The sequence below is a fragment of the Streptomyces sp. GS7 genome, from assembly GCF_009834125.1.
Classification (GTDB): domain Bacteria; phylum Actinomycetota; class Actinomycetes; order Streptomycetales; family Streptomycetaceae; genus Streptomyces.
This window is the reverse complement of sequence record NZ_CP047146.1, coordinates 1,216,400-1,447,085: the sequence shown is the minus strand read 5'-3', so window position 1 is coordinate 1,447,085 and position 230,686 is coordinate 1,216,400. Positions and strand designations below refer to the sequence as shown.

Below are 230,686 nucleotides of genomic sequence, written 5' to 3'. Positions count from 1 at the left end.
CGCTACTTCGCGGCGATCGAGCGGATCTGGCGTGAGCGGTCCATCGAGATCGCGATGTCCGTGGTGCGCGGGCTGTTCCCGTCCTGGCAGGTGGACCGGGCCACGCTGGACGCCGCGGACGCCTGGCTGGCCGAGCACGCGCAGGCGGCGCCCGCGCTGCGCCGGCTGGTGCTGGAGGAGCGGGACGACCTGGCCCGGGCGCTGCGCGCACAGGCTTGTGACGAGGCGGTCGGGCGGCGGCCGTAACCCTCCCCCCGACCAGCTGGTATCGGCAGTCGAACGCCCGTACTTGAGGGCATTATTGTCCCGCTTGTGCCACAGGCGGGTAACAGCGGTTAGGGGGCGGAGCGGCGCCGGGAATCGCCCTGGCATGAACCACGACACCCCGCTCTCCCCCCTCCCCCTCCGCCACCTCTCCGACGCCCACTGCCGGGTATTGACGGCGCGTCAGCTCCGGGAGCACGGCGTCCCGGCCGCGGAGACCGCCGCCCGGTGCCGGCCCGGCGGCCCCTGGCAGCAGCTGCTCCCCGGCGTGTACCTGCTGCACCAGGGGCCGCCCACCAGCGAGGAGCGGCTGCACGCGGCGCTGCTCTACGCCCGGCACCGCGGCCCGACGGTGCCCGGCCAGGGCGGCGCGCAGCCGTCCGCGCCGGAGCCGATGATCACCGGGCTGGCGGCGCTCGCCCTGTACGGCTTCACCGCCGCTCCCCCGCTGCTGTCCCTGGAGCGGATCGACGTGCTGGTCACCCGGTCCCGGCGGCTGCGCTCGGCCGGATTCGCGCAGCTCGTCCGGGGCGCCGACCTGCCGCTCCCCCAGGTCGTCACCGGGGTGCCCACCGCGCCCGTCCAGCGCGCGCTGGCCGACGCGGTCGCCGGGCTGACCGACGCCTGCCTGGTCCGCCGGCTGCTCGCCGAGGCGGTCCGCGGCGGCCACTGCGAGGCGCCCGCGGTCGTCCGGGAGCTGAGCCGGGCCCGGCTGCTGCACCGGCCGCACGTGGTGGACGCGGTGGACACCCTGCTCGCCGAGGGCCGCGCGCTGGCCGAGCAGCGGCTCTACGGGATGGTCCGCGCCCACGGCCTGCCCGACCCCTTCTGGAACGTCGACCTGCGGCTGCCGGGCGGCCCGCACCTGGGCGGCGTGGACGCCTACTGGCCCGAGCACGGGGTGGCCCTGGAGATCGACACCCGCGCCCCGCGCCCCACCGTCGACCCGGTGAACACCCCGTACGACGAGCACCGCGAAGCGCTGGAGCAGCTCGGCATCACGGTCGTGCGCTGCCTGCCGCGGCTGCTGCGCGACGCGCCCGAGCAGCTGGCGACGGTGGTCCGTACCGCCCTGATGGCGGCGCTGGACCGGGAGCCGCAGGCGTATGTGGTGGTCCTGCCGCGCTGACCGCGACGCCGCGGAGCTGCGCATGTCACCCTCCGGCACCGTTCGGCGACCATGCGCGATACGCCGTGCGCAACCCGCCGGCCCGCGGCTCCATCTACTGGAACGGATTGGACAAGGCGACGGGTCTCACACACATGATGGGAGCGCCACTGAGCAGGTGTCCCCTCGCAGACACCCGGAGCCGGGCCGGACGGCCAGGTAAGAAAGAAGGAGTCCCATGAGGATCGGTATCGTCGGAGCCACCGGACAGGTCGGCGGCGTGATGCGGCGCATTCTCGCCGAGCGCAACTTCCCGGTCGAGCAGCTGCGGCTGTTCGCTTCGGCCCGGTCCGCCGGACGGACGCTGCCCTGGCAGGGCACCGAGATCACCGTGGAGGACGCGGCCACCGCGGACTACTCCGGACTCGACATCGTGCTCTTCTCGGCCGGCGGCGCCACCTCGAAGGCGCTCGCGGAGAAGGTCGCCGACGCCGGCCCGGTCGTGATCGACAACTCCTCGGCCTGGCGCCGCGACCCCGAGGTCCCGCTGGTCGTCGCCGAGGTCAACCCGCAGGCGATCGCGGACCGCCCCAAGGGCATCATCGCCAACCCGAACTGCACCACCATGGCCGCCATGCCGGTGCTGCGCCCGCTGCACGAGGAGGCCGGGCTGGTCTCGCTCGTCGTCGCCACCTACCAGGCGGTCTCCGGCAGCGGCCTGGCCGGCGTCGCGGAGCTGGACGGCCAGACCCGCAAGGTCGTCGAGCAGGACGCCACCAAGCTCACCCACGACGGCGCCGCGGTGGAGTTCCCGGCCCCGGACACCTACGTCCGCCCGATCGCCTTCAACGTCCTGCCGATGGCCGGCTCCGTCGTGGACGACGGCCTGAACGAGACCGACGAGGAGCAGAAGCTCCGCAACGAGAGCCGCAAGATCCTCGACATCCCGGAGCTGAAGGTGTCCGGCACCTGCGTGCGGGTCCCGGTCTTCACCGGCCACTCGCTCCAGATCAACGCCCGCTTCGCGCGTCCGATCGAGCCCGCCCGCGCCCAGGAGCTGCTGGCCGGCGCCCCCGGCGTCGAGCTCTCCGACGTCCCCACCCCCCTCCAGGCCGCGGGCCGGGACGCGTCGTTCGTCGGCCGCATCCGCCGCGACGAGACCGCCGAGAACGGCCTCGCGCTCTTCGTCTCCAACGACAACCTCCGCAAGGGCGCGGCCCTGAACGCCGTCCAGATCGCCGAGCTGGTCGCCGCCGAACTGCGCGGCTGATCGGATCCCTCGGCGGCCGGTGCCGGTACGGAGCGACTCCGTACCGGCACCGGCCGCCGTCGGCGCTACATACCCGTTTCGCCGGGGAAACCGCTGGTGTCGACGGCGAACGTGCGCCCGTCCGCCGGGTCCGTCCCGACGACGTACCCCTCGCCGTGCGTCCGGGCTTCCCCCTAGCGCCGGAGCCGGTCGAGAAGCCTCGCAGCCCTCACCTCTCCTGTGCCGACCGCCTCCGCGCTCACGTCACCCACCGGCTCCGACGGACACGGCGTGGAAGGATGGCCGAAGAGTCCGATGCGATGACGAATGCGAAGGAGAGGCACGGGTGCCTGGCACGAATCTGACCCGCGAAGAGGCGCAGGAGCGGGCGCGGCTGCTCACCGTCGACGCGTACGAGATCGATCTGGACCTGAGCAGTGCGCAGGAGGGGGGCACGTTCCGCTCGGTGACGACGGTGCGGTTCGAGGCCGTCGAGGAGGGCGCGGAGTCGTTCATCGACCTGGTAGCGCCGACCGTGCGCGAAGTGGTGCTCAACGGCGCGGCGCTGGACGTGGCCGCGGTGTTCAAGGACTCCCGGATCGCACTGCCGGGTCTGCGGGCCGGCGGCAACGAGCTGACGGTGGTCGCGGACTGCGCGTACACCAACAGCGGTGAGGGGCTGCACCGGTTCGTCGACCCGGTGGACCAGCAGGCGTACCTCTACACGCAGTTCGAGGTGCCGGACGCCCGGCGGGTGTTCGCCAGCTTCGAGCAGCCGGACCTCAAGGGGACGTTCCGGTTCACCGTCACGGCGCCGCAGGGCTGGACGGTGATCTCCAACTCGCCGACGCCCGAGCCCGCCGACAACGTCTGGCGGTTCGCGCCCACGCCGCGTATCTCCACGTACATCACGGCGCTGATCGCCGGCCCGTACCACAGCGTGCACAGCAGCTGGGAGGGCGCGGACGGGCGCTCGGTGCCGCTGGGGATCTACTGCCGGCCGTCGCTGGCCGAGCACCTGGACGCGGAGGAGATCTTCGCGGTCACCCGGCAGGGATTCGACTGGTTCCAGGAGAAGTTCGACTACGACTACCCGTTCGCGAAGTACGACCAGCTCTTCGTGCCGGAGTTCAACGCCGGGGCGATGGAGAACGCCGGCGCGGTCACCATCCGCGACCAGTACGTCTTCCGCTCGAAGGTGACCGACGCGGCGTACGAGGTACGCGCGGAGACAATCCTGCACGAGCTGGCGCACATGTGGTTCGGCGACCTGGTCACCATGGAGTGGTGGAACGACCTGTGGCTGAACGAGTCGTTCGCCACGTACACCTCGATCGCCTGCCAGGCCTACGCGCCGGGCAGCAAGTGGCCGCACTCCTGGACCACGTTCGCCAACTCCATGAAGACGTGGGCCTACCGGCAGGACCAACTGCCGTCCACCCACCCGATCATGGCGGAGATCCGCGACCTGGACGACGTCCTGGTCAACTTCGACGGCATCACCTACGCCAAGGGCGCCAGCGTCCTCAAGCAGCTGGTGGCCTACGTCGGCATGGACGAGTTCTTCAAGGGCGTGCAGGCGTACTTCAAGGCGCACGCCTTCGGCAACACGCGGCTGAGCGACCTGCTCGGGGCGCTGGAGGAGACCAGCGGCCGGGACCTGAAGACCTGGTCGAAGAAGTGGCTGGAGACGGCCGGCATCAACATCCTGCGGCCGGAGATCGAGCTGGCCGCGGACGGCACCGTCGCCTCGTTCGCGGTGCGGCAGGAGGCGCCCGCGCTGCCCGCCGGGGCCACCGGCGAGGCGGTGCTGCGCCCGCACCGGATCGCGATCGGCTACTACGACCTCCAAGGCGGCGGGCTCGTCCGCACCGGCGGCGTCGAGCTGGACGTGGACGGCGAGCTGACCGAGGTCCCGTACCCGAAGGGCACGCCGCGGCCGGACGTGATCCTGCTCAACGACGGCGACCTGTCGTACGCGAAGGTGCGGCTGGACGAGCAGTCGCTGAAGGTCGTCACCGAGCACCTGGGCGACTTCACCGAGTCGCTGCCGCGGGCCCTGTCGTGGGCGTCGGCCTGGGACATGACCCGGGACGCCGAACTCCCCACCCGCGACTACCTCTCGCTGGTGCTGTCCGGGGTCGGCAAGGAGAGCGACATCGGCGTCGTCCAGTCCCTGCACCGCCAGGTGAAGCTGGCGATCGACCTGTACGCGGCGCCGGAATGGCGCGAGAGCGGGCTGGCGACCTGGACCGAGGCCGCGCTCGCGCAGCTGCGGGCGGCGGCCCCGGGCAGTGACCACCAGCTGGCCTGGGCCCGCGCGCTGGCCGCATCGGCGCGTACCGACGCCCAACTGGACCTGCTCCAGGGGCTGCTGGACGGCACGGAGGAGATCGCCGGGCTGGCCGTGGACACCGAGCTGCGCTGGTCGCTGCTGGAGCGGCTGGCGGCCACCGGCCGGGCGGACGAGAAGGCGATCGCGGCGGAGCTGGAGCGGGACAGGACCTCGGCGGGCGAGCGGCACGCGGCGACCGCCCGCGCGGCGCGTCCGACGGCGGAGGCGAAGGCCGAAGCCTGGGCCTCGGTGGTGGAGTCCGACCAGCTGCCGAACGCCGTCCAGGAGGCCGTCATCGCCGGCTTCGTGCAGACCGACCAGCGCGAGCTGCTGGCGCCGTACACGGCGAAGTACCTCGACGCCGTGAAGGGCGTCTGGGACTCCCGCAGCCACGAGATGGCCCAGCAGATCGTGGTGGGCCTCTACCCGTCCCTCCAGGTCTCCCAGGAGACGCTGGACGCCACGGACGCCTGGCTGGCCGCGGCCGACCCGAGCCCGGCGCTGCGCCGCCTGGTGACGGAGTCGCGCGCGGGCGTCGAGCGGGCCCTCAGGGCGCGGGCGGCGGACGCGGCGGCGGGCTGACCCGCACCCCGCGCACAGCACAGGGGCGTGCCCCGGAACCTCACGGGTTCCGGGGCACGCCCCGTGGCGCACTTCCGGGTCAGGGCTGGTGACGCCCGGCGGCGGCGCGGACCGGCGCTGCCGTCCGCCGGGCGGGTCCTGGGTCCGCCGTGCCCCGTCCCCCTCCCCGGGGCACGGGCGGCACGCGGCGGTCAGCCGTTGAGCTCGTCGAAGCGGCGGATCAGCCCGGCGCGGCCGGCCTCGGTGAGGTCGCCGTGGACACGCATCCGGGCCAGGCCGCCGTCGGGGAAGACGTCCAGCCGGACGTGGGTGGCGGTGACCCGGCGGGGCAGCACGAAGCGGTGCGGGGTGTCGGGCTGGAGCCTGGTCCTGGGCAGGATCTCGAACCACGCGGACGCGTCGTCGGGGTCGCCGTCGCAGCCGGAGAGAGCGGCCCAGCCGGCCGAATTGCCCTTCAGATACGCGGTGTCGATCTCGACGGCGCGGATCTCGCCCTGCGCGGCGAGGCGGAAGCGCACCCAGTCGTTGGTGCCCCGCACGCGGCGGCGGCGGTTCTCCCAGCCGTCGTCCATCTTGCGGGACAGGTCGGGCTGGATGATCTGGGTGGGCGAGGAGTAGAAGCGGTCCGAGGCGTCCTCGACCACCCCGCCGTGCATCACGGAGGCCAGGTCGAGCGAGCCGAGGACGTCCAGCCACGCCGGGTCGGGGACGACCTCGCCGTGGACCCGGAGGCGGGCTATCCCCCCGTCGGGGTGCTGCTTGAGGCGGAGGTGGGTGAAGCGGCGCTCGGCGGTGACCTCGAAGCCGTTGGCGGCGTGGCCGCGTACCGGCGTGCGCGGGACGATCTCCTCCCACTTGACCCTGTCGGCCAGCAGGTCCTCGGGGCCGGGGCTGCCGGGCAGCGACGTCGCCTCGACGGTGACCTGCTGGGGGTAGTTGCCGCGGAAGTGGGCGGTGTCGACGACGACGCCGCGGATCACGCCGGGGGCGGCGAGGCGGATCAGCGCCCAGTCGTGCTCGTCGTGGGTCGGGAAGGGGTGCTCGCCGTCGGCGCCGCGCCGGCGCCGGGTCTCCCAGCCGTCCATGATCTTGCCCTTGTGGCCGAAGTGCTCGGGGTCGAAGACCGCCGGGCCCGGCTTCAGCAGGTTCTCCCGCTCGGCGAAGAACTCGTCGTTCGCCGCGACGACCCCGGCGCCGAAGCGGCGGTCGGCGAGGTCGACGAACGCGGTGAAGGCGAAGTCCCCGCCGCGGTAGTCGGCATAGGGGTCGCCCCCACCGTACGGGGCGGCGTCGTTGGCGTGCGGATCGGTGGAGTCGGCGGCCGGGGTGGCGGTCATGCGGTTCCCTTCGTGCGCGGATGGCGGTGCTGGGGACCGGTCCACCGTCGCAGCGGGGCACCCGACAGGTCCATCGAAAGTTTTCGATGGTTGTGTTCAGCTGGACTGAACGGTTTCGGGGGGTTCGGCGGTGTCGGCGCTCCCCCTGGCCGTCTGCGCGGCGGCGGCCCGGCGCAGCGCGGCCAGCACCCGGGCCGGCCCCGGCGCGCCCTCGGCACCGCGCCGGGCGGCGGCGACCACATGGCGACGCGGCTGGTCGGCGTGCAGCACCCGCAGCGCCACCCCGGAGCCGCGCCCCAGCCCCCGGATCCCGCCCGCCCGCGCCATCCGCGGAACCAGCGCGACACCCATCCCGGCCGCGACCATCGCCCAGATCGCGCTCCAGTCGGCGGCGGCGTGCGCCTGCTCCGGCACGAACCCGGCGTTCTCGCAGGCGGTGGTGGTGATCTGGGACCAGGGACCGCTGCTGCCGAAGATCCACGGCTCGCCCGCCAGGTCGGCCAGCCGCAACCCCGGTGCGGCGGCCAGCGGATGGCCGGCCGGCAGCGCGACGTCCAGCGGGTCGGCGAGCAGCGAGACCCGGGTGAACTTGGGGTCGCGGGGGGTGGGCGCGTGCGCCGCCAGCGACAGCGCGAGATCCACGCTGCCCTCCGCCAGCAGCTCGTACGCGGCCTCCGCCTCCGCCTCCCGCACGGCCACCGCCAGGCTCGGATGGGTGCCGCGCAGCTCCTGCACGGCGGGGACCACCAGCGCCGGGATGGCGGTGGAGAAGGCGCCGACCCGCACCTGCCCGGCCTCGCCCTGGAGGTATCCGAGCAACTCCGCGTCGGCCCGCTCCAGTTGGGCGAAGACCTCCTCGGCGTGCCGCAGCACCAGCTGCGCGGCGCCGGTGAGCCGGACCCGCCGGCCGTGGGCCTCCAGCAGCGTCACCCCGAGCGACCTGGCCAGCCCGGTCAGCTGCTGCGAGACCGCCGAGGGCGTCATGTGCAGCGCCTCGGCGGTCGCGGTGACCGTGCCCAGCTCTTGGAGTGTGCGCAGGATGCGCAGCTTCTTGATGTCCCAGTCGGCCATGCGGGCAGCGTACGCACCCGCCGCGGCCGCACCGGTCACCGCCGGCTGCCGCCCGCCGCCCCCAGCGCCACCCCGGCGACGATCAGCGCCATGCACAGCACCTGCACCGCCCCCACGCCCTCGCCCAGGACGGCCGACGAGAGCAGCGCCACGCAGACCGGCTGGAGGTAGTACACGACCCCGACGCGGGCGGCGCCGACCAGGGCGACGGCCTTGTTCCAGGTGAAGTAGGCGACGGCCGAGGAGAGCACGCCGACGTAGAGCAGCGGCCCGGCGGTGCCGGCGGTGAGCGCGAAGCCGCCCTCGGTGGCCAGGCTGATCGCGTAGGCGGGCAGCAGCATCGCGGCACCCAGCGCGAAGGTCGTGAACAGGAAGGAGAGCCCGCCGATCTCCCGGGGGCGGCGGCGCAGCAGCGCGCTGTACCCGGCGAAGGCGACGGTCGCGGCGAGCATCCACAGATCGCCGGTGGCGAAGTCGAGGTGCACGATCGCGGCCGGCGAGCCCCTGCCGACCAGGGTGACGACGCCGAGCAGCGCGATCGCCATACCGGTCGCCCGGCGCACGCCGAGCTTCTCCCGGCCGCCGCCGCGCCGCCCTCCGGCGAGGTCGAAGAGGGCGATCATCATCGGCGAAGCGGCGGCGATCATGGCCATGTTCGTGGCCGAGGTGCTGCGACCGGCCGTGTAGATCAGGGTGTTGAAGAGGGTGACGCCCAACAGGGCGGCCAACGCCAGGAATCCGAGGTGCCGGCGGATCACCGGCCACTGGCGGCGGACCTGCGGCAGGGCGACGGGGGCGACCGCGAGGAGCGCGACGATCCAGCGCCAGAAGGCGGTCTGGACGGGCGGGACGGTGTCGTGCAGGGCACGGGCGACGACGAAGTTGCCGGACCAGACGACGGTCGCCGTCAGGGCCAGCGCCAGGCCCACGGCCTGCGCGGACGGTGTGCGGTGGACTCGGATCCGCTCCAGGACTGCCACGTCTTCCTCTCCCTCGGTGGTGGGTGCGGATCCACCGTGGCAGCCGACAAAGCATCAGGTCTATCGAATACTTCCACCAGTTCCTTTCACTAAAACTGAAAGAAACTCCCCTCCGACGAGGCCTCCGGCGAGGCTCGCCCCACCGGAACGAGCCTCGCCCCACCGGAACGAGCCTCGCCCCACCGGAACGAGCCTCGCTCCGCCGGAACGAACCCCGCTCCCCGGGAACAAGGCCCGCCCCGCCAGCCCCTCCCCCGCCATCACGACACGCAAGGAACCAATTACTCTCCGTAATCGTTGCGAGAAAAAGGAAGCAGCGCGCGAGGCTCCACCCCGCCACCCGACGGCCCGGCGCCCCACCATCCGACGGCCCGGCGCCCCACCATCCGACGGCCGGGCGCCCCGTCACCCAATGGGGCCGGGCCGCCCGACCGGGCCGCCTACCGCCGGGCCGTCCGGCGGGCCAGGATCGCCGCCTGCCGCTCGTCGAACTTCCGGGCCTGCCCGTCCAGGCCGCCCATGAACAGCCCCAGCTCCTCCTGCGCCGCCAGCCCGGCCGGGCCCAACCCGCCGATCTCCAGCACCTTCAGGAAGCGCAGCACGGGCTGGAGCACATCGTCGTGGTGGATGCGCAGGTTGTAGATCCCGCCGATCGCCATCCGGGCGGCGGCCCGCTCGAACCCGGGCATGCCGTGGCCGGGCATCCGGAAGTTGACGACCACGTCCCGCACCGCGCTCATGGTCTGGTCGGGGGCCAGCTCGAAGGCGGCGCCGAGCAGGTTCCGGTAGAAGACCATGTGGAGGTTCTCGTCGGTGGCGATCCGCGCCAGCATCCGGTCGCACACCGGGTCGCCGGAGTGGTGGCCCGTGTTGCGGTGCGAGATGCGGGTGGCCAGCTCCTGGAAGGCGACGTACGCCACCGAGTGCAGCATGCTGTGCCCGTTGTCGGACTCGAAGCCCTCGGACATGTGGGCCATGCGGAACCGCTCCAGCTCGACCGGGTCGACCGCGCGGCTGGTGAGCAGGTAGTCGCGCATCACGATGCCGTGCCGGCCCTCCTCCGCGGTCCAGCGGTGCACCCAGGTGCCCCAGGCGCCGTCCCGACCGAAGAGGGTGGCGATCTCGTGGTGGTAGCTGGGGAGGTTGTCCTCGGTGAGGAGGTTGACCACCAGCGCGACCCGGCCGATGTCGGTGACCTTGGACTGCTCGGGGGCCCAGGGCTCGCCACCCATCACCCCGTCGAAGTTCCGCCCGTCGCTCCACGGCACGTACTCGTGGGGCATCCACTCCTTGGCGACCTTCAGGTGCCGGTTGAGCTCCTTCTCGACGACCTCTTCGAGTGCGTAGAGCAGCTGGGCGTCACTCCAGGCGGCCTGGCCGCGCTCTCCGTTATGGCGGGCGGGGGCGATGGTCAAGGGGAACTCCTGGGGACGACGGACCTACGGGGCCGTAGGTTTTGACCTACGGCCCCGTAGGTTACGTCATCGTAGGTACAGCCCGGTTAAACAGATCCCCAATAACAAATCGGCCGAAAAGCGCTCAACAGCCGCTCCGCAACCCGTTTTTCACCTGCGGAAACCTCAAGGCCGAGCCGGAGCGGACCGGGGTGGACGGCGAGGGTGGACGAAGGTGGACGGGGGGCCGACGAAGGCGTGCGAGGGCGGAACCCTGCCCGGGCTCCGGGTGCGGCACCGGCCAGGCCCGGGGACGGCCCGGCCTCCGGGTACGGCAGCCCCGCCTCCGGGTACGGCAAAGGGGCGCCCCCGGTCCATCCGGACCGGGGGCGCCCCTTCGGCGTCTCGGGCGCGGGCGGGTGAGCCCGCGGAGCCCGTGCTGTGTCCTGCGGTGGACTCAGCCCTTGGGCTTGGCCTGCTTGCGGGACTTGTCGGTCATCATGACCAGCCCGGCGATGACCAGGAAGAGCACGATCGGCGTGACGACGTAGAGGCCGAGCGTCTCGATCACGCTCAGGCCCGGACCCGGGTCGTCACCGTCGTCGCGGGTGAGCGCAAACGCGGGGGACGACATCAGCAGCAGCAGCGCGGTGCCGGCCGTGACGGTTCCGGCGCGCAGGGCGGTGTTCTTCACGTTCTTGACCTTGTTGCTCACCCAATCAACGTATCGGACGCCTGTGCACTCCGCTCGCCCGGGGTGGCGCAAGCCGCATCGCGGCAGGCCGACGGTATGACGGCGGGCCGGGGACGGAACGGCGGGGCGTCAGGCCGAGGCGGGGCCGCGGGGCGGCGCCGGTCGACGACGGGTGCGGGGCGGCGTCGCCGGTCGGAGGCGTCGCCGGTCGGAAGCGGGTCCGGGTAGCGGCGGGTCCGGCCGCGGGTCCGCTGTGGGCCTGTGCGCCCCGGCCCGTACGAGGTCCCCGAGGCGGTGGAGGGGATGGAGGGAGTGGCGGGGGTGGAGGGGATGGAGGGAGTGGTGGCGGTGGCGGGGCTAGCGCTGCACCGACGCCAACTCCCGCATCAGCGCGTGCAGTCGGGGCGATGCCGCCAGCTGTTCCAGGGTCTGCGGGCGGCCGTCGGGGCCGGCGATCGGGAGGCGCCAGTTGGGGTATTCGTCCCAGGTCCCGGGGAGGTTCTGCGGGCGGCGGTCGCCGACCGTGTCCGGGAGCCAGACGCCGACCATCCGCGCCGGGGTGCGCAGCAGGAAGCGGTGCACGGCCTTGACCGCGGCCTCCTCGTCGCCGGCGCCCTCGGGGAGCAGCCCCTGCCGCGCCAACTCGCCCAGCCACTCGCGGAGTTCGTACGCGGCGCGGTGCCGTTCCCGCTCCGGGGGCCCGGCGAGCAGGCCGAGGCGGGCGCGCAGCGCGACGTCCTCGCCGGTCAGCCGGGCGGCGGTGGGCGGCAGATCGTGGGTGGTGACGGTGGCCAGGCAGCCGGCGCGCCACTCCTCGGGAGCGAGGATCCGGGCCTCGGCGGCGGCCGGCTCCGCCGCCGGGTCTCGGCCGGGCGCCGGATCTTCGCCGGATGTCGAGTCCCCGCCGCATGTCGGGTCACTGCCGGACGCCGGGGCACCGACGGACGGGGCGTCGGCGGGTGGGTCGCCGCTCCCGTAGTCCCGCTCGAACCACAGCACGGACGTGCCCAGCACCCCCCGTTCGGCGAGCGCGTCGCGGACGCCGGGCTCGACGGTGCCCAGGTCCTCGCCGATCACCGCCGCGCCCGCCCGGTGGGCCTCCAGGGCCAGTATCGAGAGCATCGCCTCGCCGTCGTAGCGGACGTAGGCGCCCTCGGTCGGCGGGCGGCCCTCGGGGACCCACCACAGCCGGAACAGCCCCATGACGTGGTCGATGCGCAGCGCGCCGGCGTGCCGCAGCAGCCCGTGCAGCAGCTCGCGGTACGGGGCGTAGCCGGCGGCGGCCAGGGCGTCCGGGCGCCAGGGCGGCAGGCCCCAGTCCTGGCCGCGGGAGTTGAAGGCGTCCGGGGGCGCGCCGACGGACATCCCGGCGGCGAAGGCGTGCCGCTGCGCCCAGGTGTCGGCGCCGGAGGGGTGCACGCCGACGGCGAGGTCGTGTACCAGCCCGATGCCCATGCCGGCCTCCCGGGCGGCCCGTTGGGCGGCGGCCAGCTGCTGGTCGGTGAGCCAGGCGAGCCGGGAGTGGAAGTCGATCCGGTCCAGGAGTTCGGGGCGCAGCCGGGCGGTCTGCGGCGAGCGGGGGTCGCGCAGCCCGGCGGGCCAGCCGCGCCAGTCGGGGCCGTGTCGTTCGGCGAGCGCGCACCAGGTGGCGTGGTCCTCCAGGGCCTGGCCCTGCTCGGCGAGGAAGTCGCAGTACGCGGCGCGCCGCCCCGGGGTGAGCGGGACGGCGCAGAGCAGCTCCAGGGCCTCTTGTTTGAGGGCCCAGACGGCGTCCCGGTCGATCAGCGCGCCGTCGTCGAGGACCGCGGTGCGCAGTGCGCGGGCCTGTGCGGCGAGTTCGCCGGCGCGGGCGCGGTCGGCCCCGGTCAACTGGGCGTGTTCCGGGATGTGTTCGATCCGCAGGTGGACCGGGTCGGGGAAGCGGCGCGAGGAGGGGCGGTAGGGGGACGGGTCGGTGGGCGGTCCGGGGACGGCCGCGTGCAGCGGGTTGAGCTGGAGGAAGCCGGTGCCCAGGGCGCGTCCGGACCAGGCGGCGAGGTCGGCGAGGTCCCCGAGGTCGCCCATGCCCCAGGAGTGCCGGGACAGCAGCGAGTAGAGCTGGACGAGGAAGCCGTGGCTGCGGCCGGGCGGCTCGGGGACCCGGTCGGGGGCGACGATGAGGCGGGCGCGGGCGGTGCGGCCGTCGGGGGCGTCGGCGCGGAGTTCGTGGACGCCGAGCGGCAGCCCGGTGAGTGGTGCGGATCCCGGTGTCCCGCCGTGGAACGCGCCGTTGCGGAGTTCGGCGCCGACGATGCCGCCGTCCTCGGTCCGCACCCGCAGGACGGTGCCCTCGGGAAGGCCGGGGAGGCGCGGCGGGCGGCCGTGGCGGGCGCTGACGGTGGGCGGGAGCAGGGCGCGGCGCGCGGTCTCCTCGTAGGCGGTCAGGGCGGTGCGTACGGCGTGCGGTGTGGAGGCGTCGACGCCCAGTGCGGCGAGCACGGCGACGACGGTGTCGTCGGAAACGTGGACGGCCTGGCCCGGCGAGGGTTCGTAGGACGTGGCGATGCCGTGGAGCCGGGCGAGCCGCGCGCGGCCCATGGCTGCTCAGACCTCCATGGACTCCGTGCCCAGGCCGGCGGCGGTGGGCTCGCTGGTCAGCGGGAGTTCGGCGGCGATGGGCACCTCGCTGGTCAGCGGGGCGATGTCGGCGAGCGGCGGCTCGCTGGTGAGCGGCGGTTCGGCGAAGCTGAAGGAGCCGGAGCCGTCCAGGCCGGAGTCGGGGCCGGACACCCCGTCGAAGAGGTCGGGCTCGGCCGGCCCGGCCGCCGGTTTGGTGGACAGTGCGTCGAGGAGCAACTGAGCGGACGCGGCCACGCGGGCCTCCCGTTCATCGGTAGTGGGACACGTCTGCCCTACCCAGTCGAGACGATCGCAGACGTGTCCACCGTGCAAACGTGACCCACGTCACACTAGTCGCCGGCAGGCGATTTCGCGGCGGGGAGCGCCGAAGGGCGCACAGAACACGCGGGAACAGGGTCCGGGAGCGCAATTCCTGCGGCGCGGCGCGGTGTCGGACGCCCGTCGCCCGCAGGTCACAAAAGGTGCATTACGGAACCCGTGCGGGAAGGCCGCCGCCGGGGGGCCGGAGCCTGCGCCGAGGCCCGGTTGACACGTTCACCGGCACAATGGTGGGCTCACGGCCGAAGGTCTGTCCGATCGGGTACCGGCGGGTACACACCCCCCGGTTCCGCACGCCGCGCGCACCACGACCACCAGCCTCCACCGCGGCAACCGCCGGCCGGACGGGCGCTTTCGCGTGGGCGCCGCGGCGGCCGGGCGGTGGGACGTAGGGGGCGCCGGCGCGGGCCGGCGAGCACGAGACGGGGACGAGGAGCGACCGTGCGAGTCCGGGGCGTATGGGGCGGCGGCAGGGCCAAGGCGACGGGCAGGGGACGCACCCGGGCGCGGGTGGCCGGGACCACCGCGCTCGCGGCGGCGGTGATCGGCGGTCTGCTGGGCGGCGTACCGAGCGCCCAGGCGGCGCCCGCCGACCCTTCCACCGGGACGCCCGACCAGCCGGACCGGCCGGCCGGCGCCGGGCAGGTGCCCGCCGTCTGGCCGCGGCCCCAGTCGCTCCGGCAGCTCGGCACGGCCGTACCGCTCGGCGGGCAGGCGGTCGTGGTGGCCGCGCCGGACACCGACCCGTACGCCCTCGACGTGCTGCGCGGGCTGCTGCGGGACGCCGGGGTGCGCACCGTGCGCCAGGTGGCGCCCGGCGACCGGGTGCCCGCGGACGGGCCGGTGTTCCTCGTCGGCGGCGCCCCGGCGGACGGCGCGCTGCGGGCGCTGCGGGTGCCCGCCCGCGGCGACCTGCCGTCCGGCGGCTACCGGCTCGCCGTCGGTCAGGTCTCCGGCCGGGACACCGTCGCGCTGGACGGGGTCGGCCCGGACGGCCTCTTCCACGCCGCGCAGACGCTCCGCCAACTGGTCGCGGACGGTCCGGACGGAGGGCGGCAGCTGGCCTCGGTGGCCGTGCGGGACTGGCCCGCGACGGCGGTCCGGGGCACCACCGAGGGGTTCTACGGGCAGCCGTGGACGCGGGCGCAGCGGCTCGCCCAGCTGGACTTCATGGGACGTACGAAGCAGAACCAGTACCTGTACGCGCCGGGCGACGACCCCTACCGCCAGGCGCAGTGGCGCGACCCGTACCCGGCCGAGCAGCGCGCCGACTTCCGGGCGCTCGCCGACCGGGCCCGCGCCAACCACGTGACGCTGGCCTGGGCGGTCGCCCCCGGCCAGGCGATGTGCCTGTCGTCCGAGGAGGATCTGCGGGCGCTGCGCCGCAAGGTGGACGCGATGTGGGCGCTGGGGGTGCGCGCCTTCCAGCTCCAGTTCCAGGACGTCAGCTACAGCGAGTGGCACTGCGGCGCCGACGAGGAGACCTTCGGCACCGGTCCGCAGGCCGCCGCCAAGGCGCAGGCCGGGGTCGCCAACGCGCTGGCCCGGCACCTCGCCGAGCGCCATCCGGGGGCCGCGCCGCTGTCGCTGATGCCGACCGAGTACTACCAGGACGGCGCGACGGCGTACCGCGGGGCGCTGGCGGCGGCGCTCAACGACCGCGTGGAGGTGGCCTGGACGGGCGTGGGGGTGGTGCCGCGGACCATCACCGGCGGTGAACTGTCCGCCGCCCGCCAGGCGTTCGGCCACCCGCTGGTGACCATGGACAACTACCCGGTCAACGACTACGCCCAGGACCGGATCTTCCTGGGCCCGTACACGGGCCGCGAACCGGCGGTGGCCACCGGCTCGGCGGCGCTGCTCGCCAACGCCATGGAGCAGCCGGTCGCCTCCCGGATCCCGCTGTTCACCGCCGCCGACTACGCCTGGAACCCGCGCGACTACCACCCGGCGCAGTCCTGGGACGCGGCCATCGACGACCTCGCGGGCGCCGACCAGGGCGCCCGGACGGCCCTGCGGACGCTGGCCGGCAACGCGTCCTCGTCGCTGCTGAACCGCGACGAGTCGGGCTACCTCCGGCCGCTGCTGGACCGCTTCTGGAAGGCCCGCGAGGCGGCGGTCGACCGCGGCCGGGCGGGCGACGACCCCGATTTCGCCGAGGCCGCCGCGGCGCTGCGGGCCGCTTTCCACACCATGGCCGCCGCTCCGAAGGGCCTGAACTCCGATCTGCGGGCCGAAGTCGGGCCGTGGGCCGCGCAGTTGGGGCGCTACGGCAGCGCCGGGGAGCAGGCCGTGGACACCCTGCTGGCGCAGGCGCACGGCGACGGGGACGCGGCCTGGGCGGCGCAGCGCGCGGTGCTGCGGCTGCGTACGGAGATCAGGCAGAGCCCGGCCACGGTCGGCACCGGCGTGCTCACGCCGTTCCTGGACCGGGCGATGACCGAGGCGGACGCGTGGACCGGCGCCCGCAACGCCGTCCCGCGGCCGGCGCAGGGCGCCGACCCGGCGTCGCTGACCGTCCCCTTCCCGCGTGCCCGGCCGCTGGCCGCGGTCACCGCGCTGACCGAGCCGGGCCCGGCCGCGGGCGCGGTGTCCCTGGAGGCGCATGTGCCGGGCAGTGGCTGGCAGCGCCTCGGGCAGCTCTCGGCGACCGGCTGGACGGAGACGCCAACGGCCGGGCTGCGCGCCGACGCGGTACGGCTGACCTGGGCGAAGGGAGCCCAGGCGCCGTCCGTGCACGCGCTGACGCCGTGGTTCGACGACACTCCGCGGGCCGGTCTGGAGCTGTCCCGCAAGGAGACCGACGCGGAGACCGGCGGCAGCGCCGCGGTGGACGCCCGGGTCTTCTCCCGCCGCCCGGCCGACGTCCACGACACGCTCACGGTCACGGCGCCCAAGGGCTTCACCGTCCACGGGCCGAAGGAGCTGACGGCGCCCCGCGGCGGCACCGCCACCGTCCCGCTCGCGGTGGACGTCCCGAAGGACGCCCCGTCCGGGACGTACGACATCGCCGTGGGCTTCGCGGGCCAGGAACAGCATCTGGCGGTCCGCGTCTATCCGCGCACCGGCGGCCCGAATCTGGCGCGCGGCGCGGACACCACCTCCTCCGGCGACGAGACCGACGACTTCCCGGCGTCCGCGGCCACCGACGGCGACCCGAAGACCCGCTGGTCCTCCCCCGCCGAGGACGACGCCTGGCTCCAGTTCGCGCTCCCCCGCCCCACCCGCCTCGGCCTGGTCGTCCTCAATTGGCAGGACGCCTACGCCGCCGCCTACCGCATCCAGGTCTCCTCCGACGGCCGCACCTGGCGCACCGCCGCCACCGTGCGCGACGGCAAGGGGGGCCGGGAGGCGATCCGGATGGACGCGAAGGACGCCCGCTTCGTGCGCGTCCAGGGGGACAAGCGGGCCACCCGGTTCGGGTACTCGCTGTGGGAGGTGGAGGCGTACGCGGTGACGCCGGGCGGCTAGGGACTGTCCGACGGGTCAGGCTCGGGGGTGCGCCGGGGAGGCGTCGGGCAAGCGCCGTGGCGGGGGCCGCGAAAAAACCCCCGCCACGACAAAACCCGGATCTATGCCGATACGGCATCGATCCGGGCTAGGGCGTCATCCGCGCCGTACGGCTGCAAATACGGCAGCCAGCGCGGGTCCCTATGGCCCGTGCCGATGATCCGCCACGCCAGTCCTGACGGCGGGGCGGGCTGATGGCGCAGCCGCCAGCCGATCTCGGCGACATGGCGGTCGGCCTTGACGTGATTGCAGCGCCGGCAGGCGGCGACGACGTTCTCCCAGGTGTGCTGGCCGCCGCGACTGCGCGGGATGACGTGGTCGACGCTGGTTGCGACGCCACCGCAGTACATACAGCGCCCGCCGTCACGCGCGAACAGCGCCCGGCGGGTCAGCGGGACGGGGCCACGAAAGGGCACTCTCACAAACCGCTTCAAGCGGACCACGCTCGGAGCCGGTATGACATGGGTCGCGCTGTGCATCAGGGCGCCGGACTCCTCAAGGCTGACGGCCTTCTCATTGAGGACGAGGATGAGCGCGCGGCGGAGCGGTACGACGCCGAGCGGCTCGTACGACGCGTTGAGGACCAGGACATGCGGCACGGGTGCCTCCTTGTACGCCGGCGGCGCGTGGCTCGCGCCGGGACGATCTCCCCACAGTGTCCCCCGGTGCCTGGTCGGAGCGCCACCATGACCAGGTAACGGGCCCGAGGTGTTTTCCACCACACCGGCGCAGATCCCGCCGGATCCGGCTCTTTCCGGGCGTTCCGGGGCCGCGATGATCGAACACAGGCGCGGTCTGCCCTCGTTGCCCCGTTAGTGTGGTAGGTCTGTCCGGCCTCTCGGGTCCCACCGCGGCCGGGCCTGCTGTCCCTCACGGAAGGTTCCGCTGTGTACTGGTCCGCTTCGTCGGCCGCCGCCGCGCCGCTGCGCACCGCCGCGGCCGGCTCAACCGCTCCGACCTCCCTCGACGAGGCCACCCAGAAGGCCACCAACGCCGCCGGCTGGGTGCAGGCGAACTGGGGGACGTGGCTCACGTCCGCCCTGCAGATCGTGCTGATCCTCGTCATCGCGGTGGTCCTGCGGCATGTGATCCGCCGCACCATCACCAAGCTCATCGAGCGGATGAACCGCACCGCTGCCGCCGCCCAGGGCACCGCGCTGGGCGGGCTGCTGGTCAACGCCGAGCGGCGGCGGCAGCGCTCCGAGGCGATCGGCTCGGTGCTGCGCAGCGTCGCGTCCTTCGTGATCATGGGCACGGCGGCGCTGACCGTGCTCTCCGTCCTCCAGATCAACCTGGCCCCGCTGCTGGCCAGCGCGGGTGTGGCCGGTGTCGCGATCGGTTTCGGCGCCCGCAACCTCGTCACCGACTTCCTGTCGGGCGTCTTCATGATCCTGGAGGACCAGTACGGCGTCGGCGACGAGATCGACGCGGGCGTGGCCACCGGCACGGTCATCGAGGTCGGCCTGCGGGTCACCAAGCTGCGCGGCGCCAACGGCGCGATCTGGTACATCCGCAACGGCGAGGTCAAGCGGATCGGCAACCTCAGCCAGGGCTGGTCCACCGCCAGCGTCGACGTGCTGATAGCCGCCGACCAGGACCTGGAGCGGGCCCGCACGGTGATCACCGACGCCGGCGAGGAGATGTCCAAGGCCGAGCCCTGGAACGAGCAGCTGTGGGAGCCGGTGGAGGTGCTCGGCCTGCGCGAGGTCTCGCTGGAGACCGTCACCATCGGCGTCACGGCCAAGACCATGCCCGGCAAGTCCGCCGGCGTGGAGCGCGAGCTGCGCTGGCGCATCAAGCAGGCGCTGGACGCGGCCGGCATCCACCTCGCACCGCGCCCGGCCGCCGACGAGGAGGCGGCGGCGCCCGCCGACCCGACCGCCGGGATGACCGCCCCCTCGGCCCTCGGCAACCCGACCTCCCCGCAGTCGCAGAGGTCGAACCCGATCCCGCCGCCGCAGCTGGAGAAGTAGCCCGGCACGACACAGAGGGAGGTGTGACGCACGTCACACCTCCCTCTGTCATACGTACCGCTCCCCCGCATCGTGTGCCGGATGTCAGCACCGCCGGTCCGCACGGGACACCCCGCGCGGCCGGTGCGCACGACGGAGAAGGAGATGCACGGATGACCATCCGCAATCGCGTGGCCACGGGGGCCGTCGCCTCGGTACTGATGCTCGGCGGCGCGGCGGCCCTGACGGCCGCCGCCCCCGCTTCCGCGTCCGCCCGGATCCAGAACGACCTCAGCTGCACCACGAACACCGACGGCCGCCGGGGCACCGCGGACTGCGCCAACAACACCAACCGCACCATCGCCTTCCGGGTGACCGTGGTCTGCGGCTGGTGGCCCGACCAGACCGGCCCGTGGCGGACCCTCAACCCGGGCGCCCGCGACCACTCCGAGGCCACCTGCGACGGCGGCACCGGCGTCGGCAGCGTCAACTGGCAGGAGGGCTAGCACCGTCAGACCACTGTGAACGGGGGCCGGAACGGCGTACGGGGGATTCCGGCCCCGGGAGGGACGGGGGATCCCTCGGGGGAAGAGGGGGGCGTACCGGCCGACCACCGGGCGCCCCCCTTCGCTCCCCTTCACCATGTCCGGCCCCTGCGGCGCCCGTTGCCCGCGGCGGGCCCGGCGGCGCACGACGCCCCGCCCGCGGCGCGCGGCGGGCGAATCCGCCGCCGTAGCCATTGACGTGCCCCTGATGTGCGGCCTACCTTCCCTTCCAGAAATTGGAAGGTTTCCTAACAGAAACGGGGTGGGCAGCAACCATGGCCGCAGGACAGGGAACTCCGGGCACACCGCGGGTACTCCGCGCGATGAACGACCGGGCCGCGCTGGACCTGCTGGTGTCCCAGGGGCCGCTGACCCGCACCCAGATCGGCGAGCTGACCGGCCTGTCGAAGCCCACCGCCTCCCAGCTCCTGGCCCGGCTCGCCGCCGCCGGACTGGTGCGCACGACCGGGAACCTCACCGGCCGGCCGGGCCCCAACGCCCAGCTGTACGAGGTCAATCCGCTGGCCGCGCACGTCGCCGCGCTCGCCGTCGACCCACTCGGCATCACCGCCGCCGTCGCCGACATCACCGGCCGGGTCCTCGGGGAGGCACGCGTCGGCACCGACGCGGTCGCCGAGGACACCCCGCACCGCACCGCCCGGCTGGTGGCCCAGGCCGTCGACGAGGCGCTCCACGAGGCCGGGCTGGACCGCGAGCGGCTGCACGGCGCGGTCATCGGCACCCCCGGCGCACTCGACCCGCAGACCGGCCGGCTGCGCTACGCCCCCCATCTCCCCGGCTGGCAGTCGCGGGCCCTGAAGGACGAACTGGCCGCCGTCCTCGGCATCCCCCTCGTCATCGAGAACGACGTCAACCTGGCCGCGGTGGCCGAACAACACGACGGCGCCGCCCAGGACTTCGACGACTTCGTCCTGGTGTGGGTCGACGAGGGCGTCGGCGCCGCGATCGTCCTCGGCGGCCAGCTGCTGCGCGGCGCCACCGGCGGCGCCGGCGAGATCGGCTACATGCCGCTGCCGGGCGCCCCGCTGGCCCGCGGCGGCGACCGCAGTGCCGCCCGGCCGGACGCCGGCGGCGGCTTCCAGCGGCTGGTCGGGGCGCCGAGCGTCATCGAACTGGCCCGGGAACACGGGGCGTCACAGGTCCGCACCGTCGCCGGGGCGCTGGCCCGGGACGACGTCCGCGCGGAGGTGGCGCGGCGGCTGGCGACCGGGCTGGCGGCGGTCGTCGCGGTCGTCGACCCGCGGCTGGTGGTGCTCTCCGGCGAAGTCCCGCAGGCCGGCGGCGAGGCACTGCGCGCCCTGGTCGAGGAGGAGTTCACCGGACTCGCGCTGCCCCGCCCCGACATCCGCATCAGCGACATCGCGGGCAACCCCATCCTCACCGGCGCCCTGCGGACGGCGCTCGCCGAGGCCCGCGACGCGGTGTTCGACACCGCGTGAGCACCGCGTGAGCACCGCGTAGGCACCACATGAGCACCCGGCGCCGCCGACCGGCCGCCGCCGCACCGCCGTCACCGCCCCGACCGCCCCGCACTCTCCTGCCGCAAAGGATGGCGCCATGCCGCTCCCGCGTCCGCGTATCCGCCTGCCGGCGGCACTGGCCGGCGCCGCACTGCTCCTCGCCGGCTGTGCCCAACCCGCCATCGGCAGCGACCGCGACGACCCCACCGCGCCGGTCACCCTCACGTTCTGGCACGGCTGGTCCAACGCCGACGAAGTGAAGGCCGTCGACGACAGCATCGCCCGCTTCGAGAAACTCCACCCCAACATCCAGGTGCGGGCGACCGGAAACGTCACCGACGACACCATGAACCAGGCGCTGCGGGCCGGCGGCGGCGACGCACCCGACGTCGTCTCGTCGTTCACCACCAACAACGTGGGCCAGTACTGCTCCACCGGAATGTGGGCGGACCTCGACCCCTTCCTGAAGAAGACCGGAGTGGTCAAGGAGAAGGTCTTTCCCAAGCCCCTCCTCGCCGCTACGCAGTACCAAGGAAAGCAGTGCGCCCTGCCGCTGCTCGCCGACACCTACGGGCTCTACTACAACAAGGACGCCTTCGAAAAAGCCGGCATCACCCGTCCCCCGCACACCATGTCCGAACTGAAACGGGACGCCGTCAAACTCACCCGGCGCACCGGCGACGGCGCGTACCGACAACTCGGCTTCATGCCCAACTTCCGCCTCTACCAGAACAGTCCGGACCGCCTGTTCGCCCAGTGGGGCCCCACCTATTTCGACCGGAACGGCACCGCACAACTGGCGAAGGACCCGGCGACCGAGGAATTCTTCACCACCCAGCGGGAACTGATCGACGCCCAGGGCGGCTACGGCCCGACGGAGAGGTTCCGTACCACCTTCGGCGACGAGATGTCCTCACAGAACGCCTTCCTGACCCAGAAGCTGGCCATGCACATGGACGGCGAATGGCGCGGCCTGATGCTGAAGAAAGCCCATGCGCCGTTCGCCTGGGGCACCGCGCCGATGCCCGTACCGGACGACCGGGCCGACACCTACGGCCGCGGCTATCTCACCGGAACGGTCGCCGGCATCGCCCACAGCAGCCGACACCAGAACGCCGCCTGGGAACTGGTGAAATTCCTGACCGCCGACACCGACCAGGTCGTCGCCCTCGCCAACGCCCTCCACAACGTCCCCTCCACCAACGCCGCGCTCACCTCCCCGAAACTGGACGCCGACCCGGCCTTCCGCACCTTCCTCGACATCACCGCGAATCCGCACAGCACCGCACTGCCGCCGTCCGACAACGGCGGCCAATATGTCACCGCACTCCAGGACTTCGCCTATGACGTCGAAGCCGGAAAGGTCCGCGATCTCGGCGCGGGACTCCGCACACTCGACACACAGATAGACGCCGACAACCTCCAGTCCGAGAACTGACGGAGCGCCCCATGGCAGCCACCACGACCACCGCGCCCGCGCTGCGCCGCAAACGCACCCGTGAACGACTGCGTATCGCCGGATTCCTCTCCCCCTGGCTCATCGGCTTCTCGGTCTTCTTCGGATATCCGCTGATCGCCACCGTCTATTTCTCGTTCATGCACTACAACCAGATCGAGCGGCCCGCATTCGTGGGCCTGCGGAACTGGACCTACGTCCTGACCCAGATGCCGCTGTTCGGGCCGGCGCTGTGGAACACGCTCTGGCTGGTCGTGGTGATGGTCGCGCTGCGGGTCGTCTTCGGGCTGGGCACCGGCCTGCTCGTCACCAGGGTCAAGGCCGGCGCCGGCTTCTTCCGCACCGCGTTCTACCTGCCGTATCTGGCGCCCCCGGTGGCCGCCACCGTCGCCTTCGTCTTCCTGCTCAACCCGGCGACCGGCCCGGTCAACGACATCCTCGGCGCCGCCGGCATCCCCGCCCCCTCGTGGTTCAACGACCCCCACTGGGCCAAGCCGTCACTCGTCCTGCTGTCCCTGTGGGGCATCGGCGACCTGATGGTGATCTTCATGGCGGCGCTGCTCGACGTACCGAAGGAGCAGTACGAGGCGGCCGAGCTGGACGGGACCGGCGCCTGGGGGAAGTTCCGCTACGTCACCTGGCCGTCGATCACCCCGATCGTGCTGTTCGCGGTGGTCACCGGCGTCGTCCAGACCATGCAGTACTACACCCAGGCGCTGGTCGCCGGAAAGCTCGCCTCCGGCGTCTCCATCGGGCCCGGCACCGTCATCCAGCCCGGCTACCCGGACCACTCCACCCTCACCGTCCCGCAGCTCGTCTACTCACTGGGCTTCCAGAACTTCAACACCGGCGCGGCCTGTGCGCTCTCCCTCGTCCTGTTCGCCCTCGCGATGGCCGTCACCACCCTGCTGATGCGCAGGCGCGCCGGCCTGCTCCCGGCGGAGGACTGACCCGCCATGGCGGAGGACCGATCCGACGTGACGAAGGACCGATCCCACCTCACGGAAGACCGATCCCACCTGACCGGGGGCCAATCCGACGTGACGAAGGACCGATTCGACGTGACCACCACGACGCTTCCCACGCGCCCCGCCCCGGCCCGCACCCCCCGCGCCGCCGGCGGCCCCGCGGCCCGCGCCCGCCGCAAGCGGCTGCTGCACTGGATCGCCGTCCACTCCGCGGCCCTGGCCGCCGCCCTCTTCTTCCTCCTCCCGTTCGTCTTCGTCCTCCTGACCTCCGTCATGAGCGACGACCAGGCCATGAGCGGCGAACTGTGGCCGCGCACCTGGCACTGGTCCAACTACGCGACCGTGTTCACCACCCCCGGCTTCCTCGACTGGTGGCGGAACTCCCTGCTCTACGCGGGCCTGGGCACCCTCTTCACCGTCTGCTCGGCGGTCCCCGTCGCCTACGCCCTCGCCAGGCTCCGCTTCCGCGGGCGCCGGGTGGCGATGATCCTGGTCGTCTCGACGATGATGCTGCCGCCGCAGGTCGTCGTGATGCCCATGTACCTGGTCTGGGCGCAGCAACTGCACCTCGCCGGCTCCGTCTGGCCGCTGATCATCCCCATGGCCTTCGGCGACGCCTACTCCATCTTCCTGCTGCGCCAGTTCCTGCTGACGATCCCTCAGGAATATCTGGAGTCCGCCAAGGTGGACGGCTGCGGCGAACTGCGCACCCTCCTGCGCATCGTCGTCCCGATGGCCCGCCCCGGCATCGCCGCCATCTCCCTCTTCCAGTTCTTCTTCTGCTGGAACGACTACTTCGGCCCGCAGATCTACACCGCGCAGAACCCCGCCGCCTGGACGCTCTCCTACGGCCTGGAGTCCTTCAAGAGCGCCCACAACGTCAACTGGAACCTCACCACGGCCGCCACGCTGCTGGTCATGGCCCCCGTCATCGTCGTCTTCTTCTTCGCGCAGAAAGCCTTCGTCGAAGGCGTCACACTCACCGGAGTGAAGGGCTGAAACGGACATGCTGCCGACTTCCGGGGGACGGCCCCCGTACCCCCGCATCAAACTCGCAGTGGTCGGCGGAGGCTCGACCTACACCCCCGAACTCGTCGACGGCTTCGCACGGTTGCGTGACGTCCTGCCGCTGACCGAACTCGTCCTCGTCGACCCCGCCACCGACCGGCTGGCACTGATCGGCGCGCTGGCCCGCCGGATCTTCGCCGCGCAGGGGCACCCCGGCCGGATCACCTGGACCGACGACCTCGACGCCGGCCTGGACGGCGCCGACGCGGTCCTCCTCCAGCTCCGCGTGGGCGGCCAGGCCGCCCGCAACCAGGACGAGACCTGGCCGCTGGAGTGCGGCTGCGTCGGACAGGAGACCACCGGCGCCGGCGGCCTCGCCAAGGCACTGCGCACCGTCCCCGTCGTCCTCGACATCGCCGAACGGGTCCGCCGCCGCTGCCCCGACGCCTGGATCGTCGACTTCACCAACCCCGTCGGCATCGTCACCCGGGCCCTGCTCACCCACGGCCACAAGGCCGTCGGACTGTGCAACGTGGCCATCGGCTTCCAGCGCAAGTTCGCCGCACTGCTCGGCGTCGCCCCCGAGCAGGTCGAGCTGGAACACCTCGGCCTCAACCACCTCACCTGGGAACGCGCGGTACGCGTCGACGGCGACGACGTCCTCCCCGCACTCCTCGCCGCACACGGCGACGCCATCGCCGCCGACCTCCGCATGCCCCGCGCCGTCCTGGACCACCTGGGCGCCGTCCCCTCCTACTACCTCCGCTACTTCTACCAACACGACGCGGTCGTAAGGGAGTTGCGCACCAAAACCTCCCGCGCCGCCGAGGTCGCCGCCATCGAACGCCAACTCCTCGACCTGTACGCCGACCCGTCCCTGGCCGAGAAACCGGCCCTCCTCGCCCAACGCGGCGGCGCCTTCTACTCCGAAGCAGCGGTGAACCTGACGTCCTCACTCCTGCGCACACCCCCCACAGAGCCCGCCCCGACCGGCGCCACCGGCATCGCCGACGCCGCACACGCCGCCGACCTCGCCAACTCCGGTGCTCAGCCCGGCGGCACGGGGGGCGGGGGCGGGGGCGGGGGCGTACCGAGCGTTGCTCCTCGGACCGGCGGCAGGCGCGGCACCGGCGGCCGACGGCCCGTCCGGGCTCCCGGGCCTGGTGACACCCAGATCGTCAACACCTTCAACAACGGCACGTTCTCGTTCCTGCCCGACGACGCGGTGATCGAGGTCCCGGCGACGGTGACCTCCTGGGGGGCCGCCCCCCTCCCCCTCCGCCCCCTCGCCCCCCTTTTCAGTGGTCTGGTCGCGCATGTCACGGCCTATGAACACCTGGCTCTGGAGGCTGCCCTGAAGGGCGGCCGGGACCGGGTCTTCTCAGCGCTCCTCGCACACCCCCTCATCGGCCAGCTCGACTACGCGGACCGGCTCACCGACAAGCTGATCGCGCACAACCGGGAGCACCTCACGTGGGCCTGACCGGCACGGCGCTCGCCATCGACGCGGGCAACAGCAAGACCGATGTGGCACTGGTGGCCGTGGACGGCAGGGTCCTCGGCCGGGCCCGTGGCGGCGGCTTCCAGCCCCCGGCGGTCGGCGCCGCCCGCGCGGTGGACGTCCTGGCGCCGCTGGTGGCATCGGCACGGGAGCAGGCCGGACTGACCGACGGCGACCCCGTCGACCACATCTCCGCCTTCCTCGCCAACGCCGACCTCCCGGACGAGGTGACCGACCTGACCTCCGAGATCGCCCACCGCGGCTGGTCCGGCACCGTCACCGTCCGCAATGACACCTTCGCCCTCCTACGGGCCGGTCTTCCGGACGACGGCGAACCGCTGGGCGTCGCGGTGGTCTGCGGCGCGGGCATCAACTGCGTCGGCCTGGGCCGCGGCGGGGCCACCGCCCGCTTCCCGTCGATCGGCCGGATCTCCGGCGACTGGGGCGGCGGCTCCTTTCTCGCCGAGGAGGCGCTGTGGCACGCGGCCCGCGCCGAGGACGGTCGGGGCGCCCCGACCGAACTCGCCCGCGCGCTCCCCGCACACTTCCGCCTGCGCACCATGCCGGAGCTGGTCGAGGCCCTGCATCTCCAACGGATCCCCGACGCGCGGCGCCACGAACTGACCCCCGTTCTCTTCGACGTCGCCTCGGCCGGCGACGCCCTCGCCCGTGGGATCGTGGCCCGCCAGGCAGAAGAGATCGTTCTCCTGGCCACCGTCGCCCTGCGGCGCCTCGACCTCCTTTCCGAACCCACCCCGGTGATCCTCGGCGGCGGCGTGCTGGCGGCCCGCCATCCCCTGCTCCACGATCACCTCACCCACCTCCTCACGGAGCGGGCACCGAAGGCCGTCCCCCAGGTCGTCACCGCCCCACCGGTGCTCGGCGCCGCACTCGACGCCCTGGACCGGGCAGGGACGCGGAAGCGGTCAGCGGCCTATGAGCGGCTGCGGGGGTCCTGGAGGTAGGCCGTCCCTCGGTCTGAGCCTGGGCCCAGGCATCGGGACGGGGCGCAGGACGGCTGCGCGTGCTGCCCGGCTCCGGTCGGCCGCTGTCCGGCTCAGCCGACCTGGACACAGTCCCCCCGGCCCGTCTCCGTGCGTTCGCCGGGGGCCAGGACGATGTCGGTTGGTGGTGGGGAATGCTCGCGTTCCGTGACGATGGTGATGTGGTGGTCGGTGTCGTTGATGATGGCGGTGAGAGAGCCGTCGGTGGCGTGGAAAATGGGGTACGTACCGGTCGGGTTGATGTAGGTCGTGGCGCCGATGGTGAGGAATCCGCTGGCCGTTGGGGTGGGGTCAGGGACGGTTGACGGCTCGGCGGGGGACTTGGCGAGCGGGGCGAGAAGCCTGTTCCAGTAGCGCACGGTCGTGCCTCCGATGAGTGGATGGGGTGGCGTGGTGACCACCTTTCGTCACTCAGCGTAGTCGGCGGCGAGGTGGGCGTCACCGGCGTGCGGGAGTGAATCGGGGGGCGTGGAGAGTGAAGCGCGCGCCCCTTGGCTGGGCGACCTGTGCGGGGATGGCCGGCCCGCGACGACGGCCGCGGACGGCCAACCGTCGCGGGCGGTCAGCCGTCACGAGCGGCCAGCCGCCGCGGACGGTCAGCCGTCACGGACGGTCAGTCGTCGCGGGCCGTCAGTCGTCGAACGGCAGGGCCAGGTCCCGTACATGGCCGGCCAGGAGGAGGACGGCGGCGTCGACGGCGGCCTGCGGATCCCGGGCGCGGATCGCGTCGGTGAGGCGGGAGTGCGGGTCGGTGGGGGCCGCGGTGGCGGTGTCGAGGCAGGCGGCGCGGCGGAGTTCGTCGCGCAGCGCGGCGCTGAGGGAGCGGTAGATGTCGGCGAGCACGGGATTGTCGCCGGCCTCGGCCACCAGGACGTGGAACTCGGCGTCGGCGGCGGTGAACACCTCGCTGTCGTGCGCGGCGAGGGCGGCCTTGCGGCGGGCCAGCGCGGCCTCGATGCCGGCGAGTTGGGCGTCGGTGCGGTGCTTGGCGGCCTGCCGCGCGGCGACCACGTCGAGGCCCTGGCGGACCTGGGTGACATGGGTGAGTTCGGCGCGCTCCAGGCGGCGGCGGAGGGCGACCGCACTGTCGTCGTCGGAGATCACGAAGGTGCCGTCGCCCTGCCGGGGTTCGAGGAGCCCGGAGTGGACGAGGGAGCGGACCGCCTCGCGGACCGAGGCGCGGCTGACGCCGAGCGTTTCGGCGAGGGCGCTCTCCGGCGGGATGCGGCTGCCCACGGGCCAGGTGCCGTTGACGATCTGGCCGCGGATCTCGTCGGTCGCGGACTCCACGAGGGACACCCTGCCCTTGCGGACGGTCTGCACGCGATCACTCCCTTCGGCCGGTCGTCCGGCATACGCCGCACGGTCCCCCGGGCCACCCGATACCGGCCCCCCGATACCGGTCGCCCGATGTCCGGTGATTTCCCGGCCACTGTAATGCGGCGGCCGGTGGTCGTGCGGCGGTCATGCGCGGGTACGGGTGCAGGTGCGGATTCGGGCCCGGGTGTAGGTGCAGGTGCGGATTCGGGCCCGGGTGCAGGTGCAGGTGCAGGCCCGGACGCGACGGAAAGGCGCCGCGTTCCCGGCGGGCTGCGACCGCCCCAGGGCGCAAGCCCCTCCCGCCCCAGTCGATTCGCCACCCACCCGTCCCGACCGCAGACCACCGTCCCGACCGCAGACCACCCACCCGTCCCGGCGGAGGGCTGCCCTCCGCTTCCGGCCGGAGGGCAGCCCTCCGTTCCGGTCGCCCGCCGGGCCGTGGAACCACGCCCGGCGGGCGGGCGTGGTGAGGGGTGAGCGGGCGAGCCGGGTGGGTTGTGGGGCGGATGGCAATCCGAGCAAGATCGGGTCAAGACCGGTGTGGTTGTCGGTGGCGGAGGACATACTGACGGCCGTGTACCCGTGCGCGTGAGCGCTTCGCGGGTGCCGGGGCGGGGGCCGGGCCCGCAGTCAGCGACCTAGGGGGTGGTTCGTCGGTGTCGTCCACATCGTCCGTGACGTCGGTTTCCGCGCTGCCGTCCGCGGTGCCGTCCGTGGTGTCCGCGCCGGCCGGCGGTGCCTCGGGGCCCGCCGTGCGGCGGCGTACCGCGTGGGCGGAGGGCCTGGACCGGCTGCGGGCCGCGGCGGTCACGGAGCCGGGCCGGCTGCGGGTGATCGGGGCGGTGCTGGCGCTGCTGGTGTTGCTGTTCGGCGCGGCCACGGCCTGGCAGGTGTCGAGCCGGTCGGCGGCGGCCGACGACGTGGTGGAGCGAAGCCAGCCGCTGACCGCGGACGCGGCGAGCATCTACCGGTCGCTGGCGGACGCGGACACGACGGCCGCCGGGGGGTTCCTGGTGGGCGGCGCGGAGACCACGGCGACCCGCACCCGGTATGCGGCGGATATCGCGACGGCGTCGGAGCTGCTGGTCAAGGCGTCGGCGAACACCCGGGGTTCGGGCACGACGGATCCGGCCGGGGTGCAGATCACCAGGCTCGGCAAGCTGCTGCCGCGCTATACGGGACTGGTCGAGACGGCGCGGACGAACAACCGGCTGGGGCTGCCGCTGGGCGGCGCGTACCTGCGGTATGCGAACGACCAGATGCGCAGGGAACTCCTCCCGGCGGCGCGGGCGTTGTACGACGCGGAGACGGTGCGGCTGTCCGCGGACTACGGGCGGGCGAAGTCCTGGCCGTTGTTCGCGCTGGCGGCGGGGGTGATGGCCATCGGTGCGCTGGTGTGGGCGCAGCGCCGGCATTACCGGCGCACCAACAGGGTGTTCGACACCGGTCTGCTGGCGGCCACGGCGGCGTCGGTGGCGGTGCTGCTGTGGCTGGTGGCGGGGCACACGGTGGCGCGTGCGGGGCTGACGCGTTCGTACGAGCACGGTGCCCGGTCGCTGCGGGTGCTCAACGAGGCGCGGATCGACGCCCTTCAGGCGCGCGGGGACGAGAATCTGACGCTGGTGGCGCGCGGTGCGGTGCTGACCGGCGACCAGAAGGACTTCTACGAGGTCGGCTTCCGTGCCGGGATGAAGGATCTGGTGGGCGCCGGCCGGGGCGGGGCGGCGGCCGGCGGCCGGCTGGGGGCGGCGCTGGCGCTGGCGGGCGACGATGCGGGGCGGCGGCCGGTGCGCGACGCGGTGGCGGCCGCAGCGGAATGGCAGGCGCGGCACGCCGAGGCACGGGAGGCGGACGACAAGGGGGATTACGGGCGGGCGCTGGCGAAGGTGATCGGCCCGGGCGCCTCTACGGGGGCGTCGTTCGACCGGGTCGACGCCGGGCTCCAGCAGGCGCTGGTGCATGAGCAGGACAGGTTCCGGTCGGCGGCGGACGGCGGGCGCGGGGCGTTCGCCGGGCTGGCGAAGGGGGCCGGGGTGCTGGCCGTACTGGCCGCGGCGGGTGCGGTGCTGGGTATCGGGCGCAGGTTGTCGGAGTACCGGTGATGAGGCCGGGTGAGCCGGGTGGGAGGGACATGAGGATGCGCGCGCGAGGGCTCGGGAATCTGCGTGCCGTCCTGGCGCCGGTCGCGGCCGGGATGTCGGTGATGGCGGTGGCCGCGGCCGTACTGGTGCCGGCGCTGGGCCGGGACTCCCCGGCGAGCGCTCCGGACGGGGTGTCCGGCCCTCCGGCGGTGCATCGCGCGTACGGGCCGGGGACGGCGGCGGCCCGGTCGGCGGCGGCGCAGTGCACTGCGGGCAATGCCGCGGAGAGCCTGCGGCCGTCGGCGGACGACGGTCCGGCGGTGGAACGGATCAAGAAGAAGGGCCAGTTGGTCGTCGGCGTCGACCAGAACACCTACCGGTGGGGGTATCGCGACCCCGGTACGGGGCGGCTGGAGGGTTTCGACATCGATCTGGCGCGGGCGATAGCCAGGGACATCCTGGGGCCGGACGCCAAGGTCGTGTTCCAGGCGGTGCCGACCAACCAGCGGATCCCGGCGGTGCAGAAGCGCACGGTCGACATGGTGGTGCGGACGATGACGATCAACTGCGTGCGCAAGGAGCAGGTGGCGTTCTCGACGGCGTACTTCCAGGCAGGGCAGCAGGTGCTGGCGCCGAAGTCGTCGTCGGTGCGGGCGTTCGACGATTCGCTGCGCGGCAAGCGGGTGTGCACGGCGGCCGGTTCGACGGGTGAGGCGGCGCTGGCGGCGCAGAGCCACGGCGCGCGGGTGCTGCGGGTGCCCAACCAACTCGACTGCCTGGTGCGGCTGCAGCTCGGCGAGGCGGACGCGGTGGTCACCGACAGTGCGCTGGCGGCGGCGCAGGCGGCGCAGGATCCGACGGTCGAGCTGAAGGGCAGGCCGTTCACGGACGAGTCGTACGGCGTGGCGATGAACAAGGACGACACGGATCTGGTGCGCCGGGTCAACAAGGTCCTGGACGACTATCGGGGCGGCGGTGCCGACAGCCCCTGGATGCGGGCGTACCGCACGTGGCTGAAGGCCGATCTGCCGGGGATATCGGGGCCGCCGTCGCCGGAGTACAGCGACTGACGGCGGGTGCGGAGGGCGGCGGCCGGCGGTGCGTGCGGGTGCGCGGCGGGCGGGGCGGGTGCCGGTGGTCGGCGGCCGGCTGCGGCTGATCGCCCCATGGAGCGTCCGATGGGGTCACTATGGAGGGGCTGGAGCGGGGGGAGAGGGAGCGGCAGGACCGACGAGTGACCCAGGCGCACCAACCGCCGTGCACCGTACGCGTATTGGAGAGGTGATCGATGGGGGTCCCTGGACCCTTCCCCGGCTCGGCGGGGAGGCCCGATGCCCCGGCGCTGGACCGGGAGGAGGTGGACCGCGCGCTGGCGCGGCTCGGCGCCGAGTACGAGGCGATCGAGACGTCGCTGCTGGCGTTGCAGGACCATGCCGGCCGGCGGCTCCTGGAGGGCGCCGATCTGTCGGGCACCACCAAGGAGCGCTGGGCCGCGACGGAGCGGTCCATCACGGTGCTGTGGTCGCTGTTCGACGCCTATACGGCGGTGTTGACGGCGGCTCGTGAGCTGCGCGCCCGTCGGCGCTGGCCGTCGGCGGAGGATCTCGCGGAGCTGACGGAGCTGCTGCGGGGCGGCGAGGTGACGGTGCCGGGTGCGGCGCCCGGCGGGCCGGCGGGCGAGGTGACGGCGCCGGGCGAGCGGTTCAGCCTGGAGGGGCTGGTCGAGCGGATGAACGGGCTGTACGCGCGCTCGCTGGACGTGATCGTGGCGGCGGACGCGGTGTGGTCGGCGCTGCCGGCCCGTATAGACCTGCTGGCGGCCGAGTTGCAGCGGACGCGGTCGCTGGCGCACTCGGTGGGGGTGCGTCCCGGGGAGCATCCGGCGGGCGACGACCTGGAGCGGATCACGGACGAGCTGGTGCGGCTGCGTGCCCAGGTGATCGCGGATCCGCTGGCGTTCTGGGTGTCGTCGTCGACGGGGAGTTCGGCGCCCGGTGGCGGCCGTCCGGACACCGCCCGATACGACCGGGCGGCGCGGGCGCTGGAGGACATCCGGCGCGAGGTGGCGGCGGTGCTGGACGTGCGGCAGGACGCGGAGCGGCGGCTGATGGTGCTGCGGGACGTGCTGTCGCGGGCGGACCGGACGCTCACCGAGGCGCGGCAGGCCCGCGGCGAGGTGCTGGCGAAGATCGCCGCGTCGGAGGTGCCGGCGGTCAGTGGCCCGTCGACGGTGCTGCACGAGCAGTTGGCGGCGGCCGCGGAGTACCGCCGCCGGGCGCAGTGGCACCGGCTGTCGCCGCTGCTGGACAGTCTGGAGGAGCGGGCCGAGGACGAACTCCAGCGGGCCCGTGAGTCGTTGACGGCGGTGACCGCCCCGCTGGCGGTGCGCGCCGAGCTGCGCGGCCGGCTGGACGCGTACCGGGCGAGGGTGGCGCGGCACGGGCCGGCGGAGGATCCGCTGCTGGTGGAGCGGTACGACGTGGCGCGGCGGATGCTGTGGAGCGCGCCGTGCGATCTGCGGGCGGCCGAGCAGGCGGTGTGGCGGTATCAGGAGGCGGCGGCGGAGGCGCTGGCTCTGGAGCAGGTGGACGGCAAGGGGGAGTCGTGACGGAGCGGGACGGGGCGCGGTGCCAGCGGCGGGACTGCGAGGGGCGGTACGAGGACGTCGGCGACGGCGAACTGTACTGCGGCGTCTGCGGACTGGCGCCGGTGGTCTCGCCCGAGGGGCTGCTGTCGTCGCCGGCCACGGGCGTGACGGCGCGGGCGCTGATCGGGGGTGCGGCGACCGTCGCGGCGCCCCCGCCGTCGGGGGTGCGCTCCCCCGGGACGGCCGGCACCCACGCGTCCGGCGACCGCGGCGGGGACGGGGAGGACGGTGCCGGCGGCGGTGCGTCCGGGCGCTCCGGCGCCGGGCGCCGCTCGCGCGCCCTCGCGGAGGGTGAGGCGGCTCGGGAGAGGTCCGCGGTGTCGGCGCGCGGTTCGGGTCCGGGCGGCGGCGCGGGCACCGGTTCCGGTTCCGGGTCGTCGCGGGGGCGGCTGGGGGCGGGCCTGGTGGCGGTCCCCGCGGTGCCGCGGCCCGATCCGAGGGCGGCGGTGCTGGCGCACCCCGAGGTCCCGGAACGGAAGCGGTTCTGCAGCCGCGCTGAGTGCGGGGCGCCGGTGGGCCGCGGGCGGGGCGGCGAGCCGGGATGGACGGAGGGGTTCTGCACCAAGTGCGGCCATCCGTACAGCTTCGTGCCCAAGTTGCGGCCCGGGGACGTCGTCCACGACCAGTACGAGGTCGTGGGCTGCCTCGCGCACGGCGGCCTGGGCTGGATCTATCTGGCGATGGACCACGCGGTCGACGACCGGTGGGTGGTGCTCAAGGGCCTGCTGGACACCGGTGACGAGGAGGCGCTGGCGGCGGCGGTGTCCGAGCGGCGGTTCCTCGCCGCGATCGAGCACTCCAACATCGTGCGGATCTACAACTTCGTGGAGCATCTGGACCGGGCGACGGGCAGCCGGGACGGCTACATCGTCATGGAGTACGTCGGCGGCAAGTCGCTCAAGGACCTCGCCAACGAACGGCGCACGCCCCAGGGGCGCCGCGATCCGCTGCCGGTCGAGCAGGCGTGCGCGTACGGCATCGAGGCCCTGGAGGCGCTCGGGCACCTGCACAGCCGCAAGCTGCTGTACTGCGACTTCAAGGTCGACAACGCCATCCAGCAGAACGACCAGCTCAAGCTGATCGACCTGGGCGCGGTGCGCCGGATGGACGACCACGAGAGCCCCATCTACGGCACGATCGGCTACCAGGCGCCCGAGGTCGCCGAACTGGGCCCGTCCGTCGCCTCCGACCTGTACACCGTCGCGCGCACCCTCGCCGTCCTCACCTTCGACTTCCAGGGCTACACCAACGTCTTCGCGGACTCGCTGCCGGACCCGGACAACATCGAGGTGTTCCGGACGTACGAGTCGTTCTACCGGCTGCTGGTGCGCGCCACGGACCCGGACCGGGACCGCCGGTTCGCGTCCGCGGAGGAGATGGCCGAGCAGCTGACCGGCGTGCTGCGGGAGGTGATGGCGCTCCGGTCGGGTGAGCAGCGGCCGGCGCTGTCCACCCTCTTCGGGCCGGAACTGCGGGTCGTGGACACGGAGTTGATGGCGCCGGCGGCGGGCGACGGGTCGCGGCTGGGCGCCCGCGGGGCGCCCCCGGCCGGCGCGGTGGTGGCGGAGCCGGGGGGCGCGCCCGCCGGTCCCGTGCTGCGACCGCTCGACACGGCCGGGGCCGCGCTGGCGCTGCCGGTGCCGCGGGTGGACCCCGACGACCCCAACGCAGGCTTCCTGGCCGGGCTGCACGCCGCCCCGGCCGAGCTGCTGGCGGCCCTGCGCGCGGCGCCCGCCGACTCGCCGGAGGTCCGGCTGCGCATGCTGCGGGCCCGTCTGGAACTGGGCGACGGCGCGGCGGCGCTGGCGGCCCTGGAGCCCGCCGGGGCGGATGCCGGCCACGGCGGCGAGGAGTGGTGGGCCACCGGGAAGCCGGCGGCGGACGCGGACTGGCGGACGGTGTGGCACCGCGGGCTGGTGGCGCTGGCGACCGGCGACCGGGAGGGGGCCGCGCTGGCCTTCGACGCGGTCTACGACGCCTTCCCGGGCGAGCCGGCGCCGAAGCTGGCACTGGGCATCAGCGCGGAGCTGCTGGGGCAGTTGGAGAACGCCGCCGAGTACTACCGCCTGGTGTGGACGGCCGACCGCAGCTACGTCAGCGCCGCGTTCGGGCTGGCCAGGGTGCGGCTGGCGGCCGACGACCGGGCGGGCGCCGTGGAGGCCCTGGAGTCGGTGCCGGAGTCGTCCATCCACTACACGGCCGCCCGGGTCGCCGCGGTCCGCGCCCGGCTGCGGGAGCGCTCGCCGCGCGAGGCGCTGCTGCCGGATCTGCGGGCGGCCGCCGAACAGGTCGAGGCGCTCGCGGACTTCGGGCTGGACGACCGGCGCCGGGCGCAGCTCGCCACCGAAGTACTGGGCAGCGCCCTGGACTGGGTACTCTCCGGGAGCCACGGCGACGGGCCGGACGGCCGGCCGCCGGACGGTGCCCGGCCGGATGAACGACCGGACGGCGAACGGCCGGACGGGGCCGCCGCGCCGCCCGTACCGCCGCAGCGGCCACCGCTGCTCGGCAGCGCGCTGGACGAACGCGGCCTGCGGTTCGGGCTGGAGCGGTCGTACCGCCTGCTCGCGCGGCTTGCGCAGCGTGGCGAGGAAAGGATCGAGCTGGTGGAACGGGCCAACCGCTTCCGCCCCAGGACGTGGGTGTGACATGGGTGTGACTGGGCCGTCCCGGTGCCGGAGCTGCGATGAGCTGCTCGATACGGGGGACAACTTCTGCGGGCGGTGCGGCGCCGAGCTCCTGACGCCCGCCGCGGCGGGGGACGGAAGGCCGGACGGGCCGCCGGTGGTGGCGGCCGGCGGCTACGGCGCGCCGGCCGGCCGCGAGGCCGCGCCGGCGGCGGCGTACGGGGCGCCGACCGGGTTCGGGCCGCCCGCGGGCGCCGCCGCCCCGGCGGGGCCGCCGCCGCCCGACCCCAAGACCCGCATTCCGTACGGGGATGCGGGCGCGCCGCCGGTGCCGGGCCAGGTGCCCGCCGCGCCCGACGCCCGGCCCGCCGACCCCCGGGTCGTGGGGTACGAGGCCGTCGCCGACGCCGCGGCCGGAGCGGAAGCAGAAGGAGAAGGAGAAGGAGAAGGAGAAAGCGGAGGAGAAGCAGGAGGAGAAGCGGAAGGGAACAAGGCAGAGGAAAGGGAAGAGGCGGTGGCAGCACCGGGCGGGGCGCGGCCCGCGGCCGGGGAAGACGCCTCCTCGCGGGAACCGGCCGGGACGGCGCCCCGAGCGGCCGGCGTAACAGCGGCACCAGCAGAAACGGAAGCAACGGCCGAAGCCGAAGCGGAAGCAGCCTGGGGCGGCAAAGAGGAACGGGAAGAGGAACGCGAACAGGAACGGGAAAGGGAAGGGGAAGGAGCACCCGCGCCCGGCGGCTCGGTGGACGCCGATGCGGACAGCGGACCGGACACCGGACCGGACACCGGTTTCGGCGCCGCCGCGGACGCCCCGCCCGAGGCCCCGTCCCCCGCACCGTCGGCGCCCGGGCGTCAACGCGATCACCTGGAGAGCGAGTTGGCGGGCATCGCGGCGGTCAGTGACCGCGGCCACCGCCACCACCGCAACGAGGACTTCTACGCGCTGGCCGCCACGGAGCTGCCGGACGGTTCGCCCGCCGTGGTCGCGGTGGTCTGCGACGGGGTCTCCTCGGCGACCCGCCCGGACGACGCGTCCAAGGCGGCGTCCGAGACGGCGGGTACCGCCCTGCGGCTGTCGCTGGTGCGCGGTACGCACCCCCAGCAGGCCATGCACGAGGCCATCATGGCGGCCTCCGCGGCAGTCGACGCGCTGGCCGCCGACCCCTCGATAGCGCACGACGAGTACCGCCAGCAGAACGCCCCGGCCTGCACCTTCGTCGGCGCGGTGGTCGGCGGCGGGCTGCTGACCGTCGGCTGGGTCGGCGACAGCCGCGCCTACTGGATCCCCGACGACCGCACGGCGCCGCCCGTCCGGCTCACCGAGGACGACTCCTGGGCCGCCCAGATGGTCGCCAACAACCTGATGACCGAGGCCGAGGCGAACGCCGACGAGCGGGCGCACGCCATCACCGGCTGGCTGGGCGCGGACGCGTACGAGGTCGAGCCGCACACCGCGGTGTTCAAGCCGGACGGCCCCGGCATCGTCGTGGTGTGCACGGACGGGCTGTGGAACTACGCCGAGTCGGCGGACGCGATGGCCGCGGTGCTGCCCCTCGACGCGCCGGTACGGCCGCTGCACGGCGCCCGCACGCTGGTCGCGCACGCCCTCGGCGGCGGCGGGCACGACAACGTAACGGTCGCGCTGGTGCCGTTCCCCGCACCCACGGGAGGGGCAGGATCGGCCTGAGCCTCCCCCTCGCACCAGTCGGACAACCGGCCCCTCCCGCCGCGGCGGCCGTCCGCCCGCGGTCCGGCCGGCGGGGCGGGGCCCAAGGAGCGGACCAGATGGCCAACTTCGCCAAGTCGCACGTGCCGCGCTTCTCCGCCGAGGTGCACCAGAACCCCTGCCTTCCGGAGGGCGGACGCGAGGTGCACGCCGTCGTCACGGTCACCGCGACCGGCGGCGGGACGACCGGCGGGCGCCCGGTGCCCGCGCCGCGGACCGGCCCGGACGGGCCGGTCCCGGCGGTGCCGGACGCCGCCGCGGGCCTCGTCGCCGGTGTGGGGCTGCGGGTGTGGACGCCGCGCGGCGCCGCGGTCGCCCGCCTCCGGCAAGTGGCTCCCGCCGTCGAGGACCTGACCGCCCGGCGGCGGGCGGCGGGCCCCCGCTGCGGGGAGTATCCGACCGGCTCCTGGGGTGACGAGTCGCGTGACTACCACCTCTGTTTACGGGTCCCGGACGCCGGCCTCGGCCGGCGGATGCTGGCCGCCCGGGTCTCGCTGGTGCTCTCCGGACCGGACGGCTCCGCTCCGCAAACCCTGTCGCAGGGGCTCGTCAAGGCCGTCTGGACCGACGACCCGGCCGCCGCGGCGGCGATCGACCCACAGGTCGCGCACTACACAGGACAGACGGAACTGGCACAAGTCATGCAACAGGGACTGGATGCCCGCAAGTCGGGAGATGCCGCCCGCGCCGCGGCGATGTTGGGCCGGGCGGTGCAGTTGGCCCGCGCCTCCGGGAACGGGGAGGCTGCGAAACTCCTTGCGAAGGTGGTGGGCGTCGTCGATGCCGCGACCGGTACTGTGCGACTGCGGGCGAAGGTCGCCGGGGCCGACGGGAGAACTCCCGGAACACGCTCGACGGCCACCGTCCGCGCCGCTGAACAGCCATAGAAAAAGCCACAGAAGATCACCAACAGCACCGATCAGTACCGCCTGAAGAAATGGTACGGAGGGGGAAGAACCGACATGCCGACCTGCCCGAACGGCCACCAGTCGGTGGCCGAAGACTGGTGCGAGGTGTGCGGCCAGCGGATGGCGGGCGCTGTCCCCCCGCCGCCCTCCCTGCCCGCGGGGTTCCTGAACACCCCGCCGCCCGCCGAGCCGACCGGCCCCGCGGCACCGCCCCCGGGGCACCCCGGCCCGCCGCCGGCCGGCGGCCCGGGCGGACACGGTGCACCCGGCCCCGGCCCGGTACCCGGTGCCCCCGTACCCGGCGCCCCCGGTCCCCAGGGCGGCCAGGGCGGCTACGGCTTCCCGCCGCCCGCCCCCGCCCCCGGCCCCGGCCCCGGTGGTCCCGGCGCCCCCGTACCCGGCACCGCCCCCGGCGGTCCCGGTGCCCCCGGCGCTCCCGGCGACACCGGTCCGCAGGGCGGCTACGGCTTCCCGCCGCCGGTCCCCGGTCCGGGCGGCCCCGGCGCCCCCGCGCCGTTCCCCGGTGCTCCCGCTCCCTTCCCCGGTGCTCCCGCCCCCGGCGGTCCCGACGCCTCCGGTACCCCGCCGCACGGCCTGCCCCCGCAGGGCACCCCGCCGCACGGCGCCCCCGCGCCGTTCCCGGTCCCCGGTGCCGAGCAGCCCGGCCGGCCGGCGCAGCCGGGAGCGCCCGAGCTGTGCCCGCAGTGCCGTACGCCGCGCCAGGCGATGGCACCGTTCTGCGACGAGTGCCGCTACAACTTCCTCACCAACTCGCCGACTTCGTTCGCCCCGCCGCCCGGCGCCCCCGGCCCCGGCACGCAGGGCGGCCAGGGCGGCTACGGCTTCCCGCCGCCCGCCCCCGGCGCCCCCGTACCCGGTACGCAGGGCGGGCAGGACGGCTACGGCTTCCCGCCGCCGCAACAGGGTCCACCGCCCGGTATGCCCGGCCCCGGCGGCTTCCCGGGTCAGCCCGGCCCGCCCCCCGGCATGCCCGGCCCCGGTCCCGCGGGGCAGCCCGGTCCGCCGCCCCCTCAGCAGGGCGGCGACGACTGGACGCTGAACCCGCCGGCCGCCCAGCACGCGGCCCCGCCGATGACCCCCGCGCCGCCCGGCCCCGGCCCGCAGGCCCCGTTCGAGCAGCAGCCGCCCGCGCCCTTCCCGCAGCAGCCGCAGCAGCCGGCACCGTACGAGCAGCACCCGCAGCCCGGACCGTACGAGCAGCACCCCCAGCAGCCCGGTCCCTACGAGCAGCAGCCGGGCCCCGACGGGCAGTGGCACGGCGCTCCCGGCCCGGGTCCGGCGGCGCCGCCGCAGGGTCCGCCGCCGGTCGTCGGCGACGGCTGGGTGGTGGCCATCGCGCCGGACCGCGAGTACTTCATGGCAATGATGGCCCGCAGTGGCCCGGAGGCGGCGGGGCTCAACCTGCCCTCGTACTCCCCCGAGCAGGTGCTGCCGCTCGCCAACGGACAGATCGCGGTCGGCCGCCGCCGGAACAGCACCGGTGAGTCACCGGACGTCGACCTCGGCCGCGCGCCGGAGGACCCGGGCGTCTCGCACCAGCACGCCCTGCTCGTCCAGCAGCAGGACGGCAGCTGGGCGGTGGTCGACCAGAACTCCACCAACGGCACGACGATCAACCTCGCCGAGGAGCCGATCCAGCCGTATGTGCCGATGCCGCTCCACGAGGGCGACCGGGTGCACGTCGGCGCCTGGACGACCCTGACCGTACGCCGGGGCTGACCGCTCCCGGCAGCAGCACCCCGACTCCGGGGCGTGATCGACCGATCGCGCCCCGGAGTCGTGTCCGGCCGCCCCGCCCTACGACCGAAGTCCTCGGCCGGGGCGTCTGCCACCATGGACCGGTGAACACGATTCCGCACGGCGCCCTTCAGGAGCAGACCTTCTACGAGCAGGTCGGCGGCGAGGACACCTTCCGCCGCCTGGTGCACCGCTTCTACCAGGGGGTCGCCGAGGACCCGCTGCTGCGGCCGATGTACCCGGAGGAGGACCTGGGCCCGGCCGAGGAGCGGCTCGCCCTCTTCCTCATGCAGTACTGGGGCGGCCCCCGTGCGTACAGCGAGGGCCGCGGCCACCCGAGGCTGCGCATGCGGCATGCCCCGTTCACCGTCGACCGGGCCGCGCACGACGCGTGGCTGCGGCACATGCGGGACGCGGTGGACTCCCTCGGGCTGGCCGAGGACCACGAGACGCAGCTGTGGAACTACCTCACGTATGCGGCGGCGTCGATGATCAACACGGCGGAGTGAGAGACCCGTCACACCGGGGCCCGGCACATCGCCCCTGATGTGCTCGCGTCACGATCGGGCCTGATGCCGTGAGCCGCGGGTGCGTGCACACAGCCCGCCGGCGGCCCCTGCCCTCGTTCTCGGTACGGCGGAAGCAGCGGCGCGGCGACACGGCGCCGCAAGGCCCGGCGCGGCACCTCCGGCACGCCTGCCCGGGCTCCGCGTCCAACTCACCCGGCCCGTCCAGCATTTGAGAGCACGCCCAGCACTTGAGAGCAAGCCCGAAGGACGAACGGCCGGGGGTACGCGGCAACAGCGGCCGCCCGCCGCCGCGGCCTCGGCTCAGACCGGCGAGACCGTCAGCCCCGACAGCCCGGCAAACCCCGCCGGGCCCGCGGTCCGTACCGCGATCGACCCGTACGGCGTGCTCAGCCGCAGCCATCCCCCGGCGGCCAGCAACGCCGGCCCCGGCGGCACCGCAGGGCCGCCTCCGGTAGCGGCACCGGCCCCGGCGCTCCCCGCCATCGCCCCCGCGCCGGCCCGCACCGGCCGCAGGAACCCGAGCGCCTGCGCCGCATGCACCGCTCGCAGCGGCAGACGGGTGTCACCGAGGGTCCGGGACCATATCTCCCGCCCGATCCGGTCGCGCTCGCTCCGCGTCCGCCGCTGCGGCGGCAACGCCTCGTCCCGCGCCCGGAATTCGGCGACCGCCGCGGCCACCGCGCGCGCCAGCGCCTCGGTCGAGGGCAGCCCCTGCACCCGCGTCCAGCCGCCGCGCGGCGGCAGCACCCCGGCCCACGGCGGGCCGGTGACCGCGGCGGGCACGGTCACCCGGTCCGCCGACTCCTGTACGCCTTCGAGGAGTTCACCCGCGGACACGGTCACGTCCAGCGTGAGGTCCTGCGCGAGCCGCGCCGTGCGGATCGCCAGCACCTCGAAGGACGGCGGCCGGCCGAACACCGCCAGCACCCCGCCCCCGGCCTGCAGCCGCACCGCCGCCGCGCGGTCGTAGTGGATCAGCCGGGCGAGGAAGGCGGCGAGGTCCGCCGCCTCCCCGGCATCGGCCAGGTGCAGCGCCGTCATGCGGAGACGGCCCCCTCCTGGTGCGAGGCGTCGTCCAGGTACTCCTTGAGGATCGCCTTCTCCTCCGCGGTGAGGCGGCGCGGACGCCCCTCCGCGAAGTTGAACGGAACGACGACGGTCGAGGCCCGGAGGTAGACCGTGTCCTCGTCCTTGACCTCGTACCCCACCGTCATCGACGCGGCACTGATCTTCCTCACCCACAGCTCGACGGTCACCGGTTCGGGCCGGTGGACCAGTTGCCGCACGTAGTCGATCTCGTGCCGGGCGACGACCGAGCCGCCCTTGAACGACGGGCTGTCGCCCCCCGGCGCCAGCCGGCGCATGAAGTCGATCCGCGCCTCTTCGAGGTAGCGGACGAACACCGCGTTGTTGACGTGGCCGAACGCGTCCATGTCCGACCAGCGCAGGGGGCAGGGGTAGAGGTGTCGCACGACGGTCAGCCCCGGGTCAGCTTCTTGTACGTCGCACGGTGCGGACGGGCCGCGTCGGCGCCCAGGCGCTCGACCTTGTTCTTCTCGTACGACTCGAAGTTGCCCTCGAACCAGAACCACTTGGAGTCGCCCTCGTACGCCAGGATGTGCGTGGCGACGCGGTCGAGGAACCAGCGGTCGTGGGAGACGACCACGGCGCAGCCGGGGAACTCCAGCAGCGCGTTCTCCAGGGAGGACAGCGTCTCGACGTCGAGGTCGTTGGTCGGCTCGTCGAGGAGCAGCAGGTTGCCGCCCTGCTTGAGGGTGAGCGCCAGGTTGAGGCGGTTGCGCTCACCGCCGGAGAGGACCCCGGCCGGCTTCTGCTGGTCCGGGCCCTTGAAGCCGAACGCGGAGACATAGGCCCGCGAGGGCATCTCGACCTGGCCGACGTTGATGTAGTCCAGCTCGTCGGAGACCACGGCCCACAGGGTCTTCTTGGGGTCGATGTTCTCGCGGCTCTGGTCGACGTAGGAGATCTTGACGGTCTCACCGACCTTGATGTCGCCGGAGTCCGGCGTCTCCAGGCCCTGGAGCATCTTGAAGAGCGTGGTCTTGCCGGCGCCGTTGGGGCCGATGACGCCGACGATGCCGTTGCGCGGCAGGGTGAAGCTCAGGTCCTCGATCAGGACCTTGTCGCCGAACGCCTTGTTGAGCTTGTCGACCTCGACGACGACGTTGCCCAGGCGCGGGCCCGGCGGGATCTGGATCTCCTCGAAGTCCAGCTTCCGCATCTTGTCGGCCTCGGCGGCCATCTCCTCGTAACGCGCCAGGCGGGCCTTGGACTTGGCCTGCCGCCCCTTGGCGTTGGAGCGCACCCACTCCAGCTCTTCCTTGAGGCGCTTGGCGCGCTTGGCGTCCTTCTGGCCCTCGACCTTCAGACGGGTCTGCTTGGTCTCCAGGTACGTGGAGTAGTTGCCCTCGTAGCCGATGGCGCGGCCGCGGTCGAGCTCCAGGATCCAGCCGGCGACGTTGTCGAGGAAGTACCGGTCGTGGGTGACGGCGACGACGGTGCCGGGGTACTTGGCGAGGTGCTGCTCCAGCCACTGCACGGACTCGGCGTCCAGGTGGTTGGTGGGCTCGTCGAGGAGCAGCAGGTCGGGGGCCTCCAGCAGCAGCTTGCACAGCGCGACGCGGCGGCGCTCACCACCGGAGAGGGTGGTGACCTGCCAGTCGCCGGGCGGGCAGCCGAGCGCGTCCATGGCCTGTTCGAGCTGGGTGTCGAGGTCCCAGGCGTTGGCGTGGTCGAGGTCCTCCTGGAGCTTGCCCATCTCCTCCATGAGCTCGTCGGAGTAGTCGGTGGCCATCAGCTCGGCGACCTCGTTGAAGCGCCTGAGCTTGCCCATGATCTCCTTGGCGCCCTCCTGGACGTTCTCCAGGACGGTCTTGGACTCGTCCAGCGGCGGCTCCTGGAGGAGCATGCCGACCGTGTAGCCGGGAGAGAGGAAGGCGTCGCCGTTCGACGGCTGCTCAAGACCAGCCATGATCTTCAGCACCGTGGACTTACCGGCGCCGTTGGGACCCACGACACCGATCTTCGCGCCCGGCAGGAAGCTCAGCGAAACGTCATCGAGGATGACCTTGTCGCCGTGCGCCTTGCGCGTCTTGCGCATCGTGTAGATGTACTCAGCCAAGAGAAACCGTCCGGCAGTCTGGATCTATCAGGTGGTCTGTGCGGCTCCGCCGCCTGGGCCATGGTGCGGCGTGGCCGCGCGAGGGCAGATACACCCATCTTGCCGTACCGGCATCCCCGGACGGAAACGGGTGCCACGGGGCGGACGCGCCGCGGCCCCGGAGCACATGCCGCGCTCCGGGGCCGCGAGGTGCCCGGCGGGCGACCGTGCCGCTCACTCCGGGCGAGCGGCGCGGTCGCCGAGCGTCATCGCCGTGTCACCGATGCCGGCGCTCCCGCCGGCATCGGCACCCACGGCGCTGCCGCCGGTGTTGCCGTTGTTGCTGTTCTTGCTCTTCGCGTCCTGCCGTCCTCACGGTGCCGTTCCCGTCACCGTGAGGACGGCCGCGGCGCGGTCGCCGTCACGCGGACGGGGTGCTCTTCTTCTTCCGCAGGAAGAAGACCGCCGCGCCGCCGACCACGACGAGGACGGCCGCGATGCCGGCTATCACCGGGGTGGCGCTGCTGGAGCCGGTCTCGGCGAGGTCATGGCCGTGGCCGCCGCCCGTGGTGCCGCCGGCCGAGGCCGGGCTGGGGTGCGGGGAGGGCGTGCCGCCGCTGCCCGCGGTCTTGCAGTTCAGGACACCGGAGAACGTCTTCTTGAAGCCGCCCGCACCCGTGATCGTGATCTGGTACGACTGCTTCTCGCCCACCGGGACGGTCACGGTCCGCGACGCGCCCGGGGCGACCGAGTAGTCCTTGCCGGCCAGCTGGAAGCGGAACGCCTCGTCACCCTTGTTGGTCGCTGTGACGTCCACGCCGCCCTTGTCGCAGTCCTTCTCCGCGGTGATCGCGGGGATCGCGCCCTGCTTCTTCCAGGAGACCGTGGCCGCCGCGGAGACCGTGGACTCGCTGGACCCGGCCAGGATCTGGGTCTGGCTCCTGGCGTGCTCGCCGATGCCGGTGAAGGCGCGGCCGACCGGGACCTTGGTGGCGGCCTGCGCGGTCAGCGAGGTGCTGCCGTCCTTGGTCCCCTTGGGCACGTCGAAGAACAGCTGGGTGCCGTCGCCGGCGCTGGTGACGGGCTTGCCGTCCTTGCCCACGACCTTGACACCGGCCGGCACGTCGGCAGCGGGGGAGACCGTGACGCTGTCGGCGTTGGTGTGCACGGTGACCGGGCCGAGCTTGCCGCCGGACTTGCCGGAGACGGCCGGCGGGTCCAGCGTGAGCGACGCCTTGGGCTCGCCGACGTTCTGCGCGCTCTTCTCCAGGTAGGCGGCGAGCTTCTCGGCCGCCGGGTCGACCGCGTCCACCTTGGCGTGGTCGGAGAAGCGCCAGATCGCGACCTGGGTGCCCGCCGCGGCGGTCTTCTCGGTGAGGTTCCCGGCACCGGACTTGGCGGCGAGCGCGGCCAGGTCGTTCACCTGCGGGTAGGAGTTCTGCAGAATCCAGCGGATCTTGCCCGCGTCCGCGTTGTCGTGCAGCGACGAGGCGCTCCAGGGCACTTCCTGGTAACGCGCCTGCTGCTGCGTCGGGTTGTGGATGTCGATGCAGTACGTCTGCAGCGTGCCGCCGTTGTCGACCGACATCTCGAAGAGCCCGGCGCCCACGCGCTGGTCCCCTCCGGTGCCGTGCACCACTGCCTGGTCGAAGGTCTTCAGACCGTCGAGCGTCGCGGTGGCGCCCCCGTGCGAGGTGGTCGGGTCGTCGGCCACTGCGGTCCCCGCGGTGGCTATCGCACCCGCCGCGACGAGGCCCGAGGCCACGACCGCGGCGGCAAGGCGGGCTGCGCCCCGCCCTTTCATCGAAAGCATGATTTCCCCTCTGGGCGAGGCGGTCGGCTGGAGAGGTTGCCTCGCCGGAAAGATCCCAAGAACTCAACGGCCGAACTGGTCAGCCTGGTCAGCCCCCGTGAGTACTGGTCGGATCCTATGGAGCAGGCGCATCACGGTCCCCAGTAATAGCGTCCTATAAGCGATCCGAATCGCAATCGTTATCGACCACGGGCACCCTGACCTGGCATTATCGACAAATCTCCGGGTGATTTCAGGCTACTGACACCTTCTGCTGCGAATTGCCGGTTCTTTCCGCGGGCTTCGGCGGCGGATCCGCCCGGCCGTTCACCGGCAATTTCGTTGCCTGCTCAACTTCTTTGAACTCCGGGCCGTCCACCGGCCGTTGGGATGGCACGGATTCCTGCCGCACCCTCACCACCCTGCGGAACGCGGCGGTCCCCCGCGAGAGGTCGTGGCCGATGGCGGTGGCGTCGATCTCCGCCGCGAACCACCGCTGTCCCCCCTTCTCCGGCGGCTGCTCGCCCTCCCGCAGCCGCAACCTCCCCTGGACGACGAGGGGTTCGCCCACCGCCACCGACGCGGCCACGTTGTCCGCGAGCGCGCGCCAGGACCGCACCGTGTAGAAACTCGTCTCCCCGTCGGTCCAGCACTCCCGGGCCCTGTCCCAGCGCCGCGACGTCGCCGCCATCCGGAACCGCGCCACCGGCACCCCCGCGGTGGTCTCCCTGTGTTCCACCGCCGTCGCCGCGTTCCCCACCAGCGTCACCATCGTGTCGTTCATGGAAGATTCCCCCCGTCCGCCCTCCAGGGCGTATCGGTGTGGCCCCGCCGTCGTCCCTCTCTCCGGATGCCACCTCTGCGAATGTCAGGTCTCCGCACGCCGGGTCCCCGCACGCCGGGTCCCCGGACGCACCGCACTGCACGCACCACGTCGCCGTGTGGGGCGTCGCGCTGTGGTGCACCGCGCTGCGTTGCGTTGCGTTGAACTCATGCTGCACCGCCGCGGCTTCGGCCGCTGCGGGCTGTGGACGGCGGGCCGGTTGTGGACAACTCCGTCACCCGGGAGGGGACGGCGGTGCCCCCCGCCGTGCGTCACACGCCCGACGCCACCGCGTACTGCTCCCGCACCTCGCGGTACCGCAGCAGTTCGGCCGCGACCGGCTCCAGCACCCGGGCCCGCCCGCACCCGGCCGCCGCGCTCCGCAGCCGACGCTCGGCCTCCTGCCCGTACCGCCTGGCGGGGCCGCGCGCCACCGCCCCGCACAGCCAGGTCAGCGCCGGGCCGCCCACCGACCCGACCGCGGCGGGCAGCAGCCCGGGCAGCCACGCGGCGGCGTTCAGCACGCCCGTCACCGCCCCCAGCATCCAGAGCACACCCACCACTTGCAGCACGAACAGCAGCCCCTGCACCGCCGCCGCCACCGTCCACCACCGAGGCTTCACGGCCGGCCCCTGCCGCAACGACTCCTCGGCCCCGGCCGCCACCGCGTCCAGCGCCTCCGGCAGCCCTCCCGCGCCCCGCACCGCCGCCTCCCGCACCGCCTGCGCCCAGGGCGTCGGCAGCCCCCGCGCGGCGTCCTCCGCCACGGCCCGCACCGCCTGCTCCACCACCGGCCGGGCGGCGGCCCGGCCGTCACCGTTCCGCACACCGCCGCTCCCCCCAAGGCCACGCCGTACGGAACCGCCACGCGCGAAACCGCCGCGTACGGAACCGTCCCGTACGGCATCGGCGCACCCGCCGGCGGCCCGCCCCGACGCGGCCTCCGCAGCAACAGCCCCTGAAGCAGCGGGAACCGAAGGGGCGGGAACCGCACCGGTGCGCGTGTCACCGGCTCCGGTCGCCGCCGCCTTCCGCCGGGCCCCGTACCCCCTCTTCCGGCCACTCCCCCGGGCGCGCCGACGGCCGCGCAGCCGCGACCACGGCGCACCGCAGGCCCGTTCCGCGTGCCGGAGCCAGTCCCGTTCCGCGGCGCGCCCGGTGGCCGCCGCGCCCACCGCCTCGGCCAGCCGGCCGTCGAACTCGTCGCGGGCCCGCTCCGTCAGCCCGACCCGGCGCTCCGCCACGTATACCGACCGCAGCCGTTCGGCCGCCGCGTCCACGTCGGCCGTCAGCCGGCGGTCCGCCGCGCCCCGTTCGGCGACGAACTGGCCCAGGGCCTCCCGTAGTTCCGCCACCCCCTCGCCGGTCGCCGCGGACAGCGCCAGCACCGCCGCGCCGGGCTCCCCGTGCTCGCCGAGTGCCAGCCCGTCCTCGTCCAGCAGCCGGCGCAGATCGTCCACGACCTGGTCGGCGGCGTCCCCGGGCAGCCGGTCCACCTGGTTGAGCACCACGAACGTGACCTCGGCGTAGCCCGCCAGGGGCCGCAGATACCGCTCGTGCAGCACCGCGTCCGCGTATTTCTCCGGGTCCACCACCCAGATCACCGCGTCCACCAATTCCAGCATCCGGTCGACCTGTTCGCGGTTCGCGGTGTCCGCGGAGTCGTGGTCGGGAAGGTCGAGCAGGACGAGGCCGCGCAGCTCCGGAGCGCCCTCCCCGGGGATGTGCCGACGGTGCACCGGAACCCCCAGCCGCCGCAGCAGCCCGTCCGCCCCGGGCCTGCCGCCCGACCAGACGCACGCCACCGGTTCACCGGTCGTCGGTCGGCGCGCGCCGACCTGCGAACGGTTCGCCCCGGCCAGCGCGTTGAAGAGCGACGACTTGCCGCTGCCGGTCGCCCCCGCGATGGCGACCACGGTGTGCTCGCCGGACAGCCGGTAGCGCTCGTCGGCCGCCTCCAGCACCCGCCCCGCCTCGTCCAGCACCGCCCCGTCCAGCCGGGTCCGGGACAGCGCGATCAGCTCGCGCAGCGCCTCCAGACGGGGCTGCAGCCCCGCCGCCGCCACCCGCCGCGCCCCGCCGGGCACCCACTTGTAGCCGCCGACCCCGGTACCGCCCTCGTCCCGGCCGTCCGCGCCCAGCGCGTCCTCCCGGAGGTCCGCCGGAACCGCCGCCTCCGGCGGCTGTGCGGCGTCCGGCCCGGCCGCCGCGCGGGCCTCCGGCACGACGGGCTCCGCCTCCCGCGCGTCCTCGCCGCGTGCCCGCCGCGCGATCACCCCGTCGTCCCACGCCGTGCCCGCACCGTCCCCGCCCGCCGCCCGCCGCTCCTCGGACTCCGTCACCCCGTCACCGTCTCCCGCTCGCACACGATCACCTTGTCCTGGTGTTCCCCGAGCCCCCGGTGGCCCCTGCGGCCCTCGTGGCCCTCGGGGCCGTCCTTCTCCTGCTGCGACTTCTCCCTCTGCAACAGGGACAGCGCGGCGATCAGCCCGGCCTGCTGGTCCGGTGGCACGGTCAGCCCGTCCAGGGGGGCCAGCCGCCGCTCCCGTTCACCGGACAGCGCGCGCTCCAGGTACGTGGTCAGCAGCCGGCCGCCCCGGTCGCACAGCCGCAGCGCGGTCTGCGCCCCCAGGAGGTCGGCGAGGTTCTCGCCCGCCGCACGGGCTCGGCGGCCGCCGAGCAGCGCGGTGGCCAGCAGCGCCGCCGACTCCTCCGCCGCCACCGAGCCGGCCCGTTCACCGGCCTGGCCACCGCGCGCCTCGCGGGTCTCCTCCTCGGCGAGTTCCTCCAGGCAGCGCCGCCAGCGCCGGATGACCACCCCGAGCCGCCCGTCCGCCCCGGTGGCGCCGGCCGCCGCCAGCCGTACCTCCGCCGCCGCGGGGTCGCGCCGCCAGGCGTCCGCGGCCCGCTCGTCGGCCTCCGCGACGGCGCACGCCAGCAGCGCCGTCAGCCCGTGGGTCAGCGCGTCCAGCAGCTCGTCCGCCCGGCCGCCGCGCGGGTGCTCGTGCCAGTGGGCGCGCGCGTCCCCGGCCAGCACCTCGCCGGCCGCGATCTCCCGCCGCACCCGTTCCGCGGCCGCCTCGTACGCCTCCTCGACGCGGCCGGCCAGCCGCAGCGCCGCGGCGTGCTGCGCGGCGGCGGCCCCGGCGAGCGCGGGGAGCCGGCTGCGCAGCGAGGCGAGCGCACCGGACGCCGTGCGGTCCGCGGCGGCAGTACGGGCGACGGGGTCCTGGGCATGCCGCTCCAGCCACTCCCGCAGCCCGGCGACCGCGGTGGCGGGCAGCAGTCCGCGGCCCCCGCCGGCGGACTCGGGCAGCTCGGGAATGGTGAAGCGGGGGACGTGGCCGAGCCCGGCCCGCTGGAGCAGTTCCGCGTACCGGGCGGAGATGTCGGGGGCGATCTGGTGCGGCACCCGGTCCAGCACGGTCACCAGCGTGACGTCGTACTCCTTGGCCGTCCGCAGCAGATGCCAGGGCACCGCGTCGGCATACCGGGCGGCCGTGGTGACCAGCACCCAGACGTCGGCCGCGCAGATCAGCTCGGCGGCCAGTTCCCGGTTGCCGGCGACCAGCGAGTCGATGTCCGGGGCGTCCAGCAGCGCCAGCCCGCTGGGCAGCGCGGGGTCCGTCTCGATCCGCACGGTCGCCATCCCCGGCTCGCCCGCGCCACCCCCGCTCCCGGCGCCCTCGTAGGCACCCCGCCCGCTCCCCTCCCCTCCGTCCTGCTCCGGCACCCACACCCGGGTGAGCCCCGGCAGCACCCGCTGCCCGGCGAACCACCGGTGGTCGTCGGGATGGCACACCAGCACCGGCGTACGGGTCGTCGGCCGCAGCACCCCGGCCTCCGACACCCGCCGGCCGACCAGCGAATTGACCAGCGTGGACTTGCCCGCCCCGGTGGAGCCGCCGACGACGGCGAGGAGGGGGGCCTTAGGGGTGCGCAGACGGGGAATCACATAGTCGTCGAGCTGGGCGAGCAGCTCGGCCCGGTTGCACCGGGCGCGGGCGGCGCCCCGAAGCGGCAGTGGAAAGCGTGCGGCGTCGACGCGGTCACGCAGAACGGACAGGGCGTCGATCAGTCGGGGTCCTACGTCCAAGGTCGCCACATGTGCAGAATGCCCAATTTCGGTGGGTTTTTGAAGCGTATAACCCCTTGTGCGCGCCGCAAGAACCCGCACAGAACGGGACGAGTAACGCGCGGGACGTTCGGGACAACTGAGACGCAGGCATAACGAGTGCACAACACCCACCGCGCGAGACGGCAAAAGCCGTGCAGGATTCGTACCCGCCTGCGATTATCGGGATCGCTTCACCGAACCTCCACAACGTGCCACGGAGGTGAAGCAACCGGGACGAGGTACCCGGACCTCTATCCTGGTCCGCGGCCCGTGATCCACACCCACCACCCGGCCCCCGTAGCTCAGTGGATAGAGCAGGTGCCTTCTAAGCACTTGGCCGCAGGTTCGAGTCCTGCCGGGGGCGCAATCGAGCATTGCGCGAAACCCCGATCCCTCATCGGGGTTTCGCGCGGGCTTCGCGAGCCGGAAGTCCGGTTTGATACGGGGTACGGCTTTCCACTTGCACCTCGGGCACCAGCGCTGCAAGTAACGGCGTGACCACGGTGGGTGGCCCGCTGTCGACGGCTTCGCAGATCTCGACTCCCTGCATCGCGAGATCAGCCTCCGACGGCGCGGGCACGCGGCAGCCGCCGCATCCCCCCGTTCCACTGCCGTCGGACCGACGGGTACGGCTCCATCAGCCCCTGTGGCGACGATCCCTGGAAGCCGCACTTCGGGCCTTGGGGAAGACTGCCTGAATGCGGTCTTCCCCAAGGCCCGAATGGTGCTCCCCCTACGAGTGCTCAGCGACCGGGCATGGGGACGAGGATGCGCTCGCGGGCGAGGGAGGTGCTGGTGGTGTCGGCGTTGAGGGTGAGTTTGCCGTCGAACCAGCCCGTGACGAGATCGTTCTGGCGGCCGTCGCCGCCGAAGGTGCCGGCCGTGGTCATGGTGGCGACGCGCCACCATGACTTGGCGGGGCGGAGGCGGTGTTCGGCCTTGAAGCCCCTGGTGGCGATGTCGTCGTAGGCGGAGACTTCGCCGTCGGCCCAGCGGACGAGGAGGTCCTGGCGGGACGTGGCCGAGGTGGCGGTGAAGTCGCCGGCGACTATGTCCCTGGCGTAGGGCCAGGTGGTGTTGCGGGCGAGGAGCTGCTTCTCGGCGTGAAGGCCCTTGGTGTCGACGTCGGTGTAGAGGGTGACTTCGCCGTCGGACCAGCGCACCACGAGGTCGTCGGTGCGTGCGTTGGCGCTGAAACGACCGGCGGTGAGGGCCTGGGCGTGGGGCCAGGTGCTGTTCTTGGGGCGGATCTGGATCTCGTTGCGGAGCTTGTTGGTCTCGTTGACGTCCTCGTAGAGGGTGAGTTCGCCGTCCGACCAGCGGACGAAGAGGTCGTAGGTGTTCTTGCCGGTGAAGTTTCCGGCGGTGATGACGTCTGCGTGCTGCCAGGTGCTGTTCCTGCCGACGAGCTGGATGTCCTTGCCGAAGCCGTAGGCGCCGTTGCCCGGGTAGAGGGAGACCTCGCCGTCGGACCAGCGGACGACGAGGTCACTGGTGTTGTTGCGTACCGAGGCGGTATGGAAGCGGCCCGCGGTCATGGCCTTGGCGTGCTGCCAGGTTTCGGGGTCGCCCAGGGGGTTTGGAGCGTCCGGCGGCGCGTCGTTGACGGCCTGCTGGTAGAGGCGGAAGACGTCGTCGTCGAACTGGGAGGTGTAGGAGGTGTGGTCGTAGGCGCCGCCGGTCTTGTAGCCGCCGATGACGCCGACCAGATTGCCGCGTGTGCCGTCGAAGTTCTCCAGGAACGGGCCGCCGCTGACGCCGGCGCGGAAGCCGTCGCACTTGATTTCCATAAACCGGCTCTGGAACGCGGTGGTGTTGTTGGTACACCGCAGGGGCGTCTTCTGGCCGCCGGGGTATCCGGCGGCCGTGACGTTCTTGCGGGCGAGGTCGGCGGAGTTCACCTTGGTGAGGACGTTGCCCCGACCGGTGGCGTCTTCGAGGAGCTGCCCCTGGGCGTTGGGGCCGACGCGCAGGAACGCGAAGTCGACGTCGTCGTCGGGTGTGGTGCGCAGGTAGCGGCCGTCGATCCAGATCTTGCCGGGCTTGACGGGGAAGATTCCGTAGGGGGTCTCGCCCACCTGGCCGGCTGCCGAGGCGGCTCCGGCGCGGTAGCCGGGGACGAAGGCGATGTTCCGACCGGCGGCGTTCTTCAGGCAGTGCGCTGCCGTGACGGCCAGGCTCTTGGTGGGTGAGGCGACCGAGGCGGCGGTGCAGAACTGGTTGGGGGTCGCCTCGTCCTTGTCGTTGCGGATCAGGAAGACACCGACCGTGGCCATGCCCTCGTCGATGAGGTGGCTGGGTTCCTGGAGAGAGCGCTTCTGCCGCCCGCCGGGCGGCCTGGGCGCGCTCCGGCTCCTGTCCTGGGCACCGCCCGCGGCGTCTACGGGGACCGCGGTGCGGATGCGTTCAGGGGTCCAGTAGCGCTCTGCCTCCCGGGCCTCCCGGATCTCTTGCGGGATGGGGCGCTTGGCGGGCGTGACGGGCTTGGCGGGCGTGACGGGCTTGGTGGGCGTGGCCGGCTTGCCCGGGTCAGGTGTGGCCGACGCGGGGGTGGCGAAGGTGAGCGTGGCGCAGAAGCTCAGGACGGTGGCGCGCGCCCAGGGTGTTCGTCTCATGAAGATTTCCGTTGGCAGCAAAAAGAGGGGTGTGGGTAACGAGGAGGTGGGGTGGGCCTGGTCCGGAGATGTGCGGGAGGCGCCTGGCAGCAGGCGCCGGTCCCCGGTCCCCAAGGGCTCAGGCGAAAGAGATGGTCTGGCCGGGCGCTGGTTCACCGACGGTGAGGGGGATGTCCAATGTGGCTCCGTGTGGGGTGGTGAGGCGGAGCGTGTAGGTGCCGGGGTGTTGGTCGGTGAAGAGTTGCGGGAGGGTGATCCGGCCGTCGGAGTCGGTGGCGGGGAGGGCGAGGGTGCGTACGGGATGGCCGTGGTCGTCCTTGAAGTACGGGCCGAAGGTGGCTTCCCGGGGCTCTTCGGTGCCATCGAGCAGGGTCGCGGTGAGGCATACTCCGGGGGCGGGCTTGTGGTGTTCCGTCGCCCGGATTCGCAGCGGGTCGGCGAACTGGCTGTTGATTCCGGCCTGGAGGGGCTGCTGGTTGAGCAGTTGCAGGAGGTCGGGCGTCCGAACGGGCACTCGTCGGACGGTCGCGGTGAAGGTCGTGGTGGCCTGGCTGTGCTTCCCGGGCGTGGTGGCGGTGATGGTGACGCGTCCGGGGCGGTCGCCGGCCAGAACGGTGGGTGCGGTGGCGACGCCACGGTGATCGGTGGTGGCGGTCGCGGTGGTGCCGTGACCGGGGAAGTGCGCCGCGGCGGTGCCGACCAAGTGGTACGTCACCTCGGCGCGGGCGACGGGGTGTCCGTGGGCGTCGGTGGCACGCACCTGCGGGCGCCGCGCGAACTCCTCGCCCGCCTTCCGGTCTCCCAGGTTCTCGCCTCCGACACGTTCCAGACGGGCGACCGTGCGGTGATCCGGCGCGGGTCCGGGCTTCTCGGGGGGCTCGGGGGGCGCAATGGGTTTGGCGGCAGGCCGGGTCGGCGTAACAGGCTTGCTATGGAGGTGAGTTACCCGGCTGCCTTGTACACGGTCCTGCTCGGCGTCGGAACCGGGCCGGGGCTCCACCCGCAGGGGACGGGGCAGTGTCTTGGTGGCCGGAGAGCGCCGATCTGCGGGGTCGGGGCGATGCGGGATGGCGGGAGCGCCATCCGGTGTCGCGGTGACCTTGCCACCCGAGTACGTACGCATCCAGTCCGTCACCGCGTTCACGTACTCGCGGGAGTTGTTGTAGCTGAGGATGGCCTTGTCGAGGTCGGCCGGACGGTTCAGGTCGCGGCCTCCGGCGCAGAGGTAGTGGGCGGTGCCCAGGGCGGCGTCGTAGATGTTGTTGGGGTCGTTGGCGCCGTCGCCGTTGCCGTCGGCTCCCCAGGTTGCCCATGTGGAGGGTATGAACTGCATCGGACCGACGGCGCGATCGAACTCGGTGTCCCCGTCCCAGCGCCCACCGTCGGTGTCGCGGATGAGGGCGAACTGCTTACCGTCCAGGCGCGGTCCGCGGATCGGCTTGGCGGTGGACCCGTCGGGGCGCAGGCCGTAGCCGGAGGCGTGGACGGACTCGACCCGGCCGATACCCGCGACCAGCTGCCAGGGCAGGTGACAGGACGGCTGACCGCTGCTCAGCGTCCGCTCGGCCTTCTTGTAAGCGTCCAGGGCGGAGGCGGGTATGCCCGTTCGCTCCTCGGGTCTCGGCCCTCCGGCCGCCTCTCCGGTTGTGCCGTCCCTGCCACCGCCGGGCAGCTCGGGCAGGTCCAAGTCGGGTACGCCGCGGGGCTGGGCCTGCGGGCCGTCCGCATCGGGAGCGGCACCGCTGGCATCGGCGCTCGGCGGCCCGGCGACCGGCAGGGGACTGATCGCGGACGCGGCGGTCAGCCCGGCGGCAAGCGCGCATACGCACAGGCCCTGACGCACACGACGGGCCAGCAGCACGGAGAGGGCAGACGACAGGGCAGGCGGCATCTTCACGGTAAGCGGATCCTCGACGTCAAGGAGCTACAAGGCGGGGCAAGAGGGAAAGGGGCCAGGAAGGACGCGCAGGAGGCAACGAGGCGGAGGCCGGCGCCATACGACACCGGCCCGGAGGATCCGGTCGGCCGGCCCGCTATGCCAGGCCGACCGACCAGATCTCACAACTCCCGGTTCGATCCACGTGAATTCACTATGGAGCGACCCTGAATTCATTGTGGAGTCCGGCCGCGTCGACGGCCGGGAACATGGTGACCTTGCCGTTCTCCCAGCGGACCAAGAGGTCGTTCGGGACCTGGTTGGCCACGAAAGCACCGACGGTGAGGACCGAGGCGTGGGTCATGTAGGAGTCCTTCGGCTTGATCTTGATCTCACCGTGGAGTCCCGCCGCGTCGACACCGGGGTAGATGGTGGTCTCACCGTCGACCCAGCGCACGAACAGATCCGCGGTCTTCTTCCCGGTGAACTCACCGGCGGCGATCTGCGTGGCGTAGGGCCATGTCGTGTTCTTTTGGACCAGCGTCTTCTTCGCCTTGTCCGCCAGGCCGTTGGTGTTCAGATCGGGGTGCAGCGTGACCCGCCCGTCGTCCCAGACGACGATGAGGTCATCGCGCAGCGCATTGGCCGTGTACCGGCCGGCGGTCATCTGCTTGGCGTGCGTCCACGGGCCGTTCTTGACCGGTGCAACGAGCTTCTTCTCGCTGTGGAAGCCCTTGGTGTCCACGTGGGTGTACTGCGTCATCTCACTGTCGACCCAGCGCACCACCAGCCCGTCCGTACCATCGCCGGCGCTGGCGCCCGTCATCTCCTTGACGTACTGCCAGTTGGTCTTCGGGTCCTGGCGCAGCGGTTTGCCCAGCTGGTACTCGGCGACGAAGGGATGGGACGGATCCTTGTCCTCCCCGCCCTGGTAGAGCGTGACCTCGGAGTCGGACCAGCGGACGATCATGTCCATGTGCCGCTTGCCGCCGGCCGAGCCACCGGTGAAGTACCCCGAGGCGATATGAGTCGCCTGGCTCCAGGGCGCCTTGGGGAGGACGTCGCGATAACTGACCTTTTGCACCCAGGTGCCGAGGCTATCGACACGGGTGTCAACCGCGCCCTTACGCATCTCGGACGGATCAGTACCCAGACAACCGCCCTGCCAGGACGTGCTGTTGATACCGACCAGCTCGACCTTGCCGTCCGCCTCCCGCAGCGCAGGACCGCCAGTGTCGCCCTTGCAGACAGCACCGTCCGCGGGAGTCTTGGGGCTGATGCCGATCGAGCCGTCCTGCACCGAGTCCACGGCGAACACGACACTGCGCATGCGGTTGGGAACCCACACGGACTTGCTGCGGCCGAAGCCCCCGACCTTCACCTCCTCACCCGGCGCGGGCGCGGAGGTGGCGATGGAGACAGGCGTGATGCCGGTGACCGGCTTCGCCAGCTTCGCCATCACCAGGTCGCGGCCCTCATAGGGGACGAGCTCTACGACATCGGTCACACTGCCGGTCGATTGCGTGAGGTCGGCGCGGCCTACGGTGGCAGTGGTCTTCCACTGGGGAGCGCCCTCGGCAACCTTGAAGCCCTTGTCCGGGTCTTCAGCGAAGCAGCTGCTGGCGGTCAGCACCCACTGCTTGTCCACCAGCGCGCCAGAGCAACTGCGCTTACCGTCACCGATATCGAGCTTCGCGGCGAACCCGTACGTACTGTCCTTGGCCGCTTCCCCGGCCACGGCATTCGCCGGGGTGGCGGTCAGGACACCGGCGGCTATCGCGGTGGTAAGGATTCCGGTCATCCACGCTGCGCGCGGACGTCTGCTGAGCATTTCTCTCCCTAAGTCATCTGAGGGGTGGTCGACAAGTCCTGGTCAGGGCCTACGCGGCTCACGCCCGGCCACGCATGCGCGACCGCGCTAGAGGCTGTTGCTCCAGACCTTGCGCGGCGCGTCGACGCCGTCGCCCTTGCTGGTGAATGCCCACAGGCCGGTCTCGATGCGGCCGTCCGCTCCTCGCCCGTAGTCGTACGTGACGCTGATGTCGGTCTTGCCATCGCCGTTGAAGTCGCCTGCGGTCAGCTCGCTGGCGTCCCAGTTCCAGCTGTCGTTGCCGCTGTCCCACACCGTACGGGGGGCGTTGAAACCGCCCTTGCTCCCGTCGAACATCCACAGAGCGGTGTGGTTACGACCATCGGAGGTCTTGCCATAGCCGTACAGCACAGCCAGATCGGCCCTACCGTCGCCATTGAAGTCACCAGCGGCGAGCTTGCTGGCGTCCCAGTTCCAGCTGTCGTTGCCGCTGTCCCACACCATGCGGGGGGCGTTGAAACCGCCCTTGCTCCCGTCGAACATCCACAGAGCGGTGTGGTTACGACCATCGGAGGTCTTGCCATAGCCGTACAGCACAGCCAGATCGGCCCTACCGTCGCCATTGAAGTCGCCGGCAGCGAGCTTGCTGGTGTTCCAGTTCCAGCTGTCCTTGCCGCTCTCCCACACCTTGCGCGGCTCGTTGAAGCCGTCACCGATGCTGGTGAACGTCATGAGGGCGGATTCGTTACGGCCGTCGGAGGTCTTGCCGTAGTTGTAGAGGACGGCGAGGTCGCTCTTGCCGTCGCCGTTGAAGTCGCCGGCGACAACCTTGCTGGACTCCCAGTTCCAACTGCTCCAACTGCTGTCCGAGCCGCTCTCCCACACCTTTCGGGGTGCCTCGAAGCCGGCGTCGCCCCTGCTGGTGAAGGTCCAGAGGCCGGTCCGGTTGCGGCCGTCGCTTTCCTTGCCGTAGTTGTACAGGACACCGAGGTCGGTGTTGCCGTCGCCGTCGAAGTCACCGGCGACCAGCTTGCCGGACTCCCAGTTCCAACTGTCGGAACCGCTGTCCCAGACCGTACGCGGCTCGGCGAAGCCGTCGCCCTTGGCGGTGTACACCCACAGGGCGGTCTGGTTGCGCCCGTCCTTGGACTGACCGTAGTCGGTGAGCAGCGCGAGGTCGGTCTTGCCGTCGCCGTCGAAGTCACCGGTGGCTGTCATATAGCGCTTGGGCAGCGAACGGACCTGCTGGATCCAGTGGTTGATGTCGTCGACGCGGCTCTCGACGGCGCCCTTGCGGGCCTCGTCCTCACTGCCGAGGCAGCCCCCCTGCCAGGAGGTGCTGCTGACGGCGGCCAGCTCCTGGCGACCGTTCTGCGCGCGCAGAGCGGGCCCCCCGGTGTCGCCCTTGCACACAGCAGAGGTGTTCTTGCCGGTGACGGCGATGGTGGTGCCCTTCACGGAGTCGACGCCGAAAGTGCCGGAGTGCACACGGTCGGGAACCCACTCGTCCTTGGTGCGGCCGTACCCGGCGATACGCAGTTCTTCGCCACTGGCGGGGGTATGGGTGGCGAGGTTCGCGGGCACGACGTCGGGGACGGGTGCGGCGAGGCGGGCCATGACGAGATCGCGGTCGTTACGCGGGATGAGCTCGACGACGTCCCGCACCTGCCCTGCCTCGGTGCTGAGGTCGGCGCGGCCGATGGTCGCCTTGGACTTCATCTGGGGTGCTCCGGCCTTCACAGACTGTCCGTTGTCTGCGAAGCAGCTGGCGGCTGTGAGCACCCACTGCTCGTCGACGAGCGTGCCGGAGCAGCTCCGCTTGCCCTCGCCGATGTCGAGCTTCGCGGTGAACGAGTACTGGCCGTCCTTGGCAGCATCACCGACGACGGCGTGGGCCGGGGCGACGGTGAGCGCGGTGGCACCGACGACAGCGGAGAGGAACCCTGCGGGCAACAGGGCTCGGGAGCGCGAAGCGTGGCCGAACATGGTTCTTTTCCTTGGGGGGTGGGGGTGGTCTAAGAGTGGGGCGACCGCCGGAACGAGGGGCCGACCGAGGAAGCGGCTCGGCTCAGCCGACGAGCTGAACCTCGCCGTGGGAGCCGTTGGCGTCGATGCCCGGGTAGTAGCTGAGGGATGCGGTCGTCCATCCGACGAGGATGCCGTTCGGGCGGTTGATGGGAGCCGTGAGGGAACCCACCGTCAGCGTCCGGGAGTTACGCCACGCGGACCCGACAGGCTGGATGGTGACCCGGCTGCCGTGGTATCCGGCGGTGTCGACACCGGGGAAGACCTGGGCCTGTCCGTCGCTCCAGCGGATGAGCAGGTCGGAGGTCTTCTTGCCGGTGAACTCACCGGCACTGACCTGGACGGCGTTCTTCCAACCGTTGTCGGCCTTGGTCAGTTGGCTCTCCTTGCGGACACCGTTGATGTCCGTATCGGAGTACATCGCTGTGGAGCCGTCATCCCCCGATCAGAGGGCCTTGAAGCACTATCTATCTGCCGGCTTCGGCCTCTTTATGTGTCGAAACAATGGGAGCTTTTGAGCGATTCGATCAGCCGACGCGGAGCTCAAGCAGATCGGCCTGCTTGTAGTCGTTGTCCTTGTCAGCTGCGCCAACGGGCTTTACCTGGTGCGGGCCTTCATTGGTGACGACGGTCTGCTTCTTGCCGTTGGAGGTGAGTGTGGCCTTGACGACCTGGTTCTCGGTCCAGATACCGCTCACGTCGGGGACCTCCAGGGTGACGTACCCCTTCGCTCCGGTGACCTTGAAGCAGTGGAAGATCGTGTCGAAGTCCTTGCTGGCCTCGACCTTGATCTTCCAATTGTTCGCGGAGCATTCGGTCAGGAGAATGTGACCATCGCCCTTGAGGAGCTTGATGCCCTTTTCCTTGAGGATCTTGTCTGCACCTGGGTACTCGAAGTCCTCGATCGCGGGCGGCGGAAGCTCGCCGGCGGCCGCCTGGGCGGCACCGTTCGCGGGCCGCGGGGCGGCCTGGGCAACGGCGAGGGTGGAAACCCCCGCGATGGCCGTGGTGGCACCAAAAACGCCAGCGATCAGCGTCTTGCGCGCGCGAAGTATCACCAGAGGTTCCTTCCAGATGCGTGGCGGCCGGAACAACCTGCCGCAGGAGAGATTCGGCCCGAAGGGCAGCCGCGAACGTATCACCCAAGGAACTCGGAGAGTAAATAGAGCCCGCTGAATAACAAATCGGACACGACGTCGGGACGCTGTACAACCCTCGATGGTTCACCCTGTCCGGCACGGCAGATGAGGACGCATCTCCGGGTGTAGACAACCCCCGCCGCGATGCACACTCGATACCCCTCCTTTACCCGTGGATTGCAGAAGCTATGCTCACCGCTTCGACCATATGCAACGCATAACTAGCACGAAGGATTTGCGCAGTGAGAGCGAGAAGGAAGCGGCATCACGGCCTACGCGCCATGTGCGCGGGCGTGCTGCCGCTGGCACTCGTCGCGGGTATAGTCGGGACGAGCCCCGCTAATGCCGCAGGCGTGGAGGGGGGCGACGACGGCAGTCCTGTGCCGGTGACTGACCGTGGTCGCGTCGTACGGTTCTGGAAAGACGGCGGGGCGGGCGTCAAGGCGGCTGCGGAAGCAGCCTTGTTGGGCACTGACGCGGATGTGAAGCGTTTCCTGGAGAACGAGCAGGTACGCGCTGAGGCCCAGGACAACCGTATCGACGCGTTGCGGATGGTCTCCCTGGGAGGCGTCAATGTTCGCGGTGCAGCCACAAAGGCACTGTCCGGGTCCCCAGAGGATTTGGCGAACTTCCTGAAGGACGGCTGGGAAAAGCCGCTTGAGGCGGACCAGCGGACTCAGGCTCTCCAAATCATCGGCAGTGGCGACCGATACGTCCAGCAGGCCGGTAAGGCCGCGCTGAACGGCTCTCCAGACGACGTACGCAAGTTTCTGCACAAGACCCGGCACTCCGCCGAACAGGCGGACAATCGGGTTCAGGTTCTGCGCCTGCTGAACGAGGGCGGCCCGGCGACGAAGGAGGCAGCCAAGGTCGCTCTGGGCGGATCCGCCGCGGACATCAAGGAATTCCTGGATGTCGGCCAGGACGTTGCGCAGAGCCGGGATCAGGAGCGCACCACCGTTGAGCAGCTGGCGCAGCAGGCCAAGGAGGCCGGCGACCGGGCGAAGCGCGAGACCGAGGCGGCCAAGGAGGCGTCGGACCGTGCGGTGACGGCTTCGAAGCTGGCCAAGGAGGCCGCGGAGGAGGCCAAGCGGGAGACGGAAGCGACGCGTAAGGACTCGCTGAAGGCGGCCGCCGCCGCCAACCGTGCCGCCCAGGCGGCCAAGGGCGCGGCACGTGCGGCGCAGCAGGCGATCAGCGCGGCCCGCTCTGCCAATGCCTCGGCTCGGGTCGCCGCCAACGCCGCCTCCCGGGCGGCTGCTGCGGCGGCTGGTGCGGCGAATGCGGCTGCCCGGGCGCAGAATGCCGCTGCCGCTGCAGCGTCTGATGCTTCCCAGGCATCGGCTGCGCGGCAGGCGGCCCAGCGGGCCCGCGACGCAGCGAAGGGCGCGGAGAAGGCTGCCGAGGCTGCCGATCACGCGCGCACTGCGGCAACGGAGGCAGGTCGGGCGGCCGACGCGGCGGCCGGTGCCGGCGCGAACGCGGACGCAGCGGCCACGGCTGCGAGCGAGGCGAGCGGCTTCGCTGACGCAGCCGGTGCGGACTCGGCTGAGGCCCGGGCCGCTGCCAATCAGGCCAAGCGACATGCCGCCGAGGCCAACCGGGCAGCCCGGGTCTCCTCGGGGCTTGCGCGTCAGGCCGCGAACGAGGCGTCCGCGGCCCGCGATGCGGCCAACTCGGCTGCGCGGCATGCCAACAAGGCGGCCGACGCGGCCGAAGATGCGGCCAAGCATGCGGGTGAGTCGAACAAGCAGGCCGACAAGGCCGCAGCTCACGCCAAGGCCGCCAACGAAGCGGCAATTGAGGCAACCAACGCCGTAAACCAGGCGCGCAAGACACACGAACTGGCACGCAAGAGCGAGGAGGAGGATCTCAAGACCCGCACTGCCGAAGCGATCGAGCAGGCCAAGGACCTCAAGGCCGAGGACGACCAGCGCAAAGCCGACCAGGCCGGCGCGGTCAAGGAGGCCAAGGAGCTCGACGCGGAAGCGTCCCGCCTGGCCGCCGAGGCAGCCAAGTCCGATGCTGATGTGAAGCAGGTGGCGGCTCAGGGGCGCAAGGTCGCGCTGTTGGCGATGCGGACCGGTGCTCCGTGGGGCGAGGCCGCTGCTGAGGCCGCGCTGGCGGGTTCGGACGAGGTGATTCGGGACTACGTCAGGTCAGGCTGGAAGCGGGCGGCTCAGCAGGACGAGCGTGAGCGTGTCGAGCGCCTGGCGGATGAGGGTCTGAACGCCGGTGTCCGGCAGGCAGCCGAGAAAGCGCTCAAGGGTGACGCCAAGACGATCCGCGAGTTCCTGACCAACGGTCAGCACAAGGCCGCGAACGGTGAGTACCGGATCAAGGCACTGCGTTTGCACAGCTCGGGTGGAAAGCAGGTTCAGGAGGCCGCCAAGGCGGCTCTGGACGACGGTTCTCCCGAGAGACTGCTGGAATTCCTCAACGAGGGCCAGTACAAGGCCCGGGCGGCTGATGAACGGATTGCCGCGCTACGGCTGGTAAGCAGTGGTGGTCCGGAGGTCAAGGCCGCGGCACAGATTGCGCTGGAGGGTCCGCCGCACCTGCTGCACGACTTCCTCCATACCGGACAGTACATGGCGGCCCGCAAGGACAATCTCGCCGCCACCCACGCCGCACAGATCGAGCGCCTGATCGCTCAGGCCGCCGGGGTCGCGGCGACCGCACAGGAGAACGCGCACAAGGCTTACGAGCACTACGAGCGCGCTCGTAACGCCGCCGACAAGGCGAACGAGTACAAGCGCCAGGCCAAGGAGTCGGCCGACCGCGCCGAGCAGTACGCTGCCGACGCCCGTAAGTCCGCCGAGCGGGCCGAGGCGTCCGCCAAGCAGGCTGCCGAGTCTGCGCGCAAGGCCCGTGCCGCTGCGGCCGACGCCGACCGTGCCGCCCTTGACGCGGAGGTCTCCGCTACCAGGGCCGAGCACTCCGCTGCCGCAGCCCGCAACTCCGCCGACGAGGCATGGGCGGCTGCCAACGCGGCCCGCGCCTCGGCCGAAGCAGCGGGCAAGGATGCCGCCGCGGCGGACAAGGCGGCCGGTGAGGCCATGGCCGTCGCCATCGAGAAGCGGATGAAGGAGGCCGAGGAAGAGCGCAAGAGGCTCGGAGACGAGGAGGAGCGGAAGGAGCAGGACGAACTGGACCAGCTCGATCGCCTGCGCGAGGAGTTCCTCGCGCAAGAGGGCAAGATCGACTGGGGGCAGTTCGCCAAGGACGGCGGTCACCTGCTCCTCGACGGCCTCGGCAGCACCAACATCCCGGTCGTCAGCAACGCGGCCAATGGGGCCAACTGCGGCTGGTACGGCGCGGAGAAGCAGTACGTCGACGCCGCGATGTCCTGCGCGGGAATCGCGCCTGGGGCCGGTGTCGTCAACGCGGGCAAGACCGCAAAGGGCGGCAAGAAGATCCTGGGCTTCTTCAAGAAGCTCTTCAGCAGTGGCCGCAAGTGGGCCCCGCCGTGCCCGGTGAACAGCTTCACCCCCGAAACGCCGGTGGTGATGGCGGATCGGACCACCAAGCAGATCAAGGACATCAAGGTCGGCGACAGGGTCCTGTCCACCGACCCCACAACGGGGAGGACCGAAGCGCGGCCCGTTGACGACGTCATCGTCGGCAACGGCACCAAGCGCCTGGTCGAGCTGACTGTGAACACCGGCGGCGGCAAGATCACTGCGACCGAGGGCCACCCCTTCTGGCTGGCGGACCAGCAGAGCTGGGTCGCCGCTGGTGAGCTCAAGCCGGGCTCGATGCTCCGCACCTCGTCCGGCACCTGGGTAAAGGTCACGGCGACCAGGGCGTGGACCGCACCTCAGAAGGTCTACAACCTCACCGTCAACGGCATCCACACCTTCTACACGATGGCCGGGGATTCTGCGGTTCTGGTCCACAACTCCGGCTGCAAGTGGGCGTCCGAGTTCAACGACCTGCCTCGGAGCAAGAAGCAGAAGCACGTCAGGGAGATAGAAACCCCTGAAGAGATGCGCGCCGCCTTTGATCGGTGGGCCAAGGACGGCGAACGGATTCCGGACATCGGAGGCCGTGAGAGCTACCTGCTCGAGGACAAGACCATCATCTCGTGGCGGCCGAAGTCGACGTCTGGCGGAGAGACGATCGACATCGTCGCGTACGGGAACAACAAGGGGAAGAAGAACCCCAAAGTGCACCTTCCCAAGAAGTAGCGAGGTCTGACCGCACTTCGGTAAGCCCCCTTGGATGCCCCGCCGGAAATCCTCCGGCGGGGCGTCTGCATACTGTCGGGCCTCTTCTGGGCCTGACCCGAGCATTGCGCGGAGAATCATCCGGGATGATAGAGAGCATGGATAATACGGAAATGACGGATGAGTTCGCGGCTGAACCGGACCCCACGCAGGAACTGGCCTGGCTGCACGAGCGGCTGACGCCGTCCACCGACGTACGGCAGCATGTCGTCACCGAAGTTGTTCCTGAGGGCTTCCCGGCGTACGTACGTGTCTTCCACTCTTGGTGGCTGGAGGAAGTACCTGGACTGCGCAGGACGTGGCAGGAGATGGCGGAGGCCGCCGGTGCCCGATATCACGGCGAACTGACTGATGGCCCGCTGGGGCAGGAGGTGCTGAATCCGCCCATCGGGGAGCAGTGGGAGACCACTGGGGCTGAAGCTGATGCGGATACCCGCCAGGGGCTTGTGGAGATTCTGTCGGATGCCACGGCACCGGGCCAAGCGGTTTTCTTCAGCTATGAGCTTGCCAGAAGCCTCCAGGACGAAGAGCCCATTGTTTGGAAGTCCTCGCTCACCGGCCTGGAGGCGGTAAGAGCACACACCGGCGAAGACTACGGCGGGCCGGAGCACTGGTGGCCCGAGGACCGCACTTGGGTCGTCGCCTGCGACTGGGATCTAACCTCCACGTATGTGGCGTGCTCAGAAGAGCTCGCCGAACGCCTCGTCCGCAGCGACCGCGTCGAAGCGCTCAGAGTCGCCCCGACCGCACGTATCGACGGTACGTGACCGGATCAGATACCGATGGTGGTCTTGCCCATCTTGCGGGTCGGGCCAGAACCAGGCCGGTGCTGTGCTCGACGGCGGCAAGCAGATGAATCTTTCTACCATTCGTCCTGGCGGCCGCGCAGGCTCGTCCCGTCACGGCCAAGCCGCCCAGGCCCGCGGTGCCTCGTGACGCACCGCGGGCCTTCCGCATGCCGCCAACCCCTTGCCAGGGCCGTGCCCCGTCGGTCTTCTCAGGCAGGCGCACCAGCGCCCGGCCGCTCCCGCTCGGCGTAGAGCACAGAGGCCGCCTGCGGCAGTCCCGCCAGCGCGGGAATGCCCTCGGCCGCCGTACCGGCCGCACCACCCCCAGCGGTCACACCAGCACCTGGACCTACGACCAGGCCGACCGCCATACCTCCCTGACCACCCCCGACCCGCTGGGTCTCAGTCCCGCGCCGAACCCCAACGCCGACGTCCACAACCCGCACACCTGGTGCGACCCCCTCGGCCTCATGCCGGACGACAGCACCGATCTCAGGAAGGAGCTGATGGCCCTTCGGCAAGCAAGGCACCAAAGACGTCACCAGCCCTCTCAAGGAAGGCGAGCAAGCCCCTGGCGCGTACTCTGTTGGACGAGACCGCAAAACCGGTAAGACCTACCACGGCGAAAGCGGCCCGGAGACCGGCCACGAAAAAACCGTGACCGACGCGATGCCCGCCGAATCGCAGCATCCGACCGGCCGGAGTGTGCGGCGAACCGCGGATGTTCACCACAGCGATCCAGGACGGCGCGGATCCCAAGAACATCGACCTGGTGACCGTCAACCCCAAGGGCAAGTGGTTCAAGATGTGCGCCAACTGCCAGACGTGGGTGCCTGGATTCGGAGGAGAGGCGCTCACGGGATGAGCGGGGAGACCGAACGTCGGGAACTCGAAGAGCTGCGGAACTCTCTGGCCGGCAGGGCGCGTTTTTGAGATCCACCCGCTGGATGTGCGGAGGCGCGTCGACGGTACGAAGAGGAAGGCTTCGAATTCACCGCTGGTGTCCGGGAATTCCTGGAAACCTATGGCGAGTTCACCGTGACCTGGTCCTATCGCTTCGGTGAGAGGTTCTTCACCACCTCGGTGGAGGAGCCTATGGACTCGGCACATTCACTACCCAGGAGTGTGAGCGTCTTTCGGCAAGCGCATCGGCCGTCCCGTCCTGCTCGTCGGAACGGCCACCGATACGCAGGAGGCCGTTGTGCTGGCCGACAACAGCGACGTCTACCGCGCCTGTGACGCCGGATTCCAGCGGGTCGCCAACGGCTTCGACAACGCGGTCCGGGCGCTGGTCGCAGACGACTGGGACAAGACGTTCCTCTGAGACTGGAGCCGTCCCCAGCGGATCTCGTAATGGCCGTTGGGGACGGACGCCGCGTGACTGTGCCACTGGTTCGCCAGACGGTCCCGGCGAACCGAGGCAAGCAGGGTCTGCAACACTCAGGGCAGATCACCGGGGCGCGGCACGACCAGCCCGTGTTTGTGGCTTCCGCCAGGGACTCGAAACCTCATGAGCCAACGCAGCACACGAGCGCCCACGCCCCCAAGGAGGAGCACGGGCGCCGGCGGTCACCCGCTGCGCCGTGCCGGTCGGCCCGTTTCTCCCCGGTACCCGTCCCGGCAGACCTTCGCGTACGCCGGGAGCAGGCTCAGTGACGCGGCCTCGACGAGTACTTCGGTTTTCGTATTGTGGCTGGTTGGGGGCGCCAGGCCAGACCCTCCCCCTGGGAGGGTCTTTTTGCTGGTCGGAGGCCGTTTCGTGGCCTCGGTGAGAACCGGTTCCGGGGCACCGCCCACGGTGCCGTCCGCGACATGTACGGCGTCGTCCGGGAGGCCGACTGCCGGCTCCCTCAGAGCAAGGGGGAGGGAAGGAGGAGGGAAGGGGGAGGGAACCGTTGAGCCTGTTGGGCCCGTTGATCCTGTTGGGCTCGGTGGGTCCGGCTGACGGCCGTCCGGACACCGCGGGGTCGGGTTCACGAGGCGAGTTCGCGCTCCAACGGGGTGCGGTAGGCGGGGGTGAAGCGGCGCTCACCGAGGAAGGCCGTCATCCGTTCCGCCTCGGCCGCGATGGCCGTACGGGCCTCCCGACCGAGGTCGTCGAGCAGCCGCCAGGCCAGGGTTCCGTCCTTCCGCTGCGCCCAGCCGCCGACGATCCGGCCGTCCCACCACACGGTCGGCCCGATGTTGCCCATCCGGTCGAAAAGCGCGGGAACGTGGTCGGGGCCGAGGTAGAAGCCGTGATCCCGCCAGCCCATGGGGCTCGGGTCCAACGCGGGCAGCAGTGCGGCAGCGGGACCGGGAGCGGGAGCGGGAGCGTCACCCGCTGAGGGACAACCGCCTTGCGTGCTCCCGCCGTCTCCGCCTGACTCGGAGTCCGACTCTGCGGCAGGTGCGGCATCAAGCGGGGATCGACGTGCTGTCTGCCGCTTGGCGATCGCCGTGGGAGGCCGGTCGCCGGATCCGGCCGGGCGGCGCCTCGCCGACCCGCGCGCGGCGGCCTTCGCCGGCTGCCCGTCGGTCCGCCGTGCGCCGCCGGTACCGGTCGGCGGCCTCCTGGGCCGCCGCCGCAAGGGTCACCACGGCCAGGAGGAGGTAGAAGACGAAGAGCTTGTGCAGGTCGTCGAGGAAGTACCAGATCGACGCGGTGGCGCTGAACCAGAAGACGATCACGGCGTAGGGACTGGCGTCGCGCTTGCGGGCGGCACCGGCGAGGCAGAGGGCCGCGGTCACCGCGAGCAGCACCGCGACGCCCACATACGTGCGGTCCCAGCCGTCTTCGGCGCGCCGCAGTTCGGAGTAGACCGCGATGGTCTCCGCCACCGGGCCCCAGGCCACAACGCTGGACAGCCGGGGCGAGAACGGCAGGGCGAGCAGGCCCGACAACCCTGCCGCGAGGGCGACTTCGCCGAAGTGGTCGGTGCCGACCAGGTCGCCACCGGCGCACAGCAATGACAGAAGGCTTCCGATCAGTGCCAACGCGCCCGCGGTGGAGGGACGGAGCGCGGCGCGGAGCCGGCGGAGGGCGGTGGTGCTGCGCGAGTGCGCCGCGGCCGGGGTCGGGGTCGGAGTCGGCAGCGTGTCCGCCCGCATCGTCGGAGCCGATGCGGCGCCGAGCGCGTCGGCCAGCGCCGTACGCATCGCCGCCGCATCCTCGAAGCGCTCCGCCGGGTTCTTGCGCAGCGCCCGCGCGACCACCGCCGCCACCGCGGGGGGTATCTGCGGGCTGAGCCGGGTGAGGGGCACCGGCTCGGTGAACAGATGGTGGTGCATCACGGCGAACGGCGAATCCGCCTGGAACGGCGGGGCCCCGGTGAGGAGTTCGTACAGCAGGCAGCCCATGGCGTACAGGTCCGCCCGGTGGTCGATCTCCACCCCGCTGATCTGCTCCGGGGAGAGGTAGGCGGGCGTGCCGGGGGCCACCCCGCTGCCCGTGAGACGGGTGGCGGCTTCGGCGAGGGCCTTGGCGATGCCGAAGTCCAGCACCTTTATCGTCGTGGGGCCGGTGAGCATGATGTTCGACGGTTTGATGTCCCGGTGCACGATGCCGTGTTGGTGGCTGTGGTCCAGGGCGTCGAGCACTTCGCACGCCACGGTGATCGCCTGTGCGACCGACAGCGGGTCGGTGCGCAGCACCTCGGCGAGCGTGCGGCCCGCCACGTACTCCATCACCAGGAACGGCCGCGGGCCTTCCCCTTCCTCGTCCGGTTCCTCGCCGACATCGTGGATGGTGGCGACCGCCGGATGGTTCAGGGCGGCCACCGCGTGCGCCTCGCGCTGGAACCGGGCGCGCGATTCGGGATGGTGGGCCAGTTCCGGGGACATCAGCTTGACGGCGACGGTGCGTCGCAGCCGGTGGTCCATCGCCCGGTGGACCGTGCCCATACCACCGCGGCCGAGCCGCTCGACGAGCTCATAGCGGCTTCCGAGCATGGTGTCCCGCCCCACCGACTCCTCCTTGTCGCCCTGTGGCCGAAGCTTACGATCACCGTGAACGGTACCTGCCAACCGCATCGCCTACGGGCCCTCCCCCGCCTGGCGAGGGAGGGGCGTGCGGTGGAGCGTCCGGTCAGCAGGTCGCCCCCGGCCGTACGGGCTTGAGGTCGACGAGGTAGCCGTCCACCGCGTCGGTGACGCACCTGTTGCTGCGCCCGTAGGCGGTGTGGCCCATGCCCTCGTAGGTGAGCAGCATGCCGCCCGGGAGCTGTGCGGCGAGGCTCCGCGCGTTGTCGTACGGGGTCGCGGCGTCGCCGGTGGTGCCCACGACCAGGACGGGCGGGAGGCCGTCGGCCTTGACCCGGTGGGGCGTGAGCGGGCCGGACGGCCAGTTCCGGCAGGTGAGTTCGGAGAGCACGTTGGAGGCGCCGTACACACCCGACTCACGGTGGGCGCGGTCGAGGACGTCCCAGTACGCCTGGGGGTCCCTGGGGTGCGGTGTGTCGACGCAGTTGACGGCGGTCAGGATGTCGGTGCTGTTGTCACGTGGGGAAGTGGCCGCTGCGCCGTGGTCGGCCGGGGCGTCGGAGGCGGCTGCGTCACCCGGCGCGTCCGTGGCACCCGAGGTGTCCGAGCCGTCGTCCTGGAGGCTCGCGCCGTGGTTCGCGATCGCGGCCAGTTTGGTGCCGTCGCCCTCGCGGGCCGCGCTCAGGGCCTCGGAGAGGTCCTGCCACTGCGCTTCCGGCGTGTACATCGACGCGGTGATGGCGGACTGCAGTGTGGTCTGGTCGACCCGTTCGGTGCCGTCCTTGACGGGCAGGGGGGTGCGGGCTGTTGTCGCGAACAGGTCGGCTATGAGCGTGCGGACCCCGTCCGGGGTGTCCGCGGGGCAGGAATCCCCCACCACCTGGGCGCACTTGTCGGCGTAGTCGTCGACCGCCTTGCGGAAGGCCCTGCCGCTGCTCAGGGCCTGCTGGGCCCAGCCCTGCGAGGGGTCGACGGCGCCGTCGAGCACCAGCGCGCGCACGCGGTGGGGGAACTGCTCGGCGTAGACGGTCCCCAGATAGGTGCCGTAGGACCAGCCGAGGTAGGTGAGTTGGTCGTCGCCGAGCGCGGCGCGCAGCACGTCCATGTCGCGGGCCGCGTCCAGGGTGCCTATGTGCGGCAGGATCTCGTCGCTGCGCGCCCTGCACTGCGCCGCGGTGCGGTCGGCGTCCGCGAGCGCGGCCCGGCGCTCGGCGTCGGTGCGCGGATACAGCGGTTGCGGTGCGTCGGTGCCGGACTCGCTCTGCCCGGCCTGGTCTGTCGTGTGAGCCTGATCCTCCGCGTCGTCCGGGGCGGTGCAGTCCAGGGCGGGTTTGCTGCCGGCGACTCCGCGCGGGTCGAATCCGACGATGTCGAAGCGTGCCCTGGCGGCTGCGCCGAAGGAGGCCACACCGTCCGACTTCAGTGTGGCCACTCCGGAGGCGCCCGGGCCGCCCGGGTCGAAGACCAGCGATCCGATCCGTCGGCCCGGGTCCGTGGCGGCGGACTTGATCACGGGGAGGATGAAGGTCCTCCCGTTGTGGGGGTGCGCGTAGTCCATGGGGACGGTCAGCGTGGCGCACTGCAGCTTCCCGCAGTGGCTCCAGGTGAGTTTCTGCTGGTAGAAGGCGCGCAACGCCGGCTGGTCGGCAGGCTCTGCGGTGGCGTGTGACGCCCGCACACCCGACCCGCCCGAGGAGCAGCCGACGAGCTGGACGGCGCCCAGCGCGGTGAGGGCCAGGACGAGGGCACCGCGCCGCCGGGGTGTACGGCGTGCCCGTGCACCCGGGGTGTCGGGGGTGCGGCCGACGGACCGCACGGCCGACGCGATCGTGGGGCGGTCCGCAGGCGCGGCCCGGCCCTCCCGCCTGCCCGGGTTCCTGCTGCTCCAGGGAAATCGCTGCACTTTTCCGTTCCGTCCCTCGTCGGCCACCTGATACGTCGCTGCAGCATCGCCAAGGCACCATGAGGATTTGATGAGGGAGCGGTTACCCTTGGCCGCCGTGCGCGTACTGGTGATCGAGGACAACGACGACCTGCGGTTCACCGTGGCCGCGGCCCTGCGCGGCGACGGTCTTGCCGTCGACGAGGCGGCGGACCTGCCCGCCGCGGACGAGGCGCTGTTCGTCACCGCGTACGACTGCGCCGTCTTCGACCGGATGCTCCCTTCCGGCGACGCCCTCGACTACGTGCAGAACCTGCGCCGGACCGGTCGCACCGTGCCGGTGCTGTTCCTCACGGCCCGCGACCGCGTCACGGACCGGGTCGAGGGATTCGCCGCGGGGGGCGACGACTACCTGGTAAAGCCGTTCGCCGCACCCGAGTTGGTGGCCCGGGTACGCAGCCTGTGCCGCCGGGCCGGGAGCGCCAGACCGCCCCTGCACCGCGTCGCGGACCTGGAGATCGACACCGCCCGTCGACAGGTGCGCCGGGGCGGCGTGCTGCTCTGGCTGACCGGCAAGGAGTTCGCGCTGCTGGAAGTGCTGGCGACCCGTACGGACCAGGCGGTGCCCCGCGCCGAACTGATCGAGAAATGCTGGGACGAGATGGCCGAACCCAGCTCCAACGTCGTCGACGTCGTCGTCTCCCAGCTGCGCCGCAAGCTCGGCGACCCACCGCTGATCCACACCGTCCGCGGTGTCGGCTACCGACTGGCCCGTGGTGAGGCCGGGCGATGAAAGCCGTTCCGTTCCGGGCCCGGCCGGCTTCCCGCCGGGCCGCGACCACGCCCGCGGCGCGGCGGGCCCGCAGACTGCGGTGGCGGCTGACCGCGCTGTTCGCCCTCACCAGCGCGGTCGGCCTGATCGGCCTGGCGGCCTTCGCCCTCCACAGCGACGACGTCGCCACCCGCCACCAGACCGACAACAACCTGAAGTTGCAGGCCGCCGAAGCCATGACCGGGCTCGACTACGACGAAGGCGGCCACCTCGACATCCGCGGCATGCTCGACTTCACGGAGACCGACTGCCCGCCACTGACCGTGTTCTCGGCGCACGCCGGCGACCTCAAGGTCGTCCACACACCGCACCGGCCCTGCGTCCGGGCCCGGATGACCGATGTCCGCGCCATAGCCGCCCTCGCGGTACGGCGAGGCGACACGGCCGTGACGAACGCACACGCCGAGAACGGCCACCCGCTCCGGCTCGTGGCCGTGCCCTTCACCGGGCCCGACGGGGACACCACAGGCGGCGCGATCGTCACGGCCGCCGACACCGCCGACGACCAGAAGTCCCACCGCGAGCTGACGCTCCTGCTCGCCGCCGGCTGCGCGGTGCTGCTCTCCCTGTCCGCCGTCGCGGGCCACCTGATCTCCGGCCGGGCCATCCGCCCCGCCCTGAACGCACTGCAGCAGCAGGAAGCCTTCCTCGCCGACGCCGCCCACGACCTGCGCACCCCCGCCACGTCGCTGCGCCTCCTCGCCGAAACCGCCATGCGCGACGACACCTCACGCACCGCCGCGCTGGAACGCACCGTGCGCCTGGCCACCCGCATGGGCGACCTCATCGACGGCCTGCTCACCCGCGCCCGCCTCACCGCCGGCGTCGCCACCCTCGCCCGCGAACCACTGCGCCTCGACCAGCTCGTCGAAGCCGTCGTCGACGAGACCCCCACCGACGGACACCGGATCACCGTCGACACCGAACCGGTCGTCGTCGACGCCGACCCGGACCTGCTGCGCCGGGCCGTCACCAACCTGTTCGCCAACGCGCTCACGCACGGGCACGCGGCGGGCCGGCCCGCCGCGATCGCACTCGGCGTCTCGTCCGCCGGCGTCCTCACCATCGACGACGCGGGCCCCGGAATACCGCCCGACCTGGCCGATTCGCTCTTCGACCGCTTCCACAGCGGCTCCGGCTCCACCGGCCTCGGCCTGTCCATCGCCGCCTGGGTCGCCCAGGCCCACGGCGGCACGCTCACCGCGACCGGCAGCCCCCTCGGCGGCGCCCGCTTCACCCTCCGGCTGCCCACGCACAGCGGGTAGCGCCCCGCGCCCGATGTTCATCGCCCGTCATCGGCACGACCTCGGCGGCGCTCGCACCGGCCGGACGGAGCACGGGGCATGTCGACCGTGACGAGACCCTCGTCTTCAGCCGGTGGCGTTCAGGGGCGGGCAGGTGCGGTGCCGTGCCCGGGCGGCACCGGCTGCGACGGTGCCGATCATGGCGACCAGCGCGACCGGGAAGGCGAAGAGGAGCTGGTAATACCCCACCGCGGATCCCCGAGGATGCCGATCGCCCAGCCCACCAGGGCCGCCGCGACGAGGATGACGGGGAGGGCCTCGGCCAGGGCCCGCAGGGTCGCGTCGTGTGCGGGGTCGAGCGGGCGCCGCGGGCTCTCGTCCACGGCGCGCCGGACGAAGAAGAACGCGATGATCAGGCAGGCGACCCAGCCCACCCACATCACGACCCAGCCCACCCACATCAGCGGAACGCCGGGATCGGGGGACCCGCGCACCTCCCGCAGCACGTTCCCGTCGAGCGTGGTCACCGCTGATTCGCCGCTCGGGTCGAGGAAGTCGGACCAGGACACCCACAGAAAGATCGAGCCGTCCGCGACGTCGAGGCCGGCCTTGGCGGAGCCGGACGGTCCTCTCCGCCACGGCTTGACGGCAGTCGGATGCCGGGAACGGTGAGCGCCGCCTGGGCGGCCCTCCACTACCGTCCGTGTGCCGGTGAGTGCGCTGCGGGAAGCCCGGAGGCGGGCGGCCGGGTCAGACGGCCTGGTCGCGGTGTCGTCACAGGTCTGCGCGGATGGACCGTCCCGATCCGGACGTTGCCGGGTGAGTTGTCACACGTCGACGCCTCAACAACCGCTGTACGCCCCGAGGATGTGCGGAGTATCGTCGGATATGTCCGGATGCGCGACCCGCATCCCCGGCGGGACGCGCATAGACCCGCACCAGAGTTGGATTGGGTCGACACCATGACACGCAGATCAGTTACGGATTCCCCGGGGAGGACTCGTCTCCGCCGCGTCACGATCGCGTTGGTGGCCGCGGCCGCAGCGGCGGGCATCTCCTCGGCAGGCGCATGGCCCGGTGGCGAACACGGCGGATTCGGCCGGTACTCCGCAGAGCAGGGGAACTTCAGAGGGGCAGCGACGGTCGCGATGGCGCCCGCGGCTCCCGGCGCGCGGACGGCGGCCAACCAGGTGGCGATCGCCGGCTTCGCGTTCTCGCCGTCGACCTTGACCGTCAGCAAGGGCACCACGGTGACCTGGACCAACGAGGATCGGGCTCCGCACACGGTGACCGGCTCGGGCGGGCTGAATTCGCCGACGCTCTGGGGTGGCGATTCCTACACCTTCACGTTCAAGACCGCCGGCACGTTCAGCTACGGCTGCGACATCCACCCGTTCATGCACGGCACGGTCGTAGTGAAGTGAAGTGAAGTGGTGCGGAGCGACGCGAACTGAGCTGAAGTGAGGTGAGACGTGGTGGCCGGCCCGCTGCGAACAGGGTGTGTTGGCTGCTGGTGACGACGCCGCCACGGGATGAAGATGTGGTTGCTACGGCTGCTCACGGCGGCTGGACTGGCCGTCGACGCCTACGTGCATGTCGCGCTGGCGGAGGCATACGACCCGGTAGGTGCCAGTATCACTGAGGGGACGCTGTTCCGCGCCCAGGCGGCCGCGGCGGCGCTGGCGGCCGTCCTGGTGCTGGCGAGCGGGAGAAACCGCTGGGTATGGGCGTTCGCCTTCCTGGTCGCGGCGTCGGCGGTCGGCGCGGTGCTCCTGTACCGGTATGTGGACGTGGGCTCTCTGGGGCCGCTGCCCAATATGCATGAGCCTGTCTGGTATCCGAAGAAGACGGTTTCGGCCGTGGCGGAGGCAGTGGCGGCGCTGTGCGCGGCGGTCGGCTTCGTCAGGGTCAGCCGTAACCGCACGCCCGGCCGTCGGGCGTGAGGGAACGGGAGGAAAGGTGACGGGATTCGCGGGTTCGCGTCCCGTCGATCCGTAGTCGGGGTACGGGAATTCGGGATCCGGCCATCGCGGCACGGGATCTGGCCAGTGTCGGATCCCGTGGACTACGGCTGAGGGCCACGGGTAGCTTGGCGGGACGTCGTTCGACTGGATCACCGGCACAGGGAGACCCATTGGAACGAAAGGCGAGTTACCGTGAATTGAGGCAGGGAATCGGGGGGTTGGCCCTGCGCCGTGCGGGACGGCCCGGCACGGCGGCGCCCTCGCCGGCCGCGGATACCGCGTCACCGCTTCTCCCGGGGCAGCCGCCTTTCGTGTCCGGCCCCGGCCGTCCGGCTTTCGCACGGAATCACGTCCACCTGCCCGGGCGATATCCCACCGCATTCGCGGACGCGGACTCGCCGTGAAATCCCGCACGGAGCGGATGTTCAACAGACGGCTCCCGCCGGTGGGTTGGGAAAAGTGGGTGGCGGAGACGGCGCGGGCCGCCTGGTACGGAATTCCGTCAGCCGGAATTCCGTCAGCCGTCGTCCGGGAACGCGCAAAACCGTCATAGGCACGCTCTGTCTTCCTCGTTACGACCGGAGGCGTACGTGATAGTTCTCGGTTTGGTGGGCCGCCCCGACGTGCCGCAGTGCCACGATGCCGCGGCATGTCTCGTCATCGACGGCAAGGTGGTCGGGGCGCTGGAGCAGGAGAGGATCAGCCGCCGCCGGCATGCGGAGGGCGAGGGTCCGGAGGGCGCGGTCAGGGCCCTGCTCGATGCCCACGGCGTCCACCCCTCGGAGGTCCAGGCCATCGGCTACGCATGGGCCGACGCACCGGAGGGGGCGCTGACGCCGGAGACCGACATCCCCTGCGGGGTGCACGTCAGCGACCGGCTGACGGACACCATCCTGCCCGGTCTGGCCGGTGAACTCGGCACGCGGGACATCGTCTTCTTCGACCACCACCTCTGCCACGCGGCGCAGGCGTACTACCTCAACCCGTACCGGACGGCCGACGTCCTGGTGGCCGACGGGTGGGGCGGAGACGGCTCGACCTCGCTGTTCCATGTGCACGACGGCCGGTTCCGGCTGCTGGAGCGGTACGACCGGTGCTGGTCGCTCGGCGTGTTCTACGGGGCCGCGTCGGCGTACGCCAACCTCGGCTGGTGGGGCGCGGGCAAGCTGATGGGGCTCAGCTCCTACGGGCGCACCAGCGACCTGCAGTTCATGACGTTCGACCCCTCGGACGCCTCGTTCCGCCTCGACCGCCGGCTGAAGGGCGCACTGGCGACGGCCCGCGACTGGGAACGCCTCGGAGACCAGTGGCTGGAGACCTTCGAGGCGGACTGCTTCCCGCACACGGACTCCTCGGCGAACGCCTTCGACTACGCGCCGTTCGCCGCCGATGTGCAGCTCACGGTCGAGGAACTCGGCCTGGGCCTGGCCCGGAGGCTGCGCCGGCTGTCCGGTGAGGAAACGCTCCTGCTGTCCGGCGGCGTCGCGCTCAACGCGCATATGAACCGCCGGCTGGCCCGCGAGAGCGGGTACGCGCGGGTGTCCGGCACCGTCGCCCCCAACGACGGCGGAACGGTCTTCGGCGCGGCGATGCTGGCCGAGGCCCTGCTGGGGAAGGCGCCCGAGCCGCTGTCCGCCGACGCGGAGCCGCCGATCTTCTTCGGGCCGGAGGTGTCCACGAAGGCCATCGAGGAGGCGCTGGCCCGGAGCGGCGCGACGGCGCAGGCGCGGGAGCCCGGGGCCCTGCGGGCGGAGGTCGCCAGGGCCGTCGACCGCGGGCAGGTGGTGGCCTGGTTCGACGGCCGCAACGAGTTCGGCCCGCGGGCGCTGGGGGCCCGCAGCCTGCTCGCGTCGCCCCGCGACCGGGCCACGCTCGACCGGCTGAACCGTGTGAAGAGCCGTCAGCCCTGGCGCCCGGCCGCGCTGTCGCTCACCGGGCAGGGCTTCGAACTGCTGGGCATGGAGCCGCCGGTGAGCGGTCTGAGCGACTACATGCTCTGCACCCACCGCGTCGGCGAGGCGGGCGTCGCCCGGGCGGTGGCCGGCGTCCACGTCGACCACACGACGCGGGCGCAGTACGTCCCGGACTCCGGCGACGGCTTCGGCGCCCTGCTCGGCGCGGTCGGCGAGGAGACCGGGCTCCCGGCGGTCATCAACACCTCGCTCAACACCAAGGGGGAGCCCATGGCCCTCGGCCCGGACCAGGCCCTCGGCCTGATGGCCGGGTGCGCGGACGTCGACCTGCTGGTGATGCCGCCGTACGTGGTGCGGCGCACCTGAGGCGCCCGGCGGCGGCCACCCGGCTCTCCCCGGTGGCCGCCGCCGTGCGCGGCTGGTACGTACGGCATGCGCGGTGGTGTGGGCGGTGCGATGCGGGAACGGGGTCGACGAGGCGTAGGGAGGCGGGCGATGCTGCTGGTGCCGGGCGCCGCCGAGTCGCGCCGCTGGGAGGCGGTGGCGGCCGCGGTGCTGCGCCGGGCGTGGGGGCTGCGGGCCTCGCCGGTCGCGGCGACCACGGGCTGGAACCACACCTGGCGGGCCGACGGCCTCTGGCTCACCTGCCGCCCGGCGGCGGAGGGGGCCGCGTTCCGGCGGGAGACCGAACTGTTCGGGCGGCTCAACGGCTGCGCCCCGGTGTCCGGGGTCCGGGCGCCGGTCGCCGTTCCCACATCGTCGGGTGGTCTGTGCGCGGAGGCGCGGGGCCACGTGTGGCGGCTGACGGAGGAACTCCCCGGCGAGACGCCCTCCGGATTCCACCGGGCCGACTACCCGCGGGCCGGCGAGGGCCTGGCCAGGCTGCACGGCTTCCTGGCCGGGCTGGGCCCGCGCACCGCCGTGCAGGCCCGGGGTCCGGTCGACCTCGCCGCCGCGCAGGTCGCCCGCGGCGTCCCCCGGCCCGCGGACCTGCCGGATCTGGCGGCGGCGGACCGGGCCCGGCTGGCCCTCGGCCTGCGGGCCGTCGCGGACGGCCTGGCGGGCGTGCGGGCGGCCCCGCGGCAGCTGCTGCACGGCGATCCGGGACTGCCGAACCTCCGGGTGGATCCGGCCAGTCGGGAGCTGGTCGCCGTCCTGGACCTGGAGGCCGCATCCGTGGGGCCCGTGGAACACGACCTGGGATGCATCGGCCTGTCCGCGTTCTCGCACCGCGAGGACGACGGCATCGACGGCGTCGCGGCGCTGGCGTCCGCGGTGGCCGCCTACCGCCGCGGCACCGGGCGCACCGTGGACGAGCGGGCCGTCTACGTCCTCATGCTGGCGAACGAGATCCGGCTGCTCCGGGAGCTGCTGCGGGGAGCGCGGCCGGGGGAGAACCTGCACAGCGTCGTCCAGTGGCAGTTCGGCCGCTACCGGAAGGTCTTCGATACCTGGTCGCGGCTCCGATTCCAGGGAGAACGCGCATGCCTGACGTGACGGTCGTCATTCCGCTGTACGGGACGCACGAGGGCCGGGGCAGCCTTCTCGCGGTCACCGCGGCCTGGCTGGCCCAGGACGTGCCGTGCGAGGTCGTCGTGGCCACCGCGGGCGAGATCCCCGTCGCGGTCGCCGAGGATCGCGACGCGCACCGCAGGGTGCGCGTGGTGCGGGCCGACACAGCCCTCCGGGCGCCGGGGCTGCTGCGCAACGCCGGTGCCGAGCAGGCCCGTTCGCCCATGCTCTACCTCTCCGACGCCGATATCGCTCCGCTGGGCCGCGACTATCTGCGCCGGGCGCTGCGGCCGGCGGCGGCCGGCCGGGCCTTCGCCCAGCCGTGGATGCACCGGCTGCTGGGCGGCCTGCCGGAACCGGGCCCGCACGGGCCGGTGGACCACCGGCCCGACGGCAGGGACCCGTTCTGCTTCGTGACGGCCGGCTGCGACGGGTCGCTGCGGGCGTGCGACGGCGAACGGATCGTCTGGGAGGAGCGGTCCTACGGCACGCGGCGGTACCCGACCCCGATGGTCTTCCCGCCGGCCGCCGGGCGGGACCCGGGCATGCACGACGACTACCAGTGGCGGGCGCCCTACCACTGGGGCGGGCTGCTGCTCGCCCGGCGCACCTTCCTGCAGGTGGGCGGCTACTGCCCGCGGTACTTCGGCTGGGGCAGAGAGGACGACGATCTGCTCATGAAGGCCGAAGCGCGCGGCGGCGTCGTGCGCGGATGGCGCGCCGACCCCTCCCTCGCCTGCCTCCACTTCGAGCACCCGCTGTCGTACGGCGAGGCGCCGTCGCCGGAGTGGAGGGCGAACGACGCCCTCTACGCCCGGCGGACCGCGGCAGGCGCGGACGCCATGATCGAGGAGGATCTGACGGCCCCGCCGGATCACGGCCGAGAGGTGGTGTGACCTGCCGGTGCGGGCGCCGCCAGGGTGCGGCCGGCCCGCACCCCCGTCCAGGCGTACTCCGTCAGCAGCCGCGACCGGTCCGCCGTGACGCTCTGCCGGTCGGCCGGCGGCAGGCCGCCCACGCCGATGGTGGACACCGCCGTGTCCCTGATGCGCTCGCCGAGCCCGCCGAGCGGATCCTGCCCGGTGGGCGGGGCGAACCGCGGTGCCAGGCAGGCGGCACGCCACCCCAACAGGAGGCAGTGGATCCACAGTTCGTCCGCGTACGGAGCGCCGAAGTGCCGGGCCACGGCCGCGGCGGCATCCGCCGGACGGTGGCCGTGGACCAGCTCCCGCAGCTGTTCCGGGTCGAGACCGGTGGCGGGTAGGGCGTCGCGCCACAGGGAGTGGCCGCGGATGCCGAGGGCGCCGTCCGGCCCCTCCACCCTCAGGTGCGCCGCACCGCGCCGCAGGTACGGCAGGCAGTCCACGGAGTCCAGGACGCGCCCCGCCCCGAGCAGGTCCCCGGACCCGGCCGCGTCCACCAGGCATGCCGAGCGCCGCACACCGTGCCACGCATGGCCGGAGATGCTGTCGGTGTCAAGGTGCTCCACGACGTTGGGCACCGCCATCAGGCCCATCCGCCCCTCCTTGCGCAGGAGTTCGGAGAGGATCTCGTCGTCGTGGACCTCCGCGCTTCCGCGGGCGTACCGGTGGAATGCCTCGGCCTGTGCGGCGGGCAGGCAGACCGCCTGCGTGGGGGTGAACTCCTCCGGGACCCCGCGGACCCAGGCGGCCCCGGCCAGGGCGGCCAGCCGGACCGCCGCGCCGTTGCGCGAGTTCCAGTGCGTGTAGAAGGCGAGGGCCTCGGTGGGGTGCCTCTGCGCCGCACGGACCACCTGGGACAGCAGTCCCTCCGACGCGCTCACGTCGTCCTGGATCACCAGGTGGTGCGAGGCGCCGGGGCCGACCGCCTGCCACGCGCGCACGGCCGTACGCAGCGCCGAGGGCGCCTCATCCGGCGAGGGGTCCACCACGACGGCGTCGAGGCCGAGCCGGCGCGCCAGCCCCTCGGCGCGCTCCCTGCGCCGCGGGTGTGTCATCACCGCTGAACTGACACGCACGGCTGAACTGACTTGCATGGTCGCCATAGGTCTGGACGTCCTTTGTTTGCCGACGGGTGCACCAGCAGAAACACGGGAAGCGACGAGAGGAACAGGCGGGGCCGGAGAGCGAGTTGGGCTACGGGAAAGCTAACGTCCGCCGCACGGCCCGACCAGAGGGCAATCGGGTCAGCCCCGCCCTTGGGGGGCGCCCACGGCCTCCCGGTGCCCGGCCGGGGCCGCCGCCCGGGCGGGCACCGGGGCCCCGGGCGGACCTGCCGGCTGAGGCGCTCGGGTCGGGGCGGTCCGGCTGATTCTCTACGGGCGAGCCTGGCCCCGGTCGGTTCGCGGACGGGTGGGGTTGGCGGGGTTGGTGTTGGTGAGGTCGGTGGGAGCGGTCGGGTGCGGGGGCGTCGACGACGGGTGGCCGTAGTCGTCGAGCGTGATGTCGGCGGAGATCTCGTGGCCCTGTCCCAGCATGGCGGCGAGGGCGGCCGGGTCGTTGAGGGCGGCGTTGCGGGCGTCCATGGCCTCCTGGGTGGGCGGGGCCAGGAATTCGCCGACCCGTCGGCCGCCTTCCTGACATCGCGTCACATACGGTCGCAGCTTCTGCTCGTAGCGGGCGAAGGCCGTGCGGTGGTCACCGTTGGCCGCGGCCAGTTCGCCGGCGAGGACATAGGCGCCGACGATCGCCGATCCGGTGCCCATGCCGCCGACCGTGGCACCGTAGGCCGCGTCACCGAGGAGGGCTATCCGGCCGGTCGACCAACTCGGCACATCGACGCGGCTGATGGCGTCGAAGTAGATGTCGTCGGCATCCCGGACGGTCTCGATCAGCTCCGGGGTCCGCCAGCCCGCTCCCTCGTACGCCCGGACGATCGCCTCCTTCTGGGACCGCGGGTCGCGCCGGTCGTAGCCCAGCCCGTCGGAAGCGAAGACGCAGAAGGTCTCGCCTCGGTAGTCCGGTTCGTCGGCGCGGCGGGGCAGGCGGCCCACGGTCGCCAGCCGGCCCGGTTCGCCGTAACCCACCGGGCGGGCGGCGAGGTCCGGGGCGGCACCCGGGGGCAGGTCCCAGCCGGCGACGCAGTAGCCGAGGTGGCTGACGAATTCCTCTTCGGGGCCGAAGGCGAGCCGGCGCACGGCGGAGTGCAGGCCGTCGGCACCGATGACGAGGTCGAAGGTGCGGGGGGCGCCGTGCTCGAAGGAGACGTGGACACCGTCGGCGGTTTCGGTGAGGGAGCGGATGGAGTTGCCGAAGAGGTAGGCGGTGGTGCCGGGGGTGCCGGTGCCCCCGGGGGCCTCGGAGGCGGCTTCGCGGGTGGGGCGGGAGTGCGCGTAGAGGATGCGGGAGAGTGCGGAGCGGAGGATCTCCACCTCGCCGCCGGCGAACTCCCCCGGCATGGCGGCCAGTTGGCGACCCTGGTCGTCGATGAAGGCCATCGGGCTGCCGCCGGTGCGGTGCCGCTTGATCTTGCCGAGGACGCCCATCCGCTCCAGCACCGCCAGATGTGCGGCGCCCCGGAAGTCCACCGCGAAGCCGCCGCCTCGGAGGGCGGGGGCCAGCTCGATCACGGTGGGGCGGTAGCCGTACCGGGCGAGCCAGTAGGCGAGGGCCGGGCCGGCGACGCTGGCGCCGGAGATCAGCACCGTGGGCGCGGCCCCACCGCCGGCCGTGCCGGTCGTGGTCGCTGCATCGGTGCTTGCTTCGTACGTCATTGGTGCTCCCCCGTCGGGTCGGTCCGTCATGGCGACACGACAACTGTATCCACCGGACACAGAAATGTATACCCCCGGACGCAGTTTTAGGATTCGAGGGTGGCTGGAGACGAGAAGAGCAGTGCGTTCGGGGAGCAGGCGGGCAGCGTCGAGCTGCTGTGGGGCGGCCGGGAGCGGCCGAGCCGCGGCCCCAAGCCGGCGTTGAGCCTGGAGCAGATCACGCGGGCCGCCATCGCGCTGGCCGACATCGGGGGGCTCGGCGCGGTGTCCATGCAACGGGTCGCGGCGGAGCTGGACTTCACCAAGATGTCCCTGTACCGGTACGTGCCGGGCAAGACGGAGCTGGTCGCGCTCATGATCGACATGGCGATGGGGGAGCCGCCGCGGCCGGCGGCCGCCGCGGCCGGCGATTGGCGGGGGGCGCTGCGGGAGTGGGCGAAGGCGCTCGCCGCGGTCTTCCACCGGCACCCGTGGCTGCTGACCGCCGCCGTCGGCCCGCGCGTCATGGGGCCCCACGAGCTGGGCTGGACGGAGACCGCGCTGACCGCCCTCACCGAGAGCGGGCTGACCGGGAGTGAGCAGCTGGACGCCGTGGTGCTGGTGAGCGGGCACATCCGGAACATCGCCCAGGTGTCGGCCTCGATGGGCCTGGGCAGCGCCCGGGCGAAGGAGCCGGAGGCCGTGATGAGCGCGGCGCTGAACGAGTTGCTGGTCGGGCGGTCGGAGCGGTTCCCGGCGGTGGCGGCGGCCGTGGCGGCCACGTCGGCCGGCGAATCCCGCGATCAGGCGTGGGAGTTCGGGCTGGAGCGGATCCTGGACGGGCTGGCGGCGTACGTGCCGCGGGGCGGCGGGGCGGCGGGGGCCGAGTAGGGCGCGCCCGCCGCGATCCCGCCGGGCCCGGGCCCGGCCCCGCAGGCCGGAAGGGACCAGGCGCCGGGCGCCCTGCCACCGCCGGCAACCGGCGCCCGCCCTCCCGGGCGTACGCCGGGCCGCGCCCCGCTACAGCCGCACCGTCTTGCGGGGCTGGTCCTTCGCGCCCGTCAGGAGGCCGTGCAGGGCGGCGAATTCGTCGACGCACTTGGCGGTGCCGTTGACCACGCAGTCCAGGGGCGCGTCGGCGACCACCACCGGCACGCCCGTTTCCAGGCGGAGGCGGCGGTCGAGGCCGCGCAGGAGCGCGCCGCCGCCGGTGAGGGCGATGCCGCGTTCGATGATGTCGCCGGAGAGCTCCGGCGGGCATTCGTCGAGGGTGCGGTGGACGGCGCGGACGATGGCGTCGACCGGTTCGGCCAGGGCGCCGCGGATCTCCTCGGCGGTGATCTCCTGGATGCGGGGCAGGCCGCTGAGGTGGTCGCGCCCGCGGACCGTGTAGGAGGTGGGGCGGTCCGATACGGCGTCCGGACCGTCGGCGTCCGCGGCGTCCTCCGGGTACGCGGCGGCAGCCTCGGCGTGGCCGTCCGCCGGCGTCCAGGCCGCGGAACCGATGGCGATCTTGATGTCCTCGGCGGTGCGCTCGCCGATGGCCAGGCCGTGCTCCTTCTTGATGTAGGTGGAGATGGCGGCGTCCAGCGCGTCCCCGGCGACCCGTACGGACTGGGCGGTGACCAGTCCGCCCATGGAGACGACGGCGACCTCCGTGGTGCCGCCGCCGATGTCGACCACCATGCAGCCGACGGGCTCGTCCACCGGGAGGCCCGCGCCGATCGCGGCGGCCATCGGCTCCTCTATGAGGTGGACTTCGCGGGCGCCGGCGCCGCGCGCGGAGTCGATGACCGCGCGCCGTTCGACGCCCGTGATGCCGGAGGGGACGCAGATGACGACCCGGGGCCGGGAGAAGCGGCGGCTGGGCAGGGCCTTCTTCATCAGGGCGCGCAGCATCTGCTCGGCGGCGTCGAAGTCCGCGATGACGCCCTCCCGCAGGGGGCGCATCGCGGTGATCCCGGAGGGCGTGCGGCCGATGGTGCGTTTGGCCTCGGAGCCGACGGCGATGATCTCGCCGGTGGCGTTGACGGCCACCACGGACGGTTCGTTCAGCACCACGCCCTTGCCGCGGGCGTAGACGAGGGTGTTGGCGGTGCCGAGGTCGATGCCTATGTCGTACGTACCGGACGAAGTGCTGGACGCCATGGGGAGTTCGCTTGCTCTCTCTCGGGAGGACATTGCGCAGCAGAGAGCGTCATTGGCCTACCAATGACGCTAATTGCGGGCAATTATCTAGACTACTGGGGACGGTGAATGGTTCCTGCAGGGACGTGGGGAAGCTGTCGCGGCGGGGTCAGTGCCGGCCGCCGCCGGGGGCTGCGCGGGCCGTGCCGTTCGGGCCGCCGGAGCCACCGGAACCGCCGGAGAGCGCCTCGGCGAGGTCGTCGAGGGCGTCCAGCAGCAGTTCGGCGGCGCGTACGGCGACGCCTTCGTGGCCGCCCTCGGCGTTCCACCGCTCCCAGGCGGCGTGCGGTCCGCTCCAGTCGAGGGGTGCGCCGTCGCGTACCGCCCGGGCGGCGCCGTCCAGGGCGGGGCGCAGCGCGGCGGCGAACGCGGCGGCGCCGGGCGAGGGTTCGGCGTCCTTGGCGGGGAGGTGGGCCTCCCCGATCATCGTGACCCGCCCCATCGTGGCGAGCGCGGCGCCCGCGGCGTTCGCCGCGCCGGGCGACAGGCCGCGGTGGCGTACCGGCTCCTTCTCGGCGCGGGCCGCGCTCTCCTCCCAGGAGGCGCGGGCGGCACGGGCGTCCAGGAGGGCCTCGCGGACCTGGCGGGGGCGGCGCTCGGCAGGCCGGCCGTAGCCGTCGAGGACGGCGCGGGCGTAACGGCCGTTGGCCGTCAGCCAGTCGGCGAGGCGGTCGCGGAGCCGGGGGGTCTCCCAGGCCGGGAAGAGGGCGTACGACAGCATCGCGAGCAGTCCGCCGACGAGGGTGAGCACGACGCGTCCCTCGACGGTCTGCTGCCAGCCCTCGCCGATGATGCCGAGGAGGAAGACGACGTAGGCGGCGACGCAGGCCGAGGTCACCGTGAAGCCGGTGCGCATCAGCAGGTACATCAGGAACACGCAGAACACGGCCAGCGCGGCGCTGACGGAGGCGCCGGGGTGGGTGAGCGCCATCAGGGCGCCGCCGACGGCGACGCCGACGAGGGTGCCGGCGAAGCGGGCGAAGCCGCGGGAGTAGGTCTGGGCGAAGTCGGGGCGCATCACCATGACGGAGGTGAGCGGCGCCCAGTATCCGTGGCCGAACGGGAGGGCGGTGCCCAGCAGATAGCCGGCGGCGGCGACCGCGGCGACCCGCAGCGCGTGCCGGAGGACGTGCGAGGACCAGCGCGCCTCGCGGCGCACGGACCGCAGGGCGACGGGGACGAGCTTGGGGACGCTGGGGCGGAGCAGGTGGCCGCGTTCGGCTTCGGTGGTGGGGCGGGTGGCCTGGACGGGCTCGTCGGTGAGTTCGACGGCGTCGGCCAGGAGGGAGATCAGGCGGTAGGCGGCGCGGCGGGCGGGGCCGTGGAGCATCGGGCCGGTGGCGGGGACTTCGAGGGCGGCCACCGCCTCGGGCGGCAGCCGGACCGGCCTGGCGTGCCGGACGGCGTGCGCGACGGCGTCCAGGACGGTGGCGGCGGCGCCCAGCAGTTCGCGGGCGCGGTCGCGTTCGGGTCCGTCCAGGGGGGCGCCGACGACCGGGTCGGCGAGCGAGGCGAGGACCGGGCGGACGCGTTCGGCGAGGCCGCGGGGGCCGTGCAGCTGCACGGGGCGGCGCCTGGCCTGGCGGGGCGTGACGGTGGAGGCGAGCCGGGCGTCCATGAGGGGCGCGGGGTCGAAGGGGGCCACCGGGTCCTGGCGCAGCCGGCGGGCGTAGTCGGCCTCGGCGGCGAGCGCGTCGGCGAGGGCGTCGCGCTGGGTGCCCCAGGGGCGTACCGGGAAGGCGACGATGAGGGCGGCCTGGACGAGGCCGCCGAAGAAGATCAGGGCGGCGTGCTGGAGGGCTCCCGGGACGGAGGTCGGGAGGGTGACGGTCACCAGCATGATCGCCACGGTCTGGGTGCCGGCCAGCCCGGAGACCGGCCCGATCGCCCAGGCCATGCCGGCCAGCAGCGTCCAGCCGGTGAGCAGCAGGACGAAGGCGACGACGTGGGAGGCGGCCAGGTAGCCGAGGAAGGTGGAGACCGCCAGCGCGCCGGCGACGGCGAGCGCCAGGACCGGGCGGGGGCGCATGCTGCGCTGGAAGGTGACGATGCCCGAGGAGAAGGCGCCGAAGGCGGAGGAGACCGCCAGTTCCGGGCTGCCGCGCCACAGGCACAGGCCGATGACGAGGGCCACGCCGGCGGCGCCGCGGACCGCGATCAGCGGGGTCAGTTTGGCGCGCTCGACGGCCAGCCCGGAGCGGGCGGCTTCCTTCAGCGCACGCGACCAGGTCATGGCGTCGAGGATACGGTCCGGGACCTGGGGTGACGGCGTGTCCTGCCGGGGGCTTTTCCACCCGGTCGGCGGAGCGCAGGGGGGTGAGCGGCAGCGCATACGGGTGTCCAGGGTGCACGCTGGAGGGCGCGCGGGGACCGATTTCGGGGTCGGCGTTGCGCTCCCACCTGGAAAATCACGGTAAACCCGATCTCAGCTGAGCGTAAACACCACAGGTCAGAGGCGGGTACCGGGATTCGGGCGGGGAAGGTGCGAGCAAGCTGACACGCCGAAGGGGAAACCAGTTCCCGTCCCGTCCCCTCTTGTTGGCCGGTCGGGACATCTCCCGGCCCGTCCGCCAAGGAGAAGGCCCCGTGCGTAAATCCCTTTTCAAGCCGGTGATCGCGTTGATCGCCCTGACCGTACTCGGAACGACGGCAGGCTGCGGCTCGAGCGACGACTCCCAGAACCAGCCCGTCCGGTTTGGCGGGCCGAAGCCGGGCGCTGCCATGCAGACCGAGCCGTCGAGCAAGGGGATCGTGCAGCAACCCACCCACCCGATCAACTTCCAGGAGACGAGCAAGGTCGGCGGGGCCGGCGACAACACTCCTATAGCCGTGACCACCTACCACGGCAAGAAGTCTGGTTTCACCGGAAAGGTGTGGGTCTGGGCGCCGCCGGAGTACTACGACAAGAAGAACGCGAACAAGGGCTTCCCGGTCATGGAGGCCCTGCCCGGAGCCTACGGCTACCCGGTGAACTACTGGATCGGCTCCGACCTCAAGCTGGAGGAGAGCCTGGCCTCCTGGTCCAAGGCCGGCAAGAGCCTCCCGTTCATCGTCGTGATGCCGGTGCTCAACCCGAACGACAAGCAGTACTACGACGGCAGTGACATCCCCGGCCAGCCGAAGATCGGCACCTGGCTCAGCAAGGACGTGCCCGAGCTCGTCCGGGAGAACTTCCGCACCCTCAAGACCCGCGACGCCTGGTGCATCATGGGCTCCTCGTCGGGTGGCTTCTCGGCGCTGAAGAATGTGCTCCAGAACCCCAACGACTTCAAGGTCGCGATCCCCAACGGCCCGGACATCGTCCCGGACTCCCCGCTGTGGAACGGCCACGCCGCGGCGGAGCGCGAGAACAACCCCGAGGTCCTGGCCCACCGGCTGATCGCCCGCGGCGGACCCGACGTCTACCTCGCCTTCCAGGACGGCTCCAAGGAGAACACCATCCTGCCGAAGGTCCGCAAATTCATCGCGCAGTACGGCCACGGCCCGGTGAAGACGCGCTTCCAGATCGTGCCGAACGGCACGCACAGCGGCGCGACCTACGTCCAGGGCCTGGGCATGGGCACGATGCAGTGGGTGAGCGCGCACATGCAGGGGCCGACCTCCTAGCACGGCGGCCTGGCGCGGGGCGGCCACGGCGACCGGGACCGGTCGCGGTGGCTGCCCCTTTCGCGTGCGGCGGGCGCCCGCCCGTGCGGTGCGCCGCGGGCTCACGGCACGCAGTCGACGTCCTGCAGCGTGATCGGGCGGGAGGCCAGGCCCACGTACGCGGTGAAGGTGGCGCGGCGCCCGCCGTCCCAGTGGGTGGTGACGGTCGCCCACCCCACGCCCGCGGACCTGGCCGTGGTCACCCTCCCCACGGAGATCGCCCGCGGGGTGTTCTGGGCGCAGAGCAGCAGGTCGTAGCCCTCGGTGTGGGCGGCGCGGTCCTTGAGGTGGTCGGATACCTGGTGCGCGCGCTGGTACGGGCCGGGGCCGTGAGGGCCGTAGAAGGCGGTGAGGAAGCGGTGGATCTCGGCGGCGGTGCGGCGGCCGCCGGGGGCGCCGCGGACGGTGGCCGCGGCGGACGGCGCGGATGCGGATGCGGATGCGGCGAGGGGCAGGCCGAGGGTCGCGACACAGGCGGCTGCGGCGGCGATGCGGCGCGAAGCGGTACGGAACACAGTAGGTCCCCCATTTCCGGCGTGTGCATCCGTAGACATCCGCTCCCGGTGAAGGGTTGCACCGCCGGGCAAACGGGACATCTGTTCGCCGGCCCGGCCCCGCGGTGAACGGCACCGCACGGCAGCACATCACGCCAGCCGCCCAGCGCGGTGACCTGGTCGAGGACGTTGCCGACGACGGTCGGCCCGACGGCGCCGCCGACCGCGCCCAGCGGCGCGTCGGTCACCGCCGGCAGCCGGAACGCCGGTGCCGCGGTGACCAGTTGGCTGACGAAGGCATAGCCGACCACCACCGCCGGCCGCGCCACCGCGTCCCCCGCGGGCAGCTCGCCCCCGGCCGGCCGCGTACCGCATCCGTCGTACGGGCCCCGCGGCGGCACCGGTCCCCCGGGGGCTCGCGCTGGGCGCCGCCGCAGGTCAGTACGCCGGCGGGCCGTAACCGCCCTGCGGGGGCGGCGGGTTGCCGGGCGGCATGAGCGGGCCGCCGGACGGCGGCATCGGCGGCGGCCCGGGCTGCTGCCAGCCGGCCGGCGGCACGGCGGCGGGGCCCTGCGGTACGTAGCCGGGGGCGGCGAACCCCATCGGGGCCGGCGGCTGCCAGCCGGGGGCGACCGGTTCGCCGCGCGCCATCAGGGCGCACAGGGCCAGCGAGCCGAGCAGGTCCAGCAGCAGCTGGGCGTCGGCGATGATGCTCAGGCCCGGCAGGGTGGCGTCGAGTGTGAAGAGGGTGCCCTGGTTGGCGAACGCGATGACCGTCAGCACGGCGTTGGGCAGCAGCGCGATGGCCAGCCCGAAGGACAGGCCACGGGCCGCGGTGCCCCGGATGAGGCCGTTGAGGCCGGCGATCGCGGTGAGGAGGAAGAAGACGACGGCGTACCAGCCGGGGGCCAGGGACAGCAGCGAGCTGAGGATGCCCCTGCCCAGGTAGAGCACGGCGAACGAGGTGCGGCCGCCGCCCTGCACCAGCATGTAGACCTGCCACACCACATAGCCCAGCGCCATCGCGCCGAGCAGCAGTCCGCCGATCACCCCCGCCGGCCCGGCCGGCCGCGCCGGCGGTTCGCTCGGCGTCCGTCGCGGCCAGGAGCGCATCCCGGCCAGCAGCACGATGCCGGCGACCACGGACAGCGGGAACAGCGCCAGGCTGCTGAGGAAGACGCCCTTGAAGGTCGAGGCGCCGGTGTCGGCGTGCACGAACCAGCGGTCGTCGGAGGTGTGGCTGCCGACGCTCACCAGGGCTTGGAGGGCGGTGGCGAAGGTGAGGGTGGTGGCGACGGCCAGCAGCCCGCCGGCCGCCCGGCGGCCCGCGAAGGCCGCGAGGGCGGCCGTCAACTGAAGCAGCAGAACGCCCAGTTGGACGGGGTTGCTGACCTCGTTGGTGCCGGGCGCACCGGGCCCGGTCCAGCTGTCCCAGACCCCCACGACGCCGAACTGGCCGATGTCGACCGCCAGCCAGTACGCGCTGAACAGGAAGAACAGCAGGCACAAGAGCCCGCCCGTGATCCGTGCGCCCTTGGCGAGCGCGGTACTGCGTGGCATGTCATCCCCCGGTGGTGTTGGTGCCGTGACGCGGAGAGCACCGTAGCAACGCACCCTTGGGGGTCTCTCCCCTGGACCCGCGGTCCCGCGCCCGACCGCCCCGGGGGACGGCCGGCGCGGGACCGGTCCGGTGGTCCGTCAGTGGTTGCGCGGGAAGCCCAGGTTGATACCGCCGTCGGACGGGTCGGGCCAGCGGGTGGTGACGACCTTGCCGCGGGTGTAGAAGTGCACGCCGTCGTTGCCGTAGATGTGGTGGTCGCCGAAGAGCGAGTCCTTCCAGCCGCCGAAGGAGTGGTAGCCCACCGGGACCGGGATCGGCACGTTCACCCCGACCATGCCGGCCTCGACCTCCAGCTGGAAGCGGCGGGCCGCGCCGCCGTCCCGGGTGAAGATCGCGGTGCCGTTGCCCCACGGCGAGGAGTTCATCAGCTCGATGGCGTCCTCGTACGTCTCCACACGGACCACCGAGAGGACCGGGCCGAAGATCTCGTCGCGGTAGGCGTCCATCTCCGGGGTGACGTGGTCGAGCAGCGAGATGCCGATCCAGTGGCCGTCCTCGTAGCCCTTCACGGTGTGGCCGGTGCCGTCGATGACGACGTCGGCGCCCTGGGCCGCGGCACCCGTGACGTACGAGGCGACCTTGTCGCGGTGCGCCTTGGTGATCAGCGGGCCCATCTCCGAGGCCGGGTCGTCGCCGGGGCCGATGCGCAGCTTGCCGGCGCGCTCCTTGATCTTGCCGATCAGCGGGTCGGCGGTGTCGCCGACGGCGACCACGACGGAGACCGCCATGCAGCGCTCGCCGGCCGAGCCGTACGCGGCGTTGATCGCGGAGTCGGCGGCCAGGTCGAGGTCGGCGTCCGGGAGGACCAGCATGTGGTTCTTGGCGCCGCCCAGCGCCTGGACGCGCTTGCCGTTGGCGGTGCCGGTGGTGTGGATGTAGCGGGCGATGGGGGTGGAGCCGACGAACGAGACCGCGGCGACGTCCGGGTGCTCCAGCAGGGCGTCGACGGCCACCTTGTCGCCGTTGACGACGTTCAGCACGCCGTCGGGCAGGCCCGCCTCGGCGGCCAGCTCGGCGAGCTTGAACGCGGCGCTGGGCACCTTCTCGCTCGGCTTGAGGACGAAGGTGTTGCCGCAGGCGACGGCGATCGGGAACATCCACATCGGCACCATGGCCGGGAAGTTGAACGGCGTGATGCCGGCCACGACACCGAGGGGCTGCCGGATCGCGGCCACGTCCACCCGGGTGGAGACCTGGGTGGACAGCTCGCCCTTGAGCTTCTCCGGGATACCGCAGGCCAGCTCGACGATCTCCAAGCCGCGGGCGACCTCGCCGAGCGCGTCCGAGTGCACCTTGCCGTGCTCGGCGGTGATCAGCCGGGCGATCTCGTCGCGGTGCGCGTCGATCAGCTCGCGGTACTTGAACAGCACGGCGGTGCGGCTGGCCAGGGAACTGACGCCCCAGGTCCGGAACGCCTCCCGGGCGGCGCGGACCGCGGCGTCGACCTCGTCGGCGGTCGCGAAGGCGACCTGCTTCTCCTGGGCGCCGGTGGCCGGGTTGTAGACCGGGCCGAAGTTGCCGGAGACGCCCTCGACGGGCTTCCCGCCGATCCAGTGGTTGATGGTCTTCATGCGAGGGGCCTTTCGTACGGTGCGGCAGCGAGCGGATGTCAGAGGTGGCGGCGGCGGGCGGCGGCCTGCCGGTCGTACGCCTTCCGGGCGGCGACCGCCGCCGGACGCGTCGCGGTCTCGGCAACGGGTACATCCCACCAGGCTTGGGCAGGCGGCGCGCCCGGCACAGTGTCAGTCGTTCCGGTCTCGACATAGACACATGTGGGCGCTTTCGCGCCACGCGCCTCGGCGAGCGCGGCACGCAGCTCGGCGACCGTGTCGGCGCGCAGCACCCGCATGCCCAGAGAGGCGGCGTTGGCGGCGAGGTCGACGGGCAGCGGCTCGCCCGTATACGTGCCGTCCGCGGCGCGGAAGCGGTAGTCGGTGCCGAAGCGCTCGCCGCCGATCTCCTGGGAGAGGCCGCCGATGGAGGCGTAGCCGTGGTTCTGGATGAGGACGATGGTGATGTTGATGCCCTCCTGCACCGCGGTGACGATTTCGGTGGGGTTCATCAGGTATGTACCGTCGCCGACGAGCGCCCACACCGGGCGGTCGGGAGCGGCCATCCGCACCCCGATCGCGGCCGGGATCTCATAGCCCATGCAGGAGTAGCCGTATTCGAGGTGGTACTGCCGGCGGGACCGGGCGCGCCAGAGTTTGTGCAGGTCGCCGGGGAGCGAACCGGCCGCGTTGATCACGATGTCGGAGTCGTCGACGAGCGCGTCCAGCGCCCCCAGGACCTGCGTCTGGGACGGCCGCGCGGACGGGTCCCCGGCCCCGTACGCGGCATCCACCCGGCGCTCCCAGTCCGCCTTCGCCGCCCCGTACTCCGCCGCGTACGCCGCGTCGACGCGGTGGCCGGACAGCGCGCCGGTGAGCGCTTCGAGTCCGGCGCGGGCGTCGGCGACCAGGGCGAGGGCACCGAGCTTGTGGGAATCGAAGGCGGCGATGTTGAGGTTGACGAAGCGGACGCCGGGCTCGGCGAAGAGCGTCGCCGAGGCGGTGGTGAAGTCCGTGTACCGCGTACCGACGCCGATGACCAGGTCGGCCCGGCGGGCCAGCGCGTCGGCGGTCGCGGTGCCCGTGTGCCCGATCCCGCCGACATCGGCCGGATGGTCGTGGCGCAGCGACCCCTTGCCCGCCTGGGTGGACGCCACCGGGATGCCGGTCGCTTCGGCGAACGCCCGGAGCGCGTCCTCCGCCTCGCTGTGGTGCACCCCGCCGCCCACGATGACCAGCGGCCGGCGGGCCTCCCGGACGGCGCGCACCGCGGCGTCGAGCGCGGCGGCGTCCGGGGCGGGCCGCGGGACCCGCCAGACCCGGTCGGCGAAGAACTCCTCCGGCCAGTCGTACGCCTCGGCCTGCACGTCCTGCGGCAGGGCCAGGGTGACCGCCCCGGTCTCCACGGGGTCGGCGAGCACCCGCATCGCCTGGAGGGCGGCCGGGATCAGCGCCTCGGGCCGGGTGACCCGGTCGAAATAGCGGGAGACGGGGCGCAGCGCGTCATTGACCGACACATCGCCCGCGGACGGCACTTCGAGCTGCTGGAGGACCGGATCGGCGGGGCGGGTGGCGAACACGTCGCCGGGCAGCAGCAGCACCGGGAGGCGGTTCACGGTGGCGAGCGCGGCGCCCGTGACGAGGTTGGTGGCCCCGGGCCCGATGGAGGTGGTCACGGCCTGCGCGGAGAGCCGGTCGCACTGCCGGGCGTAGCCGACGGCCGCGTGCACCATGGCCTGTTCGTTCCGCCCCTGGAGATACGGCAGTTTCGGGGTCCCGCCGCCCGCCCCCTCGGGCGCCGCGCTGCCGGACTCCAGCAGCGCCTGCCCGACACCGGCGACGTTGCCGTGCCCGAAGATGCCCCAGCAGGCGCTGATCAGGCGGTGCCGGCGGCCGTCCCGCTCGGTGTACTGGTGGGCCAGGAACTCGACCAGGGCCTGGGCGACCGTCAGATGACGGGTGCCCGCCGGGGCGGTGTCCGGGTCGGTCGTCGTCCGGTCGCTCATCGGGGGTCTCCTGCGGGTGCTTGGTAGAAGGGGAGGCGGGGGTCGACGGGCTGGTCCGGCCACGTACCGCGGATCCAGCCGTGATCGGGGTGGTCGCAGATCAGCCACTCACGGGTCTCCCCGGGCCCCGCCATGACGTTGAGGTAGTACATGTCGTGCCCGGGGGCGGCGATGGACGGGCCGTGCCACCCGTCGGGAATCAGCACCGCGTCTCCGCCGCGGACCTCGGCGAGGACGTCCGTGCCGCGACCGCGCCCGGACGGCGTCACACGCTGATAGCCGAGCCCCTGCGTCCCGTGGGCGGCGGCGATCTCGAAGTAGTAGATCTCCTCCAGCTCGGCCTCCTCCCCCGGACGGCACTCGTCGTGCTTGTGCGGCGGATACGACGACCAGTTGCCCCCGGGGGTGAGCACTTCCACGGCGATCAGCCGGTCGCACGCGAACACGTCCGCCGCGGCGAAGTTGTTGACCTGCCGCGAGCAGCTGCCGGTGCCCCGCAGCTCCACCGGGACGTCGGACGCGGCACCGTAGCGGGCCGGCAGCCGGCGCTCGCAGCGCGCCCCAGTGAGCGCGAACCGCCCGCCGGCGCCGCTGGTGATCCGCACCCGCGCATCCCGCGGTACGTACGCGAAGTCCGTCACCCCGCTGAACACGCTCTCCCGGCCGGCCAGTTCACAGCTCACCGCGTCCGCGGAAGCGGAACGTGCCGCGTCTTCGCAGTTCCCCGCGTCGGGACCGTCCGTCACGACCGTGCAGCCGCCGGAGAGCGGCAGCACGATCCACTCGCTGTCACCGGTGGCGAAGGAGTGATGCCCACCCGGCGGCAGGTCGAGGATCCGCAGCGAGCAATACCCCCAACCGGCCTTCTCGGGGCTGATGTCGAGGGCGTACGGACCGTCGGCGCCGCGGCCCGCCGGGATGTGGAAACCGGAGGCGGCCGGGGGGACGGCCCGGGAGGCGGGGGCGGCCCCGGACACCGGGAGCCCGGAGGGCACACCGGGCTCCCGAGGCTCGCCGGACCCACCGGAACCGCCGGCCCCACCGGAACTGCCGGAACCGCCCGCGGTGCGGGAATCTGTGATCTCAGCACTCATGACAACAAGTCTCCTACTCGCCACTGACAGTGAAGGTTTCGGCGCCGTGCGGGGCGGGGCGGAGCGGTCGCCACACCGCGCGAGGGGCGGCGCGCCGGGCGGCGCGGGGGACGTGCCGGACGGCCCGGGGGCGGCGCGACGCGGTCGTGGCACGGTGCCGCGGCACCGGACACGGGCCCGGCCCGGGCCTAGAGCAGCCCCACCGCCGTGTCGACCGCCGCCGCCACATCGCCGTCCGCCGGATAGAGGAGCGAACGGCCGACGACCAGCCCGTGCACGGTCGGCAGCCGCAGCGCCTTGCGCCACTTCTCGTACGCGGCTTCCTGGTCCCGCACGGTCCCGCCGATGTCGCCGCCCAAGAGGACGGCGGGCAAGGTGGAGGTCTCGCAGACCCGGGCCATCGCGTCGGGGTCGTCGGTGACCGGAAGCTTGAGCCAGGTGTAGGCGGAGGTGCCGCCGAGGCCGGAGGCGATGGCCACGGAGCGGGTGACGGCCTCGGGGCTCAGGTCGTTGTGGACCCGGCCGTCTATCCGGCGGGAGAGGAACGGCTCGACGAAGACGGGCAGTTCGCGTTCGGCCATCGCGTCGATGGCGCGAGCGGTGCTCTCCAGAGTGGTCAGCGATCCGGGATCGTCGTAGTCGATGCGCAGCAGCAGCTTGCCGGCGTCGAAGCACAGCCGCGCGATGTCCTGGGGACGGTGCCCGGTGAACCGGTCGTCCATCTCGAAGGCGGCGCCCGCGATACCGCCGCGGTTCATGGAGCCCATGACGACCTTGCCTTCGAGGGCGCCGAGCAGCAGCAGGTCCTCCAGGATGTCGGCGGTCGCCAGCACCCCGTCCACCCCGGGCCGGGACAGCGCCAGGACCAGCCGTTCGAGCAGGTCGAGGCGGTTGGCCATGGCCAGTTGGCGGTCTCCGACGGCGAGCGCGCCCCGGGCCGGGTGGTCGGCGGCGACGATCATCAGTCGGCCGCTGTCGCCCAGCAACGGACGGCGCGTACGGCGGGCGGCGGCCTCCGCAACGGCTTCGGGATGCCGGGCCCGCAGCGTCGCGAGGTCACTGATCCGAGGGGTCAAGGCTCAACTCACCTTCTTGAGGGTGGGGGTGGGGCGGCGGGACGGACCGGGCCGGGGCGGAGCGGGAGGCCCCACAGAGGCGGGGAGGGGGAGGCGCGAGGGGTGAGGCGGCGTGGGCCGGGAGCCTCGGACCGGGGCGACGGACGGGGCGGGCCCTCGCCCCGGGGCGGGACGGCGGACGACCGGACGACGGGGCCGCGGGCGGACGACGAGGCCGCGGGACGGCGCCACAGCGGGAGCGGCAGCGCCAGGAGCGGGACTCGCGCCCAGCCGGTCCGGGCCCGGGTGGGGCCCTCCGCCCCCGTCACCGATCCGCGAGAAACGCCTCGACCTCGTCGGCCGTCGGCATCGCGGAAGAACAGGCCAGCCGCGAGGCGACAATGGCCCCGGCGGCATTTGCGTAGCGCATCATCGGCTCCAACTCCCAGCCGGAGAGCAGCCCGTGGCACAGCGACCCGCCGAACGCATCCCCGGCACCGAGCCCGTTGACGACCTCGACCGGGGTCGGCGGGACCTCGGCGGTACGTCCGTCACGATGGACGGCCAGCACCCCCTTCGGTCCCTGCTTGACGACGGCCAGCTCCACGCCCATGTCGAGCAGCGCCTGGGCACACGCTTTCGGGTCACGCAGTCCGGTGGCGACCTCGGCCTCGTCGACATTGCCGACCGCGACCGTCGCATGCTTGAGCGCGGCCTCGTAGTACGGCCGGGCGGACGCCATCGCCGCGGCGCCGGACGCCCCGCCGTCCCCGGAGGCGCCGCCCTCCCCGCCCCAGAACATCGGGCGCCAGTCGAGGTCGAAGACCGTGGTGCCGCGCCGGTCCCGCGCCTCCAGCGCGGCCAACGTCGCGCCGCGGCTCGGCTCTTCGCAGAGCCCGGTACCCGTGATCCAGAAGATCCGGGCCGCAGCGATGGCCTCCATGTCCAGCTCGCCCGGGTGAATCACCAGGTCGGGGGCCTTGGGTCGGCGATAGAAGTAGAGCGGGAAGTCATCCGGCGGAAAGATCTCGCAGAAGGTCACCGGCGTCGGGTGTTCGCCCACCGCGCTCACCCAGCGGTCGTCCACGCCGAAGTCGCGCAGTGCCTGATGGATGTAGTCCCCGAACGGGTCCCGCCCCGTACGGCTGATGACGGCGCTCCGCCGCCCGAGCCGGGCTGCGGCCACCGCCACATTGGTGGCGGACCCGCCGAGGAACTTCCCGAACGTCTCCACCTGGGCGAGCGGCACACCGGTCTGCAACGGGTAGATGTCCACCCCGATGCGCCCCATGGTGATCAGGTCGTACGGCTCGGTCATATACGCCCCTTCGGGTCGCCCGGCGCGGCGGGTCGATCGGCACCGGCCCTCTCAGCCGGCTTCAGCTCCGCCCAAAGGTCTAACCGCCATCCTCAACCCCTGTCAACACTTTGTCCTTACATTCTGACGTCCATCCTCGATATTCCGACGCCCGCCCCGGTCGAGCCCACCCACCCCCACCCTCACTCCACCCGACTCCACCCGGCTCCCGCCCCACGCCCGAGCACCCGGCCCGCCCATCCACCGGACCGACCGACCTCGCCCCACCCATCCACCCCCGCCCAGCCCGACCGCCCCACCCATCCACCCCCGCCCAGCCCGACCGCCCCACCCCTCCACCCCCGCATCCAACCCACCCCCAAACGGCCACCACCCCACCAAGTCCTTAAGTCCTTATGTCAGGACGAAATCTTGACACTCCCCAGGGCGACAGAGAGGCTGTGCCCCACAACCCGCACCAGCGCCTCCCGGTCACCGCCGACCGGCGAGAGGAGAGCCGCAGCATGTCCGCACCCCGTGCCGCCGCGCCCGTTCTGGACCGCATCCGCGTCGGTTCCGCCCCCGATTCGTGGGGCGTCTGGTTCCCCGACGACGACCAGCAGGTGCCCTGGCAGCGCTTCCTGGACGAGGTCGCCGAGGCCGGCTACGAGTGGATCGAACTCGGCCCCTACGGCTATCTACCCACCGACCCGGCCGTACTCCACGAGGAGATCGCCCGCCGCAGCCTCAAGGTCTCGGCCGGCACCATCTTCACCTCGCTCCACCACGGCCCGTCCGTCTGGGACAAGACCTGGGCCCACGTCTCCGAAGTCGCCACCCTCACCCAGGCGATGGGCGCCAAGCACCTCGTCGTCATCCCCTCCTTCTGGCGGGACGACAAGACCGCCGAGGAACTCGAACCCCGCGAGCTGACCGTCGAACAGTGGAAGCACCTGACCACCGGCATGGAACGACTCGGCAAGCGGGTACGCGACGAGTTCGGCCTGGACATCGTCGTCCACCCGCACGCCGACACCCACATCGACACCGAGGAGCACGTCGAGCGCTTCCTCGACGTCACCGACTCCGACCTCGTCAACCTCTGCCTGGACACCGGCCACTACGCCTACTGCGGCGGTGACAGCGTCAAACTGATCCGCACCTACGGCGAGCGGATCGGCTACCTCCACCTCAAGCAGGTCGACCCGGACATCCTCAGCGACGTCGTCGCGAAGGGCACACCCTTCGGCCCGGCCGTCCAGCAGGGCGTGATGTGCGAGCCGCCGCTGGGCGTACCGGCACTACCGCCCGTCCTGGAAGCCGCCCAGGAGTTGAACGTCGACCTCTTCGCCATCGTCGAGCAGGACATGTACCCCTGCCCGCCCGACCGGCCCTTCCCGATCGCCGAGCGGACGCGGCGGTTCCTGCGCTCCTGCGGCGCGTGAGCGCCGAACGCACAGGATGCGGAGGGCGTGGACGGCACGCAGCACGCAGGACGCCGAGGATACGGAGGGCGTGGAGGGCTTGAAGGACGCGCAGGACACGGAGGGCTTGGAGGGCTTGGAGGGCGCGGAGGGCGTGGAGGGAGTGCGCGCAGCGCCCTGAGCCCGCGGGGCCCGAGCGCATAAGCGGCGCGAATGCGTACGCGGACGGGGCGATACGGTGCACCGCCAGCGCCAGCCCGGTCCGTAAGCGGCTCGGCGCGGGCCAACTCGGCACGCGAGCGGCCACGGCTGCGACTGCGACTGCGACTGCGACCACAGTTGCGGCTGCGGCTGCGGCGACACCCCCGCGAGCGGCGCGCCCGCTTCGCATTCCGCTCGGCCGCCTCGTGTGCGACCCGCGCTCCCTTGCTCGACTCGCGTGCATGGCTCCTTCCTCGCGTCGCTCCTCGCGCACAGGTCGCATGCCCCCTTTCTTGTGCGTATGGCTCGCGTGAGTGCCTTGCGCCGCCTCCTCATACCCCGGCAACGATTACAGGGAGTAATCGGTTCCCAGGGTATGTCACAGTCCGTAAGAAATGAAGGAGTGGAGAGGCAACGGGGAGAGGCGGTGGTGGGGGGTGGAGGAGGCAAGCCAAGGAACGGAGAGGACGAGCACGCAGGCTGTGAGGGGATCGACGGGACGGGGTCGGGCGGCCCAGGCGGACGAGATGACCCGAATAGACGCGACAAGCCCGGCAGGCCACACAGGCCGAACACAAGGGCTGCCAGCGCAAGTGCAAGCGCAGACGCAGGCGTAGACACGGACGCAGACGCAGACGCAGACGCAGACCGAGATGAGACGAAGGGTTGGACGAGATGAGTTCGTACGGGATGTTGGGTGTGGCGGTTGTGGGGACGGGGCGGATGGGGGCCGACCATGTCCGCCGGATCGATGAGGTGATCAGCGGCGCCCGGGTGGCGGCGGTTGCCGATATCGATGCGGATCGGGCCAAGCACCTCGCCGACGGCATCGACGGGGCCACCGCGTACACCGACCCGGCCGCCGCGATGGACGACCCCGCGGTGGACGCCGTGCTGATCGCCTCGCCGGGGCCGGCGCACGAGGCGGCGCTGCTCGACGCGTTCGCGCGGGATCTGCCGGTCCTGTGCGAGAAGCCGCTCACCCCCGACGCGGCCTCCGCAGTGCGGGTTCTGGAGGCGGAGCAGAAGCTGGGCCACCGGCGCGTCCAGGTGGGCTTCATGCGGCGCTACGACGCCGGCTACCGCACCCTCAAGTCCCTTCTGGACCAGGGGACTTACGGCCGCACGCTGATGCTCCACAACAAGCATCGCAACGCCGACACCCCACCCGGCTTCACCAACGCGATGATGATCAACGACTCGGTGGTGCACGAGATCGATGTGACGCGCTGGCTGCTCGACGACGAGATCACCGCCGTCCGCGTCCTGCGCCCGGCCCCCAGCGGCAACGCTCCCGACGGGCTCAGCGACCCGCAGCTGATCCTCTTCGAGACGGCCGGCGGGCAGGTCGTGGACACCGAACTCTTCGTCAACTGCGGCTTCGGCTACCAGGTCAGCTGCGAGGCGGTCTGCGAGAGCGGCACCGCCCGTATCGGCGACGACCACGGCGTCTTCGTCAACACCTCGGGCCGGTGGGGCGGCACCGTCACCCCCGGTTTCGTGGAGCGCTTCGAGGACGCGTACGACCGGCAGGTGCAGCGCTGGGTGGACGCCACCCAGCGCGGCGAGGTCGAGGGCCCCAGCTGCTGGGACGGCTATGCGGCGGCTGCGGTGTGCGAGGCGGGGGTGCTCGCGCAGGCCACCGGCGAGCGGGTCGCCGTCGAGCTGATCGAGCGCCCGGCGCTCTACCGCTGAGGCCGCGTCCCCGATTTCCCGTTCCCCACTGCCCGTTCCCCCGCTGCCTGTCTCCCGTTACCCGCCTCCCCTCCCCCTCCTCCCCCTCCTCCTCCCCCCTCCTCCCCCTCTCCTCCGCATCCATCCCATCCCCCCTCCCGACCGGTGAAAGGCCGCACATGTGTAGCGCCCCACTCCCCCACGCGTCCCGCGTAGCCCCACCACCAGCCCGTACGCCCTACTGGAGCTGACCATGGCGGCTCCGACCAGCAAGCCGGCGCCCACCGGGACCGGCGCCGGCTCCCCCGGCGGTACGGAGGGCGACTCCCCCGACGCCCCCAACGCCCCCAACGCCCCCAACAGTCCCGGGGCCCGCAGTGCCCAGCGCTTCATCGTCGGCATCGCTGCCATCGCCGCCCTCGGCGGCGCCCTGTTCGGCTACGACACCGGAGTGGTCTCCGGTGCCCTCCCCTTCATGGAGCGCCACTTCGGCCTCACCTCCCTGGGCGAGGGCGTCATCACCAGCGCACTGCTGATCGGCGCGGCCTTCGGCTCGCTGGCCGGCGGCCGGATGTCCGACGCGCTGGGACGGCGCAACTCCCTGCTGTGGGCGGGCGCGGTGTTCATCGGCGGGGCGCTGGCCGTCGCGCTGGCGCCGACCGTGCCGTTCATGGCCGTGGCCCGGTTCGTGCTGGGTCTCGCCGTGGGCAGCGCCTCCGTCATCACGCCGCTCTACCTCTCCGAGATCGCGCCCCCGCACATCCGCGGCCGGCTGGTCTCCTTCAACTCCCTGATGATCGTCAGCGGCCAGCTGCTCGCGTACCTCATCAACGCCGTACTGGCCCACTGGGAGGCGTGGCGATGGATGCTGGGACTGGCCGCGCTGCCGGCCGTGGCGCTGTTCCTCGGTGTCCTCTTCCTGCCCGACACACCGCGCTGGTACATCAGCCGGGGACGGCCGGACGAGGCCGCCGCGGTGCTGCACCGTACGCTGCCCGCCGACGACGTCCCCGCCGAGCTGGGCCGCATCGACCGCGCCCGCAGCCTGGAGGCCGATGCGCAGCGCGGTGCCTGGCGGGAACTGCGTACGCCGTGGGTGCGGCGGCTGCTGCTGGTCGGCGTCGGGCTGGCGATCGTCCAGCAGATCACCGGCGTCAACGCGGTGATCTACTTCGCCCCCAAGATCCTCGCGACGACCGGTCTGGGCACCAACGCCGCGATCACCGCCACCATCGCGGTCGGCGCCATCTCGGTGATCGCCACCGCGATCGGCATGTCCCTGATCGACCGGGTCGGGCGACGCCCCATGCTGCTGACCGGCCTGTCCGGCATGGCAGTCTCCCTGGGGCTGCTCGGCGCGGCCTTCCACCTTCCGCACTCCACCGCGGTCAGCTGTCTCGTCCTCGGGCTGATGGTCCTCTACATGGGGTTCATGCAGGCCACGCTGAACACCGGTGTCTGGCTGCTGCTCGCCGAGATGTTCCCGCTGAAGGTCCGCGGACTGGCCATGGGCGCGGCGGTGTTCGTGATGTGGATGGTCAACTTCGTTGTGGCGCTGGCCTTCCCCGTACTGCTCGACGCGGTCGGCGCGGGCATCACCTTCTGGCTCTTCGGCCTGATGTGCATCCTCTCGCTGGTCTTCTGCAAGCGGTACGCACCGGAGACGAAGGGGCTGGCCCTGGAGGACCTGGAGCAGGAGCTGCGGAAGGCGGCCCAGGGCCGGGGCGCCGGCGAGCCGGAGAGGGCCGGAGAGGGCTGAGACCGGGCGGCGCCCCGCCCCACCTGCGGCCGCCCAACCTGCTGCCGTCCGGCCTCCATCGCCTCACCCGTTACGCGGGCGCGTTGCGCCCGTCCGGCCTCCGCCGTCGCTCCCGTCAGGCCTCCGTGGCATCCGTCCGGCCCCCGTGTCGTCTGTCCCGCCCCCGTCACAGCCGTCCTGCGCCCGTCACGGCTGTCACCGTTGCGCGGGCCTTCCGTCACAGCCGTACGACAGGCCCTCGCCGGTGCTCACGCACAGTCGTTGTCCGGGCACAGGGTGAGTCATCACCCCGCCGTGCGCAGCCCCCCGCCGGCTCCCCGGGCCGACCCTGCGCGCGGCGCCTAGGAGGTGCGCAGAGATGACCGAACGCAGGCTCTGGTCGTACAAGGAAATCGCCGCCCATATCCAGGTGCAGCCGGACACCGTGCGGTCGTACCGCAAGCACGGTTTGCTCCCCGACCCGGACCTGGTGGAGGGCGGTAGACCCTACTGGTACGCGGACACCGTGAGAGCGTGGGTGGCGCAGCGGCCCGGACAGCGCGGACGGCGCTGAGCGGGCCGCTGCGCCACCGACCGAGGGCTCGGGGCCTGGGCCCCGCGTCCGTACGGCGCCGAGCCGGGCCGGGCCGGGCCAACGTGCCGGCCCCGGCCCGGGGTTGCCTCGGCCTCCACCGCACCGATGGCGCCCGGCCGGTGGTTGCCACCGCCGGGGGCCCACGAGGCGCCCGCGGGTGCGCTCGCGAATTCACTCCCGGGTGCGCTCGCGGATTCGGTCCCGGATTCCCTCGCGGGTCTACTCCGGGGTCAGCTAGAGGATCCGCGCCGAGGTCAGCTCGAGGATCCGCTCCGGGTTTTCCTCGCGGGTTCGCTCGCGGGCGCGTCGTCCGGTGCCTGCGCCGGTGGTGCCGTGGAGCCCCTGATCTCCAGTTCCGGGGCGACGAGTTGCCGGTCGGCGGGTGCGTCGGGGTGTGCCATCCGATCCAGGAGGCAGCGGGCGGCCCGGCGGCCGACCTCGTGGCTGGAGTTGTTGACCGAGTTGAGCCAGAGGTGCCGGATGCGGGCGAGGTAGGTGTTGTCGTAGCCGACGAGGGAGAGGTCGGCGGGGACGGCCAGGCCCAGTTCCCCGGCGGCGGACAGCGCGCCGACGCCGGAGATGTCGTTGTAGGCGAAGACGGCGGTGGGGCGGATCCGGCCGCGCGCCGGGCTCAGGAGCCGTACGGCGGCGCGGTAGCCGCCCTCCTCGGTACCGTCGCCGCTCTCCACCACGGCGCTCCCGGTCAGCCCGTGGGCGGCCATCGCGGCCTCGAATCCGCGCCGGCGCAGTTCGCCCACCAGCCCCTGTCCGGCGATGTGGGCGATCCGCCGGTGGCCGAGGCGGATGAGGTGCTCGGTGGCGAGGCGGGCGCCGCGCTCGTCGTCGTTGGCGACGATGTCGACCCTCGGCAGCCGGGGTTCGTGGTTTCCCGCGATGACGGTCGGCAGCCGCTCGGCGACCTCGGCGAGTCCGGCGGTGTCCGGGAGTGTGCCGACGACGACCAGGCCGTCGACCCGCAGTTCCTGGAAGGTGCGGGCGAACTCCTGGCCGGTCCGCCGGTCCAGCCGGCCGTCGGCCATCAGCATCCGCAGACCGTGCGCGTGCAGAAGGGAGTTGAGGCCGTCGAGGACGTCGGCGAACCAGGGGTTGCGCATGTCGTTCAGCAGCACGCCGACGGTGTGCGTACGGCGGGCGACCAGGCTGCGGGCGGCGGCGTTGGGCCGGTACCCCAGCTCCTCGATGGCGTCCAGTACGGCCCGCCGCTTGGCGTCGCTGACACGCGGTGAGCCCTGGAGGACGAGCGAGACCAGGGATTTGGACACGCCGGCGCGCTCGGCGACGCCGCGGATGGTCGGGGGCCGGTCCGGGCCGGCCCTCTCCCGGGACGCGGGCCCGTGCTGGGCCGCCCTCTCAGCCCTCGCCTCAGCCCTCGCCTCAGCCCTCGCCTCGGCCGTCGTCTCCGTCGCCCTCTCCGTCGTTCTCCCAGCCGATCGCTTGTTGGACCGTTCCATGGGTGGAAATCCTTCCATCGGGCCAGGTCCGCGTCAACGCACCCCCTGCCCCCAGACTTCTGCACCTCCCGGGACCACACCGTCCCGCACCCACACCCCACCACGCCCCACTTCCCACCACGCCCATGCCCCACCGAGTCGCAGCACGCCCCACCACGCCGCAGCGCTCAACACCCCTGCCTAAGCCTTGACATGCCGACATACGGACATGCAGGGTTCCCAGGACGGACAATTTTGGACCGTTCCAATATCAAGTCCGCGACCGTCGAGTCCCCAGCCGTCGAATCCCCCGCTGTCGCGTCCGCGGCCCGGCCAGTCCGGCCTCAGCCAGTCCGGCCTCGGCCAGTGCGGCCCCGGCGGACCGCTCGGCACCCACCACCCACCTCCCGCCCCTCCCCGGAAGGGAACACCGCATGAAGATCGGCCTGATCGGCACCGGGCGCATCGGCGCGTTCCACGCCGCGACCCTGCAGAACGTCCCGGGCGTCACCGGCCTCGTGGTCGCCGACGCGGACGCCGCACGCGCCGCAGCGCTGGCGGACAACCTCGGCGTACGGGCCGCCGGCAGCATCGAGGAGATGTACGCGGAGGGTCTGGACGCGGTGGTGATCACCGCCGCGACCAGTGCGCATGCCGCGCTGATCCATCAGGCGCTGGATGCCGGCGTGCCGGTGTTCTGCGAGAAGCCGGTGGCGCTGGACGTGCCGGGCACCATCGAGGTCGTGGAGCGGGCCGAGGCCGGCGCCGTCCCCGTGCAGATCGGATTCCAGCGGCGGTTCGACGCCGGGTACCGCGCCGCGCGGGAGGCGCTGCGCTCCGGTGAGTTGGGGTGGGTGCACACCCTGCGCGCCTGCACCAGCGACCGGACGCCCCCGCCGGCGGCGTTCATCCCCACCTCCGGCGGGCTGTTCCGGGACTGCAGCATCCATGACTTCGACATCCTGCGCTGGCTGACCGGCCGCGAGGTGGTCTCGGTCTACGCCCAGGGCGCCAACCGCGGCGCGGACTTCTTCACCGAGGGAGGTGACGTCGACACCTGCGCGGCGCTGCTGCGCTTCGACGACGACTCGCTGGCCACGGTCACCGCGACCCGCTACAACGGCGCGGGCCACGACGTGCGGCTGGAGGTGTGCGGTTCGCAGGGCGCTCGGTTCGTCGGGCTGGACGACCGTGCGCCGCTGCCGTCCGCCGAGCCGAGGCTGTCCTGGCAGCGGGCGGATGCCCCGTACGCCACCTTCATGGAGCGGTTCCACGACGCGTACGTCACCGAGCTCGGGGTCTTCGTCGAGGTGGCCGCGGGCCGTACGCCCAGCCCCTGTTCGCCGGCCGAGGCGCTGGAGGCGCTGTACGTCGCGGAGGCGTGCGAGCGTTCCCGCCGGACCGGGCAGCCGGTCGCGGTCGCGGACGTCCGCGCCGGCGCGGGCAACGGCGGTTCGGTGCCCGGCGCGTGACCGTTCCCGGCGCGCCGGCGCACCTCGGCGTGCTGCCGCTGGCCGCGCTGGTGCTCGCCGCGCTGGTGGTGGGGGTCTCCAAGACCGCCGTCAGCGGCGTCGGCGCGCTGAGCGTCGCGCTGTTCGCGGCCGTGGTCCCCGCCCGGGAATCCACCGGTGCCCTCCTTCCGCTGCTGCTCGTGGGTGATGTGCTGGCCGTCCGCGCCTATCGCAGGCACACCGACTGGTCCGCGCTGCTGCGGCTGTTGCCGTCCGTCGCGGTCGGCATCCTGCTCGGTGTCGGCTTCGTCGCCTGGACCGATGACGCCGTCATGCGGCGCACGATCGGCGCGCTGCTGCTGACGATCGTGCTGCACCATCTGTGGCAGCGGTGCCTGCGCCGCGCCGGACCGGCGTCCGACGGCGGGCGGGTACCGCAGGCGCGGGCCGCCGACCGGGAGCCGGGCGCCGGGGAGCCGGGCGCCGGAGCCGGCGGGGATGCGGGCGCGGCGGCAGGCGCGGGCCCGGCGCCGGCGGCTCGCACCGTGAGGACGGCCAGGACGCTCCGGGCGGCCCTGACCGTCCGCGCGGTCCGTCAACGCCGGGTGCGGGCGCCCCGTCCTCGTCAAGTGCGGGCGCCGCTCTTCGGGTTGATCGCCGGTTTCGCCACGATGGTTGCCAATGCCGGTGGTCCGGCGATGTCGCTGTACCTCCTCTCGGCCGGTTTCGGGGTGCTCGGTTTCCTGGGCACCGGGGCGTGGTTCTTCCTGATCGTCAATCTCGTCAAACTGCCGTTCAGCGTCGGGCTGGGGCTCGTCACACCCGGTGCGCTCGCCCTGGACGGGCTGCTGGCGCCGGCCGTGGTCGCCGGTGCGCTGCTGGGGCGCGCGCTCGTGCGCCGGGTCGATCAGGCGGTCTTCGAGCGACTGGTGCTGGTCTTCACGGCGCTCGCCGGCCTCGGTCTGCTGCGCTGAGCGGGTCGGCCCCGGGCGGGGCCGGCACCGGCTCCACCCGCCACGCGTGGGCCCGTATCAGATGCCCTTTCGGATACTCGACCTCGCACTCCCCGACGAGGGCGAACCCGGCCTTGCGGCAGACCGCGTTGGAGGCGGCGTTGGCCACGGCGGGGAAGGCGTGGAGCGCATGGTGCCGGCCTTCGGCGCGGGCGGCAGCGATGACCGCGCGCACCGCGGCCGTCGCGATGCCGCGGCCCTGGTAGGCGGGGAGCACGCCCCAGCCCACCTCGTGCACCGGCTCGCCGCGCCAGGTGGCCTCCCAGAATCCGGTCGTGCCGACCACCGCTCCTCCGGGCAGCAGCACGACCCGGAACATCTGCCCCGCTCCCTCGCCGTCGAGGTATCTGCGGTGGCGTCGGGCTATCTGCTCGTCGGTCTCCGGGCCGCCCAAGTGCCGTGTCATCGCGGGGGTGTTGGCCTCGTGCAGCAGGGGGAGGTCGGCCGCCGTCCACGGCTCGATCCGTACGTCAGGTCCCGCAGTCTCATCCGCCATGACCCCACGGTAGGTGCCGCCACTGACAATCACGCCGCGGCGGTGGAGGACGCCTGGTCACTGCCCTCTTCGCCGTCGCCGTGCCGGGTGTCGCCGTCGCCGTTCCGGGTGTCGCCGTCGCCACCCCTGCCGGGTTCGGCGCGCAGTGCGCGGCGGCGGGAGGCCCATTGGAAGGCGGTGCCGGCAGCGGCGACGACGCAGGAGACGCCGAGGCCGATGCCGGCGGCGTAGAGGGGGTTGCCGGCGGCGGCGCTGCCCAGGTAGCCGAGGCCGACGGAGTAGGTCGCCCACAGCATTTCGGCGACGGCGGCACCGATGACGTATTTGCGCCGCGGATAGCGCAGCACTCCGGCGGCCAGGGCGCCGGCGATCCGGCCGCTGGGCAGGAACCGTACGGCGATCACGAAAGGCAGTCCGTAGCGCCGGATGCGCCGTGAGGTCCAGTCCAGCGCGACCCGGCGGCGGGGGCGGCGCAGTATCCAGGAGCGTACGGGGCCGCCGAACCGGCGGGCGGCGAGGTACATCAGGACGTCGCCGAGGAGCGCGCTGCCGGCGACGATCGCGAGGATCAGGGGCAGGAACGCGTGGCCCTCGGAGGCGAGGACTCCGGCGGAGACGAGCAGCGCGGAGTTGGGGACCAGTGGCGGCAGGGTGGTGAGCGCCAGCAGGCCGTAGAGGGCGGGTACGTCCATCCGGCCGCCTCCTCGGTTCCGCTCCCCGAGTTCCGTACCCCAAGGCTGACGCGTGGCGGGGCGTGCGGCAACGCGGACGCCCAGTGGACCGATACCCCCTAGGGGTATAAAGTTACAGCCGTCGGGAGGGACACCGGGCGTCACCGGCGCCCCTTGCGGCACGCGGGCCCCACACTGGACATCTCGCCCCACAGCGGCGCCCGCGCGTCCACGCACACGCACCGCCGCCGACACATCGGCATCACGAGGAGAAACCCATGGCCGAGAACAGCTCCTGCTGCACCCCTGAAGGCTCCTGCCAGTCCGGCGACACCGCCGTCCAGGTCGGCGAGGTGACCACCACGTACCAGGTCACCGGTATGACCTGCGGCCACTGCGAGGGCGCGGTGTCGGCCGAGATCGGCGAACTCGCCGGGGTGAGCTCGGTGCAGGCGGTCGCCGCCACCGGCCTGGTGACCGTGACCTCGAAGGCCCCGCTGGACGAGGAGGCCGTGCGCGCCGCCGTCGACGAGGCGGGCTACGAGCTCACCGGCCGGGTCTGACCCGGCAGCCGCCTCCGCCACACAGGCGCAGATCGAGCCCGCCACCGGCGGGGCGGTCTGCGCCTTGTGCGTATCGGGGTCCAGGCCGCCGGATCGGGTGGCCGACGGGGCCACGACGACCGAATCGAGCCTTTCGTTCCACTCGCCGGACCTGTGACGCCGTCGCCGGCTCGCGACGCGCGAACATTCACATTGTTTTTACAACTGGCACAACACCCATACCCGCGAGCCTTGATCTCCAGATCGCAACCCTTGACCAGATTCGCCCCTATATGGCAAGAGACCCAGATCACACTCATCGGAACGTAACCATTGAGGGGGGTCGCGAGTCTAACCGGGCAGTGCAGGCACCCCGGCGGGGCTTGCACTGCAACAGCCGTGCCGGTCTTGGGGGATCGCGCCCGGCTACGCGTAGCCGGGGCGACGCGCCCGGGGAGCTTTGAGCGGCCCTCCCGTATGTGCGCGTCCCGGCAGAGCGCGGTGCAACCCGGAACGCCCGGCCGGATCCCGTGGGGGGAATCCGCACCGGGACATGGGAAGCGCCCCGCACTCTGGACCCGTGGGGGGATCCGGAGGCGGGGCGCTTTCGTCTGCCCGCCGACGGCCGGTCACCCGGCCGCCACATCCAGCTTGCGCGATTATCGATCACCAGTGTGTATCGGCCGGCATCGCGCCGACCGATACCCGTTGGTCCGGCTCAGCGCTCCTGAACGGGCACGAAATCGCGCTCGACGATGCCGGTGTAGATCTGCCGCGGACGGCCGATCCGGGAGCCCGGCTCCTTGATCATCTCGTGCCACTGGGCGATCCAGCCGGGCAGCCGGCCGAGCGCGAAGAGCACCGTGAACATCTCGGTCGGGAAGCCCATCGCCCGGTAGATCAGGCCGGTGTAGAAGTCGACGTTCGGGTAGAGCTTGCGCTCGACGAAGTAGTCGTCGGAGAGCGCGTGCTCCTCCAGCTTGAGGGCGATGTCCAGCAGTTCGTCGGACTTGCCGAGCGCCGAGAGGACATCGTGCGCCGCCGCCTTGATGATCTTCGCCCGGGGGTCGAAGTTCTTGTAGACGCGGTGCCCGAAGCCCATCAGCTTCACGCCGTCTTCCTTGTTCTTCACCTTGCGGATGAAGGAGTCGACGTCGCCGCCGGTGGCCTGGATGCCCTCCAGCATCTCCAGCACCGACTGGTTGGCACCGCCGTGCAGGGGGCCCCACAGGGCGTTGATGCCCGCGGAGATCGAGGCGAAGAGATTCGCCTGCGAGGAGCCCACCAGGCGCACGGTGGAGGTCGAGCAGTTCTGCTCGTGGTCCGCGTGCAGGATCAGCAGCTTGTCGAGGGCGCTGACCACGACCGGGTCCAGCTCGTACTCGGCGGCGGGGACCGAGAAGGTCATCCGCAGGAAGTTCTCCACGTACCCGAGGTCGTTGCTCGGGTAGACGACCGGGTGGCCGACCGACTTCTTGTACGCGTACGCCGCGATGGTCGGCAGCTTGGCCAGCAGGCGGATCGTGGAGATGTGCCGCTGCCGCTCGTCGAACGGGTTGTGGCTGTCCTGGTAGAACGTCGACAGTGCGCTGACCACGGACGACAGCATGGCCATCGGGTGGGCGTCCCGCGGGAAGCCGTCGTAGAAACGCTTGACGTCCTCGTGGAGCAGCGTGTGGTAGGTGATGTCCTGCTTGAAGTTCGCCAGCTCATCGACGGTGGGCAGCTCACCGTTGATGAGGAGGTAGGCGGTCTCGACGAACGTGCTGCGCTCCGCGAGCTGTTCGATCGGGTAACCGCGGTACCGAAGGATGCCCTGCTCACCGTCTAGATAGGTGATCGCGGATTTATACGCCGCGGTGTTGCCATAACCGGAATCCAGGGTCACCAGACCGGTCTGGGTGCGCAGCTTCGAGATGTCGAAGCCCTTGTCGCCGACACTGCTGTCGACGACCGGGTAGCTGTATTCGCCGTCCCCGTAACGCAGTACTACAGAGTTGTCGCTCACGTCATCCCTCACCGACGTTGTGCCTCTTCTTCGAGGTGCCCTGACTGCCTATACCTTCCCCCATTTGGACGTTGGATGTGCACTCGGGGTCGGCCATAGGGCCTCATTACGGCACTCAGTGCCGCGTTGGTGTCCATCCTGCTCCCCTTCGCCCCGATTGGGAAAGAGGTGCGACATCACATCGCTCCGGCGAGCCGGTGATCGAGCGCCGTATGCCGCCGACCGGCGGATACGGTCCGTACGGCCTGTCCCAGGGCCCTCCGGGAGCCGACCAGGACCACCAGACGTTTCGCCCGCGTCACGGCCGTATAGAGCAGATTGCGCTGGAGCATCATCCAGGCGCTGGTGGTGACCGGAATCACCACCGCCGGATACTCGCTCCCCTGGGAGCGATGGATCGTCACGGCATAGGCATGGGCGAGTTCGTCGAGCTCGTCGAAGTCGTACGGAACCTCCTCGTCCTCGTCCGTGAGGACCGTCAGCCGCTGCTCGTCGGCGTCGAGGGCGGTGACCACCCCCACCGTGCCGTTGAAGACGCCGTTGCGGCCCTTCTCGTAGTTGTTCCGGATCTGGGTGACCTTGTCGCCGACGCGGAAGACCCGGCCGCCGAAGCGGCGCTCGGGAAGATCCGGGCGGGCCGGGGTCACCGCCTGCTGGAGGAGGCCGTTGAGCGCCCCCGCACCGGCCGGGCCGCGGTGCATCGGGGCCAGCACCTGGACGTCCCGGCGCGGGTCCAGGCCGAACTTCGCCGGGATGCGGCGCGCCACCACGTCGACCGTCAGCCGGGCCGCCGCCTCCGCGTCCTCCTCGGCGAACAGGAAGAAGTCCTTCAGGCCGGTGGTCAGCGGCGGCACCCCGGAGTTGATGCGGTGCGCGTTGGTGACCACCCCGGACTGCTGGGCCTGCCGGAAGATCCTGGTCAGCCGGACCGCCGGCACAGGGCCCGGCTCGGCCAGCAGATCCCGCAGCACCTCCCCGGCGCCGACCGACGGCAGCTGGTCGACGTCCCCCACCAGCAGCAGATGGGCGCCCGGCGGCACCGCCTTGACGAGCTTGTTGGCCAGCAGCAGATCGAGCATCGACGCCTCGTCGACCACCACCAGATCGGCATCCAGCGGGCGGTCCGCGTCGTAGGCGGCGTCCCCGCCCGGCTTGAGCTCCAGGAGGCGGTGGACGGTGGACGCGTCCGCTCCGGTCAGCTCCGCGAGCCGCTTGGCCGCCCGGCCCGTGGGCGCCGCCAGCACCACCTTGGCCTGCTTGGCGCGGGCCAGCTCGACGACCGAGCGGACCGTGAACGACTTGCCGCAGCCGGGCCCGCCCGTGAGCACCGCGACCCTGCTGGTCAGCGCCAGCCGGACCGCGGCCTGCTGCTCGGGCGCCAGCTCCGCGCCCGTACGCCGGGCCAGCCAGGCCAGCGCCTTGTCCCAGACCACGTCGCGGAACGCGGGCATCCGGTCCTCGTCCGTACGCAGCAGCCGGGTCAGCCGGCCGGCCAGGGAGATCTCGGCGCGGTGGAACGGCACCAGATAGACCGCGGTGACCGGCTCGCCGTCCTCCGCGCCCGGCACCTTCTCCCGGACCACGCCCTCGGGGTCCGCGGCCAGCTCGGCGAGACAGTCGATGACCAGGCCGGTGTCCACCTGGAGCAACTTCACCGCGTCCGCGATCAGTTGCTCCTCGGGCAGGAAGCAGTGGCCCTGGTCCGTCGACTGCGACAGGGCGTACTGGAGGCCCGCCTTGACCCGGTCCGGGCTGTCGTGCGGAATGCCGACCGCCTGGGCGATCCGGTCGGCGGTGAGGAAGCCGATGCCCCAGACGTCGGCGGCGAGGCGGTAGGGGTGGTTCCGCACCACGGAGATGGAGGCGTCGCCGTACTTCTTGTAGATCCGCACCGCGATGGACGTGGACACCCCGACGCCCTGGAGGAAGACCATGACCTCCTTGATGGCCTTCTGCTCCTCCCAGGCCGCACCGATCAGCTTCGTGCGCTTGGGGCCCAGGCCCGGCACCTCGATGAGGCGCCCGGGGTCGGACTCGATCACGTCGAGGGTGTCCGTGCCGAAGTGCTCGGTGATGCGGTCGGCGATCCGCGGGCCGATGCCCTTGATCAGACCGGAGCCCAGATAGCGGCGGATGCCCTGGACGGTGGCGGGCAGGACCGTGGTGTAGTTCTCGACCGTGAACTGCTTGCCGTACTGGGGGTGGGAGCCCCAACGGCCCTCCATACGGAGCGACTCGCCCGGCTGCGCACCCAGCAGGGCGCCGACGACGGTCAGCAGATCGCCCGAGCCGCGACCCGTATCGACGCGCGCGACCGTGTAGCCGCTCTCCTCATTGGCGTAGGTGATCCGCTCCAGGACCCCTTCCACCACGGCTGCGTTGACCATGACTCGACGGTACCGCCGGGGTGTGACAGCGGGCGGGGGGTGGGGGTGGGATTGGGGATTGGGGATTGGGTGTGAGGGGTGAGGGGGGGGGTGGGGTGAGGGGGCGAGAGGGGTGGGGCTTCGCACCGCCGGGGGCTGCTCCCGCCGGGGCTTCCCGCGTCGGGCGCTTCCGGTGCTGGGGGGTTCCGGTGCTGGGGTCCGCGCTGAGGGGCTTCCGCGCTGGCGAGCTTTCCCCCGCCCCCTCCCCCTCTCCCCCTTCGGGGGAGGGGGCGGGGGGTGGGTTCGGGGGTGGGGGGAGAACGACAAGCACAGCCGCAGCGCCGCGCCCCCCATAGCAAGGGCCCCACCGGCCAGGGCCCCCACCGGCAAGAGCCCCCAGCCGGAAGGGCCCCCGACAGCAAGGTGAGAGCGCCCTGCGCGCCCTCAGCAGACGTGTGCGGTGAAGCGTTGCACGACCTCGGCCAGGACCTCCCTGCCATCGCGCGCCCACAAGGCCGGGTTGAAGATCTCGACCTCGATGGGGCCCCGGTAGCCGGTCGCGTCCACCTGCTGCCGGAACCACCGCAGATCCACCGAGCCGTCGCCCAACTGCCCGCGCCCCAGCAGGACGCCCGCCGGCAGCGGTGTGATCCAGTCGGCGAGCTGGAAGGCGGCGATCCGCGACGCGCCGCCGCCGGTACCGCCAGTACGGCCCCTACCGCGGGTACCGCCCGTGCCACTCGCACCTCCCGCGCCGCCGGTACCTCCCGCGCGGGCGAGCTGTGTGCCCACCGTGTCGTCCCACCACAGGTGGTAGGTGTCCACGACCACGCCCACCCGGTCCGCGGGGAACCGCTCGGCGAGGTCGAGCGCCTGGGCGAGCGTGGAGACCACGCACCGGTCCGCGGCGTACATCGGGTGCAGGGGTTCCAGGGCCAGCCGTACGCCCCGCTCGGCGGCGTACGGAGCCAACTCGGCGAGTGCGTCGGCGATCCGCTCCCGGGCACCGGCCAGATCACGGCTGCCGGGCGGCAGTCCGCCGGAGACCAGGACCAGGGTGGCGGTGCCGAGGGCCGCCGCCTCCTCGATGGCGGCCCTGTTGTCCGCGAGGGCGGTGCGGCGCTCCCCGGGGTCCTCCGCGGTGAAGAACCCGCCCCGGCACAGGCTGGTGACCGCGAGCCCGGCGTCCCGTACGAGCCGGGCAGCCGCCGCGGTCCCGTATTGCCGCACCGGTGCGCGCCACAGGCCCACGCCCCGTACGCCCGCCCGTGCGCAGCCGTCCACCAGGTCGGGCAGCGACCACTGCCGGACGGTCTCCTGATTGATGCTCAGGCGGTCGAGGAGGACGGAGTCGGGGACGGGGGCGGCGTCACGGCGCGCACCACCCCCGCCCGTGTCGCCCGCGCCCCCCGCGCCCGTCGCAGCCGACGCGCCGCCCGTCACGTGCCGCGCTCCGTCCGCCGTGCCCGCCTCCCGTGGCGCGCCGTGGCCACCGGCTGCTGCGGCTCCGCCGCGCCGTACACCGCCAGCAGGGTGCGCATTCTGGCTGCGGCCCGTTCCGGGTCGGGGAACAGGCCGAGGCCGCCCGCCAGTTCGTACGCACGGCGCAGGTGGGGCAGGGAGCGGGCCGACTGGAGGCCGCCGACCATGGTGAAGTGCGACTGGTGGCCGGCCAGCCAGGCGAGCAGGACCACGCCGGTCTTGTAGTAGCGGGTGGGTGCCCGGAAGAGGTGGCGGGCGAGCGTCACGGTCGGGTCCAGGGTGGCGCGGAATCCGGCCGTGTCCCCGGTGTCCAGGAGGCAGACGGCCCTGGCGGCCAGGGGGGCGAGCGGGTCGAAGACGCCCAGCAGGGCGTCGCTGAAGCCGTGGGCGTCGCCGGCGATCAGTTCCGGGTAGTGGAAGTCGTCGCCCGTGTAGCAGCGCACGCCCTTCGGGAGGCGGCGGCGCAAGGCCACTTCCCGTGGGGCGTCCAGGAGGGAGACCTTGACGCCGTCCACCTTGGCGGGGTGGTCGGTGACGAGGTGCAGCAGCGTCTCGGTGGCCGCGTCGAGGTCCGGGCTGCCCCAGTAGCCCGTCAGCGCCGGGTCGAACATCGGGCCGAGCCAGTGCAGGATCACCGGGCGGGCGGTCTGGCGCAGCAGGTGCCCGTAGAGGTCGCGGTAGGTGTCCGGGCCGTCGGCGAGCGCGGCCAGTTGGCGTGAGGCCATCAGGACGGGCTGGGCACCGGCGTCCTCGGCGAGGGTGAGCTGTTCCTCGTAGGCGGCCCGGACGTCCGCCAATGTGGCGCCGTGCGGCGGGAGTTGGTCGGTGCCGGTGCCGCAGGCGATCCGGCCGCCGGCGGCCCTGGCCTCGGCGGCGGAGCGGCGGATCAGCTCGGCCGCGCCGCCCCAGTCCAGGCCCATACCGCGCTGTGCGGTGTCCATCGCCTCGGCGACGCCCAGGCCGTGTGCCCAGAGGTGGCGGCGGAAGGCGAGGGTGGCGTCCCAGTCCAGGGCGGCCGGTCCTTCCGGGGTGGTGTCGGCGTGTGGATCGGCGACCACGTGGGCGGCGGCGAAGACCGTGCGGGAGCGCGGCGGGGGCGGCCCGGTGGTGGTCGCCGCGGCCTCGGGGGCGGTCACCGGGGCAGCTCCGGTACGGGGAGCCGGCGGCCCTCCTTCGAGGAGCGCAGGCCCAGTTCGGCGAGCTGGACGCCGCGGGCGCCCGCCGCCAGGTCCCGGTGCCAGGGCTCGTCGCGCACCACATGGCGCAGGAACAGCTCCCATTGGGCCTTGAAGGCGTTGCCGAAGTCGGCGTTGTCCGGGACCTCTTGCCACTGTTCGCGGTAGGAGCGGTGGGAACCGGTGGCGGTGCCGTCGGCGGTGTCGGGGATGTCGGGGTTCCAGACGGGTCTCGGCGTGCCGGCGCGGTGCTGGACGCGGCAGCGGCGCAGCCCGGCGACGGCCGACCCCTCGGTGCCGTCCACCTGGAACTCCACCAGTTCGTCGCGGTGGACCCGTACCGCCCAGGAGGAGTTGATCTGGGCGATGATGCCGCCGTCCAGTTCGAAGATGCCGTAGGCGGCGTCGTCGGCGGTCGCCTCGTAGGGGGTGCCGGACTCGTCCCAGCGGCGCGGGATGTGCGTGGTGACCCGCGCCTGGACGGACCGCACCGGGCCGAACAGCTCGTGCAGGACGTATTCCCAGTGGGGGAACATGTCGGCCGCGATGCCGCCGCCGTCCTCGGCGCGGTAGTTCCAGGAGGGGCGCTGCGCCTGCTGCCAGTCGCCCTCGAAGACCCAGTAGCCGAACTCGCCCCGTACGGACAGGATGCGGCCGAAGAAGCCGCCGTCGACCAGGCGGCGCAGCTTGCGCAGTCCGGGCAGGAAGAGCTTGTCCTGGACGACGCCGTGTTTGACGCCGGCGGCGTCGGCCAGCCGGGCCAGCTCCAGTGCGCCCGCCAGGTCGGTGGCGGTGGGCTTCTCCACGTAGAGGTGCTTGCCGGCGGCGATCGCCTTCTTGACGGCGTCGGTGCGGGCGGCGGTGATCTGCGCGTCGAAGTAGACGGCGATGCTGTCGTCGGCGAGTACGGCGTCGAGGTCGTCGCTCCAGTGCTCCAGGCCGTGGCGTTCGGCGAGCGCCCGGACCTTGTGCCCGGAGCGGCCGACGAGCACCGGCTCCGGCCAGATCACCGTTCCGTCGCCCAGGTCGAGGCCGCCCTCCTCGCGCAGCGCGAGGAGGGAGCGGACCAGGTGCTGGTGGTGGCCCATGCGCCCGGTCACGCCGTTCATGGCGATGCGTACGGTCGTGCGTGTCACGGTCCGGCCCCCTCTCGCTCGCGGCAGGTCGTTCGGTCGCGTGGGGTGCGTGGGTGGGATGCGTGGGTGGGGTGGGCGGCCGGCGGGCGCTGTCCGTCGCGGGCGAAGCTAGCGTGCGCGGCGCGGCGGGGACAAGAGGGCACCGAACCGGCAGCCAAGTGGCGGCGCCCGGTGCGGAATTGGCCGTGCGCGGATCGGCGCGGTGGCGTACCCTTGACTCAGTCAAGCTTGACTGAGTCAAGGGTGAGGGGGGTCGGCGATGACCGACGGGACCGCGACCAGCACGGCAACCACCGCGGAACGCACCGCGACATCCACGGCGGCATCCGGCCCGGTGGCCGATCCCGCCGTCCGCGAGCTGCGCAGATTCAACCGCTTCTACACCAACCTGATCGGTGCGCTGGATTACGGCCGCCATCTGTACACCCCGTACACCCTCACCGAGGCCCGGGTGCTCTACGAGGTCGCCAACCGCCCGCAGGTGGACGCCGCCGACCTGCGCGTCTCGCTGTCGCTGGACGCCGGGTATCTCAGCAGGCTGCTGGGGAAGTTCGAGGACCGCGAGCTGATCACCCGCGGCAGATCGGACCGGGATCCGCGCCGGCAGCGCATCACCCTCACCGAGGGCGGCCGGGACGCGGCCGGGCTGCTGGAGGAGCGCTCACAGGAAGCGGCGGGGTCGCTGCTGGAACGGCTCCCGGACGCGGACCGGGAGCGGTTGACGGCTTCGATGCGGACCATCCGCGCCCTGCTCGGCGAGGACACCCGGCCCGGCGAGGACGGGGCGGGGACGGATGGGGCGGCGGACGGCACACCGCAGGAGTCGAGCACCGGGAGCGCGCCCGCGGTGACCCTGCGCACCACCCGGCCCGGTGACCTGGGCTGGATGGTGGAGCGCAACGCCGCGCTGTACGCCGCAGAGTACGGCTTCGACCTGCGCTACGAGGCGCTGGTGGCCCGGATCGTCGCGGAGTACGCAGAGGGCTTCGACCCGCGGTGGGACCGCACCTGGATAGCCGAGCTGGCCGGCGAGCGGGTCGGTGCGGTGATGTGCGTACGGGACGCGCGGCCGGGGGTGGCGCGGCTGCGGCTGCTGCTGGTGGAGCCCGGGGCGCGCGGGCACGGCGTGGGCCGCCGACTGGTCGGTGCCTGCGTGGAGTTCGCCCGCGAGGCCGGGTACGGGGAGCTGGTGCTGTGGACCAACTCCGTGCTGGGCGCGGCCCGGAGGATCTATCAGCGGGCCGGGTTCGAGCTGGCCGCCGAGGAGCCGCACCGCAGTTTCGGGCAGGACCTGGTCGGGCAGGACTGGCGACTGACGCTGGCATAGCGGACGGCGCGGCGCGGTCCGCCCGGCGTGTGCGGCGGCCGAGCGGCCGGCGCGGGCGGTACGGGAGGTACGGGAGGCGCGATGGGCGGCGGGGACGGGTCGGCGGCGGCGCGGTTCGCGTTCTCGACGCTGGGGGTGCCGGGGATGCCGGTGGCCGAGGTGCTGCGGCTGGCGACCGGCGCCGGGTATCAGGGGGTGGAGCTGCGGGCGCATCCCGAGGAGCCGGTGCATCCACTGCTCGGGGCGCGGGAACGGGCCGCGGTGCGCCGGCAGTTCGCGGACGCGGGGGTGGCGGTGCTGGCCGTCGCCGGGTACGCCCGGGTCGCGGCGGAGGTCCGGGACGCCGCCGGCGAGGCCGAGTCGGGGCGGGAGCTGTCCGAACTGGTGCTGCTCGCCGCCGATCTGGGGGCGCCGTATGTGCGGGTCTTCCCCGGTGGCGGGGGGCGTCCGGCCCGGGCGGCCGGGGCGGATGCGGTGCGGCGGCTGCGGGCGGTGGCGCCGCTCGCCGCGGAGCGCGGGGTGCGGGTGCTGCTGGAGACCCATGACTCGCATCGCACCGGGGCGTCGGCCGCCGGGGTCCTGGGCGCGGTGGGACGGCGGCAGGCGGGGGCGCTGTGGGACGTGCTGCACTGCTGGCTCGGCGGGGAGGCGCCCGCCGAGACGTATGCCGCGCTGGCGCCGTATCTGGGGTATGTGCAGGTCAAGGACGTCGCCTCGGCGGACGATCTGACGCCGCTTCCGCTGGGGGACGGGGTGCTGCCGCTGCCCGCCGTGGTGGCGGCGCTCGGCCGGGAGGCCGGCGGCTGGCTGTGCTGGGAGTACGAGCGGCGCTGGTATCCGCGGGCGGCCGGGCTCCCCGGGCTGCTGGCCCGGGGCCGCGAGCATCTGGAGCGGCTGCTGGACGCGGACGCCGGCCGGCCCGGCGCCGGCGCTCCGGCGGGCGGCTGACCCGGCGCGCCCGGCCGTGCGGAGCGCCCGCCGGCCCGCCCCACCACACCCCCGCCCGCCCCGCAATCCCTGGGCGGCGCAGGCTCCGTGGGTCGTTGACCGGCCGGTGCTTTCCGGCTATCCGTGTCTCCTTGGAAGTTTCCTTCACATGCTCGAGGAAGCCCCCCGGAAGGAGCGCAGATGCACTCCAGACGTACCGTCCTGACCACCGCCGCCGCGGCGGCCGCCGCAGCCGCCCTCGGCGAGGGACCCGCACACGCCGTCGGACCCCGGCCCGCCGCCTCCCCCTCCCCCGCCCGTCCGGTGTCCCCCGCCGCCCTGGACCGGCTGCGCCGGATCCTCTCCCGTATGACGCCCGAGGAGAAGGTGGGGCAGCTCTTCGTGATGCGGGTGTACGGGGACTCCGCGACCGACCCGGACCCGGCCGACGCGGCGGCCAACCGCGAGGAGATCGGGGTCGCGAACGCCGCCGAGCTGATCGCCACGTACCGGGTCGGCGGCATCATCTACTTCGGCTGGGCGCACAACATCCGTGACCCGCACCAGGTCGCCGACCTCTCCAACGGCATCCAGGAGGCGGCCGCCGCGCTGCGCGTCCCCGTACCGGTGCTGATCTCCACGGACCAGGAGCACGGCACAGTGGCCCGGATCGGCGCGCCCGCGACGCTGTTCCCCGGGGCGATGGCGCTCGGCGCGTCCGGGTCCCGGGAGGACGCCCGTACGGCGGGGCGGATCGCCGGCCGGGAGCTGTGCGCGATGGGCATCCGGCAGGACTACGCGCCGGACGCGGACGTCAATGTGAACCCGGCCAACCCGGTGATCGGCGTACGGTCCTTCGGCGCCGACCCGCGGGCGGTGTCCCGGATGGTCGCCGCGCAGGTGCGGGGCTATCAGGGCGCGGGGGTCGCGGCCTGCGCCAAGCACTTCCCCGGGCACGGCGACACGGACACCGACAGCCACGTCGGGCTGCCGTACATCCACCACTCCGCGCGCGAGTGGGAGCGGCTGGACGCGCCGCCGTTCCGGGCCGCGATCGCCGCCGGGATCGACACGATCATGACGGCGCACATCGTCGTGCCCGCCTTCGACCCCAGCGGGGACCCGGCCACCCTCTCCCGTCCGATCCTCACCGGCATCCTGCGCGAACGCCTCGGCTACGACGGGGTGGTGGTGACGGATTCGCTGGGCATGGAGGGCGTACGGGAGAAGTACGGGGACGCCCGGGTGCCGGTGCTGGCGCTGCGGGCCGGGGCCGACCAGCTGCTGAACCCGCCGGATCTGCCGCTGGCGTACCGGGCCGTCCTCAGGGCGCTGGAGGGCGGGGAGCTGAGCGAGCGGGAACTCGACGCCAAGGTGCTGCGGATCCTGGTGCTCAAGGAGCGGCGCGGGCTGTTCGCCGACCCGTACACCACGCACCGGGCGGTCGACCGGGTGGTGGGGACCCGCGGCCATCTGGCCGCCGCGGACCGGATCGCGGACCGCACCACCACGCTGCTGCGCAACGACGGCGGGGTGCTGCCGCTGTCCCCGCGGCGGGAGGGCCGGGTGCTGGTGGTGGGTGCGGACGCGGCGGCGCCGTCCGGCACCGGCGGCCCGCCGACCCGGGTCCTGGCGCGGGCGCTGACCGGGCTCGGGTTCACCGCCACCGCGCTGCCCACCGGTATGGCGCCGACCCGGGCGCGGATCGACCGGGCGAGGGCGGCGCTGGCGGAGCGGGACGCGGTGGTGGTGGCCACGTACGACGTCACCGCGTCGTCGCCGCAGCGGGATCTGGTGGCCGCGCTGCTGGCCACCGGGAAGCCGGTGGTGCAGCTGGCGGTCCGCAACCCGTACGACATCGCGCAGTTGGGCGGGGTCAGGGCGGGGCTGGCGAGCTATTCGTGGACGGATGTGGAGCTGCGGGCGGCGGCCCGGGTGATCGCCGGCCGGCGGGATCCGGTGGGCCGGCTGCCGGTGGCGATCATGCGCGCGGACGCCCCGCGGACCGTGCTGTACGGGATCGGCCACGGACTGAACTACTGAGCCGGGCAGGGCCGTTGCGGCCGGCTCCCCGCGACCGCCGGTTGCCGGTCGCGGGGAGCCGCTCGCCGGTCGCGGGGGCGCGTCACCGCCCGGACAGCGCGGTCAGGGCGGTCACGGCCGCAGCGTCGTCATCCGGTGCAGCTCCGGCCGGTCCAGGTTCCTGTCGTACGGGGCCCGGTCGGTGGGCCGGCCGTTCGCGGGGACCGGGAGCCCGGCCCAGGAGAGGAGTTCGGCGGTGGCCTTGGTGCGGTCGGCGTCCTTCAGCTTCGCGATGTCGGCGCCGTGGTTGCCGCCGGGAACGGTGAAGACGTAGGAGTCCCGGGCGCCCGTGCCGAGTGTGAAGTGCTTGGCGCTCCACGGGTCGTACTGCCCGTTGACGAACATCATGTGCCGGGCGTGGTGGCGCACCCAGCGGTCGACGTCCGGCATGGCGCGCTTGTCGAACGCCATGGGGATCTCGCGCGGCACGAACGAGCGGGAGTTGTTGAGGCCGGGGTAGCGCAGCAGGTCCTGGATGTTGGGGTAGTGGTACGTGGGCTCACCGAGCTGGGTGCCCGCCTGGTAGTAGTACGGCAGGAACTTCTCCAGGCCCTGGTCGGTGTAGGAGTCGAAACCGCCGACCTTGTCGATCCACTGGTACAGCGCGTCGGTCGAGGCGTCCGCCTTGGGAATCGTGGCGCAGGCGGTCTCGGCGGGCTGGTACTGCCAGAAGCCGAACACCAGGTCCGTGACGAGGACTTCGTAGGCCCGGTCGGCGTTGCCGATCAGGGTGAAGGTGCGCTTGTTCTCGCCGGCCCACTTCTCGTAGCGGTTGACGATCTCGTCGCGGCGCAGCAGGGCCTCGCGCTCGACCGTGGCGACGTCGGCGCGGCACCGGGCGCTGCCGACGGTGGCGAAGAAGCGGTCGTAGGGCGCGGGGTCGGCGCGGTCGGTGTTGTTCGGGGCGACGTAGGCGACGGTGCCGTTCATGTCGTGCGGGAAGAAGCGGCGGTAGTACGTGGCCGTCATGCCGCCCTTGCTGCCGCCGGTGGCGATCCAGTTCTTGGGGTAGAGGGCGTGCAGCGCCTGGAAGATGCGGTGCTGGTCGGCGGCCGCCTGCCGGATGTCCAGCTTCTTCCAGTCGGTGGGGGTGGGCCGCGACGGTGTGAAGTAGCGGTATTCCAGGGAGACCTGGTTACCGTCGATGATCTTGGTGGGTTCGCTGCGGGACGGTGTGGTGCTGACGTTGTAGCCGGAGGTGAAGAACACCGTGGGGCGGTCCACCGACCTGTGCAGCACGGTCAGCCGCTGCTGGAAGGTGCCCCGCTCCGGGTGCCGGTGGTCGATCGGCTGGGTGTAGTCGAGGACGAAGTAGCGGTAGCCGTCGACCGGCTTCTCCTCGATCAGGCTCATACCGGGGATCGCGAGGATCCGGTCCTTGATGTCCTGGCCGGCGTCGTCGCCGCGCGCGGTGGCACCGCCTGTGTGCCGGACGTCCGTGCCGTTCGGCTCGGCGGCGGTGGCCGCTCCCGCCGAGGTGCTGCCGGCTGTGGCCGTGCCTATGAGCACGGCGAGCGACAGCAGCCATCTCTTGGCCTTGCGCATGCACCCTCCCCTTGGGATAGCAAAGGTCGGGCCGAACCTATCCGCGAGGAAGGGGCGCCACCAGCCTCCATTGCGGCGAGGGTGACGCCCCGGTGGCCTGATTCCGTCGGTGCCGCGGGGCGGTTCCGCTCCCCGCTCCGGGCGATCGGGAGGGCCTAGCGGCCGGACGGGCTACACGGCCAGCGGCTCCTCCTCGCCGGTGAACGTGCGCCACAGCTCCGCATAGCGGCCGTCGCGGGCGAGCAGCTGGGCGTGGGTGCCGTCCTCGATGATCCGGCCGTGGTCCAGCACCACCACCCGGTCGGCGCGGGCGGCGGTGGTCAACCGGTGGGCGACGATCAAGGTGGTGCGGCGGCCGGCGAGGCGGTCGGTGGCCTGGTTGACGACGGCTTCGGTGGCCAGGTCCAGGGCGGCGGTCGCCTCGTCGAGCAACAGCACGTCGGGGTCGACGAGTTCGGCGCGGGCCAGGGCGAGCAGCTGGCGCTGGCCGGCGGAGAGGTTGCGGCCCCGCTCGGCGACCTCGTGGAGGTAGCCGCCGTCCAGGGTGGCGATCATGGCGTGGGCCCCGACGGCCCGCGCGGCGGCCTCCACCTCGGCGTCGGTGGCGTCCGGACGGCCGTAGGCGATGGCGTCGCGGACCGTGCCGGCGAAGAGGTAGGACTCCTGGGGGACGATGCCGAGCCGGCGGCGGTAGCCGGTCAGGTCCAGCTCGCGCAGGTCGGTACCGTCGACGCGGACGGCGCCCGAGGTCGGGTCGTAGAAGCGGGCGACCAGCTTGACGAGGGTGGACTTGCCGGCACCGGTCTCCCCGACGAAGGCCACCGTCTGGCCCGCGGGGATGGTGAGGTCGATACCGGACAGCGCCTGCTCGTCGTGCCGGCCGTAGTGGAAGTGCACGGCGTCGAAGGCGATGTCGCCGCGCAGCGAGGGAACCGGGCGGGGCTGCTCGGCGGCCGGGGTGGAGGTCCGCTCGCCGAGCAGCTCGCCTATTCGGCGCAGGGAGACGGACGCCTGCTGGTAGCCGTCGAAGACCTGGGAGAGCTGTTGCACGGGCGCGAAGAACAGGTCGATGTAGAGCAGATACGCGACCAGGGCGCCGGCGGTGAGGGTGTGCGCGCCCACCCGGTCGGCGCCGACGATCAGCACCAGGGCCGCCGCCACGGACGACAGCAGCTGGACGAAGGGGAAGTAGACGGATATCAGGAACTGGCCGCGCACCCGGGCCCGGCGGTAGGCGTCGCTCCGGGTGGCGTACCGCTCGGAGCCGTGGCCCTCGCGGCGGAACGCCTGGACGATGCGGAGTCCGGCGACGCTCTCCTGGAGGTCGCCGTTGACGACGCTGATCCGCTCGCGGGCGAGTTCGTACGCCTTCACGCTCTGCTTGCGGAAGAAGTACGTGCCGGCGATCAGCGGCGGGAGGGTGGCGAAGACGACCAGGGCGAGCTGGACGTCGATGGCGAGCAGGGCGACGAGGATGCCGAAGAAGGTCAGCACCGAGACGACGGCGGTGACCAGTCCGGTCTGGAGGAAGGTGGACAGCGCGTCCACGTCCGTGGTCATCCGGGTCATGATCTTGCCGGTCAGTTCGCGCTCGTAGTAGTCCAGGCCGAGGCGCTGGAGGTGGGCGAAGATCTTGACGCGGAGGGAGTACAGGACCCGCTCGCCGGTGCGGCCGGTCATGCGGTTGGAGCCGATCTGGGCGGCCCATTGGGCGAGTACGACGAAGAGGGCGAGGCTCGCGGCGGTCCAGACGCCGGCCAGTACGCCGCGGCGTACGCCCTCGTCGATGCCCTGCCGGATGAGGACCGGCACCAGCAGGGAGGCGATGGCGTCCACCGCGACCAGGGCGAGGGCGACGGCGAGCGGGCCGCCGAAGCCGCGCAGCAGCCGGCGCAGGCCGTAGGAGGTCTCGGGGCGGACGGCGGCGGCCTCGTCGATGTCCGGGGTGTCGGTGGCCGGGGGCAGCGCGGCGACCCGGTCGAGCAGTTCGGGGGTCGCAGGCATACCGGCCAGCGCGGCGGCCATGCCGGGGCCGGCGGCGCCGGACGACCGGGGTGCCGGGCCGGCCGCGCCCGCCTCGGCCTCCTGCTCGCGGCGGACCCACAGTTCGGGGGTGATCCCGCCGACCGCCGCGGCCTCGGCCTCGCGGTCGGCGGCGCGGTCGGCTGTGTCGCCGGGGGCGCCGTCGACCAGGCCGCCGGGCCGTACGCGGCCGTCGACCGGCCGGTCGAGCACGCCGCCGGTCCCGGCCGCGGCGAACTCGCCGTCGGCGTTCCCCGAGTTCTCCACTCGGTTCGAGCAGGGCAGACCCCATTCGGCCACCGCGCCCGCCGGGTCGTGCTCGATGCCGCCCAGCTCCTCCGGGTCGGTCAGCAGCCTGCGGTACAGGGCGCAGCGCTCCGCCAGTTCCTCCTGGGTGCCGATGTCCACCAGCCGCCCATCGTCGAGGACGGCAACCCGGTCGGCTAGTGCCAGGGTGGAGGCGCGGTGGGCGATCAGCAGTGTCGTACGGCCCGCCATCACGCCGCGCAGCGCCTCGTGGATCTCGTGCTCGACCCGGGCGTCGACGGCGGAGGTGGCGTCGTCCAGGACCAGCAGGCGGGGGTCGGTGAGGATGGCGCGGGCCAGTGCGACCCGCTGGCGCTGGCCGCCGGACAGGGTCAGGCCCTGTTCGCCGACCTTGGTGTCGTAGCCCTCGGGGAGCTCGGATATGAAGCCGTCGGCCTGGGCGGCGCGGGCGGCGGCCCGGATCTGCTCGTCGGTGGCCTCGGGGTGGCCGTAGGCGATGTTGTCGCGGATCGCGTCGGAGAACAGGAAGCTGCTCTCGGGGACGAGGCCGATGGCGGCGCGCAGCGACTCCAGGGTCAGCTCGCGGACGTCGTGGCCGCCGACCAGGACGCGGCCCGCGGAGACGTCGTAGAAGCGGGGCAGCAGCAGCGAGACGGTCGACTTTCCACTGCCGGAGGTGCCGACGACGGCGACGGTCTCACCGGCTTCGATGCGGAGCGAGAAGTCCTCCAGGACGGGGCGGAGGGCGGGGGCGCCGTCCTCCTCGGGGGAGGCGCCGTGCGGTGCGTAGCCGAACGTCACCTTGTCGAAGACCACGGTCGCCGGGGCGTCGGCGGGCAGTTCGTGGGCGTCGGCGCGCTCCTCGATGGTCGGTTCGGTGTCGATGAGCTCGTAGACCCGCTCCACGCCGGCACGCGCCTGCTGGCCGACGGTCAGCATCATCGCCAGCATCCGGACCGGGCCGACCAGTTGGGCGAGATACGTGGAGAACGCGACGAAGGTGCCGAGGGTGATGTGGCCCTGGGTGGCCATCCAGCCGCCCAGCGCCAGCATCGCGACCTGGCCCAGGGCCGGGACGGCCTGCAGGGCGGGGGTGTACCGGGCGTTGAGGCGGACCGTGCGCAGCCGGCCGGCGAACAGCCGGTGGCCGACCTCGCGCAGCTTGCCGGTCTCCTGCTCCTCCTGCCCGAACCCCTTGACGACCCGGACGCCGGAGACCGCGCCGTCGACGACGGACGCCACCGCGGCGGCCTGGCCCTGGGCGTACCAGGTGGCGGGGAAGAGCCGGGCGCGGCTGCGCCGGGCGATGAACCAGAGGGCCGGGGCGACGGCCAGCGCGACGACGGTCAGCAGCGGTGACAGCACCGCCATCACGGCCAGTGAGATCGCGAACAGCAGGACGTTCCCGATCATCATCGGGAGCATGAACAGCAGGCCCTGGATCAGCTGGAGGTCGCTGGTGGCGCGGCCCACGACCTGGCCGGTGCTCAGCTCGTCCTGCCGGCGGCCGTCGAGCCGGGCTATCGCGTCGTACATCCGGGTGCGCAGGTCGTGCTGGACGTCCAGGGCGAGCCGGCCGCCGTAGAAGCGCCGGAGGTAGGTGAGGGCGTACACGACGACGGCGGCGGCGATCAGGAGGGTGGCCCAGGGGCCGAGGGTCCGCTCGTGCCGGACGATCACGTCGTCGATGATCAGCTTCGGGATGAGCGGGACCAGCGCCATCACGGCCATCCCGGCCAGCGAGGCGCCGAGCGCCAGCAGGACGTCCTTGCGGTACCGCCAGCAGTCACGCGTCAACCGCCGCGTCCAGCCCCCTCGTGCCGTGCCCGTCCCCGCCACCCGATGCCTCCCATGCGTCGTCCACCGCATGGCACCAACACCGCGGGCGGCGGATTTCATCCCGCCGTAACAAAGCATTTCGCCGGGCAGGGCATCCCGCCCGGACACGGCCCGGGGCCACCGCGGCGATCCGCGGTGGCCCCGGGCTTCCCCTTCCCGGCTACGGCGTCACCGCACCCGCTGCACCGTCAGCTCCGTGATCCCCGGGCGCGGCTTCGGCTTGCCGCCGGGCGCGGTGCCCGGCTCGCCGTGCACCACGACCCGGACGTACCGGGCCTGGCTGCGGCCCGCGTCTCCGGTCCCGGTCCAGTGCCTGCCGTCCCGGGAGATCTGGACGGCGTACGACCTGGGCCGGGTGGCGGTCCAGTGCGGGGTGATCCGCCCGACGGCCGTGGTGCGGCCGAGGTCGACCGTGAGGGTGCCGTCGGCGGTGTCCGGGACCCAGGCGGTGGTGGCGTTGCCGTCCACCGCGTTGCCCGCGTACATGCCCGGCTCCTCGGAGGTCGCGGTGGCGGTGGCGCACCGGGCGGCGTTCGAGGTCGGGGCCAGATCGGGGCGGCGGGTCTTGAGGACCGCCGGGACACCGCGGCCGACCACCTTGTCGCCCTCGGGCGTCTCGATCCGCATCGGCGCCCCTGAGGTCAGCCGGACCGTCGTCTGGTGCGCGCCGATCGCCAGGTCGTACGTCCTGCCCTGCCAGCGCAGCCCGCGCAGGGTGACGCCGGCGGACAGCTGCGGCGGCAGCATCGGGTCCAGGTGCACCCGGTCCTCGCGCAGCCGCAGGCCGGTCAGCCCGTTGGTGAAGGTCTGCAGGAAGCCGCCCTTGCCGGTGAGGAAGTCCTGGGCGGGCTTGCCGGCGTGCGGGTCCTCGGCGCCGGCCTTCTCGCCGCGGGCCTCGGAGAACTCCGCGAACGGCCCGCGGACGAACGGCTTGATGGCGCGCAGCAGATAGCTGTACGTGGCGCAGCCGGGCTCGCCGATGGCGGCGGCGTCGATGGCGTGCACCGAGTCCGTCATGGCCGGGCCGTCGGGGTCGGTGCGGGCGGCGTAGTAGTCGAGGGTGGAGGCTGCCTGCTGCCGGCTCATGGGCCATGCCAGGGGGTACATCAGCAGCACCGTGTCGGCCTGCTTGATGGTCGTCCCCTTGTACCCGGCGTACTGCTCGTAGACCTTCTTGGTGCCGTCGTAGGGGATCCGGAGCTTGTCGGCGACGGTCGTCCAGGAGGCCGGGGCCCGTTCGCCCAGGAGGGTGGCGGTGCGGGCGGCGTTCCGCAGGGCGGTGGCGGCGCCGGCGTTGGTGAAGACCGCGTCGTCGACGCCGTTGCTGTACTCGTCAGGGCCGGCGACGTTCTTGACCGAGTAGCTGCCGTCGGCGTTGCGGGTGGCCCGGGAGGCCCAGAACTCGGCGATGCCCTTGAGGACCGGCCAGCCGCGGGAGCGCAGCCAGGCGGTGTCCTTGGTGGCGAGGTAGTACTGCCAGGTGGCGAGGGAGATGTCGCCCATGAGGTGGTTCTGGGTCTTGCAGTGCGGCGGGTCCCAGCTGTGGCACTCGGTCCACAGGTCGCCCTTGCCGCCGCTGGTCCAGGAGTAGAACAGGCCCTGGTAGCCGAGCCGACGGGCGTTGGCGCGGGCGGCGTCCCGGGTGCGGTAGCGGTAGTCGACGATGGACCGGGCGAGATCCGGGTGGGCGGCGAGGAGGCCCGGGTACATCCAGGTCTCGGCGTCCCAGAAGATCTCGCCGGCGTAGTTGTCGCTGGTCAGGCCGGTGGGGGCGATGCTGTTGGCGCTGCCGGCGCGGGTGGCGGCCAGCAGTCCGTACTCCGCCGAGCGGACCCAGGACTGGAGCTGGGGCTGCCCGGCCACCTCGATGTCGCTGCGCCACAGCTGCTGCCAGGCGGCGCTGTGCCGGGTGAACAGGGCGCGCCAGCCGGCGTCCGCGGCGCGGCGCGAGGCGGCCTCGGCGGCGGCGCGCGGGGCGCGGGAGGTGAGCGCGGTGTCCACCCCGACGTACTTGGTCAGCTCGTAGGAGCGGTCGCTGCGGACCGGGAAGGTCAGCTGCCGGCTGCTGCTCAGCTTCGCGGAGGAGGAGGACGCGGCCGATGCGGCGGTTCCGGCCGATGCGGCGGAACCGTTCCGCGGCCGGTCGGTGCGCTGCTCCGGCCGTCCGGCGCGGACGCCGGGGCCGGCGCGCAGCGTGGAGGCCACCGCGCCCTCGGTGCCGGTGCCGTCCGTACGGAAGCCGACGGTCATGGTGCCGTCGGGGCCGGTGCCCGGCGTGCCCGAGGGCTGCATCCGGCGGGCGCCACGGCCGTCGAGGGTGTCGGTGACGGTCGCCCGGCCGCTCCAGTGGGGCGTCATCCGCAGCCGTACCGCGCCGGTGTGCGCGTCGGCCCGGTCGGCGAGGACGTCGTAGACCAGGTCGGTGGCCCGGCCGTCGGCGGCGGTCCAGGTCAGCGACGTCCGTACGAATCCGCAGCGCAGCGACAGCGTCTGGCGGTAGTGGGAGATGCGCCCCGGTTGTGTGGCGGAGGAGAAGGTCTCGCCGTGCGCGCCCCCGGTGGTGACGTCGAGCGTCGTCCAGGTGGGAAGCGCGGCGATGGCCTGGCGGCCCTGGAGGTCCTGGGGGCCCTTGGCGTAGAGCCCGGAGACGAAGGACCCGTCGTATTCGGGGGTCTTGAGGGGCCAGCCGGTGGTGCCGCCGGGGGCGGCGTATCCGGTGCCGTTGGGCGGGACGCGCTGCCCCAGGTAGCCGTTGCCCACGTAGGCGTGGTGGCTGTCCTGGGGGTCAATGGCGGTGGCGGTGTCGGCCCAGCCGTCGCCCGTGCAGGACGGCCGGCGGTCCCCGGCCGCCTCCGCCGCCGTGGCCGCGGAGGCGGCGGGCGCCACGGCGGCGACCAGCGTGCCCGCGAGCAGCGCGGCGAGTGTCCCCCGGGAGCGGCGGACGGCCCGGCCGTCCGTGCGGCCCCTGCCGTCCGTGCGGTTCGTGTTGCCCGCGCGGTTCGTGTTGCACGTGCTGTCCGTGCGGTTCGTGCTGTCCGTGCGGTGAGCGCTCCCCCCGCGGCCTATCTCCCCCTCCTGGCCGGTGCGGTCCTCGTTACCCGCGTGGCCCATGTGGCTTGTGTGACCGTTCCGGCCGCACTGATCCCCGTGGTCTGTGTGTTCCATGCTTCTCCGTCGTCGCCGTAACGCGCGGTACCGCGCATGACGGCACAAACTCAGCGTCGACCCCCGCCAACAACTGCGCACCCTATGGCGCCGGACCTCCCGAGGTCACCCGTTCCACACCGACCGTTTTCAGCCACCCTGGCTCTGTAAGCCCCCCGATTGGTCAATACGGCCACACATGCGGCACACTTTTAGACTGACCAGTCAGACCAAAGAGGAGGGGTTGTGGACACCACCCGTCAGGGGGCGGCCGTCAACGCCAGGGGAATCGGAGTGAAGGGCCCACGGGGATGGGCCTTCAGAGGTGTCGACATCACCGCGGAACCGGGCGCGCTGATCGCCGTCCAGGGCCCGTCCGGCTCCGGGCGCACCTGCCTGCTGCTCGCGCTCACCGGCCGGATGCGGATCACCGAAGGCCATGCCACGGTCGCCGGGCTCCCGCTGCCCAAGCGGATGGGTACGGTCCGCGGCCGTACCGCCATCGCGCACGTACCGGGCGTCGCCGACCTCGAACCGGCCCTCACGGTCGCCGAACACCTCCACGAACAGGGCCTGTTGGGCCACCGCCTCCAGGGCTCCCCGGCCGGCGCGCTCCCCTGGGGCCGCCGCCACAAGGAAGCCACCCGGGCCCGGATCGACACCGCGCTGGCGGCTGCCCGGCTCGACCCCGACACGCTGCCCAAGGGGCTGCGGACCTGCGTACGCGACCTCGAACGGCTCGAAGCGCTGCGGCTGTCCATCGCGCTGGCGGTCATGCACCGGCCGCGGCTGCTGGCCGTCGACGACGTCGACCTCAAGCTGTCCCCCGAGGAGCGCGCCCTGGCCTGGCAGTTGCTCCGGGACCTCGCGCTGGAGGGCACCACCGTGGTGGCCGCCGGCAGCGACGCCCCCGCGGACGCGCTGATCGTCCCCACCGCCCCGGCCACCATCACACCCGACACCCACGAGGAGGAAGCGGCGCATGCGTTCGCCGAGACTGGCCGCGCTTGAGCTCCGGCGGTTCGGCAGGGGGAAGCTCCCCCGGCTGGGCCTGGTCGCCCTGATGCTCATCCCGCTGCTGTACGGAGCCCTCTACCTCTGCTCCTTCTGGGACCCCTACAGCCGCCTGGACAAGATCCCGGTGGCGCTGGTCAACGAGGACCAGGGCGCCACCGCCGACGGCAGGAAGCTGACCGCCGGCGCCGATCTCGCCAGGAACGTCAAGGACAGCAAGACCTTCGACTGGAAGGAGGTCAGCGCCAAGGACGCCGCCAAGGGCCTGGAGGAGGGCAAGTACTACCTCTCGCTGACCGTCCCGCAGGACTTCAGCCGGCGGATCGCCTCCAGTGCCGGTGACGACCCGCAGACCGGCGCGCTGCAGGTCCACACCAACGACGCCAACAACTACATCGTCGGCTCGATCTCCAAGACGGTGTTCTCGGAGATCCGCGCCAAGACCTCGGCGAAGTCCTCCCGGGCCTTCCTCGACAAGATCTTCGTGTCGTTCTCGGACCTGCACGACCAGACCGCCAAGGCCGCCGAAGGCGCCGGCCAGGTCGACGACGGCCTCGGCACCGCCAAGGAGAAGACCGGCGAACTGGCCGACGGCCTCGGCAAGTTGAACAAGGGCGCGGGGGATCTGAGCAAGGGGGCCGGGGACCTGAGCCAGGGCGCCGGCAAGCTCGACAAGGGAGCGGGCGACCTCAGCAACGGCGCGGCGCAGGCCGCCGCCAAGGCCCAGCAGCTCAGCCAGGGCGCCGGCCAGGTCGCGGACGGCACCCAGCAGCTCGCCGAGAAGGTGCAGGGCATCGCCCAGAAGGACCTTCCCTTCCTGCGCGAGCACGGCAAGGAGATCGGCGAGAAGGCACAGATCGTCGCCGACCTCAGCCAGAAGCTCGACGACGACCTGAGCAAGCTCCCGGGCAACTCCGCGAAGGCCGCCCAGCAAGCCCGCAAGAACGCCGACAACGCCGCGGACCTGTACCGGCAGCGCTGCGGCGGGCTCGTCTCCACCGACCTCGACTGCGCCAAGCTGAAGGGGATCGCGGACGGTACCGCCATCGCCGCCGACGCGGCGGAGAAGGTCAACGACACCATCGCGCACACGGACTTCGGTCAGTGGCACACCAAGCTGCGCGAGCTGCACCAGGGCGCCGTGATGGTCGCCCAGCAGGCGCCGGGCATCGCTGACCGGGCGGACACCGCCATCAGCCAGATCAACGCGCTCAACGCCGGTGCCCACCAGGTCTCCCAGGGCGCCGGGAAGTTCGCTGCCGGTCTCGGCACCATCTCCAACGGTGCCGGAGACCTCGCCAACGGCGCCGGCCAGCTCCACAACGGTGCCGGCAGGCTCGCCGACGGCGCCGGCCAACTCCACAACGGCCTCGGTACCGCCCACGACGGTGCCGAGAAGATCAGCGGCGGTCTCTACAAGCTCAAGGACGGCGCCAACCAGCTGGCCACCGGTCTGCACAACGGCGTCGCCAAGATCCCCGACTACGACAAGAAGGACCGCGACACCCGCACCGGCGTGATGTCCGACCCGGTGGCCCTCGCCGCCAAGTCGATGCACAAGGCGCCCAACTACGGCACCGGACTGGCTCCGTACTTCATCCCGCTCTCCCTCTGGGTCGGCGCGATGGTCGCGTACATGCTGCTCCAGCCGCTGGGCAAGCGGGCGCTGGCCGCGGGTGCGCCGGGCTGGCGGATCGCGCTCGGCTCGTGGCTGCCGGCCTTCGCCATCGGCGTCGTCCAGGTGCTGGCCCTGATGGCCGTACTGCACTGGGCCCTCGGCCTGGAGATGGCCCGCGCGGGCGCCACCATCGGGTTCCTGCTGCTGGCCACCGCCTGCTTCACCGCCGTCATCCAGCTGCTGAGCGCCTTCTTCGGGCCGGCCGGCCGGGTGCTGACGCTGGTCGTGCTGATGCTCCAGCTGACCTCGGCGGGCGGCACCTACCCGGTGCAGACCAGCCCCGGCTTCTTCTCGGCCATCCACCCCTTCCTGCCGATGAGTTACGTCGTCGACGGCCTGCGCCGGCTGATCACCGGCGGCGACCTGGCCATCGTCTGGCAGGGCAGTGTGGTGCTCGCCGCGTTCACGCTGGGCGCGCTGGCCCTCACCTCCCTCGCGGCCCGCAGCCGGCAGGTCGTACGGATGAAGGACCTGCACCCGGAGCTCAGCCTGTGAGCAGCCGCTCCGGCAACGGGGGCGGCGCCGTCGCCGGCGCCGCCCCCCGCCGTGCCTCGACCCGGCGCCGGCTCTTCGAGGCCGCCGTCACACTCATCGCCGAACAGGGCTTCTCCGCCACCACGGTGGACGAGATCGCCGAACGGGCCGGTGTCGCCAAGGGCACCGTCTACTACAACTTCGCCAGCAAGAGCGTCCTCTACGAGGAACTCCTCCGGGACGGCATCGACCTCCTGGCGGCCTCCCTGCGGACCGCCGCCGACGAGGTCACCTCCCGGGGCGGCACCCGGATCGACGCCCTGGACGCGATGATCCGCGCCGGCCTCGACTTCATCGCCGGCGCCCCCGCCCTCACCCAGCTCTACGTCGCCGAACTCTGGCGTACCAACCGCACCTGGCGCGCGACCCTGACCTCCGTACGGGGCCGCGCCCTGACCGTCGTCGAATCGGTCCTTCGGGACGCCGTACAAGCGGGCGAGCTGAGTGACGAACTCGACGTCCCGCTGACCGCCTCCGCGCTGCTCGGCATGGTGCTGGTCGCGGCCCTGGACTGGCAGTCGTTCCAGCCGGAGCGCTCGGTGGAGGAGGTCCACGCGGCACTCTCCCACCTCGTGCAGGGGAGGCTTGGGACGGCCGCCCAGGGGCCCGCCCCCGGCAGCCCGTAGCCCGTAGCCCGTCCCCCGGCGGCAGCCGGGGTCCGCCGCCTCCACCTCGCACCCCCGGCCCGCCCGTGCAACCCGCCCCGCCCTCGCGCCCGGTGTGCCGTCAATCCAGATGCGTTGCGGCGAACATCCGCGCCGGGCCGGGAGGACGACGACCAAGGGTCCGGGGGCGGCCAGGGACACCGCCAGGTCCGCGGTGAGGCGCTCCGGAGCCGCCGTAGGGGCCGCGGGGACGCCGAACGACTCGGCCGAGCGCGACGAAGTCCGGGCGGGTCGGCTCGGTGGCGGCGGCCGTGGCCTCCGGCAGCACGCCCAGACCCAGGCCCTGCCCGCCCCGCTCACCGGCTCGCCGCCCCCTCCCCACCACGCCGAACAAATGGCCCTGCCTGCACGGCAGTTGGGATCGCACGCCGACCTCCCTGGGCACTCACCGCAACACCGTCCGCCGGCGCCTCACCCGCATCGCGGCCCTCCTGGACGCCGACCTGGACGCCCCGGACATCGGCATGGAACTGTGGTTCACCCTCCGGTCGCCGGACCGCGACCCACCACCGGCGTGAGCGTCGCGCCTCGATACGAACGCCACCCCCGCCCCGGGAGGCACCCACCAGGATCGCCCCCGCACCGCACCCACGCTCACACTCACGTCCACACCCGCCGCGGCATCGGCCACAGCCACGGCAGGCGGAACGTCCGCAGTGCGCGACACATCCACCACAAGCACCGCATCCGGCGCAAACAACACGCCCTGGGCCGAAGGCCCGTGAAGCCCCGGCGCCAACCGCGGCAGCGAACCACCCACGCCCCCGCAACGTCAGTTAGGTTGACCCCGGATCCACAAAAACCGGACGTCAGGTTTTGTCGAGGATCGGGCCGGCTCCGCCGCACCCCGGTCCCGGTACGGTCTTGACTCCGGTTTGACCACACGTCATGACGGACGTCGTGACAGCCGACAGAACCGCGTAACAGGACCGAGTAAAAGGGGAGGGACCTCCATGACGGACTCCGCATCCGGCGGCCCCGGCGGCGCCACGGGCGACTCCACCGGGGCAAGCCCCCAGGGGAACACCGGAGGCCCCGGCACGAGCCCGCAGGAAACCGCGGGGGGCACCACCGCGGGCAACCCGGCCGGCGGTCCGCCGGGAGAAGCAGCGGGCAACCCGGCAGCCGGCAGTCCGGCAGCCGGCGAACCGGCAGCGGGCAACCCGCCGGAGGCCGCACCCGCTCAGCCGCCGCTGCCACCGCCCTACCCGCCCGGCGCCGTCCCGGGCCAGCAGCCCGCCGGCGGCCCCGTACAGCAGGTGATCCCGACCTCGGCCGAACACGCCCGGGACATCGGCCGCGCCTACTTCCCGCCGGTCGGCTCCCCGGACGGCCCGGTCTCGATCCTCGTCCACGAATTCGACGAGGGCTACCTCGTCCAGGCCGGCTGGCCGGCTCCCGAGGATCCGACCGCCCTGCCGTCCAGTCCGGGCGGCGCCAACATCGTCATCGCCAAGAGCGACGGCGAGGTGACCCACGTACCGAACTTCCCGCCGGAACCGGCCATCGCGCTCTACCGCCGAACCCGCCGCCCGGCGACGCCGTAACCGATCGGACGGTCCGAACAGGTCGGACAGGTAAGACAGGCCGAACAGGTCGGACTGATCGAACGCATCGGGACACGTCGGATGGATCTGGCGTATCGGGCTGAACGGAGGTGTCAGTGGTGAGGCGTCCGTGGCAGGTGGTTCGGACGATGTTCCGGACGGTGGCCCGGCGCGTATCGGTGACAGCCCTGTGACAGCAGGCGTCTTGATGAGTTGTCGGTACCCGCGACTAAACTTTGTTGAACGCTGTGCAGTATGTGACGAGGACGAGCGAGCCCGGAACGGGGGGACAACATGGCCGGAGACGGACTGCAAGCCGACATACCGTCACTGAAGTCCGGGGGGAGCGCCTTCACCAACATCGGGGAGCGCTACCAGTCCGCGGTCGACAAGCTGAAGAACGGGCTGACCGACCTGGAGGGCAACGGCACCCCGCCGTGGGGCGACGACAACATCGGCCAGAAGTTCGGTGTCGTCTACGAGGGCCTGCGTGACGGTATGTACGAGTCGATGGGTCATCTCGCCGCCAAGCTCCAGGAAATCGGCGGCGCGCTGACCACGATGGCCGACAACCACGAGAGCAACGAGGACTTCAACCACTCCTTGATGCAGCAGCACGTCGCCAACCAAGAGGCCGAGAGCCAGATGGTCAGGACGCTCAAGGAGCCCAACGCCTCGGCCTGATCGCCACCCGGCAGGCGCCTGCCCGCCCGCCGCCTCACGTACCTGAAGGGGCCGCCCTCCCGGCCCCTGCCGCCGGAGTCCGCACCCGCGACTCCCCGCGTTCTCCGCCTTCGTCCCGCTTCTCCATCGTCGCTTCGCTGTCCTACGGGGGATTACCGCTATGTCACTCATGCTGCCGGGTTGGCTGGAGTGGGTCCTTCAGATGCTCGGCTACGACTGGCCGACGGGCGACGAGGACAAGATGAACGAGTCCGCCAGCCACTGGCGGGAGTTCGCGAACGCCATCGAGCAGTTGCAGTCCGAGGGCGTCACGGCCGCCGGCAACGTGCTGTCGGCGAACAGCGGCGACAGCATCGACGGCTTCCAGAAGAACTGGGAGAAGTTCTCCGCCAACGGCAACAACGGCTACATGAACGACGCCCGTGAGGCCGCCGAGGTCATCGCCTTCGCGATGGATGCGGGATCCGTGGTGATCGTCGGCATGAAAGTCGCGGTGATCGCCCAGTTGGCGATCCTCGCGGCAGAGATCATCGCGGCCCAGGCGGCGGCCCCGTTCACACTCGGGCTGTCCGAGATAGGGGCGGCGGGCGCCACACAAGTCACCCGCCTCATCGTGCGCCGCATCCTCAAGGAGGCGGCCGAGTCGCTCGTCGACGCGATCGTGAACACCGCCAAGCAGCCCGCCATGGACGCGCTGCAGAAGATGATCTCCGACGCCATCGCCCAGGGCGTCAACATGGAGTTCGGGGCCCAGAACGGCTTCGACGTCAACCGCAGCCTCAAGACCGGCGCCAAGGCGGCCGAGGACTCGGTCAAGAACACCGGCCAGAACCTCGCCACGAACTTCCGCGACTCCCTGGGCGGCAAAGCGGGCCACCACGCCAAGGGCGGCCTGGACCACGCGGCCGGCCACGGCGGTGAACACGGCGGCGAGCACGGAAGCGACCACGGAAGCGAAGGCGGCGGCTCCGGCGAGCACGGTGGCTCGGGGAGCGGGTCCGGCGAGCACGGTGAGCACGGCGGGTCCGGAAGCGGTTCGGGCAGTGGATCCGGCGAACACAGCGGTTCGGGTTCCGGATCTGGATCTGGTTCCGGCTCCGGGGAACACAGCGGGTCGGAGTCCGGCTCAGGCTCCGGTTCCGGATCGGGCAGCGGCTCCGAGGGCCACTCCGGCAGCGGCTCGGGCTCCGGTTCCGGATCGGGCGGCTCCTCGCACACCCCGCGCCCCGGCGAGAACGGCGGCGGCAGCCCGTCCACGACCCCCGAGCACACCAACTCGGGCTCCGACACCGGCCACCCCACCCCCACCGCCCAGCCCCTCCCGCCCCCGGAGCACCGCTCCCCCTTCGACGAGGGCTACCAGGGCGGCCACAACAACCCGTACGAGGGGGTCCACTCCGCGGAATCGGGGTCGTCGCCCGAATCGGGCCACGCCCCGAACTCGCCGCACCCGGACTCGGTGAGCACCCACCCCACCGCCGACACCACCCCGAACTCCCCGCACCCGGACTCGGTCAGTACGCACCCCACTCCCGAGACGGCCCACCCCGACCCGGTCAGTACGCACCCGACGCCGGAGTCGGCCCCCGCCGAGCCCGTCAGTACACACCCCACCCAGCAGCACACGCCGGACCCGATCAGCACCCAGCCGGCCCCGGAGCACACCGCTCCGCCCGCCCCGGAGCACACCGCCCCGCAGCACGCGGCCCCGCCCGCGCCGGAGCACACCGCCCCACCCTCCAACCCCACCCCCTACGAGGGCGGTTCACACGCCGACCAGGCGTCCGCCCCGCAGCAGTCGCCGTCCCACGACTCCGGCGCCGGCAACCCGCCCACCAACACCGACCACTCCAGCTACGGCAGCGGCGGGGGCGACGGTTCGGGTGGGGGCTCACGTCCCGCCACGCCGCACGTGAGCATGCCCACCCAGGGCGCCCCCGTGCAGCACTCCTCAGGCCAGTCGTTCCAGCCGCGGGACTCCTCCTCGGGCGGCCCGGTCCACCACGCCGGCGACGAGAACGACACCACCGTTCGCACCCAGTCCGCCGACACCATGACCGCGCCCCAGCCCACCCAGCACACCGCGGACGGCACCCCCAACTCCCCCACCCCGCAGCAGGGTTCGCAGCAGGGTTCCCCCCAGAGCGGCACCCCGATGACGGGCATGCCCACCGCCATGCCCACGGCCATGCCCACCCACGGCGCGCCCACCACCTCGGCCCCCAGCACGCCGACCACCAGCGCACCCTCCACCAGCGCGCCGCGTCCGACCAGCGACACCCCCTCCCAGCCCCACCGCCGCCCGGACTCGGCCTCGCCCACCCGCGACATCCCCCAGCAGCGCCCCCAGGACCGCCAGCCGTCCACGCCGCGCCCCACGACCGCGCCCAGTAACCCGGGGCCCACCCGCCGGCCCGAAACCCCCACCCCGAGCCAGTCCGCGCAGCCCACCCGGCCCCAGCCGAGCCAGCAGCCGCGCGCCCCCCAACACCCGGACCAGACCCAGCCGGTCCACCCGAACGCCACCCGCCCCGAGCAGACCCAGCCGGTCCGCCCGGAGAACAGCCGCCCGGAGCAGACGCAACCCGTACGCCCGGAGAACACGCGCCCGGAGCAGCCCCAGCCGGTCCGCCCCGAGACCGCGCGCCCCGAACAGACCCAGCCCACACGGCCGGAGAACACCCACCCCGAGCAGACCCGCCCCGTACGCCCGGAGCAGCAGGGCCCGCACAACCAGCGTCCGGAGACCAACCAGCCGCACCCGGACGCCACCCAGCCGCGCCCCGAGAACACCCGGCCGGATACTCCTCGGCCCGAGAACACCAAGCCAGACGTTCCTCGCCCCGAGAACACCCAGCCGCGCCCGGAAACGACCCACCCGGACGCCCAACACCCCAACACCCCGCGCCCGGAGAACACCCACCCCCAGAACGCCCGTCCGGAGACCCCGCACCCGGACAACGCGCGCCCGAACACCCCGCACCCGGACGCCACGCACCCGGACACGCCGCGTCCCCGCCCCGACGCACCGCGCCCCGAGAACACCCGACCGGACGTTCCCCGGCCCGAGAACACCCAGCCGCGCCCGGAAACGACCCACCCGAACGCCCAACACCCCAACACCCCGCGCCCGGAGAACACCCGCCCGGACCCGCGACGCCCCGACGCAACTCGTCCGGACACGCCGCGTCCCCGCCCGGAGGCCCAGCAACCGCACCCGCAGGAGCAGCGCCCGCACGACCCCAACCAGCAACACCCGCAACAGCACCCGCAGAACCAGCAGCACCCGCAACAGCAGCAGCCGCACCCCAACCAGAACCAGCCGCAGCCCCACCACCCGGACCCGCGCCAGCAGCAGCCGCACCGTCCGGACCCCCGTCAGCAGCCCACGCCGCAGAGCCAGCACCAGCAGCCGACGAACCAACAGCACCCCCAGAACCAACAGCAACACCCCCAGAACCAGCAGCAGCACCCGCAGCAGCAACCCCAGCACCACAACCCGAACCAGCAGCACGCCCAGAACCAGCAACAGCACCACAACCAGCAGCAGCCCCAGGACCACCACCAGCAGCCTCAGCACCAGCAGCCGCACCAGGAGCAGCAGCCCAACCACCCCCCGCGGCCGAGCCTCAACGACATCCGGGCGAGCCTCAACCACCATCCCAGCGGCCTGTATTCGCCGTTCCCGCACGACCAGCAGGCGCTGGAGCACCACTTCCCGCGCAACCCGGACGGCACCCCGCAGGTCCACGCCGACCCTTTCCAGCCCTGGGCCCGCTACCAGAACGACGGTGGTCCGACCGTCCCCGGCCGCTCCAACAACTGCGCCGACTGCACCCGCTCGTTCATCGAGTCCTGGTACGGAAACCCCCAGGTCTCCGCGGTCCGTACGTACGACAACGACGGGCACGGCGGCCTGGACCGCGCCAGCGGTGAGCGCGAGGGCACCAACAACATCCAGAAGTGGGCCGGCACCAACTTCCGGAACTCCGGTCAGAATTCGCACGACGCGTACCAGAACATCGCCCACGAGCTCCAGCAGGCCGGGCATGGTTCCGCGTCGGCCGTCCTCGTCACCTGGCCGAAGAACCCCGACGGCAGCGGCGGCGGTGCGCACGTCTTCAACGCGGTCAACCACAACGGCCGCGTCGTATGGGTGGACAGCCAGACCGGCGAGATCAGCCACCAGCCCATCCACGCCCAGGCCGAGGGCGTCTGGCACCTGACCCTCGACGGCAACCGCAACCCGTACGACCCCACGGCCCACCAGAACCAGCAGCCCAACCAGGCCCAGCACCAGGCCCAGGCCCAACACCAACAGCAGGCCCAGGCCCAAAACCCCCAGCAGAACCAGCACCAGAACCCTCAGCAGAACCAGGCGCAGCAGCCCCAGCAGCAACAACCCCAGACCCACCAGCCCCAACAGCAGCCGCAGCAGCACCAGCAGGCACCGCAGCCGCAGCAGCACCAGCCGCAGAACGGTCAGCAGCAGCCGCACAACCAGCAGCCCCAGCACGGCCAACCCCAGTACGGGCAGCCGCAGCACCAGGCCCAGCCCCAGTACGGGCAGCAGCACAACCCCTACCAGCAGGCCCCGCAGCACCAGCCCCAGAACCCGTACCAGCAGCATCAGAGCCAGCAACCTCACAACCCCTACCAACAGCACCAGGGTCAGCAACCTCACAACCCGTACCAACAGCCTCACCAGGGCCAGCCGCAGCACCCTCAGCAGCACCAGCCTGCGCCACAGCACCAGCCGCAACCCCACGTGCCGCAACAGCAACACCCCCAGCAACAGGCACCCGTACCGCACCAGCAGCAGCCGGTACAGCACCCACAGCAGCACGTCCCCAACCAGCAGCACGGCGGCGGCACCCAGCACCCTGCGGGCACGCCCGACACGCACCACACCCCCGCCGGTAAGAACGACGCCCACCACGCCGAAACGCCGCACGACACCCCGAACACGCATCGCGACGCACCGAGCACCCACAGCACTCACGACGGTGACGGCGCGCACAGCACTCACGACGGCAACAGCACCCACCACAACAACGGCGCTCACGAGGGCAACGGGGCACACCACCCCAAGGACCCCGCGCACGAGCCCGTCCCGCACCACTCCGACCCGACGCACCCGGACCACCACACCAACCCGGACCACCACACGGACTCGGAGCACCGCCCCACCCCGGAGCACACGAACTCCGAGCACCACACCACCCCGGAGCACGCCGGCCCCGAGCACCACCCGAACGCGGAGCACTCACCCGCCCACGGCAACTCCGGGCATCCGCACGAGGCTCCGGTGCCCCGCAATCCCGGTGCGCTGCCGCCGCCCGACCCGTCCGGTCCGCAGCACGCGGGGCAGAAGCACTCGCTCTCCCCGGAGCCCATGGAGATCGACGGGGAAGGGCACCAGCACAAGCAGCCCAAGCTGGACCACCACGGCGATCACGACGAGCACATGCCGGACGCCGAGCACGACCATGACCGGCGCCCGCTTCCGGACAAGGAAGACCCGCACGCGAAGCAGCTCGATCTCGAACCGGACGCGGAGCAGCAGCACCTGCGCGAGCAGTCGCCCGTCCACCGTATCGAGCTGGACCATGTCCACGACCAGATGCGTCATTGGGCGGAAGACGGGAAGCTGTCCGGCCTACTGGAGGAGTCCCACCGCCGTCTGGAGGCGGAGCGCAAGGCGCTCAAGGACGGTGAGGAGGTCCCGCCGACCGCTTTCACTCACCAGGAGTTGGAGCACCACCTCGGCGACGAGTTCCGGCGGATGAACGACGGTGAGCGGATGGCCGTCGTAGCCACGCTCGCCCGGGTCAGCAGCAACTACCACGAGAGCCAGGGCATCGGCCACAACCCCAACCACGACTCCGAGCCGTACGCCAACGCCAGCCCCCGCGCGAACGGAACCCCGGACCCGGCCACGAAGTACAACCGGTCGGTGAGCGCCACAGCACGCGAGGAGTCCAAAAGCAATTTCCCCGGCCAGTACCGTGCAGGCCAGACAACACGAGATGCGCTCTCGACCCTTCACGAACGGCTCACCGGCGGGACGAAGGCCCCGACCAACAATCAGGTCAACGCGATCGTCGATGCGGTCTCGCGACACAAGCCAGATTTCTCCGGAAAGAACTACGCCGTGGTCGAAGTGACCGACCACAAGGGCAACACCACCTACATCGTCGATTCCTCCGTTCCCGCCAACAATAAGCACCCGGTGACACCCAGGCACTCCGAGAAGCACCTGCTGGACTGGGTAGACCGCCAGAATTCACTGCGGCCTGAGGGGGAGAAATACACCGTCGCCAGCCTGTACACAGAGCGCGAGCCTTGCGGTAAGGGGGAAGGCCACGCGCACTGCTCCGAAGTCCTCAACAAAAGAATCGAGGGCAAGCCGGTCTACTACAGCACCACCTATCGCACCGACCCGGAAGGCGTTGCCGACCGGAAAGAGGCACGTGCAGAATTGAAGGAGCAGAACGCCGACCGCTACGCGAAGGCTTCGGAACTTCCCACCCAAAAAGCTCGCAAGGACGCCACCGATAAAATCAACGACGAGATCAGCGCAGAAGTGAAGAAGATGAAGACTGACCGGGAGCTGGAGATGACAGCCGAGATGGACAGGCACCTGAGTGTTGTGGGAGAACTCTGGGCGAAGTCCATGCTGCACATCGTTCCGGAGAGCACCACGTGACCGAGCAGAACCCTGATCATCCCGTCCACACCGGCGAACAGGCCGCCGCGCGTGTCCTCGACTGGTGGAACCGCGGTCGCGCTGGGGGGAGCCGGGTCCATCTTGCCGTGGAGCAGGATGGCCTGGCCGTCGAGGCCGTGCTGCGGGAGGTGCATCGTGGTGTCCCCGGCAGCGTGCTGCTCGATGCGACCGGGAAGACGGCGGAGGAACTCCTCCGCGAGCTGCTGGACGAACTGGGTGTGTTGCAGAACGTCCACTTCTCCTTTGAGTGGGGCGACGAAATCAGGAAGCTCGGTCAGGAGTACCTGGTCCTGATCAGCCATGCCGAGGCCGCCGGTCCCACCCGACGATCCGCGCAGCCGGAACTGGTACGGCAGCGGCTGGTCGGGCGCATCGGCCTCACCCGGGGTGTCTCTCCTGTCGTGGCTGTACCGACGGACCACAAGCGGCGCTCCGGAGCCCTTGTCCTCCGCCTCGCCTCGCCGCCCGAGGAAGGCCCCTCGGTCCCCGCGTCAACCGCGCTTCCCGTTCCGGTCCAGGCGCTCGCGTTCTCGGAGCCCCGGCAGGTCCCGCTCGCCGTATGGCGCGAGCTGATCACGGCGGCCACCGTCGCCGGCCTCACCGCACCCGCATCCGACGCCGGGCCACCTGCCGACGACGCCGAACTCTCCTCCCTGGCCCAGCAGTTCACCGACCACCTCCGGTACACGGACGGCCACGTCAGCTTCCTCGACGAGGGCACCGCCGACGCCATCCGACGGGCACACGGCCCGGAACTCCCCGGCGCCGTCGGACGCCACATGGTCACCTGGCTCCGGGAGCGCACGGCCGACTTCCGCCACCCCGACGGATGGGCCGCCTCCGGCAGCATCGGCCGCTACGCCGCCGAAGGCATCGCCATGCACGCAGTACAAGCCAATCTCTTCGACGAACTGCTCGCCGACGGCACGGTCGTCGCGCACCTTCCCCAGCGCTCCCTCCTCGACGCCGCGCACTGCGCCCACAACGGCTCCCTCCAGGGCAACAACGCCGCCGCCGACGCCGTACACCTCCAGATGTACGGCCTCACCCACACCGACCAGGCCACCTGGGCGGCATGGCTCCACCTCATGGCCACCGCCCGCAACGACACCGCGTTCGCCGACGCCATCGAGCACTCAGGCATCCAACTCCCCTGGCAGACCCTCTGGACCCACTGGCGCCCGCCCGGCGGCTACCACCACACCTACCTCCGCCCCGGCCCGATCGATGATCTGTACGCCGTACGGTGGCAGGGCCGCCCGGCTGTCCTCTCCTACGGCAGCCTCGGTCGCAGCGACGTCTATCTGTGGGACCTGGCCTCGGGCGAACTCCTGGCGGGTCCCTGGGAGCCGGATGAGGAGTTCCCGGCCGAAGCCCGGGACTCCCTCACATGGGGCCCGGACACTGCACCGGCCTCCGGTCCCGCTTCGCCCCGCGAACTCCGCCAACAGCTGGGCCCCTCGGAAGGCTGGGAAGGCGCCCTTGAGGGGCCGCTCTACGTCTACCTGGATGCGGACCCCGCTGTCTCCGGAGCATCCGCCGCGCCCATCGCCCTCTTCGTACTGGCGGGCACCGGCGGCCTCTTCGCCGTCCAGCCACAGCCGGGCGTGGACATCACCGCACTCCAGCAACCACGGATCGAGCTGCTCCTCGGCAGCAACACAGCCGCCGGCGCGGCCTCGCCCGCCGGTGCCCCCGGCCCCTCACCGCACGACCTCGCCGACATGTACGGCGCGGAGGCGTACGTCGCCACAGCCGCCGAAGACCTCCCCGAGGGCCTCACCGATCCCGCCGCCCGCCGCGTCCTCACCGGCACCGGCCTCCCCGAGATCGACGACCAGGGACTCGCCCTCCAACCGTCCCAGGAGGGCTACCTCCGGGAAGTCCACTGGCCGGAGGACCACCCGGAACAGCCCGACGAGACGGGCCCGTTCTTCGGGATCGGCATGTGGATGGGCGGCTACGTCGTCGTCGACGGTCCGACCGGGCGCGTCCTGCGCTGTCCCGGCGACATCGACGACCCCACCGCGGAGGGCGGGGTCCTCGTCGCCACCGGCCTGGACAACTTCCTCACCATGGCGGCCCTCTTCATCACCGGACTCCGCACCATGGCCGACGTCGACAACGACGACGAGACGCACCTCCTGCGCCAGCACGTCGAGGGCGAGCTGTGGGCCGTCGACCCGGAGGGCTCCGGCGCCGGCGCCTGGACATACCCGCTCCACAACGAGTGACCGCGGCGGCCCCGACCGACAAAACCGCCGGCCGGCCCTCCCCGGGCCCGCCAGCGGTTCGGCGCTGTCCGCGCTCGGTCCGCCGCGCGCGTCCACGATCTGCCGCGAAAACGAAAGTTCTCCGAGGAGAATCCGGGCACTGAATCGTCCAACCACCTGCCCCTGAATACGGAGAAGCCAGTACATGCGGTATGCCGAGGCGCTCGGGAAGGCCATCGGATGGCTTGAAGAGCCGCGCCGGAAGGGCCTCGTGCTGTATGTCGTGGGTTCACCGGGAGTCGGAAAGTCGCGGCTGCTGGCCGATGTGCAGCAGAGCTTTCCCGCGGCGATCACGGTCGACTGCCGCGGCCGGACCGCGGACAAGGTGGCCGGGGCGGTGCTGGACGGGCTGGGGATCGATGCGACGCGGGCCCATCGCCCCGATCGGCTCTCCGAAGCTCTCGCCCGGCACCGCGGCGACTCGGTGGTCCTGCTGACGAACGCCCAGTGGGCCGGACCCCTGTTCAGTTCCCGCGAGCCGTTCCGCGTGGGGGTCCGCCTCGCCTGGATGCTGGGCGTGGACGGCGGTGACCGGGTACGCGTGGTGGTCGAGTCGGACACCGCTCACCTACGGGTGACGACCCACCGTGACAACGACGTTCTCCTCGAAGCGGATGCACCGTCCGGCGAGGCCCCCGAAGCGGCCATCGGCCGCCTGCTCGACGCCCACCCCGCGCTGGCCGCCCTCGCCGCCGCCGAGACGCGGCAGATCCCGCTCCCGGTCTGGGCTCTGCTGTCCCGGACCCTGGGCGCCCACGCCACGCCCGACGAACTGTCGGCGCTCCTGAGCGCCCTCCCGGACGACGTGGTGGTCACCCACCCTACCGTGTCCCCCGAAGACACCCTGGTGAGCTTCCACACCGACGGTCTCAAGCACCTCGCCCGCGCCGCCCGCCCCAGCACGCCCACCCAACAGCGCGCCCTCGCGGAGGAGCTGCTCACCGCGCTCGCCACCCGCCCGCCGTCCGACCCGGTCCATGCCTACGCCGCACAGGCCCTCGCCCTGCACGCCGCCCTCTCCGGCACCGAACTCCCCGCGCTGCTCGCCAGCGCACCGGCCCTCGCCCACTGCACCCGCTATTCCGTCCTCCAGGCCGTCGCCCACCACTTCCCGGACGGCGTCCCCCAAGGGGGCATCGACGCCGACATCCACTACCTCGAAACCGAGGGGATCGCCCCGGAGGATCAGGGCGAATGGCTCTCCTGGCTCCACTGGGCGGCCACCAACCGCGGCGACACGGCATGGGCGGCGGCCCTCGCCGACGCTGGTATCGCCCTCCCCTGGCGCACCGCCTGGTCGCACCACCGCCCCTACGGCGTCTTCGGACCTGTCCCCGGCGAAACCGGGAAGGTGGACCACCTGTTCCCCGGAGCCCTCGACGGCGTCGGCGCCGTGGCCGGCCAACACCTGCTACCGGTCTTCCGGGACGGCGACTACGTCCTGCCGGAAAGCGACGACCAGGCCGTCGAGCGCGTGTGGAACCTGGCCGACGGCACGGAACTGGCACCCTCGAAGGTGGTCGACCTCTTCTACGACCTGGAGGGCGACCTCGAAGGCGTCGAGGGACGCGGCCGGTTCGAGAGCAGCGGAGACGCCGCCCTCGGCCTCGACGACCGCACTCCCCTCCGCGTCCCCCGCAGCGCCACCGCCAGCTGCACGGCAGACGGCGACCGCTGGGTGCTGGCGGGCCGCGGCGGCCTCTTCGCCCTCGACGTCCTCCGCCCGGCTCCCGACGGCGACGAGGGCACCCCGCTGCCCCGCTGGGCACTCCCGCTCGTCGCCCCGCACACCGCCGCGGCCACCTGGGAGTTCCCGGCAGAGCTCACCGCACCCCTGGGCCCCTCCCCCGCGGCCTTCGCCCAGGCGTTCGGCGCGGACGCCTGCCGCACCCTCGCCGCCGACGCCCTGCCGCCCGGCCTGGACGACATCACTCACCGCTGCCTCACCGAGAACGGCGTCCCCGTCGTCAACGGCCACACCTACCTGGCCACCATCCCGCCCCTCGACGAGACCGGCCTGCCCGCCGCCGACTGGCAGGCCAAGCCCGCCGTCCCCTCCCCCCGGCCCCGGCCCCTTCCACCCCCTCGGCACCTGGATCGGCCACGGCGCCTACCTCGACGCCACGACCGGCCGCATCGTCCAGGACGGCAGCTCCGGCGCCTCCTTCGAACTCGTCGTCGCCAGCGGCCTCCGGCAGTACCTCGCCCTGCTCTGGCTCTACCGGACCTTCGAGACCAGCGCCTTCGCCACCACCGCCGAGCACCGTGACGCCAGGTCCGCCCTCCGACAGTGGGCGTCCCGCATCGACCCGGTCGTCGACGACAGCCACGCCTGGGATGCGGTGCTCTCCGGCTCCATGGAATCCGACCTGATCACCAGCGGCTGGAACCTGCCCGGCCTCAAACCCGCCTGACCAACGCACCCGCAACGGAACGTCCGACATGCCACAAGCAGCTCCCGACCACCCCCGCCACACCACCGAACAGGCCGTAGCCCGCGTCCTCGACTGGTGGGAGCACGGCCGCGACGACGCGGGCCGGGTGCAGCTCGTCGTGGAACGGGACGGCCCGGCGGTCGGCGCCGTGGTGCGGCAGGTGCGCCATGGCGTCCCGGACAGCGTGCTGCTCGACGCCACCGGCAGAACGGCGGAGGAACTGCTCCAGGAGCTGCTGGAGAGCATCGGCGTCCCGGAATCCGCCCGGTCTCCGTGGGATTGGGACGAAGCCGTCGAAGACCTGGGCGAGGACCACCTGGTCCTGATCAGCCACGCCCCGTCCGCCGGTCCCACCCGACGTTCCGCCCAGCCCGAGCAGTTGGTGAGTCAGCTGGCCGCACGGCTGGGTATCACCGACGGCCTCGGTGTGGTCCTCGCCGTACCCGCGGACCGCGCACAGCGGACCGGAAGCGTCACCCTGCGCCTCGACGACGACCCGGCCGAGGCGGGCTCCGGAGCTCCCGCCCCGGCGGACTTCCCGCTCTCCGTCCAGGCCCTCGCGTTCTCGGAGCCCCGGCAGGTCCCGCTCGCCGTGTGGCGCGAGCTGATCACGGCGGCCACCGCCGCCGGCCTCATTGCACCCGCATCCGACGCCGGGCCGCCTGCCGACGACGCCGAACTCTCCTCCCTGGCCCAGCAGTTCACCGACCACCTCCGGTACACGGACGGCCACGTCAGCTTCCTCGACGAGGGCACCGCCGACGCCATCCGACGGGCACACGGCCCGGAACTCCCCGGCGCCGTCGGACGCCACATGGTCACCTGGCTGCGGGAGCGCGCGGCCGACTTCCGGCACCCGGACGGCTGGGCCGCCTCCGGCAGCATCGGCCGCTACGCCGCCGAGGGCATCGCCATGCACGCGGTCCAGGCCGGCCTCTTCGACGAGTTGCTGACCGACGGCACCGTCATCGCCCAGGTCCCCCAGCGCTCCCTCCTCGACGCTGCGCACTGCGCCTACAACGGCTCCCTCCCCGGCGACAACGCCGCCGCCGACGCCGTCCACCTCCAGATGTACGGCCTCGCACAGACCGACCAGCCCACCTGGGCGGCATGGCTCCACCTCATGGCCACCGCCCGCAACGACACCGCGTTCTGCGACGCCATCGAGCGCTCGGGCATCCGACTCCCCTGGCAGACCCTCTGGACCCACTGGCGCCCGCCGGGCGGCTACCACCACACCTACCTCCGCCCCGGCTCGACCGGCAATCTGTTCTCCGTACGGTGGCAGGGCCACCCCGCCGTGCTCTCCGACGGCGGACGCAGCAACGGCATCCGCGTATGGGAACCGGCCTCGGGCGAACTCCTCGCCGGCCCCTGGGCATCAGGCGAGGGCTTTCCCGCCGAGGCCCGGCCCTCCCTCGCCTGGGCCACCGACGACCACAACACCCCCGGCCCGACGGCCCTCCGCGAACTCCGCGGCGCCGCGCCCGCCGCGGACGACTGGGAAGGCGCCCTGGAAGAAATCCTCTTCGTCTCCCTGACCGCCGACGTCCCCGATCCCACCGTCGTCGTGGCCGGAGCCGGCGGCCTCTTCGCCGTACGGCCGCAGCCGGGTGAGAACGCCGCCGGAATGCGCCGCCCCGACGCGACTCCCCTCCTCGGCGCCACCACGGCCGCCGGCCCGGCCACGCCCGCCGACGCCCCCGACCCCTCGCCGCAGGACCTGACCGATCTCCACGGCGCGGAGGCTTGGGTCACCACAGCCCCCGAACACCTCCCCGAAGGCCTCACCGACCCGACCGCCCGCCGCGTCCTCACCGAGACCGGACTCCCCGACATCACCGAGCGCGGACTCCGCTTCGAACCGTCCTACGAGCGCTTCCTGTGGGAGATCCCCTGGCCGGAAGAGCACCCACAACAGCCCGACGAGACAGGCCCGTTCTTCCAGATCGGCATGTGGATGGGCGGCGAAATCCTCATCGACGGTCCGACCGGCCACATCCTGCGCCGCCCCGGCGGCATCGACGACCCCACCACGGAAGGCGGCGTCCTCGTCGCCACCGGCCTGGACAACTTCCTCACCATGGCCGCCCTCTGGCTCACCGGCCGCCGCATCCTCGCCGACATCGACAACAGTGACGACTCCCACCTCCTGCGCCAGCACATCGAAGACGCCCTGTGGACCGTCGACTGGGACGGCGCCGGCGCCGGCGCCTGGACATATCCGCTCCACAACGAGTGACCGTCCCTCGCACAACAGGCATCCGCCGGTGGGCCCTTGGGCCCACCGGCGGATGCCTGTTGCCGCCCGCGGTCCGTCAGCCCCGCGCGTCCGCGATCTGCCGCGACATGATCGTGGTCAGCTCGTACGCCGTGTGCGAGGCGGCGACGGCGGTGATCTCGGCGTGGTCGTAGGCGGGCGCGACCTCGACGACGTCGGCGGAGACGAGGTTGCAGGACGCCAGGCCGCGCAGGATCTCCAGGAGTTCGCGGGAGGTCATGCCGCCCGCCTCCGGCGTGCCCGTGCCCGGGGCGTGGGCCGGGTCGAGGCAGTCGATGTCGATGGAGATGTACAGCGGGCGGTCGCCGATGCGCTGGCGGAGCTGGTCGGCGACCTCGTCGGCGCCGCGGCGGTAGACGTCGGCCGAGGTGACGATGCCGAAGCCCATCTTCTCGTCGTCGGTGAGGTCCTTCTTGCCGTAGAGCGGGCCGCGGGTGCCGACGTGGGAGAGCGCGGAGGTGTCGAGGATGCCCTCCTCCACGGCCCGGCGGAACGGGGTGCCGTGGGTGTACTCGGCGCCGAAGTACGTGTCCCAGGTGTCCAGGTGCGCGTCGAAGTGCAGCAGGGCGACCGGGCCGTGCTTCTTGGCGACGGAGCGGAGGAGGGGCAGGGCGATGGTGTGGTCGCCGCCCAGCGTCATCATGCGGGCGCCGGTGCCGAGGATGTCGTCCGCCGCGGCCTCGACGGTCTCGACCGCCTCGTTGATGTTGAACGGGTTGGCGGCGATGTCGCCGGCGTCCGCGACCTGGGCCAGCGCGAACGGGGAGGCGTCCTGCGCCGGGTTGTAGGGGCGCAGCAGGCGCGACGCCTCGCGGATGGCGTTGCCGCCGAAGCGGGCGCCGGGCCGGTAGGAGACGCCGGAGTCGAAGGGGACACCGACGACGGCGACGTCGGCCCGCCCGCCGACCTCGTCGAGGCGGGGCAGCCGGGCGAAGGTCGCCGGCCCGGCGTAGCGCGGTACACGGGAGGAGTCGACGGGGCCCACGGGCTCGTGCGATGCGGTGGTCATGACGGTGAGGGTAGGGGCGGCCGGGCTCCCGGCACATGGACATGTGCGCGGCGTGGGTGGTTGTCGTTCGACGTTTCGTCCAAGCGGTCCCGGCCGGTGACCGCGCCGGTGACCACTCCGCGGAAGCCCCGGCCGCCGCGGAGCCGTCCGGGCACAATGGCGCTATGCCGATAGCCGCTACGGCCCCCTCGCGTGCCGAACTCATCGACCAGCTCGTCCGGACCCGGATCGCGGGGAACGTCGCCACGCCCCGCGAGAACAACCTCCTTCACTACCGCAGGCTCGCGAACGGCGACCGCCACTACTGGTTCGGCCTGGAGCTGGGCGACCGGTGGACGGACGAGCAGGACGTGCTGGCCGTGATGGCGGAGCGCTGCGGTGTCAGCGACGACCCGCACCACCGGCAGGGCCAGGACACCATCGACCCCGCGCTCACGGTGGACGCGCTGGACCGCGCCGCCACGGTGCTGCGCAAGGCGGCCGCGGACCGGCAGCGGGTGCTGTTCGCCACCGGCCATCCCGGCGGCCTGCTGGACGTGCACCGCGCCACCGCGCAGGCGCTGCGCGAACGGGGCTGCGAGATCGTGGTCGTCCCGGACGGGCTCCGGGCCGACGACGGCATGGTGTTCCAGTTCGGGGACGTGGCGATGCTGGAGCGCGGCGCGACGCTGTGGCACACCCACTCCCCCGAGCCGATGGCCGCGGTCCTCGACGGCCTGGAGCGCGCCGGCCGGCCGCTGCCGGACCTGGTGATGGCCGACCACGGCTGGGCGGGCTGCGCGGGCCGGCGCTCCATCGCCACCATCGGCTTCGCGGACTGCAACGACCCGGCGCTCTTCCTGGCCGAGGCCGAGGGCACGCTGCAGGTGACCGTGCCGCTGGACGACCATGTCGCGAGCCCGCGCCACTACGACCCGTTGACCGCCTATCTGCTGGACGCGGCCGACCTGCTCTGAGCCGCGGGGGGGCACGGTGGTCGTCAGTCGTCCCACGGGACCCGCACGACCCCCTCCTGGATCACCGACACCACCAGCTGCCCGTCGGCGGTGAAGATGCGGCCCTGGCCCAGGCCCCGGCCGGCCTGGGCGGTGGGCGACTCCTGGTCGTAGAGCAGCCACTCGTCGGCGCGCAGCGGGCGGTGGAACCACATCGCGTGGTCCAGGCTCGCGCCGACCACGTCGCCGACCGCCCAGCCGCCGCGGCCGTGCGCCAGCAGGATCGAGTCCAGCAGCGTCATGTCGGAGACGTAGGTGACCAGGCAGACGTCGAGCAGCGGACGGGGGATCTCGCCGGCGTCGTCGAGCTTGCCGTGGGTGCGGAACCAGACCTGGGACCGCGGGTCGCGCGGCTGCCCGACGGTGGCGTAGGGCGGCTCGTCGACGTACCGCAGGTCGATCGCGGCCCGCGCCTCCAGCAGCCGCTCGGCGACGTCCGGGGTGAGGTACCGCCCGGCGTGCCGGGGCAGCACCTCGGCGGCGGTGGGCAGTTCCATCGGGTCCGGCGCGGCCGGCATCGGCTCCTGGTGCTCCAGCGCCGCCGCCTCGTGCGCGTGGAAGGACGCGGTGAGGTGGAAGATCGGCTTGCCGTGCTGGACGGCGACCACCCGGCGGGTGGTGAACGAGCGGCCGTCGCGGATCCGGTCGACGGTGTAGACGATGGGCGCGCCGGGGTCGCCGGGGCGCAGGAAGTAGGCGTGCAGCGAGTGCGGCGGCCGGTCCTCCGGAACGGTCCGGCCGGCCGCGACCAGTGCCTGTGCGGCGACCTGGCCGCCGAAGACCCGGGGGACGACCGAGGCGCGGCTCTGGCCGCGGAAGATGTCCTGCTCGATCCGCTCCAGGTCCAGCAGGTCGAGCAGCGACTTCAGTGCGTCGTTCACGTGCGTGAGGCCCTGACGCCCTTACAGGCCCATGGACTTGGCGATGATGGACTTCATGACCTCGCTGGTGCCGCCGTAGATGCGGTTGACGCGGTTGTCGGCGTAGAGGCGGGCGATCGGGTACTCGTTCATGAAGCCGTAGCCGCCGTGGAGTTGGAGGCAGCGGTCGATGACACGGTGGGCGACCTCGGTGCAGAAGAGCTTCGCGGAGGCGGCCTCGGCGGCGGTCAGCTCGCCGGCGTCCAGGGCCTCCAGCGCGCGGTCGGCGACGGCCTCGGCGGCGTCCACCTCGGCCTGGCAGCCGGCCAGTTCGAACTTGGTGTTCTGGAAGGAGGCGACGGTCTTGCCGAAGACGGTGCGCTCCTGCACGTACTGCTGGGCGAACCGGACGGCGGCCTTGGCCTGCGCGTAGGCGCCGAAGGCGATGCCCCAGCGCTCGGAGGGCAGGTTCCGGCCGAGGTAGGAGAAGCCCTTGTTCTCCTCGCCGAGCAGGTCCTCGACGGGCACCTTGACGTCGACGAAGGCCAGCTCGGCGGTGTCGGAGACCTTCAGGCCGAGCTTGTCGAGCTTGCGGCCGACGGAGTAGCCCTCGGACGTCGTGTCGACGGCGAAGAGGGAGATGCCGTGGCGGCGGTCGTCCTCGCGCGGCGCGGAGGTGCGGGCGCAGACGATGACGCGGTCGGCGTGCACGCCGCCGGTGATGAAGGTCTTGGAGCCGTTGAGGACGTAGTGGGTGCCGTCGGCGGAGAGCTTGGCGGTGGTCTTCATGCCGGCGAGGTCGGAGCCGGTGCCCGGCTCGGTCATCGCCAGGGCCCACATCTCCTCGCCGGAGACGAACGGGGGCAGGTAGCGCTTCTTCTGCTCCTCGGTGGCGAGCATCTCGATGTACGGCAGGCCGAGCAGCACGTGGACGCCGGAGCCGCCGAAGGTGACGCCGGCGCGGGCGGTCTCCTCGTACATCACGGCCTCGAACTTGTGCGAGTCGATGCCGGCGCCGCCGTACTCCTCGGGGACGCGGATGCCGAAGACGCCCAGCTCGGCGAGCTTGTAGTAGAAGTCCCGGGGCACCTGGCCGGCGGCGTACCAGTCGTCGTAGACCGGTACGACCTCGGCCTCGATGAAGGCGCGTATGGTCTCCCGGAACGCCTCGTGATCCTCGTTGAACACCGTCCGGCGCATGCCCTCGGCCTCCTTCACCACCGTGCTCGGCTAAGCGTTTGCTCAGCGAAAGCTACCCGCGGGTCACTGAAGCTGTCCAGAGGCGGGATCCGCCGCTATCCGACGGCGGGGACCGCCTGCGCCGGCTCCTCCTCCACCGCCCCGAACGCCCCGAGCGCCAGCCGGTGCAGCAGCCGCGCCATCTCCGTACGGCCGGGCAGCGCCCCCGGCCGGCCGAGGTGCGGGGTGGAGTTCAGCAGCCCGAAGACCGCGTGCACCGCCGCCCGCGCCTGGGACTCCGAGGGCCCGGGGTGGACCCGGCGGACGACCTCCACCCACAGCTCCACGTACTGCCGCTGGAGCTGCCGCACCCGCTTGCGGTCGGCCTCCCGCAGCCGGTCCAGCTCGCGGTCGTGCAGGGTGATCAGCGGGCGGTCGTCCAGCGCGAAGTCGATGTGCCCGTCGATCAGCGCGTCCAGCACCGCCTCGGGGCTGTCGCCGCCCTCCGCGACCCGCATCCGGCCGCCGGCCAGCAGCCGCTCACTGATCCCCACCAGCAGCTCGGCGAGCATCGCGTCCTTGCCGGCGAAGTGCCGGTAGAGGCCGGGCCCCGAGATGCCCACGGCCGCCCCTATCTCGTCCACGCCGACGCCGTGGAACCCGCGCTCCGCGAAGAGCCGGGCGGCCTCCTTGAGGATCTGCTCGCGGCGGCTGGTCGGGGCGGGGGCGTGCGTATTACTCATGCCGTCGATTGTAGACAGCCGGGTTAGTGCTCGTTAACCTGAAGGAAATGAGGTTAACGCCCATTAACCCGCCCGGCCCCGGCGCACACCCCGCGGGCGCCCGGCGGGCAGCTGACCGAGCAAGGGGGCTCATGGCAATGGACGGCATCGAGCAGGCACCGGTGCTGGGGAGTGCCGCCGATCCGGCGTCCGACTCCTGGCGGGCCAACGAGGCCGCGCACCGCGAGCTGGCCGCCCGGCTGCGCGAGAAGCTCGCCGCGGCCCGCCTGGGCGGCGGCGAGAAGGCCCGCTCACGGCACACGGCACGCGGCAAGCTGCTGCCCCGCGACCGGGTGGACGCCCTGCTGGACCCCGGCTCGCCGTTCCTGGAGCTGGCGCCGCTGGCCGCGGACGGGATGTACGGCGGGGACGCGCCGGCCGCCGGGGTGATCGCCGGGATCGGCCGGGTGAGCGGCCGGGAGACCGTCATCGTCGCCAACGACGCGACGGTCAAGGGCGGTACGTACTACCCGATGACGGTCAAGAAGCACCTGCGCGCCCAGGAGGTCGCGCTGGAGAACCGCCTCCCGTGCCTCTACCTCGTCGACTCCGGCGGCGCCTTCCTGCCCAAGCAGGACGAGGTCTTCCCCGACCGCGAGCACTTCGGGCGGATCTTCTACAACCAGGCGCGGATGTCCGGCGCCGGGATCCCGCAGATCGCCGCCGTCCTCGGCTCCTGCACGGCGGGCGGCGCCTACGTCCCCGCCATGAGCGACGAGGCGGTGATCGTCCGCGACCAGGGCACGATCTTCCTGGGCGGCCCGCCGCTGGTGAAGGCGGCCACCGGCGAGGTGGTCACCGCCGAGGAGCTGGGCGGCGGCGAGGTGCACTCCCGGACCTCCGGGGTCACCGACCACCTCGCCGAGGACGACGCGCACGCGCTGCGCATCGTGCGCACCATCGTGTCCACCCTCGGCGACCGCGCCCCGCTCCCCTGGTCCGTACGGCCCGTCGAGGAGCCCAAGGTGGACCCGGCCGGGCTCTACGGCGCGGTGCCCGCGGACTCCCGTACTCCCTACGACGTCCGCGAGGTGATCGCCCGGCTCGTCGACGGCTCCCGCTTCGCCGAGTTCAAGGCGGAGTACGGCACGACCCTGGTGACCGGCTTCGCCCGCCTGCACGGCCACCCGGTCGGCGTGATCGCCAACAACGGCATCCTGTTCTCCGAATCCGCCCAGAAGGGCGCCCACTTCATCGAGCTGTGCGACCAGCGCGGCATCCCGCTGCTCTTCCTCCAGAACATCTCCGGCTTCATGGTCGGCCGCGACTACGAGGCGGGCGGCATCGCCAAGCACGGCGCCAAGATGGTCACGGCCGTGGCCTGCGCCCGGGTCCCCAAGCTGACCGTCGTCATCGGCGGCTCCTACGGCGCGGGCAACTACTCGATGTGCGGCCGGGCCTACTCCCCCCGCTTCCTGTGGATGTGGCCCAACGCCAAGATCTCCGTGATGGGCGGCGAGCAGGCCGCCTCCGTCCTCGCGACCGTCAAGCGCGACCAGCTGGAGGCGCGCGGCGAGGAGTGGAGCGCCGCGGACGAGGACGCCTTCAAGGCGCCGATCCGCGAGCAGTACGAGACCCAGGGCAACGCCTACTACGCGACCGCGCGGCTGTGGGACGACGGGGTCATCGACCCGCTGGAGACCCGCCAGGTCCTGGGCCTGGCGCTGACCGCCTGCGCCAACGCCCCGCTTCCCCAACGGGACAGCGCGGCGTCGGGCTTCGGCGTCTTCCGGATGTGAGAGGACCTATGACCACCTTCGACACCGGCCGCTTCGACACCGTCCTGGTCGCCAACCGCGCGGAGATCGCGGTCCGCGTCATCCGCACGCTGCGCGCGCTGGGCATCCGCTCGGTGGCCGTCTACAGCGACGCGGACGCCGACGCCCGGCACGTCCGCGAGGCCGACACGGCGGTACGGATCGGCCCGGCCCCCGCCGCCGACAGCTATCTGTCGGTGGACCGGCTGCTGGACGCCGCCGTCCGCACCGGCGCCCAGGCCGTCCACCCCGGCTACGGCTTCCTCGCCGAGAACGCCTCCTTCGCGCGCGCCTGCGCCGCCGCCGGGCTGGTCTTCATCGGGCCGCCCGCCGACGCCATCGCCCTCATGGGCGACAAGATCCGCGCCAAGGAGACGGTGCGCACGGCCGGCGTCCCGGTCGTCCCCGGCTCCTCCGGCAGCGGCCTGGACGACGGGCAACTGGCCGCCGCCGCACGGGAGATCGGCACCCCGGTCCTCCTCAAGCCGTCCGCCGGGGGCGGCGGCAAGGGCATGCGGCTGGTCCGGGACACGGCCCTGCTGGCCGACGAGATCGCCGCCGCCCGCCGCGAGGCCCGCGCCTCCTTCGGCGACGACACGCTGCTCGTGGAGCGCTGGATCGACCGCCCCCGGCACATCGAGATCCAGGTCCTGGCCGACGGCCACGGCACCGTCCTGCACCTCGGCGAGCGCGAGTGCTCCCTCCAGCGGCGCCACCAGAAGATCATCGAGGAGGCCCCGTCGGTCCTGCTGGACGACGCCACCCGCGCCGCGATGGGCGCGGCGGCCGTCCAGGCGGCCCGCTCCTGCGGCTACCGGGGCGCCGGCACGGTCGAGTTCATCGTCCCCGGCAAGGACCCGTCCTCGTACTTCTTCATGGAGATGAACACCCGCCTCCAGGTGGAGCACCCGGTCACCGAACTGGTCACCGGCCTCGACCTGGTGGAGTGGCAGGTGCGGATCGCCGCCGGCGAGCGCCTGCCGTTCACCCAGGAGGACATCACGCTCACCGGGCACGCCGTGGAGGCCCGGATCTGCGCCGAGGACCCGGCCCGCGACTTCCTGCCGACCGGTGGCACGGTGCTCGCCCTGCACGAGGTCAACGGCGCATGGGACTTCCCCCTGCCCCAGGGGAGCCCCGGACCCGGCGCGGTCCGCACCGACTCCGGCCTCTCGCAGGGCGCGGAGGTCGGCAGCCGCTACGACCCGATGCTCTCCAAGGTCATCGCGCACGGCCCGGACCGCGCCAGTGCCCTGCGTACGCTGCGCGCCGCGCTGGCCGCCACCGTCACGCTCGGGGTGACCACCAACGCCGGGTTCCTGCGCCGCCTGCTGGCCCACCCGGACGTGGTCTCCGGCGACCTGGACACCGGGCTGGTGGAGCGGGTGGCGGCCGACCTGGTCGACGGCACGGTGCCGGACGCGGTGTACGCGGCGGCCGGCGCGGTCCGGCAGGCCGCGCTGGAGCCGTCGGTGTCCGAGGGCGGCTGGCGCGACCCGTTCGCCGCCCCCACCGGCTTCCGGCTCGGCGGCGAGCCCGCGCCGGTCCGCCACTGGCTGCGCGTCCCCGGCCACGACCCCGTCGCGTACGACGTCCGGCCCGGTGCCCCCGAGGACATCCGGGAGGTCACCGCGGACCGGGTCCGGATCACCGTGGACGGCGTACTGCACACCTTCCACCGCAGCGGCGACTGGCTGGGCCGGGACGGCGACTCCTGGCACGTCACCCCGTACGACCCGGTGGCCGAGGCACTGCGCGGCGCCGCCGGGGCACACGGCGCGGACACCCTCGCCGCCCCGATGCCGGGCACCGTCACCGTCGTCAAGGTGGCCGTCGGCGACGACGTGGTCGCGGGCCAGGGGCTGCTGGTGGTGGAGGCGATGAAGATGGAGCACGTCATCTCCGCGCCGCACGCCGGGACCGTCACCGAGCTGGACGTCACCGCGGGCGCCACCGTCGCCATGGACCAGGTCCTGGCGGTGGTCGCCCCGCACGAGAGCGCCACGGACGCCGGGGACGCCGGGGACGCTTCCCCGCGCACGGACGAGGAGGACGCGTCATGACCGCGCCCGGACTGCCCATGGCGGTGCAGGCGGAGGGCCTGCCCACCCGCGTACGGATCCACGAGGTCGGCGCCCGCGACGGGCTGCAGAACGAGTCGGCGGTGATCCCCACCGGGATCAAGGCCGAGTTCATCCACCGGCTGGCCGCCGCCGGGCTGCCGCTGGTGGAGGCGACCAGCTTCGTCCACCCCAAGTGGGTGCCCCAACTCGCCGACGCCGAGCAGCTGTTCCCGATGCTCGACGATCTCGACCCGCACCGGCTCCCGGTGCTGGTGCCCAACGAGCGCGGCCTGGAGCGGGCGCTGGCGCTGGGCGCCCGCCGGATCGCGGTGTTCGGCAGCGCCACCGAGTCGTTCGCCAAGGCCAACCTCAACCGCACGGTCGACGAGGCACTGGCGATGTTCGCCCCGGTCGTCCAGCGCGCCCGGGACGAGAAGGTCCACGTCCGCGGCTACCTCTCCATGTGCTTCGGCGACCCCTGGGAGGGCCCGGTGCCCATCGCCCAGGTCGTCCGGGTCTGCCGCGCGCTGCTCGACCTGGGCTGCGACGAGCTGAGCCTGGGCGACACCATCGGCGTCGCCACCCCCGGCCACGTCCAGCACCTGCTCGCCGCCCTCAACGAGGCGGGCGTGCCCACCTCCCGGCTGGGCGTCCACTTCCACGACACCTACGGGCAGGCCCTCGCCAACACCTTCGCCGCGCTCCAGCACGGCGTCACCACCGTCGACGCCTCGGCGGGCGGCCTCGGCGGCTGCCCGTACGCCAAGAGCGCCACCGGCAACCTCGCCACCGAAGACCTCGTGTGGATGCTGCACGGCCTCGGCATCGAGACCGGCGTCGACCTGGACCGACTGACCGAGACCAGCGTCTGGCTGGCCGGAGTCCTGGGCCGCCCCAGCCCTTCGCGCACCGTCCGCGCACGCGTGCAGCCCGCACAGTCCCCCAAGGAGTGACCATGTCCCTGGACCACCGCCTGCCCGCCGAGCTGGAAGAACTCCGGCGCACGGTCGAGGCGTTCGCGCACGACGTCGTCGCCCCGCAGATCGGCGACTACTACGAGCAGCACACCTTCCCCTACGACATCGTCCGCCAGATGGGCCAGATGGGCCTGTTCGGCCTGCCGTTCCCCGAGGAGTACGGCGGGATGGGCGGCGACTACCTGGCCCTCGGCATCGCCCTGGAGGAACTGGCCCGCGTCGACTCCTCGGTGGCCATCACCCTGGAAGCCGGCGTCTCGCTCGGTGCCATGCCGATCTACCGCTTCGGCACCGAGGAGCAGAAGCGCGCCTGGCTGCCGAAGCTGTGCTCCGGCGAGCTGCTGGGCGCCTTCGGCCTCACCGAGCCGGACGGCGGCTCGGACGCCGGCGCCACCCGCACCACCGCGGTCCGCGACGGCGACACCTGGGTGATCAACGGCAGCAAGTGCTTCATCACCAACTCCGGTACGGACATCACCGGCCTGGTGACGGTCACCGCGGTCACCGGCCGCACCCCGGACGGCGCCCCGCAGATCTCCTCGATCATCATCCCGGCCGGCACCCCCGGCTTCACGGTCGCCGCCCCGTACTCCAAGGTCGGCTGGAACGCCTCCGACACCCGCGAACTGTCCTTCTCCGACGTCCGCGTCCCGGCCGCCAACCTCCTGGGCGAGGAGGGCCGCGGCTATGCCCAGTTCCTGCGCATCCTCGACGAGGGCCGGATCGCCATCGCGGCGCTGGCCACCGGCCTCGCCCAGGGCTGCGTCGACGAGTCGGTGCGGTACGCCAAGGAGCGGCACGCCTTCGGCCGCCCCATCGGCGCCAACCAGGCCATCCAGTTCAAGCTCGCCGACATGGAGATGCGCGCCCACACCTCCCGGCTGGCCTGGCGCGACGCCGCCTCCCGCCTCGTCCTGGGCGAGCCGTTCAAGAAGGAGGCGGCGCTCGCCAAGCTCTACTCCTCCGAGATCGCGGTGGACAACGCCCGCGAGGCCACCCAGATCCACGGCGGCTACGGCTTCATGAACGAGTACCCGGTCGCCCGGATGTGGCGGGACGCCAAGATCCTGGAGATCGGCGAGGGCACCAGCGAGGTCCAACGGATGTTGATCGCACGGGAGTTGGGGTTCTAGGGGCGACGCCTCTTCTAGGGGCTGCCCCTCGGGGGCGGGCGAACAGATCCCGTAAGGGGTGTCAGCGCCCCCTGTGGGCCACAACGTGGCGGGGCCGGGAGGTATTTCCCGGCCCCGCCACGTGGCTTTCTAGGCGGAGAGCGAGGCCGGCGTCACGAGCCGAGCGCGTTCATAGAGGTCCCGTGCGGCATGATTCCCGAGATGGGGTCGGATGAGCTTGAACATGGTTTGCATGCGTTGATCCGCCCGTCCTGACTGGACCAAAGGGTAGTCATCCAGCGCGAGATGCCATGTCGCGCATGCGGCTTCCAGGTGGCCGACTTCCAGTTGACGCTCGGCCAGGGTAGCGCGGTGGCGTACGCGGGCGCGCCGATAGACGCTGTAGCGCACCCGGTCCGATTCCTGCATGGCTTTGATGGAGCCGGGAACATCACCGAGTTCGTACCGGACCTGGCTGATGTGGTAATTCAAGGCTGACGGATCGTACGAGCCGAACGCCTTGCCCCTGGATTCTGCCTTGTCCATGGCCACTTCGGCCTCTCGTAGGTACGTCAGCGCACTGTTGCTCCCGCCGATCTGCGCGTACGCGTGTGCCTGCTGCCCGGCAAGGAAAGCCCGCATCCGTGGACCGGCTTGGGGAGAAGCGGCAGCGGCAGCATCGGCGAGCCGTCGCGCCTCCCTGCCGTGCCCTAGATCAACAGCCTGAACGCTCATCCCGCGCAGCGTCGTGCAGTACGTCAGGTGATCCTCTGCCGCTCCGGCAAGTTCCAACGCCTTCAGGTAATACTGCTGTGCAAGGCCGTGGACGCCTTCGTCCACCGCCATATATCCGGTGAGGTAGCTCAGGTCCGCGGCAGCCGACAACATGGATTTCCGTACGGGTTCGGAGGCATCCGCCCTCAGGTACGGAGCTACCGTGTTCACCAGGAACGCCGCGGCCATCGGGCGAGCATGACGTCCACCAAATTGGTCATCCAGCTCCGACACTTTCTCGGTCATAGCAATGACCATGTCGACCTCTGGCATACCGATGCGCCGGTTCCGGCCAGTTTGGGCAGCTTCCAATCGGCCTACCACGTCCGGCCAATTGGGCACGGTCAGCGCTACGGAAAAGAGACTTATACCGAGGATGCTGCGGCGTGAAGGGTCCACATCTCCCCTGCCGAGATCAATCAGCCCTTCGACCGTGCCCGGAGCGGCGTCCGAGCCCCCGGCAGGGACCGGGAACCCGGCTTCCGCATGGGTGACCGGACGTCCCAGCTTCCGCGCCAGCGCCTCCAAGACCAACGGCCTGACCGTCTCCTTGGGCATCTGCCCCTGACGCCACTGATGGGCCGACGGCTCGCGGTACCGGAGCGGGGTTCCTCTCTCGGTACCGATGCGGTTCACGGCCTGGACGAACTGCCGCAGCGTCCAGCCGGTCTCCCGATAAAGGCGTTCAAGGCGCCGGTTCGGCTCCCGTGTACCCACCGACCTCAACTCCTCATTCCGTAGGAGTGCTTAAAGCTCTTAAAAGCCGCTGCCAGTCCAACGGTACCGCCGGCTGTAGCGGACCGGTTGCCTAGAGCGAGGACGTGCCCTCCTCGCGCGACAGCCGCTGCGAGGTTGGCGAGACAACGAGAGGACCCCCGCGACCGTGGCGGACGGCCCGGGGGCATGGCCATCAACTACAAGGGAGTTGACAACATGACTCACGCTACAGCGCGGTTCTTAATCCCGCTGCTGCGGCTGACGTTCCCCGCGCGGGGGCGACGGCGGGCGTTGTGGTGCGCGGTGCACGGGGTCGGTGCCGGGCCGCGCCGGATTCACGGCGTGGAGGTGGTGGGCTGATGCCCCGCAGGTGCCGCACCGTTCACCTGATGGACCCGGTTCCGGCGCCGGACCCCGAGCCGGTTGACGGCTGCGACGTGTGCGGGGCTCTGGCCCGGCAGCGTGCACAAGCGCGTGCCGTCAGAGACCTGACGAAGGTGATCGACTGCAACATCGAGATCCATCGCCACCCTCATGCGAAGCGGGAGGGCCGATGACGACCGAGACACGCCCGGAGAGCCAGGCTGCCATCGTCGCCTACCGGGATCTTCAACTCGCCCTGAACGAAACGAAGCTGGCGTTCCCGGAGTTCACGTTTGGCGACACCTCCGGCGGAGAACTCCGGATCAACCTGGGTCGCGTCGGCATCCGTACGGCCGCGATGCCGGCCCGCGTACTGAAGGCGACACGCTGACGTGCCCCGGCCCCCATCTCCAATGCCGGGGGTGCTACGGGCGTGGTTGGACAGCAGCGGAGGTTCTCCGCGTGGAGCCGTGCCTCCGGGGTGTCACCGCGGTGGCCCCGCAGGGGTGCCGGGCGTGCCGGCGGAGCGGGTTCTTCTGCAAGGCGCACCCACCATGCGAAGGGTTTCACGAGCCGGGCACACCCACGCTTCTCGCCCACGCGCTGCCCCCGGTATGAACTCCCCTTCATTGACACACGCGTGACAACACGCCAGGGAGCAGGGCGTCACGCACTTCGCCCACGGCATCACTGCGGGCCGGGGGCGACGCGGCAGGCCCGGGAGATATTCCGGGCCCGCCGCGCGTGCGTCACCTCAACGGTGCCCGCCACTCCTTCACAGCGGCCAGTCGTCGACCGGGTCGTCCAGCCATGCGCGTTGCCCGTCGCGAGTGACGGTCAGGCCGAACCGGTCGTGGTCGGGTCGGTCGTTCTCGACCCACCAGCGGTAGGCGGTCTCTGCCTCGTCCCAGAGTCGCCGGCAGCCGTGCTGCCAGACCCGTGCCACCACACCGTCGCGGAACTGCACGCAGGCCCACGACCGGTCGGCGAGGCCGTAGAGCCACACGGGCCGTGCTCCGTCCCGCTTCTCGGCCACGACTTGGAGGCAGTGCGGCACGCGCAGACCCAACGCGAAGCGGTGGGCGCTGAACGGCTCGCCGACGAACGCCTCTTCCGTGAGGCCGGTGGAGGTCTCTTCGCCGTCGGCCACGCTGCCGGGGACGTACGCGCGATGTGTGACCGGCGGGAGCCGCTGGGAACGGAGTTTCATGAACTCCACCGGCCCGGTGAACCGCCCCGTTGCGCTCTTGCCGTCGCGGGCGACTTCCAGACGGGCCACGGCGTCGCCGTTGCTGTAGTGGGTACCCCAAGGGCTGACGATGATCCCGCCCGGTCGACACTGCCGCACCCAGGTGTAGGGGATGGATCGCAGACCGCATGTTGCGGTGATCCGGTCGTACGGCGCTCCTTGCTCGTAGCCTGCGAAGCCGTCGCCGTGCACGACGCGAACACCCAGGCCGAACCGCTCCAACGCCGCACCGGCGGCCGTGGACACCGCCTCGTCCACCTCGACCGTGACCACGTTCTCCGGGCCGACGCGGTGGGCCAGGAGGGCTGCGTTCCAGCCTGTGCCGGTGCCGATCTCCAGAACGCGATGTCCTCGGCGGAGGTCCAGATCCCGGAGCATGCGGAACACCACGGACGGCATCGATGCGGAGCTGGTGGAGACCCTTCCGGGTTCCGTGCCGGAGTGGTCGCCGTCGTCCCACTGCGTGACGATCGGACAGTCCGCGTCGGCGTACGCCTGCCATGCCTCCGGATCGTCCGCACGGGAGACGGCCACGCTCTTCCCGGCTGCCATGTTCCACGGCCAGATGAGGTCCGGCAGGAAGGCGGATCGGGGGACCGCTGCGAATGTGGGAGCCCAGTCGGCGGCCAGGGCCCCGCCGGCCATGAGGGCGCGCCCCAGCTCGGTGCGGCCGGGGCGTCCCTGGTCTGCATCCGTCATGTTCAGGCTGCCTTGGGCGGGTTGGGAACGCCGGGCCCGCCGTCGGGGGTCGGCGCCGGGTGGGGGCCAGGGTAGGGCTCGCCGGGGAGTTTGTCGCCGCCGCTGTTGCCGAGAACGCTGAACACCGTGGTTCCTTCTTGTGGTTCGGTGGGTGACCGGCCGCCCGGCTGCCACTGTCCTCCAACCGGCCCGGGACCGGATCCGCGATCTGCTGGCGACGTAGGGAGACACGGAGAGAATGACCACCATCGCCGTAACCGGCCACATGGACCTCACCGACAACACCGTGCCTCTGGTGCAAGAGGAACTGCGGAGCCTGCTGCACGAGCACCGACGTGAGTTGGTGGGCGTCACCTGCCTCGCACGCGGCTCGGACACGCTGTTCGCCGAGGCCGTGGTTGAGGCCGGCGGTCGGCTGATCGTCGTCCTGCCCTCGCGGGACTACCGGCAGGCCAAGGTCAAGCCCGACCACGCCCCCTCCTTCGACCGCCTCGCCGCCGTGGCGGAAGTGGTGACCCTGCCGTACGACACGGCCAACCGCGAGGCATACGAGGCGGCGAACGGAGAACTGCTCAGGCGCGCCGACCGCCTGGTAGCCGTCTGGGACGGCGCGCCCCCTTCCGGGAAGGGAGGCGGCACGGCGGACACCGTCGAGCAGGCACGCAGCGCCGGCGTACCGGTGGACGTTGTCTGGCCGAGCGGCGCCCGGCGTGGGACATAGGGGGCGGGCGAACAGATCCCGTAGGGGATGCGGGCACCCCCTGTAGCCCACAACGCGGCGGGCCCGCGCGGTAATTCCCGCGGCCCGCCACGCGGTGCGTCACCTCACCGCCCCGGCCACGGCACCTCCGCCGCCCGGTAGTAGTCGATGCCCTGCGCGTCCCAGCGCGGCCCCTGGGCGGCCAGCCGCACCTTGTAGGCGTCCCAGTCGTGCGTACGGGCCGGGGACCAGCCCAGTTCGGCGATGCCGGGGAGCCGGGGGAAGGCCATGTACTCGATGTTCGCGGAGGTGGTGAGCGTCTCCGACCAGAGGGACCCCTCGACGCCGAGCACGGAGGCCGGCGGTGCGTCCTTCAGGTAGCCGCCGGGGTCCCAGTCGTAGGCGCGCCGGACGTTCACGTAGCCGGCCCAGTTCAGGCCGAGCGGGGTGTCCTTGTCGTACTTCATGTCGAGGTAGGCGCGGTCGGCGGGCGACAGGACGAGCCGGGTGCCGTTCCGGGCGGCGTCGGTGACCTGCTTGCGCTCGGCCGGGCCGGTGGCGTCGTAGCCCCAGTACTGGGCGACGGCGCCCTTGGCGGGGTGCGCCCCGGTCAGCTGGTGCCAGCCGATCACGGTCTTGCCGTACTTGGCGACCATCGGCTGCACCCGGTCCATGAAGGCGACGTAGTCCGCGTGGCTGGTGGCGTGCGCCTCGTCACCGCCGATGTGGAGGTAGGGGCCGGGGGTGAGCGCCGCGATCTCCCGGATGACGTCGGCGGCGAAGTCGTACGTCTCCTTCTTGGGCACGCACAGCGAGCTGAAGCCGACGTTGGTGCCGGTGTAGAGCGGCGGTGCCACGCCGTTGCAGTTCAGCTGGGCGTACGAGGCCAGCGCGGCGTTGCTGTGGCCGGGCATGTCGAGTTCCGGGACCACCGTCAGGTAGCGGCTCGCGGCGTAGCGGACGATCTCGCGGTAGTCGTCCTTGGTGTAGTAGCCGCCGCGCCCGCCGCCGACCTGGGTGCTGCCGCCGTAGGTCGCAAGGCGCGGCCAGGACGCGATGGCGATCCGCCAGCCCTGGTCGTCGGAGAGGTGCAGATGCAGCGTGTTGATCTTGTAGGCCGCCAGCTGGTCGATATAGCGCTTGACCTGGCCGACGGTGAAGAAGTGCCGCGAGACGTCCAGCATCGCGCCGCGGTAGGCGTAGCGCGGGGTGTCCGCGATCGCGCCGCCGGCGATCCGCCAGGGGCCGGGCTGCGGGGTGTGCTTCTCCACCGCGGCGGGCAGCAGCTGGCGCAGCGTCTGGACGCCGTGGAAGAGGCCGGCGGGGTGGGCCGCGCTGATGGTGACCGCTCGGCCGCCGGAGGTCAGCCGGTAGCCCTCCGCGCCGAGCCCCCGGGCGTCCCGGCCGCCGAGCCGCAGGACGATGCCGTCCCGGCCGCCCTCGGAGGTGACCGGCAGCCGGAAGCCGGTGGCGGGCCGCAGCAGCCCGGCCAGATAGCCGGCGATCCGCCGGGCCTCGCCGGAGCCGCCGGGCACCCGGATCCGGGTCCGTTCGCCGATCGTGTAGGCGCCCTGGGCGGGGCGTACGGAGGCCGGGGCGGGGATCACCCGGTCCAGCGGAGCGGCGGCCGGGGCCGCGGCTCCGGCCCGCGGGACGGCGGCGGTCACCGTCCCGGCCGCCGCGACCAGCAGTAACGAGATCAGCAGTCTGCGTCGTCTCATGGGTGATCCCTTCGGCGAGCTTCGTCAGCGGCACGTTTCTGCACAGCGGCGCATCGGCACGGCATGGAGCGACCGAACGGTGACCATGCGTACCGCGCGCCCCGGACCCGGTCAAGGTGTAGACCAGTATCCGCCCGCTATGTCGGCGACCTGCCCGATACCGGGCAGATTTCTTGCGAATCTCCGCGCCGACCTTCAGTATCGACGGGTGCTCGAACGCCGTCCGTCCCACGAGGACCTCATCGACCACCTGGTACGCAGCACGCCGCTACAGCGCGGCGAGGCGGCCCGGGTGGTGCTGGACGTGCTCGCGTACTTCGACGAGACCACGGAGGGGTTCGTCCGCCGCAGACACCGCGAGCTGCAGTCCCAGGGGCTGCGGAACGAGGCGATCTTCGAGCGGATCTCCCACGAGCTGCCGCACCGCGCCGTGTCCCCTCCACCCCTCTCGATACGCCAGCTGCGCCGCCTCGTCTACGGCTGAGCGGCGGGCCCACAGGGCCCCGCGGACGGGCGGGCACCCGTGAACGATCGACAAGACGCTCAACAAGAAGGGTCACCGTATGTGCGGGATCGTCGGATACATCGGCAAGCGCGACGTCGCTCCGCTGCTCCTTGAGGGCCTTCAGCGCCTGGAGTACCGCGGCTACGACTCGGCCGGCATCGCCATCCACGCCAAGGGCACCGGCAAGGCCGCGGGCGGTCTGAAGACCGCCAAGGCCAAGGGCCGCGTCCGGGAGCTGGAGTCCCGCCTGCCGAAGCGCTTCGCCGGATCCACCGGCATCGCGCACACCCGCTGGGCCACCCACGGCGCCCCCACCGACGAGAACGCCCACCCGCACCTCGACACCGAGGGCAAGGTCGCGCTCGTCCACAACGGCATCATCGACAACGCCGCCGAGCTGCGCGCCCGGCTGACCGCCGAGGGCGTCGTGTTCGCCTCCGAGACCGACACCGAGGTGCTGACCCACCTCATCGGCCGCTCCACCGCCCCGACGCTGGAGGAGAAGGTCCGCGAGGCGCTCCGCCACATCGAGGGCACCTACGGCATCGCCGTCCTGCACGCCGACTTCGCCGACCGCATCGTCGTCGCCCGCAACGGCTCCCCGGTCGTCCTGGGCATCGGCGAGCACGAGATGTTCGTCTCCTCCGACGTCGCCGCGCTGGTCTCGCACACCCGCCAGGTCGTCACCCTGGACGACGGCGAGATGGCCACCCTCAAGGCCGACGACTACCGCACGTACACCACCGAGGGCTCCCGTACGACGGCGACGCCGGAGACCGTCGAGTACGCGGCCGAGTCGTACGACCTGGGCGGCCACGACACGTACATGCACAAGGAGATCTCCGAGCAGGCGGAGGCGGTGGACCGGGCGCTGCGCGGCCGGATCGACGACCGCTTCTCCACCGTCCACCTCGGCGGCCTGAACCTCGACGCCCGCGAGGCGCGCGGGGTGCGCCGGGTCAAGATCCTGGGCTGCGGCACCTCGTACCACGCGGGCCAGATCGGCGCCCAGATGATCGAGGAGCTGGCCCGTATCCCCTCGGACGCCGAGCCGGCCTCCGAGTTCCGCTACCGCAACCCGGTCGTGGACCCCGACACCCTCTACGTCGCCGTCTCCCAGTCCGGTGAGACCTACGACGTGCTGGCCGCCGTCCAGGAGCTCAAGCGCAAGGGCGCGCGGGTCCTGGGCCTGGTCAACGTGGTCGGCTCGGCGATCGCCCGGGAGACCGACGGCGGCATCTACGTGCACGCCGGCCCCGAGGTCTGCGTGGTCTCCACCAAGTGCTTCACCAACATGGTGGTCTCCTTCGCACTGCTCGCCCTGCACCTGGGCCGGATCCGCGACCTGTCCGTCGCGGACGGCAAGCGGATCATCGAGGGCCTGCGCAAGCTGCCCGGCCAGATCGACGAGATCCTCAAGGGCGAGGAGGAGATCAAGAAGCTGTCGGCGCAGTACGCGGACGCCAAGTCGATGATGTTCGTCGGCCGGGTCCGCGGCTACCCGGTGGCCCGCGAGGCGTCCCTCAAGCTCAAGGAGGTCTCGTACATCCACGCCGAGGCGTACCCGGCCTCGGAGCTCAAGCACGGTCCGCTGGCCCTCATCGAGCCCGCGATGCCCACCGTGGCGATCGTGCCGAACGACGAGCTGCTGGAGAAGAACCGCGCCGCGATGGAGGAGATCAAGGCCCGCAGCGGCCGGATCCTCGCCGTCGCCCACGAGGAGCAGGAGAAGGCCGACCACACCATCGTCGTGCCGAAGAACGAGCCCGAGCTGGACCCGATCCTGATGGGTATTCCGCTCCAACTCCTCGCCTACCACACGGCGTTGGCCCTGGGCCGGGACATCGACAAGCCGCGTAACCTCGCGAAGTCGGTCACGGTGGAGTAGTTCCCCCCTTCGGAAATCCACCCTCTTCCGTCGAACGAGGCGCTTTCCACCGAAGCGGCAATCGAGCAACCCCCACGGCGAGAAACCGCCTCCGCGAAAGCGCGCGGCGGTTCAGCCGCAAAAGAAGAACAGGCGGCGGCTTCGCGCGAGCCACCATGCGCGCGAAGCCGCCGCCTCCCCTTTGCCGGCGTCGCCCATTACGCCGGCAGGATGCCGCCGCCCCGAGATCCGTCACCTCCCGGCCGGCAGCACGCCGTTGTGACCGTTTTCTACCCATCACAAGCGCACAACCAACCTCGGAGGGCCAGCCGGACTCCGCCTTGCCCACAATCCCCATGACGCCCCCTCAACTGTGGTGACGCCGAGGAGAACCGATCACGCGGCCGTCCCCGCAGGGGAGTTCACACACGGCGCGGCACCCGGGCCGCGTCAGGGAACGACCATCACGGAATGACCATCACGGGCCGCTGCGCGCGCCGCGCCAGCCGGCCGGCGACCGAGCCGAAGATCCGGCCCACGATGCCGTGCGTGGAGCCCACCACGATGGCGTCGGCCTCGTACTCCCGGCCGACCTCCTCCAACTCGTGGCAGATGTCGCCGCCGCGCTCGACGAGGATCCAGGGGACCTCGGAGAGATGGTCTGCGCACGCGAGTTCCAGCCCGAGCACTTCGGTGCGGTGGTCGGGTACGTCCACGAAGACCGGCGGCTCGCAGCCCGCCCAGACCGTCGTCGGCAGCCGGTTGGCCACATGGACGATGATCAACCCGGAGCCGAGGCGCCGGGCCATACCGATTGCATACGCCAACGCGCGTTCGCTCGACATGGAGCCGTCGAAGCCCACCACGACGCCGTGCCGGAAGGCGGGATCGCAGGAATGGCGCTTCTGTTCCGCCGCTTCGAGGTCCGCCATCGGATCGGCGACCTGCTTGCGGTCCGCGGGTTCAGGGGTTTCGTGACCGGCCATGGGTGTCTCGGCGAGAACGTCCTCTAGCGGAGGGGCGAACGGGAACGGCGATTGACTTGATCCGGCAGTTGACCGAACGACTCGGCCAAGGAGCAGGAGCCATAGTTCAAAGGGGAACGATACGACTGGGAATCATCTTTCCAAGCCGATACCCCAAGAGTACGGCGCTACTCCTCCACTGCCCAGGGCACGAACGGGCCACCGGGGCCCGCACGGGCGGCCCGGGGCTCGAACGTTCCCCGGAGCATGCCGGAGCGTGGCGCGGATGGCAATGCCCCGCCCTGCCCCCGTACGTACCCCCCGGCGGTGACCCAAGATCGACGGCGGCGTTGTAGTAGCTGCCCGTCCGAGGGGAGCCAGCCGTGCCGGTGCCGTCCCGTAGATCACCCGACCCAGTGAGCGATGTCGCGCGCTGGGGTGCCTTCAGTTGCGCCCTGGTGCCGGTCGTCCTGATCGTGAGCGGCGCCTCGTGGGCCGGCGCGGCGGGCACCGCGGCCGGCCTCGCCGCGATCACCTGCGTCTGCCGCGCGCTGCTGCGGCGATCCGAACGCACCGCGGCCGGAGTCCGTTCCGCGGGTGGCGGACGCCGCAGGGACAGAAGAGGACGTAACGGGACAGGAGCACATGGGGGCGGGCGGCACTCCGAAAGGCGTACGCCGGTCGATTGAGGCGCCCGCAAGTCTGCGCACGACCGTTTTCAGCCAACTTCCAGCCGGTACCCACCCCTTGCCCCCGACCCCCCTCAACCCTGGTGTGAGCAGGGCGGAAAGGACCGCTGGGCATGGTTGTGCCCTACTGCGAACGGGCAGAGCCGAGACGCGTACTTCCCATGCAGGCCCGACGAGTGGAACGCTTCGTGATCGAATGCTTCGCGCCAAGTTGCCATATCGACATACCAGTGGGTGGTGAACTTGGCCATCCATCCTCACGGGACACAGTAGATTCGATCTTGGTAGCTACGGCGGGGGAACTGTGCAGGACCGCGAGGGCGAGACGACCGAGGGGGGCTTAAGGATTCCTAGCAAAATGAGGTTTTCAGGCGTCGCCAGCAGATGATGCTGCAGCCGAGGATGAGGAAAGCTTCGTGGAGGTCTTCTCTGATCTCCCAGCGGATGCGCAGGCGCCGGAACCAGTGCAGGAGGGCGAAGGCTGCTTCGGCGACCCATCGGTGAATGCCCAGACCGGAGCCGTGCTGGGTGCCGCGGCGGGCGATGAGGGGGCGGATGCCCACCTCGCGCAGTTCGCGGCGGTAGGTGTCGGAGTCGTAGGCGCGGTCGGCGAACAGAGCGTCGGGGCGCTTTCGGGGGCGCCCCCGCTTGCCTTTGACGGCCGGTATGGCGTGGACCAGCGGCATGAGCTGGGTGACGTCGTGGCGGTTTCCGCCTGTGAGCGTGGCCGCCAGCGGGATGCCGTGCGCTTCGGTGATCACGTGGTGCTTGCTGCCTGTCTTTCCCCGATCCACCGGTGAGGGCCCGGTCTTCGCGCCGCCCTTCATCGCCCGCAGATGGGAGCCGTCGACCGCGGCCCGGGAGAAGTCCAGCAGCCCGGCCGCACGTAGCTCGGCCAGCAGCAGTTCGTGAAGAGCCTGCCACACCCCGGCCTGATGCCAGTCGCGCAGCCTGCGCCAGCACGTGCTGCCCGAGCCGTATCCCAGCTCCTGGGGCAGGAACTCCCAAGGGATGCCGGTGTACAGCACGAACAGGATCCCGCTCAGCACCCGCCGGTCATCGAGCCGTTTGCGACCCGGATACCTCACGCGGCGCTCAATCACCGGCAGCAGCCCGGCAATCCGCTCCCACAACCCGTCCTCGACTTCCCACGGCCTCCGCTGCACCATGCCCAACGCCCCCACCACAACACCAGACAGAGGCACAACACCGGCTGACGGCCTGTCATTCCAAGGCAGTACAGCTCATTTTGCTAGGAGTCCTAAGTGCCATGAGCCAGGACTCCGCTGCCGTACCAGATGCCGCACGCAAGCTCGCCGCCCGACGACGCCGCGAAATAGTCGCGGTGCTCCTCTTCAGCGGCGGCCCCATTTTCGAGAGCTCCATTCCGCTCTCGGTCTTCGGCATCGACCGCCAAGACGCAGGCGTTCCGAGGTACCGGCTTCTTGTGTGCGCGGGCGAAGATGCGCCTTTGCGCACGACCGGGGGGCTCGAACTGTCAGCCCCCTACGGGCTGGAGGCGATCTCCCGTGCCGGGACGGTCGTCGTACCGGCCTGGCGTTCCATCACCCAGGCCCCACCGCCCGCGGCGCTCGACGCGCTGCGCCGCGCGCATGAAGAGGGGGCCCGGATCGTCGGGCTGTGCACGGGGGCGTTCGTCCTCGCCGCGGCCGGACTGCTCGACGGCCGGCCGGCCACGACCCACTGGATGTACGCGCCGACGCTCGCCAAGCGTTATCCGTCCGTCCATGTGGACCCGCGCGAGCTCTTCGTCGACGACGGCGACGTGCTCACCTCCGCGGGGACGGCCGCCGGGATCGACCTGTGCCTGCACATCGTGCGCACCGACCACGGCGCCGACGCGGCCAACGCGCTGGCCCGCCGGCTGGTCGTACCGCCGCGCCGGACCGCCTCGGACATGGGGCACCAGCGCTACCTGGACAGGTCGTTACCAGAGGAGATCGGCGCCGACCCGCTCGCCGAGGTCGTCGCCTGGGCGCTGGAGCACCTCCACGAGCAGTTCGACGTGGAGACGCTGGCGGCCCGCGCGTACATGAGCCGGCGCACCTTCGACCGGCGCTTCCGCTCCCTCACGGGGAGCGCTCCCCTGCAGTGGCTGATCACCCAGCGGGTGCTGCAGGCCCAGCGGCTGCTGGAGACCTCCGACTATTCGGTGGACGAGGTCGCCGGGCGCTGCGGGTTCCGCTCGCCGGTCGCGCTGCGCGGCCACTTCCGGCGGCAGCTGGGCGCCTCGCCCGCGGCCTACCGCGCGGCGTACCGCGCGCGCCGGCCGCAGAACGGCGCCCCGGAGCCCGCGCTCAGGGCCGAGCGGCCGGAGCGCGCCGAGCGGCTGGAGCGCGAGCGGACGTCGCTGGCGGCCGGCGGCGCGGAGCGGTTCGCCGCCGCCGCGCTGGCCGGGCACGGGCTCACCGCCGAGGCGGCGGACCCGGGCAAGCCGCAGCCCGACGCGTACGCCGCACGGCTGCCGGAGACCCCGGTCGGCCGCGGGGCCGGCCGCCCCGTACTCCCCGGCCAGCGGGAACGCCCCGTAGGGTGAGACGTATGAACGATCGCATGGTGTGGATCGACTGCGAGATGACCGGACTCTCGCTGGCGAGTGACGCGCTTATCGAGGTGGCCGCCCTGGTCACCGACTCGGAACTGAACGTGCTGGGTGACGGGGTGGATGTGGTGATCCGCCCCCCGGCCGAGGCGCTGACCACCATGCCGGAGGTGGTGCGGCAGATGCACACCGCCTCCGGGCTGCTGGCCGAGCTGGACGGCGGCACGACGCTGGAAGCGGCCGAGGCACAGGTGCTGGAGTACATCAAGCAGCATGTGCCGGAGCCGGGGAAGGCGCCGCTGTGCGGAAACTCCGTCGGTACGGACCGCGGCTTCCTGCTGCGCGACATGCCGACGCTGGAGAGCTATCTGCACTACCGGATCGTCGATGTCTCGTCCGTGAAGGAACTGGCCCGGCGCTGGTTCCCGCGGGCGTACTTCAACAGTCCGGACAAGAACGGCAATCACCGGGCACTGGCGGACATCCGGGAATCCATCGCGGAACTGCGCTACTACCGGGAGGCTGTCTTCGTGCCGCAGCCCGGGCCCGACTCGGAGACCGCGAAGGCCATCGCGGCCAAGCACAAGCTGTCCGCCGATCCGGAGTCGGCAGGAGCGTGATCCAGCTCGCTCCCGGGGACACCAAACCTGGGAGCGAGCACCCCTCCGGAGCCTGTACACTTTTTCTCAGCCGGTGGGGAAAAGGAACCACACAGCACCGGTCTTGGTGGGTATAGCTCAGCTGGTAGAGCACCTGGTTGTGGTCCAGGATGTCGCGGGTTCGAGTCCCGTTACTCACCCCAGCAACAAGGCCCCCGATCTTCGGATCGGGGGCCTTGAGTGTTTTCCGGGAACACTGTTTTCCGGAAGCGCTTCCCGGGCCGGGCGCGGGCGTTGGCGCTCAGTAGCCGACGGTTCAGTAGCCGACGGTGAAGCGCTCGCCGAGGTGGCCGGGCCGCTCGACCTCGTCGAGGAGGGCGACCGCGTAGTCCTCGGCGGAGATCCGGCTGCTGCCGTCCTCGGCGACGATCAGGTCTTCGAGGGCGGTGCGGTAGGTACCGGTCCGCTCGCCGGGCTCGATGGTCGCGGCCGGGCTGATGTTGGTCCAGCGGACGTCGGAGACGGTGCGGTAGAAGTCGAGGGCGTCGCCGTGCGCGTGCATGATCTGGAGCAGGGGGACCGGCAGGCCCTCGGTGTCCCAGACCTGGATGCCGTCGGGCTTGCGGAGCGAGCCGGCGCCCCCGACCGCGATCAGTCGGGGCATCTCCCCGCCCAGCATGCGCAGGCCCTCGACCAGGGCCTCGGCGGCGGGCCGGATGGTGGCGATGTGGCCCGGGCCGTCGCCGCCGCCGACCGCGCTGACCACCGCGTCCTGGCCCTTGGCGACCTCGGCGACGGATTCCGGGTCGAGCACGTCGCCGTAGGTCACGGTGAGGGCCGGGTGGGTCGTGGTGACCTTCGCGGGGTCGCGGACGGCCGCGATGACCTGGTGGCCGCGGCGCAGCGCCTCGTCGAGGATGCGGCTGCCGATGGTGCCGGTGGCCCCGAAGAGAGCGATCTTGGACATGGTGGGTACTCCCGGTGGTTCGGTGGGGGGCGAGGTGTGCCCGTGCGGACCGCGGTGTTCCGGCCTCCGCGGTGCGGCTGCCGTTTTCCGCCATCAGTCGTGCTGACGTCTCCTACGCTAGGGGTATCAACGGGAGATTCCGGGGTAACGAGGCGACGGGTGATGGTGAAAAACCGACAGGACCCCCGAGAGGACGAAGGGGAGATCCGCGAGGTGGTCTTCTCCGCACCGGCCGGCCGGCCCGCCGGGGTGGAGGTGATGACCCTCGCCGAGCTGCGCGGGCGGGCCGCCGCCTGTCAGCTGTCGACCCCGCACCGCCCCGGGTTCCACCATCTGCTGGCCGTCGACAGCGGGCGGCTGGTGCACAGCGTCGACTTCCGGGAGCACGTTCTCGCGCCGGGGGACCTGCTGTGGTCGCGCCCCGGGCAGGTGCAGCACTTCGGGGACCTGACGGGCGCCGAGGGGCGGCTGGTGCTCTTCGAGTCCGGCTTCCTGGACCCGGCGACCGCCGCCGCGGCCCGCGTCGAGGACTGGTACGGGCCCGCCGTACGGCATCCGCAGGGTGCGGCGGCGCGGGCGCTCGACGAGGCGATGGGGCAGCTGCACCGGGAGTTCGCGGCGCTGGGCGGACTGCCGCTGGAGGTGCACCTGGACGTGCTGCGGCATCTGCTGGCCGTGCTGGTGCTGCGGGCCGCGCATCCGGGCGGGGCGGCGGACGGGGCGGACGGCGCGGAGGGCTGCGGGGCGAGCGAGACGTATCTGCGGTTCCGGGACGCGGTGGAGCGGGACTTCACCCGCAGCCGCCGGGTCGGCGACTACGCCCGCACGCTGGGCTACGCGCCGCGCACCCTGTCCCGGGCCACCGAGGCGGCGGCGGGGGTCGGGGCGAAGGAGTTCATCGACCGCCGGGTGGCCCTGGAGGCCAAGCGGCTGCTGGCGCACGGCGACCAGTCGGCGGCCCGGATCGCGGTCCGGCTGGGGTTCGCGGACGCCACCAACTTCAGCAAGTTCTTCCAGCGGCAGGCCGGGACGACGCCGATCGCGTTCCGGGCCGCCGTACGGGGCGGGAGCTGACCGTCTCCCGCCCTCGCGGGCCCGTGGTGGCGGGGCGCAGCGGGTGGGGGGGGAACCGCCGCACCCCGCCGGGGCGGTCCGGGGCGGGGGCCCGGACCGGTGTGGGGGGTCGGGATCAGCCGGTGTAGGCGCCGAGCGCCTTGGTGAAGTCCAGCGGCGACTGGGCGATGGAACTGCACGTCGGCTGGGCGGAGTTGGAGGAGCCGCCGGGACACGGCTTGTCGCGGGTGGCGGACCACATGGACAGCCAGGCCAGGTGCTTGCTCTGGGCGAACTTCACCAGTGTGGCGGCGTCGGCGGGCTTGAAGACCTCGTTCTGGACGTCGTTGACGCCGATCATCGGGGTCACCGCGACGCTCTTCCAGGCGTCCGCGTCGCTCAGTCCGAGGGCCTTCTTGAGCTGGGCCTGGGTGGCGGTGGCGGCCTGGGTGGCGTAGCCGCCCATGCTGCCGCTGTAGGAGGAGCCGTAGTCCATCGCCATGATGTTGACGGCGGAGATCTTGACGCCGTCCTTCTTGGCGCCGGTGAGCAGGGTGACGCCGTCCTGGGTGAGGCCCTCGGGCATGACCGGGAGGGTGAAGGAGACGTCCAGGCCGGGGTGCTGCTTCTGGAGCTGGGCGACGGCCTGGTCGCGGCGGGTGTTGGCGGCGGTGTCGGGCAGCGCGCCGCCCTCGATGTCGAAGTCGACCTTGGTGAGCTTGTACTGGTCGATGACCTTGCCGTACGCGGCTGCCAGCTCCGCGGCGGAGGAGCAGGCGGCGCCCAGCTCGGTGCCGTTGGCGCCGCCGAAGGAGACCCGGACGTCGCCGCCGGCCTTGCGCAGGTCCGGTATCTGCTTGGCCACCGCGTCGCTGCCGAGGTCGCCGGAGCCGCCCCACTTGGGGGTGCAGCCGCCGCCGGAGGTGATGAAGGCGAGGTTGAAGTTCTTCACCCCGGTCTTCTTGGCGGTGTCGGCGAGGTCGTAGGCGGGGGTGAGGGAGGTGTCGACGAACGGGGCGAAGCCGGCCTTCGCGGCGGCGGCCGGCTTCGGTGCCTTGCTGGCCATCGCGGAGCCGGCGACGGCGAACGCGCCGCCGGCCGCCAGCGTGCCGGCCACCGCCGTCCCAATCAGCCTGGCCGTGCGGCCCGTACGCCGGCGGTGTGCCGAGGAACTCATCTCGTGCCTGCCTGTCTCACGTGGGGGGAGCCGGAGGGGGGTGCACCGTGGTGCGTCCCGCACGCTAGCGGCAGCGAAACGGACAAATGCCGGGATCCGTACGGCGGTTGGCGGAATTATGGCCGCCTTAAGGAAGCGGAAGGGGGTGGTTAAGAGCCGCGCCCCGGCGACCCATTGCGCGTCACCGGCCCGTCACTCGCCGGCGTCGGACGGGCCGGCGTCGGGCCTGCCGGTGCCCCGCGTGCCGGTGCGCGCGGCCCGCCGCCCGCGGGTGCCCAGGCCCCGGCCGCCGAGCCTGCGGCGCAGCCGGTGGCCGCGGCGCACGCCGTGGGGGGCGCGCCGGCCGTCCAGCGCCAGCCAGACCCGTACCTCGGTGCCGCCCAGGACGGAGCGGCCGATCCGGACGTCGCCGCCGGTGGACTCGGCCAGCCGGCGCACGATGTCCAGGCCGAGGCCGGTGGAACCTCCCCCGGCTACCGCTGGGCGGTGCCCCCGTCCCCCGCCCCCCGACCAGCCGCGGCGCAGCGCCGCGTCCGGGTCGGCGATGCCGGGGCCGGCGTCCGAGACCAGCACGATGACCGCCTCGTCGGCGTGGTGCACGTCCACCGCGAAGGCGGTGCCCTCGGGGGTGTGCCGGAAGACGTTGCCGAGCATCGCGTCCAGGGCCGCGGTGAGTTCGGGGCGGGCGACCGGGACGCGGGCGGGGCGGTCCGCGCCGGCGACCCGGACCGTGCGGTCCTCGTCCTCGGCGAGCGCCGACCAGAAGTCCATCCGCTCGCGGATCACCTCGGCGGCGTCGCAGCCGGCCGCGGCGGCCGCCTGCCGGGTGTGCGCCTTCTGGGCGCGGGCGGTGCGGATGATCTGGTCGACCTCGCGCTCCAGCTGCTCGACGGCCGCCCGGGTCTGCTCGGCGGCCGGGCCGTCGCCGAGCGAGGCGGCGTTCAGCCGCAGCACGGTCAGCGGGGTGCGCAGCCGGTGCGAGAGGTCGGCGGCCAACTCGCGCTCGTTGGCCAGCAGTTGGACGACCTGGTCGGCCATGGAGTTGAAGGCGCTGGCCGCGGACCGCAGTTCCCTGGGGCCGTCCTCCGGGACGCGGACGGCGAGCCCGCCCCTGCCCAGGTCGTGGGCGGCGGCGGCCAGCCGTTCGGCGGGGCGGACCATGCGGGTGCCGAGCCGGTCGGCGACCGCGACCGAGCCGATGACCAGCGCCAGACCGACGCCGGCCAGCACCGCCCAGGAGGTGGTCACGCCGTTGGTGAGAGCGTCGTCGGGCACGTACACCTCGACGACCGCGATGCCGGAGGCCACGGCGGTCGGCTGGAGCAGCGAAGTGCCGCCGGGGACCGGTGCGATGGAGGCCCGGCCGAGCTTGACGGCGGCGGCCACGTCCGTCGGGGAGGCCCGGCAGGTACCGATCTCGGCGGGCGTGCCGCCCTGGGTGGCGGCCGGGACGTGGACGCCGATCCGGCCGCCGGGTCCGGTCTCGGCGCTGGCGACGGCCCGCTCCAGCTGCGTGCGGTCGGTGGTGATGGCGAGCACCGGGCCGATGGTGGCGGCCTGCCGCTCGGCGTTGGAGTAGGCGCGGTCGCTGGCCATCTCCTTGACGACCAGCCCGAGCGGCACCGCGAACGCCACCACGACCATCGTGGTGACCGCCAGCGCCACCTTGACCAGGGCCCATCTCACGGCGTCCGGTCCTTCGCCGCTCCGCCCACGAGGCGCGGCGGTGCGGCGCGCACCGCCGTCCGCGGCCGGGCGGCCTCGTGCCCCCGGCTCATCGGGGTGGCTCCAGCTTCACGCCGACGCCGCGCAGGGTGTGCAGATACCGCGGCCGGGCGGCGGTTTCGCCCAGTTTGCGGCGGAGCCAGGACAGATGGACGTCGATGGTCTGGTCGTCCCCATAGGACTGCTGCCAGACCTCGGCGAGCAGTTCCCTGCGCGGGACGACGACGCCGGGGCGCCCGGCGAGGAAGGCCAGCAGGTCGAACTCCCGGCGGGTGAGGTCGAGCGCGGTGCCGTCCAGATCGGCCTGGCGGCGCAGCGGGTCGATGGACAGACCGCCGACCCGGATCACTCGTGAGGGCGGTTCCGCACCGGCCGCGGCGGCCCGGGAGCGGCGCAGCACGGCCGCCATCCGCGCGGAGAGGTGTTCCACCGAGAAGGGTTTGGTGAGGTAGTCGTCGGCGCCGTCGTTCAGCAGCCGTACGATCTCGGCCTCGTCGTCCCGCGCGGTCGCGATGATCACGGGCACGTCGGTGATCCCCCGCAGCATCTTCAGCGCCTCGCCCCCGTCCAGATCGGGCAGGCCGAGGTCGAGGATGACGACGTCGAAGCCGACGTGCGCCACCTCGCGCAGCGCCTCCAGGGCGGTCCCGACGCTGCGCACCGTGTGGCCGGCGTCGGTCAGATGCCGGATGAGGGCCGAGCGTACGAACTGGTCGTCCTCGACCACGAGCACACTTGCCATGGGCGGCACCGTACGCCATACGGGCGGGTTTTCCGGTCCGCGGTTGACGCACGGAGCGCGGTGACCCCCGCCTCGGGAGGGCTGCGACGGGGCGGACGGGTGGTGCAGTATGAGCCAAATGCAACGAGGACTGGTTCATGCGGCGGCCTGGACGCTGGCGACCGGCGCCGCGGTCACCCTGTCGTGGTTCGGCGTGCACACGGTGCTGTCCGGCACGGCGTACGACCCGCCGCGCGCGCTGCCGCTGTCCGACCAGGTGGCCTCCTCTGCCACGCCTCAGGCATCCTCCACCCACCGCCCCAGACCATCGGATCCGGCCACCGCGAGCCCGTCCCCCTCCGACAGCGGGACGCCGCGGACCACCGACCCGTCCCGTACGGGCGGCGGTACCTCGCACTCCCCCTACGCCACCCCGGGCGGCGGCTCCGCGCCGGCCGCCGGCGGCCGGATCCGGAGCTATGCGAACTCCGGCGGCCGGGTCGTCTTCGACCTCGGCTCCTCCTCCGCCGAGCTGGTCTCGGCCACCCCGAACGCGGGCTGGGAGATGCAGGTGTGGAAGCAGAACCAGTGGATCCGCGTCGATTTCAGCGGTGGTGGCGCGCACACCTTCGTCATCTGCACCTGGAACGGCCACCCGCCGACCGTGGTGACCAGCAACAACACCACCTAGCAACGGAGTTGGGAGCCCCGCGCCGGTGCGTCAGTCGAAGGCGCCGGCGGGCGGGGCCGGCGAGGCGACGGCGGTGGCGTCGGTGACCGGGGCCGCGCCGCCGGTGAAGTCCAGCAGGCCGCGGCCGTGTTCGACCCGGCCGGCGTGCGGATCGCCGGCCGCCCGCCGGGTCAGCTCGGCGACCGGCAGTTCCCGGTCGGCGGCGAGCAGCACGGCGTTGCCGAACCGCTTGCCGCGCAGCACCGCCGGGTCGGCGGTCAGCGCGAGTTCCGGGAAGACCGTGCGGACGGTGGCTATCTGGCCGCGCAGGAACCGCAGCGGCGGCCCGTCCGCGAGGTTGGCCGCGTAGCAGCCCCCGGGGCGCAGCGCCCGGCGCACCTCCGCCACGAATTCCGTACTGGTCAGATGCGCGGGCGTACGGGCGCCGCCGAAGACGTCGGCGATGACCAGGTCCGCCCAGCCGTCCGGGATCCGCGCCAGCCCCGCGCGGGCATCGGCGCCGCGCACCCGGATCCGCCAGCCGCTGTCCAACGGCAGCCGGCTGCGGACGAGTTGGACCAGCGGGGTGTCGATCTCCACGACCTGCTGGGTGGACCGCGGGCGGGTGGCGGCGATGTAGCGCGCCAACGTCAGCGCACCGCCGCCCAGATGGACCGCGCGCAGCGGCGCGCCGGGCGGGGCGGCCAGGTCGGCGATGTGGCCGAGCCGCCGCTGGTAGGAGAACTCCAGATACGCCGGGTCGTCCAGGTCCACATGGGACTGCGGGGCGCCGTCGACGAGCAGCGTCCAGCCGCGCGGCCGGTCCCGGTCGGGCCGCAGTTCCGCGACGCCGCCGCCGACCGTCTCGGTGACGGACTCCGGGCCGCCGCGCCCGCGCCTGCTCTTCGCCATGCCTTCAGTATGGCGTGCCGGCGCGGGGCCGTATCCGCAGGTCAGCGGCTACGCGTCGGCCGGACCCGAGATGTCCGGCCGGGCGGAGCGGCGGACCGCCCGCGGCCGAAGCCGTGGGCGGTCCGGCACTTCATGCCATGACCCGTGCCGGTCCGGTGTCCCTCCGGCCCGGCGGTGGGTCACTTGTTGATGCAGACGTTGCCGAATGCCGGGTTCAGCAGCGCGAGCACATCGACGCTGTTGCCGCACACGTTGATCGGGATGTCGATCGGAACCTGGATGACGTTCCCGCTGAGGAAACCCGGCGAGTGCTTGGCGAAGCCGATCGCGGTCGCGCCCCGGTGGTGGCGGATGACCTTCTCGATGCCACGGCCGTGGTGGCCGTGCTTGCCGCCGTCACTGGCGGATGCGATGCCCGCGCCACCCAGCACCAGCGTGGAGGCCATGGCAGCCATCGCGGCGGTCTTGATGAACCGCTTCATCCCATTCTCCTTTCAGTTCGCGAATGGGGCATCGGACACAACGAACAATGGCAACGGGGGATGCGGACGTTCCCTCTTACGGGAAAACGTTGGGCTGTCTGGCTGGTATTCGGCTGATCGGAATCCGAGTCGGCCGTGCGGCGTGCCTCCCACGATTTCCAACATGATTTCTGTCAGAGTGCTCTCCTGTTTGACTGACTAGCAGCCGGAGAGGAAGTCATGCGGAAGTCGATGGACCGAACCGGGCGCGGCGCCGTATGCGCGCTCGCGGCCCTGGGGTTGTCGGCCGCGCTGACTTCGGCGGCAGCGGCACCGGCGCCGAAGGAGTCCTCCCGAATTCCTTTCAGCGAGCGGTTCCATGCGACGCAGCACGGCGGTATCGCGCGCGCGTCCAATTCCCCGGTTTCCGCGGCCGGCTCCCCGGTTTCCGCGGCCGGCTGCCGCCCGGCGGTGCACCGGGCCGGCCCGTCCCACGCCCCGGACGCCGGCGGCGCCCGGCTGCGGCTGCCGGCCGGCTCCCGGGTGAGCTACGCCCGGCTGTACTGGGGCGGCGGACTGCGGGCCGGCGGTCCCCGGTCGGCCGGAGACGCCGGCCGGGTGCTGCTCGCCGGGCCCGGCGGCCGGTCCGACGAGGTGCGCGCGGACAGCGCGATCGGCCACCGGCACCTGTCCCGGTTCGACGGCTACCAGGCGTCCGCGGACGTGACCGCGCTGGTGCGGCGGAGCGGTCCGGGCGGCTACACCGTGACCCGGGCGGGCAAGGCCACCGGGCGGTCCCGGGCCGTGACACCGGACGGCTGGACGCTGGTGGCCGTCTACGAGAACAAGAAGGAGCCGCTGCGCCGGCTCGCGCTGTGGGACGGATTCGAGGTGCTGGGCGCGGACCGCAGGGAACTCGCGGTGCAGCTCAAGGGGCTCCGGATTCCGGCGCATTCGCGGGGAACGGCCGGTGTCGTGGCATACGACGGTGGGTCCGGGAACGGAAACAACCAGATCGCGGTAAGCGCCGGGAAGCAACCGCCGGTGACGCTCGGGGATTCCGCAGAACCGGCTCCCGGCACAGCGGACACGACCCGTACCGATTTCGGCCCCAAGACCGTTCGGACGCCGGACCGCCGGACCGCTCCCGGATTCCATTCGGATGTCTACGATCTGACGCCGGCGCTGCAGTCCGGCGGTGACCGGCTCACATTCCGCTTCACCACCCGCAATACGGGATATCTGCTCGGTGCGCTCTTCGTCCAGACCGATCCGGGGCATTGAGCGACGTCGGCCGGTAATTCCCGCGGAGTTCTGTCAGCTCGGTAATCAGGGGAGCAGTGCGCGTGCTGCGACAGGAACCGCCGTCCCAGGATCGGCCCACGGTTTTGCATGTGTCCCAGCCGGTGGACGGCGGGGTCGCCCGGGTCGTCGCCGACCTGGTGCGGGCCCAGGTGGCGTCCGGGCTGCGGGTCGTGCTGGCCTCGCCGCCCGGCGGGGTGCTGCACGCGGAGGCCGCCACGGCGGGCGCGGAGGTGGTGCTGTGGCCGGCGCGCCGCGGCACCGGGCCCGCGCTCTCCGGTGAACTGCGGCGGCTGTCCCGGGTGATCCGGCGTACCGGCCCGCAGCTCGTCCACACCCACAGCACCAAGGCCGGGCTCGCCGCCCGTCTGGCCGTACGGGGACGGATCCCGACCGTGCACCAGCCGCACACCTGGTCCTTCGAGGCGTCCGGCGGGGCGGTGGACCGCCCGGCGCTGGGCTGGGAGCGGTACGCGGCGCGCTGGTCGCACCGGGTGCTGTGCGTCAGCGAGGCGGAGCGGGCGCGCGGGGTGGCGGCGGGCGTGCCGGGCCGGTGGGTGGTGGTCCCCAACGGGGTGGACCTGCACCGGTTCTCGCCGGCGGCCGACGAGGACGAGGAGACCCGGCAGGCGCTGCGCTCGTCGCTGCCCGCACTGCGGGAGACGGCGCTCCCGGCCGGGGCGCCCCTGGTGGTGTGCATGGCCCGGCTCTGCCCGCAGAAGGGTCAAGCGACGCTGCTGCGGGCCTGGCCCGAGGTGGTCGCGGCGGTGCCGGACGCCCGGCTGGTGCTGGTCGGCGACGGCCCGGACCGGGCGGTGCTGCGCCGGGCCGCACCGCGCGGGGTGCTGTTCGCCGGCGCCGCCGACAGCGCCGTGCCCTGGTACCGGGCGGCGGACCTGGTCGTGCTGCCGTCGCGCTGGGAGGGTATGGCGCTGGCCCCTCTGGAGGCGATGGCCTGCGGCCGGGCCGTGGTGGTCACCGATGTCGGCGGGGCCCGGGAGTGCCTGCCGCCCGGGGCCGCGGACGACTGCCTGGTACCGCCGGACGAGCCGGCCGCGCTGGCCCGGGCGATGCGCGATCTGCTGGCCGACGGCGAGCGGCGGCGGGCGCTGGCCCAGCAGTGCCGGGAGCACGTACGGGCGGCCCACGACGTACGGCGGACGGCGGGCGCGGTGCTGAACGTGTACCGCGAACTGTTCGCCGTACCGCGCCCGCCGGCAGTGGACCGGGTCCCGCGATGACGACGGAGCGGGCGGACGCGTCCCGCCCCCCGGTCCTGCCTCCGGCGCCCGCCGGGCCCCCGGCCGCCGCGGTCCGCCCGCCCCGCCGCCCGTCCCCCGGCCCGCTGCCGCCGGCCCGCCCCGGCGGCGCCGTACGGCACCGGGCCACCCACGCCGCGCTGATCGCCGCGGACCTGCTGGCCACCGCCGGGGCGGCCCTCCTGCCGCCCGGCCCGGGACCGGCGCCGGCGCTGCTCGGCGCGCTGGCGACCGGACTGCTGCTGCTCCACGCCCGCGCCGGGCTCTACCGTCCCGGGCCGGCGCCGGCCGCGCTGAACGAGCTGCCGCCGCTGCTGGTCCGGGCCGCCGCCGGCTGGTGCGCGGTGGTCGCGCTGTCCCCGGGGCAGCCGCCGCATCCGGCGGTCCTGCTGGGCGCGGTGGCGGTGCAGGCGGTGCTGGCATGCGCCGGCCGGGCCGCGGTGTACCGGGTGCGCCGCGGCGTCCTCCGGCGCCGGCCGCGCGCCGCGCTGCTCGTCGGTCCGGACCCGGCCGCCCGGCAGCTCGCCGCCGCGCTCACCGCGCACCCGGAGTACGGGCTGCGCCCCGTGGGCTTGGTGGCGTGCGGCCTGGTGCCGCCCGGCGGGGCGCACCCCGACCTGCCGTGGCTCGGCTCCGCCGAGGAGATCACCCGGGCCGTCATCCGGCACACGGTGCGCGACGCGGTGTTCCTGGTGCCGCCGGAGCGCGACCCGGACACCGCGGCGCTGCTGCGCCGGTTCCTCGCCCAGGGCTCGGCGGTCTGGCTGGCCGGGGCCGGGGCGGCCCGCGACGGCCGCCCGCCGGAGCCGGGCACCGGCCACCTGTGGGGCTTCGCCTGCCGGCCGTGGGAGCCGGCGAAGCCGCGGCCCGGCGGCCCGTCGAAGCGGCTGCTGGATCTCGCGCTGGCCGCGGTGGCGCTGGTGGCGGCGGCTCCGCTGCTGGCGGGCTGCGCGCTGGCCGTACGGCTGCTGGACGGGCCGGGGGTGCTCTGCCGGCGGGAGCGCGTCGGCCGGGGCGGGCGCCCCTTCACCCTCCTCACGTTCCGCACGCTCGGCCCCGGTGAAGCGGAGGGACCGGCGGCACGGGGCAACGCGGCCGGCGACGCGCGGACCGGCTCCGTCGGCCGGCTGCTGCGGCGCACGTCGCTGGACGGGCTGCCGCAGCTGTGGAACGTCCTGCGCGGCGACCTCGGCCTGGTCGGACCGCGCCCCGAACACCCCGTCCTCGCCGAGCAGTTCACCCACCGCTGCGCCGGCTACGCGGCCCGGCACCGGATGCCGCCCGGCATCATCGGGCCGGCGCGGGTGCACGGGCTGCACGACGACGCCCCCCTTGAGGACCGCACGCGCTTCGACAACCTCTACATCGACAGCTGGTCGCCGTGGCAGGACGTCCGGATCCTGCTGCGGACGGCGTGCCCGCCGCTCCACCGGCGGCGGCGGTGAGCGCGCCCGCCGTGACCGGGCGGCGGTGCCGCCGGCCGCCCCCGCCACCGCGCCGCCCACCGATCAGGCCACCCCGGCCGCTGACGAGACCACCCTGGCCGTAACCCCTGGAGGCATCCGGTGAAAGTCCTGCATGTCATCACCGGCCTCGAAGTGGGCGGCGCCGAGCTGCAGTTGCGTCTGCTGCTGCGCCGGCTGCCCGCCCGCTGCGAGGTCATCACCCTGACCACCCCCGGCCCGCTCGCCGCGGCCATCGAGGCGGACGGCATCCCCGTCACCCACCTCGGCATGACCGACAACCGCGATCTGAGCGCGATCCCCCGCCTGGCCTCGCTGATCCGCGCCGGCGGCTACGACCTCGTCCACACCCACCTCTACCGGGCCTGCGTCTACGGCCGGATCGCCGCGCGGCTGGCGGGCGTTCGGGCCGTGGTCGCCACCGAGCACTCCCTGGGCGACGCGGTCATCGAGGGCCGCCGGCTGACCCGGGGCGTGCGCGCGCTCTACCGGGCCACCGAGCGGCTGGGGTCGGCGACGGTCGCCGTCTCGGACACCGTGGCCGCCCGGCTGCGCCGCTGGGGCGTGCCCGAGCGTCGGATCCACGTCGTCCCCAACGGCGTCGAGGCGCACCGCTTCGCGTACGACCCGGCCGCCCGGGCCACCGTGCGCGCCCGGCTCGGCCTGCCCACCGACGCCTTCGTGGTGGGCGGGGTCGGCCGGCTGGTGCCCGGCAAGCGGTTCGACGTGCTGGTGCGGGCGGTCACCCGGCTCCCGGGCGTGCAGCTGCTGCTGGCCGGGGACGGGCCGGAGCGGGAGCCGCTGCAGCGGCTGGCGGAGCAGTTCGGCTCCGGCGACCGGATCCGGCTGCTGGGCGCCCGCGAGGGGGCGGAGAGGCCGGCCGCCGGCGACGCCCCGAGCATCCCCGGTCTGCTGTCCGCCATCGACGTCTTCGTCTCGCCGTCCCCGGACGAGGCGTTCGGGCTGGCCGCCGTCGAGGCGCTGGCGTCCGGGCTGCATGTGCTCTACGGCAGCTGCCCGGCCGTAGAGGACCTCCCAGCGGAGCAGGCCCCCGGCGCCCGCCGCGTCAGCCCCGGCGTCCACGAACTCACCGCCGAACTACGGGAGTTGCGGCGCACCGGACCGGGACGGCTGCCGGTGCCCCCGGTCGTGCGGCGCTACGACGTCGAGCGCAGCGCCCAGGACCTGATGGCCGTCTACGAGGCGGCGGTCGCCTCGGCGCGCCGCCGCAGCCGCCCCGCGCCGGTGCCCGCCCCGCAGCCGGCCGGGCCCGCGTCGCCCGCCCTGCCCCCGGGCGTCGCGCTGCCGGACCCCTCCCCGGCCCCGTCGCCGGCCCGCCGGACCGCCTCCCGGTAACCGGCGCGTCCGGCCCCCGCACGTTCCGTCGGTCCGCGGCCCGGCCGCCGCGCGGCGCACCGCCTGCGCGGCCACCGCCCCGGTCCGCCCCGGGCACACCGAAGGGGCCGCCCGGCATCAGCCGGCGGCCCCGCGCTCCCGCCTCACTGGCAGCGGTCGACGGCTTCGATGGTGCGCGCCGCCTCGCCCAGCGCCGCGCGCAGCACCACGGGGTCGGTGGCATCCGCGTACGCCCCCTCCGGCGGCACCAGCCAGCCCGTACCGGTCACCGGCGGGTCGACGACCGCGCCCTCGCCGCAGCCCGGCGCGACACCGCGGCCGTACGTCTGCGTGCAGGCGCTGCCCGGCACGTCCCAGCCGTCGGCGGTCCCCGGGGGGACCAGGAAACCCAGGGTGTCGCAGGCGCCGTCGTGCAGGACCGGGCCGACGCCGTCCCGCAGCCGCAGGATGTCGACCGCCTCCAGGCCCTGTCGGGCCGGCACCGTGACGAGGTCGCAGGGCTGGGACGGTACGCCGCCCGGCGCGGCGCGCCCGCCGTGCCCGGCGGCCTGGCCCGCGGACTCCTTGCCGCCCCTGCTCACGCCGGTCTCCCACACGGAGAACCCCTCCTCAATGCACGCGCCACACCCTTTACACCGTCTTCAACGGCCGGACGCGTCAACAGCTACGGCGGCGGAACGCTGCAAAGGATGGCACTTCATGGCGGATCGTGGGTGAGATATCCGGTTTGTAGGCAAACCCTGGGTGCCGGACCCGTCACAGCCGGTACCGTCGTCCCGCCGCACCGCCAGGATGCGGCATCGCCACAAGATGGCACGGAGAGGGCACGGAGAGGGTCCGCCATGGCGTCGCCAGCCGCAAGATCAGCGTCGTCCCGCACCGTACCCGTCCGCCCGAACACCGCCTTCCGGCAGCTGCGCGGCCGGCTGTCGCCGGGTGAGTTCGCGGCGGCGGTCCGACGGTCCGCCCGTGAGATCGGCGAGCAGGTCTCGTGCGACGCCCGCTATGTGGGCCGCGTCGAGTCCGGGGAGATCCGGTGTCCGAATTACGCCTACGAGCGGGTGTTCCGGCACATGTTCCCGGGCCTGACGCTGCCCGACATGGGGTTCACGCCGCGGGAGACGGTGCGCGGACGGGGGGCGCAGCACGAGGGCGCGGCGTCAGCCGCTCCAGCGATGGGGGCCTCCCCTGCTCGAACGGAGTCGAGAGCTTGGGGAACGGTGCCTGCACCGGTGGTCAGCGCCGCGCCCCTGGCAACCGACCCCGACCACCGCGATACCCGTATCCAGATCTGCGAGGAGAGCGACGTGCTGCGTCGCGCGTTCATCACCGGCGGCCCGGCAGCCGCCCTGGGCCTGGCCGGCCTCTGGCCCGGCGACCCCTTCGGCCCCGACGGGTCCGCCGCCGTCGCCACCGTCCCCGGCCCGCGTACGCCGCCCGGCGGCCGGGCCGGCGCCACCGAGGCCACCGCCGTCGAGGAAGCCGTCCGCCGGATCCGCCTGCTGGACGACCGGCACGGCGCCGACGGCCTCTACCCCCGCGCCACCCAGCCGCTGCGCGCCGCCTACGAGCTCCTGGACTCCGGCGTGCAGCGCCGTGCGGTCTACGACCGGCTGCAGGCCGGCGCGGGCGAACTCGCCATCTCCGTGGGCTGGTTGGCGCACGACTCCGGCCGCTTCGACGACGCCCGCTCGCACTACGCCGAGGCGCTGTCCACGGCCCGGGTCTGCGGCGACGCCGCCCTGGAGGCGCACGCCTTCTGCAACACCGCGTTCCTGGCCCGCGACGCCGGGCGCCCGCGCGAGGCGGTACGCGCCGCGCAGGCCGCCCAGCAGGCCGCCAAGCAGCTCTCCTCGCCGCGGCTGCGGTCGCTGCTGGCGCTGCGTGAGGCCGGCGGCCGGGCCGGGCTCGGGGACCGTACGGGGTGCGAGCAGGCGCTGGCGCGGGCCGAGCGGCTGTTCGCGGCCGGGCCGGGCGAACGCGACCCGGAGTGGATGACCTTCTACGGCGAGGCCGAACTGGCGGGCCTTGAGGCGCAGTGCTGGTCGGCGCTGGGCGAGACGAAGCGCGCGGCGGAGCACGCGCGCCGGGCGGTCGCTCTGCAGGATCCTCACTTCACCCGCAACATCGCCCTGTTCACCGCGGAGCTGGCCGGCAACCTCGCGGCCGGCGGCGCCCCCGAGGAGGCCGCCGCCGCGGGCATCCGCGCGCTCGCGCTGCTGGAGCAGGTCCGCTCGGCGCGTATCCGGGCGATGCTGGACAGCACCGCCCGGAAGCTCCGCCCGTACCGCAGCTGCCGGCCGGTCCCGGAATTCCTGGAGCAGCACGCGGCGTCGGCGGGGCGGCAGCCGGTCTGAGGCCCGCGACCACCGGTCAGCCGAGGTGCCCGGTGTCGTTCCACCGCTCGATCGCCGGCTCGCCGTACGCCCAGCCGAGGACCGACAGGGACGTCGGCTCCAGCCGGATGCGGGCCCCGAACGAGATGTCGAGGCCGAGCCAGCGGGCGCCCAGGGAACGCAGGATGTGGCCGTGCGCGAAGACCAGCACATCGCGGTCGGCGGACCGCGCCCAGGCGACCACCTCGTCCGCCCGCGCGGCGACCTCGGCGAGCGTCTCGCCCTCCGGCACCCCGTCCCGCCACAGCAGCCAGTCCGGCCGCCCGGCTTTGATCTCGGCCGGCGTCAGCCCCTCGTAGGCGCCGTAGTCGACCTCCATCAGCGCGTCCCAGTCCGCGGCCCGCTCGCCGAACCCGGCCAGTTCGCAGGTCTCCTTGGCCCGCACCAGCGGGCTGGTGCGGACCTCGACGCCCGGCAGCCCGTCCCACGGCGCGCGGTGCAGCCGCTCGCCCAGCAGCTTGGCGCCCCGCCGCCCCTCGTCCAGCAGCGGAATGTCGGTCCGCCCGGTGTGTCTGCCGGAAAGGGACCACTCCGTCTGCCCGTGCCTGGCCAGGAGAATGCGCGCTGCCATGGGTCGTACCTCTCGCCGGTTTCCCGGCTTCTCGTCGTGCGTGTGTCGGCGCGGGCGGCGTTGACCGCGGGCCTTCCATCATCGCGCACCGCGCCGGACGGCACCGGGCGGCCCCGGTGGGGGGCTCGGCGCCGGTCTTTCCGGTGATCGGCGCCTCCCCTGGTCGAGCGGAGTCGAGAGCTTGGGGATCGATGCCCGCGGCGGGGGTGGCGGATGCCAGACTTCGGCGGGTGAACGTTTCCCGCGAGAGTCGACCCACGGCGGCCGGAGCAGGAGGCGCGGCGCCCGCCGCTCCGGTGGTGCCCGCGCCGGCCCCGAGCCTGCGGCGGAGTCTGAGCGCGCTGCGCGGAGCCGGGGTGCGCCCCCGGTCGCTGGACGCCCGCGCGCTGGCCGCGCTCGCCGCCAACCCCGGCTGCCGGCGCCGCGCGCTGCTGGACGGCGCGGGCGTCGACAAGGCCGCGCTGGCCCGCGCGCTGGGCTCCCCCGCGGCGTACGGGCAGTCGCAGTTCGCCCTGGTGCGCGGCAACTCCTTCGAGGCGCGGGTGAAGGCGGACGGCGGCGCGGAGCTGCTGCGGCTGGTGTGCGAGCGGCTCGCGCCGGGCGGCCCGGCGCCGGAGGCCGACGCGGTCGCCCGGCCCGATCTGTCCGCGGCCGGGCCCGAGGGCCGGGCGGCGCGTACGGCGCTGGCGCTGCGCGAGGCGACCGCGGCCGGCGGCTGGGCGCTGCTGGACCATCCGATGCTGGCCCTGGAGGTGGCCGGGTCGCCGGCCTATGTGGAGCCGGACGCGGTGGTGGTGCATCCGGACGGCGGCTGGACGGTCGTGGAGATCAAGTCCTTCCCGATGATCGACGGTGCCGCGGACGCCGCCAAGGTGGGCGCCGCGGCCCGGCAGGCGGCGGTCTACGTCCTCGCCCTGGAGGCGGTCGCCGGGCATGTCGCGGCGCGCACCGGCCGCCCCGCCCACGTCCGCGACCGGGTGCTGCTGGTCTGCCCCAAGGACTTCTCCAACCTCCCCACGGGCGCGGTCGTCGACGTCCGCAAGCAGCTGGCCACCACCCGCCGCCAGCTGGGCCGGCTGACCCGCGTCGAGGAGATCGCCGCCGCGCTCCCCCCGGGCACCACTTTCGACCTCGGGACGGACGGCGACGGCGCCCCGACCCGCCCGCCCCAGGAGCTGGCCGCGGCCGTCGACGCGGTGGACGCGGCCTACGCCCCGGAGTGCCTGGCCGCCTGCGAACTGGCCTTCCACTGCCGCGGGCGGTCCCGCCAGGAGGGGTCGGTGACGGCCCTGGGCCGGGGCGTACGGGGCGAGTTGGGCGGCCTGCGCACCATCGAGGAGGTGCTGGCCGCCGCGAACGGCCCCGACGGTCCCGATGCCCCCGATGCCCCCGGCGATCCGGCCGTGGCGGCCCTGCGCCGGGCCGCCGCGCTGCGCGCCGAGGCGCTGTCCGGCGCCGTACCGGCCCCGCGAGACGGGGAGCCGGGATGTCGTTGATCGAGACGCTGGCCCGGATGGAGGCGGTGGCCGCGGGCCGCGCCCAGCCGCTGACCACGGTCCGGCACCGCCATCTCTCCGAACGCCCACTGGTGTTCGTCCCGTTGACCACCGCCGGTGAGGCCGGCGCCCCCCTGGGCGCGCTGGTCGGCACGGACCGGGAGAAGCCGCTGCTGCTGACCGTCCCGCAGCCGCGCGACCGCGATCTGCGGTTCGCCTTCCTTGCCGAGCTGGCCGAGTCGGTGCTGCCGTACGTGGACGGCTTCGCCGACGACGTCGAGTCGGAGGAGCGCAAGGAGACCGATCCGGAGACCGGCAAGAAGGTCCCGGTGCAGGTCGAACTGTGCGCGGACGCGCCACAGTTGATCGTGCCGAGCACCGCCGGAATCGAGTACGTGCGGCTCCTGGGCCGCTCGATGCGGTTCCGGCGGACGGCCGAGCAGGAGCCGGCGGCGCCGTATCCCGCACCGCCCCATGTCCCGCTGCTGGGCCGCTGGTTCACCCACTTCGGGGAGCGGGCGCGGGTGCCGGGCGCCTGTCTGCTGCTGTCCATGACGGGCCTGCTGACCCGCCATTGGGCGACCGGCCAGAGCGTCCTGGAGGACCAGCACCTGGGCGCACTGCTCGCCTGGATCGCCCCGCCGCCGGGCGTACGGGGCCAGGACGCGGCCGAGCACGCGGAGGCGGCGCGCGACGGCGGCGGCCAGCTGCGGTGCCCGCCGGCCGGGCCCGCCACCGACCCGGCGTTCGACAACCGGCTGCTCGCCCCCGCGATGGCCCGCTACGACGCCGGACTGCCCGGCGCCGCGGAAGAGGTCCGCACCCTCGTCGAGAGCCAACTGCGGCCCACCTGGGACGCCGTGTGGCAGGGCATCGACCTGCTGCGCGGCCTCCCGGAGGGCGCCCGGGTCGCCGACCGCTGGAGGCGCGACCGCTGGTCGTACACCGCGCACCGCGACCGGATCCGCGCCGGGGAGCCGCCGCAGCCCCGGCAGGACGACGCCGTCACCGCCGCCCAGAAGCTGTCCGCCCGGGAGAGCGCGCAGGCCCAGCTGGACGCCCAGGAGGCCCTGGACGACGCCCTGGTCATGGCCGCCCGCCGGCTGGCCGGGGAGGCGCTGCACGGCACGGTCACCGCCGTCGAGATGGCCTACTCCGAGGGCAGGCGGCCGATGCCCCGCCCCCTGGTGACGCTGCGCACCGCCGACCGCCCCCAGCTGGACGGGAACGCCAAGCTCCACCGCGGGCTCGCCGACGGCCGCAGCCAGACCGCCGAGTTCGTGGCCTACGGGGCCGAAGGGCCAGGGACCCTGGTGGTGCGGCTCACCGGCGGTATGGGCCGTGGGAAGACCCCCGAGCCCGGGTCGGTCCCGGAACCGGGCGACGCGGTGTGCTGGACGCTCTTCGAGCACGCCCCGCGCGGCGGCCCCGGCCTGCCGGACCCGGAGGACACCCCCTGGACCCACGGCGGCCCGCCGCCCGGCACCTCCGGCACCACAGGTGCCACCCCGATTCCCGCCCCCGACACCGTCACCGCGGAGGACTTCCTGTGATGCCCCGTTCCGCCGACTCCCCGGCAGGCGCCGCGGTATGACGGACCTTCACCACGACCGGCCGGGCGGCGTCCGGCAGCCCTTCGACCCCGGCGCCGCGGCCGGCCGGGCGACCGAAGCGATCCTGCACGACACCCTCCACAGCACCCACCGCGGCGTCGTGGTGGACTCCCCGCCGGGCGCCGGGAAGTCCACCCTCGTCGTCCGCGCCGCCCGTGAACTGGCCGCCGCGGGGCGCCCGTTGATGGTCGTCGCGCAGACCAACGCCCAGGTGGACGACCTTGTCCTCCGGCTGGCCGGCAAGGACCCCGACCTCCCTGTGGGCCGTCTGCACAGCAGCGAGCCGGGCTCCTTCGACCCCGCGCTCGCCGGACTCCCCGCCGTCCGCACCTCCGCCCGGATCGCCGACCTCGCCGGGATGGACGTCGTCGTCTCCACCGCCGCGAAATGGGCCTACACCAAGGTCGACGAGCCCTGGCGGCACGCCATCGTCGACGAGGCGTACCAGATGCGCTCCGACGCGCTGCTGAGCGTCGCCGGGCTCTTCGACCGCGCACTGTTCGTCGGCGACCCGGGCCAGCTGGACCCGTTCAGCATCGTGGGCGCCGAGCAGTGGGCCGGTCTCGCCTACGACCCCTCCGCCAGCGCCGTCTCCACCCTCCTCGCCCACAACCCCGACCTGCCCCAGCACCGCCTCCCGGTCTCCTGGCGGCTGCCGGCCTCCGCCGCGCCCCTGGTCTCCCGCGCCTTCTACCCGTACACGCCGTTCCGCAGCGGCACCGGCCACGGCGACCGGCGGCTGGCGTTCGGCGTGCCGGGCGACGGGTCGGCCGTGGACCGCGCCCTGGACGAGGCGGCCGAGACGGGCTGGGGACTGCTCGAACTCCCCGCGCGCCACACGCCCCGTACGGACCCGGAGGCGGTCCGGGCCGTGGCGCTCGCCGTCCGCCGCCTCCTGGACCGCGGCGGCGCCGCCACGAGCGAGAACTCCGCCGATCCGGCACCGCTCACCGCCGCCCGGATCGCGGTCGGGACCGCGCACCGGGACCAGGCGGCGGCGGTCCGCGCGGCCCTCGCCGAGCTGGGCGTGGCCGGTGTCGCGGTGGACACCGCCAACCGCCTCCAGGGCCGCGAGTTCGACGTCACCGTCGTCCTGCACCCGCTCTCCGGGCGCCCCGACGCCACCGCCTTCCACCTGGAGACCGGCCGGCTCTGCGTGCTCGCCTCCCGCCACCGCCACGCCTGCCTCGTCGTCTCCCGCGCCGGCGTCGCCGACCTCCTGGACGAGCACCCCTCGACGGAGCCGGTCCAGCTGGGCGTCACGGTCAAGTTCCCGGACGGCTGGGAGGCAATGATGTCCACATGGGATCACTGGTCCGAGCACCGGGTGGTCTGGCGTCCCTGACCGCCGCGCCCCGGCACCCGGCCGACGAGCGCCGAACTCATCGCCGCCACTCCGCCGGACGGAGTCCGGCACGTCGCCGGAGACGGCCCACGGACACAGCCGGGACGGCCGGGAGGCCGACCACACCGTCCTCGCCCACCTCGCGGAACACCGGGTGACGTGGCCGGCATGAGCGCCACGGGCCGCCGGTCCGGCTGCCGTCCGGTGGGCCACGCCACCCGGCGCCCGTGACCACCCCCACCGCCCCGCCCGCCGGCGCCCGGCCGACCGGCCCCGGGGCGGGCGGATCACTCACCAGGGGGCCTACTTGCGCACGGCGGGACAATGGAATGCGGCAGACAACCCTGGAGGTAGGTACATGTCCGAGCCGCGACCGGCTCCCGATCCCCGCGGTACGGCGTCCGGCTACCGGCGCATGAAGCCCGCGCAGCTGCTCTTCGAGCCCCCCGAGGCCACCGCCGACCCCGAGCACTTCTTCGGCCTGGAGTCGATGGAGGATCCCGGCGCGCTGCTGGGCCGGGCGACCGAGCTGACGCTCGCGTTCCGGGCGGCGGCCGACCGCGCCACGGAGTTCCAGGCGCTCGCCGCCGCCCAGCTGACCGACCCCCGCCGCTTCGACCGGCTGCCGCTGTCGGTGCTCGCCGAGCGGGCGGAGTGGACCGAGGACTACGCGCAGAAGATGGTCGAGTTCGGCCGCAGCCTGATGCGCAGCGGCAGCGCGGTGCTGGGCGACATGGACTGACCCCGGGAACCGGCCCCAGGAGGCACTCCGGCCCCACCCACCCCACGACGGCTCATGGTCCAAGATCATGAGCCGCTGGCATATGCGGGGAGCGGAAGATACTCCCTGCCGTACCGCCCTGTCCCGGTTTCCGCCAATCAGCCCTGCCGCTACACGCGGCATCGGTAGACCTGTCCGCATGAGCGAGCACAGCGAGTCGGTCGACCATCAGGGGCGTGCCTCGCACAGGCGGGGTCGAGCGGAGCACGGGGGTCCCCCGGGCCGAAGGCCGGGGGGACCCGGCCTGCGCGCCCGGCTGCCCGGGACTTCCCGGGCCCCGGCCTTCCCCGCCACCGCGTACGTCACGCTCGCCGGCGCCGACTGGCTCGCCTCGGCGAGCCCGTATCCCGGCAGCATGCACGCCCTGTGGGCGGAGCGGCCCACGGCGCCGAGCGTGCTGCCGTGCGGCGCCGTCTTCGACGTGATCAACGCGCCGGTGCTCTTCGGGCGGCGCATGGCGGACCGCCTGTGGTCGGCGGGACCGGGCTCGGGGCCGGTGGCCGTGCACCGCGGGCGGCTGCTGCTGTTCGCGGCGCCGGGCACCGCCCAGCGGCTGCCCGCGCTGCTGGCCTGGGAGGAGTGGGCCGCGGCGGTGCCGCCGCTGCTGTGCCACGGCGGCGGCGACGCGGTGACGGTCCCGCCGCTGCACCCCCGCCCCCGTACGCCCGGCGCCGCCGCCGAGGACGACCCGGCCGCGTCCGCCGCGTCCCGCTGGCTGGTCGCCCCCGATGTGCGCGACCCCTGGCTGCCCGGCCCGGACATCCTGCTGTGGGCCTGCGTGGGGGCGGCGCGGAGCACGCTCGCGGCCGACCGGGAAGGCGCCCGCACGCACCGCGAAAGCGCTGCTCAGCCCTTGGATACCGGGGTCACGCGGGGCTGAGGGGAATCGATTTTTGCCCTCCCCGGCCAGGATGCTAATGTTTTCCCCGTCAGCAGGCGCCGCTAGCTCAGTTGGTTAGAGCAGCTGACTCTTAATCAGCGGGTCCGGGGTTCGAGTCCCTGGCGGCGCACCGACAGGCGAAGGCCCCCACTCCGGTGGGGGCCTTCGTCGTGTCCGTTCCGCGCCGGTCAGGAACTGTGGCTCACCTTGACCACCCAGTCCCCGCCGGCCGTCCGCCCCTGCACCTGGATGCGTACGCCGTCCCGGGTGTCGTTCATGCTCTCCCCCACCCCCAGGGGGGCGTCGGCGAGCGGCGGGTAGACGGAGGTGCCCCAGCAGGCCGAGGTGCCGGGGTGGCCGTCCAGCACCTGGACCGGGCCGGACCCGGACGCGGTCCCGCTGCGCACGCGGTAGACGAGGATGCCCTCGGTGCAGATGTTGCGGTCGTTGCCGACGGCGCCGCGGGCCTCCATGGCGAGCGCGCTGTCCCGTCCGGTGCGGACGACCAGGAGGCGGGTGCGGCGGCGGTCGCCGGGTTCCTCGGGGGCGGACAGGGTGCGCAGCGCGTGCATGGTGGGGTGGGCGGGCTCGACGCAGTCGACCTGGCCGTCGGTGATCCAGCCGAGGCGCCACTTGTGCCAGGCGAAGGGTTCGGGGGCCAGCCCGAACTGGCTGCCCATGAGGTCCCAGTCCCCTACATAGGTGTCCCAGTCGCGCTTGCCGTCCTGGGGGCGGTGGTAGAGGTCGGGCAGGTCGAAGACGTGGCCGGTCTCGTGGGCGAGGACGTTGCGGTCGGGCGGGCTGTGCTCGAAGACGGTGACGAAGCGGCGCAGCTCGACGCCGTCGACCTGCATCGGCTCGTCGAGGTTGACGACCTTGGTGGCGTCCGAGTCGACGCCGGGGGCGCTCGGGTCGGCGACGAGGTAGACCAGGTCGTAGCGGCTGAAGTCGACCGAGGGGTGCGCGGCGGCGACCGCGTCGCGGAGGTAGCCGGCGCGCCGGCCGGAGTCCCAGTCGCGCTGTATCCCGTACGAGGTGGACGGGTGCGGCATCCGGACCCAGTGGTTCTGGATGTGCGGGCGCAATTTAAAGGTGCCGTAGGAGGCGCGGTCGAAGAACCGGGACGTGGCGGGAAAGTAGTCCCCGGAGAGCTGCTGCGGGGTGGTGGTGGGGTGGGCGTCCGGAAACGACAGAAAAATCATCACCGCGTCAAGGGTGCGATTCGGGCGCGGGTAGGCGTCGTTCCAGCCGTCGACGCCTTCGGAGTGGTGGGCGTCGGTGCGTCCCAGGGCGCAGGAGAGGGAAGCCTCGGAAGCAGTGGCCGGACCGGCCACGATGGAGGTCGCGATCAGCGCCGTCAGGGAGGTGAGAACGGCTGCGATGCGCCGCATTCGGCGGCTGTCCACCCCCCGGGGGGTCTGGCGGCGCAGCACATGGACCTCCAGGGACGGATTCGGGACACCCACCTACCCTGAGGCGATTTAATGCTATTCGTCCTGTTCTGGAACCCCATATGAGTGACCGGCGAGTCCCCCGTGTCCCGTAACGGAAAGTCACAAGCGACCAACGGGGCAAACGGTGCGAACAGAGCCGGGCAGAAATGGCTGAAGTTCCGTCATGCGTGCGGATGGTCACGGCTACGTCGCTGGATCGGCCGTTGCGCCAGCCTCTATGATCGCCACACTTTCCAGCGCGAGGTCCCCCCTCCGTCACGAGACAAGCGCCATGCGGGAGCGAGCAGTGAGCGGACACCCCGACGGTACGGGCCGCACGCCGGGAGCGACGCTGCCCTCGGTGACCGAGCGTGATGGTACGACCAAAGAATCCGGCGCCGACCGGACCACCCAGGCGGCGCCGTGCGACGGTTCGGCGCGCTGCGACGACACCGCCGCCTCGCTCGGCGACTACCGCGCCGCCTTCCACGCCTCCCGGCACCCGATGGCGGTCCTCAACCGCGACGGGCTGGTGCTGGCCGCCAACCCGGCCTTCGGCGAACTGGTCGGCGCCGACCCGAACGACCTGGTCGCGGCCACCGCCGCCGACCTCACCGACCTCGGCGCCGACCCCCGGGTGTGGACCGCCTACCGCGAGGTGCTGTGCGGCCGCAGCGACCGGCTGCGCTGCACCCGCCGCCTCAAACAGTCCGACGGGAACTCCGTTTGGGTGGAGGTGACCGTCGAGCCGGTGACCGACGGACCGGAGGGCGGCGAGGAGCGGGTGCTGCTGTCGGTATCGGACATCAGCGACCGGCACGATCTGCTGGCCCGGCTGCGGCATTTGCAGATGCACGATCCGGTGACCCGGCTGCCCAACCGGGCGCTGTTCTTCGAGCGGCTCGCCGCGGCCCTGGAGACGGCCGCCTTCGAGCCGGCCGGCACCGGCCGCATCGGGCTGTGCTACCTCGACCTGGACGGCTTCAAGGCCGTCAACGACACCCTCGGGCACCGCGTCGGCGACCGGCTGCTGAGCGCCGTGGCGCAGCGGCTGACGCGCTGTGCGGAGAGCGCCACGGACCGCGGTCCGGGCCGCGGCGGGCACCTGGTCGCGCGGCTGGGCGGCGACGAGTTCGCGCTGCTGGTCGAGGACTCCACCGGCACCGACCAGGTGGCCGAGCTGGCGCAGTGCGTCCTGGACGCGCTGCAGCGGCCCTTCGACCTGGCCGGGCAGCGGCTGTCGGTGTCGGCGAGCATCGGCGTCGTGGAGCGGACCGCGAGCGGCACCACGGCGACGGGGCTGATGCAGGCCGCGGACACCACGCTGTACTGGGCCAAGGAGGACGGCAAGGCCCGCTGGACGCTCTTCGACCCGGAGCGCAACGCCCACCGGATGACCCGGCAGGCGCTGTCCAGCACGCTGCGGCCGGCCGTGGACCGCGGCGAGTTCACCCTGGAGTACCAGCCGCTGGTCGGGCTGGGGGACGGCCGGGCGCAGGGCGTGGAGGCGCTGGTGCGCTGGCGGCACCCGCAGTTCGGGGTGCTGTCGCCGAATCGGTTCATCGCGCTGGCGGAGGAGAACGGCGCGATCGTCGAACTGGGGCGCTGGGTGCTGGAGCGGGCCTGCTATCAGGCGCGCGCCTGGCAGCTGGCGCACCCTGGCGGCCAGCCGCTGTTCGTCAGCGTGAATGTGGCCGTACGTCAGGTGTGGGACTCCGACCTGGTGGCCGATGTCGCCGGGATCCTGGCGGAGACCGGGCTGCCGCCGCGGCTGCTCCAGCTGGAGCTGACCGAGTCGGCGGTGATGGGCTCGGCCGGCCGGCCGCTGCAGGCGCTGCAGGCGCTCAGCGACATGGGCGTACGGATCGCCATCGACGACTTCGGCACCGGCTACTCCAACCTCGCCTATCTCAGCCGGCTGCCGGTGTCCGTGCTGAAGCTGGACGGGTCGTTCGTCCACGGCTTCCGGTCGCAGGAGCACCCGAACCCGGCGGACGAGATGATCGTGGAGGCGCTGGTCGCGCTGGCGCACCGGCTCGGCCTCACCGTCACCGCGGAGTGCGTCGAGAGCGCCGAGCAGGCCGAGCGGCTGCGCCGCATCGGCTGCGACACCGGCCAGGGGTGGCTCTACTCCCGGCCGGTGGCGCCGGACCGGGTGGAGGCGCTGCTGGACGCGGGGCGCGCCTGCGGCTGACCGCGCGCCCCGTGCCGGCGGCGGGCGTCAGTCCCGGGGGAGTCCGTAGGCGTCGGCTATGAGGTCGTACGAGCGGCGCCGGACCGCGCCGGTGTGGGCGTTGGCGGTGAGCATCAACTCGTCGGCGCCGGTGCGCTTGGCGAGGTCGTCGAGGCCCTGGCGGACGGCGTCGGGGGTGCCGTGGACGACGTTGCCGAGCCAGGTGTCGACGAAGTCGCGCTCGATGTCACTGAAGCGGTGGGCGGCGGCCTCCTCGGGGGTGGGGACCAGGCCGGGGCGGCCGGTGCGCAGCCGGAGCATGGCCAGTGCGCCGGTGAGGACCTGGCGGCGGGCCTCCCGCTCGTCCTCGGCGGCCAGCGCGGAGACGCCGATCAGGGCGTAGGGCTCGGCGAGGACCTCGGAGGGGCGGAAGGACGCGCGGTAGAGGTCGAGGGCGGGAACGGTGTTGGCCGCGGAGAAGTGGTGGGCGAAGGCGAACGGCAGGCCGAGGGTGCCGGCGAGCCGGGCGCTGAAGCCGGACGAGCCGAGCAGCCACAGGGGCGGGCGGTGCGGGGACTGCACGCCGCCGGGCGAGGTGGCCTGGACGGGGCCGGGGACGGCGTGAATCCGGGCGTACGGGTGGCCGTCGGGGAAGGAGTCGTCGAGGAAGCGGGTCAACTCGGCGAGCTGCTGCGGGAATTGGTCGGCTTCTTCCTGGAGCCGCCCGGTGCGGCGGAGGGCGGCGGCGGTGGCGCCGTCGGTGCCGGGGGCGCGGCCCAGGCCCAGGTCGACGCGGCCGGGGGCCATCGCCTCCAGGGTCCCGAACTGCTCGGCGATGACCAGGGGGGCGTGGTTGGGCAGCATGACGCCGCCGGAGCCGAGCCGGATGCGGTCGGTGTGCGCGGCGAGGTGGGCGAGCAGCACCGCCGGCGAGGAGGAGGCGACGCCGGGCATGGAGTGGTGCTCGGCGACCCAGTAGCGGTGGTAGCCGCGGCGCTCGGCGGTGCGGGCGATGTCGACGGCGGTACGGACCGCGGCGGCCGCGGTGCTGCCGGCGCCGACCGTCACCAGGTCGAGCACGGACAGGGGGACGGACGCGGTGCCCCGGGCGGTACCCCGGATCCCGTCGCCCCGGGGGGCGTCACTGCCGGCCGCGCCTTCGTTGCCCGGGGCCTGCTGGTCTTCACCGCTCACGGTACGGGTCCTCCTCACGTCGCTGATCTGCCGTCACGGGCCCCGTCACGGGTCTGCCGCGGCGGGCCTGCGAGGAGGACAACCGGAGTAGTTCTCCGTTTATTCCCGGATGGGGGTGGCGGTTCCGGCGGTGTGCCCGCCGGGGCCGGTCGCGGTCAGTCGCGGGCGGCCCGGGAGAAGAGCGTGCCCAGTTCCGGGCAGGCGAGGGTACGGCCGAGCAGCCGCAGGCCCTCCCAGGCCGTCACCTGATTGGCGGTGAGGACCGGCTTGCCGAGCGCCGCTTCGAGGGCGGGCAGATGGGCGGCGGTGTGCAGGGCGGTGTCGGGCAGCAGGACGGCGTCCGCGTCGGGGTGGTCGCCGGCGCGGGCCAGGGCCAGCACGTCGTCGCGGCCCCAGGCGCCGACCTCGGCGGCGGTGACGATGCCGCTGCCGCGGGTCGCGACGACCTCCGCGCCGGCGGATTTCAGGAACGCGTGGAAGTACTCGGCGACGTCGTCGGGATAGGTGGCGGCGATCGCGACCCGGCGGGCGCCGATCGCCCGGACTGCGTGGGCGAAGGCGAAGGACGTGCTGGAGGCGGGCAGCCCGGCGGCGGCCGACAGCTCCCGCACCTGCTGCTGGGCGCCCTCCCAGCCGTAGACGAAGCTGGCGCTGGTGCAGGCCCACACGACGGCTTCGGCGCCGCGGGCCCTGAGCGCGGCGACGCCGGCGGCGAGCCGGGGGGCCGCGCCCATCTCCAGGAGGGCGTCGACGCGGTGGGCGTCCTCGCCGATGTCGGTGTGCACGAGCGGCAGGCGGACGGTGCCGCCGAGCAGCGCTTCGAGCCGGGGGTAGTCGTCCTCGGCGGAGTGGCCGGGGTAGAGGAAGCCGACCGATGCCATGCGGTTCTCCTTCTGTTGACCGGTCTTCTCGGAGCGCCGTAGAGTCTCCTCGTCCCACAAGGGGCCGGTTCGGGCTGGACCGCAACCCTCAGGGTTGGAAGCCCCCCTCCCTGAGGAGGGGAGCGGAGTCACGCGGTTCTCCCTTGCGGATGAACTAGGGCCCGGGTTCCTCGGGCAGGAAGGGCGGCGGATCACCGCCGTCCAGCGCCTCCCCTTCAGGAGGTGCAGTGGTGCCGGCGAAGGCGGACTCGGGCGTAGCCTGTGGCCCGCCTTCCGGTACGCCGTCAGACGGACATGTCATGCTGGCCGGGCCACTGCGCGCCACCGGGTCGAGCAGCGCCTGGTACGCGCCGACGGCCGGTACGCCGATGGCGCGCAGCGCGGCCCACATCGTGACCTGATTGGCGGACAGGACCGGCATCCGCAGCTCGGCTTCCAGCTGCGGGATGACGTCGTAGGTGGGCAGGTTCGTGCAGCTGATGAACAGGGCCTCGGGGCCGCCGACGACGGCCGCGCGGGCCATGTCGACGACGTCGCGGTAGGGGACCTTCCAGATGTGCCGGGTGAGTCCGAGGTAGGCGCGGCCGGTGACCGTGATGCCCGCCTCGCCGAGATAGTCCTCCAGGGAGTCGGTGACCGATTTCGTGTAGGGCGTGACGACGGCGACGCGCCGGGCGCCGATCTCGCGGAGTGCCTCGATGATCGCGCCCGAGGTGGTGAGCGAGGGGACCTCGCCCGCCTGCGACATGGCCGCGCACATCGCGCGTTCGCCCGCCGCGCCGCCGACGAAGCTGCCGGACGTGCAGGCATAGGCGATGACCTGGGGCGATACCGCGCACAGCGCCTCGACGGCGGCGTGCAGCGTCTCGTGCTCGCTGACCAGACGGGCCAGGTCGAGACTGACCTCGACGGGCACGAAGGGGGTTCGGGTGAGGTGGAGGGACACGTCGTCGGGGACCCAGCGCCACAACTCCCGGTCGAGCGCGAAGTCGAAGGGTGCGACGACGCCCACGCCGAGCTGAGGCTGTGGGCCACCCAGGAAAGAGACGTCCATGAAGGCCCCTAGAAGACACGAAGGGCTGGAATGGCCAGGCCAGTGGCCGGATGAGGTGGTGCAGCCGGACAAGCCGGGACGTCGGGACAGAGCCGTTGTTGACACGGTAGATACGACTTCCTAGCGTGGTCAATCCTCGCATCTCAGGCATCTGTCGGCGCCCTCTTCCTGCATACGGGGCACACGTTTCAGAACGGTTTCTGGCCTATGTCCGCACGCACCGACTGCACCGTTCTCGTCCTCGGCTCCGACCCTCCCCCGAAGCTGGACCGGCTCGCCGGCCGGGCCCGGGTGGTCTTCGCCGACGAGACGGCGCTGGCCGATCGACTCCCCACCGCCGACGTGTTGTTGGCCTGGGACTTCACCTCCGACGCGATCCGCGAGCGGTGGCCCGAGAGCGGCCCCCGCCCCCGTTGGGTGCACACCGCGAGCGCCGGCGTGGACCGGCTGCTGAGCCCGGCGCTGATCGCCGACGACACCGTCGTCACCAACGCCCGCGGGGTCTTCGAGCAGCCGATCGCCGAGTACGTCGCCGGGCTGGTGATCGCCATGGCCAAGGACTTCTACGGAAGTTGGGAGCTGCAGCGGCAGCGGCGCTGGCAGCACCGCGAGACGCTGCGGCTGGCCGGCACCCGCGCCGTCGTGGTGGGCTCCGGGCCGATCGGCCGGGCCATCGGCGCCACCCTGCTGGCACTGGGTGTCACGGTGGATCTGGTCGGCCGGCGGGAGCGGCCCGAGGATCCGCGGTTCGGCCGGGTGCATGCGGCCGGCGCGCTGAACGGGCTGCTGCCGCAGGCGGATTGGGTGATCTGCGCGGCGCCGCTGACCGAGGAGACCCGCGGCCTGTTCGGCGCGGCGGCGTTCGCGCGGATGCCGCGCCGCGCCCGGTTCATCAACGTCGGGCGCGGGCCGCTGGTCGACGAGGCGGCGCTGGAGGCGGCGCTGCGCGGCTGGCGGATCGCGGCGGCGGCGCTGGACGTCTTCGAGCGCGAGCCGCTGGGCACGGACAGCCCGCTGTGGGACGTGCCGCATCTGATCGTCTCGCCGCACATGAGCGGCGACACCCTGGGCTGGCGGGACGCGCTCGCCGACCAGTTCCAGGACAACTTCGACCGGTGGGCGGCCGGCGAGCCGCTGCTCAACGTGGTCGACAAGCAGCTCGGGTACGTACCGGTGACGTGAGCACCGGTGATGTGACGCCGCGGGCCGCCGCGGGCCCGCGCCCCGCCCGCCGCCCCGCCCGGGGCCGCCGACGCTCGGAGGACGCATGACGAACGGACCGACCCCCCTCGCCGATCTCACCGCCACCCGTCTGACGGCCGGCTACGCCGCCGGCGAGTTCTCCCCCGTGGAGGTCACCACGGCCGTACTGGAGCGCGCCGCCGCCGCCCAGGCCGCCACCAACTCCTTCACCCGGATCACCGCGGACGAGGCGCTGGCCGCCGCCGGGGAGTCGGCGAAGCGCTGGCTGCGCGGGGAGCCGGCCGGGCCGGTGGACGGGGTGCCGGTGACCGTCAAGGACGTGCTGCTGACCCGCGGCACGCCGACGCTGCGCGGCTCGCGGACGGTGCGGGCCGAGGGTGCGGTCTGGGACGAGGACGCGCCGGCTGTGGCCCGGCTGCGCGAGTCGGGCGCGGTGTTCGTCGGCAAGACGACCACACCGGAGTTCGGCTGGAAGGGTGTCACCGACAGTCCGCGGCACGGGGTGACGGGCAATCCGTACGATCCGCGGCGCACCGCGGGCGGCTCCAGCGGCGGCAGCGCGGCGGCGGTGGCGCTGGGGGCGGGGCCGCTGAGCCTGGGCACGGACGGCGGCGGCTCGGTGCGGATCCCGGCGTCGTTCTGCGGGATCTTCGCGCTCAAGGCGACGTACGGGCGGGTGCCGCACTATCCGGCGAGCCCGTTCGGGACGCTGGCGCACGTCGGTCCGATGACCCGGGACGCGGCGGACGCGGCGCTGATGATGGACGTGATCTGCCGCCCCGACTGGCGGGACTGGTCGCAGCTGGGGCCGGTGGCCGGCTCGTTCCGGGAGGCGCTGGCCGGCCCGGTGGCCGGACTGCGGGTGGCCTACAGCCCGTCGCTGGGCTGGGACGTACCGGTGGCCCCGGAGGTCGCCGCGGCGGTCCGCGCGGTCGTGGACCGGCTGGCCGAACTCGGCGCGCACGTCGAGGAGGCCGACCCGGGCGTCGAGGATCCCGTGGAGGCGTTCCACACGCTGTGGTTCAGCGGCGCGGCCCGGCTGGTGCAGCCGCTCGGGGACGCGGAGCGGGCGCTGCTGGACCCGGGGCTGCGGGAGATCTGCGAGCGGGGCGCCCGCTACAGCGCGCTGGAGTATCTGGCGGCGGTCGATGTGCGGATGGCGCTGGGCCGGGCGATGGGCGGCTTCCACAGCCGCTACGACCTGCTGGTGACACCGACCGAGCCGATCACCGCCTTCGAGGCGGGCGCGGAAGTGCCGTCCGGTTCCGGACACACCCGCTGGACGGGCTGGACGCCGTTCACCTATCCCTTCAACCTCACCCAGCAGCCCGCCGCGACGCTGCCCTGCGGGGTGGACGGCGACGGGCTGCCGATCGGGGTGCAGCTGGTCGGCGCGCGGCACGCGGACGCGCTGGTGCTGCGCGTCGCGCACGCGCTGTACGGGGCCGGGGCCGCGGGGATCCCGGCGCCCCCGGCCGCGTAGGTCGTGTCCGGGGTTCCTCAGGCCCGGCGGAAGTTCAGGGTCTCCCCCAGGGCCCCGGCCCGCCACAGGTCCTGGCAGGCGTCGGCCATCCGGTCCAGGCCGTCGACGACCGCGCCCCAGACGATGCCCGGCACCCAGCCCGCGTCACCGTTGATCAGCAGGTTGTTGCGTTCGTAGAACAGCGCGAGGTCGACGACGGTGGGGCGGCCCTGGTGCTTGGCCTGCTGCTCGTAGCCGTACGACGCGGTGCCCAACTGGGTGTCGCTGAAGGTGAAGTAGCACAGGTCGCCGGGGATCGGGGTGATCGTCGGGTTCTCCAGCGGCGGCTCCTGCGGCGCGAACGGCGGAACCAGCGCGTAGATCTCGTTGCGGGCGTACTTGGCGTGGTAGACATCGCCGCCGAGAGGGAGCGCGTCCCACACGGCATTGCAGGTGATCGGTGCGCGGTCGTCGAGCAACTTGGCCGTGCAGCTCACGCCGCGCTTGTCCAGGGAGACTTCGATGAAGCGATCGGTCATATCCCGAGCGTAGGGGGCAATACCGGCGTACGGAACAACTCCCGCACCCACGTGACGGGCCGGAAACGATCGGCATATGTGTGAACGGTTCGGGTAGCCGCGCGCCCATGGCTCCACCACAGGGGAACACGTCAGACAACCAAGGACAACGAACCAGCGGCATCCGCCGCCGCTCGCTGCTCGCGGGGGTGGCGGCGCTCGGCGCTGCGGGTGCCATGGGAGCGCTCGGCGCCTGCAGCCGGGTGCCGACCGCCGACGCCGCGGACGGCGGGCATCTGCTGGAGCGGCTGCGCAAGAAGGGGTCGGTCACGCTGGGGCTGGCGGGCGAGCAGCCCTACGGCTACATCGGCACCGACGGCACGATGACCGGCTCCTCCCCCACCATCGCCAGGACGATCTTCCGGCGGCTCGGCGTCCCGCGGGTCGAGCCCTTTCCGACGGACTTCGGCTCGCTGATCGTCGGGCTGAACTCCCAGCAGTTCGACGTGGTCGCCGCCGGGATGTACATCAACCCCGCGCGCTGCGCCCAGGTCATCTTCGCCGACCCCGAGTACCAGATGCTGGACGCCTTCATCGTCCCCAGGGGAAACCCGAAGAAGCTGCGCAGCTACCAGGACGTCGCGCGGACCGGCGCGCGGATGGCGACCGGTGTCGGCTACGCCGAACTCGGCTACGCCAAGGAAGCCGGGGTCGGCGACATCACCACGCTGCCGGACCAGTTGGCCGGTCTGCTGGCCGTCGAGCAGGGCCGGGTGGACGTCTTCGCCGGCACGGCCGTGACGGTGCGCAACGTCGTACGGCAGTCGGGGACCACGAAGGCGGAGGCGACGCCCGAGGTCACGCCGCTCATGAAGGGCAAGCCGGTGATCGACGTCGGCGCCTTCGCGTTCCGCACGCCGGAGACGCATCTGCGCGACGCCTTCAACCGCGAGCTGCACAAGATGAAGAAATCGGGGGAACTCCTGGACCTCATGCGGCCCTTCGGCTTCACCGAGCATCAGATGACGGAGATCACCGCCAAGGAGAAGTGCCGGCCATGAGCGAGCGAATCTTTGACAGGTGCGCGCCTCGCGTATCCGGGGGCGGGCGAAGCGAGGTGCCGGCATGAGTGACATCACCTGGGGGCTGTGGCAACTCCTCTTCAAAGGGGTCTGGATCACCGTCCAACTGACCGTCTACAGCGCGGCGCTGGCCGCCGCGGTGGCGTTCGGCATCGGCATGGCACGCACCCACCGGCTGTGGATCGTGCGGTTCCTCTCCGGGGCCTATTTCGAGATCTTCCGCGGCACCTCCGCGCTGATCCTGATGTTCTGGATGTTCTTCGTGCTGCCGATCGGCTTCGGCTGGCAGCTGGTCCCGATGTGGGCCGCGGTCCTCACCCTGGGCCTGACCTACGGGGCGTACGGGTCCGAGGTCGTGCGGGGCGCGATCGCGGCGGTGCCCGCGGGGCAGCGGGAGGCGGGCGTGGCACTCAGCTTCTCGCCCGGCCAGCAACTGCGGAAGATCGTCCTGCCGCAGGCGTGGCCCGGCATGGTCCCGCCGTTCAACAACCTGCTGATCGAGCTGCTCAAGGGCACCGCGCTGGTGTCGATCCTGGGCGTCGGCGACATCGCGTTCGGGGCCTCCCTGGTCCGCAACGCGACCGCCCACAGCGCCCCCGTCTACACGATCATCCTGGTCATGTACTTCGTCCTGGCGTTCCTCCTGACCCGCGGGATGCGGGTGGTGGAGCGCCACGCCAAGGCGGGCGTCGGCCAGGCACCGGCCGCACGGACCTCCCTGAGGAGCCGGCTGAGCACCGGCCCGGCCGTCACGGGCGCCGGCGCCGCCGCGGAAGGTGATGCACGATGACGTTCGACTGGTCCGCGGTCGGCCACTTCATGCCGATGTTCTGGAAGGGCGTCCTGGTCACCCTCCAGGCCCTGGTCCTGGGCTCCCTGATCGCCTTCGCGCTCGGCCTCGTGTGGGCGATGGCGCAGCGCTCGTCCGTCAAGGCGGTGCGCTGGCCGGTGACCGTGATCACCGAGTTCGTGCGCAACACCCCGCTGCTGGTGCAGCTGTTCTTCCTGTTCTACGTGATGCCCGAGTGGGGCATCACCCTCAGCGCCCTGGCCACCGGCGTGATCGGTCTGGGCCTGCACTACTCGACGTACACCGCCGAGGTCTACCGCGCCGGCATCGACGGCGTGCCGGCCGGCCAGTGGGAGGCGGCCATCGCGCTGAGCCTGCCGCGCCGCCGCACCTGGACCGCGGTGATCCTGCCGCAGGCGATCCGCCGGGTCGCCCCGGCGCTCGGCAACTACGTCATCGCGATGCTCAAGGACTCGCCGATGCTGTTCGCCATCGGGGTGCTGGAAATGCTCGGCGAGGCGCGGCAGTTCTCGTCCCAGACCTTCCAGACCGTCGAGCCGTACACGGTCGTCGGCGTCGCCTTCATCCTCATCGCCTACCCCGCTTCTCTTCTCCTGCGAGCCCTGGAGCGCCGCCTTGTCCGCTGACCGCAACACCCCGAACACGCCGCCCGCGAAGAACGCCGGCGGCGGGCCGGACGCGCCGCGGCCCGGCGAGGCCGCGGCGCCCGCCGAGGGCACCGAACTGATCCGCTTCGAGGCGGTCACCAAGCGGTTCGGCACCCACACCGTCCTCGACGCGCTCGACATGAAGGTCTACACCGGCAAGCACGTCACGCTGATCGGCCCGTCCGGCTCCGGCAAGACCACGATCCTGCGGCTGATGATGACGCTCCTCAAGCCGGACGAGGGCACCATCAAGCTGGGCGACCGGTACCTCACCCACGAGGAGAAGGGCGGCAGGCTCGTCCCCGCGAGCGACCGCTACAGCCGCGAGGTCCGCAAGAACATCGGCATGGTCTTCCAGCAGTTCAACCTCTTCCCCAACATGAAGGTGCTGCGGAACATCACCGAGGCCCCGGTGCACGTGCTCGGCCTCGACAAGGACGCCGCCGAGGAGCGCGCCCGCGAACTGCTCGAACTCGTCGGCCTCACCGCCCATCTCGACAAGTACCCCACCCAGCTCTCCGGCGGCCAGCAGCAGCGGGTCGCCATCGCCCGCGCCCTGGCCATGCGCCCGCAGGTCCTGCTGCTCGACGAGGTGACCTCGGCGCTCGACCCGGAACTGGTGGCCGGCGTCCTGGACGTGCTGCGGGACATCGCGCACACCACGGACATCACCATGCTCTGCGTGACGCACGAGATGAACTTCGCCCGGGACATCTCCGACTGCGTGATGATGTTCGACGCCGGCCGGGTCATCGAGTTCGGCCCGCCGGAGCAGATCTTCACGGAGCCGGCGCACGAGCGGACCCGCGAGTTCCTGAGCGCGGTCCGCTAGCCGCGCGACGAGCCGCGTAACGGGGGCGCGTCAGGACGTCCCCCCGGCGCGAGCCCGGCTCCTGGGCCGGGCTCGCGCCCGTACGGTCGGATCCGGCCTACGAACCGTCAACTCCGGTCGTCACCACCGGACGTCAACGCCGGCGGTCAGCCGCCCGCCTCCGCATCCCTCACCTGCCGTTACCGCCGGTCGGCGCGCGATCCCATGACCAGGGCATATGCCAGAGTGCAGGGCTCCTGCACAGACGCGTGAACCGGTCCGGTTTTCGGTCAAGACCCCCTCCATCGAGGCCCGTTGGCCGCTATCGTGATACAAGCCCCGTTGTTCCGGGAGCGGTCCGCGAACGCGCGGCCGTGACCAACGACGGTCACGACGCAAGCGGTACCAACCTGCTAGGGGGACACCGTGGCGCTGAAGCCCGAGCCGACCGCGCCGTTCCATTCGGTGCAGTACGCACTTCGCGTACTCGAAACCATCTCCAGGCACGCCGGCGGCGTGACCGACGTGCAGATCGCACGGGAAACGGGCCTGCCGACAGGCCACCTCGCCTCCATGCTGGCGATGCTCCGGCGCGAGGGATACGCCGAGCAGCTCTCCGACGGCGCGTACGTCGTCGGAGAGTCACTGCTCCTGCTGGGCTCGGGCGGCAACCGCGACCGCGCCCTGCGGGACAAGCTCCAGCTCACCCTGGACCAGCTGCGCGACTCGGTCGGCGCGGCGGTCTACATCAGCCGGTACATCGACGGCGAGGTCAAGATCCTCCACTACGCCGACGGGCCGCTGGCTCCCAAGGTCAACGAGTGGGCCGAGTTCCGCCGCACGGCACACGCCAGCGCGGTCGGCAAATGCCTGCTCGCGCAGCTCGACTACGACGGGCGGATGGACCACCTCTCGCGCCACAAGACCGCCCGGCTCACCTCCCGGACGATCACCAACGAGAAGGTGCTGTTCCACAAGCTCGACAGCCAGCCGCCGACGGTCCCCGTGCTGGACCTCCAGGAGTACGCGGTGGGCACGGTCTGCGCCGCCGTACCGATCACGGCCGGTTCGACGGTCGGCTGCCTCGCGCTGTCGATGCCGCTGGAGCACGCCCACCGGCTGCGGCAGGCCGCCGACGCCCTCAACCGCAAGGCGGCGCCGGTACTGCTGTCGCTGGCGATCTGAGACGGTGCGGACCACGGCCCCGGGGGGCCATGCCGGACGTGGTCACGAGCACCCCTCTCGACCAGGTAGTATTTCTTTTGTCAGCGCGCGCCGCTAGCTCAGTTGGTTAGAGCAGCTGACTCTTAATCAGCGGGTCCGGGGTTCGAGTCCCTGGCGGCGCACGTAGGAAGTGGGCGTTTCCGGAGTACCGGGAACGCCCACTTCGCTATGCCCGCTCACCGCTACCGAGCTTCCCCTGTTTCCCCTGTTTCCCCTGTTTTCCCTCTCCCCTCCGCTCACCGGTCCAGGAGATGGTCGCGTTCGTGAGCGCGGTACTGCGCCATGAGGGCCGCGCGGTCCTCGTCCGTGAACGGGCGGTAGTACGGACCGGGGAAGGGGCGCCGGCTGCTGCCCGCCGGAGCCGCACGGGTGTCGGGGGCGCGAGGGACGCCGGGGGCTCCCCGTGGCGACCACCACACCGGCTCCGGGCAGCGGAAGCCGGCCCGCCGGAGGGCGACCCGGTGCACTTTGTTGGTGGCGGTCACCGGCAGCGCGTCGACGATCCGCACGAACCGGGGCGCCGTCTTCGTACCGAGATCGGGCTGGACGGCGAGGAAGGACGCGAAGTCGTCCGGGTCGAACGCCGCGCCCCCGCGCAGTGCGAGGGCGGCCATGACCTGATCGCCGGCGACCGGGTCGGGTACGGCGTACACGGCGACGCCGGCGGCCGGGGCGTAGCGGGCGAGGATGTTCTCGATCATCGCGGCGGCCAGGTTCTCGCTGTCCACCCGCAGCCGGTCGTCCGCACGCGCGGCGAAGTGGAAGAACCCGTCCTCGTCCCGGAAGAACAGATCACCGGTCCAGTACCACCCCGCACCGACCCGCCCCGCCGCCCGGCCGCCGGTGCGGGCGGCGGTCGCCTCGGGATTGCGCCAGTAGCCCTCGAAGGAGCTGCGGCCCCGATTGACCAGCTCGCCTATGGCCCGGTCGCCGTTGAGCAGCCGGCCGGCGGCGTCCAGCCGGGCGCGCGGCAGCTCGGCGCCGGTCGCCGGGTCGACGACGGCGAGATCGTCGCCGGGGGCCGGCCGGCCGATGGCGCCGGGCGGGGTGTCCGGGGTGCGCCGGAGTGCCGCGCCGCCCTCGGAGGAGCCGTACCCCTCGACCAGCCGCACCCCGAACCGGTCGGCGAAGCGCGCCGCGTCGACGGCGCCCGCCTCGGTCCCGAACCCGGTGCGCAGCGGGTTGTCGCGGTCGTCCGGGGCGGGCGGGGTGGCGAGCAGGTACTGCACGGCCCGGCCGACGTAGGTGAAGTACGTGGCCTCGTAGCGGCGCACGTCGGGGAGGAAGGCGGAGGCCGAGAAGCGGCGGCGCAGCGCCACGGCCGCACCGCCGGCGAGCGCCGGAGCCCAGCCGGCGATCACCGCGTTGCCGTGGAACATCGGCATGCAGAGGTAGTGGACGTCGTCCGGCCGCACCGCGAAATACCGGACGAGGGAGTGCCCGGCGGCGGCCAGCCTGCCCTGGGTGCAGACGGCGGCCTTCGGCGCGCCGGTGGATCCGGAGGTGAAGCAGAGCAGCAGGCGGGTGGCGGGACCCGGCGTCCGGGCACCGCCGCCGGGTCCCGCCACCGCGGCGACCCCGTCCGGCCGCGCCCCCTCGTACGGCGCGAGCAGCTCCTCGTATGCCGGATCGTCCACGATCAGCACGCGCTCGGGCGGGACGGGCAGGTCCAGCCCGGCGAGCAGCGGCAGGTGGGCGCGTTCGGTGATCAGCAGCGCGCAGTCGGTGTGGGCGATGTCGCGGACCAGCTCCGGGCCGCGGCGGGTGGGGTTGATGCCCGCGACGGCCGCCCCGGCGAGCGCCGCCGCGCCGATCCACAGCGGGTATTCGGGCACGTTGTCCAGCAGCACCCCGATGTGCGGCTCCGCCCCGCGCGGCAGCAACTCCCCCAGCAGCACGGCCCGTGCGGCGGCACCCGCGGCCAACTGGTGCCGGGTGAGCGCCGACTCGCCGTACTTCAGCCCGATGCGGTGGTCGCCCCATTGTGCGCGGACGAACTCGGCGATGGTGCGGGGGTGGTGGGCCGCCATGGCGCGCAGGGTAACTGACGTTGCGTCAGGTAGACAGTCCCGGGGCCGGGACGATCCCGCACGGAACCGGACCGGGGCATGGCGGGAGGACCGGCGCTCCGGTCAGGCCGCGGTGGGGAGGGGACCGGTGGTGGGGGCGGCCGCGGTGTGGACCAGCGCGTTGTAGGTGCGGCGCAGGGCGATGAGGGATTCCTGGGCCTCGCGGTAGACGGCGGCGTCGGGGCCGCCGCGGTGCGCGAGGGTGCGTACGGGCGCGCAGTGGCGGTCCATGGCGCTGAGCCAGGCGCGGTGCTGGGCCGGGAGGTGGCGGCGCAGAAGCTGGCGACGGCCTTCGCCCATGCGACGGCCGCCGATGCCCAGTACGGCGTCCGCGGCCTGGAGGACCGGGGGTTCCAGGGCGCCCTGTTCGGCGAGTGCGCCGAGGACGGCGCGCTGCTGGTCGGTGGCCGGGGCCGCAGCCAGTTCCGCCGCCTCGGAGTGGAGCTGGGCGCGCAGCGCGTGCTGGATGCGGACCAGGCGGCGCAGTGCCGTCGGGGTGGAGGAGTCGTCGGGGGCGCGGCCGGCGAGGGTGTCGGCGAGGCGGAACAGCCAGATGCCGTGCGCCTCCAGCCGGGTCGCGGCGAGCATCAGCCGGTCCAGGCGGCTGAGCGGCTGGCCTTCGGGGGCCCAGCGCACGATCGGGACGAGCTGTTCGGTGCGGGCGAGTTGGTCGATGGGGATGTGGCGGCGGGGTTTGCGTTCGGGGGCCCAGTTGTGGAGGGCGAGGGTGGGCAGGGCGACGAACTGGTCGTGGTCGATGCGGTGCGCGATGGCGGACCAGAGTTCCAGGAAGCCGTCGTTGGCGACCTCGCGGGCGGCCGGGGCCTGCGGGTCGAGGGCGGTCCAGCCGCAGGACACCGCGATGACCGCGACGCGCATCGCGGCGGCCTCCGCGTTGCGCGGTGAGAGGCGGGAGACGCGCTGCCGCAGGGCGCTCAACTCGTCGGCGCGGTGGGCGCGTTCGACGACGGCGATGGCGGTTTCGTGGTCCGGGGCGACCGCGGCGGCGCGCGCCATGGCGTCGAGCCGGGTCCAGGTTCCGATCATGGAGCGCACGGGGGGCCGCTCGGGGAGGAAGCCGTGCGTGCAGGGATCGTGCGGAGCGGGTGCGCCGTCGGGGTCGGCCGCGGAGTCGGCGCCGGCGTCCGTGGGGGTGGCCTGGGCCGGTATGCGGACGGCGGGGTCGGTGACGGTGCGCGGGTGCGCTCCGGGGGCGCCGTCGTCGGCCGCGGTACGGGGTGCCGTGGCGGGCGGGGCGGTCGCGCGTATGGCGAGGCGGGTGTCGGAGGTCGTCGTCATGGGAGTCATCAGCACTTCCCTGCCAGCAGGCGGGCCAGGTGGGCGTCGATATCGAGGTAGCGGGCCTCGTGGCCGGGCGGCACGATGGCCGCGGTCTGCTCCAGCCAGGCGGTGAGTTCGCTCGCGCGTACCGACAGTTCGCAGATGCTGTCGTCGGTGGTCAGCTCGATGTGGACGCGGCGGGGTCCACCGGGGCGGCCGGCGGGCCATACCCGTACGTCGCCCTCCCCGGCCTCGCCACAGAGCCCGCCGAGCAGCAGGTCGCGGGCGAACAGCCAGGTGGCGACGGTCTCGCCGCGGCTGATGAAGACGACCTCGACCTCGTAGGGGCGGTCGCTCCGGTAGCTGAACCGGCCGGCCACCGGGACCGTTTCGTCCGGCCCCAGGAGGAGCTGCATCTCAAGGGTGCGCTTGGCTGTCGACACCATGACGATCAACCTTTCCGGACGATGGGGCGAGTCCCTGGGCCCCGGGTCCGGGGCTCGCGTCCTAGCAGACGTCGGCTTTCGGGATGGGGTTGCAGATGACGGAGGAGTAGTGATGGACGCCATGATCGGCGGGGTGCCGGGGGCGGGGGCGGGGCGCGTCCGGTGAGCGCCCGGGGGGCGGGGCCTGGCGCGGGGGCGGCGGTGCGGCGGCCGCGGTGCGGGCGCGGGCGGCTCCGGTGTGCCGCCGTGCGGTCGGCGGCGCCGTCGCGGCCGTGTGCGGCGGCGTGTCCCGGGCTGTCATTCCCGTTCTCCTCCGGGCTGGGCTGCTCGTTCCGTTCGTGCGCCTCGGTGTTCGCCTCAGCCTCTCAACTGGCAGGAGATACCGCATGTTGATGGGGCAACTGGCGTGCTACACCGACGAACTCGATCTTCACCGGACCAATAGGGGCGAACTACCGGAAGAGGGTCCCGAGATCGCGGGACCTTCGCCCCCGGTGGCGGGTGATCCCGGCGAGGTGAGGGCCGGCGAGGTGGGCAACTACAGGGCGCGGTGGGAGTGGCGTGGATCACAGCAGTTCGATGCGTGGGGGGCGGCTTCTCGGGTACGGACCACCTCCGGAGTTCGTGTAGAGTTCTTCTTGTCAGCGCGCGCCGCTAGCTCAGTTGGTTAGAGCAGCTGACTCTTAATCAGCGGGTCCGGGGTTCGAGTCCCTGGCGGCGCACGTAGGACTGAGGCCCCTCGCATTGCGGGGGGCCTCAGTTTTTTGTGTGCTCTCTCGGGCCCCGCCCGCGCTCCGAGGGTTTGTACGCGCCCTCGGTCCCCCGCCCGCGCCCGCGGCTTGTGTCTGCGGTCTCGGTGTCCGCGCTGCGGATGTGTGCGCTCTCCGGTGTCCGTGCTCTCGGGGCTTGGGTGCGTGCGCGGCGTGGGTGTGCGGTGGTGAGCGGGGTGCGGGCCGGCTACGTGTGGGGGGCGGGGCGGATGCCGGAGAGGTAGGCCGAGATCACGACCGGGGCGGGGTGGCCGCGCGCGGCGTTGCCGGCGGGGACGTGGGTGATCAGCCGGAGTTCGGAGCGGCCGGGTCGGTGGGCGGTGTATGCCGTGTGGGCGGTGAGGCGGTCGAGGTCGTAGACCTGGATTTCTTCGACGGTGAACTGGGCGGTGGTGCCGTCGGAGCGCTGGATGTCGATGCGGTCCCCGGGTCTGATGCCGGTCAGCCGGTGCCGGGCGGCCCGCGGGGTGCCGTGCGGGAGGTCCGCGGGGTCGGTGGGGTCGGTGGTGCGGGAGTCCGGGCCGGTGGTGAGGACGGCGGCGCCGGGTTCGCCGGGGCGGGGGCCTGCGGCGTACCAGCCGATGGGGGCGGGTGGGCCGACGTGGGCGGGCGGGCCGGACGGAGACGAGGCCACCGGGGTCAGCACGCCGTTCCCGTCCCGGCCGCGGGCGGCGATGGCGGCCCGGAGGCCGAGGGCGGCGATGGTGATCCGGGTCGGTTCGGCGGCGGGGGCGGCGGCGACCCGGTGGCGGGCGGGTGCCGGGGGCCGGGCGTGGGGGCGGCCGACGGCGGCGATGTCTCCGGTGGTGGGGAGCTGGGCCATGCTGCCGCCGGCGAGGTCGCGGCCGTCGCAGAGCCAGAGCGTCAGCAGCAGCGCGGCCCAGGTGGCGCCGATGAGGAGGTTGGGGCGGATGCCGGAGCCGGCCGTCTTCCGGTGTTCCGCCTTTCCGTTCTCGTGGCTCTGGTGCTCCTGCCTCCCGGGCTCCGGTCTCCGGTGTTCGGGCTTTCCGTTCTCCCGGAGCGCTCGGCCCTCCCGTTCTTCGCGGGGGGCCCGGCGCGTGGGTTCACTCCTCGACACCGCTGCTCCCCTGGCGTTCACGTCGCAGGCGGAGCCGCAGGCGCAGCAGTTGGCCGGCGATGACGAGGATGGCGCCGCCTGCCAGGACCAGGGTGACGGCGGAGGTGCTGCTGAGTTCGCGGTGCGCGGCGGCGGGCTGGGCGCTGGGGGCGGTCGCCGGGCGGGGCGGCCGTGCCGGGCCCTCGGCCGGGTGGGCCGGGGTGGTGGCGGGGGCGAGGGCCGGACGCGCGGCCGGGGCGGGGGTGACGGCGACCTGGGCGGTCCTGGCGCCGCGTTCGTCGTCGGTGTGGGCGGGCGCCGTCGTCACCGCGCATGCGGCGACCGCGGCGCAGAGCGTGAGTTGCGGTGAGCGCATGGTGCACCTCCGGATACTCCGAAGGTCCGCCCGTGCGCGGCCGGGCGCATCCGGGGCGGGGCGGTGGTGCGCCGTTCGGGTGGGCGGGGGCGGTGGGGCCGGCCGCCGGGCGGGGGTGTGCCGGGTTCGGCCCCTCCCCCGCTCCGGACCTGCCGGGTCAGACCAGGTCCACCAGGTCCGCGATCGAGTCGACGACGCGGGAGGGACGGAAGGGGTGCCGTTCGACGTCCCCAGGGCGGGTGAGGCCGGTGAGGACGAGGAAGGTCTCCATGCCCGCTTCCAGGCCGGCGACGACGTCGGTGTCCATGCGGTCGCCGATCATGGCGGAGGTCTCGGAGTGGGCGCCGATGGCGTTGAGGGCGTGGCGCATCATCAGCGGGTTGGGCTTGCCGACGAAGTACGGTTCGACGCCGGTGGCCTTGGTGATCAGTGCGGCCACCGATCCGGTCGCGGGCAGCGCGCCCTCCCGTGACGGGCCGGTCTCGTCGGGGTTGGTGGCGATGAAGCGGGCGCCGTTGTTGATCAGCCGGATGGCCTTGGTGAGGGCCTCGAAGCTGTAGGTGCGGGTCTCGCCGAGGACGACGTAGTCGGGTGCGTGGTCGGTGAGGATGTAGCCGATGTCGTGCAGGGCGGTGGTGAGGCCGGCCTCGCCGATGACGTAGGCGGTGCCGCCGGGGCGCTGGTCGTCGAGGAACTGGGCGGTGGCCAGCGCGGAGGTCCAGATGGACTCCCAGGGGACGTCGAGGCCGATGCGGTTGAGGCGGGCGTGCAGGTCGCGCGGGGTGTAGATGGAGTTGTTGGTCAGGACGAGGAAGGGCTTGCCCGATTCGCGGAGCCGCTTGATGAAGGCGTCGGCGCCGGGGACGGGGACGCCTTCGTGCATCAGCACGCCGTCCATGTCGGTGAGCCATGACTCGATCGGCTTGCGCTCTGCCACTTCCGGACTCCTGCCGTGCGTGTTGACCAGGGCTGGCCAGGGGCTGGCCAGGGCGTCGGCCGGTTCCGCTGGCGGGGCACGGTCACGGTTCACGGGCCGCCGCCGGTCACGGGGTGACGCGGCCGGTGTGCGCGGGGACGTGATCCATGTCTCGTACGGATGGCCGACGGGCCCCAGCCTAAGTCAGTAGGCGGCCGGGTGACCCCGGTGATCACCGGGGATGTGGCCCGGTGATCACCGGGGGCGTGAGGAGGAGCGGGGTCGGCCGTCAGCTGCCGGTGGCGGTCTTCCAGGCGTTGACGTAGGTGTCGAGGTTCTTGTCGATGTCGTTCCAGTCGGGCTGGAAGATCTGCACACCGTTCATGATCTTGGCGAGGGCGGTGGCGTTGGGGTCGGTGGGCTTGAGGTCGGTGCGGGAGGTGAAGCCGCCGCCGATGGCGGAGACCTCCTCCTGGACGGGGGTGCTGAGGAGGTAGTCGAGGAACTTCTTGGCGTTGGCGGCGTGCGGGGCGTTCTTGACCAGGCCGGCGGCGTAGGGGAGGGCGAAGGTGGCGGGCTTGGCGCCGGGTGCGGCGGCGGGGAAGAAGATGCCCTGCTGGGGCATGGACTTCATGTTGGCGTAGTTCATCTGCACATCGCCGTTGGCGACGAGGAGTTCGCCCTTGTCGACCTTGGGGGCGAGCTGGCCGGTGGAGGAGGACGGGCCGACGTTGTTGGCCTGGAGCTTCTTGAGGGCGTCCATGGCCGGGCCCTGGCCGCCGAAGTCGTGCAGGGCCTTGATGACGACGGCGGTGCCGTCGCCGGCGACGCCCGGAGTGGAGTACTGGAGCTTGCCGGCGAAGCGGTGGTCGGTGAGGTCCTGCCAGGTGGCCGGGGGCTGCGGGAGTTCCTTCTTGTTGTAGATGAAGCAGAAGTAGTTGTTGACGACGGAGGTCCATCTGCCGTTGGGGTCCTTGTCCGCGGCGGCGACCTTGTCGGAGCCCTGGGGGCGGTAGACGTCCAACAGTCCCTTGTCGTCGGCCTGTTGGATGAAGGGGGGCAGGGTGACGACGACGTCGGCCTTGGTGTTGGAGCGCTCGCGGGCCAGGCGCTGGACGGCGGCGCCGGAGCCGGACTCGACGTAGTCGACCTTGATGCCGGTCTGCTTCTCGAAGTCCTTGAAGACCTTGTCGTAGAAGCCGTCGCCCTTTTCGCTCTTGAGGCCGTCGGCGCTGTAGACGGTGATCTCCTTGGCGTCGGGGTCGGCGGAGGAGCCGGTACCGCAGGCGGTGAGGGTGCCGGCGAGGACGAGGGCGGCGGTGCCGGCGGTGAGGGCGGGGCGTACGGGGCGGGGGCGGGGGCGCGGGGTCATGGTGTGGGTGACTCCTGTGGTGAGGAGGGGAGTTGGGGCGGTGCGGGGGGGCGTGGGGGGGAGCTTGGGGGGCAAGGGTCAGCGGTAGCCGGCCCTGGTGCGGATGCGGGCGACGCCGGCGAGGACGAGCAGGGTGGTGGCCATCAGGGCGACGGCCAGCGCGGCGCCGGTGAAGAGGGAGCCGCGGTCGGTGGCCGCGAAGATCTGGACGGGCAGCGACATCCAGTCCGGGGGGTAGAGCATCATCGTGGCGCTCAACTCGCCCATGGAGAGGGCGAAGCACAGGCCGGCGGCCGCGGTGAGGGACGGCAGGAGCAGCGGCAGCTTGACCCGCCACAGGACGTACGAGGGGCGGGCGCCGAGACCGGCGGCGCTCTGCTCGTAGGCAGGGTCGAGGCGGCCGAGTGCGGCGGTCACGGACTGGTGGGCGAAGGCGGTGACCAGCACGGTGTGGGCGGTGATCACGATCTGCGGGGTGCCGTTGAGGAGGAACGGGGGCCGGGAGAAGGCGACGAGGAGGGAGAGGCCGACGACGACGGAGGGGACGGCGACGGGGAGGAGGAAGAGGGTGTCGAGCAGGCGGCGGGCGCGGCGGCCGAGTCTTTCGGCGGCGAGCGCGGCCCAGGTGCCGATGACGAGGGCGGCGGCGCCGGCGGCGAGGGCGGTCAGGACGCTGGTGAGCAGGGCGGTGGGGGCGCTGCCCTGCGCGATGTCCTGATAGTTGGTCAGGGTGAGGTGGGAGGGGAGGGCGCCGCTCCAGTCGGCGGCGAAGGAGGCGGCGGCGATCACCAGGAGCGGGAGGGCGAAGACGGGCAGGAAGAGGAGGAAGAAGGCCGCCCACACGGCCCGTCGGGCGGACGCGCTAGGCACGAGCATGGTGGGCGGCTCCGGTGCGGGTGGGGGTGTCCGTGCGGGGGCGGCCGGTGGCGGTTCGGTCGCCGGTGGCCCGGTCCGGGCCGGTGCGGGGCCGGGCGGTGCGGGAGGTGCCCCGGCCGGCGGCGGTACGGGAGACGGCCGTCCGGTAGAGGGCGTAGAGCGCGGCGGACAGCGCGACGTTGACGACCGCGACGACGCAGGCGCCGGTGTAGTCGCCGTCGAGGATCGCCTTGCTGTAGACGAGCACCGGCAGGGTGACGACGTTCTTGGCGCCGGTGAACAGGACGATCCCGAACTCGTTGAGGCTCAGGACGAGGACGAGCGCCCCGCCGGCCGCGAGTGAGGGCAGCGCCTCCGGGAGGATCACCGTCCGCACGATGCGCCACGGCCGCGCGCCCAGGCAGGCGGCGGCCTCCAGCTGGCCGGTCTCCACCTGGGAGAACGCGGCGAGCAGGGGGCGCATCACGAACGGCGTGAAGTAGGTGACCTCGGCCAGCAGGACGCCCCACGGGGTGTGCAGGAAGTCCAGCGGGCCGTGGGCGGCGCCGGTGAGGTCCGTCCACAGGCCGTTGGCGATGCCGGCGGTGCCGTAGAGGAACAGCAGGGCGAGGGTGATCAGGAAGGACGGGAAGGCCAGGAAGACGTCGATGAAGCGGGCCAGGGCCCGGCCGCCGGGGAACGGGACGAAGGCGATGACGAGGGAGAGCGCGAGGCCGAGCAGCAGCGCGCCGAGGGTGGCGCCGGCCGCGAGGAGCACGGTGGTGGCGAGCGCGCCCTGGAAGGAGGCCGTGGCGAGGACGGCGGCGTAGGGGGCGGTGGAGGCAGCCGCGCCGTTCTCGGGGGTGACGGACTGGGCCACCACCAGGGCGAGCGGGTAGAGGAAGACCAGGCCGAGGGCGGCGGCCGGCGGCAGCGCCCAGAGGGCCGCGGTGCGGCGGGGGTGGGTGCGGGGCTGGTGTTCAGGCATGCGGCGCCCCGTCCGCCACGAGGCCCGCCGGGATGAGGACGGCGTCCTCCGGGGCGAAGTGCAGGGCGATCTCGGTGCCGGGCGCCGGGGGTTCGCGCAGTTCGCGGACGTCGGCCATGATCCGGTGGCCGTGGGCCGCGACGTACAGCCGGTGGGTGGCACCGCGCCACTGGATCTCGGTGACCGTGCCGTGCAGGGTGTTGCCGCCGGGCGCCGGGCTCGGGCCGAGGCCGACGAGGTGCGGGCGGACGCAGAGGGTGGCGGTGGCTCCAGAGGCGGCCTCGCCGACAGGAACGGTCAGCGGCCGGCCGGCGAAGTCCGCCCCGCCGTCGCGTACGGTCACCGGCAGCAGGTTCGCGGTGCCCACGAACGAGGCGGTGAACTCGGTGCGCGGGCTGCGGTAGAGCTGCTGCGGGGTGCCGCAGTCGCGCAGCCGGGCGTTGTCCAGGACGGCGATCCGGTCGGCCAGGGTCAGCGCCTCGACCTGGTCGTGGGTGACGTAGAGGATGGTGACGTCGGGCAACTCGCGGTGCAGGCGGGCGAGTTCGGCGAGCATGTCGGAGCGGAGCCGGGCGTCGAGCGCGGACAGCGGTTCGTCCAGCAGCAGGACGCGGGGTCGGATGGCGAGCGCGCGGGCGATGGCGACGCGCTGCTGCTGGCCGCCGGACAGCTCCCGGGGGTGCCGGGCGGCGTAGCCGGCCATGCCGGTCATCTCCAGTGCCTCGGCGACCCGGCCGGGGATCTCGGCGCGGGGCGTCTTGCGCGCCTTGAGTCCGAAGGCGACGTTCTCGGCGACCTTCATGTGCGGGAACAGCGCGTACTGCTGGACGACCATGCCGATGCCGCGCTTGTACGGCGGGAGGTCGGTGACGTCCCGGCCGCCGATCAGCACCCGGCCGCGCACCGGCCGGACGAAGCCGGCGACGGCCCGCAGCGCGGTGGTCTTGCCGGAGCCGGACGGGCCGAGGAGGGCCATCACCTCGCCGGGTTCGACGGTGAGGTCGAAGGAGTCGAGGACAGTGTTCTCACCGTGCCCGCCGTGTGGGCCGTAGCCGACGGTGACGTCGTCGAAGCGGATGCCGCAGGCCGGAGCGGTGGCGGGCGCGCCGGGGCGGGCGGGGGCGGCGGTGGGGGCGGGCATCTCACACCACCCCCAGCAGCGCGGGCAGTTCGGCGACCGACCCGAGGACGTGGGTGGCGCCGGCGGCCTCCAGTTGCGCCGCCTCGTGTGCCCCTGTCAGCACGCCGGCGACGACCGAGGCGCCGCTGCGGCGACCGGCGATCATGTCGTAGGAGGTGTCGCCGGCCACCGCGATCTGCCGTACGTCGGCGGCGGCGCCGGTGCGGAGCAGGGCGGTGAGCACCATGTCGGGGTAGGGGCGGCCGCGGCCGCCGGCGTCGGCGGGGCACAGGGTCAGCGCGGCCAGGTCGCGCCAGCCCAGGGCGTCGAGGATCGCGTCCTGGGTGACGCGGGCGAAGCCGGTGGTCAGCACGACGGTGCGGCCGGCCTGCCAGAGGGTCTCGATGGCCTCGCGGGCGCCGGGGAGGGGGGCGATCCTGCCGTCGTCGACCAGGTCGCCGTAGGCCGTCTCGAAGGCGCGGTTGGCGCGGCGGGCGGCGTCCTCGGTGGCACCGGGGTCGCCGTCGGGGGCGGCGAAGAGGTGCCGGAAGACGGAGATCTTGGATTCGCCCATGGTGGCCCGTACGTAGGCGAGTTGCTCGGCGTGGGCGGGGCTGCCCGGCTCGACGCCCATGTGCCGGGCGGCGGCGTCGAACGCCTGCTCCACCAGGCCGTCGTCGGCGACGGTGGTGCCGGCCATGTCGAGGACGGCCAGCCGGACGGCGTCCCGGTCGTGCGCGGTGGGGGTCGGACGGGGTGTCAACTGGCTCACCATCCCAGTTCGTTCGCGGTGGTTTCGGCGATGGCCGGGGAGCAGGTCATACCGCGTCCGCCGGGCCCGGTGACCAGCCAGACGCCGTCGCGGACCTGCTGGCGGTGGACGACGCGGGTGGTGTCCGTGCACTGGGCGTAGACCCCGGCCCAGCGGTGGCGGATGCGGGGCAGCGGGCGGCCGAGGATCGTCTCGACGACACCGGTGAGGTGCTCGTAGGGCTCCTCGACGGTGTCGAAGGCGAACGGCGCCCGGTATTCGTGGGTGTCGCCGATGGTCAGTCCGCCGTCGGCGCGCTGGACCATCAGCAGCTGCATCTTGTGCGCGGCGGCGGTCGGGGTCTGGGCCTGGCCGGCGTTGAGGGCGTCCAGGGCGTCGCCGCGGTAGGCGGGGTAGTAGCGGAAGCTGTCGGCGTCGGCGACGGAGGTGGTGAGCGGTTCGCCGAGCGGTTCGGTCTGCATCATCTGGAGGCGTACCCGGCGCACCGGCAGGTCGGGGACGAGTTCCCGGACCAGGCCGCCGAGCCAGGCGCCGGTGCACAGGACCACCGCGTCGCCGTGATGGGTGTCGCCGTGATCGTCGCGGACCGCGCGCTCCCCGACCACCTCGCGGACCTCGCGCCCACCGAGGTAGGTGTACCGGCCGGACGCCAGCAGCGCTTCCTTCAGGGCGCGTTGGGCGACGCGGGGTTCCACGGCGGCGTCCCGTTCGCACCACAGGGCGCCGGTGAAGTCGCCGCGCAGGGCGGGGTTGACGGCGCGGGCCTGCTCGGCGTCGAGGAGGCGGTAGCCGCGGTCGTCGGCGTCGGGGCGGCGGGTGGCGGCCTCGGCGACCGCGCGTTCGGCGTCGTTGCGGACGACGGTCAGCGAGCCGATGGCGCGGAAGCCGACACCGGGGACGCGGTCGCCGATGCCCTCCCAGAGTTCGCGGGCGCGGAGTGCGGTGGCCAGCTCCTCGCCGCCGGCCCGGCCGCTGACCCAGATCTGCCCGAAGTTGCGGACCGAGGCGCCGCGGGCCTCGGCCTCCCGCTCGATGTGCAGGACTTCGTGGCCTCGTTCAACTGCGTGCCAGGCGTGCAGGGTTCCCAGCACGCCGGCTCCGACGACTATGACTCGCATGCCCCAGACGGTCGCGGCGGTGGGTGGCCCGCGGGGGGCGGTTCGGCGACGGGACGGTGAACAGGGGTCCAAAGTTGGCCTAGACCCGTTATCCTTCCGTGATATTGCGACGGGGTCGCGGTGCCGCCGTCCGGATCCGGGGCGGCCGTGGCACGCGGCGGCCGGGCGGCTACGGGGTCGCGGGCCGGGTGCCCAGATGCGCGGTGAACGAGAACCGGTCCCCGCGGTACAGCGACCGCACCCGCTCCAGCGGGCGCCCCTCGGTGTCCCGCGACAGCCGGTGGATCAGCAGCATCGGCAGTGCGCCGGGGGTGCCGATCAGCAGCGCCTCGCGCGGGGTGGCCAGCACCGTCTCCAGGCGCTCGTCCGCGTCCCCGAAGCCGATGCCGAGCCGCTCGTGGAGGTAGGCGTAGAAGGAGGAGTCCGGCGCGAAGTCGGCCGCCAGATCCGGGACCCGGGCCACCGCGACGTAGGTGCTCTCCAGCCCCACCCGCTCGTCGTCGGCGAGCAGCACCCGCTCCATGTGCCAGACCTCGTCGCCGGCCGCTACCGCAAGATCGGCGGCGAGCGCCGGCGGGCAGGGGAAGCGGTCCAGCGAGACCAGGTGCCGGCCGGGGGTGCGGCCCTGACGGCGTACGCCCTCGGTGTAGCTGGCGAGGGACAGCGGCTGCTCCATCTTGGGCCCGGCGACGACCGTGCCGCGCCCCAGCCGCTTCAGCCGCCCCTCCAGTACCAGCTCGCGCAGGGCCTGGCGCAGCGTCTCCCGCGAGACCGCGAACCGCAGGGCCAGTTCACGCTCCGCGGGCAGCGGTTCGCCTTCGCCCAACTCCGTGAGCAGTGCGGCGATTTCGACCTTCGCCGCGTAGTACTTGGGGATGCGTCCGTGCTCGGGGATGCCGGACCGGATGGGTGCGCCAGGTTCCTGGCCGTACGGGAACTCCACCCGGCGATCTTCGCACCGGCGGCGGGGGCGTGCGCCACGCCCCTCGGGTAGCGGCGCGCGCCTGTGACCCATCCGCCGGGCCCTAGCGGAACAGCCCCGTCAGCACCAGCTCGGCGGCGCCGTCCGCGACGGTCCGGGACCCGCCGCGGGCCAGGGCCACCGCGGGCGCGGCCCCGGGCCCGCCGCCGGACGCCGGCCGCGGCCGGCCGCGCAGCGCCGCGTGGTCGGCGAGGACCCGGGCCACACCGTCCCGGAACGCCTCCGGGTGTGCGCGTACGGTGCGGCCCCCGAGCAGCACCCGGTCGATGTCCAGCAGTTCGACGAGGTTGGCCGCGGCCACGCCCAGCACCCGGGCCGCCGCCGGGAGATCGCCGCGGGCCACCGCCGCCAGGCACAGCGCCTCGACGCAGCCGCGCCGCCCGCAGCCGCACCGCGGCCCGTCCAACTGCACGACCTGGTGGCCGAATTCGCCGGCGCCGGTGTGCGGGCCGCGGTAGAGGGCGCCGCCGAGGACGAGCCCGGCGCCCAGTCCGGTGCCCAGGTGGAGGTAGGCGAAGGAGGCGCCGGCCTCCTCGGGTGCGCGGCCGATGCCGAGCGCCGCCGCGTTGGTGTCCTTGTCGAGGACGACGGGCAGGCCGAGGCGGGCGGCGAGCGCGTCCCGCAGCGGGAAGCCGTCCCACTGCGGGAGGCCGGTGACCTGGCGCAGCACACCGCTCCCGTGGTCGAGCGGCCCGGGGCAGGCCACCCCGGCGCCGAGCACCGGCGGCCCGCCCGCCGCGTCCCGCAGCGCCGCGACCTCGCGCGCGGCGGTGGTCAGCACCGCCTCGGCGCCGGCGCCGAGATCCAGCGGCGCCCGGCGCTCCGCGACCGGCCGGCCCGCGAGGTCGGCCAGCACGCAGCGGATCTCGTCGCGGTCCAGGTGCAGGCCGACGGCGTACCGGGCGCCGGGGACCAGGCGCAGTACGGTGCGGGGTTTGCCGCCGGTGGAGGCGCGGCGGCCCGCCTCCTCGGCCAGGCCGTCGGCCCGCAGCCGGGCAGTGATCTTGCTGACCGCCTGCGGGGTGAGACCGGTGCGCTCGGCCAGCTCCGGACGGCTGGCCCCCGCCTCCCCCGCCGCGCGCAGCAGCCCGAGCACCAGCGCGGCGTTGTGCCCGCGCAGGGCGAGGAGGTTCGCGCCGGGGCCGGCGGCGGATGTCGTGGGGGCGGTGGCCGGGGGGTCGGGATCGTTGCTGCTCACACCCCCATTGTCCGCGCTGCTTGCACTTTGGCAACAGCGTTGCGAAAGTGGACGGCATGAATGACCCCCTGGGCACCCCCCACTCCCCCCGCCCGCCCTTCCGCGTCGGCCTCGTCGGATACGGCCTGGCGGGGTCGGTCTTCCACGCCCCGCTGATCGCCGCCACCGAAGGGCTGCTGCTCGACACCGTCTCGACCTCCGACCCCGAACGGCAGGCTCAGGCCCGCGCCGAGCATCCGCAGGTCCGCACGGTGGCCACCCCCGAGGCCGTCCTGGACCGGGCCGCCGCCGGCGAGCTGGACCTGATCGTGCTGGCGAGCCCGAACAAGACGCACGTCCCGCTCGCCACCGCCGCGCTGGAGGCCGGTGTCCCGGTCGTCGTCGACAAGCCGCTGGCCGCCACCGCCGCCGAGGCCGAGAAGCTCGCCGCGCTCGCCGCCGACCGCGGGCTGCTGCTCTCCGTCTTCCAGAACCGCCGCTGGGACAACGACTTCCTGACCGTGCGCAAGCTGATCGAGGACGGTGCGCTCGGCGAGGTGTGGCGCTTCGAGTCCCGCTTCGAGCGCTGGCGGCCCCAGCCCAAGGGCGGCTGGCGCGAGTCCGGCGACCCGGCCGAACTCGGCGGGCTGCTCTACGACCTCGGCAGCCACCTCGTCGACCAGGCGCTGACCCTCTTCGGCCCGGCCGCCTCCGTGTACGCCGAGTCCGACATCCGCCGCCCGGGCGCGGAGGCCGACGACGACACCTTCATCGCGATCACCCACGCCAACGGCGTCCGTTCCCATCTGTGGGTGAGCGCCACCACCGCCCTTCTCGGCTCCCGCTTCCGGGTGCTGGGGAACCGGGCCGGCTACACCAAGCACGGCCTGGACCCGCAGGAGGCCGCGCTGCGCGAGGGCCAACGCCCCGGCGACGAGGGTGTGGAGTGGGGCGTGGAGAAGCGGACCGGCTGGGGCCGCCTCGGCGCCGGGGCGGCCCCCCGCAGCGGCGGCGGCGAGCCGGTGGAGACGCTGCCGGGCGACTACCCCGCCTACTACGCCGCGATCGAGCGGGCCCTGCGGGAGGGCGGCGAACCGCCGGTGACCGCCGCCGAGGCCGCGGCGGCGCTGCGCGTCCTGGAGGCCGCCCGGATCTCGGCGGCCGAGGGCCGGACGGTCCGGATCGGGGCGGCGGCATGAGCGGGTCCGCGGGGGCGCCCGCCGCGGTCGACGAGATCGGCGAGCTGACCGCCCAGGAGGAGCGGCTGCTCTTCGACACCTTCGGCAACGACGAGGCCTGGGCGCTGGGTTCGCTGCTGGTCGCGTTGGCGCGGGAGCGCGGCGCCGCCGTCACGGTCGGCATCCGGCGCGGCGGCCAGCAGCTGTTCCACTGCGCCCTGCCGGGCACCTCCGCCGACAACGACGCCTGGATCGCCCGCAAATGCGCCGTCGTCGAGCGCTACGGGGAGTCCTCGTACCTGGTCGGCGCCCGCTTCCGCGCCAAGGGCCGGACGTTCGAGGAGAGTTCCCGCCTCGACCCGGACCGCTACGCGGCACACGGCGGCGCCTTCCCCGTCCGGCTGCGGGGGACCGGCGTCGTCGGGGCGGTCGCGGTGTCCGGACTGCCGCAGGCGGACGACCACGCGCTGGTCGTCGAGGCGCTGGAGCGGTTTCTCTTTCCTTCCCACGTTGTCGGCTGACCCACCGTTTCGCTGCGCTTTGCCGCGCCCCACGTTTTTGGCTGCGACGCCGTTGCGCCTGCGGCGGGCGGGGTCCGCTGCGCGGGGCTTTCGGGATGCGGTGACGGTCCTCCGGGGCCGGTGTGCAGGACTGCTTCGCTTTACGTCCTGCACACCGGCCCCTCCGGCCCGTCCCCTCCCGCGGGTGGGGGAATAGAAGGGGATCCCGGCTTCTGTCCGGTGGTCAAAGCTCGCCGCCACTCTGGCGCTCGCGGGCATGCGAACGGCCACCCTCCGTGGTGGCGTTGGACGGTGGCCGTCGCGCGTGTGCTAGGCCGTGAATGCGTCATCCTTCACCGACTCGATGAATGCCGACCACTGCGAGACAGGGAAGATCAGCGCGGGTCCGGAAGGGACCTTTGAGTCGCGGACGGGAATGAGTCCGGATGGGGCGAACGCACGGGAGAACTCTATGCATTGCCCGCCACTTGAGCCGCTGTAGGAAGATTTCTCCCAGACAGCCTCGGTCAACGTCATGACAGATACTCCTTGCGGATTTTGTCGATAAAGGTAAGTGAGTCAGTGGGCGCCAACGCGTGTGACCTCAGCCGATCGTAATGCTCCGAGAAGAGAGCCACGGTTTCGGGTTGTTGGTAAAGTCGCCCTCCCTGCGGATCATCCGAGTACACAACGCTGGGATCCTCGCCAAAGGTAAGCAGAGTAAACGCCGGGACATGTGCCGCCGCAGCTCCGACAGAAAACGGCACGACCTGAAAGTCCACACTCGGCGATTCGGCCGACAAGACGAGGTGATCAAGTTGCGCGGCCATTACGGCAGTTCCACCTACTACTGTGCGCAAACAAGCCTCGTGAAGCACAACCCAAACCAGTGGCCGGTTATCCTGAGTCAGGATGTCGCGTCGCCTTAGACGTGCGCCCACCTTGGTGTGTATAAATTCTGCGGACTCACGCGGATGCCCCGCGCGGAAGACGGCGTGCGCGTACTCCTCGGTCTGAAAAATCCCCATGATGCTCGTTGTTGAGAAGTCGAGAACCCGCGACGCCTCCCGCTCTCTTTCGAGATACGGCACAAACCACGAGGGGTTGTCGTCGCGTTCAATGTCTCCGAGCAGTCGCACAAACATGCCGCGTGTCTGAAACACGCAGTCGCACTTCTCCGCGAACCGTTGAGAGGGCTTCATCGTGCCCTTTTCAACCTTTGACACATACGCCTCTGAATAACCGGCATACGTCCCAAGGTGTTTCTGCGTGATCTTCCGACCCGTGCGCACGTCTCTGACCGTTGCCCCAAAGCGCTGCAGCGGAGTCAAGTACCCCAGCCGTTCGTCCTCGGCCACCCCTCTGACCTCCCCCTATGCCGGCGCTGAACGATCAGACGCCAGGGCTGTACTTGACTGCCGCGTGGTCAAGCCTCTCAAGGCTACTGGTTCTGTGGTGAGTTGATGCCTCCACCAGAACGCGAAAGACCCCGGCGACCGACCGCACGGCCCGGGGCGCGGCAACCAACCACCAGGAGGTTGACGACATGCGCAAACGCAGCCTGTGGCTCTCCGAACTGCTTTTGCGGGCTCTGTGGCTCGCGGCGCACGGAACCTACGCCGGACCGCGCCGGATTCACCATCTGGAGGTGGTGAGTTGACGCCCCGCAACTGCCGCCCCGTTCACCTGCCGGACCCGGTTCCGGTGCCCGAGCCCGAGCCCGAGCCCGCTGCCGGGTGCGACGTGTGCGCCGCCCTGGCCCAGCAGCGTGCGGTGGCGCGTGCCGTCGGAGACATGACGACGGTGATCGACCGCAACGTCGAGATCCGTCGGCACCCCCACGCGAAGGCGGTGCGCACATGAGCGCGGGCGCATGGTCGCGGTGGTGCCACTGGGCCGAGGAGGCGTGGAACCGGCACGTCAGGTATCGGGAACCTTACCGGCAACTCGACCTCGTGCGGGCGGAACTCAAGGCCCGTACCGCGTGGATGGACGAGCTGAGCGAGGAAGACCTCGCGGAGCTGCTGCGTGGTCTGACCGCGTGCGTCGACGCCGTACGGGCAACGGGCAGCGACGCCGAGCGTCAGGACGGCACGCCATGAGGAAGCGGTGCGGGGGTCCGGTGACGGTTTCTTCCACCCATGGGCCCGCACCGTCCCCCTACGTGCACCCCCACCGGTTTTACCCACCCACAACGGGAGGGGACGGGCCGGAGGGGCCGGTGTGCAGGACGTAAAGCGAAGCAGTCCTGCACACCGGCCCCGGAGGACCGTCACCGCACCCCGAAAGCCCCGCGCAGCGGACAACACCCCGCGCCGAAGGCGCAAAAGCGAGCAACCCCCACGGCGGGAAAGCCGAAAACGTGGGGAGCTCAAGCAGAGCGCAGCGACTGCCGCTGCCGCCCCAACCCGTCGATCTCCAGCTCCACCACGTCGCCGGCCCGCAGATACGGCTTCGGCTCGGGCTGTCCCATCGCGACCCCGGCCGGAGTGCCGGTGTTGATGACGTCGCCCGGGTAGAGCGTCATGAACTGGCTGACGTAGCGGACCACTTCGGCCACCGGGAAGATCTGCTCGGCGGTCGTGCCGTCCTGCTTCAGCTCCCCGTTGACCCACAGCCGGATGCCCAGGGCCTGCGGGTCGGGCACCTCGTCGGCGGTCACCAGCCACGGGCCCAGCGGGTTGAACGTCTCGCAGTTCTTGCCCTTGTCCCACTGGCCGCCGCGCTCGATCTGGAAGGCGCGCTCGGAGACGTCGTGCGCCACCGCGTACCCGGCCACCGCCGCGAGCGCCTGCTCGTCGCTCTCCAGGTAGCGGGCGGTACGGCCGATGACGACGGCCAACTCCACCTCCCAGTCGGTCTTCACGCTGCCGCGCGGCACCAGGACCGGGTCGTCGGGGCCCACGACCGTGTCCGGGGCCTTCATGAAGATGATCGGCTCCTCGGGGGTCGCGGCCCCCGTCTCCCGGGCGTGGTCGTGGTAGTTCAGCCCGATGCACACCACCTTGCCGATCCGGGCGACCGGCGGGCCGGTGCGCAGCCCGGCGGTGTCCAGCGCGGGCAGCCCGCCGGACGCGGCGGCGGCCCGTATCCGGGCCAGCGCCGCGTCGTCCGCGAGCAGTGCGCCGTCGATGTCCGGCACCGTGTCCGACAGGTCCCGCAGGACGCCGGTGTCGTCGAGCAGCGCCGGGCGTTCCGCCCCCACCGTTCCGACGCGCAGCAGCTTCATCGTCACAACTCCCGTGGTCGTAGGGTCGGCCCCGAAGGGT

General features: G+C 72.7%; 180 protein-coding genes, 5 tRNA genes and 2 pseudogenes (1 of these 187 only partly in view). 95 read left to right on the top strand and 92 right to left on the bottom strand.

What is annotated here, in order from left to right; all coding sequences use genetic code 11:
- The 4 genes from pepN (GR130_RS06045) to pepN (GR130_RS06030) all read left to right on the top strand — a co-directional run.
- On the top strand, positions 1-246 hold the 3' portion of the coding sequence (gene pepN, locus GR130_RS06045; RefSeq protein WP_159503747.1) for an aminopeptidase N. It extends 2,343 nt beyond the left edge of the window; only the last 246 of its 2,589 coding nucleotides appear in the window; its start codon lies beyond the left edge, outside the window; the stop codon is at positions 244-246.
- A gap of 124 nt (positions 247-370) precedes the next feature.
- A complete protein-coding gene (locus GR130_RS06040; protein WP_159503746.1) occupies positions 371-1,393 on the top strand; it encodes a hypothetical protein in 1,023 nt (340 codons plus the stop codon).
- Between the two features lie 217 nt (positions 1,394-1,610).
- Positions 1,611-2,642 carry an aspartate-semialdehyde dehydrogenase gene (locus tag GR130_RS06035; protein WP_159503745.1) on the top strand — a complete coding sequence of 344 codons (1,032 nt, stop codon included), beginning with the start codon at positions 1,611-1,613 and terminating at the stop codon, positions 2,640-2,642.
- A 325-nt stretch (positions 2,643-2,967) separates the two neighbouring features.
- On the top strand, positions 2,968-5,538 hold the full coding sequence (gene pepN, locus GR130_RS06030) for an aminopeptidase N (protein WP_159503744.1): 2,571 nt from the start codon (positions 2,968-2,970) through the stop codon (positions 5,536-5,538).
- A 191-nt stretch (positions 5,539-5,729) separates the two neighbouring features.
- On the opposite strand, the gene alc is transcribed toward pepN (GR130_RS06030), so the two are convergent.
- The 7 genes from alc to GR130_RS05995 form a co-directional block, all read right to left on the bottom strand.
- Positions 5,730-6,875, bottom strand: coding sequence for an allantoicase (gene alc, locus GR130_RS06025; RefSeq protein ID WP_159503743.1), 1,146 nt, complete (start codon positions 6,873-6,875; stop codon positions 5,730-5,732).
- A gap of 96 nt (positions 6,876-6,971) precedes the next feature.
- Positions 6,972-7,946, bottom strand: coding sequence for a LysR family transcriptional regulator (locus tag GR130_RS06020; RefSeq protein WP_159503742.1), 975 nt, complete (start codon positions 7,944-7,946; stop codon positions 6,972-6,974).
- A 35-nt stretch (positions 7,947-7,981) separates the two neighbouring features.
- Positions 7,982-8,926 (bottom strand): DMT family transporter, encoded by a 945-nt coding sequence (locus GR130_RS06015; RefSeq protein ID WP_236572836.1) that lies wholly within the window; start codon positions 8,924-8,926, stop codon positions 7,982-7,984.
- A 440-nt stretch (positions 8,927-9,366) separates the two neighbouring features.
- The gene (locus GR130_RS06010; RefSeq protein ID WP_159503741.1) at positions 9,367-10,341 is read right to left on the bottom strand and encodes an acyl-ACP desaturase; all 975 of its coding nucleotides are present in this window, start codon (positions 10,339-10,341) and stop codon (positions 9,367-9,369) included.
- 436 nt (positions 10,342-10,777) lie between these two features.
- Entirely contained in the window at positions 10,778-11,035 is a 258-nt protein-coding gene (locus GR130_RS06005) for a hypothetical protein (RefSeq protein WP_236572834.1), read from the bottom strand.
- A 336-nt stretch (positions 11,036-11,371) separates the two neighbouring features.
- Positions 11,372-13,591 (bottom strand): 4-alpha-glucanotransferase, encoded by a 2,220-nt coding sequence (malQ, locus tag GR130_RS06000; protein WP_159503740.1) that lies wholly within the window; start codon positions 13,589-13,591, stop codon positions 11,372-11,374.
- Positions 13,592-13,597: 6 nt separating this feature from the next.
- Positions 13,598-13,867: a hypothetical protein gene (locus GR130_RS05995; protein ID WP_159503739.1), complete on the bottom strand. Its 270-nt coding sequence runs from the start codon at positions 13,865-13,867 to the stop codon at positions 13,598-13,600.
- Positions 13,868-14,461: 594 nt separating this feature from the next.
- Here GR130_RS05995 and GR130_RS05990 point away from each other — a divergent pair.
- A complete protein-coding gene (locus GR130_RS05990) occupies positions 14,462-17,422 on the top strand; it encodes a beta-N-acetylglucosaminidase domain-containing protein (RefSeq protein ID WP_159509778.1) in 2,961 nt (986 codons plus the stop codon).
- A gap of 101 nt (positions 17,423-17,523) precedes the next feature.
- Here the strand turns inward: GR130_RS05990 and GR130_RS05985 are convergent, their stop codons facing one another.
- Complete coding sequence (locus GR130_RS05985; protein WP_006605595.1) at positions 17,524-18,060, bottom strand: HNH endonuclease; 537 nt, start codon at positions 18,058-18,060, stop codon at positions 17,524-17,526.
- Positions 18,061-18,348: 288 nt separating this feature from the next.
- Between GR130_RS05985 and GR130_RS05980 the strand changes: the two genes are divergently transcribed.
- The 8 genes from GR130_RS05980 to GR130_RS05945 all read left to right on the top strand — a co-directional run bounded on the left by GR130_RS05980 (position 18,349) and on the right by GR130_RS05945 (position 27,337).
- Entirely contained in the window at positions 18,349-19,434 is a 1,086-nt protein-coding gene (locus GR130_RS05980; protein WP_201304805.1) for a mechanosensitive ion channel family protein, read from the top strand.
- A 152-nt stretch (positions 19,435-19,586) separates the two neighbouring features.
- Entirely contained in the window at positions 19,587-19,919 is a 333-nt protein-coding gene (locus GR130_RS05975) for a hypothetical protein (RefSeq protein WP_159503738.1), read from the top strand.
- 362 nt (positions 19,920-20,281) lie between these two features.
- Positions 20,282-21,418 carry an ROK family protein gene (locus tag GR130_RS05970; protein ID WP_159509776.1) on the top strand — a complete coding sequence of 379 codons (1,137 nt, stop codon included), beginning with the start codon at positions 20,282-20,284 and terminating at the stop codon, positions 21,416-21,418.
- 118 nt (positions 21,419-21,536) lie between these two features.
- Entirely contained in the window at positions 21,537-22,877 is a 1,341-nt protein-coding gene (locus GR130_RS05965; RefSeq protein ID WP_159503737.1) for an ABC transporter substrate-binding protein, read from the top strand.
- An 11-nt stretch (positions 22,878-22,888) separates the two neighbouring features.
- Positions 22,889-23,845 (top strand): carbohydrate ABC transporter permease, encoded by a 957-nt coding sequence (locus tag GR130_RS05960; protein ID WP_159503736.1) that lies wholly within the window; start codon positions 22,889-22,891, stop codon positions 23,843-23,845.
- Positions 23,846-23,956: 111 nt separating this feature from the next.
- Positions 23,957-24,862 (top strand): carbohydrate ABC transporter permease, encoded by a 906-nt coding sequence (locus GR130_RS05955; protein WP_201304804.1) that lies wholly within the window; start codon positions 23,957-23,959, stop codon positions 24,860-24,862.
- Between the two features lie 46 nt (positions 24,863-24,908).
- Positions 24,909-26,354: a 6-phospho-beta-glucosidase gene (locus GR130_RS41755; protein WP_236573917.1), complete on the top strand. Its 1,446-nt coding sequence runs from the start codon at positions 24,909-24,911 to the stop codon at positions 26,352-26,354.
- The gene (locus GR130_RS05945; RefSeq protein WP_159503733.1) at positions 26,345-27,337 is read left to right on the top strand and encodes an N-acetylglucosamine kinase; all 993 of its coding nucleotides are present in this window, start codon (positions 26,345-26,347) and stop codon (positions 27,335-27,337) included. The genes GR130_RS41755 and GR130_RS05945 overlap by 10 nt, the downstream gene beginning before the upstream one ends.
- 92 nt (positions 27,338-27,429) lie before the next feature.
- Here the strand turns inward: GR130_RS05945 and GR130_RS05940 are convergent, their stop codons facing one another.
- On the bottom strand, positions 27,430-27,735 hold the full coding sequence (locus GR130_RS05940; protein ID WP_159503732.1) for a hypothetical protein: 306 nt from the start codon (positions 27,733-27,735) through the stop codon (positions 27,430-27,432).
- 271 nt (positions 27,736-28,006) lie between these two features.
- Positions 28,007-28,699 (bottom strand): FadR/GntR family transcriptional regulator, encoded by a 693-nt coding sequence (locus tag GR130_RS05935; protein WP_159503731.1) that lies wholly within the window; start codon positions 28,697-28,699, stop codon positions 28,007-28,009.
- Positions 28,700-29,400: 701 nt separating this feature from the next.
- Here GR130_RS05935 and GR130_RS05930 point away from each other — a divergent pair.
- The 8 genes from GR130_RS05930 to GR130_RS05895 all read left to right on the top strand — a co-directional run bounded on the left by GR130_RS05930 (position 29,401) and on the right by GR130_RS05895 (position 40,952).
- A complete protein-coding gene (locus GR130_RS05930) occupies positions 29,401-30,798 on the top strand; it encodes a hypothetical protein (protein WP_201305146.1) in 1,398 nt (465 codons plus the stop codon).
- A 29-nt stretch (positions 30,799-30,827) separates the two neighbouring features.
- A complete protein-coding gene (locus GR130_RS05925; RefSeq protein ID WP_236572832.1) occupies positions 30,828-31,847 on the top strand; it encodes a glutamate ABC transporter substrate-binding protein in 1,020 nt (339 codons plus the stop codon).
- Positions 31,848-32,065: 218 nt separating this feature from the next.
- On the top strand, positions 32,066-33,385 hold the full coding sequence (locus GR130_RS05920) for a hypothetical protein (RefSeq protein WP_159503729.1): 1,320 nt from the start codon (positions 32,066-32,068) through the stop codon (positions 33,383-33,385).
- On the top strand, positions 33,382-36,072 hold the full coding sequence (locus GR130_RS05915; protein ID WP_159503728.1) for a serine/threonine-protein kinase: 2,691 nt from the start codon (positions 33,382-33,384) through the stop codon (positions 36,070-36,072). Before GR130_RS05920 ends, GR130_RS05915 begins: the two co-directional genes overlap by 4 nt.
- A 1-nt stretch (position 36,073) precedes the next feature.
- Positions 36,074-37,738, top strand: a complete 1,665-nt coding sequence (locus GR130_RS05910) for a protein phosphatase 2C domain-containing protein (RefSeq protein ID WP_159503727.1) — start codon at positions 36,074-36,076, stop codon at positions 37,736-37,738.
- A 98-nt stretch (positions 37,739-37,836) separates the two neighbouring features.
- Positions 37,837-38,664 (top strand): hypothetical protein, encoded by an 828-nt coding sequence (locus tag GR130_RS05905; RefSeq protein WP_159503726.1) that lies wholly within the window; start codon positions 37,837-37,839, stop codon positions 38,662-38,664.
- Between the two features lie 75 nt (positions 38,665-38,739).
- A complete protein-coding gene (locus GR130_RS05900; RefSeq protein ID WP_159503725.1) occupies positions 38,740-40,425 on the top strand; it encodes an FHA domain-containing protein in 1,686 nt (561 codons plus the stop codon).
- A 122-nt stretch (positions 40,426-40,547) separates the two neighbouring features.
- Positions 40,548-40,952 carry a globin gene (locus GR130_RS05895; RefSeq protein WP_159503724.1) on the top strand — a complete coding sequence of 135 codons (405 nt, stop codon included), beginning with the start codon at positions 40,548-40,550 and terminating at the stop codon, positions 40,950-40,952.
- Positions 40,953-41,273: 321 nt separating this feature from the next.
- Here the strand turns inward: GR130_RS05895 and GR130_RS05890 are convergent, their stop codons facing one another.
- The 7 genes from GR130_RS05890 to GR130_RS05860 form a co-directional block, all read right to left on the bottom strand.
- Positions 41,274-42,014, bottom strand: a complete 741-nt coding sequence (locus GR130_RS05890; RefSeq protein WP_159503723.1) for a hypothetical protein — start codon at positions 42,012-42,014, stop codon at positions 41,274-41,276.
- Positions 42,011-42,445, bottom strand: coding sequence for an acyl-CoA thioesterase (locus tag GR130_RS05885; protein WP_159503722.1), 435 nt, complete (start codon positions 42,443-42,445; stop codon positions 42,011-42,013). Before GR130_RS05885 ends, GR130_RS05890 begins: the two co-directional genes overlap by 4 nt.
- Positions 42,446-42,450: 5 nt before the next feature.
- A complete protein-coding gene (gene ettA, locus GR130_RS05880) occupies positions 42,451-44,115 on the bottom strand; it encodes an energy-dependent translational throttle protein EttA (protein WP_159503721.1) in 1,665 nt (554 codons plus the stop codon).
- A 400-nt stretch (positions 44,116-44,515) separates the two neighbouring features.
- A complete protein-coding gene (locus tag GR130_RS05875) occupies positions 44,516-45,898 on the bottom strand; it encodes an LAETG motif-containing sortase-dependent surface protein (protein WP_201305145.1) in 1,383 nt (460 codons plus the stop codon).
- Between the two features lie 241 nt (positions 45,899-46,139).
- On the bottom strand, positions 46,140-46,670 hold the full coding sequence (locus GR130_RS05870) for a single-stranded DNA-binding protein (RefSeq protein WP_159503719.1): 531 nt from the start codon (positions 46,668-46,670) through the stop codon (positions 46,140-46,142).
- 311 nt (positions 46,671-46,981) lie between these two features.
- Positions 46,982-49,051, bottom strand: a complete 2,070-nt coding sequence (locus GR130_RS05865) for a YfjP family GTPase (RefSeq protein ID WP_236572831.1) — start codon at positions 49,049-49,051, stop codon at positions 46,982-46,984.
- Positions 49,048-50,814 (bottom strand): dynamin family protein, encoded by a 1,767-nt coding sequence (locus GR130_RS05860; RefSeq protein WP_201304803.1) that lies wholly within the window; start codon positions 50,812-50,814, stop codon positions 49,048-49,050. The genes GR130_RS05865 and GR130_RS05860 overlap by 4 nt, the downstream gene beginning before the upstream one ends.
- Before the next feature lie 303 nt (positions 50,815-51,117).
- Between GR130_RS05860 and GR130_RS05855 the strand changes: the two genes are divergently transcribed.
- A tRNA-Arg gene (locus tag GR130_RS05855) sits at positions 51,118-51,190 on the top strand.
- Between the two features lie 379 nt (positions 51,191-51,569).
- Here the strand turns inward: GR130_RS05855 and GR130_RS05850 are convergent.
- The 6 genes from GR130_RS05850 to GR130_RS05825 all read right to left on the bottom strand — a co-directional run bounded on the left by GR130_RS05850 (position 51,570) and on the right by GR130_RS05825 (position 60,210).
- Positions 51,570-53,441 (bottom strand): trypsin-like serine peptidase, encoded by a 1,872-nt coding sequence (locus GR130_RS05850; protein WP_159503716.1) that lies wholly within the window; start codon positions 53,439-53,441, stop codon positions 51,570-51,572.
- Positions 53,442-53,559: 118 nt separating this feature from the next.
- The gene (locus tag GR130_RS05845; protein WP_236573916.1) at positions 53,560-55,332 is read right to left on the bottom strand and encodes a lytic transglycosylase domain-containing protein; all 1,773 of its coding nucleotides are present in this window, start codon (positions 55,330-55,332) and stop codon (positions 53,560-53,562) included.
- A gap of 199 nt (positions 55,333-55,531) precedes the next feature.
- Positions 55,532-57,118 (bottom strand): S1 family peptidase, encoded by a 1,587-nt coding sequence (locus GR130_RS05840; RefSeq protein ID WP_236572829.1) that lies wholly within the window; start codon positions 57,116-57,118, stop codon positions 55,532-55,534.
- Between the two features lie 117 nt (positions 57,119-57,235).
- Positions 57,236-59,113, bottom strand: coding sequence for an FG-GAP-like repeat-containing protein (locus tag GR130_RS05835; protein ID WP_159503713.1), 1,878 nt, complete (start codon positions 59,111-59,113; stop codon positions 57,236-57,238).
- A gap of 82 nt (positions 59,114-59,195) precedes the next feature.
- Positions 59,196-59,573 (bottom strand): hypothetical protein, encoded by a 378-nt coding sequence (locus tag GR130_RS05830; RefSeq protein WP_159503712.1) that lies wholly within the window; start codon positions 59,571-59,573, stop codon positions 59,196-59,198.
- A gap of 106 nt (positions 59,574-59,679) precedes the next feature.
- On the bottom strand, positions 59,680-60,210 hold the full coding sequence (locus tag GR130_RS05825; protein WP_159503711.1) for a hypothetical protein: 531 nt from the start codon (positions 60,208-60,210) through the stop codon (positions 59,680-59,682).
- 461 nt (positions 60,211-60,671) lie between these two features.
- Here GR130_RS05825 and GR130_RS05820 point away from each other — a divergent pair, with 461 nt between their 5' ends.
- Positions 60,672-64,481, top strand: a complete 3,810-nt coding sequence (locus tag GR130_RS05820) for a polymorphic toxin-type HINT domain-containing protein (protein WP_159503710.1) — start codon at positions 60,672-60,674, stop codon at positions 64,479-64,481.
- 137 nt (positions 64,482-64,618) lie between these two features.
- Complete coding sequence (locus GR130_RS05815) at positions 64,619-65,287, top strand: hypothetical protein (RefSeq protein ID WP_159503709.1); 669 nt, start codon at positions 64,619-64,621, stop codon at positions 65,285-65,287.
- A 230-nt stretch (positions 65,288-65,517) separates the two neighbouring features.
- Here the strand turns inward: GR130_RS05815 and GR130_RS41290 are convergent, their stop codons facing one another.
- The gene (locus GR130_RS41290; RefSeq protein WP_268977863.1) at positions 65,518-65,643 is read right to left on the bottom strand and encodes a hypothetical protein; all 126 of its coding nucleotides are present in this window, start codon (positions 65,641-65,643) and stop codon (positions 65,518-65,520) included.
- Positions 65,644-66,029: 386 nt separating this feature from the next.
- On the opposite strand from GR130_RS41290, the gene GR130_RS05805 reads away from it, so the two are divergent.
- Positions 66,030-66,173 carry a hypothetical protein gene (locus GR130_RS05805; protein ID WP_159503707.1) on the top strand — a complete coding sequence of 48 codons (144 nt, stop codon included), beginning with the start codon at positions 66,030-66,032 and terminating at the stop codon, positions 66,171-66,173.
- A 336-nt stretch (positions 66,174-66,509) separates the two neighbouring features.
- Positions 66,510-66,632 (top strand): hypothetical protein, encoded by a 123-nt coding sequence (locus GR130_RS41285; RefSeq protein WP_268977862.1) that lies wholly within the window; start codon positions 66,510-66,512, stop codon positions 66,630-66,632.
- A 649-nt stretch (positions 66,633-67,281) separates the two neighbouring features.
- Here the strand turns inward: GR130_RS41285 and GR130_RS05800 are convergent.
- The 3 genes from GR130_RS05800 to GR130_RS05790 form a co-directional block, all read right to left on the bottom strand.
- On the bottom strand, positions 67,282-67,743 hold the full coding sequence (locus tag GR130_RS05800) for a DNA glycosylase AlkZ-like family protein (RefSeq protein ID WP_328707590.1): 462 nt from the start codon (positions 67,741-67,743) through the stop codon (positions 67,282-67,284).
- Positions 67,706-69,253, bottom strand: coding sequence for a protein kinase domain-containing protein (locus GR130_RS05795; RefSeq protein ID WP_159503706.1), 1,548 nt, complete (start codon positions 69,251-69,253; stop codon positions 67,706-67,708). The genes GR130_RS05800 and GR130_RS05795 overlap by 38 nt, the downstream gene beginning before the upstream one ends.
- Before the next feature lie 121 nt (positions 69,254-69,374).
- Positions 69,375-71,171: an alpha/beta hydrolase gene (locus GR130_RS05790; RefSeq protein WP_236572827.1), complete on the bottom strand. Its 1,797-nt coding sequence runs from the start codon at positions 71,169-71,171 to the stop codon at positions 69,375-69,377.
- A gap of 97 nt (positions 71,172-71,268) precedes the next feature.
- Between GR130_RS05790 and GR130_RS05785 the strand changes: the two genes are divergently transcribed.
- Together GR130_RS05785 and GR130_RS05780 are read left to right on the top strand one after the other, a co-directional pair.
- On the top strand, positions 71,269-71,943 hold the full coding sequence (locus GR130_RS05785; RefSeq protein ID WP_236572826.1) for a response regulator transcription factor: 675 nt from the start codon (positions 71,269-71,271) through the stop codon (positions 71,941-71,943).
- Positions 71,940-73,247 carry a sensor histidine kinase gene (locus GR130_RS05780; protein WP_159503703.1) on the top strand — a complete coding sequence of 436 codons (1,308 nt, stop codon included), beginning with the start codon at positions 71,940-71,942 and terminating at the stop codon, positions 73,245-73,247. The genes GR130_RS05785 and GR130_RS05780 overlap by 4 nt, the downstream gene beginning before the upstream one ends.
- 176 nt (positions 73,248-73,423) lie before the next feature.
- Here GR130_RS05780 and GR130_RS05775 read toward each other — a convergent pair whose 3' ends face one another.
- Positions 73,424-73,795 (bottom strand): DUF3180 family protein, encoded by a 372-nt coding sequence (locus tag GR130_RS05775; protein WP_159503702.1) that lies wholly within the window; start codon positions 73,793-73,795, stop codon positions 73,424-73,426.
- A gap of 459 nt (positions 73,796-74,254) precedes the next feature.
- On the opposite strand from GR130_RS05775, the gene GR130_RS39670 reads away from it, so the two are divergent.
- The 5 genes from GR130_RS39670 (at position 74,255) to GR130_RS05750 (ending at position 79,511) form a co-directional block, all read left to right on the top strand.
- A complete protein-coding gene (locus tag GR130_RS39670; protein ID WP_236572824.1) occupies positions 74,255-74,650 on the top strand; it encodes a cupredoxin domain-containing protein in 396 nt (131 codons plus the stop codon).
- Positions 74,651-74,758: 108 nt separating this feature from the next.
- Positions 74,759-75,169, top strand: coding sequence for a hypothetical protein (locus GR130_RS05765; RefSeq protein ID WP_159503701.1), 411 nt, complete (start codon positions 74,759-74,761; stop codon positions 75,167-75,169).
- A gap of 611 nt (positions 75,170-75,780) precedes the next feature.
- Positions 75,781-77,469: a carbamoyltransferase C-terminal domain-containing protein gene (locus GR130_RS05760; protein WP_159503700.1), complete on the top strand. Its 1,689-nt coding sequence runs from the start codon at positions 75,781-75,783 to the stop codon at positions 77,467-77,469.
- A gap of 129 nt (positions 77,470-77,598) precedes the next feature.
- Positions 77,599-78,600, top strand: coding sequence for a phosphotransferase family protein (locus tag GR130_RS05755; RefSeq protein ID WP_159503699.1), 1,002 nt, complete (start codon positions 77,599-77,601; stop codon positions 78,598-78,600).
- On the top strand, positions 78,588-79,511 hold the full coding sequence (locus GR130_RS05750; RefSeq protein WP_159503698.1) for a galactosyltransferase-related protein: 924 nt from the start codon (positions 78,588-78,590) through the stop codon (positions 79,509-79,511). Before GR130_RS05755 ends, GR130_RS05750 begins: the two co-directional genes overlap by 13 nt.
- Here the strand turns inward: GR130_RS05750 and GR130_RS05745 are convergent.
- The gene (locus GR130_RS05745; protein ID WP_236572823.1) at positions 79,490-80,593 is read right to left on the bottom strand and encodes a hypothetical protein; all 1,104 of its coding nucleotides are present in this window, start codon (positions 80,591-80,593) and stop codon (positions 79,490-79,492) included. The two genes, GR130_RS05750 and GR130_RS05745, sit on opposite strands and share 22 nt — an antisense overlap.
- A gap of 318 nt (positions 80,594-80,911) precedes the next feature.
- Positions 80,912-82,240: an FAD-dependent oxidoreductase gene (locus GR130_RS05740; RefSeq protein ID WP_443043751.1), complete on the bottom strand. Its 1,329-nt coding sequence runs from the start codon at positions 82,238-82,240 to the stop codon at positions 80,912-80,914.
- 168 nt (positions 82,241-82,408) lie between these two features.
- On the opposite strand from GR130_RS05740, the gene GR130_RS05735 reads away from it, so the two are divergent.
- Positions 82,409-83,179 (top strand): TetR/AcrR family transcriptional regulator, encoded by a 771-nt coding sequence (locus tag GR130_RS05735; RefSeq protein ID WP_159503696.1) that lies wholly within the window; start codon positions 82,409-82,411, stop codon positions 83,177-83,179.
- Positions 83,180-83,308: 129 nt separating this feature from the next.
- Here the strand turns inward: GR130_RS05735 and GR130_RS05730 are convergent, their stop codons facing one another.
- Positions 83,309-84,436: a rod shape-determining protein gene (locus GR130_RS05730; RefSeq protein WP_159503695.1), complete on the bottom strand. Its 1,128-nt coding sequence runs from the start codon at positions 84,434-84,436 to the stop codon at positions 83,309-83,311.
- A gap of 148 nt (positions 84,437-84,584) precedes the next feature.
- Positions 84,585-86,708, bottom strand: coding sequence for an FUSC family protein (locus GR130_RS05725; protein WP_159503694.1), 2,124 nt, complete (start codon positions 86,706-86,708; stop codon positions 84,585-84,587).
- Between the two features lie 353 nt (positions 86,709-87,061).
- On the opposite strand from GR130_RS05725, the gene GR130_RS05720 reads away from it, so the two are divergent.
- Positions 87,062-88,081, top strand: a complete 1,020-nt coding sequence (locus GR130_RS05720; protein ID WP_159503693.1) for an alpha/beta hydrolase — start codon at positions 87,062-87,064, stop codon at positions 88,079-88,081.
- Between the two features lie 101 nt (positions 88,082-88,182).
- Here GR130_RS05720 and GR130_RS05715 read toward each other — a convergent pair whose 3' ends face one another.
- The 8 genes and pseudogenes from GR130_RS05715 to iolC all read right to left on the bottom strand — a co-directional run bounded on the left by GR130_RS05715 (position 88,183) and on the right by iolC (position 97,258).
- Positions 88,183-88,635: a hypothetical protein gene (locus GR130_RS05715; RefSeq protein ID WP_159503692.1), complete on the bottom strand. Its 453-nt coding sequence runs from the start codon at positions 88,633-88,635 to the stop codon at positions 88,183-88,185.
- A 119-nt stretch (positions 88,636-88,754) separates the two neighbouring features.
- Positions 88,755-88,976 (bottom strand): annotated as a pseudogene (locus GR130_RS40285) (ABC transporter permease); the annotation flags it as partial.
- A gap of 76 nt (positions 88,977-89,052) precedes the next feature.
- A complete protein-coding gene (locus GR130_RS05705) occupies positions 89,053-90,174 on the bottom strand; it encodes a hypothetical protein (RefSeq protein WP_159503691.1) in 1,122 nt (373 codons plus the stop codon).
- Between the two features lie 138 nt (positions 90,175-90,312).
- Positions 90,313-91,806, bottom strand: a complete 1,494-nt coding sequence (locus GR130_RS05700) for a CoA-acylating methylmalonate-semialdehyde dehydrogenase (RefSeq protein WP_159503690.1) — start codon at positions 91,804-91,806, stop codon at positions 90,313-90,315.
- 38 nt (positions 91,807-91,844) lie between these two features.
- Positions 91,845-93,791, bottom strand: a complete 1,947-nt coding sequence (gene iolD / locus GR130_RS05695) for a 3D-(3,5/4)-trihydroxycyclohexane-1,2-dione acylhydrolase (decyclizing) (RefSeq protein ID WP_159503689.1) — start codon at positions 93,789-93,791, stop codon at positions 91,845-91,847.
- Positions 93,788-94,885, bottom strand: a complete 1,098-nt coding sequence (gene iolB, locus GR130_RS05690) for a 5-deoxy-glucuronate isomerase (protein ID WP_159503688.1) — start codon at positions 94,883-94,885, stop codon at positions 93,788-93,790. Before iolB ends, iolD begins: the two co-directional genes overlap by 4 nt.
- A 188-nt stretch (positions 94,886-95,073) precedes the next feature.
- On the bottom strand, positions 95,074-95,961 hold the full coding sequence (locus GR130_RS05685; RefSeq protein ID WP_159503687.1) for a Cgl0159 family (beta/alpha)8-fold protein: 888 nt from the start codon (positions 95,959-95,961) through the stop codon (positions 95,074-95,076).
- Between the two features lie 304 nt (positions 95,962-96,265).
- Positions 96,266-97,258, bottom strand: coding sequence for a 5-dehydro-2-deoxygluconokinase (iolC, locus tag GR130_RS05680; RefSeq protein ID WP_159503686.1), 993 nt, complete (start codon positions 97,256-97,258; stop codon positions 96,266-96,268).
- A 503-nt stretch (positions 97,259-97,761) separates the two neighbouring features.
- Between iolC and GR130_RS05675 the strand changes: the two genes are divergently transcribed.
- The 4 genes from GR130_RS05675 (at position 97,762) to GR130_RS05660 (ending at position 102,848) form a co-directional block, all read left to right on the top strand.
- Positions 97,762-98,682, top strand: a complete 921-nt coding sequence (locus GR130_RS05675; RefSeq protein ID WP_159503685.1) for a sugar phosphate isomerase/epimerase family protein — start codon at positions 97,762-97,764, stop codon at positions 98,680-98,682.
- A gap of 855 nt (positions 98,683-99,537) precedes the next feature.
- Positions 99,538-100,557 (top strand): Gfo/Idh/MocA family protein, encoded by a 1,020-nt coding sequence (locus tag GR130_RS05670; RefSeq protein WP_159503684.1) that lies wholly within the window; start codon positions 99,538-99,540, stop codon positions 100,555-100,557.
- Positions 100,558-100,789: 232 nt separating this feature from the next.
- Positions 100,790-102,295, top strand: coding sequence for a sugar porter family MFS transporter (locus GR130_RS05665; RefSeq protein WP_159503683.1), 1,506 nt, complete (start codon positions 100,790-100,792; stop codon positions 102,293-102,295).
- Between the two features lie 358 nt (positions 102,296-102,653).
- Entirely contained in the window at positions 102,654-102,848 is a 195-nt protein-coding gene (locus GR130_RS05660; RefSeq protein ID WP_159503682.1) for a MerR family transcriptional regulator, read from the top strand.
- Between the two features lie 275 nt (positions 102,849-103,123).
- Here GR130_RS05660 and GR130_RS05655 read toward each other — a convergent pair whose 3' ends face one another.
- Complete coding sequence (locus tag GR130_RS05655; RefSeq protein WP_159509773.1) at positions 103,124-104,179, bottom strand: LacI family DNA-binding transcriptional regulator; 1,056 nt, start codon at positions 104,177-104,179, stop codon at positions 103,124-103,126.
- 575 nt (positions 104,180-104,754) lie between these two features.
- On the opposite strand from GR130_RS05655, the gene GR130_RS05650 reads away from it, so the two are divergent.
- On the top strand, positions 104,755-105,792 hold the full coding sequence (locus GR130_RS05650) for a Gfo/Idh/MocA family protein (protein WP_159503681.1): 1,038 nt from the start codon (positions 104,755-104,757) through the stop codon (positions 105,790-105,792).
- On the top strand, positions 105,789-106,745 hold the full coding sequence (locus GR130_RS05645) for a sulfite exporter TauE/SafE family protein (RefSeq protein WP_236572815.1): 957 nt from the start codon (positions 105,789-105,791) through the stop codon (positions 106,743-106,745). The genes GR130_RS05650 and GR130_RS05645 overlap by 4 nt, the downstream gene beginning before the upstream one ends.
- Here the strand turns inward: GR130_RS05645 and GR130_RS05640 are convergent.
- Both GR130_RS05640 and GR130_RS05635 read right to left on the bottom strand, forming a co-directional pair.
- Positions 106,711-107,280: a GNAT family N-acetyltransferase gene (locus tag GR130_RS05640; RefSeq protein WP_159503680.1), complete on the bottom strand. Its 570-nt coding sequence runs from the start codon at positions 107,278-107,280 to the stop codon at positions 106,711-106,713. The two genes, GR130_RS05645 and GR130_RS05640, sit on opposite strands and share 35 nt — an antisense overlap.
- A gap of 29 nt (positions 107,281-107,309) precedes the next feature.
- Complete coding sequence (locus GR130_RS05635) at positions 107,310-107,972, bottom strand: DedA family protein (RefSeq protein WP_159503679.1); 663 nt, start codon at positions 107,970-107,972, stop codon at positions 107,310-107,312.
- 257 nt (positions 107,973-108,229) lie between these two features.
- On the opposite strand from GR130_RS05635, the gene GR130_RS05630 reads away from it, so the two are divergent.
- Positions 108,230-108,514 carry a heavy-metal-associated domain-containing protein gene (locus GR130_RS05630; RefSeq protein ID WP_159503678.1) on the top strand — a complete coding sequence of 95 codons (285 nt, stop codon included), beginning with the start codon at positions 108,230-108,232 and terminating at the stop codon, positions 108,512-108,514.
- A gap of 697 nt (positions 108,515-109,211) precedes the next feature.
- Here the strand turns inward: GR130_RS05630 and GR130_RS05625 are convergent.
- The 5 genes from GR130_RS05625 to GR130_RS05605 form a co-directional block, all read right to left on the bottom strand.
- Positions 109,212-110,501, bottom strand: coding sequence for a citrate synthase (locus GR130_RS05625; protein ID WP_159503677.1), 1,290 nt, complete (start codon positions 110,499-110,501; stop codon positions 109,212-109,214).
- A 176-nt stretch (positions 110,502-110,677) separates the two neighbouring features.
- The gene (recD2, locus tag GR130_RS05620) at positions 110,678-112,888 is read right to left on the bottom strand and encodes an SF1B family DNA helicase RecD2 (RefSeq protein WP_159503676.1); all 2,211 of its coding nucleotides are present in this window, start codon (positions 112,886-112,888) and stop codon (positions 110,678-110,680) included.
- A gap of 423 nt (positions 112,889-113,311) precedes the next feature.
- Positions 113,312-114,199: a sugar phosphate isomerase/epimerase family protein gene (locus GR130_RS05615; protein WP_159509771.1), complete on the bottom strand. Its 888-nt coding sequence runs from the start codon at positions 114,197-114,199 to the stop codon at positions 113,312-113,314.
- 107 nt (positions 114,200-114,306) lie between these two features.
- Entirely contained in the window at positions 114,307-115,485 is a 1,179-nt protein-coding gene (locus GR130_RS05610; protein ID WP_159503675.1) for a dihydrodipicolinate synthase family protein, read from the bottom strand.
- On the bottom strand, positions 115,482-116,660 hold the full coding sequence (locus tag GR130_RS05605) for a Gfo/Idh/MocA family protein (RefSeq protein WP_159503674.1): 1,179 nt from the start codon (positions 116,658-116,660) through the stop codon (positions 115,482-115,484). The genes GR130_RS05610 and GR130_RS05605 overlap by 4 nt, the downstream gene beginning before the upstream one ends.
- A gap of 259 nt (positions 116,661-116,919) precedes the next feature.
- On the opposite strand from GR130_RS05605, the gene GR130_RS05600 reads away from it, so the two are divergent.
- The 3 genes from GR130_RS05600 to GR130_RS05590 all read left to right on the top strand — a co-directional run bounded on the left by GR130_RS05600 (position 116,920) and on the right by GR130_RS05590 (position 120,957).
- Positions 116,920-117,987: a bifunctional helix-turn-helix transcriptional regulator/GNAT family N-acetyltransferase gene (locus GR130_RS05600; RefSeq protein ID WP_159503673.1), complete on the top strand. Its 1,068-nt coding sequence runs from the start codon at positions 116,920-116,922 to the stop codon at positions 117,985-117,987.
- Between the two features lie 81 nt (positions 117,988-118,068).
- Positions 118,069-118,935: a sugar phosphate isomerase/epimerase family protein gene (locus tag GR130_RS05595; protein ID WP_236572813.1), complete on the top strand. Its 867-nt coding sequence runs from the start codon at positions 118,069-118,071 to the stop codon at positions 118,933-118,935.
- A 180-nt stretch (positions 118,936-119,115) separates the two neighbouring features.
- Entirely contained in the window at positions 119,116-120,957 is a 1,842-nt protein-coding gene (locus tag GR130_RS05590; protein ID WP_159503672.1) for a glycoside hydrolase family 3 protein, read from the top strand.
- 111 nt (positions 120,958-121,068) lie between these two features.
- On the opposite strand, the gene GR130_RS05585 is transcribed toward GR130_RS05590, so the two are convergent.
- From GR130_RS05585 to GR130_RS05575, 3 genes are all read right to left on the bottom strand, one after another.
- Positions 121,069-122,541, bottom strand: a complete 1,473-nt coding sequence (locus GR130_RS05585; protein WP_159503671.1) for a S28 family serine protease — start codon at positions 122,539-122,541, stop codon at positions 121,069-121,071.
- Positions 122,542-122,712: 171 nt separating this feature from the next.
- Positions 122,713-126,699 (bottom strand): ABC transporter ATP-binding protein, encoded by a 3,987-nt coding sequence (locus tag GR130_RS05580; RefSeq protein WP_159503670.1) that lies wholly within the window; start codon positions 126,697-126,699, stop codon positions 122,713-122,715.
- A 138-nt stretch (positions 126,700-126,837) separates the two neighbouring features.
- Positions 126,838-129,780 (bottom strand): discoidin domain-containing protein, encoded by a 2,943-nt coding sequence (locus GR130_RS05575; RefSeq protein WP_159503669.1) that lies wholly within the window; start codon positions 129,778-129,780, stop codon positions 126,838-126,840.
- A gap of 279 nt (positions 129,781-130,059) precedes the next feature.
- Here GR130_RS05575 and GR130_RS05570 point away from each other — a divergent pair, with 279 nt between their 5' ends.
- From GR130_RS05570 to GR130_RS05525, 10 genes are all read left to right on the top strand, one after another.
- The gene (locus GR130_RS05570) at positions 130,060-130,824 is read left to right on the top strand and encodes an ATP-binding cassette domain-containing protein (RefSeq protein WP_159503668.1); all 765 of its coding nucleotides are present in this window, start codon (positions 130,060-130,062) and stop codon (positions 130,822-130,824) included.
- Positions 130,796-133,000, top strand: coding sequence for a YhgE/Pip domain-containing protein (locus tag GR130_RS41280; protein ID WP_159503667.1), 2,205 nt, complete (start codon positions 130,796-130,798; stop codon positions 132,998-133,000). The genes GR130_RS05570 and GR130_RS41280 overlap by 29 nt, the downstream gene beginning before the upstream one ends.
- Complete coding sequence (locus GR130_RS05560; protein WP_159503666.1) at positions 132,997-133,665, top strand: TetR/AcrR family transcriptional regulator; 669 nt, start codon at positions 132,997-132,999, stop codon at positions 133,663-133,665. The genes GR130_RS41280 and GR130_RS05560 overlap by 4 nt, the downstream gene beginning before the upstream one ends.
- Positions 133,666-133,955: 290 nt before the next feature.
- Positions 133,956-134,222, top strand: coding sequence for a helix-turn-helix domain-containing protein (locus GR130_RS40265; RefSeq protein WP_443043579.1), 267 nt, complete (start codon positions 133,956-133,958; stop codon positions 134,220-134,222).
- A 435-nt stretch (positions 134,223-134,657) separates the two neighbouring features.
- Complete coding sequence (locus GR130_RS41275; RefSeq protein ID WP_268977861.1) at positions 134,658-135,251, top strand: hypothetical protein; 594 nt, start codon at positions 134,658-134,660, stop codon at positions 135,249-135,251.
- A 294-nt stretch (positions 135,252-135,545) separates the two neighbouring features.
- The gene (locus GR130_RS05545) at positions 135,546-135,935 is read left to right on the top strand and encodes a hypothetical protein (RefSeq protein WP_159503664.1); all 390 of its coding nucleotides are present in this window, start codon (positions 135,546-135,548) and stop codon (positions 135,933-135,935) included.
- A 160-nt stretch (positions 135,936-136,095) separates the two neighbouring features.
- Complete coding sequence (locus GR130_RS05540) at positions 136,096-142,644, top strand: toxin glutamine deamidase domain-containing protein (protein WP_159503663.1); 6,549 nt, start codon at positions 136,096-136,098, stop codon at positions 142,642-142,644.
- A gap of 107 nt (positions 142,645-142,751) precedes the next feature.
- Positions 142,752-144,899, top strand: a complete 2,148-nt coding sequence (locus GR130_RS05535; protein WP_159503662.1) for an SUKH-4 family immunity protein — start codon at positions 142,752-142,754, stop codon at positions 144,897-144,899.
- A gap of 184 nt (positions 144,900-145,083) precedes the next feature.
- A complete protein-coding gene (locus GR130_RS05530; RefSeq protein WP_159503661.1) occupies positions 145,084-147,207 on the top strand; it encodes an ATP-binding protein in 2,124 nt (707 codons plus the stop codon).
- Between the two features lie 173 nt (positions 147,208-147,380).
- Positions 147,381-149,615, top strand: a complete 2,235-nt coding sequence (locus GR130_RS05525) for an SUKH-4 family immunity protein (protein WP_159503660.1) — start codon at positions 147,381-147,383, stop codon at positions 149,613-149,615.
- 76 nt (positions 149,616-149,691) lie between these two features.
- On the opposite strand, the gene speB is transcribed toward GR130_RS05525, so the two are convergent.
- A complete protein-coding gene (gene speB, locus GR130_RS05520; protein WP_159503659.1) occupies positions 149,692-150,663 on the bottom strand; it encodes an agmatinase in 972 nt (323 codons plus the stop codon).
- A gap of 164 nt (positions 150,664-150,827) precedes the next feature.
- Between speB and GR130_RS05515 the strand changes: the two genes are divergently transcribed.
- A complete protein-coding gene (locus GR130_RS05515; protein ID WP_159503658.1) occupies positions 150,828-151,619 on the top strand; it encodes a phosphatase in 792 nt (263 codons plus the stop codon).
- A gap of 23 nt (positions 151,620-151,642) precedes the next feature.
- Here GR130_RS05515 and GR130_RS05510 read toward each other — a convergent pair whose 3' ends face one another.
- The 3 genes from GR130_RS05510 to GR130_RS05500 all read right to left on the bottom strand — a co-directional run bounded on the left by GR130_RS05510 (position 151,643) and on the right by GR130_RS05500 (position 154,440).
- Positions 151,643-152,539, bottom strand: coding sequence for an acyl-CoA thioesterase (locus tag GR130_RS05510; RefSeq protein WP_159503657.1), 897 nt, complete (start codon positions 152,537-152,539; stop codon positions 151,643-151,645).
- A 21-nt stretch (positions 152,540-152,560) separates the two neighbouring features.
- Positions 152,561-153,718 (bottom strand): acyl-CoA dehydrogenase family protein, encoded by a 1,158-nt coding sequence (locus tag GR130_RS05505; protein WP_159503656.1) that lies wholly within the window; start codon positions 153,716-153,718, stop codon positions 152,561-152,563.
- Between the two features lie 95 nt (positions 153,719-153,813).
- Positions 153,814-154,440: an SACE_7040 family transcriptional regulator gene (locus tag GR130_RS05500; protein ID WP_159503655.1), complete on the bottom strand. Its 627-nt coding sequence runs from the start codon at positions 154,438-154,440 to the stop codon at positions 153,814-153,816.
- A gap of 131 nt (positions 154,441-154,571) precedes the next feature.
- Between GR130_RS05500 and GR130_RS05495 the strand changes: the two genes are divergently transcribed.
- The 4 genes from GR130_RS05495 to GR130_RS05480 are packed head-to-tail and all read left to right on the top strand — an operon-like array spanning position 154,572 to position 160,409.
- Complete coding sequence (locus GR130_RS05495; RefSeq protein WP_201304802.1) at positions 154,572-156,218, top strand: carboxyl transferase domain-containing protein; 1,647 nt, start codon at positions 154,572-154,574, stop codon at positions 156,216-156,218.
- Between the two features lie 8 nt (positions 156,219-156,226).
- Positions 156,227-158,299 carry an acetyl/propionyl/methylcrotonyl-CoA carboxylase subunit alpha gene (locus GR130_RS05490; RefSeq protein ID WP_159503654.1) on the top strand — a complete coding sequence of 691 codons (2,073 nt, stop codon included), beginning with the start codon at positions 156,227-156,229 and terminating at the stop codon, positions 158,297-158,299.
- Positions 158,296-159,252, top strand: coding sequence for a hydroxymethylglutaryl-CoA lyase (locus GR130_RS05485; protein ID WP_159503653.1), 957 nt, complete (start codon positions 158,296-158,298; stop codon positions 159,250-159,252). Before GR130_RS05490 ends, GR130_RS05485 begins: the two co-directional genes overlap by 4 nt.
- A 2-nt stretch (positions 159,253-159,254) precedes the next feature.
- Positions 159,255-160,409, top strand: coding sequence for an acyl-CoA dehydrogenase family protein (locus tag GR130_RS05480; RefSeq protein WP_201304801.1), 1,155 nt, complete (start codon positions 159,255-159,257; stop codon positions 160,407-160,409).
- 129 nt (positions 160,410-160,538) lie between these two features.
- On the opposite strand, the gene GR130_RS05475 is transcribed toward GR130_RS05480, so the two are convergent.
- On the bottom strand, positions 160,539-161,879 hold the full coding sequence (locus GR130_RS05475) for a tetratricopeptide repeat protein (protein ID WP_201304800.1): 1,341 nt from the start codon (positions 161,877-161,879) through the stop codon (positions 160,539-160,541).
- A gap of 216 nt (positions 161,880-162,095) precedes the next feature.
- Between GR130_RS05475 and GR130_RS39665 the strand changes: the two genes are divergently transcribed.
- On the top strand, positions 162,096-162,239 hold the full coding sequence (locus tag GR130_RS39665) for a hypothetical protein (RefSeq protein WP_201304799.1): 144 nt from the start codon (positions 162,096-162,098) through the stop codon (positions 162,237-162,239).
- 193 nt (positions 162,240-162,432) lie between these two features.
- Positions 162,433-162,633 (top strand): hypothetical protein, encoded by a 201-nt coding sequence (locus tag GR130_RS05465; RefSeq protein ID WP_159503651.1) that lies wholly within the window; start codon positions 162,433-162,435, stop codon positions 162,631-162,633.
- Positions 162,634-163,017: 384 nt separating this feature from the next.
- Here GR130_RS05465 and GR130_RS05460 read toward each other — a convergent pair whose 3' ends face one another.
- Both GR130_RS05460 and GR130_RS41270 read right to left on the bottom strand, forming a co-directional pair.
- On the bottom strand, positions 163,018-164,190 hold the full coding sequence (locus GR130_RS05460) for a methyltransferase domain-containing protein (RefSeq protein WP_159503650.1): 1,173 nt from the start codon (positions 164,188-164,190) through the stop codon (positions 163,018-163,020).
- A gap of 2 nt (positions 164,191-164,192) precedes the next feature.
- A complete protein-coding gene (locus GR130_RS41270) occupies positions 164,193-164,315 on the bottom strand; it encodes a hypothetical protein (RefSeq protein WP_268977860.1) in 123 nt (40 codons plus the stop codon).
- Between the two features lie 113 nt (positions 164,316-164,428).
- Here GR130_RS41270 and GR130_RS05455 point away from each other — a divergent pair, with 113 nt between their 5' ends.
- Positions 164,429-164,911 (top strand): hypothetical protein, encoded by a 483-nt coding sequence (locus tag GR130_RS05455; protein ID WP_159503649.1) that lies wholly within the window; start codon positions 164,429-164,431, stop codon positions 164,909-164,911.
- A gap of 104 nt (positions 164,912-165,015) precedes the next feature.
- Here GR130_RS05455 and GR130_RS05450 read toward each other — a convergent pair whose 3' ends face one another.
- Positions 165,016-166,611: a beta-N-acetylhexosaminidase gene (locus GR130_RS05450; protein WP_159503648.1), complete on the bottom strand. Its 1,596-nt coding sequence runs from the start codon at positions 166,609-166,611 to the stop codon at positions 165,016-165,018.
- Between the two features lie 208 nt (positions 166,612-166,819).
- On the opposite strand from GR130_RS05450, the gene GR130_RS05445 reads away from it, so the two are divergent.
- Both GR130_RS05445 and glmS read left to right on the top strand, forming a co-directional pair.
- On the top strand, positions 166,820-167,095 hold the full coding sequence (locus tag GR130_RS05445) for a hypothetical protein (protein ID WP_043264447.1): 276 nt from the start codon (positions 166,820-166,822) through the stop codon (positions 167,093-167,095).
- 79 nt (positions 167,096-167,174) lie between these two features.
- Positions 167,175-169,004, top strand: a complete 1,830-nt coding sequence (gene glmS, locus GR130_RS05440) for a glutamine--fructose-6-phosphate transaminase (isomerizing) (RefSeq protein ID WP_159503647.1) — start codon at positions 167,175-167,177, stop codon at positions 169,002-169,004.
- A gap of 443 nt (positions 169,005-169,447) precedes the next feature.
- Here the strand turns inward: glmS and GR130_RS05435 are convergent, their stop codons facing one another.
- Both GR130_RS05435 and GR130_RS05430 read right to left on the bottom strand, forming a co-directional pair.
- Positions 169,448-169,969 carry a universal stress protein gene (locus tag GR130_RS05435; RefSeq protein WP_159503646.1) on the bottom strand — a complete coding sequence of 174 codons (522 nt, stop codon included), beginning with the start codon at positions 169,967-169,969 and terminating at the stop codon, positions 169,448-169,450.
- Between the two features lie 1,018 nt (positions 169,970-170,987).
- The gene (locus GR130_RS05430; protein WP_159503645.1) at positions 170,988-171,806 is read right to left on the bottom strand and encodes an IS5 family transposase; all 819 of its coding nucleotides are present in this window, start codon (positions 171,804-171,806) and stop codon (positions 170,988-170,990) included.
- Between the two features lie 101 nt (positions 171,807-171,907).
- On the opposite strand from GR130_RS05430, the gene GR130_RS05425 reads away from it, so the two are divergent.
- From GR130_RS05425 to GR130_RS05415, 3 genes are all read left to right on the top strand, one after another.
- Positions 171,908-173,194, top strand: coding sequence for a GlxA family transcriptional regulator (locus GR130_RS05425; RefSeq protein ID WP_159503644.1), 1,287 nt, complete (start codon positions 171,908-171,910; stop codon positions 173,192-173,194).
- Between the two features lie 5 nt (positions 173,195-173,199).
- Positions 173,200-173,820, top strand: coding sequence for an oligoribonuclease (orn, locus tag GR130_RS05420; protein WP_159503643.1), 621 nt, complete (start codon positions 173,200-173,202; stop codon positions 173,818-173,820).
- Between the two features lie 106 nt (positions 173,821-173,926).
- Positions 173,927-174,002 (top strand) — tRNA-His (locus GR130_RS05415).
- Positions 174,003-174,115: 113 nt separating this feature from the next.
- On the opposite strand, the gene GR130_RS05410 is transcribed toward GR130_RS05415, so the two are convergent.
- Positions 174,116-174,766: an NAD(P)-dependent oxidoreductase gene (locus GR130_RS05410; protein WP_159503642.1), complete on the bottom strand. Its 651-nt coding sequence runs from the start codon at positions 174,764-174,766 to the stop codon at positions 174,116-174,118.
- A 162-nt stretch (positions 174,767-174,928) separates the two neighbouring features.
- On the opposite strand from GR130_RS05410, the gene GR130_RS05405 reads away from it, so the two are divergent.
- Positions 174,929-175,840 carry a helix-turn-helix domain-containing protein gene (locus GR130_RS05405; protein ID WP_159503641.1) on the top strand — a complete coding sequence of 304 codons (912 nt, stop codon included), beginning with the start codon at positions 174,929-174,931 and terminating at the stop codon, positions 175,838-175,840.
- Between the two features lie 115 nt (positions 175,841-175,955).
- Here the strand turns inward: GR130_RS05405 and GR130_RS05400 are convergent.
- From GR130_RS05400 to GR130_RS05390, 3 genes and pseudogenes are all read right to left on the bottom strand, one after another.
- A pseudogene (locus tag GR130_RS05400) lies at positions 175,956-176,849 on the bottom strand (chitinase); the annotation flags it as partial.
- A 339-nt stretch (positions 176,850-177,188) separates the two neighbouring features.
- Positions 177,189-178,682 (bottom strand): HAMP domain-containing sensor histidine kinase, encoded by a 1,494-nt coding sequence (locus GR130_RS05395; RefSeq protein WP_159503639.1) that lies wholly within the window; start codon positions 178,680-178,682, stop codon positions 177,189-177,191.
- An 88-nt stretch (positions 178,683-178,770) separates the two neighbouring features.
- The gene (locus GR130_RS05390) at positions 178,771-179,463 is read right to left on the bottom strand and encodes a response regulator transcription factor (protein ID WP_201304798.1); all 693 of its coding nucleotides are present in this window, start codon (positions 179,461-179,463) and stop codon (positions 178,771-178,773) included.
- Positions 179,464-179,581: 118 nt separating this feature from the next.
- On the opposite strand from GR130_RS05390, the gene GR130_RS05385 reads away from it, so the two are divergent.
- Positions 179,582-180,133: a hypothetical protein gene (locus GR130_RS05385; protein WP_159503637.1), complete on the top strand. Its 552-nt coding sequence runs from the start codon at positions 179,582-179,584 to the stop codon at positions 180,131-180,133.
- 30 nt (positions 180,134-180,163) lie between these two features.
- On the opposite strand, the gene GR130_RS05380 is transcribed toward GR130_RS05385, so the two are convergent.
- The gene (locus GR130_RS05380) at positions 180,164-181,024 is read right to left on the bottom strand and encodes a spermidine synthase (RefSeq protein WP_159503636.1); all 861 of its coding nucleotides are present in this window, start codon (positions 181,022-181,024) and stop codon (positions 180,164-180,166) included.
- 179 nt (positions 181,025-181,203) lie between these two features.
- Positions 181,204-181,506, bottom strand: coding sequence for a chaplin (locus GR130_RS05375; RefSeq protein ID WP_159503635.1), 303 nt, complete (start codon positions 181,504-181,506; stop codon positions 181,204-181,206).
- Between the two features lie 219 nt (positions 181,507-181,725).
- Here GR130_RS05375 and GR130_RS05370 point away from each other — a divergent pair, with 219 nt between their 5' ends.
- The 4 genes from GR130_RS05370 (at position 181,726) to GR130_RS05355 (ending at position 186,865) form a co-directional block, all read left to right on the top strand.
- On the top strand, positions 181,726-182,769 hold the full coding sequence (locus GR130_RS05370) for a DUF3344 domain-containing protein (protein ID WP_159503634.1): 1,044 nt from the start codon (positions 181,726-181,728) through the stop codon (positions 182,767-182,769).
- Positions 182,770-182,879: 110 nt separating this feature from the next.
- Entirely contained in the window at positions 182,880-184,028 is a 1,149-nt protein-coding gene (locus GR130_RS05365) for a glycosyltransferase family 4 protein (protein ID WP_159503633.1), read from the top strand.
- Entirely contained in the window at positions 184,025-185,491 is a 1,467-nt protein-coding gene (locus tag GR130_RS05360; protein ID WP_159503632.1) for a sugar transferase, read from the top strand. Before GR130_RS05365 ends, GR130_RS05360 begins: the two co-directional genes overlap by 4 nt.
- A 120-nt stretch (positions 185,492-185,611) precedes the next feature.
- The gene (locus GR130_RS05355; RefSeq protein WP_159503631.1) at positions 185,612-186,865 is read left to right on the top strand and encodes a glycosyltransferase; all 1,254 of its coding nucleotides are present in this window, start codon (positions 185,612-185,614) and stop codon (positions 186,863-186,865) included.
- A gap of 143 nt (positions 186,866-187,008) precedes the next feature.
- Here GR130_RS05355 and GR130_RS05350 read toward each other — a convergent pair whose 3' ends face one another.
- Positions 187,009-187,461, bottom strand: a complete 453-nt coding sequence (locus GR130_RS05350; RefSeq protein ID WP_159503630.1) for a hypothetical protein — start codon at positions 187,459-187,461, stop codon at positions 187,009-187,011.
- 246 nt (positions 187,462-187,707) lie between these two features.
- Between GR130_RS05350 and GR130_RS05345 the strand changes: the two genes are divergently transcribed.
- Complete coding sequence (locus GR130_RS05345; protein WP_159503629.1) at positions 187,708-189,222, top strand: tetratricopeptide repeat protein; 1,515 nt, start codon at positions 187,708-187,710, stop codon at positions 189,220-189,222.
- A gap of 16 nt (positions 189,223-189,238) precedes the next feature.
- Here the strand turns inward: GR130_RS05345 and GR130_RS05340 are convergent, their stop codons facing one another.
- Positions 189,239-189,832, bottom strand: coding sequence for a histidine phosphatase family protein (locus GR130_RS05340; RefSeq protein ID WP_159503628.1), 594 nt, complete (start codon positions 189,830-189,832; stop codon positions 189,239-189,241).
- A gap of 230 nt (positions 189,833-190,062) precedes the next feature.
- Here GR130_RS05340 and GR130_RS05335 point away from each other — a divergent pair, with 230 nt between their 5' ends.
- From GR130_RS05335 to GR130_RS05310, 6 genes are all read left to right on the top strand, one after another.
- Positions 190,063-191,328 (top strand): hypothetical protein, encoded by a 1,266-nt coding sequence (locus GR130_RS05335; RefSeq protein ID WP_443043578.1) that lies wholly within the window; start codon positions 190,063-190,065, stop codon positions 191,326-191,328.
- A complete protein-coding gene (locus GR130_RS05330; RefSeq protein ID WP_159503627.1) occupies positions 191,319-192,881 on the top strand; it encodes a hypothetical protein in 1,563 nt (520 codons plus the stop codon). The genes GR130_RS05335 and GR130_RS05330 overlap by 10 nt, the downstream gene beginning before the upstream one ends.
- Positions 192,882-192,918: 37 nt before the next feature.
- A complete protein-coding gene (locus tag GR130_RS05325; protein WP_159503626.1) occupies positions 192,919-194,286 on the top strand; it encodes an AAA domain-containing protein in 1,368 nt (455 codons plus the stop codon).
- Positions 194,287-194,644: 358 nt separating this feature from the next.
- Positions 194,645-195,028, top strand: coding sequence for a hypothetical protein (locus GR130_RS05320; protein ID WP_236572809.1), 384 nt, complete (start codon positions 194,645-194,647; stop codon positions 195,026-195,028).
- A gap of 178 nt (positions 195,029-195,206) precedes the next feature.
- On the top strand, positions 195,207-195,947 hold the full coding sequence (locus GR130_RS05315; protein WP_443043577.1) for a bifunctional DNA primase/polymerase: 741 nt from the start codon (positions 195,207-195,209) through the stop codon (positions 195,945-195,947).
- 56 nt (positions 195,948-196,003) lie between these two features.
- Positions 196,004-196,077: transfer RNA gene (locus tag GR130_RS05310), tRNA-Lys, on the top strand.
- 58 nt (positions 196,078-196,135) lie between these two features.
- On the opposite strand, the gene GR130_RS05305 is transcribed toward GR130_RS05310, so the two are convergent.
- Positions 196,136-197,338 (bottom strand): M6 family metalloprotease domain-containing protein, encoded by a 1,203-nt coding sequence (locus GR130_RS05305; RefSeq protein ID WP_159503625.1) that lies wholly within the window; start codon positions 197,336-197,338, stop codon positions 196,136-196,138.
- Between the two features lie 403 nt (positions 197,339-197,741).
- Between GR130_RS05305 and GR130_RS05300 the strand changes: the two genes are divergently transcribed.
- Complete coding sequence (locus tag GR130_RS05300; RefSeq protein ID WP_159503624.1) at positions 197,742-199,574, top strand: putative bifunctional diguanylate cyclase/phosphodiesterase; 1,833 nt, start codon at positions 197,742-197,744, stop codon at positions 199,572-199,574.
- A gap of 27 nt (positions 199,575-199,601) precedes the next feature.
- Here the strand turns inward: GR130_RS05300 and GR130_RS05295 are convergent, their stop codons facing one another.
- From GR130_RS05295 to GR130_RS05285, 3 genes are all read right to left on the bottom strand, one after another.
- On the bottom strand, positions 199,602-200,747 hold the full coding sequence (locus GR130_RS05295; protein ID WP_159503623.1) for an LLM class flavin-dependent oxidoreductase: 1,146 nt from the start codon (positions 200,745-200,747) through the stop codon (positions 199,602-199,604).
- A gap of 155 nt (positions 200,748-200,902) precedes the next feature.
- On the bottom strand, positions 200,903-201,628 hold the full coding sequence (locus GR130_RS05290) for a maleate cis-trans isomerase family protein (protein ID WP_159503622.1): 726 nt from the start codon (positions 201,626-201,628) through the stop codon (positions 200,903-200,905).
- Positions 201,629-201,782: 154 nt separating this feature from the next.
- Positions 201,783-202,682 (bottom strand): maleate cis-trans isomerase family protein, encoded by a 900-nt coding sequence (locus GR130_RS05285; protein ID WP_159503621.1) that lies wholly within the window; start codon positions 202,680-202,682, stop codon positions 201,783-201,785.
- 207 nt (positions 202,683-202,889) lie between these two features.
- Between GR130_RS05285 and GR130_RS05280 the strand changes: the two genes are divergently transcribed.
- The gene (locus GR130_RS05280; RefSeq protein WP_159503620.1) at positions 202,890-203,864 is read left to right on the top strand and encodes a D-2-hydroxyacid dehydrogenase; all 975 of its coding nucleotides are present in this window, start codon (positions 202,890-202,892) and stop codon (positions 203,862-203,864) included.
- A gap of 85 nt (positions 203,865-203,949) precedes the next feature.
- Positions 203,950-205,368: an amidase gene (locus GR130_RS05275; protein WP_159503619.1), complete on the top strand. Its 1,419-nt coding sequence runs from the start codon at positions 203,950-203,952 to the stop codon at positions 205,366-205,368.
- Between the two features lie 17 nt (positions 205,369-205,385).
- Here the strand turns inward: GR130_RS05275 and GR130_RS05270 are convergent, their stop codons facing one another.
- Positions 205,386-205,886: a DUF3830 family protein gene (locus tag GR130_RS05270; protein ID WP_159503618.1), complete on the bottom strand. Its 501-nt coding sequence runs from the start codon at positions 205,884-205,886 to the stop codon at positions 205,386-205,388.
- Positions 205,887-205,993: 107 nt separating this feature from the next.
- Between GR130_RS05270 and ehuB the strand changes: the two genes are divergently transcribed.
- The 6 genes from ehuB (at position 205,994) to GR130_RS05240 (ending at position 210,562) form a co-directional block, all read left to right on the top strand.
- On the top strand, positions 205,994-206,926 hold the full coding sequence (ehuB, locus tag GR130_RS05265; RefSeq protein WP_159503617.1) for an ectoine/hydroxyectoine ABC transporter substrate-binding protein EhuB: 933 nt from the start codon (positions 205,994-205,996) through the stop codon (positions 206,924-206,926).
- 64 nt (positions 206,927-206,990) lie between these two features.
- Positions 206,991-207,737, top strand: a complete 747-nt coding sequence (ehuC, locus tag GR130_RS05260) for an ectoine/hydroxyectoine ABC transporter permease subunit EhuC (RefSeq protein WP_159503616.1) — start codon at positions 206,991-206,993, stop codon at positions 207,735-207,737.
- Entirely contained in the window at positions 207,734-208,384 is a 651-nt protein-coding gene (gene ehuD, locus GR130_RS05255; protein ID WP_159503615.1) for an ectoine/hydroxyectoine ABC transporter permease subunit EhuD, read from the top strand. Before ehuC ends, ehuD begins: the two co-directional genes overlap by 4 nt.
- Positions 208,385-208,481: 97 nt before the next feature.
- On the top strand, positions 208,482-209,237 hold the full coding sequence (gene ehuA / locus GR130_RS05250) for an ectoine/hydroxyectoine ABC transporter ATP-binding protein EhuA (protein ID WP_159509763.1): 756 nt from the start codon (positions 208,482-208,484) through the stop codon (positions 209,235-209,237).
- 405 nt (positions 209,238-209,642) lie between these two features.
- Positions 209,643-210,401 (top strand): IclR family transcriptional regulator, encoded by a 759-nt coding sequence (locus GR130_RS05245; RefSeq protein WP_159503614.1) that lies wholly within the window; start codon positions 209,643-209,645, stop codon positions 210,399-210,401.
- A gap of 87 nt (positions 210,402-210,488) precedes the next feature.
- A tRNA-Lys gene (locus GR130_RS05240) sits at positions 210,489-210,562 on the top strand.
- A 114-nt stretch (positions 210,563-210,676) separates the two neighbouring features.
- Here GR130_RS05240 and GR130_RS05235 read toward each other — a convergent pair.
- The 4 genes from GR130_RS05235 to GR130_RS05220 form a co-directional block, all read right to left on the bottom strand.
- Positions 210,677-212,470, bottom strand: coding sequence for an AMP-binding protein (locus GR130_RS05235; protein ID WP_159503613.1), 1,794 nt, complete (start codon positions 212,468-212,470; stop codon positions 210,677-210,679).
- Positions 212,471-212,572: 102 nt separating this feature from the next.
- Positions 212,573-213,817 (bottom strand): hypothetical protein, encoded by a 1,245-nt coding sequence (locus GR130_RS05230; protein ID WP_236572807.1) that lies wholly within the window; start codon positions 213,815-213,817, stop codon positions 212,573-212,575.
- Complete coding sequence (locus tag GR130_RS05225) at positions 213,817-214,236, bottom strand: SsgA family sporulation/cell division regulator (RefSeq protein WP_159503612.1); 420 nt, start codon at positions 214,234-214,236, stop codon at positions 213,817-213,819. The genes GR130_RS05230 and GR130_RS05225 overlap by 1 nt, the downstream gene beginning before the upstream one ends.
- Positions 214,237-214,297: 61 nt before the next feature.
- On the bottom strand, positions 214,298-214,537 hold the full coding sequence (locus GR130_RS05220; RefSeq protein WP_159503611.1) for a hypothetical protein: 240 nt from the start codon (positions 214,535-214,537) through the stop codon (positions 214,298-214,300).
- Positions 214,538-214,884: 347 nt separating this feature from the next.
- On the opposite strand from GR130_RS05220, the gene GR130_RS05215 reads away from it, so the two are divergent.
- Positions 214,885-214,958 (top strand) — tRNA-Lys (locus tag GR130_RS05215).
- A gap of 235 nt (positions 214,959-215,193) precedes the next feature.
- Here the strand turns inward: GR130_RS05215 and GR130_RS05210 are convergent.
- The 11 genes from GR130_RS05210 to GR130_RS05160 all read right to left on the bottom strand — a co-directional run bounded on the left by GR130_RS05210 (position 215,194) and on the right by GR130_RS05160 (position 225,760).
- Positions 215,194-216,084, bottom strand: a complete 891-nt coding sequence (locus GR130_RS05210; protein WP_159503610.1) for a class F sortase — start codon at positions 216,082-216,084, stop codon at positions 215,194-215,196.
- Positions 216,071-216,439 carry a hypothetical protein gene (locus GR130_RS05205; protein ID WP_159503609.1) on the bottom strand — a complete coding sequence of 123 codons (369 nt, stop codon included), beginning with the start codon at positions 216,437-216,439 and terminating at the stop codon, positions 216,071-216,073. The genes GR130_RS05210 and GR130_RS05205 overlap by 14 nt, the downstream gene beginning before the upstream one ends.
- 157 nt (positions 216,440-216,596) lie before the next feature.
- Positions 216,597-217,376, bottom strand: coding sequence for an HAD-IIA family hydrolase (locus tag GR130_RS05200; protein WP_159503608.1), 780 nt, complete (start codon positions 217,374-217,376; stop codon positions 216,597-216,599).
- 268 nt (positions 217,377-217,644) lie between these two features.
- Complete coding sequence (locus GR130_RS05195; RefSeq protein ID WP_159503607.1) at positions 217,645-218,727, bottom strand: 2-aminoethylphosphonate ABC transporter substrate-binding protein; 1,083 nt, start codon at positions 218,725-218,727, stop codon at positions 217,645-217,647.
- A 78-nt stretch (positions 218,728-218,805) separates the two neighbouring features.
- A complete protein-coding gene (locus GR130_RS05190; RefSeq protein WP_159503606.1) occupies positions 218,806-219,603 on the bottom strand; it encodes an ABC transporter permease in 798 nt (265 codons plus the stop codon).
- Positions 219,590-220,570: a 2-aminoethylphosphonate ABC transporter permease subunit gene (locus GR130_RS05185; RefSeq protein WP_236572805.1), complete on the bottom strand. Its 981-nt coding sequence runs from the start codon at positions 220,568-220,570 to the stop codon at positions 219,590-219,592. Before GR130_RS05185 ends, GR130_RS05190 begins: the two co-directional genes overlap by 14 nt.
- The gene (locus GR130_RS05180; protein WP_159503605.1) at positions 220,563-221,711 is read right to left on the bottom strand and encodes an ABC transporter ATP-binding protein; all 1,149 of its coding nucleotides are present in this window, start codon (positions 221,709-221,711) and stop codon (positions 220,563-220,565) included. The genes GR130_RS05185 and GR130_RS05180 overlap by 8 nt, the downstream gene beginning before the upstream one ends.
- Position 221,712: 1 nt before the next feature.
- On the bottom strand, positions 221,713-222,465 hold the full coding sequence (locus GR130_RS05175; protein WP_159503604.1) for a phosphonatase-like hydrolase: 753 nt from the start codon (positions 222,463-222,465) through the stop codon (positions 221,713-221,715).
- Positions 222,459-223,580 (bottom strand): TIGR03364 family FAD-dependent oxidoreductase, encoded by a 1,122-nt coding sequence (locus tag GR130_RS05170; RefSeq protein WP_159503603.1) that lies wholly within the window; start codon positions 223,578-223,580, stop codon positions 222,459-222,461. The genes GR130_RS05175 and GR130_RS05170 overlap by 7 nt, the downstream gene beginning before the upstream one ends.
- 169 nt (positions 223,581-223,749) lie before the next feature.
- Complete coding sequence (locus GR130_RS05165; protein ID WP_159503602.1) at positions 223,750-224,523, bottom strand: GntR family transcriptional regulator; 774 nt, start codon at positions 224,521-224,523, stop codon at positions 223,750-223,752.
- A gap of 82 nt (positions 224,524-224,605) precedes the next feature.
- Positions 224,606-225,760, bottom strand: coding sequence for an ROK family transcriptional regulator (locus GR130_RS05160; RefSeq protein ID WP_159503601.1), 1,155 nt, complete (start codon positions 225,758-225,760; stop codon positions 224,606-224,608).
- Positions 225,761-225,816: 56 nt separating this feature from the next.
- Here GR130_RS05160 and GR130_RS05155 point away from each other — a divergent pair, with 56 nt between their 5' ends.
- Positions 225,817-226,938, top strand: coding sequence for a Gfo/Idh/MocA family oxidoreductase (locus GR130_RS05155; RefSeq protein WP_159503600.1), 1,122 nt, complete (start codon positions 225,817-225,819; stop codon positions 226,936-226,938).
- On the top strand, positions 226,935-227,438 hold the full coding sequence (locus tag GR130_RS05150; RefSeq protein ID WP_159503599.1) for a heme-degrading domain-containing protein: 504 nt from the start codon (positions 226,935-226,937) through the stop codon (positions 227,436-227,438). Before GR130_RS05155 ends, GR130_RS05150 begins: the two co-directional genes overlap by 4 nt.
- Before the next feature lie 309 nt (positions 227,439-227,747).
- On the opposite strand, the gene GR130_RS05145 is transcribed toward GR130_RS05150, so the two are convergent.
- Together GR130_RS05145 and GR130_RS05140 are read right to left on the bottom strand one after the other, a co-directional pair.
- Positions 227,748-227,954 carry a DUF397 domain-containing protein gene (locus tag GR130_RS05145; protein WP_159503598.1) on the bottom strand — a complete coding sequence of 69 codons (207 nt, stop codon included), beginning with the start codon at positions 227,952-227,954 and terminating at the stop codon, positions 227,748-227,750.
- The gene (locus GR130_RS05140; protein WP_159503597.1) at positions 227,951-228,775 is read right to left on the bottom strand and encodes a helix-turn-helix domain-containing protein; all 825 of its coding nucleotides are present in this window, start codon (positions 228,773-228,775) and stop codon (positions 227,951-227,953) included. The genes GR130_RS05145 and GR130_RS05140 overlap by 4 nt, the downstream gene beginning before the upstream one ends.
- A gap of 298 nt (positions 228,776-229,073) precedes the next feature.
- On the opposite strand from GR130_RS05140, the gene GR130_RS05135 reads away from it, so the two are divergent.
- Complete coding sequence (locus GR130_RS05135; RefSeq protein ID WP_159503596.1) at positions 229,074-229,280, top strand: hypothetical protein; 207 nt, start codon at positions 229,074-229,076, stop codon at positions 229,278-229,280.
- Complete coding sequence (locus GR130_RS05130; RefSeq protein ID WP_159503595.1) at positions 229,277-229,519, top strand: hypothetical protein; 243 nt, start codon at positions 229,277-229,279, stop codon at positions 229,517-229,519. The genes GR130_RS05135 and GR130_RS05130 overlap by 4 nt, the downstream gene beginning before the upstream one ends.
- A 269-nt stretch (positions 229,520-229,788) precedes the next feature.
- Here GR130_RS05130 and GR130_RS05125 read toward each other — a convergent pair whose 3' ends face one another.
- Entirely contained in the window at positions 229,789-230,646 is an 858-nt protein-coding gene (locus GR130_RS05125) for a fumarylacetoacetate hydrolase family protein (protein WP_159503594.1), read from the bottom strand.
- Positions 230,647-230,686: the final 40 nt, after the last annotated feature.

What these genes read in the sequence shown, in the direction of transcription:
- GR130_RS06040 (WP_159503746.1), top strand. Translation starts at nt 371, where the DNA reads ATGAACCACGACACCCCGCTCTCCCCCCTCCCCCTCCGCCACCTCTCC.
- GR130_RS06035 (WP_159503745.1), top strand. Translation starts at nt 1,611, where the DNA reads ATGAGGATCGGTATCGTCGGAGCCACCGGACAGGTCGGCGGCGTGATG.
- alc (WP_159503743.1), bottom strand. Translation starts at nt 6,875, where the DNA reads ATGACCGCCACCCCGGCCGCCGACTCCACCGATCCGCACGCCAACGAC.
- GR130_RS06020 (WP_159503742.1), bottom strand. Translation starts at nt 7,946, where the DNA reads ATGGCCGACTGGGACATCAAGAAGCTGCGCATCCTGCGCACACTCCAA.
- malQ (WP_159503740.1), bottom strand. Translation starts at nt 13,591, where the DNA reads ATGGGCCGCGCGCGGCTCGCCCGGCTCCACGGCATCGCCACGTCCTAC.
- GR130_RS05975 (WP_159503738.1), top strand. Translation starts at nt 19,587, where the DNA reads ATGACCATCCGCAATCGCGTGGCCACGGGGGCCGTCGCCTCGGTACTG.
- GR130_RS05970 (WP_159509776.1), top strand. Translation starts at nt 20,282, where the DNA reads ATGAACGACCGGGCCGCGCTGGACCTGCTGGTGTCCCAGGGGCCGCTG.
- GR130_RS05965 (WP_159503737.1), top strand. Translation starts at nt 21,537, where the DNA reads ATGCCGCTCCCGCGTCCGCGTATCCGCCTGCCGGCGGCACTGGCCGGC.
- GR130_RS05960 (WP_159503736.1), top strand. Translation starts at nt 22,889, where the DNA reads ATGGCAGCCACCACGACCACCGCGCCCGCGCTGCGCCGCAAACGCACC.
- GR130_RS05925 (WP_236572832.1), top strand. Translation starts at nt 30,828, where the DNA reads ATGAGGATGCGCGCGCGAGGGCTCGGGAATCTGCGTGCCGTCCTGGCG.
- GR130_RS05920 (WP_159503729.1), top strand. Translation starts at nt 32,066, where the DNA reads ATGGGGGTCCCTGGACCCTTCCCCGGCTCGGCGGGGAGGCCCGATGCC.
- GR130_RS05910 (WP_159503727.1), top strand. Translation starts at nt 36,074, where the DNA reads ATGGGTGTGACTGGGCCGTCCCGGTGCCGGAGCTGCGATGAGCTGCTC.
- GR130_RS05905 (WP_159503726.1), top strand. Translation starts at nt 37,837, where the DNA reads ATGGCCAACTTCGCCAAGTCGCACGTGCCGCGCTTCTCCGCCGAGGTG.
- GR130_RS05900 (WP_159503725.1), top strand. Translation starts at nt 38,740, where the DNA reads ATGCCGACCTGCCCGAACGGCCACCAGTCGGTGGCCGAAGACTGGTGC.
- GR130_RS05890 (WP_159503723.1), bottom strand. Translation starts at nt 42,014, where the DNA reads ATGACGGCGCTGCACCTGGCCGATGCCGGGGAGGCGGCGGACCTCGCC.
- GR130_RS05875 (WP_201305145.1), bottom strand. Translation starts at nt 45,898, where the DNA reads ATGAAAGGGCGGGGCGCAGCCCGCCTTGCCGCCGCGGTCGTGGCCTCG.
- GR130_RS05870 (WP_159503719.1), bottom strand. Translation starts at nt 46,670, where the DNA reads ATGAACGACACGATGGTGACGCTGGTGGGGAACGCGGCGACGGCGGTG.
- GR130_RS05850 (WP_159503716.1), bottom strand. Translation starts at nt 53,441, where the DNA reads ATGAGACGAACACCCTGGGCGCGCGCCACCGTCCTGAGCTTCTGCGCC.
- GR130_RS05845 (WP_236573916.1), bottom strand. Translation starts at nt 55,332, where the DNA reads ATGCCGCCTGCCCTGTCGTCTGCCCTCTCCGTGCTGCTGGCCCGTCGT.
- GR130_RS05840 (WP_236572829.1), bottom strand. Translation starts at nt 57,118, where the DNA reads ATGACCGGAATCCTTACCACCGCGATAGCCGCCGGTGTCCTGACCGCC.
- GR130_RS05835 (WP_159503713.1), bottom strand. Translation starts at nt 59,113, where the DNA reads ATGTTCGGCCACGCTTCGCGCTCCCGAGCCCTGTTGCCCGCAGGGTTC.
- GR130_RS05830 (WP_159503712.1), bottom strand. Translation starts at nt 59,573, where the DNA reads ATGTACTCCGATACGGACATCAACGGTGTCCGCAAGGAGAGCCAACTG.
- GR130_RS05815 (WP_159503709.1), top strand. Translation starts at nt 64,619, where the DNA reads ATGGATAATACGGAAATGACGGATGAGTTCGCGGCTGAACCGGACCCC.
- GR130_RS05805 (WP_159503707.1), top strand. Translation starts at nt 66,030, where the DNA reads ATGTTCACCACAGCGATCCAGGACGGCGCGGATCCCAAGAACATCGAC.
- GR130_RS05780 (WP_159503703.1), top strand. Translation starts at nt 71,940, where the DNA reads ATGAAAGCCGTTCCGTTCCGGGCCCGGCCGGCTTCCCGCCGGGCCGCG.
- GR130_RS05765 (WP_159503701.1), top strand. Translation starts at nt 74,759, where the DNA reads ATGAAGATGTGGTTGCTACGGCTGCTCACGGCGGCTGGACTGGCCGTC.
- GR130_RS05755 (WP_159503699.1), top strand. Translation starts at nt 77,599, where the DNA reads ATGCTGCTGGTGCCGGGCGCCGCCGAGTCGCGCCGCTGGGAGGCGGTG.
- GR130_RS05750 (WP_159503698.1), top strand. Translation starts at nt 78,588, where the DNA reads ATGCCTGACGTGACGGTCGTCATTCCGCTGTACGGGACGCACGAGGGC.
- GR130_RS05745 (WP_236572823.1), bottom strand. Translation starts at nt 80,593, where the DNA reads ATGACACACCCGCGGCGCAGGGAGCGCGCCGAGGGGCTGGCGCGCCGG.
- GR130_RS05730 (WP_159503695.1), bottom strand. Translation starts at nt 84,436, where the DNA reads ATGGCGTCCAGCACTTCGTCCGGTACGTACGACATAGGCATCGACCTC.
- GR130_RS05725 (WP_159503694.1), bottom strand. Translation starts at nt 86,708, where the DNA reads ATGACCTGGTCGCGTGCGCTGAAGGAAGCCGCCCGCTCCGGGCTGGCC.
- GR130_RS05705 (WP_159503691.1), bottom strand. Translation starts at nt 90,174, where the DNA reads ATGCCACGCAGTACCGCGCTCGCCAAGGGCGCACGGATCACGGGCGGG.
- GR130_RS05700 (WP_159503690.1), bottom strand. Translation starts at nt 91,806, where the DNA reads ATGAAGACCATCAACCACTGGATCGGCGGGAAGCCCGTCGAGGGCGTC.
- iolD (WP_159503689.1), bottom strand. Translation starts at nt 93,791, where the DNA reads ATGAGCGACCGGACGACGACCGACCCGGACACCGCCCCGGCGGGCACC.
- iolB (WP_159503688.1), bottom strand. Translation starts at nt 94,885, where the DNA reads ATGAGTGCTGAGATCACAGATTCCCGCACCGCGGGCGGTTCCGGCAGT.
- iolC (WP_159503686.1), bottom strand. Translation starts at nt 97,258, where the DNA reads ATGACCGAGCCGTACGACCTGATCACCATGGGGCGCATCGGGGTGGAC.
- GR130_RS05675 (WP_159503685.1), top strand. Translation starts at nt 97,762, where the DNA reads ATGTCCGCACCCCGTGCCGCCGCGCCCGTTCTGGACCGCATCCGCGTC.
- GR130_RS05670 (WP_159503684.1), top strand. Translation starts at nt 99,538, where the DNA reads ATGAGTTCGTACGGGATGTTGGGTGTGGCGGTTGTGGGGACGGGGCGG.
- GR130_RS05665 (WP_159503683.1), top strand. Translation starts at nt 100,790, where the DNA reads ATGGCGGCTCCGACCAGCAAGCCGGCGCCCACCGGGACCGGCGCCGGC.
- GR130_RS05660 (WP_159503682.1), top strand. Translation starts at nt 102,654, where the DNA reads ATGACCGAACGCAGGCTCTGGTCGTACAAGGAAATCGCCGCCCATATC.
- GR130_RS05650 (WP_159503681.1), top strand. Translation starts at nt 104,755, where the DNA reads ATGAAGATCGGCCTGATCGGCACCGGGCGCATCGGCGCGTTCCACGCC.
- GR130_RS05640 (WP_159503680.1), bottom strand. Translation starts at nt 107,280, where the DNA reads ATGGCGGATGAGACTGCGGGACCTGACGTACGGATCGAGCCGTGGACG.
- GR130_RS05635 (WP_159503679.1), bottom strand. Translation starts at nt 107,972, where the DNA reads ATGGACGTACCCGCCCTCTACGGCCTGCTGGCGCTCACCACCCTGCCG.
- GR130_RS05630 (WP_159503678.1), top strand. Translation starts at nt 108,230, where the DNA reads ATGGCCGAGAACAGCTCCTGCTGCACCCCTGAAGGCTCCTGCCAGTCC.
- recD2 (WP_159503676.1), bottom strand. Translation starts at nt 112,888, where the DNA reads ATGGTCAACGCAGCCGTGGTGGAAGGGGTCCTGGAGCGGATCACCTAC.
- GR130_RS05600 (WP_159503673.1), top strand. Translation starts at nt 116,920, where the DNA reads ATGACCGACGGGACCGCGACCAGCACGGCAACCACCGCGGAACGCACC.
- GR130_RS05595 (WP_236572813.1), top strand. Translation starts at nt 118,069, where the DNA reads ATGGGCGGCGGGGACGGGTCGGCGGCGGCGCGGTTCGCGTTCTCGACG.
- GR130_RS05590 (WP_159503672.1), top strand. Translation starts at nt 119,116, where the DNA reads ATGCACTCCAGACGTACCGTCCTGACCACCGCCGCCGCGGCGGCCGCC.
- GR130_RS05585 (WP_159503671.1), bottom strand. Translation starts at nt 122,541, where the DNA reads ATGCGCAAGGCCAAGAGATGGCTGCTGTCGCTCGCCGTGCTCATAGGC.
- GR130_RS05580 (WP_159503670.1), bottom strand. Translation starts at nt 126,699, where the DNA reads ATGCGGTGGACGACGCATGGGAGGCATCGGGTGGCGGGGACGGGCACG.
- GR130_RS05575 (WP_159503669.1), bottom strand. Translation starts at nt 129,780, where the DNA reads ATGGGCCACGCGGGTAACGAGGACCGCACCGGCCAGGAGGGGGAGATA.
- GR130_RS41280 (WP_159503667.1), top strand. Translation starts at nt 130,796, where the DNA reads ATGCGTTCGCCGAGACTGGCCGCGCTTGAGCTCCGGCGGTTCGGCAGG.
- GR130_RS41275 (WP_268977861.1), top strand. Translation starts at nt 134,658, where the DNA reads ATGACGGACTCCGCATCCGGCGGCCCCGGCGGCGCCACGGGCGACTCC.
- GR130_RS05545 (WP_159503664.1), top strand. Translation starts at nt 135,546, where the DNA reads ATGGCCGGAGACGGACTGCAAGCCGACATACCGTCACTGAAGTCCGGG.
- GR130_RS05540 (WP_159503663.1), top strand. Translation starts at nt 136,096, where the DNA reads ATGTCACTCATGCTGCCGGGTTGGCTGGAGTGGGTCCTTCAGATGCTC.
- GR130_RS05530 (WP_159503661.1), top strand. Translation starts at nt 145,084, where the DNA reads ATGCGGTATGCCGAGGCGCTCGGGAAGGCCATCGGATGGCTTGAAGAG.
- GR130_RS05525 (WP_159503660.1), top strand. Translation starts at nt 147,381, where the DNA reads ATGCCACAAGCAGCTCCCGACCACCCCCGCCACACCACCGAACAGGCC.
- speB (WP_159503659.1), bottom strand. Translation starts at nt 150,663, where the DNA reads ATGACCACCGCATCGCACGAGCCCGTGGGCCCCGTCGACTCCTCCCGT.
- GR130_RS05515 (WP_159503658.1), top strand. Translation starts at nt 150,828, where the DNA reads ATGCCGATAGCCGCTACGGCCCCCTCGCGTGCCGAACTCATCGACCAG.
- GR130_RS05505 (WP_159503656.1), bottom strand. Translation starts at nt 153,718, where the DNA reads ATGCGCCGGACGGTGTTCAACGAGGATCACGAGGCGTTCCGGGAGACC.
- GR130_RS05500 (WP_159503655.1), bottom strand. Translation starts at nt 154,440, where the DNA reads ATGAGTAATACGCACGCCCCCGCCCCGACCAGCCGCCGCGAGCAGATC.
- GR130_RS05495 (WP_201304802.1), top strand. Translation starts at nt 154,572, where the DNA reads ATGGCAATGGACGGCATCGAGCAGGCACCGGTGCTGGGGAGTGCCGCC.
- GR130_RS05490 (WP_159503654.1), top strand. Translation starts at nt 156,227, where the DNA reads ATGACCACCTTCGACACCGGCCGCTTCGACACCGTCCTGGTCGCCAAC.
- GR130_RS05485 (WP_159503653.1), top strand. Translation starts at nt 158,296, where the DNA reads ATGACCGCGCCCGGACTGCCCATGGCGGTGCAGGCGGAGGGCCTGCCC.
- GR130_RS05480 (WP_201304801.1), top strand. Translation starts at nt 159,255, where the DNA reads ATGTCCCTGGACCACCGCCTGCCCGCCGAGCTGGAAGAACTCCGGCGC.
- GR130_RS39665 (WP_201304799.1), top strand. Translation starts at nt 162,096, where the DNA reads ATGACTCACGCTACAGCGCGGTTCTTAATCCCGCTGCTGCGGCTGACG.
- GR130_RS05465 (WP_159503651.1), top strand. Translation starts at nt 162,433, where the DNA reads ATGACGACCGAGACACGCCCGGAGAGCCAGGCTGCCATCGTCGCCTAC.
- GR130_RS05460 (WP_159503650.1), bottom strand. Translation starts at nt 164,190, where the DNA reads ATGACGGATGCAGACCAGGGACGCCCCGGCCGCACCGAGCTGGGGCGC.
- GR130_RS05455 (WP_159503649.1), top strand. Translation starts at nt 164,429, where the DNA reads ATGACCACCATCGCCGTAACCGGCCACATGGACCTCACCGACAACACC.
- GR130_RS05450 (WP_159503648.1), bottom strand. Translation starts at nt 166,611, where the DNA reads ATGAGACGACGCAGACTGCTGATCTCGTTACTGCTGGTCGCGGCGGCC.
- glmS (WP_159503647.1), top strand. Translation starts at nt 167,175, where the DNA reads ATGTGCGGGATCGTCGGATACATCGGCAAGCGCGACGTCGCTCCGCTG.
- GR130_RS05435 (WP_159503646.1), bottom strand. Translation starts at nt 169,969, where the DNA reads ATGGCCGGTCACGAAACCCCTGAACCCGCGGACCGCAAGCAGGTCGCC.
- GR130_RS05430 (WP_159503645.1), bottom strand. Translation starts at nt 171,806, where the DNA reads ATGGTGCAGCGGAGGCCGTGGGAAGTCGAGGACGGGTTGTGGGAGCGG.
- GR130_RS05425 (WP_159503644.1), top strand. Translation starts at nt 171,908, where the DNA reads ATGAGCCAGGACTCCGCTGCCGTACCAGATGCCGCACGCAAGCTCGCC.
- orn (WP_159503643.1), top strand. Translation starts at nt 173,200, where the DNA reads ATGAACGATCGCATGGTGTGGATCGACTGCGAGATGACCGGACTCTCG.
- GR130_RS05410 (WP_159503642.1), bottom strand. Translation starts at nt 174,766, where the DNA reads ATGTCCAAGATCGCTCTCTTCGGGGCCACCGGCACCATCGGCAGCCGC.
- GR130_RS05405 (WP_159503641.1), top strand. Translation starts at nt 174,929, where the DNA reads ATGGTGAAAAACCGACAGGACCCCCGAGAGGACGAAGGGGAGATCCGC.
- GR130_RS05390 (WP_201304798.1), bottom strand. Translation starts at nt 179,463, where the DNA reads ATGGCAAGTGTGCTCGTGGTCGAGGACGACCAGTTCGTACGCTCGGCC.
- GR130_RS05385 (WP_159503637.1), top strand. Translation starts at nt 179,582, where the DNA reads ATGCAACGAGGACTGGTTCATGCGGCGGCCTGGACGCTGGCGACCGGC.
- GR130_RS05380 (WP_159503636.1), bottom strand. Translation starts at nt 181,024, where the DNA reads ATGGCGAAGAGCAGGCGCGGGCGCGGCGGCCCGGAGTCCGTCACCGAG.
- GR130_RS05375 (WP_159503635.1), bottom strand. Translation starts at nt 181,506, where the DNA reads ATGAAGCGGTTCATCAAGACCGCCGCGATGGCTGCCATGGCCTCCACG.
- GR130_RS05370 (WP_159503634.1), top strand. Translation starts at nt 181,726, where the DNA reads ATGCGGAAGTCGATGGACCGAACCGGGCGCGGCGCCGTATGCGCGCTC.
- GR130_RS05360 (WP_159503632.1), top strand. Translation starts at nt 184,025, where the DNA reads ATGACGACGGAGCGGGCGGACGCGTCCCGCCCCCCGGTCCTGCCTCCG.
- GR130_RS05345 (WP_159503629.1), top strand. Translation starts at nt 187,708, where the DNA reads ATGGCGTCGCCAGCCGCAAGATCAGCGTCGTCCCGCACCGTACCCGTC.
- GR130_RS05340 (WP_159503628.1), bottom strand. Translation starts at nt 189,832, where the DNA reads ATGGCAGCGCGCATTCTCCTGGCCAGGCACGGGCAGACGGAGTGGTCC.
- GR130_RS05330 (WP_159503627.1), top strand. Translation starts at nt 191,319, where the DNA reads ATGTCGTTGATCGAGACGCTGGCCCGGATGGAGGCGGTGGCCGCGGGC.
- GR130_RS05325 (WP_159503626.1), top strand. Translation starts at nt 192,919, where the DNA reads ATGACGGACCTTCACCACGACCGGCCGGGCGGCGTCCGGCAGCCCTTC.
- GR130_RS05320 (WP_236572809.1), top strand. Translation starts at nt 194,645, where the DNA reads ATGTCCGAGCCGCGACCGGCTCCCGATCCCCGCGGTACGGCGTCCGGC.
- GR130_RS05315 (WP_443043577.1), top strand. Translation starts at nt 195,207, where the DNA reads ATGAGCGAGCACAGCGAGTCGGTCGACCATCAGGGGCGTGCCTCGCAC.
- GR130_RS05305 (WP_159503625.1), bottom strand. Translation starts at nt 197,338, where the DNA reads ATGCGGCGCATCGCAGCCGTTCTCACCTCCCTGACGGCGCTGATCGCG.
- GR130_RS05290 (WP_159503622.1), bottom strand. Translation starts at nt 201,628, where the DNA reads ATGGCATCGGTCGGCTTCCTCTACCCCGGCCACTCCGCCGAGGACGAC.
- GR130_RS05285 (WP_159503621.1), bottom strand. Translation starts at nt 202,682, where the DNA reads ATGGACGTCTCTTTCCTGGGTGGCCCACAGCCTCAGCTCGGCGTGGGC.
- GR130_RS05280 (WP_159503620.1), top strand. Translation starts at nt 202,890, where the DNA reads ATGTCCGCACGCACCGACTGCACCGTTCTCGTCCTCGGCTCCGACCCT.
- GR130_RS05275 (WP_159503619.1), top strand. Translation starts at nt 203,950, where the DNA reads ATGACGAACGGACCGACCCCCCTCGCCGATCTCACCGCCACCCGTCTG.
- GR130_RS05270 (WP_159503618.1), bottom strand. Translation starts at nt 205,886, where the DNA reads ATGACCGATCGCTTCATCGAAGTCTCCCTGGACAAGCGCGGCGTGAGC.
- ehuB (WP_159503617.1), top strand. Translation starts at nt 205,994, where the DNA reads ATGGCTCCACCACAGGGGAACACGTCAGACAACCAAGGACAACGAACC.
- ehuC (WP_159503616.1), top strand. Translation starts at nt 206,991, where the DNA reads ATGAGTGACATCACCTGGGGGCTGTGGCAACTCCTCTTCAAAGGGGTC.
- ehuD (WP_159503615.1), top strand. Translation starts at nt 207,734, where the DNA reads ATGACGTTCGACTGGTCCGCGGTCGGCCACTTCATGCCGATGTTCTGG.
- GR130_RS05235 (WP_159503613.1), bottom strand. Translation starts at nt 212,470, where the DNA reads ATGGCGGCCCACCACCCCCGCACCATCGCCGAGTTCGTCCGCGCACAA.
- GR130_RS05230 (WP_236572807.1), bottom strand. Translation starts at nt 213,817, where the DNA reads ATGACTCCCATGACGACGACCTCCGACACCCGCCTCGCCATACGCGCG.
- GR130_RS05225 (WP_159503612.1), bottom strand. Translation starts at nt 214,236, where the DNA reads ATGGTGTCGACAGCCAAGCGCACCCTTGAGATGCAGCTCCTCCTGGGG.
- GR130_RS05220 (WP_159503611.1), bottom strand. Translation starts at nt 214,537, where the DNA reads ATGACAGCCCGGGACACGCCGCCGCACACGGCCGCGACGGCGCCGCCG.
- GR130_RS05205 (WP_159503609.1), bottom strand. Translation starts at nt 216,439, where the DNA reads ATGCGCTCACCGCAACTCACGCTCTGCGCCGCGGTCGCCGCATGCGCG.
- GR130_RS05195 (WP_159503607.1), bottom strand. Translation starts at nt 218,727, where the DNA reads ATGACCCCGCGCCCCCGCCCCCGCCCCGTACGCCCCGCCCTCACCGCC.
- GR130_RS05190 (WP_159503606.1), bottom strand. Translation starts at nt 219,603, where the DNA reads ATGCTCGTGCCTAGCGCGTCCGCCCGACGGGCCGTGTGGGCGGCCTTC.
- GR130_RS05185 (WP_236572805.1), bottom strand. Translation starts at nt 220,570, where the DNA reads ATGCCTGAACACCAGCCCCGCACCCACCCCCGCCGCACCGCGGCCCTC.
- GR130_RS05180 (WP_159503605.1), bottom strand. Translation starts at nt 221,711, where the DNA reads ATGCCCGCCCCCACCGCCGCCCCCGCCCGCCCCGGCGCGCCCGCCACC.
- GR130_RS05175 (WP_159503604.1), bottom strand. Translation starts at nt 222,465, where the DNA reads ATGGTGAGCCAGTTGACACCCCGTCCGACCCCCACCGCGCACGACCGG.
- GR130_RS05170 (WP_159503603.1), bottom strand. Translation starts at nt 223,580, where the DNA reads ATGCGAGTCATAGTCGTCGGAGCCGGCGTGCTGGGAACCCTGCACGCC.
- GR130_RS05155 (WP_159503600.1), top strand. Translation starts at nt 225,817, where the DNA reads ATGAATGACCCCCTGGGCACCCCCCACTCCCCCCGCCCGCCCTTCCGC.
- GR130_RS05150 (WP_159503599.1), top strand. Translation starts at nt 226,935, where the DNA reads ATGAGCGGGTCCGCGGGGGCGCCCGCCGCGGTCGACGAGATCGGCGAG.
- GR130_RS05145 (WP_159503598.1), bottom strand. Translation starts at nt 227,954, where the DNA reads ATGACGTTGACCGAGGCTGTCTGGGAGAAATCTTCCTACAGCGGCTCA.
- GR130_RS05130 (WP_159503595.1), top strand. Translation starts at nt 229,277, where the DNA reads ATGAGCGCGGGCGCATGGTCGCGGTGGTGCCACTGGGCCGAGGAGGCG.
- GR130_RS05125 (WP_159503594.1), bottom strand. Translation starts at nt 230,646, where the DNA reads ATGAAGCTGCTGCGCGTCGGAACGGTGGGGGCGGAACGCCCGGCGCTG.